Below are 227,836 nucleotides of genomic sequence, written 5' to 3' on the forward strand. Positions count from 1 at the left end.
GAGATCGATCACCAGGCCTCGATCGCTTTCCGCTGGTTTGCCCGGCAGCAGGTTCATGCCGGGAGCGCCGATGAACCGCGCCACGAAAACGTTGGCCGGGTTGTTGTACACGTCGAGCGGCGTGCCGACCTGCTGGAGCACGCCGTGGTCCATCACCGCGATGCGGTCGGCCATCGTCATCGCCTCGAGCTGATCGTGGGTGACATAGACCATGGTCTGCCTGAACTGACGCTGCAGGTGCTTCAGCTCCGTACGCATCACGGCGCGGAAGGCGGCATCGACATTCGAGAGCGGCTCGTCCAGCAGGAAGATCACCGGCTCCATGATTGCCGAGCGGCCGATCGCGACGCGCTGCAGGATGTTGACCGACAGCCGATCCGCCCGTCGATCGAGCAAGGCGGTCAATTGCAAGAGCTCGGCGATGGCGCCGACGCGGCGGTTGGTCTCGGCCTTCGGCGCGCCATGCATGCGCGGCCCGTAGGACAGGTTCTGCCGCACGGTCATGTGCGTGAAAATCGCGTAGTTCTGGAACACGAACCCGACCCCTCGCCGCCCCATCGGCACGCCGGACATGTTGCGGTCGCCGAACAGTATGCGCCCGGACGTCGGTTCCTCCATTCCGGCGATCATGTTCATGGTCGTCGACTTGCCGCACCCCGAAGGACCAAGCAGCGCCATGAACTCTCCGTCGGCGATTTCGAGGTCCATCGTCTTCAGCGCGGTGAAATTGCCGAATTTCTTGACCAGGTTTTCGAGGCGGATCGTGCTCATGCCCGCGCCTCCCGCGCCGCGGCCATGCGCTTCATGGCAAAGACGGTGGCGATGGAGAGCACCAGCAGGATGGCGAGCGCGATCGCCGCGACATATCCCCAGATCAGGTCCTGCGTGGTGAGCTTGTAGATATAGACGGAGATCGTCTCGGTCGCGACGCCTGGGCCGCCGCCGGTCATGATGTAGAGCGTGTCGAATATCTTGAAGTTCTCGATAACCCGGATGGCGAGCGCGATGATGATGATCGTCTTCATCTTGGGCAGAACGATCGTCGTGAAGCGCTGCCAGGCATTGGCGCCGAGCAGGGTCGCGGCCTTCATCTGGTCCTCCGGCACGCCGACAAGCCCGGCGAGCAGGATGAGGAACATCAGCGGCGTCCATTGCCAGATGTCGGCCATCATCACGGCGGCGAGCGCCAACATCGGATCCGAAAGCCAGGCGATCGCAACACGGGTTCCGGTCAGCGCCGACAGGATGTCGTTCATCGGCCCGCCCGACTGGAACAGCATGAAGAACATGTAGCCGGCCACCGCAGGCACGACCATCATGGGCATGAGCAGGATCGAATAGAACAGCCGCTTGCCGGGGAAATCGTCGGCAAACAGCGTCGCCAGGCCAAGCCCGAGCAGGAATTCGGCCGGGACGCAGACGATCATCACGACGAAGGTGCGCCACAGCGCGCTCCAGAAGCGGCGGTCGGCAGCGAGATCGGTGTAGTTGGCGAAGCTGTTCCAGAGTTCCCACGCGTTCCACCAGCCGATGCCGGAGAGCGGTGACCAGTCGGTCAGGCTGATGTAGAGCTGCATCAGGAGCGGGAAGACGGCGATGAAGAGCACCAGAATCTGCGCCGGCAGCGCCAGCCGGAAGCCGAGACGCGCGGCTTCGTCGCGGGCAACCGCGCGACCTTCAGCGGCGAGCGTCGCCATGGCGTCCTCCGAGGCGGTGGCGACGTTCATTGCTTCAGCGCCCCAAACGTCAGGCCGCGTACGAGATGCCGCTGGATGGCGATGCCCATGATGACGGGCGGAACCGCCGCGATCAGGCCGAGCGCCGCCTTCGCGCCGTAAAGTTGGCCGGTCATGGAGGAGGAGAGCGACGCCATATAGACAGGCACGGTGACCCATTCGCGCGTGGTCAGCAGCAGCGCGATCAGATAGTCCGACCAGTTCAGGATGAAGACGAAGAGGGCGGCGCTGGCCAGTGGCGCGCGCATCATCGGCAGCGTGATCCTGGTGAAGACGCGCCAGCGCGAGCATCCCTCGACCAGGCCCGCTTCCTCGAGTTCGCGCGGCATGTCGTCGAAGAAGGTCTTCATCAGCCAGAAGGCGAAGGGCAGCGTGACGATGCCATAGACGAGAGCCAGACCCCACCAGGTGTCGGTGAGATTGAGGAAGGCCCACATGATCATGACAGGGATCATGACAGCCATGGGCGGAAAGAGCCGCAATTGCGTCAGCGCCAGCGGCAGGTTCTGGCCGGAGCCGAAGCGGGAGAGGCCGTAGGCGGCGGCCGTGCCGGCCGTCATCGCAATCAGCGTCCCGAGGGTGGCGGATAGCAGCGACGACAGGATCGGCTTCAGGGCGGTCCTGTCGAGCGCGACGATCAGGCTCGAATCGGACTCGCCGAAGATGAAGCGGAAGTTGGAGAGCGTCGGCGCATCCGGCCACCAGGTGAGCTCCGCTCCCGTCGCCGACCACTCGCCGATCGGCTTGAAGGCCATCGAGACCATCCACAGGATCGGGATCAGCGTCACCGCGAGCGCCAGCAGGATGACGGCGTACCGGAATATCTCGAATGGAATTGAACGCTTCATGTCGAACGCTGGTACCGCTGGCTGTGAAGGCGGGAGGGACTGCGAGAGCCCCTCCCTTCCGGCTTGCTTGGGAGGATCAACTTACCGGATCGAGAATTGTCGGCCACGCCGCCTTGTTGGTCTTGATGGCCTCGAGCAGCTTGTCCTCGCCGGTGCGACGCGCGATCCGGAGCCATTCCGTCTCCGTGTCGGCCATCGCCTGTTCGGCCGTCTTTGCCTTGGTGAGCGCGGCGACGAGGTTCTCGTCGAGCGCATTGTGGAAGGCGGTCGCGCCGGGATAGTTGATGGTCGGCACCGTGCGGGCCACCGTCTCGCGCACAACGTCCATGTGGTAGGCGTGATAGGTCTGGCGCACGAGAGGATCGGAGAAGTCCGACAGGCGGAACGGGTCGAAATAGCCGCCGGGATTGGCTGTCATCCACGCATAGATCCGCGCCGAGCCGAGCCACTGCAGGAAGAGGTAGCATGCCTCCGGGTTCTTTGCCTGCGAAGACACAGATGCGGAGAGATTGAGCCACAGCACCGAGCGGCTCACCATCTTGCCGTCGACCTCGCGGCCGGGCGGCAGCATCGAGCCGATCTTGCCGGTAACGGCTGAATCCTTGTTTGCCGGATTGTCGAGGAACTTCGGCAGGTTGGAGAAGGCGCAGGTCATGGCCGCGCCGCCCTTGGCGAAATTGCCGTACTGCTCGGGCCAGCCCCACGAAATCGCGTCCGGGGACTTGTAGGCCAGCAGATCGATGTATTCGCGGGTCGCAGCGATGCCCGCCTCGGAGTTGATCAGCGGCGCGCCGGTATCGTCGAACAGGAACTGGTTCGGCGAACCCATCGAAACGTAGCGCTGGTACCAGTTGGTATAGCCCCAGCCCTGGTTGCGGATGTCGGTCGAGCCGAGCAAATTCTTATCCGGGCGATGGAAGAACAGCGAGATCTCATCGAGCTGCTTCCACGTCTTGGGTGCGGCCAGCGCATAGCCGTGCTTGTCCGCAAAAGCCTTCTTCTCGTTCTCGTCGTTGAAGAGGTCGGTACGATAGACCCAAGTCTGGAAGTCGCCGTCGAGCGATACGCCGTAGGTGGACCCGCGGTACTGGTTGAGCAGCGACACACCGCCGGCGCCGTTGACGTAGCCGGTCTGCGGATCGTCCCATTCGGGCCTGTGCTTGCCGACGAAGTCGTCGAGCTTGATGATGCCGCCGGTTTCGGCGAGGTCGCCCAGCCGGTTCCACTCGACCGCATAGATGTCGTACGCTCCACCCTTGGTGGAGATGTCCTGCATCGTCTTGGTGAATTCCTGGCCGTTCGGAACACCGACGATTTCCAGCGTGATGCCGGTTTCCTTCTCCCAGAGATCCTTGATCGAAGGGGCGCCGGCCGGGAAGGGCTGGGTCAACTGGCCGATGGAACCGTCCGAAAGGCCAAGCACGATCTTGTCGACGCCGCCGGCTTTCATCGCCGTGGCGGCATCGACGGCGCGCCCCTCGGGCGTCTCGGGACCGTACTGATAGCGTTCGGCGCCCTCGAAGCCGGTCGGGCCGCCGATCATGCCCGCGGCAAGCGCATCAGCCGCATAGGCGCGGCCTGGGCGAATAAATTTCGGTGCGATACCGACCGCACCGACAAGCAAAGCGGCTTTTCCGCCGGACGCAAGCAGACCGCGCCGCGAGATGCGCACAAGGTTCGACATTGATTTCCTCCCTCCGGAACCACTTTAAGGACCCCGTATGAGGAATATTGACGTTCGCTCATGAGGCTGTCAACATCATTTCAAATCAAAAATCATCACTTAGCGCACTCCGAGAAGATAATCGTGCAAATTCAAGCTCCTGCCGCAGCGCACAAATGCTGACACACTCCAAACATGATGTTATTTGAGGTGTTTCCGCCCGTTCCTTTCGGCTTGCGGCATGGCCGCCGGCTCCCTAAACACGGTCGCGACGCTTGCCGCCCGTCCTTGCCCAGGTACATCTTTTTCCATCAGAATCACTCGGCCTCTGCCCGTGGTGGACACCCGATCCACCTTGCTTGAAAGCTCTGCAGCATGCGTTCGACCCTCTTGGACATTGCACGTGAAGCCGGGGTTTCCGCCGCGACGGTGGACCGCGTGCTCAATAACCGCCCCGGCGTTCGCGACCGCACCCGCGAGATCGTCTTTGATACGGCGAAGAAGCTTGGCTACCTCGCGACTGCCCCGAGCTGGGCCGGGCAGAGTTCGGCAAAGATCCGGCTCGATTTCGTCCTGCCTGTCGGCACGAACACCTTTATTCGCATGCTGCATGAGCAGTTGAGCGCGCAAGGCGCGGCGCGGCCGCAACTCGACGTCAGCGTCAGTTCGATCGAGGGCTTCAATCCCGACACCCTCGCCCACACGCTGCACGACCTGCATGGCAAGACGGATGGCGTCGGCCTCATCGCACTCGATCACCCTACCGTCCGCGAGGCGATCCGGGCGCTGTCCGCCAACGACATCAAGGTCGTGACACTCGCAACAGACATACTCCACGTGCCGAGGGTCGCCTATGTCGGCATCGACAACCGCCAGGCTGGCAGGCTGGCCGGCTACGTGCTCGGGCGCCTGCTGGGCGCCGGCCAGCCCCGGAAGGTCGCGATGTTCGCCGGATCCCTGTCCTATCGCGGCCACCAGGAGCGCGAGATGGGCTTTCGGCACGTTCTTGCCGAGGAGTTCCCGAACCTGGAGATCGTCGAACTGCGCGAGATGCGGGACGACCGCGAACGCGCCTATGCGGAAGCCGCCGCCTTGCTCGACCGGCACGACGATCTTGCCGGCATATACAATATCGGAGCTGGCAACCAGGGGGTCGCGCGCGCCCTCAGGGAGCGAAAGCTCGAGCACTCCGTCGTGTTCCTGGGGCACGAGTTGACGGAAGGCACCAAGCAGCTTCTGCTCGAGGGGACCATGGATGGCGTCATCGACCAGAACCCTCGCGTCGAGGCTCGCGAAGCGCTCAACCTGCTCGAACACGCCGTGCGCAACCTGCCGTATGAAGGACACCCTCCGCGGCTGCACCTGATATTGAAAGAGAACATCCCCGAGGTTTAGCTCTTCCCAGCAATGGATTAGCCCTCTCCCAGCTATGGAGAAGTCACCGCAAGCCTACAGCCCGGCTCAGGACTATCGAGCTTGCTTAAAGCCATTTGGGCTTCGGCACGGCTTGCAACAGGCTTTGCGTGTACTCGTGGCGGGGCGCTGCGAACAGCGCCGAGGTTTGGCCCTGCTCGACGATCTTCCCATTTTTCATGACCATGATGCGGTCCGCAAAATGGCGGACGATCGGCAGATCATGCGTGATGAAGACATAGGAGAGACTGAGCCGGGTCCTGAGGTCGGCGAGAAGATCGATCACCTGCGCCTGGATGGAGACGTCGAGCGCCGAAACCGCCTCGTCGCAGATGATCAGCTCCGGTTCGCTCGCAAGCGCGCGCGCAATGGCGATACGCTGCCGCTGGCCACCGGAAAACTGGTGCGGGTAGCGGTCGGCGTGCTCCGGCAGCAGCCCTACCAGTTCCAGGAGCTCGGCCACGCGTCCCTTCCATTTGTTCTTCGGCAGAATATCGCGGTGGATCACCCAAGGCTCGGAGATGATGGAGTAGACGCGCATGCGCGGGTTCATGGACCCGTAGGGATCCTGGAACACCATCTGCACCTTGCGCCGAAACGCCATGAGGCGCTTCGCGTTCATTTCGAAGATATTTTCGCCAGCAAAGACAGCCCTGCCCGAGCTTGGCTCGTTGAGCCCCAGCAGCATGCGCGCGACGCTTGACTTGCCGGAACCGGACTCGCCGACGATGCCGAGCGTTTCGCCTCTCCTGACCTCGAAGCTGACGTCGTCCACCGCCTTGAACGTTCGTTTGCCAGCAAAGGCCCCGGACGCAAGCACATAGTCTTTCGTGAGATGCTCCACCTTGAGCAGGGTTTCGCCGGCGATCGTCGTCGAACGCCTGTTCGGCGTCTCGGCTGCATCGCCGTGCGGCAGCGCCGAGATGAGCCGGCGCGTATAGGCGTGCTGCGGATTGCTGAAGACTTCCTCGGCGATGCCCGTCTCCACGACCTTGCCGCCATTCATGACGATGATCCGGTCCGCCATGGACGCGGCGACTTCAAGGTCATGGGTGATCATGATCAGCGCCATGCCGGTTTCGCGCTGGAGATCGCGCAGCAGATCGAGGATTTGCGCTTGCACGCTGACATCCAGGGCGGTCGTCGGCTCGTCGGCGATCAGGATGTCCGGCTTCAGCGCGATCGCCATCGCGATCATCACGCGTTGGCGCTGTCCGCCAGAGAACTGATGCGGATAGAAATCGACGCGGTTTTCGGGCTCCGGGATGCCTACGCGCCGAAGCAGTTCTATCGCCTTGGCGCGGGCGGCCTTGCCGCTTCCCGCGCCGTGGCTCTCATAGACCTCCCCGATCTGGCGCCCCACCGTGTAGACGGGGTTCAGATAGGCGAGCGGATCCTGAAAGATCATCGCAATCCTGCGGCCGTTGATGCTTCTGCGCGCTTCCGCACCGAGGCCGGAGAGTTCGACGCTATCGAAGAAGCACGAGCCGGCCACGATATCGCCCGGCGGGCAATCGATGAGGTCCATCACCGTGCTCGTGCTGACGCTCTTTCCCGAGCCGCTTTCGCCGAGGATGACAAGGGTCTCGCCACGGCTGACGTGGAAAGAAACGTCGTCAACGGCGCGCACTGGCTCTTTGTCCGACAGGAAATCGACGGTCAGGCCCGCGACCTTGAGAATGGGATTGCTCGCGTTGCTCATCGGGCGGCTTTCCGCAATTTTTGCAGGCGCCAGCGTTGCTGCGGATCGGCGACGGTGCGCGCCCAATTCGAGAGGATGTTGAGCGACAGCGTCGTCAGCATGATCGCAAGGCCCGGCCAGAATGCGATCCACCAGGCGGTGGCGAGATAGCCGCGGCCGTTCGCCACCATCGCGCCCCAGGTAAAGTCCGGCGGCTGAATGCCGAGACCAAGGAAACTCAGCGCCGATTCCGACAGGATGACGGTCGCGAAATCAATGGCGGAAATCGTCACCAGTGTCGGCAGGACGAGGGGTGCAATATGCCGGATGATGATCCGGGCCGACTTCGCGCCCATGGCCTGCGCCGCGCTCACGAACATGCGTTCGCGCAACTCCAGCACCTCGGCGCGCGCCGTTCGGAGATAGATCGGCATGCGCGTGACGGCGAGGACGATCACGAGATTGGTGATGCTCGGGCCCAACGTGTAGAGCACGATGAGCGCCAGGAGCAGCGACGGAAAGCTCATGACGATATCGGCCAGGCGCAGAATGAGGTGGCTGTACCAACGCTCCGAATAGCCTGCGATCAGGCCGAGTGTGCCCCCGACCAGCATGGACGCGAATACCGCCGCCGCCGCAATGCCCAGCGTATTCTGCGCGCCGACAATCAGCCTGGCCAGGATGGGCCGGCCAAGGGTATCGGCACCGAGGACATAGATCCAGCCGCTCCCCAACGAGAAGGGGGCGAGATTGCGCTGGCGCAGTCCTAACCGCGAAGCGACGTCGCCCACCAGCCATGGGCCGAGGATCGCCGCGAGCACGACGATTACCAGAAAAATAGCGGCGGCCAGCGCAAGCTTGTCGCGTTTCAAATAGGCGAGAAGCACACGGCCGCTGCCTGGAACCGCCGGCGGTTTGGTGTCAGGGGTGAGGATCGTCATGGTTCAGTACCGGATCCGCGGATCGAGAACCGCGTAGAGCAGGTCGATCGCGATGTTCAGGATGAAGATGGCGGTCGCCGTCACCAGAATCGTCGATTGGACGACGGCGAAATCGCGCTGGATGATCGAATCGATCATCAGCTTGCCGATGCCGGGCCAGCCGAATATCGACTCGACGACCACGGCGCCGTTGATGAGGCTCGTCGCCAGGTCGCCGGCGACCGTGACCACGGGCAAAAGCGAGTTGCGAAGCGCATGCCCGAAGATGATCTTCTGCCGGCTCAGGCCCTTGGCTCTCGCAGTCTTGATGTATGGAGAGGCCAGCGCCGACAGCATCGTACCGCGCACGACCTGCACCAGGAGGCCGAAGGGCCGGAGCATCAGGACGAAGGTCGGCATGATCCAATGGGTCCAGCTTCCCGTGCCGGATGTCGGCAGCAATTCCAGCCCCACGGCGAAGACAAGGATACCGACGATGGCGACCCAGAAATCCGGCGCGCTCGCACCGGCCAGAGAGACGAGGCTGGCGATACGGTCGAACACGCTGCCCGGCCGCGCGGCCGCAAGGGAGCCCACGAGTATCGCCAAGGCGGTCGACAGCGTGATTGCGACGACGGCAAGCTTCAGGGTCTCGGGAAACGCCTCGAGCGCGACCTCGATGGCGGAGCGGTTCTGGCGCAGCGACTGACCGAAATCCAGGCGCAGCAGATCGCGCAGATATTCGAGGAATTGCCAGTAGATCGGCTGGTCGAGGCCGTTCAGCCGAGCGAAATCGGCCCGCGCTTCCGCGGTCGAGTCGAGAGGCAGGTAGAGGGCCGACGGATCGCCGGTGAGCCGCGTCAGGAAGAAGACCAGCGTCAGCAGGCCTATGACCGACAGGATGCTATGGGATGCGCGGCGTCCAAGATAGGTAATCATTCGGATGCCCTTCGGCGGTATCGACAGAAGCAACGGGCCGCGGACGCAGGATCATCATCGGACCCTGCGTCGCCGCCGCATCGCTCAGTCTTTGATGGCGATATTGGCCAGCGGTATTTCGCTGTTGGTGGTGATATCGGGCTTCCACTCCAGCCTGGCGCCGACGCGGGTATAACCGATCATGTGGAACATCGGGATGTCCCCTACCACTTCCTTGCGGGCCCGGGCGAAGATCGCCTTGAAGCCGTTGGTCCGGGTTTCGCCGGTGGCGGCAAGGGCCTCGACTATCTCCTTGTCGAATGCGGGATCGGCCAAGGTCGAGTAGCTGCCGCTCGAACGATAGAAGATCGGAATGGTGAAGGCCGCGTCGCCCTTGTTGTTGTCGTGCATCATCTGCAGGAGATTAGGGCCGCGCTCGGCGGGGAAGGGCTTCTGCAGATAGCGCAGCCAGTCGGCGACATCGAGCATGGTAAGCTTCACGTTGAGGCCGGCGTCCTGCCACATCGTCATCATGGCCTCCATGGCTTCCGCGCCGTTGGGATAGATGCCGTTGCGTCCGATGAGCTTGATTTCGGTATCGACCGGAACGCCTGCCGCGCGCGCCTCTTCGATGAGCTTCTTCGCCTCTTCCGGATTGTAGGGCCAAGGCTCGAGCGCATCGTCATGGCCGTTGATGCCGGCGACAACCATCTGCGAGGCTCGCTTGACGTCGTCGCCGAACAACTGGGCAAGGCCTTCCCAGTCGATCGCAAGGTTGAGCGCCTGGCGGATGCGCAAATCATCGAGCGGCGGCTGGGCCGCGTCGATGCGGATCGCGGTGGTTTCGGAGTTCAAGTAGGCAAAGTCCGTATCCGGATTGCTGGCGTCCTGGATGGCTATCGACGGCGTCAGGTCGGCCTCTCCAGTCTCCACCATGGCCGCCCGAATCGAGGATTCCGGCCGCCAGACATAAGTCGCCTTGGTGATTTCCGGCTTCTTGCCCCAGTAACCCTCGAACGAGTCCAAAACGACGGTCTGCGGGGAAAAGGTCGACAGCTTGAAGGGACCGGTTCCGACCGGATCGTTCACCGCCTGATCGACAGGCGTCTTCGGCGAGACGATCATGACCACGCTCAACAACGTCGGCATGATGGGCTCGGGCCTGTCCGACTTGATTTCGACGGTCAGGTCGTCGACCGGCGTCACCGTCAGTTTGGCGTCGCCGAATTTCGCTATGTTGCTGCAGGTGATCTTGCCGCCGATCATCCTGTCGATCGAGAATGCGACCGCCTGGGCGTTGAGTTCCGATCCGTCCTGGAACTTCACGCCTTCGCGCAGCTTAATCCGCCAGGTCGTCGGGTCCACGCTGGTCCATTCCGTTGCCAATTTCGGCTGAGGCTGTCCGGTAACCGGATCAATAACCGTCAGCGGCTCCACGACGTTCTGGCTGAGAATCTGTCCGACATTCGTGATGATGGTGCCGCAGGGCTCCAGATTGGCCGGCTGCTCCGGCAGGACGATACGGATCTCCTGCGCAGCTTGCGCCGGGGCCGATGGCGCGGCGGCCGTCATCAATATGGCGGCTGCAATCGTATGAATGCTTGTCCTGTTCATGTCTTACCTCCCTTTGATCTTCCGTTTCGGCTGTCGCGCCAGGCCGACGAACGTCCTCTTCCCGTTCATCCGCCAATTTTCGCCGATCGCTCTAGGCGGCGACCCTTTCGATCAGGTCGAGCAGCATGTCTTTTTCCTGCGGCTTCAGGTCCGTCAGCGGCGGACGGACTGGGCCGGGCGTCCGCCCGATGAGTTCGACGCCTGCCTTGATGATCGAGACCGGATAGCCTTGCTCGCGATCGCGCAACGCCGCGAAGGGGAAGAAGAAGCCGTGCAGGATTTCTTCCATTGCAGCGCGATCGCTTGCCCGCATGGCTTTGTAGAAGCGCTGCGCCAGTTCCGGCAGAAAGTTGAAGACGGCGGAGGAATAGGTCGTCACGCCAACTCCGTTAAAGCCTTCGGCAAAGAGTTCATGCGTCGGCATGCCGCCGATGTAGCAGAGCCGATCGCCAAGCTTCGCGGTGACGTGGCGGACAAGATCGACCTTGCCCGTGCCGTCCTTGAAGCCGATGAGGTTCGGGCAAGCGTCGGCAAGGCGGGCAACCGTGTCGGCATTGGCTACCGAGTTCGCGCGGTTGTAGATGATAACGCCGAGGCCGGTGGATTCGCACACGGCTTTCACATGCCGGAATATGCCCTCCTGAGGCGCCTCCATCAGGTAATGGGGCAGCAGCAAAAGCCCGTCGGCTCCCGCAGCTTCGGCGCGGCGGGCAGTTTCCCTGGCGAGCGACATGCCGTAGCCGCAGCCGGCAATGATCGGCACGTTCCCCGAGACATCCTTGGCCGCGCGGGTGACATCGGCGACCTCTTCCGGCGAGAGGGAGAAGAATTCTCCCGTGCCGCCCGCCGCGAACAGGGCAGCAGCGCCGAAGCCGGAGAGCCATTCCACATGCGCGCGGTAGCTTTCGAGATTGAGGCTGAGATCCTCGTTGAAATGTGTGACCGGAAACGACAGCAGCCCGGAGGCGACGCGCAACTTGATTTCATCTGGCGACAAAAGAACTCATCCCGCAAATTAATATGATGTCGTTCAAAGTCATATGATGAGTGTTTCGACGAGTCAACCGTCGTTCTTGTCTTCCCTCGCCGGGCGCCGGACGGTCAATGCGCGATAGCGCTTGATCCCCGTCACCAGGTGGCGGCGCATCGCTTCCCGCGCCTTTTCCGGGTCGCGGGCGAGAATCGCATCCGCGATTTCTCTGTGCTCTTCCAGAATCGGATGGTCGCGATTGGGCAAGGGGTCGACGCCGCCCATCATCGTCTTGAACTTCACCCGCGGGATCATCCGGCGGCCCACATGTTCGAGAAATGCCTTGAATCTGGCGTTGTTCGTCGCTGTAGCAATCGCCATGTGGAACTGGAAGTCCGCCTCGTCGGTGGGTTGCCCCTGCGCCATGAGATCGGCGAACCTTTCGACCTGGGCCTCGATTTCGGCCTCCTGCGCCGGCGAACTGCGCGCCGCGGCAAGGCCGGCTGCCTCGACTTCGATGCCAATACGCAGCTCGAGTTCTTCGATAATGTCGGAAATCTTGTCCGTCTCGTCGGTGAAGAGCTTCAGCCCCTCATCGGTCGATTTGGGGCCGAGAACGAAGACACCGGCGCCTTGCCGCGATTCCACCAGCCCGTCGGCGCGAAGGGCTGCAATTGCTTCCCGGATTACCGTACGGCTGAACCCGAACCGGTCGATCAGCGCTGGCTCTGTCGGCAATTTGTCGCCGGGGGCATAGAAGCCGGCTTCGATCTGTCCGCGCAGCGCATCTGCAACCTGAGAGACGAACGACCTGCGGGACGTTCGATGTTCGACCTGCTGCATGGATCCTCCAAACTTTGCCGGGTCATGATGTTTCATACTCTCGCCGCAGGACAAAAGCGAGGTCATCATATGAAACTTATCATGTGGACCGAAAAGCTTTCAAGTCATCATATGGCTTCTGTTGCGTTCGGCGTGTCCGTCAGTCCGCCTCGCGAACCTCCACTCCGGTGCGGAGCGAACGGGAATGTGATTGGCTAGCGAGGCCGCCACAGCCTATTTTCTATTATTGCTAGCAATTCGAGGTTGATATCATGGAGCGCAGGCTGGCAGCTATTATGGCTGGCGATGTCGTCGGCTACAGCCGCATGATGGCCGAGGACGAATCGGCCACCTACAACCAATTGCGCGCGGCCCTGGATGAAATCGTCCGGCCGTCAGTGGACCGGCATGGCGGCCGCGTCTTCAAGAACACCGGCGACGGCTTTCTTGCCACCTTTCCAAGTGTGAACGAGGCGCTGGACGCCGCGCTGGAGATCCAGAATGGATTCGCCACACGCTCGCTCCAGTTGCGCATCGGTCTCAACATGGGCGATGTTATCGAAGAGGACGGAGATGTCTTCGGCGATGGCGTGAACATAGCCGCCCGGCTCGAGGCCATGGCGGAACCCGGCAGCATCTATGTGAGCGCCGCCGTCGTCCGCAGCGCCGACAAGAGCCGGAGCGAACGCTTCGAGAGTATCGGCCGGCGCCAGGTCAAGAATATCCCCGAGACAGTCGAGGTCTACGCATTGCGGCCGCGGCATTCTTCGCCGGTTGCGGACGCGAAGCGGTCTGCATGGCGCGCGCCTCGATGGGCGGCGACGGCGGCGGCCGGATTGATGGCGGCAGTCGCCGCGGCCGGGGCATTGACGCTGGACGTAGACTGGAAGCAGGCGATCGCCGAGCGGCTTCAAGGGCGCGAACAGACGGCAGTGGAAACTGCGGGCGCCGACATGCGACCGGCTGTTGCGGTGCTGCCGTTCGACAATCTGAGCGGCGATCCGGCACAGGCCTACTTCAGCGACGGCCTTACGGAAGACGTCATCACCGAACTGGCGCGCAATCGGGAGCTCCTGGTGATTGCCCGGAACTCCACCTTCGCCGCGCGGGAGAGGTCCGCGGACATTCGGGAGGTCGGCGCTATCCTTGGCGCGGGCTACGTCGTCGAAGGGAGTGCGCGCCGCTCCGGCGATCAGCTGCGCGTGGTGGCTCAGCTTATCGATGCGAATACCGGGACCCATTTGTGGTCGCGGAGCTATGATCGCCGGGTCGAGGATGTATTCGCCGTGCAAACTGATCTCACCGCCGAGATCGTCGCCTCGCTTGTCTCTTATGTGCGTCAATCGGAATCGGAGGCGGCGGCCGATCGCCCCACCGAGAACCTGCAAGCCTATGACCTCGTTCTTCAGGCGCGCGATCAGTACAAGCATGGGGCATCCGACGGGCCCGCGTTGCTCGCCGCGCGCGCACTTTACCGACGCGCCATTGAACTCGATCCCGAATACGCCGCTGCTCATGCCTATTTGGGCATGACTCACATCATCGATCGGATCGATAACCTTACCGGCGAGGCGACGGTGCGTGACCTGGAGATCGGCCTGGACGAGGCACGACAGGCGATCCGCCTCGAACCGTATCTGCCGCTCGGATACCAGATTCTGAGCTTTGGCCTGTCGGCGAGCGGAGATTATTCGGGAGGCATGCGGGCGGCCCAGCGTGCGGTCGAGCTCAACCCAGGCGATCCCGACAGCCTGATGGCATTGGCCAAGGCGCAGGTCCGCTTTGGCGCCTACGCCGAAGCTGTCGAAAATGCCGAGCGCGCCCGGCGCCTTCACCCGATGGCGCCCGAATACTATGCCTACGTCCACGGCCAGGCGCTCTATGCAGCCGACCGGACGGAGGAAGCCGACGAGCTTCTCGCCGAGTGCCTTCTGCGTGCACCGCGGGACCCGAATTGCCTTCGCATCCGTGCCGCGGTGCAGGTCCGTCAGGAGAAACTGAGCGAGGCGCGCGAGACCATGGCGCAACTGATCGAGGCTGACCGCAGCTTTTCGCTCGCGGCCGAAGCCGACTACCGCCGGTTCGGCGATTCGCCGCTGATGGCGCGCTATCTGTCCGACCTTGCCCGCGCACAGGCCCCTAAATCCGCGAGCGACAATAACCGCCCCGGGAGCGGAGCAACTTAGACCGAGCAGCAGTCACGGGACTGTGAATGGGCGCGCGGTTATCATGCCCGGCGGTCGCCCCAAATACGTTGTCAATGTCACCAGTTTTCACGCGCCGCGGCGGCTAGGCGCAATTCCGAGACACGAACCGACGGGATGCAACGATGTCATTCAGACCATTGCTTGGTGACGGACGGATCAGGGCGCGCGAAGAGAGGTCGGAGGCCATCCAGACAGCTTCATGGATCGGCTCCTCGATTATTTTCGACAATCGCCGCTGGGCGTGCCGGGACGCCGAACTGCGCTGGACGGCGCCTCATCACCTGATCGTGCTGACCGAAGACGGCGGTACGTCCGAGACCTCCATCAGATCCGAGGGGAAATCTCTCTACGACGGGCGAGATCGGCCGGGAAATCTCACCTTTGTTCCCGCCGGCGCCGAGCGGCTCGGCTACTATCGCGATGTGGACCTGTCCTATTCCGCTCTGTGGATCGATCCCGACCTCGGGCTTCCGGAATGCGAACGCCTGAGGGATATGCCAATCCTGGTGAACAAGAGCGACAGCGTCATCGCCGCCCTTCTGGGTTCGCTTCGCGACGAGATAGCGCTCGGCCACAAGCCGGACACCGCTTATGTCGAGCATCTTGCGGCGCTTGTCAGTCTTCGCGTGGCCGCCCTGAACAGGGTGCAAACCCCGGCTGTGCGTCACGGCCATCTTAGCCGCCGGATGCTTGCCCGGATCCGCGATTACATCGACGCTAACCTGACCTCCGACATCTCGCTGACCGAACTGGCAGCTGTCGCCGGCATGGCGGTGGACAATTTTGCACGCCGTTTCAAGACGACAACCGGCCTCGCGCCCTATGCCTATGTGATCGAAGAACGCATCCGGCGAGCGGAAATGCTGCTGCGCGAAACCGACATGTTGTTAAGCGCCATTGCTTTCCGCTGCGGCTTCTCGAGCCAGAGCCATTTCACCGCAACTTTCCGGCGGCTCAGGCGCATGACCCCACGGGTCTATCGGACGCATTTTTCCCCGGAATCCTGATATTGCGCCCGGTTTCCTGAAAGAAACCCGCCGCACCCGCCACCACCTCAGGCGTGTCGACCCACAGCGGCTGCCGGCATCTTCACCGGGATCGCTGTGCGGGCTCTCGTCACCGGATTGGGAGATATCATGGCCGAAACGGACAACAGGAATTGGCCGACGCGCCGAACGGTGCTGGAAGGCGGGGCCGCGACCGGCTTGCTTTTGGCAGCCGGCGTGCCGGTTCGGGCCCAGCAGGACGCCATCATGACGGCAGCTGCTGCTGCAACGCCGGCGCCGACAATGCCGATGAACCTGACGATCAACAAAAACGGGTTCTCGGTCGAACTCGATCCGCGCACGACGCTGCTCGATGCACTGCGCAATCACCTCGGCCTCACCGGTTCGAAGAAGGGATGCGACCACGGCCAGTGCGGCGCCTGCACGGTGCTGGTCAACGGACGCCGGATCAATGCATGCCTGACGCTCGCCGCCATGCACGAAGGCGACGACATCACCACGATCGAAGGGCTCGCCGAGGGCGACGAACTGCATCCGATGCAGGCTGCCTTCGTCGCCCGCGACGGTTTTCAGTGCGGCTACTGCACGCCGGGCCAGATCTGCTCGGCTGTGGGCATGCTGAGCGAGATCAGGGCCGGCTGGCCGAGCCATGCGGGCACGGACGTAGCGGCCAGCGCCGCACTTACCGATGCTGAAATCCGCGAGCGCATGAGCGGCAACATCTGCCGCTGCGCCGCCTATCCCAACATCGTCGCAGCGATCCGCGACGCGGCCGGGGAGGCGTGAACCATGCGAGCCTTTACCTATGAACGCGCCGGAGACGCGAGAGAAGCGGCTGCCGCAGTTGCCGCCCGGCCGGAAGCGAAATTCATCAGCGGCGGGACCAATCTCCTCGACCTGATGAAACTCGACATCGAGCGGCCGGCGCATCTCGTCGACGTCAGCCGGCTGCCGCTCGACCGCATCGAGGACACGCCGGAGGGCGGGCTGCGCATCGGCGCCCAAGTCCGCAACAGCGATCTCGCCGCCGATCCCCGGGTGAGGTCGCGCTATCCGGTGCTGTCGCAGGCGATGCTTGCCGGCGCCTCCGGCCAGATCCGCAACAAGGCCTCAGCCGGCGGCAATCTGCTGCAGCGCACGCGCTGCTATTACTTCTACGACCGCAACATGCCTTGCAACAAGCGCGAGCCCGGCTCGGGCTGCGCCGCGCTCGAAGGGTTCAACCGCATGCACGCCATCCTCGGCGCCAGCGAGGCCTGCATCGCGGTCCATCCCTCCGACATGGCGGTCGCGATGGCAGCGCTCGACGGCAGCGTCGAGACCATTTCGCCAGACGGCGAAACCCGCACGATCCCGGTCGGCGACCTACACAGGCTGCCCGGCACGACGCCCAATGTCGAGACGGAACTCGGGCATGGCGAGATGATCACCGCTGTCACCTTGCCGCCTGCGCCGCCCGGCCGGCAGATCTATAGGAAAGTGCGCGACCGCGCCTCCTACGCCTTCGCGCTGGTATCGGTGGCGGCGATCGTCGAGGCGAGCGGCGGCGGCATCCGGAGCGCCCGGATCGCGATGGGCGGCGTCGCCGCCAAACCGTGGCGCGCGGGCGAAGCGGAGCGCGCGCTGGCCGGCGCTACGGTGTCCAACCGCGCCTATACCGACGCCGCCGAAGCTGCGCTCGCCGGGGCGAAAGCTTATGGCGGCAACGATTTCAAGATCCCGCTGGCCAAACGGACGGTGCGGCACACACTGGCCGCGGCGATCGAACGCGCGTGAGGTGATCTATGGCAGAGACAATGACCAACACCGGCCTCATCGGCCGGCCGATCGACCGCATCGACGGTCCGCTCAAGGTGACCGGCCGCGCGACTTACGCCTACGAGCACGCGATGGACGGCGCAGCCTATGGCTACATCGTCGGCGCAGCCATCGCCAAAGGCCGCATCGCCGCGATCGACACGGCCGAAGCGGAACAGGCGCCGGGCGTCCTCCACGTCATGACGCACCGGAATGCGCCATCTCAACCGGACTTCGGCCCGGCGGTCACGCCGACCGTGCCGGAGGTCTTCACCCGCGCCCGGCCCATGCTGGCGACCGACCGGGTGCGCTACTATGACGAGCCGGTCGCGCTGGTGGTGGCGGAAACCTTCGAGGCCGCGCGCGCCGCCGCCGGGCTCATCAAGGTCCGGTACAAGGAGGAACCGGGCGTCTTCGACCTCAGGGCGCATCTCGCCGACGCCTACGCGCCCAAGCGGACCAATGCCGGCTTCGAGACGGACAGCGCCGTCGGCGATTTCGAGGCCGCATTCCCGGCCGCGGCGGTCAAGATCGACGCGACCTACCGCACACCCTACGAGCACCACAATCCGATGGAGCCGCATGCGACGCTCGCCGTCTGGTCCGGCGACGACGTGACGATCCATACGTCCGCGCAGACGCTGGCGAACTTCCGGGCTGGTCTCGCCAGCACGCTCGGCATTCCGCCCGAGCGGGTGCGCGTCGTCAGCCCGTTCATCGGCGGAGGTTTTGGTTCAAAGCTGATCATCCACGCCGACACGGTGCTGGCAGCGATAGCCGCACGGGTTCTCCGGCGGCCGGTCAAGATCGCACTCACTAGGCAGCAGATGTTCGCCAATGCCGGCCACCGCGCCGAGATGATCCAGCAGGTGCGTCTTGGCGCGAACCCTGACGGGCGGCTCATCGCGATGGGATATGAAGTCTGGTCCGCGACCTCCAGCTTCGAGGAATATTGCGAGCAGACGGCGGTCTTCGCCCGCTCGCTCTACGCGGCTCCGAACCGGCTGACTCGCCATCGCCTCGTCGGCGTTGATCTCAATCGCGGCGAGTGGATGCGCTCGCCCGGCGAGGCGCCGGGCATGCTCGCCTTCGAATGCGCCATGGATGAACTCGCCGAGCGCCTCGACCTTGACCCGATCGAGTTCCGCATCCGCAACGAGTCGACCGAGGACCCCGAACGCGGCGTTCCGTTCTCGACGCGCAATCTCGTCGCCTGCATGGAAGAGGGCGCGCGACGTTTCGGTTGGGAGAGCCGGAACCCTGTCCCGGGACAGGTCCGCGAAGGGCGCAAGCTGATCGGCTATGGCATGGCCGCGGCAATCCGGCCAAACTATATCGGCGCGTCGACTGCCCAGGTCTCGATCGACGCGGACGGCCAGTTGACCGCCCGGCTCGACATGACCGATATCGGCACCGGCACCTACACGATCCTGACCCAGATCGCGGCGGAAAACCTTGGCGTGCCGCTCTCGGCGGTCAGGATAGAACTCGGCGACAGCAATTTTCCGAAGACCGCCGGCTCGGGTGGTTCCTGGGGCGCGGCGAGCGCGGGCTCCGCGCTTCACAATGCGTGCAATGCGCTCAAGGAAAAGATCATGGCGGCGGCGCGATCGAGCGAGGGCTCGCCTTTTCATGGCGCGAACGCCACCCATGCCAACTTTGCCGGCGGAGCGATAACGATCGGCGACCGTTCGGAGCGCTTGGCCGATCTCGTCCGCCGGATCGTCCCGGAGGGGCTAGAGGCGGAAGGCTCCGTCGCGGCGGCTCGCGAAAGCGCCGCCTACACGGACTATTCCCAGCATGCCTATGGCGCGCATTTCGCCGAGGTCGCGGTCGATTGCGATACCGGCGAAATCCGCATGCGCCGCATGCTGTCCGTGATCGGCGCCGGGCGCATCCTCAACGGCAAGACCGCGCGCTCGCAGATCATCGGCGGCATGACCTGGGGCATCGGCGCGGCCCTGATGGAGGAGACGGTACTAGACTCGCGCCACGGCCATTTCGTCAACCACGACCTTGCCGAGTACCACGTCCCGGTCAATGGCGACGTTCCCGGCATGGAGGTGGTGTTTCTCGAGGAGCACGACGACAAGGCCAATCCGTTCGGAAGCAAGGGCCTCGGCGAACTCGGTGTCTGCGGCGCCGGCGCTGCGGTCGCTAACGCCGTCTACAATGCGACCGGCATTCGCGTGCGGGAGTTCCCGATCACCCTGGACAAGCTGCTGCCCGCCCTACCCTCGACCGCGATTTGAGACCGCAATCACTGCCGCTATAGACGGCGTGGAATTGCATGACATTCGCTGTTGTCTAGCGGCCATCACCTTGAGCCGCCGTCTAGCAGCGGCGTCATGCTTCAAGTCGACCGCCCGCTCCGCAAAATATGGCGAAGCGGTCGAAAATGTCGATCTGCCCGACTTGGCCGCCTTTGAGGAGCAGGGTCACGCCGTCGCGGGCCTTCATCGACGAACGGCTTGCACATATCGCAACGCCGGAGGCGATCCGGCTGAGGAAGGCAAGGCTCTCGAAGCCGAGCCGGTGGACGACGGCGCTCGATGTGTCGCCGCCGGCGACGCCGAGCGAGCGGACCGGATGACGGTCGAGGACGACGGCGGCAAGCGTGGCGAGACGGTCGGTGAGTTCACCGCCCGTCAGGCCGTAGATCTCGTCGGGCAGGAGATGGAGCAGCACGTTGGCGCCTTGCGCCAGCCGCACTGTCGCCCGCGCGGCGAGATCATCGAGGTCGGGGCCCGCCAGAGCGGCGCGGGAAACCGGCATGCGGTCGAACATGTTGGCGGCATCGACCTGGGCGGCGGTAACCGCCGAGCGGCTGCCGGCGAGCACGAGGCAGGGGCCGCCGGGGACAGCCGAGGGCGCGGCCGGGGCGCGCGATGCATCCGCTGGCGGATGATCGGGGCCTGCGGTGAGAGCTTCGGCGACACTGCTCGCGCCGACCACGAGCAATGGACCGCCGGCGGCGAGCTTGCGAAGCGCACCGCCGATCATTTCGATATCGGACTGCGCTGCGGCGTCGAAGAGGATGCGCGGTCGCGGGGCGGCCAGATGGGCCGGCAGGCGCGCGGCAAGCCCGTTGCCGAGGTCGGGCCAGGTTTCGAGCGCCAATCCGTCGAGCCCTTGGGCGGCGAGATGGACGCGCAGGTCCGCCTCGGTCATTGGCGTCACGGGATGGTGGCTCATCACCGGATGGCGGTCGATGCGGTGGACGGCGCCGTCCGGCCCGCGGGCGAACAGATTACCGAAGAGGCAATACCGGCCGAGGCTCGGCTGACCGCCGACGATTGCGGTGAGGGCGGGGTCGAGATGGCGTTCGAGCGCGAGGACGGCGGCGCCGATGCTGCCGACTGTTGGCGACGAATCGAAAGTGGAGCAGACCTTGTAGTGGAGGATGCGCGGCGATAGGGCCGCGACGGTGTCTGCAAGCGCGTCGATCCGGTCGGTGATCTGTCGGAGCGGCAGGGCGCGCAGGTCGGTAGCGAGGCCTACCGCATCGAGCCGCTCGGCCGAGACGGCGGCGGGATCGGGGGGATGCAGGAACAGGCGGACGCGGCATCCGGCCTCGGCCAAGGTCGCCAGCGTGTCGGACGCGCCGGTGAAGTCGTCTCCGATGAATAGATAGTCGATCGCCATGATCAGCGGCCGAAGAAGGAGAGCGCGACGGCAAGCTCCGGCCGTGTCGCGGCTGCGGCTGCGAGATCGCGGCCTTCGGCGACTGCTTCCCAGGCCTGTCTCAGGCTCCTAACGCCGGCTGCCGGCCCGTCCGGGTGGGCCAGGATGCCGCCGCCTGCGAGGAACATGAAATCGGCCGAGCCGGCCGCCTCGCATGTGCGCGGCAATGTGCCGGACCACTGGCCGGAGGAAAAGACCGGCAGCACCGCATCCGAAGCGTCGCGCGCATCCGCCGCGAGCGGCTTGAGGCAGCGCCTGGCCGCCGCCTCCACATCTTCGGCCGCATCGGAGAATTTTCCGCCGATGCCGTGCACATGCATGTGGTCGACGCCGGCCAGCCGGTAGAGCGCCTGATAGGCGTCGAAGCCGATGCCGAGCGCCGGATGTCGGCCAAAGGCGCCGTAGCCGTTGCGATGGCCATGAAGCGCGAGCGGGGTTGCGCGGCGCAGCGTTTGGACGCAGGAGAGGCCGCACCAGTTAAGGCTCGCCATCACGCAGGAGCCGCCCTCGCGCTCGACGAGGTCGGTGTGGCGGCGCATTGAGTCCACCTCGTCGGTGATATTGAACGCCACCATCACGTCGCGGCCAGTGCGGTCGCGATAGGCTCGTATCTTGGCCATGACCGCCGGCACGCGCAGGTCAAGTGGCGCGTGATCCGGGTTGGCACAGATCTCGTCGTCCTTGATGAAATCGACGCCGGCCTCGCAAAGAAGCGCGACAAGGTCGGCGATCTCATCCGCCGACATACCGACATTCGGCTTGATGATCGTGCCGAAGAAGGGACGGCCGTGAACGTTCAGCCGCTCGCGCGTGCCTGCAACACCGAGCACGGGCAGCTCGAAGCGAATGCGGTAGTCCTGCGGGATGTCGACATCGAGCAATTTCAGGCCCGTTATCTCGCCGAGGTCGTAGAGGTTTCCGGCTACCGTTGCGGCGAGCGTCGGGAGGTTCGCGCCGACGTTGGCGATCGGAAAAGCGATGCGGACGCGCGCCCTGCGCCACGGACCGGTCGCGCGCTGCCGTTCGAGCCAGGCGCTGGAAAGGCTCGGCGCTGCTGCGGACTCCAGCTCCTCGACCGCGAGCACCTCCGCCGCCGCGCGTCGGCGCAGTTCGTCGGTCTCGCCGGCGACGCGCACGAAAGTGCCGCTGCTCTGTTCTCCGGCCATGATCGCCGCCACCGCCGCGGGTTCAAGCGGCGTCTCGATCAGATAGGTGGCTTCGATCGTTGCGGGCTTCATCTTTGCCTCAGATTGTCGAAAGGTCCGGGAAAGGCCGTACCGGGTTCGTTCCGTCCCAATCCTGCGCGGCCTCGCGGATCATGTCGAACATACGCCCTTTCGGACCCAGCACCTCCGAGAGTTCGATCACCGTGCCGGGGTGGGCTTCCCGGTCGAAATAGACGAAGCGACCGTTCGCGCCGACCTTGCCGCTCATCTTGCGGCGAAAACCCCGAGCTTCCATGCGCGCCAGATCGGCGTCATAGGTTTCAGTCCAGTAAGCGACGTGCTGCAGGCCGCGATGGCCGGCGCGCATGAAATCGCGATACATCGACGGCGCGTCGTTGCGCGTCTGGATCAGCTCCACCTGCATCGGCCCACTGTTGGCGAGCGCGACCGAATTGTGCACCTCGTAGGACCTGTCCTCGTAGCGATAGTCGTCGATCGGCACTTTCGGATTGTAGAACCAGGGGCCGACGCCCATCACCTCGTGCCAGTGGGCCATGGCGGCCTCGATGTCGTCGACCACGTAGCCGAGCTGACGGATCGGGCCCAGAAACCTGCTCATGTGAAATCCTATTGCGTGATGAGGTTGGGCAGCCAGGTCGACACCGCGGGAACGGCGGAGACGACCAGCAGCGAGAGGATCAGCGGGATGAAGAAGGGCAGCACGCCGCGAATCACGGAATGCACCGGCATCCTCGCGATGATCGACACCATGTAGAGGCTCATGCCGACCGGCGGCGTCAGCAGGCCGATCATCAGGTTGAGCACGAAGACGATGCCGAGCTGCAGCGGATCGACCCCCGCGGCATGCAGGGCGGGCGCGACGATCGGCGCGATGATCAGAATGGCGGCGATCGATTCCAGGAACATGCCGACGATCAGCAGAAGGATGTTGACCAGAAGCAGCAGGACGAAGGGATTGTCGGAGAGGCCGAGCAGAAATGCGCCCGCCCTTGCAGGCACCTGGTCGAGCGTCAGCACCCAGGCGAATACGGCGGCCGTCGAGACGATGAAAAGGATGCCGGAAGTCGCCTCGACCGTCTCGCGCAGGCTCTCCCAGACCGCCCGCCATGTCAGCGTGCGGTAAATACCGAAGCCGATCGCCAGCGCATAGGCGACCGTGACGCCCGCGACTTCCGTCGGGCCGAAATAGCCGCTGAGCAGCCCGCCGATAAGAAGCACCGGCGCAAGCAGGGCGGGGAAGGAGATCACCGCTTTCTTCGCCACGGCGCGCAGCGACGGGCTCACCGTGTCGCGCGGCAGGTCGTAAAGCCGCGCCATGACCGCGACCTGCGCCATCAGGAAGAAGGTGATAATCAGCGCCGGCACGATACCCGCGATGAGAAGCTGTACGGCCGAGACGTTGGTGACGCTGGCATAAATGATCATCGGAATGGAAGGCGGGAAGATCGGACCGATGGTGGCGGCGGCGATCGTGATGCCGGCGGCGAAGTTCTTGCGGTAGCCTTGCCCGGTCATCTGGTCGATCTGAATCTTGCCGAGCGCACCGATGTCGGCAAGGGCGGCGCCGGACACGCCGGAAAAGATCAGGCTGACGAGGATCGACACCTGCGCCACCGCGCCGCGGATGCGGCCGACGACGAGCCGCACGAGGTCGAAAATATGCGTCGTCACGCCCATCGCGCTGAGCAGGCTGGCGGCGAGGATGAACAGCGGCGGCCAGCAGCGGCGTCGAATCGAGCGCGTTGACCGCCCGCTGCGCCAGCACGTGCATGGGAAGGTCGAAGGCGATAATCGCGACGCCCGAGGCAAGCCCGAGTGCTACTGCAATCGGCGCCCCGGCGATCAGCGCCGCCAGGAAAACGAGGACGAGAACAAGGCTCATAGCGCGGATATTTCCGGACGCGGCGGCTCTTCGCCGCGCAGGAGGGTGGCCAGACGGAGCAGCGTCGCGGCCGCCAGCAGGGCGAAACCGATGACCGCGGGGGTGTAGACGAACCAGTTGGAGATGCCCATTGAGGGCGTGGCGAACTTGCCCGCCCGAAGGAGAAACGCCTGAAGCCCGTAGAGCGTCAGGGCGCAGAAGGCCAATACCATGACCTCCGCCGCGAACAGGAATGCACGACGCGCACGCGGCGGCAGAAGCATCGGCATCATATCGACAGCGACGTGCTGGCCGCGCAGGGCCAGCAGCGGCACGCACAGGAAGACGAGCGCGATGCCGCTCATGCGGGCCAGTTCGTCGGCCCACGGCATGCCGAGGTCGAAGATGTTGCGGCCGATCACTTGCGCCACGACGAGAACGCTCATCAGCGCAAGGAACAGGATGGCGGCCGTGCGACAGGCAAGCGCGACCGTCTCCAATGCCTTGCTGCCCGCGCCGGGGGCGGCGATCCTGCTCATATTCCGCCTCCGCTGGTCGTCTCGATCAGGCGATCGCCTTGATCTTCTCGTAGAGCGCGCCGTACTTCTCGCCGAAACGTTCTTCCACCAGCTTGCTGACAGATGCCCGGAAAGCTTCCACATCAAGCCCCTCCGAAGGGCCGATGACGGTCATGCCCTTCTCGCGCAGCGCCTGCGTGTCCTTCTCTTCGTTCTCCTGGATGGCCTTCGTGGCGCGATCGCGGATTTCGAGCGAAGCGGCGGCGACCGCTTCCTTCTGCGCGTCGGACAATCCCTGCCAGGCGTCCTCGTTCATCACGACGACTTCGGCATTCGACATGTGCCCGGTCAGCATCAGGTGCGACTGCACCTCGTAGAGCTTGACGTTCAGGACGACATTGACCGGGTTCTCCTGGCCGGCGACGACGCCGGTGGCCAGCGCGGTCGGCACTTCCGACCAGTCGACCGGTACGGCCGCCGCGCCCATGCCCTCGATGGCGGTGGTATAGATCGGGAACGGCACGGCGCGGATTTTTTCGCCGGCGAGATCGGAGGGCTTGTAGACCGCCTTGTTGGCGGTGAGGTTCCGGCGGCCGAAATAATGCGCGTAGATGACGCGCACATTGGCCGCCTCGATCAGACCCGTGTTCAACTCCTGCATGACCGGCGAGTTGATGTCCATGACCTTCATGAGGTGATCGACGTCGCGGTATAGGTAGGGCGTGTCGAGCGCCGCGAACGGCTCGTAGAGCGAACCGACACCGCCGGCGGTGTTGTGCGAGAATGCGATCGTGCCGAGCGACACGGCTTCGGCCAATTCCTGGAGCTTGCCAAGCTGTGAGGACGGGAAGACCTGGACGGCTAGGTCGCCGCTCGAATGCTTGCCGACCGCCTCGGCGAACCAGTCGGCCTGCGCGCCGGCGACGCTCGCCGATTCGTTGTTGTGGCCGTAGCGCAGCGTGACCGACTGCGCCGGCGCCAGGCGCGGCGTCATTATGGCGGCGCCCGCGCCAAGTCCCAGCGCCAGCGCGCCGCGCCGGGTAATCCCGATTGAATTCATCACATCCTCCCATGACGTGTTTTGACGTGGTCGAGGCAGGATACGCTCTTGTTTCCTCCACCGCAGCGCCTCTTGACACAAGGCTAGGAAGCGTGATGCTTCACGTCAAATGTTAACTCATGAGGTGTTTTGAAGTGTCACCCGAATTGGCCGGCGCGCCGTCGATGATGGACGTGGCCAAGGCGGCGGGCGTTTCGCTCGCCACAGTCGATCGGGTGCTTAACCGGCGCAAAGGGGTGAAGACGCGCACGGTGGAGCGTGTGCTGAAAACGGCGCTGGATCTGGGCTACATGGGCGAGCGCGACCACGAGCGGCTGTCGAAGCCTCGCCCGCCGAACATCGCCTTTCTCCTGCCGATGGGCACGAACCCCTATCTGAGGCTGCTCGGCGAAAAGGTCAGGGCCGTCGCCGACACACGCACGCGCGATGCCGCGCCCTTGCGCTGCTTCTTCATCGAGAGCTTCGACGCGGCGGCGCTGGCGGCTGCGATCCGTCACCATGCCCGGTGGGCCGACGGCATCGCCTTCATGGCGATAGACCATCCGCTGGTGCGCGAGGCGGCGGAAGAGGTCAGTGCGGGCGGCACGCGGCTCGTCACGATCGTGTCCGACCTGCCGCATCCGAGCCGGGAAGCGTATGTCGGGCTCGATAACCAGGCGGCGGGACGCACTGCGGCCCATCTGCTCGGCCGGTTCTGTCGCCCAAACCAGGGTAGCGTCGCATTGGTGGCGGGAAGCCGCGTTTACCGGGCGCATGCCGAGCGAGAGATGGGCTTCCTCGGCTTGATCGATGAGGCACACCCTGGGCTCAGGGTGATCGGAATGCGTGAGGGCCACGATGATCGCAACGAAAACTACCGCCATACAATTTCGCTGATAGAGCAGAACCCGGATCTGGTCGGCATCTATAATGTCGGCGGCTCGTCAGACGGGATCGCCCGTGCTCTGCGCGAGAGGAATAAAGCGGGCCAGATCGTCTTCATCGGCCACGGGCTGACGCCCGACACTCGGCGGCTATTGATCGAAGGCACAATGGATGTGGTGATCAATTCGGACCCGGACGCGATCATCAGCGAGGCGCTGACGCAATTTTCGCTCATGCCAGAAGAACTGCCGGGCCGACGCGTCGAACGTCCGCCGTTTAAAATGGACCTTATCTTCCGCGAGAACCTCCCGCCCACGCAAATCGTTCCGACGACTCATGCTCGACGGGGCCAAGATCAAAGTCCATGAATTGGGGATGCACGAGCCTTGTGCGTAAAGCCGACCGTTGCGGCAACGATACCCCGGGTGAGAAGGTAGACGCGGGCGGAGACGGCGCCCTCATCACCTCAATGCCGAACAATACGGAACGCTAAAAAACTGCTGGCACTAGCGCCTTGGTTGTGGCTGAATGCCCATGGGCATCGTGTTTGTCGCGTCGGGGGCGACGGCTGGAGGGTGTATGGTGGTCAGTACACGCTTGCTGCGGCGAAGCGGCGTTGCTCTCGGTTTTCTCATCGCATTGTGCGGCAAGGGTTTTGCAGCCGACCTCGTGGTCGGCATGCCAAACTGGCCGTCGGGCCAGGCTTCCGCCAACATCATCAAGTACGGCATCGAGAAAAAGCTGGGCCTGGATGTCGAAGTCCGGGAAATGGGGACGCTCACGATTTTCGCCGGGCTTGATGCGGGCGAAGTCGACGTCCATCCGGAAGTTTGGCTGCCCAATCTCGATTCGGTCGTGAAGAAATATGTCGACGAGAGAAAGTCGGTCCAGTTCAGCCCGAAGAAGGTGTCGGCGACGCAAGGGCTCTGCGCGACCCGCGAAACCACCGAAAAGTTTGGAATCAAGGATGTTGCGGATCTGAAGGATCCGAAGAAGACGTCCGTCCTCGACACCGACGGCGACGGACAGGGCGAAGTGTGGATCGGCGCGGAGACTTGGTCATCGACCCCTATCGAAAGGATACGCGCGCGAAGCTACGGCTATGCCGAAACGGTCAAGCTGCTCGAAATGCCGGAGGATGTGGCGATGGCGGCAGTCGACGCGGCCGCCGCAACCAACGCTCCAATCGTATTCTACTGCTACAGCCCGCACCATGTTTTCAATCTGCACGAAATTGTCCAGCTGACCGAGCCGGAACACGACGGCTCCAAGTGGAAGATAGTCCTGCCCGGCGACGATCCGGCGGGTTGGCTCTCCAAGTCGCATGCGCCCGTGGCATGGGCGCCGTCGCATTTCCAGATCGCGTTCGCGACGAAAACGAGTGAGCGGCTACCGAAAGTGGCGTCGTTTCTCTCCAGCATCGACTTCACCCCGGAGGAGATCACGGAGATGAGCTACGCGCTCCAAGTGGAAAGGCAGGACCCTGCAGCCTATGCGCAGCAATGGATCGCGGCGCATGAGGACCGGCTGGAAGCCTGGTCGAAATAGAGCGAGGCAGCGCCATGGCATTTCTCTCCCAATTCCGCGGCCGTGCCTTCGGCATGAAGATGGCAGCCTGCCTTGCGCTCGGCGTTGCCATCTGCGCGACGCTCGCATACGCCGCCGAGACGCAGATATTCGATCCGAAAACCCGCAAATGGGTTGAGTACGACCGCAAGAAAGCGAGGACGTACTACGCTGCGCACAAGCAGGTGCCGGAAACGTTTCGCCGTCAGATCGTGAAATTCAGGACCGCCGAGAAACCGGGTACCATCATCATCGATGGCAACCAGCATTTCCTCTATCTGGTTCAGCCCGGCTTTACCGCCATCCGCTACGGGATCGGCGTCGGCCGCGAAGGTTTCGGCTGGGCGGGCATCGTGAAGGTCGGCCGCACCGCCGAATGGCCGACATGGACGCCGCCTGCCGAAATGGTCGCCCGCGATCCGAACGCCAAGAAATGGGCGGGCGGCCAACCCGGCGGTCCGGACAATCCTCTCGGAGCACGAGCCCTCTATCTCTACCAGGGCGACCAGGACACGATCTACCGTATCCATGGCACGCCGGAGCCGTGGACGATCGGGCTCGATGTCTCGTCAGGGTGTATCCGGATGAACAATGACGACATCACCGACCTTCACTCCCGGATCAATGTTGGGGCAAAGGTCGTCGTATTGATGCAGGGTGCTTCGCTCTACAAGGGAGTTTGACCGCCAATGTCCAGTGCCTCCGCTTCCGGTTCATCCTCTCCGTCTGCCCCGAACCGCAATCGCGCGGCGATGCTTGCGGCGCTTCTGGCCGCGATGCAGGTCGTCGGCTGCCAGTCGAGCGGACCTGCGCCGGACACGGTGCGCAATACCGGCCAGACCGCGCCGGCCGATCTCCAGCTTACCTGTGCTTCCGCGGCGGCCACACCGTTGGGCGTCGACAGCGCCGCAGTCTTGCCTGTCAGTTCATCCCAACTCGATGCCCAGACATTCCAGGTCGTGCTGGAATCCGGCGGCATCAGGGCCAACTGCGTCGTCGACACGTCCGGGAACGTTATTTCCGTTCAAAAGGTTTGAGGGTCGCGCCTCGCGTCCGCTTGGCGATTGCCGCGCGGCTGAACTCAGGAGTGGGAGGGCATCATGGCGCTGGGTGAATCCGATCGTATTGACGCAGTACTCACTGCGCTGCGCGGGCTGTTGATGGCGGTGGCGGCGCTGCTAGCCTTCATCTATCCCTCCCAGGCGGTCAAGTTCCTGGTTCTGGCGGGCGGCGGCTTGCTGCTGATCGATGGCGCGCTAGGCCTTGCTGCGATGAAATTCTCCGGTCCGAAAACCAATACGTTCTGGTTTGGGCTTGTGCGCAACGGTCTCTCGATCGCGTCCGGCGTAATCGTGCTGTTCAGCCCGGTGCTGCTCGCCATCTTCAGCATGGGCTTCCTGGCCACTCTCGTCGGATTGCTCGCCGTCCTGGTCGGAATAATGGAATTCCTTTTCGGCTTCATCGATGAGGGCGGCTCCCGGCTATGGCCTGCCATGATCGGCGGCGGCCTCTACATAGTGTTCGGCCTGGCCCTGCTGTTCATCCCTCTTTCCAGCGCGGTTGTCCTTGTCCGCATCGTGACGACGCTGATGATCCTCTACGCACTGCTTCTGTTCTACCGGGCGTGGGGGATGCGCGCGGCGACTGAAACGTAGAGGCGCTGAGCTCTATCGATACGAAGTACAATTCCCCCGCCGTTCTCAGATCCAGAACGCGAATATGGCCACCAGTGCGATTAGCGACACGGCGATTGTCACTGGCCATCCGACCTTCAGGAAATCGATGAAGCGGTAGCCCGCGATGCCCATGACGATTGTGTTGTTGTGGTGGCCTATGGGTGTGAGAAAGTCGATCGAGGCGCCAACCGCGACGGCGATCAGGAGCGGCTCCGGCGGCATGCCCACGGCAGAGGCGACGCCGATGGCGATGGGCCCAAGCACGATCGCGGTGGACGCATTGTTGACGAACGGGGTGATGGCCACGGCGAGCGCCAGCATCGCCGCCGAGATCGCGATCGGACTTTCCGGCGGAAGCACGGACATCAGCCCGCTCGCCATGGTCGATGCGGCGCCGGTCGTCTCGACCGCGAAACCAAGCGGGATCATCGCCGCCAGCATGATGAGGATCGGCCAGTCGAGTTCCGCGAACCCTTTCCGCAGGTTGAGATCGCCGGCGCCTGCAAGAATGAGCGCCACCAGACCAAAGGCCAGTTCCGGCGGAACAATGTTGAAGGCGGCGATCGCCACGCCTGCCGCAAAAACGACCGTCGGCCGCCAACGTCGTTGCGAGGCGGCTTCTTCGGGTTTCGGCCAGAGCGGCAGGATTTCCGCCTCGTCAACAGCATCGGCGATCGCCTGCCTGTCGCCGGCCAGGTAGAGCACGTCGCCGATGGACAGTTGCAGGTCGGCAAGCGATCCCTCGATGCGCGGCGTCTGCATCGCGACGGCGATCACCCTGATCTCTCGCGATTTTAAACCCTCAAGAGCGCCGATGCGTGAGCCCACCAGCGTGCTCTCCGGCATTATCACGGCCTCGACGCGTTCGGAACCGGCGGGATCGCGGCGGACCTGCCCCTCCGCCAGCCAGGTTTCAAGACGCGGGAGGTCCATTTTCACAAGCAAGACGTCGCCTGCCTCCAATCGCGTACCCGGCCTCTGGAAGAAAAGGCTCGCTCCCGCCCGGCGTATTGCGTGGACCGTTGCGTCAATCTGGGTCACGGGCGTGCCGACAAGCGGCGAATCCACTCCGATTTCGACTTCGCTGACCACCGTGCGGAAAGATTGCGGCGGCAACCGCTTCGGCCCGGCTGGCTCGGAGCCGAGAACGCGTCGCGGCCAGATGAGAAGCGCGAGCAGCCCTGCGATCGCCGCCGGAACGCCGACCCAGGCATAATCGAAAAACGCGAACCCCTCGCCGGTAGCGGCGGTGAGCTGGTTGCTTACGATCAGGTTCGCCGGTGTGCCGATTATCGAACAGAGGCCACCGAGCAGCGCAGCGAAACTCACGGGCATCATAATGCGGCGCTGGTCGAGCCCGCTGACGCGGCAGACGCTCGTGGCGACCGGGATCATCAGCGCCAGCGCGCCGATATTGTTCATGAATACGGAAATCCCTGCGGTCAGGGCACAGAGGATCGCAAGGATTCCGGTCTCGGTGCGCGCGACTTCCGGGATGCGGCGGGCAAGCGGGTCGAGGATCCCTGACCGTCCGAGCACCTGCACGATCAGCAGTATCTCCACGACGGTTACGAAAGCAGGGTTCGAGAAGCCTGAAAACGCCTCTGCGGGGGCCACCAACCCGATCAATAGTCCGATCGCAAGGCCGGCGAGAGCCACCACCTCCATGCGGATGCGGTCGATGGCGAATACGACGAGCATGCCGGCGAGCAACAGAAGAATCGCGGCCTGCTCGAAATTCATCGTCGCCTGCGTCTCCGATTCGAGAATTCAGCGAGGCCAAGGGCCGCCGCGAAGACGACAAGGGATAACACGTCGAGAACGATCAGCGTAGCCGCGGCGTTCAATCCGGCAGGGCCAACGGTCAAAGACCGGTCGCCAGCATCAACTCCGTTTCCTCGACATCGCGAAGACGTGGCTCATAAACCTGTTGCTGGGCGAGATCGTTTCGGCCGGCCGCGGAAAAAAGCTTCCATCGCTTGGGTCGGAATGCGATGCGGTTCTTCGTTCCGGCTGGATGCTCTACCGGCAGTTCGATCTCCACGCGCTCCCGGGCCCCGCCAACTGCAAGTTCGACGCGGCGCGTGCCGGCGACGCGGCGGCTGGCGGCGACGGTTCCGGCGATGCAGCCGCCGCAGCCGTCCAGCAACTCGATATCGTGCGGCCGGAAGTAGAGAGTAGCCGCCCCGTTTGGAACGTCCTCGGCCTCGATCCCGATGGTGCGGTCCTGGAGCCAGAGCTGGCCGTTCTCGACACGGACCGGGAGGGCGCTCGAATCGCCTATGAATCCGTAGACGAAGGGTGAGTTCGGCCGGTCGTAAACGTCATCGGCGGTTCCGACCTGCTCTATGCGGCCTTGGCTCATGACGACGACGCGGTCGGCGAGTTCGAGCGCCTCCTCCTGGTCATGGGTAACGAAGACCGTCGTGTGGCCGGTCGTGTCGTGGATCTCGCGAAGCCAGCGCCGGAGTTCGCGCCGTACCTGCGCATCGAGCGCTCCGAAGGGTTCATCAAGGAGGAGGATACGCGGTTCTATGGCCAGCGCCCGGGCAAGCGCCACGCGCTGGCGCTGCCCGCCGGAGAGCTGGCTCGGATAGCGGCTTTCAAGCCCCGAGAGCTGGACAAGGTCGAGCAGCTCCGAGGTACGACGCCGGATTTCTTCCCCGGCGGGACGTATCGCGCCCGGCCGCACCTTGAGCCCAAAGCCGATATTGTCAGCGACCGTCATGTGCCGGAACAGTGCGTAATGCTGGAAGACGAAGCCGACATTGCGCTCCTGCACAGATCGGTGCGAGGCGTCCGCGTCGCCGAAGAAGACTGCGCCTCCGGTCGGCCGCTCCAGTCCGGCAATCAGGCGCAGCAGCGTCGTCTTGCCGGACCCCGAAGGGCCAAGCAACGCGATCAGCTCGCCGGAACGAATGTCGAGCGATACGTCGTGGAGGGCGGGATAGCCGTCGAATTCCTTGCGGACTGATTTGATCGAGACGTCCATGTGGGCGCTCCTAATGGTTGTTCGCGGCGGCGATCTCGTCGCTATAGCGGTATTCGAGGAAGGATTTCAGAACGAGCGTCACCAGCGCGAGACCGGCGAGCAGCGTCGAAACGGCGAAGGCCGCGACGAAATTGTACTCGTTGTAGAGGATCTCGACATGCAGCGGCATCGTGTTGGTCAGACCGCGGATATGACCCGACACGACCGACACGGCGCCGAACTCGCCCATGGCGCGCGCGTTGCATAAGAGAACGCCATAGAGCAGACCCCATTTGATATTAGGCAGCGCGACGTACCAGAAGGTCTGCCAGCCGGAGGCGCCGAGCGACAGCGCGGCTTCCTCGTCGCCCGTTCCTTGGTCCTGCATCAGCGGGATCAGTTCGCGCGCGACAAAGGGGAAGGTCACGAAAATCGTGGCGAGCACGATGCCGGGGACTGCGAACAGTACCTCGATCCCGTATGACTTCAGCCAGGGGCCTAAAACGCCGCCGGCGCCGAACAGCAGCACGTAGACAAGACCCGAGATGACCGGGGAAACCGAGAACGGCAGGTCGATCAGCGTCGTCAGGAACGCCTTGCCCTTGAACTCGAACTTGGCAATCGCCCAGGCGGCCGCAACGCCAAAGACGAGGTTCAGCGGTACGGCGATGGCGGCAACGGTCAATGTCAGCCGGATCGCGGCCAGCGTGTCCGGCTCGTTCAACGCGAACAGGAATTCGTCCGCGCCCTTGCGGAACGCCTCGATGAAGACTGCGATCAGCGGCAGGACGAGAAAGAGGGCAAGGAAGCCGAGCGCCAGCGTTATCAGCACGCCCTTTGCCAACGGACCTTCCGTCGTCGCGCGACGATAGCCCTGCACAGGCACATGCGCAGGGTTCGATGCGACCGCACGCGACATGTCAGTCATCATTTCAAGCGCCATAACCATATCTCCTGCGGCTCCAGGCCTGGATGAGGTTGACGACAAAAAGCATTGCGAAGGAGATGATCAGCATGATCGCGGCGATTGCGGTTGCGCCGGCATAGTTGAACTCCTCCAGGCGAATCACGATCAGCAGCGGCGCGATCTCCGACACATAGGGGATGTTGCCCGCGATGAAGATGACCGAGCCGTATTCGCCTACGGCACGCGCGAAGGCGAGCGCGAAGCCGGTCAGCACGGCCGGCGTCAAACCGGGCAAGATAACGCGCCGGATCGTCTGTAATCGGCTGGCGCCAAGCGTCGCCGCCGCTTCCTCGACTTCCCGGTCAATCTCCGCCATGACCGGTTGGACGGTCCGAACCATGAAGGGCAGGCCGATGAAGATCAGCGCGATGACGATGCCGAACGGGGTGAAGGCTGCCTTGATGCCAAGCGGCTCCAGGAACTGGCCAAGCCAGCCGTTCGGCGCATAGATGGCGGCGAGCGAAATGCCGGCTACGGCGGTCGGCAAGGCGAAGGGGAGATCGACCGCGGCGTCGACAATACGGCGGCCGGGGAAGCGGTAGCGCACCAGCACCCAGGCGACGATGGTGCCGAAGACGACATTGACGATCGCGGCGATCAGCGAGGCACCGAAGGACATCTGCAGCGAGTTGACCGTTCTTTCGTCCGTCGCGATGGCCCAGAACTCCGCCCAGCCGAGCTCGGTCGTGCGCCATGCGACGCCCGAAAGCGGAATGAGGATGATGAGCGTCAGGTAGGCGATCGTGAAGCCGAGCGTCAGCCCGAAACCCGGGATGACGCTCGGCCTCCTGAAATGCCAACCGTCCGCCGCGGCGACGGTGGTCATATCTCAGTCCTCAGTTGGTCGGCTTGTGGATCTGGTCGAACACACCGCCATCGCCGAAGTGGTATGGCTGCGCCTTTGCCCAGCCGCCGAAGATCGGGTCGTCGATCGAGACGAGGTCGATCTTGGGCAACCTCTGAAGCGCTTCCGCCGGCACGACTTCAGGTTTCGAAGGGCGGTAGAAATGCTTTGCCGCCAGCGCCTGGCCTTCGTCCGAGTAGAGATACTCCAGATAGGCTTCCGCGACTTTGCGCGTGCCCTTGGCGTCGACATTGCCGTCGACGACTGTGACCGGCGGCTCGGCAAGGATCGAGGAAGGCGGGACCACGATGTCGAACGCTTCCTCGCCGAACTCCGCGCCGGCCAGGAACGCCTCGTTTTCCCAGGCGAGCAGCACATCGCCGATCTGGCGCTGTGCGAATGTGGTCAGCGAGCCGCGGGCGCCGGTGTCGAGCACCGGAGCGCGCTTGTAGAGTTCGGCGATATAGGCCTTGATCTTTTCCTCATCGCCGCCGAATTCCTTGTGTGCCCAAGCCCAAGCGGCCAGATAGTTCCAGCGTGCGCCGCCGGACGTTTTCGGGTTCGGTGTTACGATCTGAACGCCCTCCTTCACAAGGTCGCCCCAGTCGGCAATGCCCTTAGGATTGCCCTTGCGGACCAGGAAGACGATCGTCGAGGTGTAAGGCGATGAATTGTTGGGCAGGCGCGAACGCCAAGCGGCCGGGATCTTGCCCGAGTTCTTGGCGATGGCGTCGATATCGCCTTCGAGCGCCAGCGTCACGACATCGGCGTCGAGCCCGTCGATGACGGCGCGCGCCTGCTTGCCGGAGCCGCCATGCGAGGTCTGGATCGTCACCGTCTCGCCAGTTTCGGCCTTCCAATGTGCCGCGAAAGCCGCGTTGAACTCGCGATAGAGTTCGCGCGTCGGATCGTAGGAAACGTTGAGAAGCGTGGTGTCGGCAAAGGCGAAACCGAGCCCGCCGAGCTGGGCAGAAGCCGCCAGGGCAGCGAAAAGCAGAGACCTTCGATTGAGCAACATGGCCACCTCCATAGTTAGCAGTTAACTCTATCGATATAGTCGTGTATTAGGACGCAGAAACCATCCAAATTCAAGTCGCAATCTGAAAAGCTGTTCTCTTAAGCCGTCAGGACGCGAGTTTCCTCGTGCGCGGCGCCGCTGATACAATCCGCTATGGTGGTGCCGTCCAGGACGGCGCGGGTCGCGTCGGCGACCCGTGCAAAGACGCGGCGCACCTCGCAACTTTTCTCTTCGCGGCAGTCCTCGCAACGCCTGTAGGCCATCCGGCTCAGACAAGGCAACGGTGCGGTCGGGCCATCGATAATCCGCAGAATCTCGCCGAAGGTGATCATGTCGGGGCTCTTGAGAAGCATGTATCCTCCTGCCTTTCCCCGCCGACTCATCACGATTCCATGGTGTTTGAGGTCGAGGAGGATCTGCTCCAGGAACTTTTTCGGGATGCGTTGCTGTTCGGCGATGTCCGAAATCAGCTGCACGTCGTCGGGCGCCTGGGACCGCGCCAGGGCGATCAGGGCGCGCAGGGCATATTTTGTTTTCTGAGAGATCATCGTTTCGCTAGCCGCCTGGGGGCCGAGGGCAATCTGAGGGAGTTGATCAATTTTCTACCGGCTAGCCGTGTCAACCAGTCTGCGCAACCATAAGGCTCGCTGCCAATGTCAGCGAAGGCTGTCGGATCACGCGCAATCCTACTGCTACTCGACCTGATCAGTCGTATTATGCTGAACGCTTCTGCCAAAGTCCACCCTCGGCGATAGAAGGAATTCGCAGGCGAGCCGATCTCGTTGGGCGAAGGCGCTGGGGGCCGCGCCAGCGGCGTCTCCTGGCGAAAGAGAGCAGCGTTATCTTTCACCAACGGAAACAATTGCCGTGCATCGAAGTTTTGCTTCCGACCTGCACGCCACGTCTGGCCGCACCAGCAAACTTCAAACCGGCGGCAAGGCAGCGTCAGGAATCCTTGGACGGGCTGTTCGAAGGGTCACTGGAACAGGAGAACCAATCATGCTTCGGGGTCTGAACAAACAATTGCATGCTGCCCTTGTTGTCGGAACTCTGGTGTTCTCGGTAGGCGCAGCAGGGTCGGTCACAGCCCAGGAGATTCCCGGCGACTTCACCGGGATCGTCCGTGAGAAAATACCGGCTGTGGTCGCGATCACGACCCGGCAGTTTATCGAAGACCAGACGACGGCGAATTCTATGCCATTCGGCGATTTCTTCGGTCCTTTCGACGGCGGTGGCCCGGGACCGGTCCAGCCCCAGGTGCGCGAGGCCCTCGGGTCCGGTTTCGTCGTCAGTCCCCAAGGCTACATCGTTACGAACAACCATGTCGTTGCGGAGGCGAGCGAAATTCATGTCGTCTTTTCCGACAAGGAAACTGCGCCCGCGGAAGTCATCGGACGCGATCCGGCGACCGATATCGCGGTGCTGAAGATCGAACCACGGCCCAATATGGCGGCAACCGTATGGGGCGATTCGGACGCCGTGCAGCCCGGCGCGTGGACCATCGCGATCGGCAGCCCGTTCGGGCTTGGCGGAACCGTCACGGTCGGCGTGCTCTCGGCCCGTTCGCGCGACATTCAGGCCGGCCCCTACGACGACTTCCTCCAGACGGACGCCTCGGTCAATCAGGGCAATTCCGGCGGTCCGCTGTTCAATGTGCGGGGCGAAGTGATCGGGGTCAACACAGCCATCGTCTCGCCCTCGGGCGGCAGCATAGGCATCGGTTTTGCGGTGCCGTCCCGCACGGCCCGGACCGTTGTCGAGCAGTTGATCCGGACGGGCCGGATCGAACGCGGCTTCATCGGGGTGCGTCTCCAGGAGATCACGCCGGCCATTGCCGAGGCGTTCGGCATACCCGGCAGCAAGGGGGCGCTGGTCGCCTCCGTCGAGCCGGGCGGCCCGGCTGAAAAGGCGGGCATACAAGCGGGCGATGTAATCACCCGCTTCAACGGCAAGGATATCCAGAACGCCCACGACCTCACGCTTGCCGTCACCAGCCAGAAGCCCGGAACGAAGACGACGCTCACGATGAACCGCGGCGGCGGCGCACAGGAAGTGGCCTTGACGGTCGGTCAGCGCGACGATGAGGAGGTGCAGACTGGCGCTGTTCCGAAAGCCCCTGAAACAAGCGATAACCTTGGCATCGCGCTCAGCCCCATTCCGGAGGAGGCGCGCCCGCAGCTTGGCCTCCAGCCCGGCACTTCCGGGGTGTTGGTGCAGGAAGTCGCGCCGAACAGTCTCGCCGCCGAAAGCGGCCTACAGCCCGGCGACGTAATCGTCTCGGCCAACAACCGGAACGTGATGCAGCCGTCCGACGTGGAGGAAGAGTGGGCGAAGTCCCGGCAGCAGAAGAAGCCCGTCCTGTTCCGTATCAACAGGCAAGGGCAGGCTCTCTTCGTCGCGGTGGCCGAATCCTGACCGAACTCGCCGCCGTCACCGATTGCGTTCAGGTCGAGCGACTCGCTTGCATCGAGACCGAGCGCATTTACCTGACGGAACAATCTAAGGCTCAGTCCCTTTGACTCCCAACGAAGGAGATCATGTGATGGCTGACGACAGCGTAAAAACCGTCTGCGGGACCTTCTCAACCCGGGAAGCGGCCGACCGGGCGATCGAGCATCTTGTGCAAGAGCACGGCATCGACCGCGCCGACATTTTCGTACAGGCAGCCGGGGCCAAAAATACCGCAGGCTCTGTTCCGTCAGGAGGCGATGCGTCACAAGATGAAGCCGAAGGCTCAAGTTTCAGCGCTGCCCTCGAGGGTAAAATTCAAGTCTCGGCGGATGTCAGCCGCGAAGAAATCGCAACGGCGGAGCAGGCGTTCCGGGACGCGGGTGCCGACGATGTGCTGACCCGCTGAGCTCAAGCAGAGAGCACTTGTGGTCGATCGTCGAGGCCGGAAACGCTCGCTTCGAACTCGCTCCGCAGGGTGCTTTCCCGCCCTACATATCGCGGCGAGAAATGCATCGGGATTGCCTGTTTGACACCTGCCGCACGGGCGATTGCACCCGCCTGGGCGGCGGTCAGATGGCGTTTCGATGCAGCGATGGCGCGATCATCGTTGAGAAACGCAGCCTCGATGAACAGACGGTCAGCGTCACGGGCGAGGCGAACCACTTTTGCGAAATTGGATGCGTGGAACGCCAGGTCGGTCGCGTAGACGATGCGCTGACCGCGCCCCGTCCGCAGCGCGCCGGCATGCAGCAGTTGGCCCAGGGTCATCGATTGCTGTTCCGAAATCGCGATCGAGGTCTCGACGGCATCGCCACGCCGCATCGCGCGTTTCGCTTCCTTGAGCCAGGGCCCGACCGGCAGGCCTAGGCCATCCAGAGCCACCTTGTGGACATTGATACGCAGTTTTTCCTGGAATGCGAAAGCGAGGCTGGGTATGCCATGGTCCAGCATCGCACCCTCGACGCAAAATTCCTCTTCGTCATGCAGCAGGTCCGGGCTGCCATAGCGCGGCGGGTCGGTTTCGTGCCGCCAAAATGCATCCCGAGCGCGAAAGGCGCCGCATTGCCCGAACCCTTCCCGCGACCACTCGAAAGCGGCAATTGCGAAATTGGCGGAATCCTCGTCAAGCAGGTTCCAGGTGTAGGCCCCGAGTTTTGCGTCCACTGCGTCACCCAATCCAGGGGGACCGATGAAGTGGACCGTGTCTGCCTGGTGAAGCTTGAAGCGAAGCAAGCGGTCGAAACCAGCGAAATGGTCCATGTGCATGTGTGATACGAACACATGGGTGACGCGTGCGATCTCGCGCGGAGGGAGCGGCGTCAGATCGCCTATATCAAACAGCAGCGCGCGGTGTCCAAAGCGGAAGTCCAGGAAGAGGCTTGGATCGGAGAACGGCTCATTCACCAGCCTTGGCTGCACAAGATAGGTCACGTTGATAAACCCGCTTCATCTGGACGGACAGTGAGTTCGGCCAGGGAGGACAGCGGTTATGTCGCGTGAGTGCCGCCGGGTACGACCACTCCGGTAAGAGCAACGCCGACTGTCGCCGGATCGTCCTTCAGCACCGCATCCGCCAGCGAGATCACTCCGACGAGGCGCTTGTCGCGATTGACGACCGGCAACCGTCTTACCTGGATGTTTCCCATGTTTTGAACGACATCCTCGATTTCTTCGTCGTCGAAGCAATATTTGACGTCGCGGGTCATCACATCGGCCACGGTTGCGTTTCCTTCCTTGCCTTCGGCGACGGCGCGCACGACAATGTCGCGGTCGGTGATCGTTCCGACTAGCCTGTCATTTTCTCCAACAGGCAGGAATCCGACGCCGTCGGCTGCCATTCGCCTCGCAACCTTGCGCAGCGATTCGCCCGGGCTGGCGAGATGGACCTTGGGAGTCATCAGCTCTGCTACTTTCATTGTACATCTCCCTGATCAAATGGCCGAGAACGACACCAGTGCCCGCGCGGTCGTTTGGTTCGAACCGGCTGATGCACGACTTGCAAGCCCCACACCTGTGACGTTCGACCGGCCTATCCATTCCTCGTTCACGGAACCAACCGGCGCGCAGATGGTTCCGCCAAATGGCCCCACATGCCGTGGCCATGAGCACGGTGCGGCCTCATGGAACGAAACCCCTGTGTTGCCGCCCAAAAGCAAGGGCACAGATATGGACCCGAAAAGTGAGATAACACTGCACACTGGCACCAAGATGCCGGTTCTGGGCCTTGGTACGTGGCAATTGACGAACGACACGGCAGGAACCGTCGCCGCTGCTCTGGAACTGGGGTACCGCATGATCGATACGTCCGGAGATTATGGGACCCAGCCCGGCATTGGCGACGGCATCAACCGGAGCGGCATCGAGCGCGCGGATTTGTACCTGGTCACGAAAGTGGAGGAAACGGGCGACGCCTGTCAGGCGACGCGCAAAAACCTCGACGAACTGCAATTGGACTATGCCGATCTCATGCTCATACATCGGCCGCCACGAACAGGGGCGGGAGAAAATCTGTGGCGAGGTCTGATCCGTGCAAAGGAAGACGGTCTTGCGAAGGACATCGGCGTCAGCAACTACTCCGTCGAACTCATCGAGACGCTGATAGACGCGACGGGCGAAGTCCCCGCGGTCAACCAGATCGAGTGGAGCCCGTTCGGCTACAGTGACGACATGCTGCGCTATGCGACTGAAAAGCAGATCGTCATACAGGCATACAGCCCACTTACCCGCACGAGGCGGCTGCGGAACGAGACGCTTATCGGGATTGCCTCGAAATACGGCAAATCGCCGGCGCAGGCGCTAATCAGATGGAACCTGCAGCGCGGCACGGTCCCCCTGCCCAAGGCCAATCGACGGCAGCACCTGGAAGAGAATATCGACGTTTTTTATTTCGAAATCGGCGAGGAGGATCTGGAAATCCTCAACCGCTTGAATGAGCACTATTCGTCGCTTGGGATGCTTTCATACGCCTAGACGCCGAGTTTCCCTGGACCGGATTGATTGCCGGAACCTAATGATCCCTCGGGAGGCCGTTATCTCGCAAGGAGATGAATGCGCAGTTGCTTAAACTTGAGAGGAGCGCGGTTTGCTCTGACGCAACCGGCCGAAACGAAAACCTTCCGGCACAGCAGCGCGCACCATCATCATCTCTCCGACAGTTTCGTAGGTCATGAGACCGACGAGATGATCCGCACTGTCGATGACTGCGATGGCAGGGACGTTTTTCTGCTGCATCATCTTCAAGCCTTCGCTGAGTGACCTGCGCCGGTGGATGCTGGGTATGTCGGTTCGCATCGCGCTGGCGACTGGCGCCCCTGGTCCGGCCTCCTTCAGCGCTCGGATCATATCGTCGCGGGTCAGCAGCCCTTCGAGACGACCAGCGGGATCGACGACCGGAAACTCGCGCTGTGTCGTCGCCAGCAGCGCCTCGATCGCCTGGTCCATATTCGCAGTACCCTCCAGCCTGGCGAAGTCGGTGACCATTACGTCTCCGACCAGCACGCTGGCGGCGACGTCGCGGATTTGGGCGTCCTGCGCTTCCGCCGCGGCCGCGAGATAGACGAAGATACCGATGAAGATCAGGAACGGATTGTAGAAGAGCCCGACGAAGCCGAAGACGAAGGCAAGGCCCTGGCCGATCGACGCTGCGATCTGGGTCGCTCGCGCCCACGACATGCGGGAGGCAAGAGCAGCGCGCAGGACCCGGCCGCCATCCATCGGGAAAGCCGGAATCATGTTGAACAGGACGAGGAAGACGTTGACCCCGGCAAGCCTGACCAGGAACCCGCCGCGCGGATCTTCCACCTGCGCCATTTGCTCGATCGCGGCCAATCCGCCAAGTGCGGCGAAGATGAGCGCGGCGATGATCACATTGACCAGCGGGCCGGCGATCGCGATTACGAACTCCTGGCCGGGCTCTTCGGGCATGCGCTCGAGCCGGGCTACCCCGCCGATCGGCAGAAGCGTGATCTCCGGCGTCTTGATGCCGAAGTAGCGTCCCGCGGCGATATGGCCGAACTCGTGCAGCACGACGCAGGCAAAGATGGCGATGATGAACGCAACCCCTTCCCAGGCCGCCGGTGCTCCGCCTATGCGATAGTGCATGAGCCATATCCATACGAGCAGGAGCGCGAAAGTCACATGTACACGCACCGCCGTGCCGGCGATCGTTCCGAGATTGAAGGACCATGTCATCCGCAATCCGCTCCCGCGGTGTTGGTATTCACCCGCCCAACTTCGGTGGCTGGGGATCTTCGAGGAGATTTCATCTGGTGAGCTTCCCGGGCAGGATTTGCATATAGGCGTGCTGAGTGGAATTGCGCATGGCAGCATCCTTGCCGGGGAACGGGATTATGGTTGCATGGTTCCGCCCAGTTCGCTGTGAACCATTACCAATCGGCGCAACAGCTTGATCGTTGCCCCATCAGCGGAACATTCAACTATGCCTGAAGTTCGGGGACATGAACCGAGAGGAGAGCGTGATGCCCGAGGCACGCGAATGGCTGATGCAATGGCTGCGGGATGCGCATGCCATGGAAGAACAAGCCGAGACGATGCTGGCCGGACAGTTGATCCGGCTGGAGAACTATCCTGAGTTGAGGCAGCGAATTCAACAGCATCTGGAGGAAACGAAGATTCAGGCTTCCCGACTCAAGACCTGTCTGGACCGCGCCGGTGAAGGCACCTCCGCGATGAAGGATACAGGGGCCAAACTGATGGCTTTCGCGCAGTCGGTCAGCGGCGTGTTCGCGGGCGACGAGGTGATGAAAGGTTCGTTGGCGAGCTACACTTTCGAACACATGGAAATCGCCTCCTACACGATCCTTATCGCTGCGGCCGAAGCCGCCGGTGAAACCGACATTGCGCGGGCTTGCGAAGAAAATCTTCGAGAGGAAGTGGCAATGGCGGACTGGTTGAAGAAAAATCTTGGGCCGACAACCACGATGTTCCTGACCAGGGCAGAGATCGACAGCGACAGCGCGAAGCGTTGAAGGGGCTGCCTCGTCTCAGGCATCGTCAGGCGCCGATGGCGTTTCTCACGCGCTGACGGGTGAACGGCAGGTCATACAGACGCCGGCCCGTCGTATTCCGGATCGCGTTGCCGATTGCCGCCGCCGCAGGGCCCTGTGCCGCTTCGCCGGTTCCCAGAAACGGCTCGCCCGGCCGGTCGATGATATGGACCTCGACGCTGTCCGGCACGCTCGCGAAGCGAAGAATGGGATAGCTCGACCAGTCGACGCTGGTGATCCGCGTATCGTCGAAGGTTACCGCTTCGTAGAGCGTCCAGCTGATCGACTGCAGGATTCCGCCCTCGGTCTGGTTGCGGATGCCGTCGGGATTGACCACCTCGCCGCTGTCGATCGCCGAAACGGCGCGGACGACGCGAACGCGGCCGGTTTCCCTCTCGACTTCGACTTCGAGAGCAACCGCCAGGTAGGCCGCAAGGGTCTTGTAGCGGGCAAAGCCGAAACCCCGTCCATGACCGCGCGGCAAAGCAGCATTCGACCATCCGAAGCGCTCCGCCGCCAGTTCAACCACCGCGCGGGCACGCGGATCGTCGAGGTGACGGAGCCGGAACTCGACGGGGTCGGCGTCGACGGCAAGCGCAAGTTCATCCATGGTGCTTTCAACGGCAAAGACATTGGCATAGGCACCCAGCGCGCGCAGCGCCGAGACACGCAGCGGCATGTCGGGCAGGAAATGCCAGAGTACGCGCTTGTTCGGGAGGACATAGGTGGGATTGGCGTTGCGGTCGCCATTGCCGGAGGGGCCGATGTTGAGTTCAGGCGTCTCAGGCGTGAATGACTGCTCCTTGTGGCGGGCCGCAAGCAGCGCACCAGCGCCACCCGGCCGTGTGGAGTGGGTGTTGCTCCAGAGATCGTAGTTCCAGCCGGAGATGCGTCCGTCGCCGCCGAGCGAGGCGTGCACCTTGATCAGCATGGCCGGGCCGTAAGGCTCCCAAGCATGTTCCTGCTCACGCATCCATTGAACGCGGACCGGCCGGCCCGGCAGCTTTTGCGCGATCAGCGCGGCGTCGGCGGCGGCATCGTCGGCGCCGTTGTGGCCATAGCAGCCGGAACCTTCCATGTGGATGACGCGAACCTGCTCAAGCGGCATCCCGAGCATCTCGGCGATCGCCTCGCGATCGGGATAAACGCCCTGGGTATGCGACCAGACGGTCAGCCTCTCTCCCTCTATTTGCGCCACGGCGCAGGACGGTCCGATCGATCCATGGATTTGATAAGGCCGGGTGAAGGTCGCCTCGAACGTCTTGCCCTCGCCGATGGCAGCCGAACCGCTTTCGGACACCACGCCGACCTCCCGTTCGAGGTCTTGCAGGACCGCCGGCAGGTCGGTCTGGTCGGGCAGCGTCGCGGTCTCTTCCCACCGGGCCGCGGCTGCAAGCGCCCGCATCGCGGCGACTGCTTGCCACTCCCCTTCCGACACGACTGCCAGGAAGCTGCCGTCGCGGATGACCGATACGACGCCCGGCATTGCCTCGACGCTGTTCGCATCAAGACTCGCAAGGCGCGCGCCCGGGCTCGGCGGGCGCACGACCCGGGCGTGCAGCATGCCTTCCGGCCTCAGATCGTGGACGTAGGCGACGCCGCCGGTCACCTTGGCGGGAATGTCCACGCGCGGCAGCGGCTTTCCCATCGCGCGGAACGTTCCGGGCTGCTTGAAACTGGATTGCGGCCGCGCCTCGATATGCAGCATCTGCGCCGATACGAGTTCGCCGTAACCGACCGAGCGGCCGTCCGATGCGACTATCGCCTTGCCTTCAGCCCTGAGTTCGCTGGGCGCGACTGCAAAACGGCGGGCAGCTTCAGTAAACAGGATTTCGCGCACCTGCGCCGCCGCATGGCGGATCGCAGTCCCGCTGTTCTGCATGGACTGGCTGCCGGCCGTGAAGCCTTCGTCCGGCGTCCGGCCGGTGTCGGCCGTGACAAATTCGATATCGCCGGGCTGGACGTCCAGTTCTTCGGCCGCAACCTGAAGCAGCGCCGTCCGGATGCCTTGTCCAAGCTCCGCCTTGCCCGTGAAGACAGTGATGGCGCCATCGGCGTCTATGCGTATCCAAGCATCGAGGAAGCGGTTTTCGTCGAGGCTCCCCGGCAATTTAGGCGGTTCCGGCGCCGGAGGCTGTGCGGCCTCCTGCGCCAGCGACCGCGACAACAGCGAGAAGCTGACCACAAGCGCGCCGGCGCCAGCGAGGACGCCGCGGCGGGTGATCCCGCCTTTTTCCAGGATATCGGTCATCCCGTCCTCCTGTTCGTGCCCGTCATGCCGGCCGACTGCATCACCTCGCCGGCCCGGCGTATCGCAGCGAGAATGCGCATATGCGTGCCGCAACGGCAGAGGTTGGTGCTGAGCGCGTTGCGGATATCCTCATCGCTCGGCGCCGGATTTTTCTGCAGCAGCGCCTGCGCGCTCATCATCATGCCGGGAATGCAATAGCCGCATTGCGCCGCCTGCATCTCGATGAACGCCGCCTGGACCGGGCCTGGCTCCTCGATCGTGCCGAGGCCTTCGACCGTCGTTATCTCGCGGCCTTCCAGCAGCATGATGGGTGTGACACAGGAAAGCACCGCCTCGCCTTCGACCATCACCATGCAGGAGCCGCATTGCCCGAGGCCGCAGCCGAACTTGGCGCCGTTCAGCGCGAGATCGTTGCGCAGCACATAGAGAAGCGGCGTCGCCGGATCCGCGTCGATCTGGTGTGTGGCGCCATTGACATTGAGTGTGATCGCCATTGTCATTCCTCCGCGCCCACATTGATCGGCGCTCTTTCAATTCCGTCGGCTGGCCTGACCGAGACCTTGTACTCGCCCGTTCGCGTCCGGCGCACCTGTTCGGCAAGACCTGTCCAGGCGGGTTCGTTGGAGAAACGCTCGCGCATATAGGCAAGCAGTTCCGCCACCTGCTCGTCGCCGAGCACGCCGGCAAAGCTCGGCATCACCGAGCTTGCCTCGCCGTCCGCCGGCGGAAGCCCGAACAGCGTGACATTCACGATGTTTTGCGGATTTGGCGCATTCACCGCGGTGGAAAGGGAGAAGTCCAGGCCGCCGAACGGTTGCGGACGGCTGCCCTCATGGCAGGACGCGCAGGCGGCGGCGTAGATGGCAGCGCCTGGTTCAGCCACTGCGTTGCCGGCGGTCGGACTGTCTTGGCTGTCGGCCGCCGCGACGAGGCCCCGCGACCTGCCCTCAATCTCCTCGCGCAATTCGTCGGCGCGCTGGCGGCGCTCCGGCGTCGGTTCGCCCATGACGGAGCTTACGTAGGTGGCAATCGCATCGATGTCGCTGTCAGGCAGCAGCCCGAGATTGCCCGTGACTTCAGCCATAGGACCGCGTGAAACCCCATGCAGTTCGTGCCAGCCGTTTCTGAGGTAGAAGGCCAGGCTTTCCCGGTCCCAGGGGATCGGCGCGGGAGAAGACCCGTCAATGGCGTAGGCCTGCCAGCCTTCAGCCTCGCCGCCGGCGAAATGCCGGTCGTTGTCCTCGGCGCCGAGATCGTTGCGCGGCGTGTGGCACGCGCCGCAGTGCCCGAGCCCTTCCGCCAGATAGGCACCCCGGTTCCACTCTTCACTTTGCTCCGCGTTCGCCGCGAGCGGACCTTCGTCGAGGTAAAGAAATTTCCACCCGGCGAGCAGAGGCCGAAAATTCAGCGGAAACTGCAACTCGTTCGGCGGCGCGACGGCGCTGACCGGCTCCCTTGTCATCAGGTAGGCGTAAAGTGCCCTGTTGTCCTCATTGGTAACGCGGATGAAGTGGTCGTAGGGGAAAGCGGGGTAGAGGTGGTTGCCTTCACGGTCGACGCCTTCGCGCATGGCGCGCTGAAATGCGGCCTCGCTCCAACGGCCGATCCCGGTTTCCGAATCGGGCGTTATGTTGGTCGAGTAGATGGTGCCGAATGGCGTCGGGACCGCCAGTCCGCCGGCAAAAGCCTTGCTTCCCGGGACGGTGTGGCAGGCGATGCAGTTGCCCACCGCCGCCAGTTGCGCGCCCTTTTCTATCAGCGCCGGATCGAACTGGGCAGCTTCCGCGACTTCTTCTGCTGGAATCTCCGAACGCCAGGCGAACGCAACCAATCCGAAGAGCACCAGACCCGCCACCACTACGATCGCAGCAATTACTCGCAAGGCTCGCATAGTTTGCAGCGCTCCTCCCTCTTGGCTCTCGCCGAACCGGCGAACGCCATGTCACGTGAGCGAACTGGGTTAGCGGGTTCCGATGTATCGACCGGAGTTCAACCGCAGCCCGCTCACACCGCCACCGCGTCCGGATTTACTTCGCTTTTGGCCAGCTGAGTCAGGAGAAGATCAGCGCGTTTTTCTTCTTCAAGGCTCCTGTGCAGCATCCGCTGGTCGTCGCGCAGGTCCAACTGGCCTGCCAGAGCCGCAGCGGTGCCGTATGCCGCGATCTCGTAGTGCTCCAGCCTCTGGGCGGACGCGATGAGGCCGGCATCGCGGAGGTCGTTTCCCTGCAGCATGCCAAGCATTTTTTCGGTTTCGTGGATGAGCGCCTGCATCGCCTGATCGGTGTGCGCCCTGGGCTCGGCGCCGTGCTTCTGCAGAAGCGAGACGAGACGTTCCTTCTGGACCGCGGTTTCCTCGCGATGATGGATCAGCGCATCCTTCAACGCCGGATGCGACGCCACTTCCGCCATCTGCAGCAGCGATTCGGCGAGCAGACCTTCGGTGCTCACAAGCTCCTGGAGTTCGGCAAGATACATGTCCTTGAAAGTGCTGATTTGCATGATGGTGATCCTTTCGGTTCGCACCGGGCGAGAATCGATGGAATGCGGCGCCGGCGAGAGCGTTCTGACCTTCCTAACAGGATCGCAGGCCGCTGGTTCCAGGTAGAATCGGCTGCTTATGCGTCCGGCACCAGCGCCAGCGCGAGCCAGCGTGGCTTGCCCGCTCAGTTTCGCTGGTAGGTCCCGACAAGCTCGGTTTCTTCCAAGGCATGCTTGCGTGCCTCTTCCCAAATCCGCTCGACGCCAATCTGTCCAGGCACATCGATGCTGGGCACATCGAGCGCGGCAAGGCGAAAATGATAATGATGGACGCCGTGGCCCCTGGGCGGCTCCGGGCCGTCGTAATACGCATTGCCGAAATCGTTCTTGGCCTGCCTCAGCGCTTCCGGGCCGGGCTTGCCGCCCTCGGCCTCGGGCAGACCGTCGACGTTCGGGGCGATATTGAAGACTGCCCAGTGGCCGAAGGTTCCGCGCGGCGCATCCGGGTCATCCACGACGAGGACCAGGCTCTTGGCGCCGTCCGGAATCCCGGACCACTTCAGGGGCGGCGAAACGTTCTCGCCGTCGCGGGTGTATCTTTCAGGAATAGCGCCGCCGTCGGAGAAGGCAGGGCTGCTGAGAGTGAGTGGCATGTTCTGTTCCTTTCAGGCGAGCACCGCCGATCAATGTTCCGCAGGCATGACCGCGGCTGCCTTGAGCAGATGGATAACCTCCTCGTCCGAGGTCTGCTCGAAATCGACATAGTGCAGGCCGACTGCATGGAAAGGTTCCGGCATGCTGAGACAGATGACCTCGTCGGCCTCTTCCCGAAGGGCTTCGACGGTGCTTCGAGGCGCAACCGGAACCGCGAGAACGACGCGACCCGCAGCGCTGCGCCGCAGGGCCTTCAAAGCGACCTTCGCCGTGCTGCCGGTCGCGATGCCGTCGTCGACGAGGATTACGGTTCGTCCCTCGGTCGGCGCAGGTGACCTGCTTCCGAGATAGCGTTCGCGCCGCCGCTCGATTTCAACGAGCTGGCGGTTCTTTTCGGCTTCGAGATAGTCCGACGAAGGACCGAGAATCAGCACTGCTTCCTCGTTCACGACCAACTGCGGATCCTTGCCGTCGACCACCGCGCCTATTGCGAATTCCGGATGCCCCGGAGCGCCGATCTTGCGGACGAGGAGAACGTCCAGAGGCGCGTGGAGCGCCTTGGCCACCTCGAATCCCACCGGAACACCGCCGCGCGGCAGCGCCAGCACTACCGGATCTCGCCAATCGGCTTTCGCCAGCTCTTCGCCGAGTTGGCGGCCGGCCTCCCGGCGATCAAGGAAAGCTTGTCGGTGCTCGAACATCGTTCAGCTCCTTTCAGCAGACGGATGCAAGTGGTCCAGGAACCACCGTGTGGCGTGGCGGACGACCTCGTCGAGCGTGCCCGGCTCCTCGAACAGATGTCCCGCTCCCTCGACGATCACGAGCCGCTTCTCCGCCTGTAAGGCGTCGCAGGCCCGCTCGTTCATGCCGATCACCGGACCGTCGCGGCTGCCGACGAGGAGCAGCGTCGGCGCCCGCACCGCTGGCAGCACTTCGAGTGCCAGGTCGGGCCGGCCGCCGCGCGACACGACAGCGGCGACATCTGGTTCAGCGGCGGCTGCCCGCAATGCTGCGGCCGCACCCGTGCTCGCGCCGAAATAACTGGCTGTCAGTCGTGATGTTTCCTGTCTTTGCCGAAGCCAACGTGTCGCAAGCACAAGGCGTCCCGCGAGAAGGTCGATGTCGAACACGTTCCGCCTGTCGTGCTCTTCTTCCGGCGTGAGCAGATCGAGAAGGAACGTGGCGAGGCCCGCCTGCCTGAGCGCCGCGGCAACGTGATTGTTGCGGGGGCTGAGCCGGCCGCTGCCGCTGCCATGCGCGAAAATAACGATGCCCAGCGCGCCTTGCGGAATTCCGAGGAGGCCGTCCAGGCCCTCTGGCTCGATCCGCACTTCACTGGCGTCTCTTGATAGCACCTCTGACATGACTGCGCTCCGAACGGGTTCGGCGTTTCGCGGGTCTAGTGCTGGTAAAGGCGTCCCTCGACGCCATGTTGATAACCTGAAAAGCCGCTGATCGTTCCGTGACGGAACGCATGATTTTCGCGACTGGCCTCGCCGCTTTGAGATCGAACACGCGCTGAACGCCATCGGAACCACCCTGCCCTTGCTCCGTTGCCTGAGACGACCAGCCGGATTGGCAGTCAGTGACGGAGGCATGTGAGATGGCCATGAACGTGAAGGACGCAAGCGCCGCTAAAAAGCCCAAGGGAACCCACGGCGGAAACCGCGGCGGCGGGACGAAGAAGGAGGACCAGCCGAAGAAGAGCAGCCAGGCCGCAGGCAAGGATCCACATCGGGGCAAGCCGGAATGACAACAAAGCGCCCTGTGAGTTGGTTTTAGGGGAAACGTCCGCTATCCGGCAGCGAAATGAACGTCAGTCTCGCCTGGGCCGGCGGACTGCTTGCACCTTTCCGCTGTTTCCGCCTCCGCAGAAGAACTGATCGCCGCCATCAGATTCGAGCCCGGAGACGCCTGTTCCAGATGGCATATCGACCGTCTCCAGGACCTTTCCCGTTTCGGGATCTATCCGCCTCAAATCGCTCTCGTCACCTTCCCAGGTACCGTGCCAGAGCTCGCCGTCAATCCAGGTGACCCCGGTGACGACGCGGTTGGACTCGATGGTACGAAGGATAGCGCCGGTCTCGGGATCGACCTGATGGATCTTCCGGCCCCGAGCCTGTCCAACCCACAGCGTCCCCTCGGCCCAGGCGAGCCCGGAGTCGCCGCCGCCGCCGGGCGCCGGGATCGTGGCGAGCACACGGCCGGTCTTCGGATCGATCTTGTGGATGCGATCCTCGGCGATCTGGAACAGGTGCTCGCCGTCGAAGGCAGTTCCTGCATGCGCGGCGACGTTGATCGAGCGTACAGTCTTCCCGCTCGCCGGATCGAATGCGTTCAGCCTGTCTCCGGACGCAAACCAGACGTGCCGACCATCGAACGTAACTCCGTGCACTTGGTCGACGCCCGGAAAGGGTCCATATTCACGGAGGATTTCGGCTGCAGATCGTTTCATGTTTTCACCTTTGAGCCTTTTTGCGTCCGAGAAGCAGTCTAGTCACCCGGCAGCGGACCGGGGAGTAACAAGGTCGTCGGGAATCCCGGCACGGATGGGGTCATCCAACGACGCGCCGGCCCGCGACCGAACGACTGCACCTTGCCTGTCGCGGCAAGCTGCTCAAGCGCCCGCTGCACGGTGCGCGGGCTTGTTCCAAGCGCGATACCCAGGGCCGAGCTCGACCACGACTCGCCATCGGCAAGGAAGGCGAGCACCGCCGCATGCTGCTCTTCGACAGGTGGCGCCAGCACGACGATCTCGCGTGCGCGGCGCGGCGCCAGAGCAAAGCCTCGCTTCGTAGCCGTCACGTCTGCCAGCGTCCGAAGCTCCGCGCGAAGACGTCCCATCTCGACCCGTAGCCGTGCGCGATGCGATTCATCGGCGTGCTTTGCCCCGAAAGCTTGTGCGAGGAGTGTGCTCCTCGGCACGTCCGCGGGCCAGGCTTCGCCCAGTGCGCGGAGAAGCGCGAATAATACCGGACGCGTCGCCAGCGAAACCACCAGCCTTTCGTCCCGCACGACATTGCGGCATGCGTCTACAATGAGCGTCCCTGACGCCAGTAGCGCTTCGACTTCCTCGAGCAGGAGGGGGCGTACCTCGCCCCGCGCGATCAGCCGCGCCGCGGTCGTGGTCATCACGAGTGATGCGCTTTCGACTTCCGCTGTCAGCGCGGGAATGTCCGCCTGGCGCGCGGCATGCTCGGCCCGAGTGAGCGCAGCGCGCGCCACCTTTGTCTGCAGGCGCCGAATGGCGATTCCCGCTTTCACCAGCTCGTGCGCGGCCTTCGACGCCGGTGGCAGCAGCAGTGTGGGATCGAGCCCAGCGAGCGTGCGCTCGGCCTCGTCGAGGCGGCCGATCAGGAGCAGGCGCCGGACCTCAAGATTGCGCGCATGCGCGGCATTGACCCGGTCGCCGTGCGCTTCAAGCGTCGCGCGCGCCGCGTCGAGCGCCTTCGCAGGCCAGGTTAAGTCACGCGAGACGAGCGCGATCTCCGCCTCGGCGACGACACACCGCGCGCGAGCGACCGCCTCTCTCGGACCGAACGCGCGCGCCGCACTCTTGAGAAGAGCCTTCGCCCGAACGAGATCGCCAAGCTGCGCCATTACGATGCCTCGCAGCGCGAGCGCGGGTGCGTCGTCACGCAGGGCGACCCGCTTCAATGCGCCGATCAGATCACCGGCCGCGAGTGAGCGCGCCGCAGCTGTGATCAGCGAGTCCATCGGAATCCCGTCACACTTGTAACTCTCGCCATTCGATATCCGGTCCTAATCTATCTCACGACCATCAACCAGCGCGCCGGATCGGAAAAGGAACTCATCGGCGCAGCGGTATCTGGTGGCGCCGCCACGACGAGTACAGCAAACAATTTCGCCAGGAGGTCCACCACAATGATTGCTGCTCGGCGTGAAACCGCGGGCGCCTCTGACGCAAGCCGCAACGTGGCCGCTTTCGATGCCGCCGGTTGGCTGTCCCTCGCGGCCGCGCCGACCTTCGCAATCATGGCCCTGCTCACGGGCCTTCATGAAGGCAGCGCGCCGGACATCTGCTCCGCGCACGTCGCGTCACCGCTGAGCGGAATGGTCCTGATGTATTTGCTGATGAGCGCCTTTCATTTGGCGCCCTGGCTGAAGCTGGCCGCCAGCCGGCGAAGCGGTGCACGCCGGTCCCGAATGCAGCTGCCGGCACCGAAAAAAATCCATGCGCCGTTGTAGAATTCGACGCGTCCCGAACGTCTACAGGGGAAAGAATGCTGCAAACCGACGCCGAACGATCGTCTCTGAGCCATGAGGAGCAAGCGGAATGAGTCTTTCCTACCGTTGGGTGATTGTCGCCGCAGGCGGCCTTCTGGGCTGCATCGCAATAGGCGCCATGTTTTCACTGCCCGTTTTTCTCCTGCCGATTTCGCGGGACACCGGCTGGTCCGTTACCGGCGTGTCCAGCGCGATGACCATCGGCTTCCTCGCGATGGCGCTGGGGAGCATGGTCTGGGGCAGCCTGTCGGATCGCTGGGGACCACGCGCCGTGGTGTTGACCGGGTCGGTCGTCCTGGCGGCGGCCCTCGCTCTGGCGAGCCGGGCGACGTCGCTCGTCGAGTTTCAACTCGTCTTCGGCCTGGCTGTCGGCGGCGCAACCGCGGCGATCTTCGCGCCGATGATGGCCTGCGTGACAGGCTGGTTCGACACGCACCGCAGCCTCGCCGTGTCCCTCGTCTCGGCCGGCATGGGAATGGCGCCGATGACCATGGCTCCCCTGGCGGCATGGCTGGTCACCGTCTACGACTGGAGGACGTCGCTCCTGATCATCGCCGGCATTGTCGCGGCAGTGATGATACCTGTCTCGCTTCTGGTGCGCCGCCCGCCGGCTCTCGAAGGCCAAAACGGCTTCGCTTCTCCGGAGGGAGAGCCGCAATCCGATATGTCCGTCGGGCAGGCCATAAGATCGCCCCAGTTCATCATCCTGCTGATAACCAACTTCTTCTGCTGCGCCACGCATTCGGGCCCGATCTTCCACACGGTGAGCTACGCGATAACCTGCGGCATTCCGATGGTCGCGGCGGTCTCGATCTACAGCGTGGAAGGGCTCGCGGGCATGGGCGGCCGCATCGCTTTCGGACTGTTCGGCGACCGGTTCGGCGCAAAACGCACCCTGGTCTGGGGGCTGTTCCTGCAGGCCTTCGGAGTTCTGGGCTACGTCTTCGTGAGCCAACTCGGCCCATTCTACGCCGTGGCGGCGCTGGTCGGCTTTATTTACGCCGGCGTGATGCCTCTGTACGCGGTCATAGCGCGCGAAAACTTCCCGCTGCGGATGATGGGCACCGTCATCGGCGGCACGGCCATGGCCGGCAGCCTGGGCATGGCGACCGGCCCGCTGACCGGCGGGCTGATCTACGACACGTTCGACAGCTATGCGTGGCTCTATATCGGCTCCTGGGGCATCGGTATCGGCGCGTTCCTGATCGCCCTGACCTTCAGGCCGTTTCCGAAAGCATCACCCGCCTTGGCGCCAGTTCAGTATGGATCGGCATGAAAGCCGGCTTAGCCCTGGGTCAGTCGTAGCAGACCCAGGCAAATGCAGAAGCGTCCCGCCGGCCGAAGCCAGCGGGGCGCTGATGCATTTGGATCACAAAAAGGCGAACCTGTCAGTTGCGTTTCACGCCACTCTGACGCCGGTCACATCATCAAAGAGATGCAACTGATCTGACGATATCCGCACTCCTATCAGGTCACCGGGAAGGACGGTACTGCGCCCTGTTTCCACCACGATGAGTTCCGGTGTCGTTGCGGTGGTGATGAAGGCCGTGAAGCCGGTGGATTCAACGACGGCAACAGGAACATCGAAGCTGCCCTGCCCTGGTCCAGCGATGCCGATGTGTTCGGGGCGAATGCCGACCGTTACCTTACGGCCGGGTTGCAGCGGTCGGTCAACGGCCAGTGTTCCTGTGACTGCACCGAGATTCAATGTCAGGGTCTTGGCGTCATCACCGACCGTGGCCGGAATGAAGTTCATGGCCGGCGATCCGATGAACCCGGCGACGAATTTGTTGACCGGCATGTCGTAAAGGTCGAGCGGCTTGCCCTGTTGCTCGATTATGCCGTCGCGCATGACCACGACGTGGTCGGCCATCGTCATCGCCTCGATCTGATCGTGCGTGACGTAGACGGAAGTGGCATGCAGACGATCATGGAGCGCCCGAATTTCCTTGCGCATGTGAACCCGCAGGGCCGCGTCGAGATTGGACAGCGGCTCATCGAAGAGAAACGCCTTCGGATGGCGGATGATGGCGCGGCTCATTGCGACGCGCTGGCGCTGGCCACCGGAAAGCTCCCTTGGATAACGCCCCAAAAGATGAGACAGGCCGGTGGTCGCCGCCACTTCCGCGGCGGCTTTTTTGGCCTGCGCCTTGGCGATACCCCGGATACGAAGGCTGTAGGTGAGGTTCTCCTCCACCGTCATGTGCGGATAGAGCGCGTAGGACTGGAAGACCATCGCGACGTCCCGCTTGCGGGGCGGCACGCCGTTCATCAGTTGGCCCGCGATTTTCAGGTCGCCGGCCGAAATCTTCTCAAGTCCAGCCAGCGACCGGAGCAAGGTCGACTTGCCGCAACCTGACGGGCCGACGAGCGCAACAAACGTGCCTTCGGCTATCGAGAGGTCGATATCCTTCAGTGCGTGGAACGAGCCATAATGCTTGTTGACGCCGCGCAGTTCGATCTGAATCGTCATTTGAGGGCTCCAGAGGTGAGACCGGACACGATGCGTCGCTGCAGAAGGACGAAGATGGCCAGGATGGGCGTCACATACATCGTGGCGTAGGCCGTGATGTTGTTCCACTCGTTGGTGTTCGGCCCCATGAAAGAGTTCAGCCCGACGCTTGCCGGCTGAAGCTCGACGGCCTGAATAATCGATTTCGAATAAACGAATTCGCCGAAGGCTTGCATGAAGATGAGAAGGGCGCTGACGAGGATGCCGTTTCGCGCAAGCGGCAGAACGATGCTGAAGAAAGCCCCGATCCGGGAATTGCCGTCGACAAGTGCGGCCTCTTCGAGTTCCTGCGGAACGCTCATGAAGGTGGCGCGCACGAGCACGACGAAGAAGGGCATGCTCTTTGCAGCAATCGCGACGATGACCGCCAGACGCGGATATTCCAGCATTCCGATCTGAGAAAATCCGACAAAGATCGGCGTGATCATCAGGGATGCGGGAAGAACCTGCAGCATGAGGATAAGGAAAAGCCCGACATCTACCCACGCATTGCGGTAACGCGCCAGCACATAGGCGCAGCCGACGCCCAGGACGGAAATCAGCGCGACCGAGCCGACTGCGATGACCAGCGAGTTCCACAGATACCGCCCCATGTTCCGGCTCTCCCAGACAAAGGCGTAGGTGCTCCATTGCGGGGCGGCCGGCCAGAAGCTCGGCGGCGTCGCGAACACTTCCGAGCCGCTCTTCAATGCCGTGATGTACATCCAGTAGAGCGGGAACAGGTAGATAGCCGCCATGACGACGGCGATCGCGAGCATCAGACGGTCACGTGTTGCCCCGTTCATCCGCGCACCTCATGACGCGTGGAGCGGACGTAAACCACTGCCGCAAGCATAACGAAGACGATCATGACGACCGAAACCGTAGCCCCCTTGCCGAAATCGTACTGGCGGAAAGACAGCTCCCACGCCCAGTACTGCGTTACGTTCGACGCGTTGTTCGGCCCGCCGGAGGTTATCGCGGCGAAAAGGTCGAACTGCTGCAAGGTAAAAATGAGCCCAAGCGCGATGATTGCGCCGATCGTCGAGCGCATCATCGGCAGCGTTATGGTCCAGAAGCGCTGCCAGGCGTTGGCGCCATCCAGTTCGGCGGCTTCGTAGAGGTCGCCCGGAATGCCCGAAAGCCCGACTGAAAGCAGGATCATGTTGAAAGAAGTGCCAAGCCAGATGTTCGCTATGATCACCGCATAAAGGGAATAGTCCGGGTCCGAGCGCCAGAAGATGTTCGCGTCAATCAGCCCGGTTTCGCGAAGGATGAAGTTCAGGACGCCAAAATCGCCGGACAGTATCCAGTTCCAAATGGCGCCGGCGACCAGGCCCGGCATGACCCAGGAAACAAGGAACAGACCGCGCAGCCATGAGGCGCCCGGGAAATTGACCCAGAAAAAGAGCGCCAGCCCGAATCCGATCAGAAATTGGCCGGCGATCGAGCCGACGACGAAAATCAGCGTGTTGAGAAGGATGGGATAGGTTTCAGGCTGGGCAAAGAGATCAATGTAGTTTCTCAGACCCACGAAAGGGCGCGAGAAAGTGCCGAGGCTGAACATGTCAACCTCCTGAAAGCTCATCACCACATTGTAGACGAGCGGCAAGCCGGACATCAGGAGCAGGAAACCAAGCGCGAAGGCAACCAGCGCGATGTCGAAACCCAGGCCGTCCCGCATGCTCGAAAAGAGACTTCTCATCCATCCTCCGCCACTCTCCGACGAGGGCCGCCCCCTGCTAGAAGTCGAGGAAACGGCCCTGCCGGGAGGAACTGTGGTGGCCGCCTCGGCGGCCTTCCAGCGCGACACCTGAAGCTATCCCAGAACGCCCTTGATCTTCTCGGCTGCCTGGTCGAGAGCGTCCTTGGGGCTCATCTGGCCCGTGAGCGCCGCCTGGATGGCGTCCTGAATGGCCTTGGAAATCTTCGGCCATGCCGGGTGCGGGCCGCGCGGCTTGGCATACTTCATCTGCTCCTGGAAGACCTCCAGCGCCGCGTCTTTCAAGGGCTGGCCGGTCTTCGGGATCGAAATGTCCGATCGCGCAGGCAATTGGCCAAAGTTCTGGAACAATTTGTCGTCCTGCGAGACGAAGTACTCCAGCGCCTTGAACGCCTCCTCAGGGTGCTTGGTGGTGGCGAAGATCGCCCAGTTGAAGTCGCCCATGGCCGACGAACGTTCCGCGCCTGGATGGGGGACCGGCAGCAGCGCCACACCCCAGTCGAATTTTGCTTCCTGCACCATCCGGTCGAGTTCCCATGGGCCGGAGATGACCATGGCGGCGTTGCCGGAATTGAAGGTACCGGTGGAATCCCACTGGCCGCGCGTCAGCGTATCGGGCGAGGCCAGCTTCTCGTCGATGATCGTCTTCCAGATCTCCAGCGCCTTCGCAGCACCTTCGGCATTGATATTGTCATAGCTGCCACCGCCCATCTGGGCCCACGGCAGAAACTGGAATGTGCCCTCCTCGTTGCCCTTGGCGGAGAAGGCAAGACCGTAGACGTTCGCGGCCGGATCGCTCAGCTTGCGCGCCGCCTCGACGAGTTCGTCCCAAGTCTGCGGCGGCTTGGCGGGATCGAGTCCCTTCGCCTTGAACATGTCCTTGTTGTAGTAGAGCGCGATCGTATTGGTCGCTTTGGGAATGCCGAAGTTCTTGCCATCCCACATGGTCGAAGCAAGCGGCCCGGGAAAATAGTTCTCCGGCTTCACTACAGACGATTTGGCGATCATGTCGGTAAGGTCGAGGAATGCGCCGCGCGACGAAAACAGCGCATGTTCGGGGTTGTCGACGGCAATAATGTCGGGGGCCTGGCCGGAGGCAAAGGCCCGCATTGCCTCGGTAACGACGTCATCGAACTGGATCTGGCGGTATTCGATCTTGATGCCGTTGTTCTGGTCGTTGAATTCCTTGATCAGGTTGGGAGCGGGCTGGATGTCCCGGTCGAGGGACCAGAGCGTCAAGGTGACGTCCTCGGCCTGCGCGTTCAGGCCGAAAAATGAGCTGGTTGCGAGAGCCAGCGCGCCGATAATCGCATATTTGCGGAAACTCATCTTCTCCTCCGTTTCTGTTGTCTCGTGACCGGCAACTTCCTCCATACCGGTCACCATGCACGTCATCCCGGATCAGCGACGAACGCGCCTCCCCTGGCATTCTTGAGATGATTGAGAGCAAAAACCTGGCCCGTCATTTCGAGCCCGTCGCGGTAGACGGGGTCGTGCCAGCCCTCGATGTCGATGGAGCCGCTCCAGCCCGCCAGGCGAAGCTCCGAAATGATGTCGGTCCAGTTGCTGTCGCCGAAACCCGGCGTGCGCATGAAGACGAATTTTTCCTTGCCGAAAATTCCGTGCTCCCGGATCACGTCCCACCGGATGGTGGCGTCTTTGCCATGGACGTGGAAAATCTTGTCCGCCCATTTGCGGATCTGGGGCAGCGGCTCGATGAGATAGACCATCTGATGGCACGGCTCCCATTCGAGGCCGATATTGTCATCGGGGGTCTCGTTGAAGATCAGTTCCCAGGCGTCCGGGTTGTGCGCGATGTTCCAGTCGCCGCTCGCCCAATTGCCGTCCATGGCGCAGTTCTCGAACGCGATCTTCACGCCCTTGTCGGCGGCGCGCTTGGCGAGTTCGCTCCAGACCTCCTTGTAGCGGGGAAGGCTGTCCGTCAGCGGCTTGTTGCGGATGCGCCCTGTGAAGCCGGCCACGCAATTCGCCCCGAAATGATGGGCGTTGTCGATGCAATCCTTCCAGCCCTGCAGCGTCTGGAGGTCGGTGTCGGTTTCCTCGAGCGGATTGCCGAACATGCCGAGCGTGGAGATGGTGATGTCGCGGTCGCCGATCGCGTCCGCGCAGCGCTTGCCGAGTTCGGCGAGATCCTGGCCGTTGGTCGTTTGCCAGAAGAACGGTTCGAAGCTTTCGAAACCGAGGTCGGCGATCTCGCGGATGCGTTTGGCCGCATCGCCCTTGTTGGCGCTTACCATGGTGCCGATGCGGATCGATTTTGCCAGGTCGGTCATTAACTCTCCTCAGGCCGCGATAGTTACGCGCTCGCGCCGGCGGGCGCTTTCGATGGCGCCGAAAACCATGGCAAGGCTCTTGATGTTGTCATTGCCGTCCGTTTCCGGCGCGACGCCGGCGCGGATTGCGCTCAGAAAACCCTGAATGACGCTGGCGTGGCCGTGGGTGTCCGCCTCGCTTGAAGGCTCGGGTATTTCGATCTCGCTCACGTCGCGAAGGAAACCCGTCTCGCCGGAGACGACATGGGCGTCGAGCTTGTCGGCGCCGTCCCAGAGCAAGGTCCCATTTGTGCCGATGACACGCCACGCGCTTTCCCAGCTCGTGCGCGCGCCCTCCGCGCACCAGGAGCCGCGATAGGTGAACACGACATTGTCGGAAAACTCGAAAATCGCGTTGGCGGCCGCGCCATGACGATACCAGGAACCGGGCGGATTGCTTTCATGGCAATAAACCGCCAGCGGTGTCTTTCCGGAAACGAAACGCGCCGCATCGAATGTGTGGATCGCCATATCCAGCAGCAGCACGTTGTCCATCTGATCACGGAAGCCGCCAAAGTGCGGCCCGATGAAGAAATCGCAATGGATGCCGGTGAGATCGCCAAGGGCGCCGGTCTCGACGACCCGGCGCATACGACGCACGCCGGAGATGAAGCGCCTGTTCTGCACGATCGCATGAATGCGCCCTGCACGGCGCGCAAGGGCTATCAGGTCTTCGGCTTCCTCCAGCGAGGCCGCCATCGGTTTCTCGCTGAGCACATGGCAACCATAGCCAAGCGCGGTGCTGACGACGTGGTGGCGCGCGGACGGCACGACGATGTCGAAAACGAGATCGGGCCGCGTCGCTTCAAGCACCGAGTTCAGATCGCTTCCGGTGACTGCATCTGCGAGGGAAAATTCTTCGGCAAGCGCCTCGGCGGTCGACAGATCGAGGTCAACCAACCCGACGATCTCGATAGCGCCCTTAAGGGCCGGAGTTTCGGCAAGCGCTCTCAGCCAGCCTTTGGCCATAGCTCCGCAGCCACAAACCACAGCCTTCATCGGCACGATGCTCCTCCCTGACGGCATCGATCAGATCGCTACCGGAAACGATTACGAACAGCCGATTTGGCTTCCGTAAACGTTTACGATAGTAGTTTGACGCTGATAACTGTGTCAATGGGTGAATCGCTGGAATCGGACAACGGGAGAAAGACGTAAAGAAATGAAGGGCATCCACCTGCTTGCCAAACATCTGAATGTGTCGATCGGGACGGTGTCGCGGGCCTTGAACGGCAAGCCGGACGTCAACGCCGAGACGCGCAAGCGGGTCATGGAGGCGGCCGAGGAGCTTGGGTACGTCCCCAACCAGTCAGGACGCGCCCTGCGCAAGGGCGCAACAGGCGTGATCGGCTTCATGATGCAGACGGGCAGCGAGATCACCGGGCATGGCGATACGTTCTTCATGAGCGTTTTCGACGGCGTGCAGACGGTTTTTGCGCGCCACAAGCTTGACCTGGTCGCCCTGCTCTGCTCGTCGCAAGAGGATCCGTACGATTATCTCAGGCGCATAGTCGCACGCGGCTTCGCCGATGGCCTTATCCTGTCCTCGACCAGGCGGATCGACCATCGCTTCGACTTCCTGGCGAAGCGCAAGATCCCGTTCATCTCGCTCGGCCGCAGCCTGACCGATGTCGGCCAGCCTTGGATCGATCTCGATTTCGAGGGCATGGCCCAAGCCTCGATCGACCGCCTCGTGGCCAAGGGGCATCGGCGAATCGCAGTGACCCGTCCCCACGACGACACAAATCTTGGCTATGTTTTCGTCGAGCGCTGCCGGCAAGCATTGGCAAACTACGGCCTCGCGCTCGAGGATGACCTGATCTTCCGTTCGATGCCGAGCGAGGCCGGCGGCTACCAGATTGCCCGCGCGATCCTCGCCTGCAAGGAACGGCCGACTGCCGTCGTGCTCGTGAACGAGACGATCGCCATTGGCCTGTACCGCGGGCTTGAGGAAGCCGGGGTGAAACCCGGACGGGACATTGCCGTCATCGGGCGTCACAGTCCGCATGCTCGCTTTCTGTCGCCGTCCCTTACGTCTTTCAGTCTAAACTTGCACGATCTGGGCATTTCGCTGGCCGAAACTCTGCTGGCCTCAATGCCCCTCTATGCCGAATCGTACCCGCAAGATCCATCGCGCCGGCTTTGGCCAATGGACTTCGTTCCAGGCGAGAGCGACACCTTTTCTCCGAAATAGCGGTCTTGGGATTCCGGCGGGTCGCCGGATAGTTCTCGGTTAGGAAGGTTCCGGTTGCCCCGTCGGTCACTGCGACGCCAGCATGCGGTTCTTCATCAGCGAACGGACTCCGCGTGGCCACGAGTCGCTCGTGCCCATGCGCAGGTCAGTCGTGAACCGGGAGATAATCTCGCCTTTTTGGGCATCTCTGATTTGAACCCGCACAACGTATTCGGCCATGCTTATTTTGGTCACGACACCAATCAGGGACTGATCTGCCCCAAGGGTCATCGCAATGGCAGCTTCGCACCCCCCGCAATTTCGCAGGCCCTGCCCCTTCGCGGCCTCCAGGTCGGCGCCAGCGGTGTCGACCAGACTGTAGCGCCCTGATTGAAGGAGTTGCTGCTTCGCCTCTTCCGTGGACTGGGCCAGGTAGGAGGTCACGATCGGGCTTGTCCCATGCTCGGCCGCTGCGCTGAAGTCTTCGAGCTCGAATTCGAATACTGCGATTTTGACAGGAGCCTTTGAAGTGACAGGCACATCGTCCGTGATCGCGTAGCTTGTCCAGAAACACACGATGGCAGCGGCGATGCCGAACCGGTGAATCGACTTTTGAGTGCAGCGGCCAAGGTCAAGCATTGATGCCTCCAGTTCCAGATCGCCAGGTTCGGCAAGAAGACCGGGCCGAAGTCTGAACGTTTGACGGCACCGCGAAAATGGAAGGTTGCCCGTGGAATCCTGGGCAAATTGCCTTCGTAAGGCGTTGATCGGCCGAATGCGGGGCGTGGATCTAGTTTCCGACGTCCGTTATCGGCGAAACGGGCCCGACCAGCCCCTGCCGCAGACCGAAATAGAAAAGCTCGATGTCGGAAGCCACCCCGAGCTTCGACTTGATGCCGTAGTGATAATTCGCCACCGTCTTGCGGCTGATATTGAGCGCGGACGCGATCTCATCCGTCGATCTCGCATCGAGGATCATGCGGAAAATCTCGAACTCGCGCGGTGAAAGCTCCTCCAGCCCGGACTTTTCTCCGTGCAGCCGATCAAGTGCGAGCACTTCGCCGATCTCCGGACAGATAGCCATCCGGCCTTCGGCGACGTCTCGCACAGCCTGTATCAGAAGATCGGGAGGGCTGCTTTTGGTCACGTAGCCCCTGGCGCCGGCACGGAACGCCTGCAGCGCGTACACGGCCCCGCCGTGCATCGTGAATACGAGCACCTGTGCATGAGCGTCGAACCGGCGGATGTGCTCGATCGCATCGATGCCGCCACGTCCCGGCATCGAAATATCCATGATGATGACATCCGCATGCGTGTCCTTGTAGCATTGGTAGGCCGACGCTGCGTCACATGCCTCACCAACGACCACCAATCCTTCATGCTTTGAAAGCAGCGTACGGTAACCTTCGCGAACGACGGCGTGGTCGTCGACAAGCAGGACGCGGACTATTTTCCTGCTCACGGCAACAGCCCCGAGGGTCCGTCGAATGGAATCATGGCGTGGAGCTTGAAACCCTGGCCGCCCAGGTCGATGACGTCCAACTGCCCGCCGAGCGCCATCACGCGCTCGCGCATCCCGACCAGTCCAAATCCGTGACTTTCCGCGCTCTCGCGACGCTCGACCGCTCCGCATCCATTGTCCTCGATCGTCAGCGCCAGCCATCGTCGTTGAGACGCGGCCTGTTCCGGCAACTTCGGACGGATGTCCAAAGCGACGCGCGCCCGGCTCGCATTCGCATGCTTGCCAATGTTGGTAAGCCCCTCCTGGACAATACGATAAACGTGCGCGGCCGCCGCCGGCGGCAAGCCCTGAAGGTCGCCCTCGACGTCGAGGAGGATCTTCAGCTTCCCGCCCGCACGCCGTTCCTGTGTCTTCGCGAGCGACGCAAGACTTGCCGCGAGCCCGAAATCATCGATCTCCGGCGGACGAAGGGCCTGCAGGGTGGAACGCAGAGTTTTCATCATGGCCATCGATGTCTGGGAAAGACTGTTCGCCTCGGACAAAAGGCCTGGGCACTCGGTCTCCGCCGTCGCTTTGATCGATGCAGCCCCTGCGCTGATGGCGCTCAGGTTCTGTGCAAGCTCGTCGTGGAGCTCTCGCGCCAGATGACGCCGTTCCTGTTCCTGGCCGTCGACAAGCCGAGCGGCCAATGCGGTCCGCTCACGCGTTGTCCGCTCCAGACCTGCCGCGAGTGTGTTGAAGACCTCGCTTATGCGCTGAAGCTCGATAAGACGGAACTTCGGCAGTCGATATGACAGGTCACCGAGCGTCAACCTGTCGAGCCCGACCAGAATTTCCTTCGTCGGCCGGAGCGCCCGGCTGATCGCCACATATTGCAGCAGACAGATCGCACCCACGACCAGCGCGGTAAGACCGAGGAGTCCAGAGACATCATTCCAGACCGCAGCCAGCACGGCGGCCCCCTCCATCGTGACGATCACGGTTCCATAGGTTTTCCCGCCATAGGGAACGGGGCGCGCAATATCGGTACGAGCGACGAGAAGCGACTTGCCAAGGGAGGAGAACCAGGTCTGCGGGACGCCGTCGCCTGAATTGAAGCCTACGCAACTTGAACGACTGATGCTCCCGTCGGGACCAGCAAATTGTATGCATTGCCCCGCATTTTGGACGCGCTGGGTAATCGGAGTCCAATCGGGGAACTCCGCCGACAAGGCACTGTCCGACTCGATACGGAATAGCTGGTTTTGCAACTGCTTGATGACATCGTCGGCCACACTCTCATTGGCTTTCCCAATGTCGCGATAAGTCCCCAACACCGCCAACGCCGCCGAAACAAGAAAACAGGCAAGGGCGACGGCCACGACCCGCAGCGTTAGCGACCATTTGAGATCGAGATCGGCGATATGACGGGTTCTGTAGCCATAGGAGCTTTTGCCACTTCCATGGGCTGTCCCCGAATTGCTCTCTCCACGCTACACGCGCGGCCGAACCAAGAAAAGCAGTCCGGCCTTCGACAGGCATTTTGCCCAAACCGGCCTATCGCAAAATAGCCAGGCGGCGGCGAATGAAGGCGCGAGGTAGAACTTAACGCCGGCCCGCGCTGGCTACACGCTGTCCCGTGCCCTTGTCGAAAAGATGAACCTTTTCGGTATCGGGCATGATGCGCAGAACGGGACCGCTCGCCGAGCCGATACGCTCCCGAAAGACCCCGACCAGAACATCCCCCTCGACATCCATCGTCACCTGCGTCTCCGAGCCGGTCGGCTCGACGACACCGATATTGGCCGAGACGCCGGCGTCACCATGGGCGATCGAAAGATGCTCCGGGCGGACACCGTAGATGCTCTCCAGCCCGTCGGGAAATTTCTGCGCGGGATCGAGCGGCAGGACGGCCCCGCGCACGGAGCGGAAAACCTGCCCGGCCTCGGTTTGTTCGATCCGTCCCTCGATGAAGTTCATCGCGGGTGAGCCGATGAAGCTTGCGACGAAGAGATTGTCCGGAAAGTCGTAGAGCTCCAGCGGCGCGCCGACCTGTTCAACGATCCCGTCGCGCATGACGACGATCCGGTCGGCCATGGTCATCGCCTCGACCTGGTCGTGGGTGACGTAGATCGTCGTCGTTCCGAGCCGTTGATGCAGCGCCTTGATCTCGGTGCGCATCTGCACGCGCAGCTTGGCGTCGAGATTGGAAAGCGGCTCGTCGAACAGGAACACTTGCGGATCGCGCACGATTGCCCGGCCCATGGCAGCGCGCTGGCGCTGGCCGCCGGAAAGCTGGCCGGGATAACGGTCGAGCAGCTTTTCCAGGCCGAGGACGGCGGCGGCCCGCTCGACCTTGGCATGGATGTCGGGCTTGGCGACCTTGGCCAGGCGTAACGAGAACGACATGTTCTCGGCCACCGTCATATGTGGATAGAGCGCGTAATTCTGAAAGACCATGGCGATGTTGCGGTTCTTCGGCGCCACATCGTTCACGACGGTTTCGCCGATGCTGACGGTGCCGGCCGAAATCTCCTCGAGCCCAGCGATCATCCTCAGAAGCGTCGACTTTCCACAGCCCGACGGCCCGACAAGGACGAGGAACTCGCCGTCGTCGATATCAACCGAGACGCCATGCAGCACCTCCAGCGCCGCATAGGATTTGACGACATCGCGGATCGAAACCGAGGCCATGATCAGCGCCTTTTCTCATCGAAAGCAGCGTCCCAATTCTGGTAAGGCGTCCGGAAGGTGGGAATGCGGTCCTTCACATCGGCAAGCTTTTCGAACGGCTTGTGCGGTTCGGCCTGGTACCAGAACGCCACCGACGAGATATCGTCGGAACGGCGATTGGCATGGCCGTGCTCGATGGTCACGCGGATCTGCTTGTGGAAGATCACCGGGTCCTCGATGTGCCAGCGATAGAGCGTCACCGGCTCGGTCCAGTTCGGCCCGCCTGCCGCGATGATGCCGTGATAGGGGGCGCTGTAGTCCTGCGTCGGGCACCAGGCGGTGTTGAAATAGTCCTCGGTGCCGGTGCCGTGCAGCGTCGGCGGCCAGGCGTCGTTGGCGCCGGGGCTGCTCTCGGCACGATTGGGAACCAGCGCCGCCTTCGAGCCGATGCGCGGATCGGGCTTGCGCACGGTGTCGGGCACGACGAGGCCCGGTTCGCCGTCAACGAAGATCATGTCGTCGCCTTCGCCATACCAGTCCCAGACGCCTGAGCGGCGGCGCGAATAGACGGAATAGAGCACGCCGACATAGTGGCCGCGGCCTTCCGCTTCGAGGATGGTGTAGTTGCTTTTGCCGTCGCCATTCTCGCCGCCGAACAGCACCTGCTCGTTGGCAAGTCCGGTCTCGTCGATGCCTTCGGGCCGGTCCTGGCGATACTGCGCGTGGAAGCGGCCGAGACCTTCCTCCAGTTCGTCGTGCAGTTCGAGATCTACGTAGTAGTAGAAGAGCAGGTCGTCCTGGGCCTCATTGGTGATGGCGAACTTCATGCGGCTTGAGAAGGGCATCGGAAAATAGCAGTTGAACGCCTTGCCGTCTTCGGGACTGGCCTGGACCGGAAGGCTCGAAAAATTGCGGGTCCGGGCATGGCCCATGCCGAAGAAATCGCCAATCGGCGTCTCGATGCTCGGATGCTCCTCGCCGTCCCACCAGGCGCGCAGCACGATCTTGCGCAGGAAGTTCTCGCTCTTGCAGGCGAGCGTCGCCCAGATGTGGGTGACGATGCCGGCGCCCTCGTGCTCGGCGATGACGACCGTCTTGCCGGGCTCGATATGCATCCGGTCGTCATTGCCGCCGGTGCGGTCGTAGCTCGAAAACCGTCGCGTCTTGGCATCGCGCAGTTTGGCGAGGCCGCGGAGCGGCGAAAGGCCCGCATTGTTCATGAATTTCTCCTGCAATTACGCGGTCACTTCAGTCCGCTGGTCTTGATTGAGTCCATGATCTGGCGCTGGAAGATCACGAACAGGACGAGCATCGGCACCGCGACGATGGCGGATGCGGCCATGATGTAGTTCCACGACGCCGAGTACTGGCCCTTGAAGTTGGCGATGCCCACCTGCACCACCCAGAGATCCGGGTCGGATACGATAGTCAGCGGCCAGAGGAAGGCGTTCCAGTTGGCCAGGAAGAAGAGGATAGTCAGCGCCGACAGGATCGGCCGGCTGAGCGGCAGGATCACGCTCCAGTAGATGCGCCAGTATCCCGCGCCGTCGATCACTGCCGCCTCCTCGATCTCGCGTGGCAGCGAGAGGTAGTATTGGCGCAGCAGGAAGATTCCGAAGGCGTTGAAGATCGCGGGCACGATCAAACCGGCATAGGAATTGAGCATGCCCATCGCCTTCACGATGATGAAGAGCGGCACGATGATTACCGGCAGCGACACGAGCAAGGTCGAGAAGATCGCGAGGAAGATCATCTCGCGCCCGGGAAAGCGCAGCCGCGCCAGCGCGTAGCCCGCCATCGAATGGAAGAACAGCGCCACGATGGTTACGGTCGCCGAGACGAAGAGCGAATTGAACATGTAGCGCAGGAACGGCACGCCGGTGAGCACGTAGCTGAAATTCTCCCATGTGGGCGCGGCCGGGACGAGGTTCGGCGAAAAGGCTTCCGAGGACGTCTTGAAGGCGATCGACACCATCCAGAAAAGCGGAAACACGGTCATTGCAGCCAGGATGGCGGCGACGACCATCCAGACCGCGCGCACCAGCGTGACCTGCGAGCGTGCGAAATAGCGCGTGGGACGATGTCTATTCATGATGGAAGCGTCCCCCGCGCGTGATGAGGAAGAGCGCCGCCGTCAGCATCATCAGCGCGATCACCAGGATGGACGCCATCGCGGCCGCATAGCCGAAGGCGCCGAACCCGAAAGCCTGCTGGTAGATGTAGACGATGAGGACCGAGGTGGCGTTGGCCGGCCCGCCCTTGGTCATGACGTAGACGATGTCGAAGGCCTGCGCGCCGGCGACCGCGGCCACCATGGAAACCATGAGCACGAAGAAGCTCGTCGGCTTGAGCAGGGGAAGGGTGATGTACCAGAACCGTGCGACCGGCCCGGCTCCATCGATTTCAGCGGCCTCGTAATACTCCGTCGGAATGTCCTGCAGGCCGCCCAGGAAGATAAGCATGTAATAGCCCATCAGGAACCAGACGCTGACTGCCACCACGGTGATCAGCGCGAAACTGGGATCGCCGAGGAAAGACACGCCGCCAAGGCCGGTCATCGCGATGAGCCGGCTGATCACGCCGATCTTGTCGACCACCATCAATTGCCAGACCAGCGCCACCACCACCAGGCTGACGATATGCGGCGCGAAGAACATCGAGCGCATCACCGCGTTGAAGCGGTTGGTCTTCTGCACCAGAAGCGCCAGGCCGAGCCCACTGGCATAGAGCAGCGGCACCAGCATGACCGCGTAAAGCGCGGTGACGCGGGCGGCTGACCAGAACAGCGGGTCCTTCATCATGCGCGCGTAGTTGCCGAGGCCTACGAATCTGTAGCCGCCGAATCCATCGACCTCGAACAGGCCGAGGATCAGCGACAGGAACATCGGCAGGCCGAGGAACACCAGTAGGCCCAGCGCATCGGGCAGGACGAAGAGATAGCCCGCCAGCCATTCGCGGCGCTTGGCCGAAAGCGTCCGGCGTTTGCCGGCTTTCCTTCCCAGAACGTCGTTGGTCATGAAATCCTTCGGTCCAGCATGACGGCAAGGTGGCCGCATCCCGAAGGACGCGACCACCCGCGGGAGGATTGGCTAGAGGATCGGCGCCCCGCTGTAGGAGGCCAGGAATGCGTCGAGTTGCTGGCTCGCCGCGGTCGCGGTCTGCTGCGGGTCGGCGCCGCCCAGCTGCGTCTGCTGTATCGCGTCGGAGATGATCTTGTAGACCTCCGGCGGAACCCGCGGCTCGGCGCGCGTGCCGGGATGGATCTCTTTCGAGAACGTTCCCATCACGCCCTTGTTGAAGGCCTCGGCGCCTGCTTCCAGCGCGCTCTGGCGGGGCGGCATGTCCGACTTGGCGACCGTGCACCAGTTCGCCACCCGCTCGATCGAACCCTTGTCCATCGAGGCCAACGCCCATGCGCAGAACTCGGCCGCCACGTCGGGGCTCTTGCCTTTGGCGTTGGCCACGAACGCCCAGCCGCCGCCGACGGTCACATATTTGCCGTTCGGCGGGGTCGGCAGTTTAAACACGCCGAAGGGCACGTCCTTGGCATTGTTGGTCATCTGCGAGATGGCCCAGATGCCGACATTCTGCATGGCCGTGTAGCCGGACCCGAGATTGGCCGCCGCGTCGTTGGCGCCGTTGCCCAGCACCTGCCGCGGCGCGACGCCGAGATTGATCGCGTCCTGCCAGAACTTGAGCGCCTGGACGGTCGCGGGCGAATCGAAGGCGCTCTTGCCCTCGGCGTTCTGGAATTCTCCGCCGCCCTGCCAGAGGAAGGGATACCAGGTGAAGTTCTGGTAATAGCCCGGATTGGTTTCGAACATGACGCCGAACCGCTCTGGCGTGGTCAGCTTCTTGGCGAGTTCCAGCAGGTCTTCCCAGGTCTTGGGAACGTCGTTTTCGTTGAGTTTGGCTTCCTCGAAAGCCTTGACCGAATAGTACATGGCCATCGGCTCCACCTCCATGGGGATGCCGTAGATCTTGCCGTCGACCATGCGGTTGGCGATAACGCTTTCGGGAAAATCGGCCTTGGCCGCATCGTCTATGTGCGGCGTCAGATCCTGCAGCACGCCGCCATTGTAATAGCGCAGGAAATCGCCGGGCGAGATGATGAAGATATCCGGACCCTCGCCCGAGGCGAACGAAGTCGCAAGCTTAGGACCGTTGATGTATTCGGTGTTGGGGATGTATTCGAGCTCGACCTTCTGATCATGGCTGTCGTTCCAGTCCGCCACGGTCTTCTCGAACCAGGCGACTTGGGTGGCGACTTGGCCGCCCGGCGCATAGAACTGCCAGAATTTCAGCGGAGCGTCCTGGGCCCTGACCGCCATCTTGTTGATGAACGGAAAGCCGGTAAGGCCTGCGGCGGCGAAGGTGGCGCCGCCCTGGATCAGGCGGCGGCGGTTGACGCCGGTCAACAGCGGCGTTCTTGCGGTCTTGCGATGATCGGTCATGGTTTCCTCCCTGACGTGGTTTGATTTCTTGTCGGTTCACCTGCGAAGGGTCTCCGGTCCGGCGCAAGCAGCCGGTTTTGTTATGCGGTGTCGAATGGATGCAGGATGCACGGCACCAATTCGGTGCGCGGCTCGCCCTGGTATGTGCCGCTCAGCCGCTCAAGCAGCATCCGCGTGGCCCTGCCCGCCAGTTCCGAAGGCGTGTTGCCGACGCGCGTCAGCCTGGGGCGGACATATTCAAGCTGCGGCTGATCGCCGAACACGGCGACCGCTATATCCTGCGGCACGCGCACGCCACGGTCGTAAAATTCGGCGAGTGCGCCGGACGCCATCAGGTAATTTGCGAAGAAGATGACCGAAGGCAAATTACCGCCATGAGCGGCCAGCAGCCATTGAGCCGCCTCCTTTCCAGATGGCGCCAGATAGCTGCCTTCGTAGCGCAGTTCGGGAACAGGCGGCGCGCCATGGTCGGCCAGCCCCTTCTCGAAACCGCCGGCGCGCGCCATGGCCTCCTTGAAGAAGGACGGCCCGGTCACGTGCGCGACGCGGCGATGGCCCTTCTTCGCCAGGTACTCGCCCATCAGATAGCCGCCGCCATGGTCGTCCAGCTTGACGCTGTCGACCGCATGATTGGGCAGATGGCCGATGAAGACCGTCGGCAGGTCGAGGCCGACCAGATGGTCATGCATGCCGTGCAGGGCGAAGTCGCCGACGATCAGGCCATCGACGCGCTTGCGCCCGATCTGGCGCATATATTCACGGCCATGGTCCTGCGAGTGGCCGCCCGGCACGTCGGTGTTGAAGATCAGCATGTCGAGGCCGACCTTCTCCAGCTCCGACTGCGCGGTCTTCACCAGTTCCGGATAGAATGGGTTGCGGATGTCCGGGATCAGCATGGCGATGATATTGGTGCGGCCGGTGCGCAGGCTCTGCGCCTGCGGGTTCGGCGCATAGCCGAGTTCGTCGATCGCCGCCTGCACCCGCTCGCGCAGCGGCCTCGAAACGCGGTCGGCATGATTGATGACGTGCGAAACCGTTGTCCGCGACACTCCCGCTCGTGCTGCAACCTTGGAAATCGTGCTCATGAAAACGAATGCTATGGTGCTGTGAATGCATTTGCAAATCGATTTTTCATAATTTTGAGCATATCGATGCGATGGGCGGGGACGCTACCAACCTCTTAGCGACAGTCTTTCCTTCACGGATCAGCGCGGGGGCCGCAACCCTGCCAGAGTGACCGTAACGAGCCGGCGGACTGAGGCCTGGACGGCAGCCTGCTGGCTGCCTTGGAGGCAGTAGGTCCCAAGCTCGTCGACAGTGGATCGAAGCCGACGCGAAGTGATCTCAAGGAAAACGTCGCAGGGCGCTCCTCGACCCGAATAAAGGACCCCTTCCATGCATCACCTTAGTCCCTGAAGCGGAACCGATCCGCAGCTTTAACCGTTGGATGCGAGGCATTGTGGAAGGGCATGATCTTTCATCTCCAAGAGAGAAAATTCGGTTCGACATCCCGCCAATGAATAAGGGAGCGATGCGATGGCCCAAGCGCCGAAGTCCGGAGCGAAGGCGAAGCGCCCGGCTCGCGCGCCGAAGGCGACTGCAGCCAGGAAAACAGCCGCCGCCGGATCGCTAGCCGCCAGCCGGGTCGCGCCGAGTTCCGGCCGTCCCGTCTATCTGGTGGACGGCGCACGGACGCCTTTCCTCCGCGCGCGTAACAAACCCGGACCGTTCACGCCGGTCGATCTGGCGGTCCAATGCGGCCGGCCGCTTCTCACGCGCCAGCCCTTTTCTCCAGACGAATTCGACACCGTGATCCTCGGCTGCGTCAATGTGATCGCCGATGAGATGAATCCCGCGCGTGTGGCAGCGCTGAGGCTCGGCATGGGTGAGGCAATTACGGCTTTCACCGTCCAGATCAACTGCGGCTCGGGCATGCAGTCGATCGATACCGCCTTCCGGACGATCGAAGCCGGCAAGGCCGATCTCATTCTCGCCGGCGGGACGGAAGCGCTTTCTCACGCACCGCTGGTGCTTCGCCAGGAAGCCGTCGAATGGTTCGGCCGCTTCGCAACGGCGAAAACCCCTGGGACAAAACCGCCGCGCTGGCGGGTTTGCGGCCGGAGATGGCAAAGCCCGTGATCGGGCTGGAACGCGGGCTCACCGATCCGATCACCGAACTCAATATGGGCCAAACGGCGGAAGTAATCGGCCACCTCTTCGGCATCACGCGCGAGGCCGCCGATGCCTACGCCCTGGAAAGCCATCAGCGTCTGGCGCGCGCGCAGAACAATGGTTTTCTCGACGGCGAGGTCATCCCGGCGGTAGCCCACAATGGGGTGCTCTACGACCACGACGATGGAGTGCGGCCGGACACCTCGATGGACAAGCTCGCGAATTTGAGCCCGGTTTTTGAAAAGCCTTACGGCAACGTCACCGCCGGTAATTCCTCCCAGATCACCGACGGCGGGTGCTGGGTCGTTGTCGCGTCGGAAGAGGCGGTGAAAAAGCACAAGCTCACACCACTTGCCCGCATTGTCGACAGCGAATGGTCGGCGCTCGATCCCTCGATCATGGGACTTGCCCCGACATTGTGCTCGACTGAAATCATGAAACGCCGGGATCTCGCCCGCAAGGACATTGATCTCTGGGAACTCAACGAAGCCTTCGCCGCTCAGGTGCTCGCCTGTCTCGCCGCATGGGAGGATAATGAATATTGCCGCGACCTGCTCGGCCTCGACGGTATCTTCGGGCGCATCGACCGCGACCGGCTCAATGTCGACGGAGGGGCGATCAGCCTCGGCCATCCCGTCGGCACAAGCGGAAACCGCCTCGTGCTTCACCTCGTCAACGCCATGCGCCGGCTCGGGCTCAAGCGCGGCATTGCCACGGAATGCATCGGCGGCGGGCAAGGCGGCGCGATGCTTCTGGAGGTTGCATGATGCCGGTTACAAAGGCCTCCGCCTGGAAAACGCTCGCTCCCCGCAACATGGAACTGGGACCGCAGGACGCCCTGAAGGTTTTCACGCACTCGCGGCTGAGCAAGGGATCGGACGATATCGCCTGGCTTGTGCTCGACAGGGCCAACGAAAGCGCGAACACGCTATCGGAGGCAGTGATGGCCGAACTCGACACGGCGCTTGGCGATGTCGAGCGCATGGGCGCCAAGGGCCTCGTCATCCGCTCGGCCAAGAAGGGCGGCTTCATCGCCGGCGCGGACATCCGCGACTTCAAGGGCGCGACCGAGGCGGGCGAGGTCGAGACGCGCATGAAGCGGTCGCACGAGATCGTCGACCGGCTAGCGGCGCTCAGCATCCCGACGGTGGTGGTCATCCACGGGCATTGCCTCGGCGGTGGGCTCGAAATCGCGCTCGCCTGCAAATACCGGATCGCCCTCGGCGATGCGAAGCTGGGCTTTCCCGAGATCAGGCTTGGCCTGCATCCGGGGCTCGGCGGGACGTTCCGGCTGACGGCGCTGATCGATCCCGTCGAGGCGATGACGATGATGCTGACGGGAAGGACCGCGCATGCGAAGAAGGCGAAAGCGCTCGGTCTCGTCGACGCGGTTGTCGAGGAGCGCCATGTCGAAAACGCCGTGCGAGCGGCCGTGGCCGGCAAGATGAAGACGGAACGCGGCAACTGGAAATCGGGCATATTCGGCCTCTCGCCGGCGCGCCAGTTCGCCGCCCGCCAGATGCGGACTGAGGCCGAGAAACACGCGCCGAAGAAGCATTATCCAGCGCCCTACCGCCTCATCGATCTCTGGGAGGAGCATGGCGGCGACACCAAAGCGATGCAAAGCGCCGAGATCACCTCATTCTCGGAACTGCTCGCCAGCGAGACCGCGCAGAATCTCGTCCGTATCTTCTTCCTGCGCGAGAAGCTGAAGGGCTTTGCCAAGGGCGAAATCGGCGTCCGGCATGTCCACGTCATCGGCTCGGGCACGATGGGCGGCTATATCGCGGCCTGGTGCGCCTCGCATGGACTGCGTGTCACGCTTGCCGACCTCGACCGCAACGCCATCGCCAAGGCGATTGGCCGCGCCGCTGCGCTCTACGACCAGAAGCTTCATTCGGGCATCGAGCGGCGCGACGCGCTCGACCGCCTGATCCCCGATTTCGAAGGCTCGGGGGTCGCCAGGGCGGATCTCGTCATCGAGGCGGTTGCGGAGAATGCGGCCGTCAAGCGCAAAGTGTTTGACGCGATCGCACCGAAAATGAAGAAGGACGCGATTCTCGCCACCAACACGTCGAGCATTCCGCTTGAGGTGCTGCGCGAAGGCTTGGCTTTTCCGGATCGGCTGATTGGCCTTCATTTCTTCAATCCGGTTGCCAGGATGGAGCTTGTCGAGGTCGTCGCTCACGACAAAGCGAGCCAAAAAACACTCGACAGGGCGCATGCCTTCTGCGGCTCGATTGAGCGGCTGCCTGCCGCCGTGAAAAGCGCACCCGGCTTCCTCGTCAACCGTGCCTTGACGCCTTATCTGACCGAAGCCTTCGTCATGCTCGACGAAGGAACGCCCAAAGAGACGATCGACCGCGCGGCGGAGGATTTCGGCATGCCGATGGGGCCGATCGAACTCGCAGACCGCGTCGGGCTGGACATTGGCCTGGAGGTCGTCCGGATGCTCAAGGACAAGCTCGACGACCCCATCCCCGAGATTCCGGCGTGGCTCGCCAAAAAGGTCGAAAGCGGCGAAACCGGCCGAAAGGCGGGCAACGGCCTCTACGCCTATGACGACAAGGGCAAGCCGAAAAAGGCGTCCGACTCCCCGACCCCCGTCCCGGAAATGTCGGACCGCCTCGTTCTGCCCATGCTTAACACCTGCGTACGCTGCCTGCGCGAGGGCATCGTCGAGGACGAAGACACGCTCGACGGCGCGATGATATTTGCGACCGGCTTCGCACCGTTCCGCGGCGGGCCGATGCATTATGCGCGCAGCCGCGGCGCGGCGGACATCCTGGGGACGCTAAGGCGGCTCGAACAGCAGCACGGACCGCGGTTTACCCCCGATAAGGGCTGGGAGGGACTGGGCGGAAAAACGTGACGGGCAAGCCGGACCAGCACCAACAGGCTGAAAGCGTCGCCGACCGCATCATCGAGCGCCTTGGCGGGCGCATTGTGCTCGCGCTTCCGCTCGGGCTAGGCAAGGCCAATCTCGTCGCCAATGCATTGTTTGAGCGGGCGGTCGAGGACAGGGCGATCGATCTCGATATCTTCACCGCGCTGACGTTGGAGAAACCTTCCTGGTCGAGCGACATGGAGCGCCGCTTCGTCGAACCGCTGAACGAGCGGCTGTATTCGGGCTACCCAGGTCTCGCCTATGCCAAGGCGCTGCGCGACGGCTCGCTGCCAGAAAATATCCGCGTCAGCGAGTTCTTTTTCGTCGCCGGGCGCTGGCTCTCGATCGAGATCGCCCAGCAGAACTATGTCTCGGCCAATTACACCCATGCCGGCCGCTACGTGCTTGACCGCGGCGTAAACGTGGTCGCACAGCTTGTGGCAAAACGCGGTGACGGCGCCGACGCCAAGTACAACCTGTCCGGCAACTCCGACATCACCCTCGATATTCTGCCGGTGCTTAAGGCCCGGCGGAAACCGATCCTGCTTGTGGGCGAAGTGAGTTCGCAATTGCCCTTCATGCCCGGCGAGGCGGTGCTGCCGGCCAGCGAATTCGATCTCATGCTCGACGGACCCGACCGCGACCGGCCGCTCTTCGTCGTGCCGCGGGAGCCGGTATCGGCGGCCGATCACGCCATCGGCATCCACGCGGCAAGTCTGGTGAAGGACGGCGGAACGCTGCAGATAGGCATCGGCTCGCTGGGTGACGCGCTGACGGCTGCCCTGATCCTGCGGCAGCGGCGGTCCGAGCTTTTTTGCCGACGCACTGCATCGCCTCTCGCCACGCAATCAGGCCGTAACGCGGGAGACGGGAACCTTCGAAACCGGCCTCTACGCCGCCAGCGAGATGTTCGTCGACGGTTTCATGGACCTTTACCGGGAAGGCATTCTCAAGCGCCGCGCCTCCGATGGGGCGATCCTCCATTCCGGCTTCTTCGTTGGCAGCAATAGGTTCTACGATTTTCTCCGCAGCCTGCCCGAAGAGGAGCTTGCGCTCTTCCGGATGCGCGGCATTTCCTTCGTCAACGAGCTTTACGGCGAGGAGGAAAGAAAGCGCGCCGATCGCGTGAACGCGCGTTTCGTCAACAATGCGATGATGGTTACGCTCTTGGGAGCAACGGTGTCGGATGCACTTGCCGACGGCCGCGTCGTCTCCGGCGTCGGCGGGCAGTATAATTTCGTCGCCCAGGCTTTCGCGCTCGAAGGCGCGCGCTCCATCATCACGCTCAACGCGACGCGCCGAGCGCGCGGACGGCGTGAATCGCGCCTCATCTGGTCATACGGACACACCACGCTGCCGCGGCACCTGCGCGACATCGTCGTGACCGAATACGGCGTTGCCGATCTGCGCGGCAAATCCGACCGGGACTGCATCGCCGCCATGCTTGCAATCGCCGACTCGGCCTTTCAGGAAGAATTGCTCGACGCGGCGAAATCCATCGGCAAGATCGAGAAGAACTATGCCATTCCGCCGGACTTTCGCGACAATACGCCGGAGCGCATAGCCGAAGCGCTCGCTCCGCTGCGCAAGGAAGGCTGGTGCGCCGAGTTTCCATTTGCCTCGGAGTTTACGGAAGAGGAACAGCGCTTGATTCCGGCGCTGCGGCATCTGAAGCAGACAAATGCGTCCGGACCATCGCTTGCGCGTGCGGTCCTTGCGTCGCTGGCCGAAGCGCGGCCTGATGACAAGGAGCGCGCAGCGCTTGGGAGGATGCAACTCGCAGCTCCCGCAAGCCTGCGCGAACGGCTCTATGCAAAACTGCTTCTTTGGGCGCTCAGGCACGGCGATTAATTTGCCCGACCGTATTGATGAACGAAGTGTTTTTCGACGCCCTCGCCTCTATTCCGCAGCCTCGGAGCGCGCGGAGCGCTTGTCGCGCGCCGCCTTTTTCCGTCGATGCTGCGCCGCAATCGGCGATACCTCTTCCACGGGAAAGGCGTCGACGGCCACAACGCGTTCCGCGGCGGCCTTGGCTTCGGCAAGCTGCTTGAACTCCGCCGCGCTGATGACGCCCTTGTCGCGGGCGTCCTTCGGGTCTCGCACATGCTCCTCGCGCATCTTCTTTTCGATGTGTGCGGCGGCGGTGACAAGCCTGAAAGCCTGCTCGAGATCCTTCAGCGGGTGCTCCTTGTGTCCGTCGCCGAGATAGATGTCCGGCGTCAGCCGGTCGCGCTGGGGCGTATCCTTCATCAGCGTTTCAGCCACCTCGTTCGTCAGTTTGTCGGACGGCATCGGAGCGGGAATGCCCACGGGAAAGGCGAGCAGCCTGACAAGCAAAGCCGCCCAGCGCGCCGGCAAATTGTCGAGCACGCCGGCGAAGGCGGCCGCGATGCGGCCCAGGCCCTGGCGCATCACATAGTCGACGATCGGCCGGTCTTCCTCATGCCGTCCCTCCGTCTCGAAGCGCTTCAGAACCGCGCCGAGCAGGTAGAGTTCCGACAGGATGTCGCCCAGTCTGGCCGAGATCATCTCCTTGCGCTTGAGTGCGCCGCCCAGCGTCAGCAACGAGAAATCGGCGAGCAGTGCGAAGGCCGCGACATACCGCGAGAGCTGTTTCCAATAGCCAGGCATCGCCGCCCCATCCGGAGCCGGCCCGACCCGCCCGCCGGACCAGCCACGCACAAAGGCCCGCCCAGCGGTGGCGAAGGCATGCCCGACGTGGGGCCAAAATACCTGGTCAAACGTGTCCAGGCCCTTCTTCTCGTCCTCGTCGGCCAGCGCCAGCATTTCCTCCAGCATGTAAGGATGCGAGCGGACCGCCCCCTGCCCGAATATCATCAGGTTGCGCGTGAGGATGTTGGCGCCCTCGACCGTGATACCGATCGGAGCCGACCTGTATTGACTGCCGAGATAATTCTTCGGGCCGTCGATGATCGACTTGCCGCCGTGAATGTCCATCGCCTTCTCGACCGACTGGCGCATGCGTTCGGTGGCGTGGAACTTCATGATTGCCGAAATTACCGATGGCCTGTGCCCTTCGTCCAGAGCGGCAATGGTGAGCCGTCTTGCGGCGTCGATCAGATAGACATTGGCGGCAAGGTCGGCGAGCGGCTTCCGGATGCCCTCGAACATGCCGATCGGCACGTCGAACTGCGTCCTGACCCGCGCGTAGGCTCCGGTGGCGCGCGCGCATATGGCGGCGGCCGCCGCCGACTGCGAGGGCAGCGAAATGCCGCGGCCGGCGGCAAGCGCCGTCATCAGCATCTTCCAGCCCTCGCCGATCTGCTTCTCGCCGCCCAGAATCCGATCGAGCGGCACAAACACATCCTTCCCGTAAAGCGGCCCGTTCTGGAAATGGGTGAATTGCGGAATGTGTCGTTCGCCATACGTCACGCCCGGCGTCGACGTCGGCAGAAGTGCAACTGTGATGCCGAGTTCCTCCCCCCGGCCCAGATGATTTTCCGGGTCGTACATCTTGAAAGCGAGGCCAGTCACGGTGGCGATCGGGCCAAGCGTGATGTAACGCTTGTGGAAGTTGAGCCTGACGCCCAGAACCTTCTCGCCCTCCCACTCGCCATATTCGACGATGCCCGTGTCGGTCATGGCTGCCGCATCCGAGCCGGCATCCGGCGAGGTGAGAGCAAAACAAGGGATCTCGCGTCCATCGGCGAGCCTTGGCAGCCAGTAATCCCGCTGCTCGTCGGTGCCGAAATGCATCAGCAATTCACCGGGACCCAGCGAATTCGGCACCATCACCGTCACGCCGGCCACCACGCTGCAGGAGGAGACGGTGCGGACGACTTCCGAATGCGCGGTATTGGAAAAACCGAGCCCGCCATATTTCTTCGGGATGATCATGCCGAAGAATTTCTTCTCGCGCAGGAAGTCCCAGACCTCGCGAGGCAGGTCGCGGTCCTGCCAATTGATCTTCCAGTCGTCGACCATGGCGCAGAGTTCGCGCACCGGCCCGTCCATGAAGGCCTGCTCCTCGGTGGACAGCTTGGCGGGCGGCATGGCGAGAAGCTTGTTCCAGTCGGGATTGCCGGTGAAAAGCTCGCCGTCCCACCACACCGTGCCCGCATCGATGGCGTCCCGCTCGGTCTCGGAGATCGGCGGCACGACGCGTGAGGCCCATTTGAAGATCGGCCTGGTGATGGAGTCGCGGCGGAAAGTGCGCAGGCTCATCGGAAAACGCCTCCCGTTCCTCATGCCCATAATAGCTGGAATGCCGCGTATCGCGATCAGTTCCGGCCTGCGACTTCGCGTTTCGGAACGCTTCCGCTGGCGCTGACGAAAGAACCTGAAATCAACCGTGATCACGCCCCTATTGCAGTGCAGCATAGGCGCAATTAAATTGCGGCGGCTTCGGTCAGCGGCATGATCGGCAAGCACCATCAGCTGAGTGCGAGGATTCCGGACGTGCGGATTGCCCGCCGCGATCAGTTCCGATTGGAGTACGGTTTGGCACTGGCGGACATCGATTTCATGAACGTCGATTTGAGGAAGCCGTTCTCCCGGCGGTCTCGTCCGTGGGGGCACGTAGCCCGAAACGTCATGGCAAATTTCGTAGTATGACCAGCATCACCGGGCGACTGATCAAGGGAAGCATGTGGCTGAGCCTGTCCCGGGCGATCGTGAACGTGCTGGCGACGTTGAGCACGTTCGTGCTGGCGTGGTATCTGGCGCCATCCGATTTCGGCCTTGTCGCACTAGCCACGACCATGCTTTTGATCGTCGAGACGGTCACCCAGCTTTCGCTCTCCGAAGCGCTTATTCGTCATCACGCGCCCGACAAATCGCATTTCAGCGCCGCCTGGACACTCAACGCCGCGCGCGGATTGCTTCTCTGCGCCTTGTTTGCGGCCTGCGCTTATCCGGCGTCGGTGCTGTTCGAAGAACCAAGACTGTACGGCGTCATGCTGGCGCTGGGCTTCAGCATACTATTGGGCGGCTTGACCAATCCGCGGCGGATCATGTTCCAGCGCGACCTGATCTTCTGGCAGGAATTCGTTCTCGCCGTCTCGCAGAAATTTACGGGTTTCGTCGCCGCAGTGGCGATCGCAATGATCTACCAAAGCTACTGGGCGCTGGTGATCGGGACGCTCGTGAGCCAGGCTACAAACGTCATCGTCTCCTATCTCGTGCTGCCGTTCCGGCCGAGAATCACCTTCCAGCACATGCGGGAATTCTTTTCCTTTTCCGCGTGGCTGACGGCCGGCCAGATCGTCAACACGCTCAACTGGCGTTTCGATTATCTGCTGGTCGGCAAGATGCTCGGCGCGCCGGCGCTCGGCTACTATTCGGTCGGCAGCAATCTGGCCATGATGCCGACCCGCGAAGCGACCATGCCGCTCACCCAGACGATCTACCCCGGCTTCTCCAGCATACGCGACGATCCCCCGCGCCTCGCCGCCGCCTATCAGCGCGCGCAGGCGCTGATAGCCGCGGTTGCGCTTCCCGCCGGCATCGGGGTCGCGGTGATAGCCGATCCGCTGGTCAGGCTGGCGCTGGGGGAGAAATGGCTGCCGGTGATCTTCATCATCCAGGCGCTCGCCTCGGTCTACGCGCTCCAGACGCTGGGTTCGCTTGTGCAGCCTCTCGGCATGGCCAAGGGCGAGACGCGGCTGTTGTTCATCCGCGACACACAGATGCTGTTCGTCCGGGTTCCGATCATAATCGCGGGCCTGATGCTCGCCGGGCTTCCGGGGGTTATCATCGGCCGCGTGTTTACCGGACTGCTCGGCGCGCTCGTCAATATGATCCTTGTGCGCCGCCTTATCGGCGTCACGGTGCTGAAGCAATTCTTTGCGAATATGCGCTCGCTCACAAGCGTCGCGGTTATGGCGGCAGGCGTGTCGCTCGCCCAGCGATTTCTGCCTCACACGGCAGACCACGCCATGCTCGCGCTGCATCTTGCGGGCCTCGTTTCGCTGGGCGGACTTTTGTACTGCGGGTCGAGCCTGCTGCTCTGGATATCGATGAAGCGACCGGCCGGCCCCGAGACCGAGGTCCTCCAGATCCTGGGCAAAATCCTGTCGAAAGTTCGCCCCGCCTGAAGATCGGCATTCGCGCCGCACACCCTTGCCACTCGGACGGAGAATATAACGGATGACCGCAGACTCAACTCTGGTCCTGATCGCCAAATTGCAGGACATGATTCACGATTGCCTGAAGGACTGTATCTCCGCCGACGAGCCGGTGGCGATGGTCGACTTCCCGGATTACAAAAATGTCGGCGATTCCGCGATCTGGCTCGGGCAGATGGCCTATCTTTCATCGCGATTCAACAAGACCCCGTCATACATTTCGGCGCTGCAGAATCACTCCCACGACAAGCTCGACGAGGCGATGCCGTCCGGGCCGATCCTCATCACCGGAGGAGGAACGTTCGGCGACATCTGGCCGGGCCATCAGGAGCTTCGCGAGAGCATATTGGAGCGTTGGCCGGGCCGTCTCGTGATGCAGCTTCCGCAATCCATTCACTACAAGTCGCAAGAGGGCGCCGACCGGATGGCGCGGGCAATCGCGCGCCACAAGAATTTCGTACTGCTCGTGCGCGACGAGGAATCCAGAGAGTTCGCGCAGACGCATTTCGATTGCCAGGTGCGGCTCTGTCCGGACATGGCGTTCTGCATCGGCCCGATCCGGCCGTTGTCGGCGGCACAATTCCCGGTTCTGGCCATGCTGCGCACGGACCGGGAAAAGGCGTCGAGTTACGATTTTTCCGCCTATCCCGACATTCCCGTGGAAGACTGGATCACCGAGTCGCGCACCTCCGTCCGTATCGCCAAGGCGCTCGGCGCCGCGAAGGGCGCTTCACTCGATCCCGAGCGGATCAAGGACGCCAAGCTGGACGCAGCGGCCAAGGCCAGGTTGCGGCGCGGCATCCGCCAGATCTCGCGCGGGCGCGCGATCGTCACCGATCGCCTGCACGTCCACATCTGCGCGCTGCTGCTCGGGCGGCCGCATGCCGTGCTGGACAACAGCTACGGCAAGGTAGGGCGGTTCATGACCGCGTTCTCGGGCGGAAGCGGCCTGTCTTACAAGGCGGCGTCGCTCGACGACGGAATCGCCTGGACGCGCAGCCAGGCCGGCGGAGGTGCAATTCGATGAGCCTCGTCACCTTCATCATTCCCGTCCGCCATCAGGACAATGCCCGCGACTGGGGCCTGCTCAAGGCGAACCTCGTCCAAACCATTGCCTCGATCTCGAACCAGACGAACGGCGATTGGCGGGGGATCATCGTGGCGAACGAGGGCGCCGATCTGCCCGACCTGCCGGAACGCTTCGGCGTCGTGCGCGTCGCTTTTCCGCCGAACGGCATGCACGAGCTCGGCACCGCCAGCCTCGACGAGATCTACGACGCGTTCCGCGCCGACAAGGGACGCCGCGTACTGATGGGCATGCTCAGTGCGCGCGACAGCCGCTTCTTCATGATCGTCGACGACGACGATTTCGTAAGCGCCCGTATCGTCCAGCATGTGGCGGAAAATACGGACGCGAACGGATGGACCATCGACCGCGGATATATCTGGGACGACGGCGGCAGGCTCCTGCTCGGATACGACGAGTTCAACCATCTCTGCGGAACGTCTCTGATCGTCCGGTCGGACCTATATGGCATGCCGGAACAATTCGAGGATGCCTCGCTCGACTGGATCAAGTCGATGCTGGGCAGTCATGTCCGCATTGCCGACATCCTCGCCAGGCGCGGCACGCCGCTGGCGCCGCTGCCGTTTCGCGGCGCCGTATACCGCGTCGCGCACAAAGGGTCGCACAGCAAGGCGCCGAGCCTCCTGGTCAAGTATTTCCTGAGTTGGGAGGCGATGAAGCGGCCGAGACGGCTGCTTCGCAATCTGGGCAGGCTCCGGCCGGTCGGGGAGACCGCCAAGCGTGAGTTTTTCGGCAATCCCGCCTAGCCGAGCGCTGCGAGCGGAATGAAGAACAAGCCAACCGCGCGACGTACCGCTACGAAGGCGTCACCACTGCTCTGGCGTCTCTATGGATGGTCGGAGAAGCCGCCAGCCGTTTCGAGCAGGGCCGAGAGCAACGTGGCGGCCACGGGATCCTCGCCCGGCTGATCTTGGGTCAGCCGGAAGGTGGTTGCCACCAGCCCGCCGGCGCCGAACGGACGCTCGACTATGGTGGCGGCCGGCTTGTGGAGCCAGCCCACCACGAGGCCGGCGTGAATGCGCGCGTCATACTCCCAGCGGCGGAAGCCTGTCATGACGTGATGCGGCACGACGCGGTCGAAGGAGAGATCGAGCAGCGGCCCACCCGGCAGCCGCGCGAACGCGCCGCGCCGGCGGATCCAGGAGAAGCTCGCTATCCAATCGCCGCGCCAGATCGTGCCTTCCCGCTTGTACAGTGCAATCGCAGGCTCCCGGTGGTGCGAGCCCGCGGGAATGCCTGGAATATCGTCGACGACAGGCATGAAGGGCTGCTCGCGCGGCGGCGGGTCCGACCGCAGCGTACCGTTGGTTTCCACGCTGCCGTCGGCCAGTACTAGATAGCGCGCGCCGCGACGCATCGCTTCCATGTCGTCCCTGGACAGGGAACGGACAACAACGACATCCGCTGTCTCCGGTGAGGTCACCTGAAAGCCGAGCGCGGCAAGATAATCGGCCAGGTTGCGATCTGGTGTCGCCACGCTCGGGAGGCGGTCACTGCTGTGCTTCGGGTAGAGCGCGAGGTCCACGCTGTTGCGCGACAACTCCTCGCCGCCGTCCAGCAATCGCATGTCGAGGCGGATCATCTGCGCTTCGTCCACAGCGGGCAGGGTCAAGGCGATTTCGTCCGCGTCGGCTGTCGAAAGCGGCGCGACCGGACCTATGGCAATGCTGCCCTTGAGATCGAAACCGGCAAGCGACCATTCGAGCCTGGCGCCCTCCGGAACGGCGTTGCCGCCCGAAGCAATGCGGGGTGCAAAGCGCAGGGTGTTCCCCGCCCAATGAGCACGGCGATCGAGCATGGGCACGATCACCGTGTCCGCATTGATCTCGCCGAACCGGTCATGAAAGACGCGGCGGTTGCGCTCCATGTCAAGCAGGCCGTTCGACTCCCAATGGACATCGGTGAACTCGGTGACGACATAGCCCACGATCGAGGCATGGGTACGGATCGACTCGATCTGATATTTTAGGTTTTCGAACTGGTACCACTGCGCCGCGCTGATGAAGTCGTTGAAGGAGGCAAAGACCTGATCAAGGCCGCACGCCGAAAAGCGTTGCTCGATGCCGTGCGGATAGGCGACGCCGTCGCCCCAGTTCTGGCCAGCCTCGAACCACCACGGGTCGGCGCCTTCAGCGTTGCGAAGGTCGGCTGGATTGGGCAGGCCCCAGACGCCGAATTCGGAGACGACCAAGGGCTCACGCCGGGTGCGCTCCGCATCGCCATGCGGGCTGAACGACCAGGCGGGGCGGCCGGCGAACTCTTCCGTCAGCCGGTCCCACTCCGCCCGGCGCTCCGGCACCGAGCGGTAATAGTGGAAATCGTCTACGTCGGTTTTCACATGGTAGTTGGGGATGCAGGCGGAATTGTCGACGACAAGCCGCGTCGGGTCGGCTCCCTTCAGCCAGTCGAAGGTCTTCTTGAGCCATTCACGATGATCGGGATTTTCGGTCAGCCGCGTTCCCCAATCCTCGTTGATGATCGTCCAGCAGACGATGGAGGGATGATTGAAGTCGCGCTCCAGAATGCCCTTCATCGTATTCACCAGGCGCTCGCCAGAACGCTCGGTGAATTGGGCGACGTTCGGGATTTCCGTCCAGACCAGCATGCCAAGCCGGTCGGCGGCTTCGTAGTAACGTGGATCGGGAACCTTGATATGGCAGCGCAGACAATTGAGGCCGAGTTCCTTGGCCTTGCGCAACTGGTCTTCGAGGAACTCCACCGAAGGCGGCGTGCAGATTCCTTGCGGGTAATAATCCTGGTCGAGGGCTCCGCGCAGGTAGAAAGGTTCGCCGTTCAGATAGAACCGGCCGTCGCGGGCCTCGAAGCGGCGGAAACCGAACTTGTCCGCCACGCGATCGATGACGGTGCCGTTTACGGCCAGCTCTGCGTGGCACTCGTAGAGGACCGGACTATCCGGTGACCATGGCGAGAACGAGGACACCGTCAGAACGTGTTTCGCGGTTCCCGATGCGGGCACTTCCTGTTCCGTGAGGATACTGCCACGCTGGTCGAGTATTCTCAGCCGGAGGATCGCGTTATTCGACGGTCCTGCCAGCGCAATCTCCGCTTCGACCCGACCGCTCGCAAGGTCCGGCACCAGCTTGATGCGCCGGATGTGGCGCGGGTCGCGAACTTCCAGCCGCACCGATTGCCAGATTCCGCCGAGTGGACCGTACCAGCTCTGTTTGCCGTGCGGGACTTCCGCGAAGGAGTAGCCTGGATAGAGGCCGTCGTCGGCCTTGGGCAGCGTGGCGTGGACCTCGACCCGGTTCACCTCGCGCAAGAGATGCTGCGGGATGACGATCTCGAATGGGAGATAGCCGCCCTCATGCCGGACGATCTCCTCGCCGTTCCAGTAGACTACCGCACGGTCGCTGACGGCGCCGAAGCAGAGCGCCACCTCGCGCTCACGCCACTCCGCCGGCACGTCCACCGAGCGGGTGTAGACGCCGGTGCCCGCCGCCCAGCGCAAATCATCGAACTCGGCCTGCCACGGCCCCGGCACATTCGCGGTGCGGGTCTTTCCCTTTTCACCCCAACGGAATTCCCAGGGTCCGTCGAGGGAGAGGGTAGAGCGCAGGTCGGGGGTTTCGTCGGGCATCGGCATCGCTACAGTTTGGATTGTTGGAAAAAGCCCGCCGGGGCCGGGAAAGTTTGGTTCCCGGCGGGCTGGTTGATCATCCCGGAAGCCAAGCGCCGGCTGGACGGCGCTGTGCAACCTCCCGAGAGGGCTGCGCAAACTATGCGTCAGCGCTGGGCACGGCGCAGCGCCTGTTCCACGCGCTGCTGCATGCTGGGCAGCACCTCGTCGACCGACCGGCCGGCAAGCCATATGGCGCTCAGCTCGCTCACCATGATGTCCTGAATGGTCCGTTGTCCGGGAATGGCGGGCAGCGCCCGGGCGATCTGGGACGTCTTGGCATAGTTCGAGCGCTGCGGCAGCGCCTTGAACTGCTCCGATTCCAGCACCGAGGTGCGAACGGCGAGATGTCCCGTACGCGACCAGTCGTAATTGTGCTCGTTGAGGAAGGCGAGGAACGCCAATGCTGCCTTGCGCTCCTCGTCCGGGCGACTCTGGTCGACCGGCATCACCCACAAGTGGCTATCGGCCCAAACGGCGTCCTGGCCGAACAGGTTAGGCACATTGGCGACGCGGTAGTTCTTCAACCCGCCCTGCCCGCTCTCTGCCTGGGTGGAGTAGGAATCCACTACCCAGGTTCCGTTGATGAGGATTGCGGCCTCTCCGGCCAGGAATGCCTGCTCGGCGGCGGCATAGTCGAGGGCGGAGTTGATGTGCCCCTCGCTGTAGAGGCCGGCCAGAAGATTAGCCGCAGCCCGGCCGGCGTCTGTATCGAGGCTCGCGGCCGATCCGTCGGCGGCGATCACATCCTGCCCCTGCTGCCAGACCCAGCTGTTGAAGAGGCGGACGGGCATGAATTCCGCGGCGCCCGATTCCATGGCGAAATAGTTCTTGCCGGTTTTCTCCTTCATCTGCTTGGCCTGCTGCAGGAGCTCTTCCGGGTTTTTCGGCAGCACCGGCTCGCCGTTCTGGACGACGCCCGCCTGCTCCATCAGGTCCATGTTGACGTGGAACAGCAGCGCGTGCAGGTCGAACGGCAGGCCGTAGATCGTGTCGCCGACGGTGACCGCCTCGCGAGCCGCCGGCGCGAAATCATTAGTATCCACGCCAACTTCGGCAAATCCGTCCGCAAGCGGCTCGACGAGTTTGCGCGTCGTGAAATTGGGCAGCACGCTGCGGTGCATCACCGCGACGTCGGGAATGCTGCCGGTCGAATAGGTGGCGGAAAGCTGGTCGTAGTAAGTGCCCCACTCGACGGTCTGCGTACGCACAGTAGCGCCGAGATCGTTCTCCGCGTTGAACTTGTTGGTGAGCACCTGGATAATGCCGCATTCACCCACGGCCTTATCAAGGTCGGTCACGTTCGAGTACTCGCCGGCGCAGTCGCCGAAGAAGCGCAGCAGCGTGATCTCTACGCTCTGAGCAGGGGCGACATGGCCGAGCGCCAGCACGGTGCCCGCCAAGAGGGCGGCAAGGGTATTTCGCATGGGGATCTCCTCCTGTGTTGTCCGGCTTCCGCCGGGCTTTTCTGGTGCGGCTTTCGTCGGCCGCGTTCGAACTCATCGCGTCGAGCCCATCGCCACGCCGCGAACGATGTATTGCTGGAAGATCAGGTAGATGAGGACGACCGGCACGCTGGCGAAGACGGCGGAAGCCATGATCGAACCGAGCCCTTCGGACTGAGCGAAATTGCCCTGGATCGAACCAAGGCCGACCGTCACAGTGTACATATTCGTCTCCGTGGCGGAGACGAGCGGCCACAGGAAATCGTTCCAGGCGTGCAGGAACGTGAAGAGGCCGAGCGTTGTCAGCGCCGGCAGCGACAGCGGCAGCATGATCTTCCAGAAGACCGTCAGGCGGCTCGCATTGTCGAGCTCGGCGGCCTCTTCCAGCTCGCGCGGCACGGCCTTGAAGAATTGCGTCATGAGAAAGACGCCGATCGGCACCGCCACGCGCGGCATGGTGAGCGCCACGTGGGTGTTGTGCATGCCCCAGTCCGAAAACATCGTGTGCAGCGGAATAAATACTGCCTGCTCCGGCACCATAAGCCCGGCCAGCACCAGCACGAAGACGATCCGCTTGCCCGGAAAATCGAGCCGGGCGAAGGCATAGCCTGCGAGCGAGGAGACGACGAGCGTGAGTAACGTCATCGCCGTGGCAACTATCAGGCTGTTGACGAGCCAGTTGGGCACGGTCGAGACGCGCAGCAGGTTCGCATAGTTTTCCAGAGTGAAGGGGATCGGCAGGAAACCTGCCGTCGAGCGTATCAAGACGTCGTTAGGCTTCAACGACATCACGACGATCCAGATCACCGGCACGAGCCACAGGACCGCGAAGCCGATGAGCACAAGCAGGATGACTCGATCGAACCAGCGGCTTTGTCCCTGCATTGTGGCGCCGAGGCTCATCGGTTCAATCCTCCCGCCGCCCGATATAGAGCTGCAGCATCGAGGCTAAGAACATCAGCGCGAAAAGCAGCAACGCCATTGCGGAGGCGTAACCGACCTGCCAGTCGCGGAAAGCCGTGTGATAGATGTACTGGACGAGGGTGCGCGTGCGGTCGCCGGGGCCGCCCTGGGTCATCAGCAGCGCCTGGCCGAAGACCTGGAACTGAAGCACGATCTGGAGCACCACGACGAGCATCACCGTGCGGCGGATTGCCGGCAGCGTGATTTTTGTGAGCACCGTCCAGCGCGACGCATTGTCGAGCTCGGCCGCTTCGTAAAGTTCTCCGGGAATCTGCTGCAGCCCGGCCAGGAACAGCGCCATGGGGAGGCCCACTGCCCACCAGAGCGTCGTCACCACGAGCGACGGCATGGCCCAGAACGAGTGTCCCAGGAAATCGATCGGCGCCATGCCGAGCGAGCGCAGGAAATGCGCGATCAGTCCCCGGTCGCCATTGAGCACCATCTGCCAGACCAGCGTGACGACGCTGACCGAGAAGACGCTGGATGCAAAGAAGATGCCGCGCAGGACCCCATGGATCCGGGTGCCCTGGTTGACCCCCAGGGCGAGCGCCAGCGACAGGACGGTCATGGCCGGGACCGTAAGCACCACGAAGGTGAGCGTGTTGCGGACCGTGCGCCAGAAGAGCGGGTCGTACCAGAGGTCTTCGTAGTTCAGGAAGCCGATATATTCGCGGTAGCCGCCGACGAGCTCCCAATCGTGCAGGCTGATCCAGAAGCCCTTGAAGAGCGGATAGACGAGAAAGACCAGGTAGACGAGCAGAAACGGCGCCAGGAAGAGATAAGCAGTCCAGGCATTGCTGCGGCCGGTGACGACGGAAGGCCGTTCGGCGAGAGTCGGCGCGACCGTTGTGGTGATGGTCATGAGACGCTCCTCGCAACGGCTTCGCCACGCGCGTCGAACAGGTGGGCGGACGCGGGCGTGACGGCAAGCTTGACCGTCTCGCCCAGACGCGCCGGGCAGTCACCGCCTTCTTCGGCCACAACCTGTGCCTGGCTGCTGCCGAGATCGATGTAGAGGAGCGTGGAGTTCCCGAGTTGCTCCACGACATCCACCCGACCGGCGAGTTCGCCCGAGCCGTTCGATACGAGCCTCAGATGTTCCGGGCGGATGCCGACGGTTACAGGCCCGGGCTCGATCGCTCGGCCCACCGGCACGGCAAGGGAAGCTGCGGCTCCGACATCGACCATCGCGCGGCCGGCACTCACCTCCTCCACGCGGCCTTCGAGGAAATTCATTTTCGGGCTGCCGAGGAACCCGGCAACGAACAGGTTTCTCGGGTTTCGATAAAGATCAAGGGGCGCGCCGACCTGTTCGATATGGCCCTCTCGCATGATGACGATCCGGTCGGCCATCGTCATGGCCTCCACCTGGTCATGGGTGACATAGATCATCGTCGCCCCGATGCTCTGATGGAGGCGCGCGAGTTCCGCCCGCATCTGTACGCGCAAGGCGGCATCGAGATTGGACAGCGGCTCGTCGAACAGGAACACTCTGGGCTTGCGCACGATGGCGCGCCCGATGGCGACGCGCTGACGCTGCCCGCCGGACATTTCGTGGGGCTTGCGTTTGAGGAGCGGTTCGATCCGCAGGATACGGGCCGCCTCCCCCACCCGGGTTTCAATCTCCGCCCTCGGCGTGCCGATATTGGCGAGGCCGAAGCCCATATTCTCGGCCGCCGTCATATGCGGATAGAGCGCGTAGTTCTGAAACACCATCGAGACGCCGCGATGGCGCGCAGGGGTTTCGTTGACACGCTCGCCGTCGATCAGGATCTCGCCACTGGTGATGGATTCCAGCCCCGCGATCATGCGCAGAAGTGTGGACTTGCCGCAGCCCGACGGGCCGACAAAGACGATGAACTCACCATCCTCAATGCGAAGCGAGGCGCCATGCAGCGCCTGGAAGACGCCATAGCGCTTGGTGATGTCCCTCAGCACTACGCTTGCCATCTAGCCTCCTCCCTGAGGCAATGCAGCTTCAGCTGCGTTGCTAAAATTTATTGCTTATAATATTAGCATACGTCAAGCCGAGATTCAGATATTGGAACTAGAGTGCCCGGCGCGCCGAGCAATTGTGGCCGAGGCCGTCATTCGCTAAGCCGGGTAAAGCCACGAGCGAGCAGACAGGTGAACCCCACCGGAAAACGCCCCACAATGATCGACGTCGCCAAGCGCGCGGGCGTGTCGCAGGCGACCGTTTCGTTCGTGCTCAACAACGTGTCGAACGCCAGGATTGCCTGGGACACCAGAAAGCGCGTGCTGGCTGCGGCCGAGGAGATTGGCTACCGCAAGCATCCGCTGCATCCTCCCGGCGACCATAACGTGCCGGTCATCGGGCTGCTTATAGACGAGCTGACCTCCACGCCGTTTGCCGCTCCGTTCCTTGAGGGCGCGCGCGACGAGGCGGCCGATGCCGATTGCGTAGTAGCCACCTTCTCGACGCGCGGCGACCGGAGTCTCGAGGAGGCGGCCCTTGATGTCCTTGCCGGCCGGCGGCTCGTCGGCATCCTCTATACGAGCCTGCTCACCAGGCTGGCCGAGCCGCCGGAGCGGCTGCGGACGATCCCGACCGTCCTGCTCAACTGCTACGACAAGGACGGATCCTATCCCTCCGTCGTACCTGGGGATGTCGCGGGTGGCCAGGTGGCAACGGAAGCGCTCTTGCGCGCGGGACACCGTCGGATCGCCCATATCGGCGGGGAATCCTGGATCGAGGCAAGCGGCGATCGCATTCATGGCTATCGCCAGGCGCTCGCCACCTGGGATGTTCCGTTCGATCCCGATCTCCTGCGCCCAGGCGGCTGGACGGTGCCGAGCGGCCGCACCACCACGCGCGAGCTGCTCGCCATGCGAAATCCTCCCACCGCGATCTTCTGCTTCAACGACCGTATGGCGATCGGCGCCTACGAGGCGGTCCGGGAACGGGGCCTGCGCATCCCTCGAGACATTTCGGTGGTCGGTTTCGACGACGAGGAGATATCGAGCTATCTCGATCCGCCGCTGACCACGGTGGACCTTCCCCACGACGCCATGGCGCGCTGGGCGGTCAGTCAGCTCCTCGACAACAGAGCGACGCTGAGCGCGGCGCGCAAATGGCGCAAATACAAGATGGAATGCGCGCTTGTCGAACGGGCGTCAGTCGGGACATACCTCAGGGTGCCCGTGTGAGGGCCAAGCACTTTGGAGTTGAACGCGCGGATGGTTTGCACGGCGAAGCTCCAGGTTTCCCCAGGAACGACCTGGTTGTCAGAACCTTCCGTGCAATAGGCGGAGGTCGACTTCGCGCTGGAGCCATGGCCTGAAATCGATCCCCGAGGCAGAACGTCTCCCGCGTCTCCGAGCCCAAGCCAAGGTGAGATTGCCGGAAATCCCGATCTAATAAATGATTGTGTCGAATACGTTTCGCTGATTAGCTGCCTTGCATGAGACCGGGACAAGATTGGTAAATGTTGTCCCGGGGAGGATCGCGATGCCGGTGCTTGAGGTTCGCCGCGTTTCCAAGAATTTCGGGGCCATCCGTGCTCTGACCGACGTCAGCTTCCAGGTGGAGCGGGGCGAAGTCGTGGGCCTGATGGGAGACAACGGCGCCGGCAAGTCGACCATGGTCAAGACGGTTGCCGGGAATTTCCCGCCGAGCCACGGCGAAATTGTCGTGGACGGTCAAGTTTGCCACTTCCACCAGCCCGCCCAAGCCCGCGCCGAGGGGATCGAGGTCGTTTATCAAGACTTGGCGCTTGCCGATAACCTGACCGCCGCGCAGAATGTCTTTCTCGGCCGCGAGATCAAGAAGGGTTTCTGGCCGATCAGGGTGCTCGACAAGCAGGCGATGATCGACCGCTCGGCAGCGCTGTTCAAGGAACTTAAATCGGAAACCCGACCGCGCGACCTCGTCAAGAAGATGTCGGGTGGGCAGCGCCAGGCGGTGGCGATCGCGCGGACCCGGCTCTCAAACGCCAAGCTGGTGTTGATGGACGAGCCGACCGCCGCCATCTCCGTACGTCAGGTGGCGGAAGTACTCGAATTGATCCGGCGCCTCAAGGCGCAGGGGGTCGGCGTCATCTTGATCAGCCACCGCATGCCTGACGTTTTCGCGGTCTCGGATCGTATCATCGTGCTCAGGCGAGGTTCGAAGGTTGCCGACAAGGAAGCCGACAAGACATCGCCAGAGGAAATCACCGGATTGATAACGGGAGCGATCCGTGGCGAATAGCGTTCGGGAGTCGGTCGAGCAAGCTGGCACGCCTGCCATGTCGGACTTCGTCTCGACCAAGGAACAGACGCCTCTCCAGCGCGTGATTTCAAGCCAATCTTTCTGGGTGACGATCGCGCTAATCGCTCTGGTCATTTTGATGACAGCCATGGAGCCGAGCTTCGGCACCTCCGAAAACGTCGCCAATGTCACGCGAAACTTCGCACCTTTTGGCATCATGGCGCTCGGCATGACGCTGGTGATCATCACCGGTGGCATCGATCTGTCGGTAGGCTCGATCATGGGCCTCGTCGCCATTGTCGCCGGCCTGTTCCTCACTTGGCACTATCCTTGGTACATCGCCTTCGCCATGGGACTTTTCTCCGGTCTGGCCTGTGGCGCGGTCAATGGGTTCTTTGTCGCCTATGTCGGAATGCCGTCCTTCGTGGTCACCCTCGGCATGCTGTCCCTGGCCCGCTCGCTGGCGGTGGTATTCTCCGCGAACCAGATGCTCTACCAGTTCGGGCCCGATGCTCCCATCGTGAAGGCGATCGGTCAGGCGAAATGGCCGCGGCATGGGCCCGAGGACTGGGCGCCGCACTGGATACCGGAACTGTCATCGCAGTTCTGGACCATGGTGATCCTGGCCCTGATTGTCGGCTTCGTGTTCAATTTCACTGCCTGGGCCCGGCATCTCTTCGCCATCGGCGGCAATGAGGAAGCGGCACGGCTCACCGGCGTTCCAGTCAACTGGATCAAATTCCAGGCCTATGTCTTTTCGGCTTTCACAGCCTCGCTCGCCTCTCTCCTGCTCCTTGGCTACAACGGCTCGGCCATCAATGCCATGGGCCAGGGCTATGAGCTGCGCGTGATCGCCGCAACAGTCATTGGCGGCGCCAGCCTCATGGGCGGCGCCGGCACGGCCTTCGGTGCGATCATCGGTTCGGCGTTCCTCGAGGTGATCAGGAATGCGCTGCTGATGGCCGGCATCGATTCAAACTGGCAGGGCGCCTTCGTGGGCGCGTTCATCGTTCTTGCGGTTCTTTTGGGCATGCAAACCGGCGGCAAATCGATCCTTGCCGCCTCGCTGGTAGCCTTGATGCCCAAAAGAAACCGCTAGAAGCTCGCCGGCGGGAGGCCTGCGGGACATCACACCTAGGAGGAGAACATCACATGAAAAAGTATCTGCTGACGGTGGCTGTGGCGCTTGGCGCAATGGTGCCCGCCGTTTCCGAAGCCCAGGAGAAATACACTTTCGCCCTGGTGCCGAAGAACATGAACAATCCTTTCTTCGATCAAGCTCGCGACGGCTGCAAGAAGGCCGAATCCGAATCGAATGGCGCCCTGGAGTGCATGTATATCGGCCCCGGCGAGCATGGCGGCGGCGACGAGCAGGTGCAGATCGTGCAGGATCTCGTGGCCAAGAGGGTGGACGGCATCGCCGTGTCGCCATCGAACGCCGCGGCGATGGCGGTTGCGCTACAGGCCGCCAAGGACGCCGGCATCCCGGTCCTCACCTGGGACTCCGACCTCCTGCCGGAAAACAAGGATCTTCGCGTCGCCTATATCGGCACTCATAACTATGAGATCGGCACGAACCTTGCCAAGCTTGCCATGCAGATCAAACCCGAAGGCGGCACGGTCTGCATCCAGTCGGGCGGCGCGGCGGCGGCCAACCACAATGAGCGCATGCAGGGCATTCGCGATACGCTTTCGGGCGCCAAATCGGCCGCCTCGCCCGGCGACCGCCTGACCGGCCAGAACGGCTGGACCGAAATCGAGGGCTGCCCGCTTTACACCGACGACGACTTCCCGCGCTCGGTGCAGCAGTTCGAAGACACAATGGCGAAGAACCCGGACCTCGACGCGTTCATCCCGACCGGGGGGTTCCCTCAGTTCATTCCCGATGCCAACCGTGCCGCGGTCGGTCCGTACAAGGACAAGATTGCCTCGAAAGCGCTGGCCCTTGTCGTCGCCGACACGCTTCCTGTGCAGATCGACCAGATGAAGGAAGGTTTGTCTCTTGGCCAAGTCGGCCAGCGGCCGTTCGAAATGGGCTACAAGACGATGCTGGCGCTGAAGGACATGAAGGACGGCAAGGCTCCGCCGACCGACCCGACCTACACCGGCCTCGACGTCTGCACTCCGGAGACGGCGGACACCTGCATCGCCAAATAGCGCTTTTACGCATGCGAACGCGGGCGGGAGGAGACTCCCGCCCTTTGACAAGGGGTTTCTATGTCGGAATTGTTCTCGCTCAAGGGCCGCATCGCATTGGTGACGGGAGCTTCGCGTGGCCTCGGCTTCGCCATGGCCAAGGCGCTTGCGGAAAGCGGCGCGACGGTGATCGTCAATGCCCGCGACATGGACGCCCTCTCCGCGGCGGCGGAAAGGATCGGCGCCGAAGCCCTGCCGTTCGATGTTACCGACGCGGCAGTCTCGAGGGCAGCGCTCGAAAGTATAGTCGAACGCCACGGCCGCCTCGATATTCTCATCAACAATGCCGGCATCCAGCATCGGAGGCCACTGGTCGAATGGGAGGACGAGGATTTCGAGCGGGTGATTGCCGTCAATCTTTCGGCCTGCTTCCGCATGATGCGCGACGCGGTGCGCCTGATGCTGCCAAACAAATTCGGGCGCATCATAAACACTGGATCGGTTGCAGCGATCCTTGGCCGTCCCACCATTCACGCCTATGTGGCAGCAAAGGCGGGCCTGCATGGACTGACACGCTCCACTGCAGCCGAGATGGGCCGTCACGGCATCACCATCAACGCGATCGCCCCCGGCTATTTCGCTACCGAACTCAACACAGCGCTGATGAACGACGAGGCCTTCACCAAATGGGTCGAGGAACGAACTCCTGCGGGCCGCTGGGCCCAGCCTGAGGAGCTCGGCGGAGCCGTGGTATTTCTCGCCTCCGACGCCGCCGCTTACGTCAACGGACATGTACTGGCCGTTGACGGGGTCTATCGGTTTCCCTCTGAACCGCGAACTGCCTTCACCCATCTCTCGGGAGGGCACGCCGGTCGCTGAACCGGCTGCCGTTGAGGAGCCGGTTTATGCTGCCGGCAGGCATCTCACCCAAAAATCGGAGCGAAGCCGTTGCAGATCATCGGTTGCCAGCTCTCCCATCGTATCGCCGAGGCTGCAGCGCGCCGTGAAACCAGCTTATGAAGTTCTCGATTGTGAATACGGGCAGCGATGTCGCGGCACGGATGTCGGCCGCGTAGGGAACCATGTTGGTGCATTCGAGCACGATGGCGCCGAGATCGGTATTGTCGCGAACGAGGGCGAGCGCAGCATCGACATTGTCTTGCCTGGCGGCGTCGACATCTAATTCCAGCTCATTGCCGAGGATGGCGCGGGTGAATTCGCGCCCGCCCTCCGTGCTGCCGACCGGAGTTCCCGGCGGCACTCCCGCCTTTTCGAGATGGAGTGGCGTTAGTGTCGAGGCGGAGATCGTCAATATGCCGGCGCGCTTTCCCTTGGGCAGGAGCCGGTTGACCATATCCACTTGCATCAAAGACGAGGTTGCCACCGGAACCCCGACGGCCAGGGCCAGTTCTTCCTGAAACAGCGACAGGAATCCGCAATTGGTGGTGACGCCATCGACCCCATCGGCGACAAGTTCACGCGCCGCGGCGATAAAGGCCTCGAGCAGGCCTTCGGCCCCCTTGAGCACCACACGGTCGGGCGTGGCGCTTCGTACGATCTTGTAATGCACCGGAAACGGCCAGGTCGTTGCGTTGCCCATGTCGCCCGGAATGCGGGGGAAGCGCGCGTCGAGCATCAATATGCCGACCGACGCGCCGTAGATTGATTTACCGCCAGTCACGCGCATAGTCCATCAATGGTCTTGAAAGCAGGGTGAACAAACCCCTCCTCGACGAAGAGGCGCGCGTGGCACTCCTTGACGGCCTCGGCTATCTCCTCGCGCCGCTTCGAAATGTGCCGGTCAACGAGATGAGAGGCCGCTGCGCCGTCCCGCGAAGCGATCGCCGCGAGTATTGCACGGTGCTCTCCTTGGGTGCGCGAGCGGCGGCTCTCCATGTCGACCCAGCGGAAGAACCGGATGCGGGCATTGATATTCTTGAGCGTGCGAATGAGTTCGCCGTTGCGGGTGAACGAGGCGATTGCCTCGTGAAAATATTCGTCGCAAGCGACAAGATCTTCCAGCGATGTGCCGGCTTCGCTCGACGTCCGATCGAGAAACGCGCCGATCTCGGCAAGCTCTTCGTCGCTTGCAAGTTCGACGGCAAGTTCAGCGGCGAAGCGTTCGATCGCCTGACGCAATTGGTAGAGGTTTTGCACCTCGGTCACTGAATAGGTCCGGCAGAAAAAGCCGCGGCCGCTCTCGAACGACAGAAAGCCTTCGGCGGCGAGACGGTTAAGCGCCTCGCGCAGCGGTGTGCGGCTTGCGTTGAGCTGGCGCGACAGCGCGACCTCGTTGATCCGCGCGCCCGGACGCAGGCGGAAATCGATCGTCATGGCCCGTATCTCGGCATGCAGGAATCAACCATTCCCTCATTCATCGGCCGGCTCTCCGCGCAACGCCACTTGACTCACCAAATGGAGGCCATCAGTATTCAGCCCTGTATACAATTTACGGCCCGAATTGGGAAGCAGCCTTTCCCGTCATGGTGCAGCCGATGAACGCCAAAATCCAGGCCAATACGCTCTGCGGCGCGGAAGCGATGGTCAGGATGCTGGAAGCCCATGGTGTAAAGCACATCTTCGGGCTTTGCGGCGACACCACGCTTCCGCTCTACGATGCGCTTTTCCGCCTCGACCATGGCATAACGCATCTATTGACCCGCGACGAGCGCCATGCAGCCTACATGGCTGATGCCTATGCCCGCGTCACCGGCCGGCCGGGCGCCTGCGAGGGACCGTCGGGCGGCGGCGCCACCTACATCCTGCCCGGTGTCGTCGAGGCGAACGAGAGTTCGATCCCTGTGCTCGCCATCAACAGCGATGTGTCGACCGGTTCGCGGGGCCGTTATCCGCTGACCGAACTCGACCAGGTCGCGCTGTTCAAGCCCGTCACCAAATGGAACGCATCACTGGATGATGCGCAGCGTTTGCCGGCAATGGTGCGCCGCGCGTTTCGCGAGATGACCACCGGACGGCCCGGCGCCGTGCATCTGGCGCTGCCCTTCGACACGCAGAAAAACCCCGTCACCCCTGACGAGATTTGGGCCGATGCGCGCCACCAGGTCTTTCCGGCGTTGCCAACAGCGCCGGATGCCGGAGCCGTAAGGGCCGCGGCCGAAGCACTCCTTTCTGCAAGAAGCGCAGTTGCAATCTGCGGCGGCGGCGTGGTGATTTCGGGCGCAATGGACCCGCTGCTCGAGCTTTCGATACTGCTCGACCTGCCGATAGCGACAACCGTCTCCGGACAGGGAGCGATCGCCGAAACGGACCCGCGCGCAGTCGGCGTCGTGGGCTCCAATGGCGGCGTCGCATCGACCAGGGTGGTCGTCGAGAACGCGGATCTGGTCCTCTTCATCGGCTGCCGCGCCGGCTCGGTAACCACCGAACGCTGGAGACATCCGACGGCGGGCGCGCGGATCGTCCATATCGATTGCGACCCGGCGGTGCTGGGCGCCAATTATCCGACCGAGGTCGCGGTCGCCGGCGACGCGCGCCTCGCATTGGAGATGATCGTCGCGGAGATTGCCGGGCGCAGCAGCAAGGGCGGCCATGACGGCGCGGCGCGGGCGAAGGCCGCCTGGGCGGCCAAGCACGCCGGGTTCGAGCCGCTCGCGGCCTCCTCGGAACGGCCGATCAGGCCGGAGCGCGTCATCGGCGCTCTGCATAAGCTGCTGGGTGCGGACGCCATCATCTGCGCCGATCCCGGCACGCCCTGCCCCTATTTTTCGGCGCATTACCGTTGGCCGACTGCCGGGCGGCATTTCATCACCAATCGCGCTCACGGCGCATTGGGTTTCGCCATGGGCGCGGCGATCGGCGCGCATGTCGGCCGTCCTGGCGTCAAGACGGTGGCGGTGATGGGCGACGGCTCCTTCGGCATGAGCGTCGGCGAACTGGAAACCGTCATCCGCCACAACATGCCGATAACCTTCATCACATTGTCGAACGGCGCCTTCGGCTGGATCAAGGCCGGGCAGCGCTCGGGCTTTGGCGCACGCTTCCACAACGTCGACTTCACCCGCACAGACCATGCGGCGGTTGCGGCCGCTTATGGGCTGAAGAGCTGGCGGGTGGAGGATCCCGGCGAACTCGAGGCGACACTGAAGCGCGCGCTCGAAGCCAGCGGACCGACGCTGGTCGACATCGTCACACAGCCGCTCGACGAGGCCGCCGCCCCCGTTTCGGAATGGGTCGCCTGATGTCGACGGCCGCCGATCATAAAAAGCCGCCGGTCGTGGTGATCGGCGCCGGCATCGTCGGCGTGTCGACGGCTATCTGGCTACAGCGCGACGGCCACGACGTCATCCTCGTCGACCGCGCCGAACCGGGCGAAGGCACCAGCTACGGCAATGGCGGCGTGCTCGCCTCCTGCTCAATCGTGCCGGTCACGGTTCCCGGCCTGCTGCGCAAGGCGCCGCGCATGCTGTTCGATCCTCACGAGCCGCTGTTCCTGAAATGGTCCTATCTGCCGCGCCTTGCGCCGTGGCTACGCCGCTACCTCGCCCATTGCACACCCGAGCACGCCCGGCGCATCGCCGCCGCTCTCGCACCGATCATCGGCGACAGCTTGGCCGACCACCAGGCGCTTTCGGCCGGCACCGGCGCAGAAAGATGGCTGACGCCGTCCGACTACGTCTTTGTCTACAATGATCGCGCGCATTTTGACGGCGATGTCTTCGGCTGGGGAATCCGAAAAGACCACGGCTTTGTCTGGGACGAACTGGCGGGCGAGGCCCTGCGTACCTACGAGCCAGCCTTGGCGCCGCATCTCGGTTTTGCCGTACGCCTTGCTGGTCATGGGACGATCATCGACCCCGGCCGCTATGTTAAGGATCTGGCCGCCCATGTCGTAGCTCAGGGTGGTCGCATCCTTCGCGGTGAGGCGACCGACTTCGTCCGCAAAGATGGCCGCGTCGTTGGCGTCCGCATCGGCGGTGAAACGCTTCCTTGCTCTGCCGTCGTGTTGGCTACAGGTGTGTGGTCGAAGCCGCTCTGCCGCAAGCTCGGGATCGACGTGCCGCTCGAAAGCGAGCGCGGCTACCATGTCGAGCTTTGGGAGCCGAGCGTCATGCCACGCGCTCCATGCATGATCGCGTCCGGCAAATTCGTCATGACGCCAATGGACGGACGGCTGCGGCTTGCCGGGATCGTCGAATTCGGCGGCCTCGACGCATCGCCCTCGCGCGCGCCTTTCGACCTGCTGATGCGCAATGTCCGCGCCGCTCTGCCGGGCCTGCGATGGAAGGACGAGACCGAATGGATGGGCCACCGCCCTGCGCCCGCGGATTCGATTCCCCTGATAGGCAAAGTGCCGGGTGTCGAGGGCGCCTGGCTAGGTTTTGGCCATCACCATGTCGGGTTGACGGGCGGTCCAAAAACAGGCCGCATCCTGGCGCAACTCGTTTCGGGGCGAAAGCCGAATTTAGACCTTGCCCCATACGCCCCTTCTCGGTTCCAATAGGAATACCAGAAAGACGTCCCGGGGAATTTCACATCAAGCATCGCATAATGGGAGCCGACCAGATGAAGCGCTTTTCGACATTTCTCGCCACCACCATGATGACCACGATCGCGGCTACCGCCGCGCTTGCGGAAAAATGGGACATGCCGATGGCTTATCCCGCGACCAACTTCCATTCCGAGAATGCCGTCGCGTTCGGCAAATGCGTAACCGACGGCACCGGCGGCGCGCTGGAGATCGTCAGCCATCCGAACGGTTCGCTGTTCGCAGGCAATGACATCAAGCGCGCTGTCCAGACCGGCCAGGCGCCGATCGGTGAACGCCTGATTTCTTCCCATGCGAACGAGAATCCGCTGTTCGGCGTCGATTCCATTCCCTTCCTCGCAACGTCCTTCGCCGATTCAGAAAAGCTCTGGGACGCGGCAAAGGAGAAACTGGCTGCGGCGCTCGATGGCCAGAACCTCGTTTATATATACGCCGTGCCATGGCCGCCGCAGGGTTTCTATTTCAAGAAAGAGGTGAACTCTGCCGCCGACATGAAGGGCATCAAGTTCCGAGCTTACAACACGGCGACCGCCCGCATCGCCGAACTTGCCGGCATGGCGCCGGTGCAGATCGAGGCGGCCGAACTCAGCCAGGCTTTGGCGACGGGCGTCGTCGAGAGCTTCATCTCGTCGGGCTCGACCGGCGTCGATTCGAAGGCATGGGAGAGCTTGACGCATTTCTACGACGTCCAGGCCTGGCTGCCGCGCAATGTCGTCTTCGCCAATAAGGACGCGTTCACTGCACTCGATGAGGCGACGAAGAAAGTCGTTATGGATTGCGGCGCGGAAGCGGCATCGACCGGCGCCAAGAAATCCGAAGATCTGACGGCGGGCTATCTGAAGACGCTCGCCGACAACGGCATGACTGTCAGTGCGCCCAGCGATCAGTTGAAGAGCGATCTCGCCGGCTTCGGCGCAGTTATGACCGAGGAATGGATCAAGGCCGCCGGTGAGGACGGCAAGGCGATCATCGACGCCTATCGCGCCCAGTAGTCGGCGGCATTCACGGCCCGGGTCTCCCGGGGCCGCTCCCCAACCGGTCGAAGGAAGGCACGAAATGCCTGTTGCCGCGCGCGCAATCCGCCGTAGCCTTGATGCACTATATGACGGAGCCGGCGCATTGTCGGCGCTCTGCCTTCTGGCAATCCTCGTCGTCATCACCCTGCAGGTCCTGGCGCGCTGGTCCGGGGTCCCTTTTCCCGGCTCCAGCGAATATGCCGGCTATCTCATGGCAGCTGCGTCGTTCCTGGCCTTCGCCCACACGCTCAACCGCGCCGCCCACATCCGGGTCAACCTGCTTTTGAGCGTGCTCGGCGAGCGGCGCTTCTGGGGCGAGCTCTGGTGCCTGGTCATCGCCTGCGCCGCCTCGACCTATCTCGCCTGGTTTGCAGTCCGGGCGGTCTACTGGTCGTGGAAGCTGCACGATGTCAGCCAGGGCCAGGACGCCACGCCTCTGTGGATCGCCCAGGCGCCCATGGCGGTCGGCGCAGTCATTCTCGCGATCTGCTTCCTCGATAATCTGGTGACGCTGATCGCCACCGGCCGCGACAACATCCGCCTCGATCTTGCCGAACAGAGCAGGGCGGAGTGATGGAACAGTTCTACGCCATCGGCCTCTTCCTCTTCGTCCTGTTCGTGCTGCTCGGCTCGGGCGTCTGGATCGGACTCGCCTTGCTCGGCGTCGCCTATTTCGGCATGGAGATCTTCACGTCGCGCCCGACCGGCGACGCCATGATGACGGTGATGTGGCGCTCCGCCTCGTCATGGTCGCTCACGGCGCTCCCGATGTTTATCTGGATGGGCGAGATCCTTTACCGTACGCGCCTGTCCGAAGACATGTTCAAGGGCCTGGCGCCTTGGATGGCGCGGCTTCCCGGCGGGCTGATGCACACTAACATCGCAGGCTGCACAGTCTTCGCCGCGGTCTCGGGATCCTCCGCGGCAACGCTGACCACAGTCGGCAAGATGACCATCCCGGAGCTGCGCAAGCGCCGATATCCAGAGCGCATGGTGATCGGAACGCTGGCGGGCGCCGCCACGCTCGGACTTTTGATCCCGCCCTCGCTCACGCTGATCGTCTATGGCGTCAGCATCAACGAATCGATCACCAAGCTGTTCATGGCCGGCATCATCCCCGGCCTCATCCTGTCAGCGCTGTTCATGTGCTATGTAGTAGCCGTCTCACAGCTGTCGAAGAGCTACAATCCGGCGCCGGAGCCGCATATGGCCTTCAGGGAAAAGGTCAGGCAGTCGCGTTTCCTTATCCCCGTCTTCACGCTTATCCTGCTCGTCATCGGCTCAATGTATGTCGGCGTCGCCACGGCGACCGAAGCCGCGGCCATCGGCGTCATCGGCTCGCTGATTCTTGCTTTGTGGCAGGGCTCCCTGACCCGCCAGGCTTTCTTCGAAACGCTGATGGGCGCCGCCCGCACGTCGGCGATGATCGCTTTCATTCTCGCGGGCGCCGCCTTCCTGTCGCTCGCCATGGGTTTCACCGGCCTGCCGCGCGGGCTGGCCCAGGTGATCGCCGCGATGGAGCTGTCGCGCTTCGAGCTGCTCATGGTGCTGATGGTCTTCTACATCGTGCTCGGCTGTTTCCTGGACGGCATCTCCATCGTCGTGCTCACCATCGCCATCGTCGAGCCGATGATCCGCCAGGCCGGCATCGATTTCATCTGGTTCGGCATCTTCGTCGTGCTGGTGGTCGAGATGGCGCAGATCACACCCCCTATCGGCTTCAACCTCTTCGTGCTGCAGGGTATGACCGGGCACGATATGGGCTATATCGCGCGCGCCGCCTTCCCGATGTTCCTCATCATGGTGCTGATGGTGTTTATTCTCATCGCCTTTCCGGAACTGGCTACATGGCTGCCGGACAATATGCGCCTGGCAGGTTGAGCACATCCGCAGTGGATCGATCGCATAGTCCCGGACTGGTGCTTCGCCTGATCGCGATCGTCATGATGGCGCAGTTCGTCGTCACCGGCAGTGCGGCGCCGATGCCGATTGCCCGGGGTTTGGCGTGAGCCTTCTGCTGCGCCCCTTCGCCGCGGCGGCGCGTTATGGGCGTTCGATCCTCGTCCTCGGCCTTGCCCTGGGTGTCGCACTTCCGGATCTGGCTCTTGCGATGAAGCCCTGGATCGGCGAACTGGTCGCGGGGCTGCTGTTCATTTCCGCGCTGCGCGTCGGACCGCGCCAGGCGTTCGGAGCCCTCGCCGACATGCGCACCTCGCTCGGCTTCGCGCTCGCCTGCCAGATCGTCTTTCCAGTTGCCGCGATCCTTGCCTTCGCTCTCGCTGGATGGAATAGCGCGCTCGCGACCGGGCTGGTGCTGATGATGGCCGCGCCGCCGATTTCGGGAAGCCCGAACCTCACCATCCTGACCGGAAACGATCCGGCGCCGGCACTGCGCCAGTTGGTGATCGGCACCGCCATGCTGCCGGCAACTGTGATCCCGGTATTCTGGTTGGCGCCCGGTCTTGGCGAGGCGGGCGAAGTTGTCGGCGCAGCAGCTCGGCTTCTCCTCATCATCGGCGGTGCGGCGGGCGCGGCATTCCTGATCCGTGGTTTCGTGCTCAAGAATCCTTCGCCGGAAATCATGGGAGCTATCGACGGTCTGTCGGCGATTGCCATGGCCATCGTGGTGATCGGGCTGATGTCGGCTGTCGGCCCGGCGATCCGGTATCAGCCTGACGCATTGCTGCTCGCGCTCGCGGTCGCGTTCGCCGGCAATTTCGGCCTTCAGATTGCGATGGCGATCGTGCTGCGTCGCCATGCGCCCGGCGACAGCGTCGCGCCGCTGGCGATCGTCGCCGGAAATCGCAACATCGCGTTGTTCCTGACCGCGCTTCCCGCCGCCGTGTCGGACCCTCTGCTCCTCTTCATCGGCTGCTACCAGATCCCGATGTATCTGACGCCCATCCTGCTCGGGTGCCTGTACAAGCCGACGGCTGCGCGATGAATCGCTTGTTGTTGGTTATCTGAGAGCGATCGCGCCGATGCGCGAGCCGAGCACGTGGTTGTGTTGATTCATGAGCGGATGACACCTTGAAGGGATCGGCTGAATGGCCAGTAGACGTTTGCACTTGTCCCTTGAACGGCGGCCAACTCACTCTCCATCGTGAGGCGTCCAGCGAGCCTAGCGGGCGGCTGATGTGAAGGAGATCGGCCTTGTAGCGGTCAACGCCCCTAAGTCGCGTTCGAGGGCTACGAACTCCTCGATCAACCGCGTGCCCAGCGCCCGCACCGCCGGGGACGACTGGCGGTCGCGGTGGATCAGGAGGCCGATTTCGCTGGCGGAAAGATCGGGTTCCGCCATCGGAATATGGACGAGTTCGCCGCTCTTCAACTCATCCACAAAACCGGTCGGGGTGAAGAAGCCGATGCCGAGACCGGCGAGCATCACTTCCTTGGTCATGGGCAGCGAGTTGGTGAGCAGCACCGATTTGAACTGCGCGCCGCTGTGGGTGAACTCGGCCTCGGCTGTGGCATTCAATATCCACGGATCGCTGAGCATGCAGACAGGATAGGCGGCGCAGTCGGTGAGCGTCACTTCCTTTCATGAAGCGTTATTCCGCGGGTAATAAGATCGCCGCTAACATCGTGCGATCGGGCCGCTTCGGTCCTGTCCTGGGACTCAGCGGCTACTACATGACCGCTCCAGGTTACTTCGCGGGCAATGTCGACTACACCGGCTTCTTTCTGCATCACTGCGTGCACTATATGGACCTGGTTTCCTTCCTCGTCTCACCAGTCGCAAAGCTCACGGCGCGCAAGGTCGAAAAGCAACCCGGCAAGGTGCTCTTTCACATCCATTTCGATTTCGAATGCGGGGCTATCGGTACGATTGCCATGGGTACGATCCAGTCGCGAGGTGCGCCCGTGGAACGTATTGAACTGATGGGCGATCACCAGCGCATTGAGGTCGAAAACGTCGTCGAGATCCGGTGGAACCGCAATCCACCCTTTAAAGTAGACGATCCAGGAGCGATCCTCTCCGATACAACGGACAGCCTCACGTGGAAGCCAAATTTCACCGCTGCCGCGAGCGAGGATCCAAAAGGCTATCATTCCCTTCTTGCCGACGTCATTCCGGCGCTTAGTGGCGGCGCAACAGCAGCCCCCAACATTCACGACGGTGTCGTCGCCATGGAGCGGCTGGAGACGCTTCGGCGTGAGCTCGATCTGTGAGTACCATCCGACAGGCACAAAGAGGTCAACAAACGAAAACTCCGGTCACCCAGTCTGTGAAACGGCGCCGAAAGTTGCCCCCGAGCTGTGGGCGTAAGGCCTTGATTTGCAGAGGCATTATTGAAAACGGATGGGGGTCACAATCGGCGCCGATGATGACCTCACCCCGGCGCAATGATTTGCAAGTAAATTCATGCACTTGACAGCAGTCAGCCCCCGGGGTCAGCAGCTGATGCTGATTCACGCGCCAGTTCTTCTTGCAGGTTTGAGCGAGCTTAACGATGGGCCGAATGCCCTTGACAAAATAGCGATCGCCCGCTCAATTCGATGCATTCACCAGGGGAGTCCCGGCAAGGGGCTGAGATACTGCTGGCTTTTGCGGCGCAGTGACCCGTTGAACCTGATCCAGTTCATACTGGCGTAGGGACGGTGCAAGCGCTTTGCGGGAGTTCATGCCCGAAATCCTGTAAACAGGCAGGCCAGAGCGTCTTTTCATCCTTCCGGCACAGAACTGGGTCTCCAATGCATGAGCAAAGGAGCCTCAAATGAATGCCATCACTCCCACGGTTTCGACGGGACCGCTGCCCGCCTCAAGGAAAATCCACAAACCCGGCTTGATCCACCCGCAGATCAGGGTGCCGATGCGGGAAATCGCCGTCCATCCGACGGCAGGCGAACCGCCTGTCACCGTCTATGATCCGTCCGGCCCCTATACCGATCCGACAGTCGAAACGAGCATCGAGAAAGGCCTTGCCCGGCTTCGGCAAGCATGGATCGAGGCGCGCGGCGATGTCGAATTCCAGGAAAGCCGCAGCGTCCGGCCGGAGGACAACGGATTTGCGTCCGGCAAGCGGCTGACGCCGGAATTTCCCGTCCGCTATCGGTCATTGAGGGCCAGAGCCGACAAGGCAGTGACGCAGCTTGCCTATGCGCGCGCCGGCATCATCACGCCGGAGATGGAATTCGTCGCGATCCGCGAAAATCTCGGCCGCGAGATCGTGCGCGGCAGCGTGCTGCGCGACGGCGAAGCCTTCGGCGCCGCGATCCCCGACTTCGTCACGCCGGAATTCGTGCGCGACGAGGTGGCGCGCGGGCGGGCAATCATTCCGGCCAACATCAACCACCCCGAGTGCGAGCCAATGATCATCGGCCGCAATTTCCTGGTGAAGATCAATGCCAATATCGGCAATTCCGCCGTCACCTCGTCGATGGCCGAAGAGGTCGAAAAAATGGTCTGGGCGATCCGCTGGGGAGCCGACACCGTCATGGACCTGTCGACCGGCCGCAACATCCACAACATCCGCGAATGGATCATCCGCAATTCGCCGGTTCCGATCGGAACCGTGCCGCTCTACCAAGCGCTCGAAAAGGTCGGGGGCATCGCCGAGGACCTGACCTGGGAAGTCTACCGCGACACGCTGATCGAACAGGCCGAGCAGGGTGTCGACTATTTCACGATCCATGCCGGCGTGCGGCTGCACTACATCCCGCTGACGGTTGATCGGGTCACGGGCATCGTGTCGCGCGGCGGCTCCATCATGGCGAAATGGTGCCTGCATCATCACCGCGAAAGCTTCCTCTACGAGCATTTCGAGGAAATCTGCGACATCGCCAGAGCCTACGACGTGTCCTTCTCGCTCGGCGACGGCCTTCGGCCCGGCTCGATCGCCGACGCCAACGACGCGGCGCAATTCGCCGAACTGGAAACGCTTGGCGAGCTGACAAAGATCGCCTGGGCCAAGGATTGCCAGGTCATGATCGAGGGTCCCGGCCATGTCCCCATGCACAAGATCAAGCAGAACATGGACAAGCAACTCGAAGTCTGCGGCGAGGCGCCCTTCTACACGCTTGGACCGCTGACGACGGACATCGCGCCGGGCTACGACCATATCACGTCCGGCATTGGCGCTGCCATGATCGGCTGGTTCGGAACGGCCATGCTCTGCTACGTCACGCCCAAGGAGCATCTCGGTCTTCCCGACCGCAACGACGTCAAGACCGGTGTCATCACCTACAGAATAGCCGCGCATGCCGCCGACCTCGCCAAGGGTCATCCGGCGGCGAAGCTCCGTGACGATGCGCTGTCGCGGGCGCGGTTCGAGTTTCGCTGGGAGGACCAGTTCAACCTGTCGCTTGACCCCGAAACGGCGCGTTCCTTCCACGATGAGACCTTGCCGAAGGAGGCGCACAAGCTGGCGCATTTCTGCTCCATGTGCGGGCCGAAATTCTGCTCGATGCGCATCTCCCACGACATCCGGGCCGAGGCACAGAAAGAGGGCATGGCGGCAATGGCGGCAAAATACCGCGAGAGCGGCGACCTCTATATGCCGGTGAACGAGGCCAGCGAAGCGCCGCCCGCGCCAAAGGCGCCGTCATGAGGGTGCTGGTCAAGGGGGCCGGCGTCGCCGGCCTCGCTGCGGCCTTCGAACTCGCCGCCCGCGGGGCGGCGGTGACCGTCGTTGAGGTCCGGCATTGCCTTGGCGGCAACGCATCGTGGATGGCCGGCGGCATGCTGGCACCCTGGTGCGAGCGTGAGAGCGCCGAGCAGCCGGTGCTGGATCTGGGCCTCTGCGCTGCCGACTGGTGGGATGCAGCGCTGCCGGGTCACGTCACCCGAGCCGGAACGCTCGTCGTCGCGATGCCGCGGGATGCGGGCGAACTCGACCGCTTTGCAAGCCGCGCCTCGGGCCATCGGCGGGTTGATGAGGACGAAATCGCGCTCCTGGAACCAGACCTCGCCGGCCGTTTCCAGCGCGGGCTGTTTTTTCCGGGCGAAGCCCATCTCGATCCCCGCCGTGCCATGGCGGCACTTTATGAAAAGCTCGCCGCAAGAGGCGTCGAATTCCGCTTCGGAGTCGACGCTCGGCACCTAGCGGGCTTTGAACGCGAGATCGACTGCACCGGAATAGCGGCCGGCGATGCAAGACTTCGCGGCGTTCGCGGCGAAATGCTGATCCTGCATGCGCCCGATATCTCACTGTCGCGACCGGTAAGGCTACTGCACCCGCGCTTGCCGCTCTATCTGGCGCCGCGCGCCAACCACCACTTCATGGCGGGCGCAACGATGATCGAGAGCCTGCCTGCGGGACCGGCCACGGCGCGCTCGATGATGGAACTCCTGAACGCCGCCTATTCCGTTCACCCGGCCTTCGGCGAAGCTGCGATCGTTGAGACCGGCGTCGGCATTCGCCCGGCCTTTCCCGACAATCTGCCGCGCGTCGAAAGGCAAGGCGGAACCGTCGCGATCAACGGGCTCTACCGACACGGCTTTCTTCTTGCCCCCGCCATGGCGCGACAGGCGGCTGACCTTGTTTTCGATCAAGACAAACCAGCGGAGCATGCTGATGAAACTGACAGTCAACGGCGAAGCGCATGAGGTTGCCGCAGCCACGCTGGCGGAGTTGCTTGCCGCCCTCGACTATGAGGGCAATTGGCTCGCAACGGCCGTGAACAGCGACGTCGTGCATGCAGCCGACCGAGCGCGGTTCCAGTTGAACGACGGCGACCGGATCGAAATCCTCGCACCCATGCACGGGGGATAGCATCATGCTTGACCTTTATGGAACGAAGCTTCCGTCGCGCCTGCTTCTCGGCACCGCGCAGTACCCCTCGCCCGCTATCCTTGCCGACGCGGTCAAGGCATCTTGCGCGTCTGTGGTGACCGTCTCTTTGCGCCGCGAAATGGCAGGCGGCAGAGGTGGGGAGAAATTCTGGTCGCTGATACAATCGCTACGGCTATGCGTCCTGCCCAACACCGCCGGTTGCCACTCCGTCAAGGAAGCCGTCACGACTTCGAAAATGGCGCGCGAGGTTTTTGGCACGAACTGGATCAAGCTCGAAGTGATCGGCAATCATGATACGCTGCAGCCGGATGTCTTCGGCTTGGTCGAGGCCGCGCGAATCCTGTGCCACGACGGTTTTGCCGTATTTCCCTACACCACGGACGATCTCGTCGTTGCGGAGCGGCTGCTCGCGGTGGGCTGCAAGGTCTTGATGCCGTGGTGCGCGCCGATCGGTTCGGCGCTCGGGCCGGTGAACGCCACCGCGCTCCGCTCGATGCGCGGCCATTTCCCGGATATCCCGCTGATCGTGGATGCGGGCCTCGGCCGCCCATCGCACGCTGCACTCGTGATGGAACTCGGCTTCGACGCGGTGCTCCTCAACACGGCGGTGGCCAAGGCCGCCGACCCCGTTGGCATGGCGCGGGCGTTCGGCAAGGCAGTCGATGCCGGCCGGGAAGCCTATCGCTCGGGACTGCTCGAGCCGCGCGATGTCGCCGTGCCATCGACGCCGACAATTGGCCGGGCGGTCTTTCAATGAATCTCGATCCTTTTTATCTGATCGTCGACAGCACCGCCTGGATTGAAAGGCTCGCGCCGCTTGGCGTCAGGCTGGTGCAGCTTCGCATCAAGGATCTCGACGAGTCCGGGCTGCGTGCGGAGATCCGAAAAGCCAAGGCTTTGTGCGCCCGACACCAATGCCAACTCATCGTCAATGATCATTGGCGGCTGGCGATCGAGGAAGGCTGCGACTTCATCCACCTTGGCCAGGAAGACATGCAGGCGGCCGACCTTTCCCGGATAAGGGCCGCAGGTCTCCGTCTCGGCCTCAGCACGCATGACGATGCCGAACTGGAAACCGCCCTGGCGGTCAAGCCGGACTATATCGCGCTCGGCCCGATCTATCCGACCATACTGAAACAGATGAAATGGGCGCCGCAGGGGCTCGAGCGAATTGGAGAATGGAAACGCCGGGTTGCACCGACACCGCTGGTTGCCATTGGCGGCCTCAATCCCGAAAGGCTCGAGGGTGTCTTCGGCGCTGGCGCCGACAGCGCGGCGGTGGTGACGGACATTACACTGAATGCCGATCCGGAAGCGCGAACGCGCGAGTGGATAGAAAAGACAGACCGATGGCGTTGAGACGAGAACCCCATGTGCTTGTCGTCGGCGGATCGGATTCCAGCGGCGGCGCCGGCATTACTCGCGATGTCGAGACGATCGCGGCCCTCGGCGTGCGCACCTGCATCGCCGTTACCGCAGTGACGGTGCAGACGCATGAAGCCGTCCTGGAAACCCATCATTTGCCACCCAGCCTGGTGGCCGATCAGATGCGCGCTGCGCTACGGGCCAACAAGGTGGCGGCCATCAAGATCGGCATGCTCGCGACGGCGCAGATCATCGCTGCCGTTGTGGCCGTGCTGCGCGAAAATCGGCATGTCCCGGCAGTGCTCGACCCGGTGCTGGCCTCCTCTTCGGGCGGACCGCTTCTGGAGGCTGGCGCGATCGGCGCCATGAAGCGTGACCTCATGCCGCTTTGCGGTCTCGTCACACCCAACCTCATCGAACTGGCGGCCCTTTGCGGCTTACCAACGGCGGTCGACGACGGCGGGATATTGCGGCAAGGACAAGGATTGCTGGACGCCGGGTCGCAAGCCCTGCTGATCAAGGGCGGTCACGCAACGGGGTCTCGATCGAAGGATATTCTGCTGCGGCCGCGTCAACCGCCAATCCGCTTCGATGCGCCCCGCCTTGCCGGTTCGATGCGCGGGACCGGCTGCATGCTGGCCAGCGCGATTGCCGCGCATCTGGGAAACGCGAGGTCACTTGAAGACAGCGTACGCAAAGGCAAGCGGTTTGTTTTCATGAAGCTTCGAAAAATCGACACACTATTACAAGGAGACCACCGTTCCGTGAAGTTTGAACCTGGATAGTTGCTGCATTTATGCGCATGCGAGATAAGGCGGAACTGATCCGCGTTGTCCCCAATCCAAAGTCATCGAAGCCGGTTGGGAATAGTCGAGAGGAACGATTCAAGCGTTAGAACGGCCATGATCAAAGGTTGGTGTTCCCGATAGGGCCTCGCTGTCGCATGTATCAGAATCGAAGCGAGCCCGGTTAGCAAGCTGCCAGGCGGAGCCGCGCCTTCGTGGACGACCTACGCTTGGAGACAAGCCCGTCATGCCCGCTGGTGAACTCGGTAGGTAGCTGGGCGGCATCATCAAGGCTCGTCGTGCCCCGTTTCATCAACAAAGGCGCGCTGCGGTGGATACCAGCTGCGCCACTCCACCTTAAATCGGCGGTGCCAAAATCTCATTTTTCGCGTGAACGGAGGGTTGATCCGCGCACCCGGTCGGGATAACATGACAATTGCAGTTAAGTTTAGCCGCGGCCGCAGCGAGGCTGGCCCTTTTACGCGCGGCGTCCTCGAAATCTTGAAAACTGGACTGAGCGCCTGCCCCCGGCCTCTGCATAAAATGGCGTCCGCAGGAATGCTCGACAAGAATCAGATTGCAGCAGAACAGGCCACCTTTCGAGCTTTCGCCAACAGCTATATGCGCGAGCTGAATTCCGGGATTCCGGTGTTCCATCGCGTTGGAGAACGGAATTTCGATTGCGTGGAGGTTTCGCTCCCGTCGCGGCGAGCCCTCCTGCGTATCGAAATCAAATCCCGATCGCTTTGCGGAATGCACCTCTTTGGACGCATCTGGATGCGGCAGGATGCCAGTACAAACTGGTACGAAATAGAGCCAATCCTGGCCGTGCATCTGCTTGTGCTGGGAGCCAGAGAAGCTGGATCGACCACGCACCGACAGGTCGATGTAGAGCTTCTCGAACGGATTTTTCAGAGCTGCCAGGCGACGAAGCGTTATCTCGATGCCGCCGATCTGGCCCCGTCGCCGGTCGGCTTCATAGCTGCGGAACAATCCCTGTATTTCGGGCATCCGCTGCATCCGACGCCCAAAAGCCTGCAAGGCATGACGAATTGGCAGCAGACCGCCTATGCGCCGGAATTGCGCGGCGGTTTCCAGTTGACCTATTTCGCCGCCGCCGCCCACCTTGTCCGCGAGGATTCCGCCGGCGTGGCGGTGACGCCGATTATCGAATCGCTGCTGGGGGATGATGCCGGCAAAGTGAACCCCGGCGATGGCGAAATACTCATGCCAATGCATCCGCTGCAAGCGGAGGCATTGATGCTCGACCCGAAAGTGCGGTCACTCATGGCTTCGGGACAGATCCGCCATCTTGGACCGGCGGGACCCCTGTTCACGGCGACCTCTTCTGTACGCACCGTCTATTGCGAGGATGCGGCGTGGATGCCGAAATTCTCGCTGCCTGTCCGCATCACCAACTCGAAGCGCGTGAACAGGCGGCATGAACTGGAGGCCGGTGTGGCGCTGGCGCGCCTGTTCGAGCGCGCCGGGATCAACACTTCCGATCCGCGTCTCGGCTTTCTTCACGACGGCGCATATTTGACGCTGGATATCCCCGGACAGGCCGAGAGCGGATTTGAAGTCATCTTCCGCGAAAATCCGCTCCGGCATCGCGCCGGCGATCCGGTGATAACCGTTTCGGCGCTGACGGCCGAGCCGCGTCCCGGACGGGTATCTTTGCTCGAGAGCATCGTTCGACGTGTCGCGCGCGATAAAGATGTTTCCGCGGGGGAAGCGTGCCGCCGCTGGTTCGCATGCTATCTGGACTGCGCGCTCGACCCGCTGGTCCGGCTCTACGACAGGTTCGGGGTCGCGCTGGAGGCGCATCAGCAAAACAGCCTGCTCGATCTTTCACGGGAGGGGCTCCCGAGCCGATATCTCTATCGCGACAGCCAGGGGTTCTACCTTTCGAGCAGCTTCAAGGCACGGTGGTATGGCCTGGTGCCCGAGGTCGCTCATATCCGCAGCCTTTTCTTCGAGGATCGTGAAATTCGCGAGCGGTTCTCCTACTACCTCATCGTCAACCAGATCTTCTCGGTTGTCGCGCGCGCCGGACATGACGGCCTGGCAAGTGAGGCCGAGCTGCTCGGCATCCTGCGCGCGCGGCTCAAGAAGCTTGCAGGAGAGCTCACTGGCGCGGGCGGGGAATTCGTAACCGGCCTGCTGGACAAGCCGAACATCACCGCAAAGGCCAACCTCGCGATCCGGCTCCAGGATGTCGATGAACTGGCCGACGGTAGCAGCACAATCTACACGCATTTTCCCAATCCGCTGAGCCGCGCAGGGCTGTTCATCGCCGCGGAGCAGGCGCATGCCATTGCCTCTTGATCTCCATGGCATGCCCGAGCTGCGCGTGATGCGCCAGCTTGCGGAAGCTCTGGTCTATGAAGGCCTGGTCGATTGCGAGGTGACGCGACGCGGCGGGAAATGCCGCTTCGAATGGCGCCAGGGCGGCGCCAGGATACGCTGCGAGGGCTCGATCGGCGCCTTCGGCCGGGTCAGGATCGCTCCCGAAACGCTCGATCAGGGTTACGGCGATCGTTGGCGGCCGGCGACCCTCGACGATCTTCTGGCGAGCACAAACGCCTGTCTCGAACGCCGGGCGCAGCTTGCATTCGAGTTGGAGCGGACGCTTGGCTTCAGCGCCTGGAACGCTACGAACCTCCCCCTCCGGCCGCGCCGCGATTTGCCGTTTGCACAATTGGATAGCGCGATGGACGAGGGCCATCCGTATCATCCGTGTTTCAAGGCGCGCACCGGCTTCGACTATGACGACCATGCGGCGTACGGCCCGGAAGCGGGCAATGCGTTTCAACTGGCCTGGCTGGCGGTCGCACCCGAACGCCTGCACTCGGCGTTTCCCACGAACGAGCAAGTCTTCTGGACGAACGAACTCGGCGCCGAAACCTATTCGGACCTGGATGAGCGCCGCGCCCGGTTTGGCGACAATGCAAGGCGGTTCGGCCTGATACCTCTACATCCCTGGCAATTGCGAGCGCTGCAGGATTCGGAATTGTCGCGCTGGTTTGCGGAAGGCTCGGCCGTGCTCCTCGGTCCGGCCGGAGATCGCTACACCGCCAGCCAATCCGTGCGGACGCTTTTCAATCGCGACCACCCGGAACGCGCCAATCTCAAGCTGCCGATGAATCTCGTCAACTCATCGGCCAAGCGCATCATCGAACCACATTCGGTGTGCAGCGCGCCGACGATCAGCCGGTGGCTGAAGGACACCGTCGCCAGCGATCCTGTGTTTGAGGAGCGCTACCCGCTCACGATCCTCGGCGAATATGCCGGCACGATTGCGGATCGGGACGGCCCGCTTGCCGGACAGATCGCCGCGATCTGGCGCGAAGATGTGACGGCCTGCCTGGGGCCCGGCGAAGCTGCGGCGCCTCTCAACGCGCTCATGACCATGGAGAGCGACGGCCGGCCATTCGTTGCGAACTGGATCGAGCGGTACGGGCGGGACGCCTGGCTCGGCAAGCTTGTGGACACAGTGGTGATGCCAGTGTGGCACCTGCTCGTCGGCCATGGCATCGCGACGGAATCGCACGGCCAGAACCTGATCCTTGTCCATCGCGACGGCTGGCCGGTCCGGCTTGCGATGCGCGACTTCCACGACAGCGTCGAATTCGTACCTGGCTTTCTTCGCGACCCGGACAGGGTTCCCGACTTCCTCGCCATGAATCCCGTCTATCGCGATGCCGCCCCCAACCAATACTACTGGATGGAGAGCGTCGAACTGCTCGGCGAGCTCTTCCTCGACGCGCTGTTCGTCTACAACTTAGCCGAGATATCGCACATCCTCCGCCACAGCTGCGGCCTCGACGAAGACGGCTTCTGGTCGGATGTCGGCAGGCGATTGCAGGACGATGCCCGGCAGTTCGGATTGACGGATCGGCAAGCCGCGCTTGGACTTTTCCAACCCCGCATCCGCACAGAATCGCTGCTCCGGCGGAAGCTTTCGCCGCCGGGCGCCGAATGCGCCCACGAAATCCCGAACAGTCTTGCCGGCGCGTAAGGAGGCTTAACATGATAAGAATCAACGACACCGTCTTCGATCAGGGCTACTTCCGCAACGCTGCGGACCGCATTGCCTCCGACGCGCAGTTCGACAAGCGCGCAGGCGACCGCTTTGCGGTCTGCTTCTCCCAAGCGCAGGACTGGCTGGCTTTCTTCTTTGCCGCGCGCGCTGCCGGAGTTAGCGTCCTGCCGCTGCATCCCTCGACACCCTACGCTGCAGCGCGCCGGCAGGCCGAGACGGCGAAATGCAACTGGCTCTTCTACAACCGGCTGGAAGGCGAACTGATCAGCGGGGAACGCGCAGACGCAACGGGGCAGTTGCTGCAGATGAGTTCCGGCACGACCGGCGAGCCGAAGTGCATCGCCCGTTCGTGGGGCGACATAGACGACGAGATCGAGAGTTACGTGTCGTCGTTCGTCGAGCCGCGGGACATGACACCGCTGATAGCCTGCCCGACCACTCATTCCTACGGCTTGATCTGCGGCATACTGGTGGCGCTGAAGCGCGGCCAAACGCCCGCCATACTGGACACCGGGAACCCCAAATTCCTGCTGCGCACGCTGCGGGAGACAGAACGGCCTAATCTGATTTCGTCGCCTGCTATCCTGCATACGCTTGCCAGGCTTTTGCCGGCCGGCGAACAGATCCACGCAACGATGACATCCGGGACCCTCCTGCCTGAATCCTGGTTCAGGCAGATACGGAACAAGTCCAGACATATGTTCCAGCAATATGGCTGCTCGGAAGCAGGCTGCATCGCGATCAACCCGGACGTGCAGGCCGCAAATGAAGTCGGCTACGTATTGCCGCGGTTTTCGTTGCGCGACGCCGGCACTGATGGCGATCCGAAGGAGATCGTTGTCAAGCGCGGGGACATGGTGGTGGAAACCCGGGATCTCGGCTATCGCCGCGACGACGGCATGCTAGTCTTCCTGTCGCGTCTCGACGACCTCATCAACGTCTCCGGCCTCAACGTCTATCCGAAGGAAGTCGAAGACGTCGTCATGACGTTCGGCGGCATAGGCGACGCCGTCGTGTTCCGCAAGCAAGATGCCTTCGCGGGCGAGCGTGTCGCGCTTCTCTTCAGCGCCGAACATGCGATCGACCGGGCGCAGCTTCGGCAATGGTGCGCCGAGCGGCTTGCGGCACACCAGATGCCAACTGAAATCCTGCAGGTGGAGCGGATTCCGCGCCAAGCAAACGGCAAGATCAGCAGGCGCGACGTGGCCGCCCGCTACGACGTCGGCGAATTCGGAGCTGTGCGGACGGAGGCGGCGTAGTGACCTTCAATCAAGTACTGAGCGCGATCGAGAAGATCCTGCGCGAGAAACTCAATCATCAACATATGGATGCGTTCGCGCCGCAGGCGCGACTGAACGAGGATCTTTATCTCGATTCCGTGCTCATCCTCGAAATCATGCTTGCTCTCGAACTCGACCATGGCGTCGAATTGCCGGAGGTGGTCATCAGCCGTCAGGATCTGGACACTGTCGACGATCTGGCGCGGCTGTTCGTCGAGGCATCCGATTCAGGTCTGACACTGGTGAGGCCTGCCAAGGAGCTGGTCTTCACCCGCGCCGAAAAGGAGGCAGCCGAGCGGGTCGGCGTACATGGGGAGGACTACGTCGACATCAAGGTTCACTGCTTCGTCAGCAGTGTCTGTCATGCGGTGAAGCAAAGGCAGCTCGATCATCGGCCGTTCTTCTTCGGCGTCTGGGATGCGGGCTTCGCCGTCGATAGAAGCTGGCGGCTGGCGTATCACGCGCCTGAAATCAACCACGACTTCTTCCGCGATTGGTTCGAGCGCCTGTACGGCCCAAAGGTCCGCCAATGGTATCGGCCGGACGCCACGAAGGAAGAGAATCTGGCGACGATGCTGGAGCTTCTGGAGCGAAAAAAGGAGAGCGAGTACCTGATGGTCATGCTCGACCTGTTCCATCTGCCCGAGCGCGAGAACAAGTTCAACCAGAACCCGTTCCCGCACTACCTGATGCTGGAGAACACCGACGACCCTGCGGTGTGGATGGTCCTGGACCCGGATTTCCGCTGGGAAGGCAAGATCGAGAAGCAGAAAGTCATCAATGCGATCATGCAGCCGACCGTCGCGGGCGGCTTCATTTTCGACGCCGCCGAAATCAGAATGCCGTCTGCGGTCGATCTGCGCGACTACTTCCTTGCCTGTTTTCACGAGGACGACAATCTTTTGACGCGCGCCACCCGAGAGATCGTCCGTGCGCATGTCGAGGGCCGCGACGGCGTGAAGTTGGGCGAACTGTCGAGCGCCCTGCGCGAGCTGCCAGTCATCTCAATCCGCAAATACGGGCTGGAACATGGCTTTGCCTTCTTCTGGCGATCGCTGCAGCTTTCGAACGCCGAGTTCGACATAATCTGCGACGACGTCGAGGCGCTGATCCAGGAATTCAAGACGCTTCACTACGCCATCATGAAGCTTAGCCAGACAGGCAACGACGCCCTGGCGGCGCGGGTATTCGAAAAGCTCGACGAACTGGACTTGATGGAACGCAACCTCAAGCGCCGCCTCGCTCAAACCTATCGGATGTGGTGCGACACGCGCGGCCTCCTGCACGCCCCGCGTCACGATCTGGAGGAGGCCGTCGCATGAGGCTGTCGCTCTGCACGATAACGTTCCGCCATCACCTGCTGTCGCTGGAGGACATTGCGCGATGGGCGGCGGCGAACGATTTCCAGGGCATCGAGCTCTGGGCGGCGCATGCGCGCAACATGCAGCACATGACCGACCGCAACGCCGAGTGGATGGCGGCATTCGGCCTTTCCGTTCCGATGCTCAGCGACTACCTGCCTCTCGACGAGGACCTGGCGTCGCTGCGTCATGCCACGTCTAACCTCTGCCGTCTGGCCGGCCGCTGGGGCGCTCGCAAAGTGCGCACGTTCGCCGGCAAATCGGCAAGCCGGGACATCTCGCCCGAAGGCCGCTGGCGGCTATCCGCCCGGCTCAAGGATGCCTGCATGATTGCGCAGGATCAGGGCTGCCAGATACTGGTCGAGACGCATCCCGGAACGCTTGCCGATACGCTGTCGTCGACGCAGCGCCTGATCGAGGAGATCGATCATCCGGCGCTCGGGATCAACTTCGACACGTTGCACATCTGGGAAGGCGGCGATGATCCGGTCGCCGCGCATCGCGCCCTCCTGCCGCATATCCGGCACTACCACTTGAAGAATGTGCGCTCGCGCGCCGACCTGGGCGTCTTCGAACCGGCGAACGTCTACGCGGCGGCTGGGAAACGTACAGGCATGACCGCGCTTTTCGACGGTGTCGTGGATTATCTGGAGTTCGTTGATGAACTGTTCGCGCGTGACGACGTCGACGCCTCCCTCGAATGGTTCGGCGGCGACTGCTTCAACATACTCGCCAACGACGCTCGCAACGTGCGTCTTCTCGAGGCTGATCGAGATGCGCCGATCCGCGCCGGTGTAGCGTAAGCCACCGCGTTTCGAGACGAATTCCAAGGCCGGCGCAGGTCACTCCCGCGCCTACCTTTTCGATGTCAGAACTGCGGTGGCGCTCGGGGTCAGAACCGCGCCGTGGCGCTCAGCCGGAACGAGCGGCCGGGATCAAAGTGCGGATCCACGCCGTCGAAGTCCTGTCCGTAGGCCGCGCGATCCGTATAGTTCTCGTCGAAGATGTTGAGAGCGTCGGCGCGCAGCGTGAAGTTCGGCTTCGAAGGCGGCGTCCACTCGAGGTAGGCATTCACCACCTCGTAGCCCGGCAATTCTTTCTTCTCGCTCTCCGGGTCGGTCGGATGCCTCACCAGGGTCCTCTCGGTCTTCAAGGCGATTTCGATGTCGCCACCGACTTCAATGCCCCAATCGTCGAATGTGTATCCGGCGCCGATCATGATGATCTGCCCGAGCGGCGTCGTCAGGTATCGGCCGATCTCGGAATCGGCAGGCACATCGTCGACATCGGCATTGATGTCGGCGTATTTCACGCTGACGAAGCCTGCATCCCAATCATAGCGCCCGCCGATTTCCCAGCCCTCGGTGACGAGGTCGAGCGTGCGGATCGACGTCACTTCCGGGACCGGCGCGCCGCGTCCGAACACCGGCAAGCGTGCGTCGCTGATGTCGGTTCGGAAGACGTTCGCCTCAAAAGTGAAGCCATTGTAAAGGGCCACAAGACCGGCCGTGTAGTTGTTGGAGGTGACCGGTTCCGGACCATCGGCATAGGTCCAGAGTGGATTCTGGATGAAGTTCTCTGCCAGCGGAACGCCGCCCCAGACATGCGAGGTACCGGCCTTGACGGTCAGGAATTCCGGCACAAGGTCATATTCGCCGGAAATGTTGCCGCTCACGCCCGCATTCTTCCAATCCGAATCGTCGACGCCGGTGAACCACTGATGATCGGCGCGGCCGCCAAACGAAATCCGGGTACGGTCGAAAGGCTCCAGGCGGGCCTGGGCATAGGCGCCGATGTTTGTGGCGCGCTCGTCCGTAAAGAACGGCTCCGTCGGGTTGCGATACTCCAAATCGGCCTTGTCGTTGTAGAAATCAAAGCCGGCAGTGACGCTGCCGATGTCGAGCGCAAACCTGTTCTCCACCTTGCCGTTGAAGCTGCTGGTCGCGCCTTCCGTGGGCGAAACAACGTCGAAGAAATACTCAGGTGTGGCGATCTGCGTTCTGCTATAGGCGAGCACGATCTTGGGGTCCCACCAACCTTCCGGCGACGTATCGGTATAGGTAAAGACCGTGTTCTGGCGGTGGAGATCGTAATTCCGCAATTCGGGTTCCCGCCCCGGCCGATTGATATAGACATTGGCGCGATAGGGACGAAGGTCGTCGTCGCGGACCTGCTCGTGGCCGAGTTCGAAGCGATGGCCCTCGACGCTTTCGTAAGCGATCTTGGCGAGCCCGCTGATCAGGTCGGTGCCAGTCCCGGGCATCTCATCGCCGTTTCCGGCGGTGAAGTTGCCGCCGTTGCTATAATTGATGTAACCGAGGTATTCGAACCCGTCCTGCTGGCCGAAGGCGCTCACGCCGGTCGTGTAGGTTTCGCTGTTGGTATCCCATATGCCGGTGACGAAGCCGCCGAAGTTGCGGCCTGGTTCGAGCAGGTCGATAGCGTCCTTAGTCTCGAAGCCGAGGGAGCCGGCCAGCGCGCCTGGACCGGCGTCGGCCGGCGCGACGCCCGCCTGCACCGACGCTGCTTTCAGGAGTGCCGGGTCGAGCAGGTAGGTACCGTTGTGGTGGAAAACCTTGTTGTTCTGTCGCGACCCGTCGACAGTCACCGCCAGATTGTTCTCGTCGATGCCGTTTACGAAGATCTTCTGCGTGCTTGGGATCGCCCCGCCGACGGCGATCTGCGGTTCACCGGAGAATACCTCCCTCAAGTCCTGCGGTTTCTTGCGGTCGATCTCCTGCTGGTCGATGATGATCACATTGGCGCCCGCCGTGGCGTCAGCGCCCGCACCCACGTCTACGATGATGATGGTCTCGAGTTGCGTTGCTCCATTGGGAGCTTGAGCGTCTTCGTTTTCTTCAGTGGAAGTCGTTGTGGCTTCCGCTTCCCGGGTGAGATCCGACTGCGCCAACGCGCCGGTACATAAGAGAGTGGACATCGCGGTGCTGACGGCAAACGCTCGCAGATAATCGGATGACATCAACTTGATTTCCCCTCAACGACGGTGACCCCGGCAGGCGCGAAACACGCGGCCCGGATTGCCTTAACGCATCGGGGCGAACTCGACAATAAAGTTGATAAAAAAATCCAGTTTATGCAAGCTACTGTAACCGTTGTGTTCTTCAGAACACACCAAGCGCCGCGTGCCTCAGATGTGGTGCAGGACCGCCAATCGACCGGCGACCCGTTCGACACACATCGGGAAGCCAAAAATGCTCTCGAGAATGTCCGGCCGGATGATGGCGTTGGTGTCGCCCGATGCGACAACGACGCCGTCCTTCATCGCGGCGATACGGTCGGCGTAGGCGGCTGCGTGATTGATGTCGTGGAGCACGATGAGCACCGTCTTGCCGTGCTCGTCGGCGATATGTCTCAGCGTCCGCATGAGATTCCTTGCATGAAACATGTCGAGGTTGTTCAGCGGTTCGTCGAGAAGGATGTAATCTGTCCCCTGGCAGAAAGTCATGGCGACGAGGGCGCGCTGCCGTTGACCGCCCGACAAGGTGTCGACGAAGCGCAGCGCCAGGTCGCTGAGATCGAACCGTTCGAGGGACGCCGCGATGATTTCACGGTCTTTCGCCGTCAGCCTCCCGCGATGATGCGGGAAACGGCCAAAACCCACCAACTCTACGACGCGCAGGCGGCTTGCGACGCCGGGATCCTGTCGCAGGATGGCCATGGTCTTGGCCAACTGCCGGCTCGGCGTCGTATCGACCGCCAGCCCGTCGACGGTGATGCGGCCGCTTTGCAGGGGCTGCAGGCGGGCGATCAACGACAACAGGCTGGACTTACCGGCGCCATTCGGGCCGACAAGCGCCGTGACCCCGCCCTTCGGCACTTTCAAGCTGACATTGTCCAGGATGCGATTGCCGCCAAGGGCCAGGGAGACGCCTGCAATCTCGATCATCGCCGGCCCCCAAACAGAATGGCGAGGAAAACGATGCCGCCGACGAATTCCACGACGATGCCAAGGCTGCCTTCCCCGCCAAGAGCATGCTGGAGGACTGTCTGGCCGCCCACAAGCACGATGATTGCCGTGAACGCGGCTGCCGGCAGAAGAATTGAATGCCGGCTGGTGCCCACGATGCGTTCGGCGAGCGAAACCACCAGCAGCCCCAGAAAGGCCATCGGGCCGACCAGCGCCGTCGACGCAGAAACGAGCGCAGCGACAATAACCAGGAGCCCGGCAGCCGTGCCGCGCCACGCGACGCCGAGCCCGATGGCTGTGTCGCTGCCCAGCGCGAGCACATCGAGAACATGTCGCGCCCGCCATGCGGTGGCGACACCCGCCACGGTGATCACGCCAGCCAGCAGCAGGAGACCGGGTTCCACTGTATTGAAGCTCGCAAAGACTGCACCTTGCAGCACCGCGAAATCGTTCGGATCCAGCAGCCGCGCCAGCAAGGTCGTCAGCGATCGGAACAGCACGCCCAGCACGACGCCCGTCAGCAACATCAGCGTCAGGTCGAAACGCCGGCGAAGCATCGGCAGGAACAGCATCAGCGCGAGGCACGTCATTGCCGTGAAATTGCCAAGGAAGTGCAGGCGGGGATCCATGCCGGCAAAGCCGAAGCCGGTCAGCGCAAAAACAAGCGCGGTCTGGCAAAAGACGTAGAGCGCATCCAGCCCCATGATCGATGGAGTGATGATACGGTTGGCGCAAACGGTCTGAAACACGACCGTCGAAACCGCCACCGCCACGCCGACCAGCACCATCGCTGCCAATCGGACTGCCCGCAGTTCGATCGCGAAGGCGAGATTGCCGCGCAGGCCAATCGTCATGAACGCCACGCCGACCAGCAATGCGACCGCCGCCATCGCGGCGAGGCGGTGTTCGGGCCGCGCCAGGTCGCGTTGTATCACGGCCTCAGTCATTGCTGCTTCTGCCAAGCAGCAGGACAAGGAAAAGCACCGCTCCCACTACACCGAGGATCGTGCCGACGGGGACCTCGTAGGGGAAGCGGATGAGTCTGCCAAGAATATCGCAGGCAAGCACCAACGCCGCACCACCGCCGGCGACCCACGGCAATGTCTGGCGCAGGTTTTCGCCGGCGAAGCGCGACATGATATTCGGAACGACCAGCCCGACGAAAGGGATTGTCCCGACAACAACAACAGTCAGAGCGGCGATCGCCGAGACGATGACCAGGCCGAGCCGCAGCATGGCGGCGTAATTCAGTCCGAGCCCGATGCTGACGTCCCTACCCAGCGAAAGGATCGTCAGACGGTCGGCCGTCCACCACGCCAGCGCCACCAGAGCACCCGCGACCCACAACAGCTCATAGCGCCCGCGCAGGACGCCTGAGAACTCACCTGTGATCCACACTTCGAGGTATTGCAGGAGATCCAAGTGCCACGCGGCAAAGGTAGCGGCAGATCCGACGATGCCGCCATAGACAAGTCCGAACAGCGGAACGAGAAAGGGCTGCGTTGGCGGCAGCCTATGGGCAAGCATGAGAAAAATGGATGTTCCGGCGAGAGCGGTCGCGGCGGCGCCGAGCGCTTTCCATCCAAGCGAGGCATTTGGCCACAAGAGCGTCACGACCAGTATGCCGAGCGCCGCGGATTGCGCGGTTCCCGCCGTCGACGGCTCGACGAAACGGTTCCGGGCAAGTGTCTGCATCACAAGCCCTGCGATGGCCAATGCGCTGCCGGCCAGAAGCGCGGCCAGAGTACGCGGCAGGCGGCTGATCATGATCAGCTGCACCGCTTCCGGATCGGAACTCAGGCTGCCTATGGCAAGATCGCTGACGCCAACAACCAGACTGGCCACAAAAAGCGCAAGCAAGGTTGCGATGCCGATTGCCTGATAGACGAAGCCCGGACGGCCAATGGATGCAGCCGTCATTGGGTCTGAGCGAACGCGTCCCGGATCGTCTCAAGCACGCGCTTCGTCGACCGGATGCCGCCTGCAGCGATGTAAAAATCGGCTGCCGGCATGTAGACCACCTGCCCTTTCTTCCAGGCCGTGGTTTCGGCAACCAACTCATTGTCGAGCGTCGCCATGGCATTCTGCTCGCCCGAACCGATCGCCGCGGCGCGATCGAGCACGATGAGCCAGTCCGGATTGGCATCACGAAGGAACTCGAAGGAGATCGCCTCACCGTGGGTGGCGGCCTCGACATCCTCGACCGCCGGCGGCAGTTCGAGCGCCGAATGCACCCAGCCGAAGCGGGAATCTTTGCCGTAGGCCGTCACTTTCGGACCGCTCGTCATCACGATCAGCGCCTTGCCCTTGCCCTTGACGGCGGCACGCGTCGACAAGAGCGCATTGTCGAGTTCCAAAGCAAGCGCCTCAGTCTCGGCCTGCCTGCCGACGAGAGCGCCGTAAGCCGTCAGGCGCTGCTTTGCCTGCGCGAACAGGTCATCGCCGTCCATCGTCATGTCGATGGTCTGCGCAATCCGGCTCGCCGCCGCCAGTTGCGGCGAGGAGCGCCCGCCGACAATGATGAGGTCCGGCGCCAGCGCGCTCAGAGCCTCCAGATCGGGCTCGAAAATGGTGCCCACGATTTCCGCGCCACCCTTCAATCCGGCAAGTTCGGGCACATAGAGGTTCTCGGGCAAGCCGGCAATCTTCACGCCGAGGCTGTTCAACGTATCGACTGCCGCAATATCGAAGACGGCGAGCGTTTGCGGCGTCTTGCCGACGGTTACCGGGCCTTTCGCAGTCTCGATCTCGGTTGCGGACGCCTGAACGACGAAAAGAGCCAGCGCCGGCAACGCCAGGACAGGGTTGAGCCATCTCATGAGCATGCTCCGTGTCGAAGACAGGCGCTTCAATCGTGCCACGCCAGCGGCTGGAGATTTTCGCGGAAGGCGAACCGGACGAGATGCGATTCGATGACCTGCTTGGTCTCGGTCAAAGCGCCGGTGTCGGCCGCTTCGACCGTTATATCCAGCTCTTTGAGGCCGGCACTCATGGTAGCCGTGCCGCAGGAAAAACGGAACTGCCCGTGGCCATCACCGTAGGCGACCTCCACCTTGTGCGCGAAATGCTTGCAGAGCTGCTGGAGATATTTGCCCGCATTCGGCGTTTCGCAGCGCGTGGTTGCAGTCAGCATGGAGACCTCATAACATGATATTTGAACTCAAGTTATCCCAAGCTATTCCTTCAGGCAAGTTGGCCTCGATAGGCAGTTGCCTTGGTAGCGATGTTTTCCGGGACGACTCGAATTGAAAGGGTGATACCCGCCCGCAAGAATGCCTGAAGCACCGCCCCTTGCATCGCCATGCTCCTGGCAATCCACACTTTCGAACCAGAAAAGCGTCCCAATGCTTCGTAGATTTTTCTCCTACTACCGTCCCTGGAAGGGTCTGTTCATCCTGGATTTCTGCTGCGCGGTTCTGTCCGGCATGCTGGAACTCGGGTTTCCGATGGCGGTCAAGGTCTTCGTCGATGAATTGCTTCCGACGCAGCAATGGATGCTGATCCTCGCAGCGTCGGCCGGCCTGCTTGCCGTCTATGTGTTGAACACCGGACTGATGGCGGTCGTGGTTTACTGGGGCCATATGCTCGGTATCAACATCGAGACCGAGATGCGCCGGAAGAGCTTCGATCACCTGCAAAAGCTCTCGTTCCGCTTCTATGACAACCACAAGACCGGCCACCTCATTGCCCGGGTCACCAAGGATCTGGAGGAAATCGGCGAGGTCGCCCATCATGGCCCGGAAGACCTGTTCATCGCCATCATGACCTTCATCGGCGCCTTCGCGCTGATGTTCTCGGTCAATGCGCAGCTTGCACTGATAACGGCGGCGATCGTTCCGCTGGTCGCCTGGGTCACAAGCCGCTATGGCGCGCGCATGACTCGCAACTGGCAGGCGCTCTACGGGCGGGTCGGCGATTTCAATGTCCGCATCGAGGAGAGTGTCGGCGGCATGCGGGTGGTGCAGGCGTTCGCTAACGAAGACCACAAGCGCAGTCTCTTCGCGAGGGACAACGCCAGCTACCGCAAGACCAAGCTCGACGCCTATCGCATCATGGCAGCCAGCACGTCGCTGAGCTACATGAGCATGCGGTTGATCCAACTGGTGGTGATGATCGCCGGAAGTTATCTCGTGCTGCGTGGCGAACTTTCCAGTGGCGGCTTCGTCGGCTTCCTGCTCCTGGTCAATGTGTTCTTCCGACCGATCGACAAGATCAATTCGGTGATCGAAACCTATCCGAAAGGCATAGCCGGATTTCGCCGTTATGCGGCCCTCCTCGACACTGAGCCGGACATCGCGGATCGGCCTGGCGCAATCGACGCACCTACGTTCCGGGGTGACATAAGCTATCGTGATGTCACCTTCGGCTACAGCGGCGAACGGCCGGTTTTGAAGAGCATCAATCTTGACATCGCAGCAGGACAGACCATCGCCTTCGTCGGACCGTCCGGCGCGGGCAAGACGACTCTGTGCTCGCTGCTGCCGCGTTTCTACGAGGTCGACAGCGGCGCTATCACGATCGACGGTTTGGATATCCGCGATATGAAGCTGGCCTCGTTGCGCGGCCAGATCGGCATCGTGCAGCAGGACGTGTTCCTGTTTGGAGGCACGATCCGCGAAAACATCGCCTATGGCCGGCTGGACGCGGTGGAAAGCGACATTGTCGAGGCTGCGCGCCGCGCCCGCCTGGACGAACTCATCGCTTCGCTGGCGGAAGGCCTCGACACAATCATCGGCGAGCGTGGCGTAAAACTGTCGGGCGGTCAGAAACAGCGCCTTGCAATCGCACGCATGTTCCTGAAGAATCCGACAATCCTCATCCTGGACGAGGCGACGTCGGCGCTCGACACGCAGACCGAGCGCGAGATCCAGCAGTCGCTGGCAGAGCTTGCGCACGGCCGAACGACACTGGTGATCGCGCATCGGCTGGCGACGATCCGCAACGCCGATCGCATTGTCGTGGTCGACGATACGGGCATCGTCGAACAAGGTCCGCATGATGAACTGGTAGTGCGTGGCGGTGCTTATTCCCGACTAGGCGCGATTCCAGACCAAGGCTTTTCGACTTGAGTGTTACTCGGCCTTGCGGCTGACCGGCAGGAAATCCGCATCGGCTGGCGCGGGCAGCAATAGGACTACTGATCGCGCCGGCCGTTTGCGCTCTGGCTACTCGCACCCAATGACCGCACCTTTCATATACTCTGGGCCGTTTGCCTTACCGGCGCGGTCAACATCACTGGCATGAGCGCATATCGATCGTAGTTAGGGTCGCATTCCTGAGAGATCGCCACGGTATCGCGCTACAGCGGAGCTAAGCGCCGTTGGCGAAATCTCAACGTGGTAATGAAAATTGTCCGCTTACCCGGCGTCTGATGCGGTATCTCACAGCAGTTTGTTCTCCGCAAAGCGTACCATGGTTGAATGCGACACACCCGCCAGCCCTGCCTGCTCACGCATCGTCTTGAGTGCAACATCCTTAGGATTTGCAAGCACAAACCGGGCGGCCGCTCGAAGCTGGCCGGGCAAGAGTTCGAGTTCCGCCGCGAGTTTCTTCAAGATCTGGCCAACGTGGTCCGGATCGTGACCGTATTCGCTGCTTTCCAACCTGTCGGAAATAATCCGTTTGGCTGCATTTCCGCTCGTCACGGCGCAACTCGCAGACACGCCGGGCACAACCTTACGCGGTGATGCCTGGTTTGCAATTTCATGGAGCGGGGCGGGTTTTTCTTTGGCATGGCGTTGATCCGGCAACAACAGCGAAGATGAACCGTCTCGGCATCGAAACCCGATTCGACCTGAGGGAGCAGTCCGTCCCCTTTCGGCAGGCCGCACCGTCACGCTGAAGATCAAATACGCCGATTTCCAGCAGATCTCCCGAAGTCGAAGCGTCGCAACGCCGATTACCGCGCAAGCCGAAATCGAGCATCTTGTTGACGCGCTGCTCGAGCCGATCTTTCCCGTGACCAAAGGCTTTCGCCTGCTCGAGGTGACAATGTCATCGCTAGGCGACGACGCCGTAGAGCATGAACGGCAGCTCAGCCTGGGAATATGACTGGCGCCTCGTCGGGATGAATAGCGGGAATGCGTACGATCCAGCGATCGGTCAGAGCAGCCGCTCGCATCTTCGCGCGAACGCCGCTTCAGCCGCCGCCGTCTGGCGCCGAATGCCGAACATGGTCAACTTGGCAAAGATTGATTCGCCACAACGCAGAGACCCATGCTCGAAACCTCACTCTACAGCCCGGTCAAAGGCTTCCTCGAAGGCTTAGGCTTTGCGGTCAAGGGCGAGATCGGCGGCTGCGATCTGCTGGCGCTGAGCGCCGACTGCCCGCCAATCGTGGTCATCTGCGAACTGAAACTGCAGTTCAATCTCGAATTGATCCTGCAAGGTGTCGACCGGATGGCCGCCAGCGACGAGGTCTGGCTGGCGGCCTGCATGTCGGTACGCGGCAAGGGCCGCGAAACCGACGCAAGGTTCCGTAATCTCTGTCGCCGCCTCGGATTCGGCCTCCTCGGCGTGTCCGCCAACGGCCAGGTACATGTTCTCCTCAGCCCGATGGCAATGGCGCCACGCCGGGATCCGCGACGCCGTTCAAAATTGATAGACGAACATCGCCGCCGGCAGGGCGATCCCGTCGCCGGAGGAGGTTCGCGTGCGCCGATCATGACGGCCTATCGCCAGGAAGCTCTGGCATGCGCCGCCGCCCTGACGCATGGTCCAAAGAGGCCGCGTGATTTGAAGCCCGGCATGCCAAACGCGCCCGAGATCTTGCAGCACAACGTCTATGGCTGGTTTGTTCGCATCGATCGCGGTGTTTACGATCTGACGGCTTCGGGACGCGAAGCACTGCAGCGATGGCCGCAACATCATCAAGCTCTCGCCGCTGTCGACTGAGCTCTGCGTCCCACAAATTCTCATGCTACCAGGGACAAGAACTACGAGTGCATCGCGAAACGACTAACGCCTGTCCTGCGCAAATGCCAAGTCCTATGCGAACAAGCCCACCGCTCGATCATAAAAGTGATCGAGGTCGCAGCGCTTGGCGGTCGTCCGGGCGGCTTGAAGCAATTCCTCGCGACCCGAGGTGCCGCGCCTGTAGGCTGCAATCACTGCCCGGGCGATTATTTCAGCGTCCTCTTTGTCGAGCTCCGCTTCGCCGGACCGCAAAGCTTCCCGGACCACGCCCCTCAAAAGATCCAGTTCAACGGGTGAAAAGACGCCCACATGGGGCGCGAATGTGCTCTCCACCATCTGAATTCCTCCCATCGTCACGATAACAAACACGCGGGAGATTACAACTAAAGTACTAGACGGAGAGCCTTCGAAGGGCATTCGGCATCGCCGGGTCGAATTCCGTTTCGCGAGGAGCTGAATACGCTTTGTCTGCCGTTGATGCGTGTGATTCAGCATCGAAAATTGCGCCCCAGCTAAAAGATGTGAATCGGCGTAGAAGGTTGACCCCGTGCAAAGATTCGGTAACGCCTTGATTTGCTGACATGAAATGGAGATTGGGCGGGGTCAGGATCGGCGCCGACGGTGACCCCCACGCGTCGCGAATTTGCACGCAAAGTCAGGCACTTATTGCTATTTGAGGAGGGGGCAACCTTCGATGCTAATTCACACGCAGCGCCGATCACAGAAATTACCCCGCGCGTTACGGGCGAGCAAGGCCTTAGAGTGTGGGTACCGAGTAGTGTGCCGGAACTCGCATAAGGTCCGTGTCGGATCGCGCGAGTAAGGTATCTCGCACCGAGGCAAGCGCCAGAGAACCGAAGCAGCACGGCCATTGCGGCACCGCTCAACGGTCAAGGCCAACGCAAAGGCGAGCCGCGATCCACATTGGCAAGGTACGGCAAGGGAGCCTCGTGGTGTTCGCATCACGGGGCTCATTCTCGTTGTGTTAAATGGTGACTGCAAGCTGCGCAATTCCATTAGCCAGCTAGAAAAACGACCTGTATATTAGCAAATACTGTTGAACCGGCAGCGACCAGGGTTTCCTCCTTGCTGGTTCACGTTGAGCCGGCGGGACCGGGGACGCCGCCGGCTCTTTTGCATCCTCATAGTAGAAAAGAAAAAAGAGCACCCCGTTTCCGAGGTGCTCTCTTTTCAGAACAACCGCGCGAGAGCGGCTACCATCGAAACCAGCGCAAGGGGCAAGGTGCACCCTATTGGAGTAGCGCTGCAGGAGATGGATCGCGATCATTTCGGCAGCGTCTGCGAACATATGGCCCGACGGATCGGGTCCGCGCAGTTGCGGAACCACCGCGCCCAGAAGCCGCTCGATCAGAGGATCGGACTCGGACAAGGCGTTGGTGATCTCGATCGCATCCGGATTGCCGCGGCCGCATTCGGCGGCCACCCGTCGAAAGAAGCCGCTATCTATATGAAGGTGGATGGTTTCGACCGGCGCGCTGCTTTCGCTCCGCCAGCAGATCTCGGTCGTGGTGCCCGGCGAGGTAACGCCGATCTGGCCCGGACCCGACTTCGCTTTTCGCCATCGTTTGCCATCGCGCACTTCGACCGTGCGCTTACCGCCGGTCATCAACACGATCCATGGGTCGGGCGTACCAGGAATGAACCAGCCGTCCATCCACGCAGGCCCGACGCGCGTGCGCAGAACCAGCGGTCCGCCATAATTGCCCACACTCGACCACATTGATGGGCAAGCCAGATAATTTTCCATGGCAGTCGACGTGGTGGTTTCGGGTATCATCCGGGTCACCGAACTCGAAGCGCTTTGCATACAACGCGGCGCGACGGTTGGCGGTTCAATTGTGCGCGAGCCGGCGCACCCTCGTTCGCTTCAGTTACTACTACTTTCGGTCTTGATCACGACGAGGCGGTCTGTGCCGGACTCCGCGCCCCATACCTCGCCGGAGCGCCCATTGAGCTGGCGTACGTCAGTGCTGTCGCGGTCGGACGGGAAGCTCGCGAAGGTTTCCGTTTCCGGGTCGAAGCGGACGATGGCGTTGGCGCTGAAATCGGTGAGCCACACCTTGTCTTTTTCGTCCACATAGACGGCGTAAGCCTGGGGCCCGTCTCCGGGCAGCTTCCAGCTCCGCCAATCGTTCGCTGCCGGATCGAAGACGCTGACCTGGCCGGCATTCCATTCGCTGACCCAGATGCGACCTTTGGAATCCGACCAGACGCGGCGGGCGCCCTGATCAGCGGTGGGCGGGTCGATCGGGGAAGCCTCGCCGGTCGAAAGATCGATCCGGGCGATGTGGTTGCCGGCGAGCGAGGCATAGTAGATCTCGCCGGACGGCGTGGTCGTGATCCCGTAAGGGCCGCGACCGCGCGGCGCATCCCAAACGTCGACCTTGCCACTCGCCGGATCAAGCCTGCCGTAAATGCCGTTCTGGCCGGTGAACCAGAGCCTCCCCTCCTTGTCGAAGGAACCGGTGTTGAGGTTCGCGTAGTCGTCCCCATCGGGCAGCGGAAAGGCCTTCACCGCCTCCGTCTCGAGATCGACGCGCACGATGGCGTTGAGGCCGCCGTCGGTGACCCGGGCGGCGCCGTCGGGGCCGACGATCACGCCGTGCGGCGCCGAGCCGTCGCCGAGGGTGACATGCTCGACCGCGCCTGTCTCGGGATCGAGCCGCCCAAGCGCGCCTTGCCCCTGGGCGGTGTACCATACGGACCCATCGGGCGCGGGGGCCACATCATGCGGGCCGGCGCCCTCCGGAACGGGATAATAGCGGACCTCCTCCGAGGCAGCACGCGCGACCGCCGAGCAGAGCAGCGCGGCAAAGTGCCGATGCAACCGTACGAAACATGGCGAACTCCTCACATCGCGAGTTTCAATAGCCCCGTTATCCATTTTCGCGCGGAGACGACTGGGTCTCAACGCACTTAGTGATTCGAGAAATAGTGCAGCAAATCGAAAGTTCGAACCATGCTTTTTGCGGTTTCCACGAGTGCCGGCGATGGCCGATCAGGGAGCCATGCTGGACATCGCTGCGAGAAGCCGATCCACTGTTATCGGGAAGCTTCGCACCCGCGCGCCGGCGGCATTGTAGACGGCGTTCGCCACGGCGGCGCCCGAGCCGCAGATGCCGAGTTCGCCGAGCCCTTTGCTCCCTAACGGGTTCGCCTTGTCGTCGTAGCCGTCGAGGTACAAGGCTTCGATATCCGGCACGTCGGCGTGCGCCATCACGTGGTACTGCGCGAGGTCGGATTGCATGAACGCGCCATGGCGCGGATCGAGCTCCGAGCCCTCGAGCAGCGCCGACCCGACGCCCCAGAGCATGCCGCCGAGCAGCGAGCGGGCGAGCTTCGCGTTCAGGACGCGGCCGACATCGAAGATGGTGCGGCGGCTATCCGACAAGGCGACGCGCCAATTCTTCCAATGTCGCGCTGGCTTGGCTTGCTGCCGCGGTTCCTTCTCATTGCGCGACCGTGCGCGTCTTCACCCAAGACACCTTCGGGTGACGGACGGCGACTGGACCGTGCCGACATGCTCCCGCCCCAATCGTCGAACAGCCGCGCCCTCAAAACCGGAAGGGTACGACTTCAAGCGTTAGAACGGCCATTATCAAGGGTTGGTGGTTCCCGTCGCTAACCTCGACCGAAACGCAACAGCGGCTGCCGGTAGGGGTAATTCCCTTCACATAGTCTTCCAGTGACGCGAACGCGTCGTCACGGGCGGCAACAAGGCCGTCTAGTTCCGTCCCTTCGTCGTCAGGGTAGAACTGGTCATCGTTGCGCATGTCAAAATAGAAGCGCTTCATGACGGCAAAACGGCCACGGAATCAAAGTGTTCCGTGTCCAGTTTCGGACCCAGCCAGTCAAAACAAAACGAGCCCGGCAGGACGGTGAGGGGGACGGCCCCGCCCGGACTCGATTCACCCGTCCTGTGGAAAACGGGTTGCCCGTTAACGGGTGGAGGAATTGTTGGTTCCGTACAATTCTCGACCGCAATCCTGTCGGGTTCGTCAAATATATAATCGCCTTTTGTGACGGTCCGCGCCTGTCATTTCGAGCCGTCACGCCAGGCAACTATCAGATGCGCCTATAGCTCCTGTTCCCGGAAGCCCTCGCCCGGCAGCTCCCAGTGCGGGCATTTTCCACTCTACGTGCCTTGGTCCGCAGTGGCCGGCAGGGATCATGCTAACAGCACACTTTCGCAATCGTGCCGCCACGCTTGCCCCAATACGCTTTTGCGGCAGCTTAACTCTCCGTCTGTGTTTGAAGATGCACGCTGAATCTATGGATGGCGTACGACCCTGCGCCCGCAATGATTACGCCGAGCCCCAGGCCGAACAGGAGGCGCTCATGCTTGGCAAGCTCCGCGCCAATGAGGTGTTCGGCACCTAGGCCGAAGACATATCCGATGCCGATGAAAAGGAGCGCCCATACCAGCGCGGCGAGGGCATTGAGGACCAGGAATTTCGGCAGGCCGATGTCAGAAAGCCCCGCTACAACGCCGCCGATCAGCCGAAAGCCGTAAACATAGCGATTGAGCAGCACATAGGGCGCGGGATGTGCCTGCACCATCCGGCATGCATAGGCGAAAGCTGGTTTCTGGTGGAGCTTGCGGACAAAAGAGCTGCCCGAGAAATGTTTTCCGGCCAGGAAAAATAGCGTGTCGCCCAAAAAGGACCCGACGAAGGCTGCCGCGAAGGCCTGTTCCACTTCGAACACCCCCTGATGCGCAAAGAACCCACCGAGAATGGCGGTGCTTTCGCCTTCGGCAATGCAGCCCAGGAAGACGGCAATCAGCCCGAACCTCTCAATGAGATAATGAATCGCGTCGATCATTGATGTCGATCTCTGTGCGAACCGGCAAACAACGCGAATCCGCCGCAGGTGATCGCCGCGAAGATAGGCAGACCATGCGGCGAGCTCTCCATCGAAATTCCGCCGATCAGCGGTCCCAGGAGCGCGCCGATACCCCAGGCGACGGAGAGCAATGCATAGATGCAGAGCAATTCATTGTCCTGATAGTCGTCGCCGAGCATCGTAACCGTCGTCGTATAGATGCCGACAAACGTCCCTCCCCACAGGAAAAGCAGAGGATAGGCAAACCACGCATGAGAGAAGGCAAAAGGCCACAGCAGCGCTCCAAACGCGGATATGGCGGCAAGAACAATCAGCAGCCGCCGGCGTTCCAGTCGATCGCCAAGCCAGCCGATTGGCAATTGCAGCAGGATCGCGCCGATTAGGAGGACGGTGAGGAGAAGTGTCGCCGAATGTTCCGGCCATCCGAGGCCCATGGCATAAAGAGGCAGCAGACTCAGACCGGCCGCTTCCAATGCGGCATTCAGCGCTGAAGAGGCAACCGCCACGGGCACCAGCTTGAGATACCGGAACGGATTGCCGGTATCCTCTCGGGCGGGAATGGTTGCCTGCGGCCTGCCAAGGATCAGGATCACGCAGGCGGCAAGTGCGATTGCGGCACCGATAAAGAAAGCGAGAGATTGCTCGCGTCCGACCAGGGCCAGGATGGCTGGTCCGATCGCAGTACCGCAGGAAAGCGCGGTCACATAGACGGCAATCATCCGTCCCCGGCTCTTCTCACCGGCGATCTGGTTGAGCCAGGTTTCAGAAACGACAAACAGCGTCTCCGACGCCGCGCCAAGAGCGGCCCGCAAGGGAAACCAGAGCCACAAAAACGGCGCCAGGGGAAACAGCGCGAACAACCCACCTGATGCTACCAGAGCCCCCTTCGCCAGCCGGGCGAATCCAAGCTGCTGCGAAAGACGGGGAAGGTAGGGGGCCGCCAGAAGCACGCCAATGGCGTACATTGCGCTGTTAGCCCCGATAAGGCTTTCGGAATAGCCCGCTTCGGCCAGTTCCAGTGCAATCAGCGGCGCGCTGAGGCCATAGGTCAGCCCGAACATTGCAGCAGTGAAGATGACAACCGCCGACGTGCGAACATGCCCGTTCATTCAGGCGCTCCGTTGCGCTCATCGCGCTCGGCTAAATGGGCGAGCTTGCGGCTAATGCTGAGTGCGTCGGAAAGCCTACTTCTCCAGCGGCGGTCGCTGTGTTCGACGACACTGCGCAGAAGGCGCGCATAGTCCAGAACGAGCCCCGGAGTCCATGTCAAGGCCTCAGCCCGGCCGCGTACGAGCCGTAACAGCCAGAATTGAGGGTTGCTGATGATCTTGAACAGATCCCGCCAGATATGATCGCGGTACGATGCGCCCTCCAAAGCCGCATCGAGCGCCTGGATGACCGTGGTCGAGCAGTTACGGGCGGTGAGATTGTAGGTCGTATCCTGCGAATAAACTGCCCAGAAGCTCCGCAGAGCTTCCGGATTGAACCGGCGGAACATCACCTGCTGGTCCGGATCGCACCAGTCGCCCGACTCCTGTGCGAGAGATACGTTGAACCGCCCAGCTACATCATTGTCGTGTCCCGCCGAGAGAATGGCCCGGAAGTCGTCAGGGCTATGGTCGATGTCGTCGAATGGATAATGGCTGATGTACAGGTCCGGCGGCATCTCGAGCGCGGAATGGCCGGTAGAGATCACGCCTTTTTTGTCGACTGCCGCTACATATCGGTCGATCAGAAGCCTGCGCTCCGGGTCCTTGATCGAACCGACAGCCGTCCAGACATAGACATTGAGGACCTCGTCCCCCTTGGCCCAGACATCGTCGTTCGTGGGAAGGACCGGAAGGGCCACGTGACCTTGCCAGTTGCGGGCTGCATAAAGCGGCAGCGAAGTGACCGAGCCGCCTTCCGGCAATTGTCGCAGGGGAAGCGCCATACGCACAAGTGCATAGCCGGACGTCAACAGAAGGAGCGCAAAGCAAAACGGAACTGTCAGCCGGTGCGGGACTGGCCAAGACATCAAGATACCGATGGCCAGGCTGACCTCGATCAGGCCCGCGACAATTCCGACCCGCCAGCGGGGACTGTGCAGTACCAAAGCGGATGCGATCCGAAGGAGCCCGTCAACCAGGAAGGCAGCGCCGAACACGATTGCCGCGCCGATATTGTTGTCCCAAGGGACGTTGAAGACCAGAAATGCTGCTAACAGAAAGGCAGCACCGCGCAGGGCATCAATCCAGTGCTGGCGAAACCCAACGGATATGGCCGCGGCAATCTCCACCAGCCCCTCGACCACCAGGAATACCGCCAGCGTATCCAATACGACCGAGAGCACGCCATCGCTCAGGTCGAACAGTATGGCGATGCCTAGAAGCATCCAGATAATGCCTGCCGCTGTCAGGACCTGCCAGACAGGTTTAAGCGCACGCGCTCCAAGAAGAAGAAAAACGAGCCGGATCATGACGATTTCGGTTTCTTGAATGTGCTAATGCTTCGATTTCCTTGCGGAGTGACGTTTCTCATGCCGGCGCCATTCATGTGGCGCTTCCGAAATACCGGTTGCGCAGTTCTTCGACGGTCCCGTCTTCGATCAATTGGAGGATCTGCAAAGTGACGGCTCGCGTGAGTTCGCTGTTATGAGGGAAGGCAAAACCGTATTTGTCCGGGTGGAAGATATTGCCGACGACCGCGACATTCTCTTGCGGTTTACTATGGGCGAAATGCTCCAGGATGGGAGCATCGCCGACGATCGCATCGATATCTCCCGAATGTATGGCTGCGGCTGCCGCATCGACATCCGGATAGGACCGTGAAGCGATGCCGAGCTCCGTAACGAAGTCCTCGGCAACGCTTCCTGTGAATACGCCCACGGTCTTGCCCGGCAGATCTGCGAGCGAGTGGATTCCTCTTTCAATCGAGACCGTCGTCATGACGCTTGTCACCGATGAGGTGATGTAGGCAATCACGCCGACGCCAACGACCAACCAGATGGCCTGCCAGAGGCGGCCCATCCAGCCGAACAGGTTTTTCCGCGCGCCGGCTTTGCCAGCGGCCGCAATCGAGATGACGTGATGAAAACTCTCAGCTATCCCTTCGCGCCAACGCTTCGGGAAATCCGCGTCGAATTTCCGGTCAAACAGCGTGAACCCGATCGTTGCCGCGACGATGACCGCCAAAAGCCAGCCATAGGCACGCAGATGGCCGGCATCGTTCAAACCCGATACGACGCTCCAGAAACCGGCTGAACCCTCATCGGGCACAAGGATGCGCAAGCCGGCATCATACCATGGCTGCGTAAAGGAAATTGTCTCGGCGCGATCGCGCGTGATGGTCAGGTTGGTGACAGCGGCATCGATCTCGCCATTGCGGGTTGCATCGACGAGTTCGCGGAACGTGCGAAATACCACATAGCGCGTCGCCAAATCCAGATTGCCCGCGACGACTTCCCACAGATCGATCGCCATACCGTCATAGCTATTGTTTTCGGCAACAACGAAGGGCGGACTGACATAGACGCCGACATTGATAGCTCGGGTTGGCGTTTCGCGCTCGATTTGTGCGAAGGCGACCTGCGTCATGAGTATACAGAAAAAGACGCCCGCCGATGCTGCGACCCTCAAGGCTGATCGCATGCGCAGACCTCGCATCTGAAAACCTCAGTTTAGGTGTCCGAATTGATGGTGATGATCTTTACAGCCTGCTTCTCGCAGTCGTGGTCGAGGCAAATTCCATCGATCCAGATCTCACCGTCCCCGATCATAATGCCTTGGTCATTTGCAAATAGGGCGGCATAGGTTTGCTTCTCGACTGCCATGACGATTTTTTCGGAAAAGATATGATCGTAATGCGCCACAAAGTCCTTACCCGATTTGATCTTCACGTCCTTGCCGCCGATGGAAACAGTGATCGGATAGTCAACCATCGCTGCGACCGCCTTCCTGTCACCGGCAGAAACGGCCTTCTTCAGGTCGGTAAAGAACGCGTGATAGACCGCGTGCTGCCCGAATAATTCATCAAGTTGTGAATTCATTTCTTTGTCAGATTTCGCCATCGCTGGAAGTATAAAAGTCGCTAATCCTAAAATAGCTGTGGCAGCCAGCCAAATCATTGCCTTGTTTTTGGTGATCATGATCAGTTGTCCTTCTCGCAGTTACACAACATCTGGGAAATCTCAGCTGATTAGCGATTCCTAATTTAAAGTTTAATCAACTATCTCGATCTAATCTTGCCTCATGCGGCACTTCTATGCAACCTTTCCGCGAGCTGAATCGTTGCGTCAGCCTTGAAGACCGGATCATGAAGGATTTTGTGCGGCCGACATGAGCAGGGACGGCCGCCTGCCATAGCCTTCGGATGGAGGGACAAATATGCCGGATGTGATGGGACTGGTTGGTGATTTGCTCGCCGCAATCGTCGTTGTGGCAACCCTGTCGGCTCTTCTTCTATGGCCCTGGAATACCACCGTGTCGGACGTTTTCAGCCTGCAGGCGATCACGTTCTGGCAGGCGCACAAGCTGCTCTTGATCGCCGGGATCTTGTTCGGGCCACCATCGGCTATCGGCTACACATCTGACAGACAATCCACGGCCGTCAGCCAGTCGGAGAATGAATCATGAAATTCATTGTCCATGCGGCCCTGGCCGCTGCTTTGCTGGCAATCGCTGGCTGCACCACCGATGACTACGATGGCTGTCACGGGACAGGCTGCTTGGTGGATAGGCCGGACGTCACTGACGACAGGCCGCAATTCGACAAGGACGGCAATCCGAACTTCGATACGCATGGCAACTACCAAGGATGCCGCGGCATCGGCTGCGAGGTCGATACACCGGACGATGATGGTTAATCGGGCGATGACGATTCCGATTAACGGACCCTGCAGCGAAGAGGAAGGGAAGCCAATGATGTCTGATTTCAGCTACCTGGCCCGGCGACACGCCAAAATCGTTATGATCGGCCTCACGGGGCTGGGAATGACGCTGGCCTCCGCTTTCGCCGCTGATAACGCCTGTGACGGCGTAAAGGTCGAAGTGACGACGGCGCGCAAGCAGGAATATGCCGCTCTCGTCGCCTCGGCGATGGGACACAAGTTCAAGCCCGCTCAGGCGAAATTCATCACGATTATGGAGAGCGGCGACTGGAGCGCCGCCTACGTCTCCACGCCCGTGAGCGATGACGGTGTGATGTTCTTCCAGACAGTCAGCGGAAAGAAGCAGTTTCGCGACGTATGGGGCGGCTATGCCGAACCGTCGGAAAAACCTGAACTGGTGTCCTGGGCGAAGAAGCTCGGAGCGCCGCAAAATCTTGCAGCCTGTTTTGCCGAGGCAGTGACGGAATGACGATGATGCTTTCTGAAGGTTGCCGATGTCTCGCTGCCGGTTGCGGAACTACTGACCAGGGCCTCGAAGCAACCGGCCCACGGCCAACAAACGGTCTGCATTGTGCTCGTGCCACTAGTGGCGCAGGACCGGAAGCAGGGAAATAAGCATGCGAGCACATCTCAGGACGAACGGATTTCTGGCGACGACCACCGCCATGACAACGGGGATCTTGCCGACGCTGTCGCTTGGCGTTGGGCTCTTCGCATTTTCGACCGGGGAAACGCTGGCTGACGATCCGGTCTCGATTCCGCTTGAATACCTCAAAGACCAGGATGGAGTTGCCAATCGCCTGGGCATCTGGGCCAAGATCAACAATGGCAAGGCTCAGCGATGACGGCCTTCAAAGGTTGTCGCCAGTCCTTGTTTGCTACGCGATAAGCTGGTGGCACAACAGCGAACCGTGCGAACAGTCAGCTTTCCACCCGGTCCAGGACGTCCAGCCCTACCCGGACAAATGACCGCCTCGGGTCATCAATGCTGGTTCGCGCCAACGTCCGCTATCGGGCAGAGAATCGGCTGAATGAAGGTCTTCTCAGGGTCAGATATTCGCGTTCGATTCCAACCAGACGAGGCCTGAGTGGTCGAGCAGGGTGTCATTCAACCAGCGCGCAGCAGGCAGGCCCTGAACCCAATCGGTAGGTGGCGTTCGAACACGACCGCCTTCAACGTTTGGTGGTGATGCCTCGGATGCCAAGGAGCGGCTTTGCGCTTCCGCAGACTAAATCGCAGACTAATTCTTCTCGTTAGTCTGCGGCGTCCTGCTAAGTCGTTGAAATTATGGCGCGCCCGAAGAGATCCGAACTCCTGACCCCCAGATTCCTAGTTAGTGTGTCAAAATAACCATTTGAAATCAACTACTTATGATATCAAAGACCCTGGAATCAGGACAGAATCTGCGGGTCAAGGGTTCCGTTTGCACGCTGCAGTACGACAGCAACGGGAGTCTGCTCGCCAGTTGTACTTGAGTGACGCGACTCGTGACGAGTAACACGAAGATCGCCCGAATGAGCTGAAGCGCGCTGAAGGCAGCCGACGGCGTAGATGACGTCACCGGCGTGCCCTATGCCCATTGGCGACGATATGGCCTAGAAATAGCCCAGGATGGATTTAACTTCGAGATACTCCAACATGCCCTCTAGTCCGTACTCGCGCCCGTTTCCGGATTGTTTGAAGCCGCCGAACGGCGCGTGGGGATCCCACGCTGGGTAGTTGAGATGCACCTGACCGGCGCGGATCCGCGACGCGACGTCTTTGACGGCCTCCATGTCCTTGCCCTGCACATGAGCCCCGAGGCCATAGACGGTGTCGTTGGCGATGGCGACGGCCTCGTCCACGGTGTCGTAGGGGATGATGCAGAGAACCGGCCCGAAGATCTCCTCCTGGGCGATGCGCATGTCCGTGCGCACCTCGGAAAATATGGTCGGCTTGACATAGAGCCCGGCGTTCAGACCGCCCGGACGACCCGGTCCGCCGGCGAGAAGCTTGGCGCCTTCCGAAATGCCGACGCCGATCATGGTCTGGATCCGGTCGAACTGGGCACGGTTGGCAATCGCACCATGGGTGGTGGTCTCCAAGAGAGGATCGCCCACGACGATCTCGTCCGCGGCGCGCTCGGCGATCGACTCGATCTCGGCAAGCTGAGCGCGCGGCACGATCATGCGCGTCGGCGCGCTGCACGACTGGCCGAGGTTGCGGAAGCCAGCGGCGATGCCGAGCGAAACGGCGCGATCGAAATCGGCGTCGGGCAGGATCACGTTCGGCGACTTGCCGCCGAGCTCCTGCGCGACGCGCTTGACCGTCGGCGCGGCCGCCTGGGCCACCGCAATGCCGGCACGGGTAGAACCGGTAATCGAGATCATGTCGACATTCGCATGGGACGCAAGACCCGCCCCGACGCAGGGGCCGTCGCCATTGACCAGGTTGAAGACACCGCCGGGGAAGCCGGCTTCCTCGATCACCTCGGCGAACAGTAGAGCGCTCAAGGGAGAAAGCTCGCTCGGCTTCAGCACGACCGTGCAGCCCGCGGCGAGCGCCGGCGCGACCTTGGCGGTGATCTGGTAGAGCGGCCAGTTCCACGGAGTTATCAGCGCGCAGACACCGATCGGTTCGTACGTAACGGCGGTGTGGCCGCGCTGCTCGACGAAGGGGAAGGTTGTCAGGACATCGCGAGCGGTCTTCACATGGGCGATCGCGAGTGGCACCTGCGCGGTGCGCGCATATCCAATCGCTGCGCCCATCTCGAGGGTCAGGCATTGCGCGAGCAGTTCACTGCGCGCCTCGAGCAACTCCTGCAGGCGGTCGAGCGGACCCGCGCGGTATTCCGGCCTGGTCCGGCTCCAGCCGGCGAAGGCCCGGCGGGCCCCCGAGACCGCCGCGTCGACGTCCGCGCCGTTTCCGAGCGGAAACCGGACCACGACCTCTTCCGTGGCCGGATTGACCACGGCGCCCTTGGCGGTGCCCCTCGGCTCGCGCCATTCGCCGCCGATGAAGAATCTGTCCAGGCGGCCGTTGCGGGACAGGTGTTCGAGGGGCGGGGTCATGTCACCAGGTCCTTCATGCGGTAATAGACACCGAGGATCGGCAGGAACCAGGGACGCCCGAAGTATCCAGGGATCGCCGGCCAGTCGAAATCCTTCCAGGGGTTCAGGTCGGGGCGCCCGTCCATGACATCGGTCATGATGCTGCCCATCAGCGTCGACATATGCGTGCCGTGGCCGCTGTAGCCCATCGAGTAGAAGATGCCGTCGCGCTCCCCGGCGCGCGGCAGGCGGTCGCGGGTCATGTCGACCATGCCGCCCCAGCAGTAGTCGATCCGGGTGTGGGCCAACTCCGGATAGACCTCGACCATCGCCGCTTTCAGGATCCGGCCGCTCTTTTCGTCGGATTGCGGATTGGACACCGCAAACCGGGCCCGCCCGCCGAACAGCATGCGATTGTCCGGGGTCAGCCGCCAGTAGATGACGAGGTTTCGCGTGTCGACGACATTGCGGCGCGCCGGCATGAGGCGCTCGATTTGTGAAGGCGACAGCGGTTCCGTAACGATCAGGAAGGCGCCGACCGGCACGATTCGGCGGCGGATCCATCCGAGCGGACCGACCTTGGAAATGCCGCTCGCCAGCAGAACCTGCCGCGCGACGATCTTGCCTCGAGGGGTCTCAACCTCGTGCCCGCCGGCGCCCTTGCGCATGGCCATGACCGGAGCATGTTCATAGACCTCCGCGCCACGCCGCGCGGCTGCGGTCGCCAGTCCTCGGACGAAACGCCCGACATGCATGTTGGCGCTCTTGGGGAACAGCAGCCCGCCGTAATAGCGGTCGGTCCCGACCTCGCTGCGCAGATCTGTGCGCGCGATCATTCGCGTTCCGGGGTCGACATTGGTTGCCAGCAGCTCCTGGCTTCGCGCCAGCATGTCGTAGTGCTCGGGTTTGGCGGCAAGCTTGAGCTTGCCGACGCGCAAGAAGCTGCAGTCGATCTGTTCTTCCTCGACAAGCCGCTCGACCATATCGACGCCAGCGTCGAAGGCCTTGTAGAGCGCGTTCGCGGCGTCCGTGCCGTACTTGCCGGCCATGACCGCATAATTCTGAGCAAAGCCGTTGTTACACATGCCGCCATTGCGCCCGGACGCGGCGTTGCCGATTGTTTCGGCCTCGAGCAGGGCGACCCGGGCGCCCTTTTTGGCGAAGGCCAGTGCGGCGGAGCACCCCGTCAGACCGCCGCCCACCACGGCCACATCGTAGTGACCTTCGAGGGGTCTCGACGAGCCGTCATCGAACGGCTGAGACGTATCCAGCCAATAAGATGTAAACTTCATAATTGCACCACCAGAGCGTCAGTTTGCATGGGCGCCATGCAAAGCGTGGAGACCGGAACTCCTACCAGCCGCGGATCCGCTCCCACCGCGCTTCGATCTCGGGGCTCTCGCCGTTGACGACGCTGTAGAAGTCGTGCTGCGCGGCCATCGCGCAGGCATGGTTGGGCAGGATCCGCACCCGCGTACCGACCGGCAGCTCGGGCATGCGCTTGCCGGGGCCGGGGCGCATCGCGAGGATGCCGTGCTCCTGGCTGGCCTGGGACACGATCACGTCTTCGAGCACCCGCCCCTTAGCGTCGCAGACCACCCCGTAGCCCTGGTCGACCTTCTGGTTCGCGGTTCCACGGTCGCGCGAGAGCGCCATCCACCCGGCGTCAACCAACACCCAACCCTTTTCCGGCTTGGCGCCGATCACGGTGGCCAGCACGGAAACCGCAATATCGTCGATAGCACAGACCCCGACCCCATGCTGGACGAGGTCGAAGAACATGTAGACCCCGGCGCGCAACTCCGTAACGCCTTCCAGATTTTCGGCGAAGTGCGCCGTCGGCGTCGAGCCTAGGCTGACGATCGGGCAGGCATGGCCGTGGGCGCGCAGAATTTCGGCGGCGCGCACGGTGGCCGAACGCTCGTTCTCGGCTGCCTCGACCAACGCATCGGGCATGCTCAAGCCGTAGGACTCGCCTGCATGGGCGAGGACGCCGACGAGGTTGGCTCCCGCTGCGACGACCCTATCGGCCACCTCGAGCAGCTTCGGATCGTCCGGCTTCAATCCACCGCGATGGTCATCGCAGTCCAGTTCGATGAACACGGACGGCGTCACGCCGGTGGCCGCGCGCACCTCGGCCAAAGCATCGGCCTGCTCCACAGTATCGAGCAGCAGCTTCAGATCGACGCCCGTCCGGCGACAAAGCTCCATGGCGCGGGTCGCCGAAGCGGGCGACATGCCGACCGCATAGGTCATGTCTCGAAAGCCGTGGCCCGCGAAGTATTCCGCCTCGGCAATCGTCGAGACCGTAATCGGGCCGGGTTCGCGGGGGAAGACGTGTCGGGCGACGTCGATGCTCTTGGCCGTCTTCATGTGCGGGCGCAGCACTACGCCTAAGCTTTTAGCGTGCTCGGCGAGACGCTGGATGTTGCGCTCGAGCTCGGCCTCGGTCCAGAAGCAGCGACGGGGTGATGAGGACGTCGATCGTTTTGGCCGCCTCACGCACTTTTGCGTTTGTCTCCATCTTTCCCTGTCCTCATTTCCTAACCGAACGACTGGTTCGCCAAGGCATACATGCGTGCTGGCCCATCGGAGACGGGCCGCTGCCCCCTGACCATGGCGGTCGCGTAACCGACCTGCTTGAGGCCCACGCGCTCCAGCCAGTCGCTCAATCCGTGTTCGGCATAGACGTCGATGCGTACGAATTGCCCCTTGAGCTTCGCAAGCTGGGCGAGGATCAAGAGTTGCGCGTCTTGTGCGCTTTCGGCTGCAACAGGGCCGACCACGTAGCCGCGCCCGAACCTCCGGGCGATGGCGTAGCCCGCAACCCCTCCCACGCGGTCGATGACCACCACGTTGCCCAAATCGGCAAGCGCAGCCACCATCGACGGCCGAGGCATGCCCGTGGCCCGTTCGTCGAAACCCTGGATCGCCGCGAGGTCTAAAACGGTCGCGGGACGGATGTCGTCGCTGGCATCCGCCATCGCGGCGACGATCAGTGGGCCCTGGTGCTGAAGCACGGCGCCCCAAGGCGTGAAGCCGCGTCGCTTGTAGAGCGTGAGCCCCTCTTCGGTCGAGTTGAGCAGTACGTCGCGCCCGTCCGTCGCCTCAAGCAGCCCATTGAAGAGCTGCGAGCCGTAACCACCGCCTTGCGCGGAGGCGGTGACGATGATCATCCCGGCGGTGGCATGGGCCTGTCCGTAGTTCCACCACATGGCCGTGCCGATCACTTCGCCTGCCCGCTCCAGGACCAGGCCCTGACCGACCGTCGCGGCAAATTCCCAGTCCTCGCGGCGATAAGGCCAGACCATCTCCTGCGACAGCTTCAGAGCGCCCGGCACATGGCGGGTCTCGAATTTCATCAGCTCAATCGGGAGGCTGACGATATTTCTGTCATGCTCAACGGCCATAAGTGCAACGCTGTCTCTTGGTCCGAGGTCGATTTGAAGTCGGACCTTAAAGTCGCGCCCGGCAGGCAGATTTCCCTGCTGTTTTGCCCTGTTAACTCGATGGGATCATTCGTTTTGACCCCGTCCCTCGGCATACAAAACGGCACAAATCGGGTGAAAACTACTCATCTGCCGCCCTGCGTCGCCCATCATGGTTGCCAGTCCGAGTAACGTCCGAGCCTCTATACCGATTAATCTCGGCTCTGACCAACGCCATGTACCGGAACACCTTGCAGCGATTAGCCGCCTGGTGCCCACAAGGAAGCTTGGATGATCTACATCAGCGAAGAGGAGTCTGCCGCCCTCGTCACACATGAACTTGCCTTCGAGGCGGCGCGGCAAGCTCTCGTGGCCGCAGCATCCAAGCAGAGCGGCGTCTTTCCTGCAGTTCTCGGGCGCTCGCGGGAAGCGACCAACACCTTCTCAATCAAGTCCGGGTGGTCGGACAACCTGACCGGCGTGAAAATTGGCTCTTTCTGGTCGGGCAACCCGGCACGTGGCCTTCCCCGCCACAACTCCACCATCGTGCTGCTCGATCAGCATACAGGTCGGCTCGCCGCCGTAGTCGAGGCCGGGAAGGTCAACGCCTACAGGACGGCCGCCGCCGACGCGGTTGCGGCCGATCTTCTTGCGCGGAAGCAAGCCAAGGTTCTTGCGATATTCGGCGCCGGCAACCAGGCGGGCTTCGAAGTGAGGGCGCTGGCGCGCATCCGCCCAATCGAAACCGTGCTTGTCGTGGCCCGGCCTTCGCCGCGCCGCGACGCTTTCGTCGAACGTGTCAACGATTGGGGTCTGAAGGCGCGCGCCGTATCGGCCGAAGAAGCCGTGCGCACGGCCGACATCGTGGTGACGGCGACACCCTCACCCGAACCGCTGTTCGATGCCGCGTGGGTCGAACCCGGAACCCATATCGTCAGCATGGGGTCGGACGCTCCGGGCAAGCGCGAATTGCCGAGCCAATTGTTGTCTAGCGTAAGTCTGTTCTGCGACCTGCCCTCCCAATCTCTTGAGATCGGCGAGTTCCAACACGTGCGCGATGCGATCGACGCCGGTGTGCTTGCGGTAACACCAATCGGCGACGTCATTGAAAAGCGTTCGCCCGGACGCCGTTTCGACAACGAAATCATCGTCTTCGACAGTTCCGGTATCTCCCTGCAGGACCTCTACATGGCCGAAGCGCTGATCCGCGCAAAGGCGTCCCACCGCTGACATAGTGCTAGCCCGCGGCTCCGTAGAGGATGCCCCTCAAAAAGAATGCCCGCTTGTCAGCGGCTGGCGCGCCACCAGGCGATACGGTCCAACAGTGCGTAGCCCTTGATAACGGCCGGCATGAACCACGGATCGCCATGATAGAGCGGGATGGCCGCAGGCGGCCGAAAGTCGAATGCGGTGCGCGCCTGCTCACCATGTCCCATCAGCTTGTGGGCCGCACGCGTGCCGACCCACGGCGCCCAGACGACGCCCGAACCGCAGAAGCCGGTGGCGTAGACCACGCCGTCCTTCTCGAAGATGCGGGGCAGCATGTCGCGGTGCATCGCCACATTGCCAAACCAGCTGTGGGAAAGGCGAACCCTCTCCAGCTCCGGGAAAAGTTCGACTAGCCCGTTGCGCAGACGGATCGTCGGCGCTGCCGGATCGCCTACGCGCGAGCTGTCGCGGCCGCCCAGCAGAATGCGCCTGCCGTCCGGCGAAGGGCGGTAATAGAAGCCAAGCTCGCGGCCCTCGCCCATCATCATCAGCTTCGGCATCAGGCGGGCCATCATCTCAGGCGCGAGTTCCTCGGTGGCAATAATCCGGCTGCGAACGGGAACCAGCCGGCGGCGGAGGAAGGGACTGGCCCCATCGGTATAGCCGTTCGTGCAGACCAGAACCTGCCGCGCCTGCACCGTTCCGGCCGAAGTGGCGACGCGGAACCCCGACCCATCCCTCTCGATAGAGGTCACGGGCGTGTTTGAATGCACCGTCAGACCCGAAGCGAGCGCCACCCGCAGGAGCTCGGCGTGGAACTTGGCCGGGTGCAGCCCACCAATGTCCTTCCGCACCACGCCGCCGCGGTAAAAGTCGGTCCCGATGTAGTTGCGCTGCTCCGCATGGGGAACGGAGTAAGATTCGACCGCAAGTTTCTTCGCCAAAGCCTCGGCGCCGCGGGCCATCTTCTCGTACTGCTCGTATCCGAGGGCCCCTTTGAAAAGGCCGACCAGCTTGAAGTCGCAGTCGAGCTTTTCCGTTCTGATGAAATCGTAAAGGAATTCGCGCGCGATCTTGCCCTCGGCCTCGATCGCCATGGCTTTCTCTTCGCCGAAGCGCCGGGTGATGGTGGCATAGTCCAGCCGGATACTCCCGCTCGTAATTCCGCCATTGCGCGTTGAAGCACCCTCGCCCGGATTCGTCCCATCAAAAGCTGCAACCGAGCGTCCTTCGCGCGCGAGCGCGAGCCCGGCCGCCAGCCCGGCGTAGCCGGCGCCGACGATCGCCACATCAAGCTTCTTGGCCAAGGGCTGCGGCGGCAGCGGCGCGACGGGCGCCGCCTCCCACCAGTAGGGTGTATTCTTGTCGGCGACTTTGGGCTCGTGCACGTGAGTGACTTCTCGCTGCGTTTGCTGGATCGGGAATGGGCCGTGTTTGCCGGCGAGATCAGACCCGATCGTCTCGCACGTCGAGCGCATCGCGCAGTCCGTCGCCGATGAAGTTGAAGCTGGTCACAGCGATCGTGATGGCGGCCCCGGGGATGATCGCCAGCCAGGGTGCACTGTCCAGATACTGCTGGGCGCCCTCGAGCATGTTGCCCCAGCTGGGCAGCGGCGGCTGAATGCCGTAACCCAGGAAACTGATATAGGCTTCCAGCAGGATTGCACGCGCCACTGTCAGCGTCGCGGCCACGATGATCGGACCCATGGCGTTGGGCAGGATCTCGCGGAACATGATATGCGTGCCACTCAACCCCACCATGCGCCCGGCCAACACAAACTCGCGCTCGCGCAATGACCGTACCTCGGCCTCGACAATTCGGGCTACCTCCATCCAGCTGGTGATAGCGACGATGACGGTGACCATAGCGGGGCTCGGCTTCAATGCCGCGGCCAAGGCCAGCAACAAGAAGATGGAGGGGAACGACAGGAAGCCGTCGACCGTGCGCATCAGTGCTGCACCGATCCAGCCGCCGCGGTAGCCCGCGATCACGCCGACGAGCGTTCCGATCAGCGTCGACAGCAGCATGGCGAAGAATGCCACCAGCAGTGAGGTCCTCCCCGCCATGAACAGCCGTGCGGCCACGTCCCGCCCAAGCGGGTCGGTTCCGAGATAGTGGTCACCGGTCAGCGGCGGCGAAAAGCGGGCGCGCAAATCGATGTAGAGGGAATCATAGGGCAGAAGATGAGGGCCGAAGACGCATGCCAGCGTGAGAAGTGTGATCATCGCCGCTCCCAGCAACGCCAGATGATGGCTCGTGAAACGGCGCACCGTGCGGCTGCGCCACCAGCGGCTTGGTTCTGCATTTGCGGCAAGAGCGGTCATTTTTCTGCCTCCTGTTGGGCGTGAGGTTACGCGCTCAACCCAGACGAATGCGCGGGTCGACGATCGCCACCGCGATGTCTGCGATCAGGTTGCCCAGGATGACGAGGATGGCTGAGAACATCAGCAGTCCCATCACGACCGGGTAGTCGCTGTAACCGAGGCTGTCCAAGAACAGTCGACCCATCCCCGGCCAGGTAAACACTGTCTCCGTCACCAGCGCGCCGGTCAGGATGCTGGGAAGCTGCACTCCGGCCAGTGTGATCATCGGCAGAAGCGCATTGCCGACGACGTGCTTCATGATGACCCGGCGCTCGCTCAGGCCCTTGGCGCGGGCGGTTTTGACGAAATCCTGGCTGATGGCATCTAGCGTCGCAGTGCGCATGTAGCGGCTCCAGATCGCGACATGCACCAGCGACAGCACGATGCTTGGCAGGATCAGGTGATGCAGGTAGTTCAGAACCGAACCGTCGCCGATCGTGTACATGTTGCCTGCAGGCAGCCAGCCTAGCTGCAGGGAGAAGATGTAGATGCCGACGAGCCCGAACCAGAAGGTCGGGATCGACAGCGCGACCATTGCTCCGACCGTGGCCATATGGTCGAACAGCGAATAGCGGTGTGTGGCGCCGCGGATGCCGATCCAGGTGCCGATCGCAATTGCAATCGCAGTGGACGTACCCATCAGCAGCAGCGTGGCAAAGACGTGCCGGCCAATCACTGCCAGTACAGGCGTGCCGTCGCGGAAGGAGTGGCCCCAGTCGCCCTGGAGAAGCCGCCAGGCCCAGTCGAGATATTGCATCAAAAGAGGACGGTTCAGCCCTAATTGCTCTTTCAGGCGATCGAGATCGTCCTGCGTCATGCCGGGATCGAGCCCGAATTGCGCCAGTGGGCCGCCCGGTAGCAGGTTCAGGACGACGAACCCGATGACCGACACGATCAGGAGCAGAATGAGGCTCTGTGAGAGCCGGTTGAGCAGGAAGCCGCGCATTCAACTCTCCTCTTTCAAGACAGCGCCGATGACTGGCCGCCGCCGCAATGCGGCGGCCAGATGTATGTCAGGCCTTCCAATGCCATCCGGCGGCATACCAGGATGCGACGCGGGCGTTGGAATTTGCCTCGAAACCGTCCAGCCCTTCCTTGCGGCCGAACACATTGGCGTAGGCAAACAGAGGCAGGAACGGCAGATCCTGACGCACGATTTCCTGCACACGCAGATAGATGGCGCGCCGCGCCTCCCGATCGAAGGTGCGGGCGCCCTTATCGAGCAGCGCATCGACCTCCGGGTTGGAGTATTGGCCTGTGTTCGAGCCCTTTCCGCCCTTCGCGACGATCGCCTTGGTGTGCAGGCGGTTGGAAACGTCGGGGTCGCCCGCGATGACATTGGTTACACCGGAGATCGCTGACTCGAACTGCGATTTGAGCCAGAAATCGCCCCACATGACGGCGGCCGGCAGATTCGAGATCGTCATCTCCACCCCGATCTCGGCGAATGTCTGCTGCAAGAACTGCTGCGTCTGCTCGCGCAGGTGGTTGCCGGAGGTGGTGGAGTTGGCGAACGACAGACGCACCCCGTCCTTCACTCGTATTCCATCAGCTCCGGGTACCCAGCCGGCCTCGTCGAGGATCTGGCGCGCGCGCTCGATGTTGAACTCCTGCGCCGGCAGGTTCGGATTGTAGTAGTAGGAATTCTGCGGCATGAAGGTCTCGGTGGGGTTGTGGACCCCGTAATAGAGTCCTTCGAGGATCGCTTTCCTATCTATCGCGGCGTAGAGCGCCTGGCGGACCGCCGGGTCCTTGAATTGTGGTTTCTCAAGATTGAGATAGATCGACTCGACCGATGCCCCGCGCTCCAACATGACCGCGCGATCCGGTAGTTTGCTGGCTTCCTCATAGTGGTCGGCGGTTATGAATGCCTGGTCGACAAGATCAATGTCGCCGCTCTTGAACTGGGTATAGAGCACTGTCATGTCGGGGATGTATTTGAAGACGAGCCGCTCCAAATAGGGGCCCTCCCCTGCATAGTCCGTGTTCGCGACGAGTTCGATGTGATCGCCGGCGATGCGCTGCGCCCACTTGAATGCGCCAGTGCCGACAGGCGCCTGATTGAAGGCGGCGGCGTTCGGGTCGGCCTCTTTTTCGAGGATATGCTTGGGAACCATGAAGGTTTCGGCGAGAAACGACAGGTAGGGGGCGAAAGCCTCCTCCATCCGCCATGTGAGCTCGGTCGGCGAGACCACCTTGATGTCGCGCACCAGCGCATGGCCCGCCGTGCGCCACGCGCGGAATTTCGGATTGGTGATGAGCTCAAGCGTGAACTTCACGTCATCGGCCGTGAAGGGTTGGCCGTCGTGCCAGCGGACGTCATCACGCAGGCGGACGCGCCACAAAAGTCCATCCTCCGAGATACCGCCGTTTTTTTGGCTTGGCACTTCGACCACAAGATTGGGCTGGAGAACGCCCTTGGAGTCCATTCGAACGAGTGCATCAAACACTGAGAAATGCACAGCGTCGTCACACTCGGTATGCGGCATCAGTGGATTGAAGACGGTGGGTTCCTGCGAGAATCCGACGATGACGCGGCCGGTTGGGCTGGCTGGTGGGTTCTGGGCGAAGGCGGGTTTGCCCAACAGATTGGGCGCAATGAGGCCTGCAGCCCCGCCTATCGCCATCAAACGCAGTGCATCGCGCCGCGAGTACGTTGATTTGGTGTTTGAGCGTTCTGTCATTGGAATTCCCCTTGTTCTGGCGGTACCCGCCGTGGCTCTTACCCATTTGCTGCAACCGGACGGGTAGATCCCGGCTGCTCTCCAGGAATCGCCGCCACCAGCTCGCGTGTGTAGGCTGATTGCGGGTCGAGGAAGATTTGCGAGGGGGGACCGGATTCCACGATCCGCCCTTTCTGCATCACCGCGATTTCGTCGCAGATCTGGCTGGCGACGCGCAGATCGTGGGTGATGAAAATCATCGAAACACCGGTCTCCCGCTGGATTTGATCCAGCAGCTTCAAGATCTGCGCCTGGATCGACACGTCGAGCGCCGACACGGCCTCGTCCGCGATCAGCAGCTTCGGCCTGAACATGAGCGCACGGGCGATGCCTATGCGCTGGCGCTGCCCACCGGAAAATTCATGCGGATAGCGGCCGAAGGCGCCGGCATCGAGCCCGACATGAGCAAGAAGCGCCTTCGCCTCTTCACGCGCCTGGGCATAGGGCGTGCCGTGTGCGACTGGGCCAACGGTCAGGATGTGGCCGACAGTTGAGCGCGGGTTGAGCGACGCGAAGGGGTCCTGGAAGACCATCTGGACCCGGGGTCGCAGCGGGCGGAACTCGGCTTCGGAAAGCTTGGCGATGTCGCGGCCCTCGAACAGAATCCCGCCGCAGTCGCTGTCCAGCAGCTTGATCAGAAGCCGGCCCAGCGACGATTTGCCGGAACCGCTTTCGCCCACAACGCCGAGTGTGCGTCCTGGCGCGAGTTCGAATGAGACTTCGTTGACCGCGGGCACGACGCGCTGGGAGCCGAACAGGGAACTGCCGGTGCGGTAGGTCTTCACCAGGCCCTCGACCTTCAGGATCGGCGCTTTGTCGGCCGTCTCCAGAGGGATGCGGTCCTCGCCGGTCAGGTGCGGAACGGCTGCGATAAGGCGCCGGGTATAGGGATGGCTGGGCGACTGCAGGACCTGTTTGGCGCTACCTTGCTCGACGATGTGGCCCTTCTCCATCACGACCACGCTGTCTGCGATCTCGGCCACGACCCCGAAGTCATGGGTGATGAACATGACGCTCATTCCCTTGCGTCGCTGAATCTCGCGGATCAGCTCGAGAATCTGCGCCTGCGTGGTCACGTCGAGCGCCGTCGTCGGTTCATCCGCAATCAGGATCGTGGGCTCGAGTGCGAGCGCCATGGCAATCATCACCCGCTGCCGCTGCCCGCCGGAGAGGCGGAACGGATACTGGTGGTACATGAGTTCCGGGTCCGGCAGTCCCACCTCAGTCAGCAACTCGATAGCGCGGCCGCGACGGGATTTCGGAGAGCCGACGCCATGCGCCGCCATGACCTCGTCGATCTGTGCACCCACCGTCATCAGCGGATTGAGCGCCGAGAGCGGGTCCTGAAAGATCATCGACACGACGCGGCCGCGCAGGCCGCGCAGCTTGTCCGGCGGCATGCCTATGATGTTCATCCCGCCGAGGTGGATAGCGCCCGAGGAGACGTGGATCACCCGAGGCAGTAGCCCCATGATGGCGTTGGCGGTAACCGACTTGCCGGAGCCGGACTCGCCAATGACGCACAGAATCTGGCCGCGTTTCAGATCGAAGGAGATGTTCTCGACGGCATGGGTTCTTTCCATGCCTTCCGGCAAATTCACCGTGAGGTCGCGCACCGAAAGCGCCACATCGTGGGGAGCTACAGGCTGGATGCTTGCGACCATCGCGATCACCTCCCCTTCAACCGAGTGGGTCCACTCTGTTGCGGACCGCATCATCGCCCTTTGAGCATAAGCGCCTCGCCGCAGGGGCCTGAGTCTGGCCATCTCGGCGCTTCGTGCCCTGAGGCTGCGAGAAACGGATTCTGCTCATCCTGGCGGCTCCCTTTATGAAATCCGGTCCGTATACCGGACACTGTTCCCTTTTCTTGGAGAACTCTCCGAAGGCGTAAGCCCCGCCTATCGGAAGTCCTCTGGAGCTTGCCTGCCATCAGGAAGGGTTGCTCCGTTCTTTCAGCCAGTTTGACTGTTTTGTTTCCGCATAGTCGTCGAAATTTGGCCCTCGGGCGGCAGGAACTTCTGAAAAGAACGTCACGTTCGGCATTTCACTCTGCTCCCGTTCCGGCGCAGAAACCGAGATCGGACACCACGCCCTTCGTCCGGTAATTCGCGCGCGACAGGCCTTGCCGTCGCGCGGTTGGTGTCCCGTGCGGCCCAGCAATGGCGGCAGGGGATTGCGGGATCAAGGTCGACAACTGCGCGCCGCGTCCCGAAAAGCCCATGCGTCGATTACGACACTGGATGAAGTGTACTCCTGCTTGCCCCGGCGAGTTCGGCGCCGGCGAATTTTTCGGCAAACAATTACCTGTTCTGTGGGCCGCAAACCGCAGGAAGTTCCGTCCAGGCATGAACTCCGCAGCCTGCCTCTGCGGGCCGCAGGTTAGGATGCTTAAAATTGCCGGAGTCCCGTTTCATGCCCGCGCCGCTCATGCACATCGATTCCAGCCCATCCCTGCCTCGCGAGGCGGACGTCGTCGTCATCGGCGGCGGCGTGGCAGGCGTATTCACGGCATATTATCTCGCGCGCCGCGGCGTCAGCGTCACCCTGCTGGAGAAAGGGCGCGTAGCCGCCGAACAGTCCAGCCGCAATTGGGGCTGGTGCCGCCAGCAGAACCGTGACGCGCGCGAGCTGCCGATGGCAACCAAGAGCCTCGATCTCTGGGAGAAAGTGGCGCAGGAGACTTGCGAGGATACCGGCTTTCGCCGTTGCGGACTTCTGTATCTCTCACAGGACGAAAATGAGCTCGCAGGCTGGACAAAGTGGCGCGACTTTGCACGGACCGCCGGAGTGACGACGCACATGCTGGGCGCGGAAGAAGCCACCGAACGGGGCAAAGCGACCGGCCGCAAATGGAAAGGTGGCGTATTCTCGCCAACTGACGGAACGGCAGACACTTCCAAGGCAGTGCCGGTTGCCGCGCGCGGCATCATGGCTGCGGGCGGAACCGTACATCAGAATTGTGCTGCGCGCGGCCTGGAGCTGAGCGCCGGCCGGGTGAGCGCTGTGGTGACTGAAGCAGGTACCATCCGGACGAAGACCGTTGTCATGGCCGGAGGCGCGTGGGCCTCATCCTTCTGCAATCAGCTCGGCATTCGTTTTCCTCAGGCTTCCGTGCGCGCTTCGATTCTTGCGGTGGCGCCCGGAGCAAGCGAACTGCCGGATGCCTTGCATACCGCGCGCGTATCGCTGACGCGGCGCGGCAACGGTGGATACACGTTGGCCATCAGCGGGCGCGCGTGCGTCGACCCAACCCCGCAGCAATTCAGGTTCGGCCGCGAGTTCGTGCCCATGTTTGCGCGCCGTTGGCGCAGCCTGGTGCCCGGCGGAGCCAAGGGTTGGTGCGCGGGTCACGAAACCTTGGCGAAATGGGCGCTCGACGATGTGACGCCGATGGAGCGGAACCGGATACTCGATCCCAAACCAGACATGGGGCAGATTCGCCTTACGCACCAAAGAGCCTGCGAGTTGCTGCCCGAACTCAAGCGCTTTGCTATCTCCGATGCCTGGGCGGGCTATATCGACAGCACGCCCGATGGCGTCCCCGCAATCGGTGAAGTGGAGGGGATTCCGGGCTTTATCTTGGCGGCGGGATTTAGCGGTCACGGCTTCGGGATCGGTCCCGGCGCCGGGCACCTGATTGCCGACATCATCACAGGCTGTGACCCGATCGTCGACCCCGGTCCCTACAGGCCGGAGCGTCTGAAGATGGCTGCATGGGGCAAGGTCGCTGAATTCTGAGAAGGCCGGTTTGCCAACGTCCAGCCGGTCGCACACGAGATTGAGGCCGCGAGGCGGCCAGCACTGAAAACAATGGGGAAGTTCGCATGCGTGAATACCAGATTGCCGCCATACCAGCCGACGGGATCGGCCCAGAAGTCATCGCTGCGGGCCTCCAGACGCTCGAGACGCTCCAACAGCGCTGCGGCGACTTCAAGCTGCGCGTCCAGCACTTCGACTGGGGCTCAGACTACTACAAGGCCCATGGTCGGATGATGCCCGAGGACGGTATGACGCAACTGAAGCGTTTCGACGCTGTCTTCTTTGGCGCGGTCGGCGCCCCCGATGTGCCTGACGACATCACTCTCTGGGGCCTCCGGCTGCCGATTTGCCAGGGCTTTGATCAGTACGCGAACGTGCGGCCGACCAGGATACTGCCTGGTATTGCTTCTCCGCTGGCGGGCGTTGGCCCTGGCGATCTGGATTGGGTGATCGTGCGGGAGAATTCCGAGGGCGAGTATTCGGGCCATGGCGGCCGCGCCCATCGCGGCCTCCCCGAGGAGGTCGGTACTGAAGTCGCGATCTTCACGCGCGTCGGTGTCACCCGCATCATGCGCTACGCATTCCGGTTGGCGCAGTCGCGGCCGCGAAAACTTTTGACCGTCGTCACCAAATCCAACGCCCAACGACATGGCATGGTAATGTGGGACGAAATCGCCGCCGAGGTGGCACGGGAATTCCCGGACGTCACGTGGGACAAGATGCTGGTTGATGCTATGACGGCGCGTATGACGCTGAAGCCACGGAGCCTCGATACGATCGTTGCCACCAACCTTCATGCCGACATATTGTCGGACCTTGCAGGCGCGCTTTCGGGCAGCCTCGGTGTAGCACCGACCGCCAATATTGATCCCGAGCGGCGCTATCCCTCGATGTTCGAGCCTATCCACGGCTCGGCATTCGACATTGCCGGCAAAGGGATCGCCAACCCCGTGGCCACCTTCTGGACCGCTGCCCAGATGCTCGAACATCTGGGCGAAAGCGAAGCGGCCGACCGGCTGATGCGCGCTGTGGAATCGGTGACAGGGGAAGGCGTGCTGACGCCGGACGTTGGTGGCACCGCGACCACGCAGGAAGTAACGGACGCCGTTTGCCGGACGATCCGCGGTTCGAACGTGTGACAGGTTTCTGATGAAGCTCGACAAGATCGACATCAAAATTCTCTCCGAGCTGCAAAAGAACGGGCGCATATCCAACGTCGAGCTTGCCGAGCTGGTGTATCTGTCACCGAGCCCCTGCCTGATGCGGGTCAAGAAGCTTCAGGCGGAAGGCTTCATCACCGGCTATTCCGCCCAGATCGACGTCTCCAAACTCGGGCAGACGTTGACGGTCTTCACCGAGATCACGCTCAGGAACCATCGGCAGAACGACTTCGCGCGGTTTCTTGCCACCGTCGAGAAGATCGATTCCGTCATCGAATGCCATCTTGTTTCAGGCGGGTACGACTACCTGGTGAAGTTTGTCACAGCGGGAATCACCGAATACCAGACGGTCATGGAGCGCCTTGTCGAAATGGACATCGGCATCGACAAATATTTCAGCTTCGTCGTGCTGAAATCCCCTATCGTGAAATCTCACCTGCCGCTCGACGCCATATTCGACCAATGAGGAAGAGGCTGCCCGCGCATGCGGCGGCAGTCTGGACGATCATCTTTTCATCGCCGCCCGCACGTCCTTGTCTTCGAGTGTTTGATCCAGCGTCATCCGCGTGCGTTCGAGGATTCCATCGATATCGTCTTCGGTGCAGCAGAGCGGCGGCGCATAGCCCAGGATGCCGCTGTTGAAGGCGCGGATGACGAGGCCGTTCGCCCATGCGCGGTCGAAAATACGGCGACCCGGATCGGCTGCCGCCGGCAGGGGCGTCTTGCGCTCCTTGTCAGTGACCAGCTCGACCGCGGCCAGCATGCCGCGACCGCGAATATCGCCAACCAGCGGGTGGTCGGCGAGCGAGCGAAGGCCTTCCATCAAGCGCTTCCCGGCCTTCCGCCCGTTCTCGATCAAACCCTCTTCGTAGAGACGCAGGCATTCAAGCCCCACCGCCGCGCTCACGGGATGGGCTGAATAGGTGTACCCATGGCCGACAGGCGCTTTGCCGGCTCCGTCCGCGATCGTATTGTAGACGTGGTCCGACATGAAAACCGCGCCCATCGGCACGTAGCCCGAGGTCAGTCCCTTCGCCGTGGTTATGAAATCCGGCACCACATCGTCCTCTTCACAGGCGAAGAGCGGGCCAGTGCGGCCAAAGGCGGTGATGACTTCGTCGGCAACGAACAGAATGTCGTGTTCCTTGCACACGGCGTGCAGGGCCTTCAGCCAGCCTGTCGGTGGAACGAGGACACCGCCCGAACCCTGAATGGGTTCGGCGTAGAAGGCCGCAACGCGGTCCGCGCCGAGTTCCGCGATCTTGGCGCGCAGGGCCGCGACCGATGCGTCGATAATCGTCTGCGGATCGGAACCGACCGGATTGCGATAGGCGTAGTGCGAAGGGATTTTATGCTGCCAGTCGTATGGGACACCGAAACCCGCATGGAAAGCTGGGATCGCGGTCAGACCTGACCCTGCCGTCGAGGATCCATGGTAGCCATACTCGACCGAGATGAACTGGTCCTTCGTCGGCGTACCCTTGGCATGGTAGTAATAGCGAATGAAGCGGATCGTACTGTCGACTGCGTCTGAGCCGCCAAGCGTGAAATAGACATGGTTCAAATCTCCGGGCGCCAGTTCGGCAAGCCTGGCAGCAAGACGAATGGCAGGCTCAGACCCCAGGCCGAAATATCCCGTCGCATAGGGAAGCTCTCTTAGCTGCTTTGCGGCTGCTTCAACGACGCTTTCCTGGCCGTATCCGATGTTTACACACCATAGCCCTGCGAATCCGTCCAGCAGGGTTTTTCCGCTCGCATCGGTTACTGTTGCGCCCTTGGCGGATTTGAGCACCCGCACGCCCGTCTCCTCGTGGCTCCGATAGCATGAAAACGGGTGAACCAGATGTGCGCGATCGAGTTCGATCAGTGAGTTTGCCAGCATTTCTTCCTCCGATTTCAACCCAGTGCCTGACTAACCAACGCATATGCGCGGTGATGCGCGGACTTGCTTTCTTTGTGCGTGGCCATGGAGCGTCGCATCGTGATCCCACCGCCGACGTGCGCGAGCCCGCGCCCGGTGAGCCATTCAGCAAGATCCGTCGAAACGTCGGTATCGACACGGACGAACTTGCCCTGATGATGGGCGAGCAGAAAGTCGACCAGGGCTTTGGCCTCGGTACCGTTTCTCGCCACCACCGGCCCGATGACCAGCCCCCGGCCGAATGGCCGGATGGCGGAAAAGGCCTGGGTATCGCCTTCATCGCGAATGACAGCGAACTTCGCGCGCTCGAGAAGCAGCTTCATCAGCGCCGAACGGTCATGGCCAAATGCCTCGCGATCCAGCACACCGAGGCGGGCAAGATCGCCGCTCTCGGCCCAGGATACACGTGCCGGCGCGAAAACAGGCAATGCCTCGCCCTGATGCTGTACGATCTCGCCAGTGGCGACGAAGCCCAGCTTCTCGTAGAGCGGCAGGCCTTCCCGTGTCGCCACCAGGTAACAGGTGCGCTCACCCGCCTTGGCAAGCGCCTCTTCCATCATCTGCCGGCCAAGCCCGCGGCCGCGCATTGCGGCATCAACGATGACCATGTTGATGGTGGCGGCATCGTCGCCATAAGGGGTCATCAAGATCGTCGCCACCACGCGTCCCTCTTCCAAAGCGACAATCCCCCGGCTGACCGAATGGGCCAGCTCCCAATCGTCGCGGCGATGCGGCCATTTAACTTGGCGAGACAACTCGACGGCACCTTCCAGATGCCCCGGCGCCATTGTTTCAAGCGTGATCTGTCCTGCGGTCATGAGCATTTCTGGCCTTCGTCTTCAGGTGCTCACAGTAGACCACCAAAGACGGCAGTTCCTCCCGACCGGCAGCCATGCGCCACGCGTTTTCACTATCCTTCGCCGCTCGCGCCGCATCTTCTGCCGAAGCATGGCCGACGGGCCGCGCTGCTCCCAAAGCTCGAAAGGACTTGGCGCAACTCTCTGCCAAAGCCGCGATGCAATACGAAACGATCTGCTTCAGGCCGCGGCGAATGCGGCCATTAGTCTTCCAGGTCGCCGACTATGGTGATTGCGGTACAGGCAGGCTGTGCCGAGAGAAATTAGGAGGATAGTCGCCATGTCGACGTTCAGACCGAAATACATCACCTTCGACTGCTACGGCACGCTGACCAATTTCGATATGGCTGGTGCCGCGAGACGCATCTATGGCTCGCGACTTTCGCCGGCCGCGTTGACGCAGTTCATCAAGGACTTCGCCGCCTATCGCTTGGACGAGGTTCTTGGCGCCTGGAAGCCCTACCTCGATGTCGTGCACAATTCCGTGGAACGCACCTGCAAGCGCAACGGCGTCGCATTCCGGCCCGAGGATGCCCGGCGCATCTATGAGGAAGTTCCGACATGGGGCCCGCACCCGGATGTGCCAGCGGGTCTGGCCAAGGTGGCGAAGGAGATTCCTCTGGTAATCCTGTCGAACGCCATGAACAGCCTGATAATGTCGAACGTCGACAAACTCGGCGCGCCCTTCCACATGGTCATCACGGCGGAGGAGACTGGCGCTTACAAGCCCCAAATGAAGGGCTTCGAGTACATGCTCGACAAACTCGGCTGCGGGCCGGAAGACATTACTCACGTCTCCTCCTCCTTCCGCTACGATCTGATGACCGCCTACGATCTCGGCATCAAGAGCAAGGCGTGGGTGAACCGCGGCCACGAGCCCGCGAACCCCTTCTACGAGTACACCGAGGTCAAGGATATCGGCGGGCTGGCCGCCGCGGTCGGCCTGGATCCCGTTCGGGAAGTTGCTTGAGGCTGGCGGGCCTCCGGCTATCGCATCATACAGTATCGAATGAGAAAGGGGCGGTTCGACCGCCCCTTTCTCATTGCTGATCTCGCTCTTGAGATTCGGAAAAGCTTCTAGTTCAACCCGCCGACGTGGAGCGTCTTGACCTCGAGATATTCCTCTATCCCGAGCTGCGATCCTTCGCGCCCAAGCCCCGACTGCTTCACGCCGCCGAAAGGCGCGACCTCTGTCGAGATCAGGCCGGTGTTGAGCCCGATCATGCCGAACTCCAGCGCCTCGGCGACACGCCACGACCGCTTGAGGTTTTCCGTGTAGAAATAGGCGGCAAGGCCGAAGGGCGTTCCGTTGGCGATCGCGATCGCTTCTTCCTCCGTCTCGAAGCGGAAGAGCGGAGCCACGGGGCCGAACGTCTCTTCCGACGCCAGGAGCATTTCGGTCGTGGCGTCGCCGAGCAGAATAGGCCGGGTGTATTGCTTGCCTTCCGGCACTGCTTCGCTCCGGGCAATTATCCGGGCGCCTTTCTCCAAAGCATCGGCGACATGCCGCTCGATCTTCTCGATGGCGGCACCATTGATCATCGGCCCGATGACGACGCCCTCCTCTGTACCCGCGCCAACCTTCATCCCTGCAACTTGGCTGGCGAGCTTCGCAGCAAACGCCTCATAGATGCCGGCCTGCACGAGAATGCGGTTGGCACAGACGCAGGTCTGGCCGCCATTGCGAAATTTGGAGTTTACCGCCCCTTCGACGGCGAGATCGAGATCTGCGTCATCGAAGACGATAAAGGGCGCATTCCCGCCGAGTTCCAGGCTGAGCCTCTTTATGCCGTCGGCGGCACCCTTCATCAGAAGCGCGCCGACGCGGGTCGAACCGGTGAAGGAGATCTTGCGCACCGTTTCGTTGGCCATCAGCTCTTTGCCGATCTCCGCCGGCATGCCGGTTACGATGTTGATAACGCCTGCCGGGATGCCCGCTCGCTCCGCCAGGACGCCGAGCGCGAGCGCCGAAAATGGTGTGAACTCGGAGGGCTTGACCACTACCGTGCAGCCGGCGGCAAGGGCGGGCGCAACCTTGCGCGTGATCATCGCGTTGGGGAAATTCCACGGGGTGATGACGGCGCAGACGCCGACTGCTTCCTTGAGAACCAGAATGCGGCGGTCGGTAGTGGGTGACGGAATGGTCGAGCCACCAATCCGGCGCGCCTCCTCCGCGAACCATTTCACGAACGACGCGCCGTAGCGGATCTCCGCGAGCGCCTCGGCGAGTGGCTTACCCTGTTCCAGAGTCAGCAGGAGCGCCAAATCCTGTTCATGCCGGCGAATGAGGCCGTGCCAGCGTTCCAGCAGTCCCCCGCGCTCGGCATGAGTCTTCCTCTTCCAACTCCTGAACGCTTCGGCCGCAGCACCGATCGCGGCCCTGGTCTCGTCGCCCCCCATGTCGGGAACGGTGCCGAGAACAGTCAGGCTGGCAGGGTTGGTGACCTCGGCGACGGCCTTTGTATCCGCTTCCCGCCAGACACCGCCAATCAACGCCTGCTGGCGGAACAGGTCCGCATCGTTAAAGGTGCCAATCTTGGTGATCGCATTCATGGTCTTTTTCCTCTGCCCTTTCAGCTAAATGCCGCAAGCACGGCTCGCGTGATTGTTTCAGTCCGGTCCTTGCCTGCGATCGTGCCTATCCCCTGCGCGGTCACCGACTCGATTGCCGACATCACTTCGGACGCTGCATGCCCCTCGCCCAGATGCTCGAGCATCATCGCACCGGACCAGATCGCGGCGATCGGATTGGCGATGCCGAGATGCGCGATGTCGGGCGCCGAACCATGGACCGGCTCGAACATCGAAGGCGCGCTGCGATCGGGGTTGATATTGGCCGAGGCGGCATAGCCCAACCCGCCCTGGATGGCTGCTCCAATATCCGTGAGGATATCGCCGAACAGATTCGAGGCGACGATCACATCGAGGCTTTCCGGTGCCAGGACCATCCGCGCGGCAATGGCGTCGATGTGGTAGTGCGAGACCTCGACATCGGGAAAATCTCTCGCCACCTCGCGCGTGACCTCATCCCAGAAGACCATGGAATGTTTCTGCGCATTGGATTTAGTGACCGATGCGAGCTTCTTGCGCCGCGCCCGCGTCTGTTCGAAGCCGAAACGGAGGATCCGTTCGACACCGGCACGCGTGAAGATCGCAGTCTCAACCGCGACCTCATTGGCCGTGCCGGAATGGACGCGCCCGCCGGCGCCGGAATATTCGCCTTCCGTGTTCTCGCGAATGCAGAGGATGTCGAAGCCCTCTGACCGGAGGGGACCCTGAACTCCCGGCAACAGCCTGTGCGGTCTTATGTTGGCATACTGCGTAAATCCTTTCCGGATCGGCAGCAGCAGCCCGTGAAGCGACACCGAGTCGGGCACTTCCGCGGCCCAGCCGACGGCGCCGAGACAGATCGCGTCGAATTTCCGCAGTGTCTCGATGCCGTCCGGCGGCATCATCACGCCGGTTTCCAGGTAGTAGGCGCAGGACCATGGGAACCGTGTGCCATTAAGTGCGAAACCGCCCCGCTTTGCCGCCGCCTGCATCACCTGCCATGCCGACTCAGTCACATCCTTGCCGACCCCGTCGCCGGGAATGAGTGCTATGGAGTAGGCTTTCATGGACGCCACCTGGAGGTCGATAAACACGCTTCTTGGATTCTCGATTGGTGAGACAATAGTCGACCGCGCGCCGCATTTTTCATCGAGGATGAGCCGCCTGACGGCGTCGAATCGCGTCAGGCGGGACTTGAAAAGTCGATTGTTCTGGAACCGCCGCGCGCTCTATTCGGCCGGACCTTGAGCATTGAACTCAGTCATAAACGCAGACGTAGATCTTGCGCACGGTCTCGATCGTGCGCCAGACGCCGACGAAGCCGGGCTTCATCACGAAGCTGTCGCCGGTGCGATAGGTCTTCGTCTCGCCGCCCTTCTCCTCGATTTCGATCACACCCGAAATGATGTGGCAGAACTCGTAGGTAGTGCCCTTGATGGAATGCGTCTCGCCGGGCGTCGCTTCCCAGACACCGGTCAGAACCTTCTCACCTTTCGAGGCATCCTGCGCCCAGGTCTTGAACGATGGAGTGCCCGAAATGAGCCGCTCCGGTAGCGGCAGCGCCTCCTTCGGCGTGAAGGCGGGATTTGTGTCGACCGTAATCAGAAGTGACATGTGAGGTTTCCTTGTTAGTAGCCGAGCGTCCGATCGACGAGGCCGATCAGGACCTTCCCGGCGCGGTGGCGCCGGATGTTGTCCACGGCGGATTGCGCCGCCGTATGCGGTTGCGTCACCGAGGCCATGTGCGGCGTTATCATCACCTTCGGATGCGACCACAGCGGATGGTCTTCCGGGAGCGGTTCTGGATCAGTGACATCAAGCATCGCCGCAGATAGATGACCGGTGCCGAGCGCGTCGATCAGCGCCGCCTGGTCGAGTTGCGGACCCCTGCCGACATGTAGCAGCCGCGCGCCCGGGGGCAGTAAACCGAAGAACTCTGCATTGAGCATGCCGCGCGTTTGTTCCGTCAGCGGCAGCAGGCAGACGAGAATATCCGTTTGCTTCAGAAAGCCCGCGAGTTGGTCCGCACCGTGAAAACAGGCGACGCCCTCGATCTGCTTTTCGCTGCGGCTCCATCCGGCCAGAGGAAACCGAAACGGCTTCAGGCGCTCGATTGCCGCCTGTGCCAGCATGCCAAGGCCCAAGAAGCCGACCCGGCGTTCGGCCGCCTGTTGAGCGGCAATGGGTTGCCAGGAACACCTCTTCTGCTGCTCGAGATAGGCCGGTAAGTCGCGGTGGAGTGCCAGCACGCCGAGCGCGACATATTCCTGCATCATGCGGATGATGCCGTCCTCGACCATGCGCACCAGTTTCACTTGGTGTGGCACTATGTCCTGATTGAACTGATCGACCCCCGCCCCGATGGAAAACAGTACTTCCAGATTGCGGTAGCGCGAGATGTCGTCCGGCACCGTCCACGTGATGAGATAGCGGATCCTCTCAGGCTCCACCCCGTGGCCGGACTGGAAGAATTCCAGGTCCGGGAGTTCGCGTGCGAATACCTCGCGAAAGACCGCCCCGCGGGCGGCATCGGAATGGAAAAGAAACGCCATGGGACCTGCCCTCCCTCGTTACGCAGCAAGGCGCGCGCCGAGATCCTCGATCATCTTGCGGCAGGCCATGAGTTCCGCGACCTCGACATATTCGTCGGCACGATGGGCACGGCCGATGTCGCCGGGTCCACAGATGACCGCGTCGATGCCGGCCTGCTGATAAAGCCCGGCCTCCGTGCCGTAGCTGACGGCGTTGAGCGGCTTCTGCCCCGTCAGCTCGGTCAGAACGGCGGTCAGTTCACTCTCCTCCACGGGCGCAAGAGCGGGATAGGAACTTAGCTCGTGCCAGGCCACCTCGAAGCCGTTCTCGCGCAGGGCGAATAGCCGGGCCTTCACCGGCTCGAGTAGCGAAGTCGGGGAAACGCCCGGCACGGCACGCACCTCGATATCGGCAGTGGAGCGGTCAGGGATGATGTTGACGGCCTGCCCCCCAGCAATCACGCCGACCTGCAAGGATGAGTATGGCGGTTCGAAGTTGTGGTCGAGATGCCGCTCTGCCAGGGATTGGCCGTAGGCTACGGCGTGCGCGATTACGCCGGCCATCGCGTGTATGGCATTGAGCCCCAGATCGGGCCGTGACGAATGGCCGGATCGGCCGATCACCTCGAGCCGAGCGGCGGCCTTCCCTTTGTGCGCACGCACAGGCTGCATCCGGCTCGGTTCGCCGACAATCGCGCTGAGCGGCTTCTCGCACAGGCTCGGCAGAGCGGTTAGGAGATGCGGCACGCCACGGCACCCCGCCTCCTCATCATAGGAGAATGCGAGATGAACTGGCTGCCGCAGGTTCATCGCTGCAAGCCCTGGTAGCGCGTCCAACGCGCAGGCGAGAAAGCCCTTCATGTCGGTTGTGCCGCGGCCGTAAAGCTTGCCGCCCTCGCGGCGCAGAACGAAGGGATCGGAGCTCCATTCCGGCTCGCCGGCCGGCACGACATCCATATGTCCGGAGATGATGTAGCCCCGACACTCGCGCGGGCCGATCGTGACGAACAGGTTTGACCGGTCGCCCTCGGGGCCGGTGAGGACCGTTACGTCGGCTCCGGCTGCTCGACAGTAGTTCCTGATCCAATCGACAATCGCGCCGTTTGGCGTGCCCACAACAGAGGGAAATCCAATCAGCCTCGCGAGAATCTCTTCCACGTTCATGGCGGCCACTCTGCTTGCACACTTCGCCGGATACGACGAGCTTAACCGTAGGCAGGAGTGTTCCCTGCCGAATCGCGTCATGCTTCGGCCGAAGATTGCGAAAAAGCGCCTCGAACCAGCGGAACCTGCTGGCTTTCCCATGTAAGGTTGCGGCAAAAGAGGCTGCCGCGAACATGGCAATCGGCGCCAGGATCAAAACCGCGTGGCTTGGGCTTCGTTGAAGGAGCGGATCGACTGAGATGCAGAGATCAGTACGCCTGAAATCCTTCGAACTGTTCGCGCGGGACATCAATGATGTCGACGTTGAACTGCTGCACGCGCTGTCAATCTCGGTTCGCTGGCCGCATCGACCCAAGGACTGGAATCTGCTGCGTCGCGCCGGCCACGGCATCGTTGCCGTTGATGGTATTGGGCGTGTTTTCGGGAGCGCGATGTGGTTTCCTCAGGGGGACGACTTTGCCACCATCGGCCTGGTGATAACGACGCCCCGGACCCAGGCGCAGGGAGGCGGCCGATGGCTCATGGAGCAGGTCCTCGAGCGGTGCGGAGATCGCAATCTCGCCCTGAACGCAACCCATGCGGCCTATCCTCTTTATGTTTCGCTCGGCTTCACGAGCGAAGCGATCGTCTACATGCGCCAGGGAGAGGCCCCACAGACGCTGCCGGCAATGCCAGCCCTGGACGGGGAACTCAGTGACTTGCCCAGCGACAGGCTCAGAGAGATTACCGCGCTGGACGAGCGCGCGTTCGGGACGAACCGTTCAAGGCTGCTTGCGTTGCTCTCGGAGGATGCCTCAATCGCCACTTTGAGTCGTGGCGGCGAGGTTGTTGGCTATTCCATGTGTCGCGAGTTCGGGCGCGGCCATGTGGTTGGCCCCATTGTGGCTCGGAGCGACCAGGACGCGGTGCATCTCACGGCCGTCCATCTGAAGAAGTTGGCAGGTCGATTCGCGCGTGTCGATACGCGCGAGAGGGATGGCGTATATGCAGAGTTTCTGCAGCACAGCGGCCTCGGGATCGACGAGACCGTGACGACAATGTCCAAAGGCCGCCGCTTCCTGAACCGGGAAAGCAACGCGCCTTGGGTCTATGGATTGGCCGGCCACGCCCTGAGCTGAAGCACGCTCCGCCCTAGTCAGAGCGTGGTCGATCAGAGCGCGTCAATTGACCGGCGCAATGGGTTGCCGTCATGCGGCAGGAACGGCTGCCGCTTCGAATCTCCTCCGAATCCCCGATGCGGTTTCTGTTGCCGGCATAGTGACCGTGCGACGCCCATCCGCCACGCCATCCACAATAACGTGGCCGATGCCGCGCGAGCACAGCTCGATGCGCGCGTTGACGTGATAGATGTCCCGCAGCAGATCGGATGTGATGACGTACGGCGATGACCCGCATGCTACCAGCCTGCCGTCGGCGATGACCATCGCCTGATCGGTAAAGCGCAGTGCGTGATTGAGATCGTGCAGGGCGATGAGCACGACCATGCCTCGCGCGCGGGCAAGTTCCCGCATGAGCCCGAGCACTTCGACCTGCCGCGAGAGATCGAGTGCTGATGTCGGTTCGTCCATCAGCAGGATCTCCGGCTCGCGCACCAGCGTCTGCGCTAGGCTGGCGAGTTGCCGCTGGCCGCCGGAAAGCTCGCCTATGTTGCGGAAAGCGATGTCCGCGATGCCGAGCGCGGACAGAGTCTCGTCGATGCGAGCCAGATCATTGTCGCTGACCGACCAGCCCATGCCTTGCTTACGGGCGAGTAGCACTGACTCGTAGACGCTGAGCACCGCGTTGGCGGACGTGTCCTGCGGCATGTAGCAGATGCGGCTCGTCGCGTGGATAGCTCCCTCGACATGTATTGCTCCCGGTCCGTGCAGAAGGCCGGCGATGCGCCTGAACAGCGTCGACTTCCCAGCGGCGTTCGGACCGATCACGGCGACGATCTCTCCGCCTTCGAACTCAGGCGTCGTCACATCCCGAAGCCGGAGGCTCTTGCCATAGCGCGCACCGAGCGCCTCGAGCCGGATCGTCACCATGAGCGCCTCGTGCTGGACAGGATGAGCGATATGAAGAACGGGATGCCAATGAGCGAGGTGACAATGCCGATCGGGAAGACCGTGCCGGAGATGAGCGATTTGCTGACGACCGAACTGGCCGACAGGATAAGCGCACCCGACAGGGCCGAGGCCGGCAGGAAGAAGCGCTGGTCCTCGCCGATGACCATGCGAGCGATGTGCGGCCCCACAAGACCGATAAAGCCTATGGTACCGACGAAGGCGACGGGAATGGCGGCGAGAAGGCTCACGAGAATTAGCGTCTCGAGCCGCAGGCGGCCGACCTTGACGCCGAAGCTGGCCGCCTTGTCCTCACCGAGCCTCAACGCCGTCAGCGCCCAGGCGCGCCGCGCGAAAATGGGTAAGACTGCAAGGAGAATGAATGTCGTGACGGCTAGCTTGGGCCAGGTGGCTTTGGTAAGGCTGCCCATGGTCCAGAACACGACGGCCGCCAAGGCCTCCGCCGAGGCAAAAAACTGGACCAGCGCGAGCAACGCGTTGAAGGTGAAAACCAGCGCGATGCCCAAGAGCACGATGGTCTCCGCGCTGACGCCGCGCTTTACGCTCAGCACGTGAATGAGGAAGGCGGCCAGCATCGCCATGACGAAGGCGTTGATCGGCACGACATATTCTACTGCTGCGGGGATGAGCCTCACGCCGAAGGCCAGCGCAAGCGCCGCGCCGAAACTCGCGGCGGCGGATATGCCGAGCGTGAAGGGGCTCGCCAGCGGGTTGTTGAGGATGGTCTGCATCTGCGCGCCGGCCACGGCGAGCGCCGCCCCGACGACAATGGCCATCAGCGCCACCGGCATGCGGATTTCCCAGAGCACCACGCGCACCTGCTGCGGCACGGTATCGGGGAACACAAGCGCCCGCACGACCTCGCCGAGCCCGTAGCGGGCGGGGCCGACCGCGAGATCGACGCAGAGGCTGAAGAGCAGGGCAGCGCCGAGGCCGGCGAGAATAAGCTGCCGCCGCCAGACGAGGGCGCGGTAACGCCCTCGTCCCTCTGCGCTGTCGAGCGCGGAGCCGGCGACCGTCGTCTCAGTCGACATCGGCCAGCGAGACCCAATGGCTAGGCTTGTAGGCGACTGGCAGGAACTTCTCGTGCAGATCCCTGAAGGTCGCCTCGGGATCGAGATCGGCGAAAAGATCCGGATGCAGCCACTTAGCTATCTGCTGGATGGCGACGAACTGATATGGGCTGTTGTAGAACTGATGCCAGATGGCGTGCACCTGGCCGTCCTCGACAGCCTTCACGCCCGTCAGCGCCGGCCGCTCGGTGAGCCCCTTCAGCTTGCGCAGCGCGTCGGTCTCGTCGCGGCCAGGACCGACGCCGACCCACGCGCCGCCGGGCACATAGGCTTCCCACCAGCCGCCGGTGACGATGATCTGTTCCGGGTTCGACGCGATGATCTGTTCGGGATTGAGCGTGCCAAACGTGCCGGGGATGATGTCCTTGGCGATGTTGTCGCCGCCCGCCATCTCGACGAACTTGCCGAAATTGTCGTCGCCGAAGCTCATGCAGCAGTCTTCCGAATAGCCGCCGGCGCGCTCGATGAAGACCTTGGGCCTTTCCGGCTTGGCCATCTCGATGACGTCGGTAACGCGCGCGATCTCTGCGGCGCGCCAGGTGATGAATTCCTCGGCGCGCTCCTCCTTGCCGAACAGTTTGCCGAACAGGCGCATGCTGGGTTCGGTGTTGGTGAAGGGGCGTTCGCGGAAATCGACATAGACCAACGGAATGCCGGCTGCGGCGAGCTTCTCAATGTATTTGGCGTCTTCCGTGGCCTGCTTCGACTCGATGTTCATCAGGATGACGTCGGGCTTGAGCGATACCGCCTGCTCGACGTCGAAAGTGCCGTCCTTGAAACCGCCGAATGTCGGGATCTTCGCCATACCAGGGAATTTCTCGAGATAGGCGGCGTAGTTGTCCGGATCCGCTTGGCTGAAATCCTCGCGCCAGCCGACGATACGCTTGAACGGGTCCTCGGTGTCGAGCGCCGCGACGAGATAGACCTGCCGGCCCTCGCCCAGGATTACTCTCTCGACCGGCACGTTCACCTCGACCTGGCGGCCCGTGATGTCGGTCAGACTCACCGTTTCGGCCCTTGCGGCCAGCGTCGTCGACAGGGCGACGATAGCGGCCGCCATCGTCACTGCTGCGATCCTTCCCAAATTCATCGCGCCCTCTCCAATCTGGATTACGAGAGGTGGCTTATAAAAGATGACTTCAATTCTCAAGAAATATCTTTTAGAGCAATTCCAGACTGGCACGGAGACGGGGGCGGATGACGGGGGACGTCAACTATTCGCTGCGGGACGAAATACGCGATTACTGGTCTGCGCGGGCCGAGACCTTCGACCTTTCGGTAGGGCACGAGATCTTTTCCGAGTGCGAGCGCCGCGCCTGGCACAGGTTGATTCTCAAGCATCTGGGTCCGGGTGAAGGGCGACGTGTGCTGGACCTCGCCTGCGGTACGGGCGTCGTCTCTCATCTCATGCACGATTTGGGCTACTCCGTCACCGGGATTGACTGGTCGGAAGCCATGCTCTCCAAGGCGCGTGCAAAGGCAGCGCAAAGGGAAAGCGACATCCGGTTCCTGCTGGGCAATGCAGAGCGTACGCTCGAAGAGAAGGAAAGCTACGACGTCCTTGTCACCCGTCATCTCGTCTGGACGCTGGTCGATCCGCTGGCGGCGTTCGCCGAATGGTTCTCGCTGCTCAAGCCCGGCGGCCGGCTGCTGATCGTTGACGGTGATTTCGTCAGTGAGACCTGGGTAACCCCTCTACGACAACTCCTGGAAAGGATCGCTGGCCGGACACTCGGGCCGGCCGGCGGGCTGGACCAGTCGATGGTGGAGCGCCATCGCAGCATCCTATCACGGCTCCACTTTTCACGCGGTGCGACAGCGCAGCAAGTCTCCGCACTTCTCTCGCAGGCGGGTTTCGAGCAGCTTGTGGTGGACACCCGGCTCGGCGCGATTCATCGTGCCCAAGCGCGGCACATGAACTTCCTCAAGGCGCTGGAACGCTCGACGCAGCATCGCTACGTGATCTGCGCGACCAAGCCAACGTCCTGTTCGAATCACTCTCTTCACCAGCCGATGGCACGATGAGGAGGCGCGCCGGCCGCCGAATGGCGACGGACCCCACTCCACGCTCCATCCGATCCGCCGTCTCGCCACTCGATCCATCTCCCTGTCAGGCTCACGGTTCGGCTGCGTCGAGCATAGCTTGCCTTTTGGTCTTGCGGATGCGCGGAGGGAGTGCGCCCGGCCTGAGCGGCCGGGCGCAGACGATGCGAGCGGATGTGCGCGGTCAGTGCGCCATCATCTCTTCGACTATCTCCTTTGCGCTCCGCGAGGATGGGTAGTAGGTCGGCCAGTTCGTCACTTCCTCCAGCAGCGCGGCGCGATCATTGCCCCAATAGAGGTGATAGTGGTCGGCAATCTCTGGCGCGATCTTGTGGTCGCTGAACTGGATGTACTGCGGAGCGTCGGCGTCACCTTCGGTCTTCTTGAAGATGAAGCGCACCCCACGATTGCCCTTCTCGTAAGTCAGGATCTCATAGCCGTCGCTGGCATAGCGGGCCTTGAGCGGCTTCCCATCCTTATAGAAGGTCGCGGTGTCGCCGCTGATCTCGATCCGTTCGACGTCCGTCCGGTAACCGACTTCGTAGTAGGCTTTGTATTCCTCGGCACTCTTGTCGCCGCCCTTTGCCTTGTGCGCCATGACCGGATCGAGCGTGCCGTCCTTCAGGTAGGCATACACCGACTGCCAATCACCGGCCCAGTCCGTTAGGGTTCGATCCTTGACCTGGTTGTCCTCAAAGTAGCCTTTGTAGATCTGATCATCATTGTGGTCGTGGCTGTGCGCGTGCTCCTGTCTGCCCTCTTGGTCGTGGACCTCGCCGCTTCCGCCGACGGCGACGATGTTGAAAGGCTTGCCCTCCACGGCGATCTCGCCGGTCCTTGTAAATGAACTGGCGGAAACGAGATGCAGCTTACCCTTCAGCGGGTCGGTCACGACGATGCTGTCCCCTGCCACGGCGATGCGCGGGCGCGGATCGCTCCAGTGCCCATCCATGGAATAGGGCTCGGTCAGGGCCAGCGAGGCCGTGACTTCTCCCTTGATGACATCAAGCTGGTGAAGCTGGCCGTCCTCGGTGAAGACGTAAGCGAACTTCGGCCGGACTGGATCTACGGCGAAGTGCACACGCCGGGTCGGCAACTCGATCAGGCGGAAGGCTTCGCTGCCGGCCGTCGGATCGATCAGCACCACCTTGTCGGGACCGTAATTGCCGAGGAAATATTGCAGTCCCCGGCCACCGATCAGCGTGGTCGCCTTGCTGTCCGGCAAAGAGTCCGCATAGGGTAGATGACGAATTTCCGGTGCACCGTCTCCATGTGTGACGACCAGCAAGCCGGTCGCGCAGGCAAACGCCAAAATGTTGCCGGAAGAGGCCTCGCCATGAAGGTCCGGGCACTGGGCGATGTCGCCGACCTGCTTCCCGGATTCGTCAACGGTCCTGATGCCCACCGGAAGCTCGTCCGGCTTTTCCTCGTTCGGCTCTGACAGGAGCACATGGGAGCCATAGGCGACTGCGACGCCGTGCTGCGGCGCGTCCGTCTTTACCTCCCGGAAGTCTGATTTGCCCTCCAGCGCCGCTTTCTCCGAGATGATCCGGGCGACACCTTCCCCGTCGAAAAAAGCCGCGAACTCGCCGTCGTGCTCGACGAGGTGCGAGGGCTTTTGGCCCGCGATCTCGGTGCCGGTCAGCTTCGGCGCCTCGACATCGATGTCGCCATGATCGCCGTGATCGTCGAAGGAGATGCCGCTGGCGATTGCTGTGACCGCGCCCGCATCACCCTGCACCGCGAACACGGTGCGGCCGCTTGCGCTGCGGTACAAAGAAGCAGGCGCCTTGATCGGCAGCGTATCCAGCGTCTCCCTCTTGACGGCATCGATGACCGTCACCTTAGGTTGCTCACGATCCGAGACGAACAGGCGCCAAGCCGTCACGTCGTCCGCGAATGCAGCGCCGGCCGGCAGTGAAAGGAAAAGCGCAATGGCCGTCGCGGATGCAAGCTTCATCTTCATGTGTCTCTCCTAATGTTATTACATAACAGCGTTGGCTCAAAGAAAAGGCGGATCGCTCGGCCTCTTCGGTGAAACCCCGGATGTTCAGCTTCCCAGGATGGCGCCTTTGATGGTGTTCGCGTTGTGCTCCATCATGTCGATGTAGGTTGCAGCCTGGCCGCCTTCGTCCGACAGCGCGTCCGAATAGAGCGTGCCGCCGACCTTGATGCCGGTCTCGCTCGCGATCTGCTCGATCAGGCGCTGATTGGTGATGTTTTCGACGAAGATCGCCGCGGCCCTGTCTTCCTTCACCTGCTTGATCAGGGCAGCGACGTCCGCTGCCGAGGCTTCCGACTCTGTGGAAACGCCCTCCGGCGCGAGGAACTTCAGGCCGTATTCGTGCTCGAAATATTTGAAGGCATCGTGCGAGGTGATGATGACGCGCTTGTCTTCGGGGATCTCGGCGACAGCTGCCTTGATCTCCGCTTCCAGCGCTTCGAGCTTCTGGCCATAGGCTTCGGCATTGGCCCTGTAAGTATCGCAACCGGCTGCGTCGGCGGCGCAGAACGCGTCGGCGATGTTCTTCACATAGATCTCGGCATTGTGGGCCGACTGCCAGGCGTGCGGATCGAACTCACCATGGTCATGGTGAGCTTCTTCGTTCGCGTGCTCTTGGCCCTCCTCCGCGTGCTGATCGTGTCCCGCTTCGGCCGCCTCGTGCTCATGCTTCTGCTCGCCTTCCGAGGCTTCATCGTGGTGATGTTCCTCCTCGGCGTTCTTCAGCACCTCGCCACCTTTCGTCAGTTCCACAACCGGCGCCTTGGTACCGCTCGCTTCCACGAGACGCTGCAAAAAACCTTCGAACTGCAATCCATTGACGAGCACAACGTCGGCCGCCGCGACGGCGGCGGCATCGGCCGGCTTAGGCTCGTAGACGTGAGCGTCACCGTTCGGTCCAACCAGCGTGGTGATATCCACCCGATCGCCGCCGACATTCTTCGCGAAGTCGGCGATGATCGAAAAACTGGCGACGACCTTCAGATTCTCGGCCGAGGCCATTGCCGTATGGGCTAGTGTTATGACGCTCACGGCTGCGGCGAGCTTTATCAGTCTGGACATTCGATTGACTCCTTCTGTTCAGGCGGTGCGGTGGGAAGCGTGCCGGACGCGCGTGGCGAGAACGCCGCGCGGGCCGGCAGCGATGGAAAGGATGTAGACCACGCCGGCTGACAGGATGATCGCCGGGCCGGAAGGCAGCGAGGCGTGATAGGAAAGCAGCAGGCCTGAGATGCAGGAGGCGGCACCGATCGCGACCGCCAGCAGGCACATCGGCGCGACGCGCGAGGTCCAGAAGCGCGCGGCCGCGGCCGGCAGCATCATCAGGCCCACCGACAGCAGCGTGCCGAGCGCCTGGAAGCCGCCGACGAGGTTGAGCACGACCAGACCGAGAAAGATGAAGTGGACGGCGGGCCGAGGCGCGACACCGAGCGCAGGAACAGCGGATCGAGGCATTCGGCCACCAGCGCGCGCCAGAAGATGGCGAGGGCGACAAGGGTCACGATGGTGATCGTGCCGATCAGGCTCAAAGCATCGTTGTTCAACGCCAGCACGGTGCCGAACAGGACGTGCATGAGGTCGACATTGGAGCCGCGCAACGACACGATCAGTACGCCGAGCGCGAGCGAGATCATGTAGAACGCCGCCATTGAAGCGTCCTCCTTCTGGATGGTCAGACGGGATACGGCGCCGGCTCCGAGCGCCACGACCACGCCGGCCGCCAACCCTCCAAGTGTCATCGGCACGATCTGCAAGCCGTAGAGCAGGAAACCGGCGGCTGCGCCGGGCAGGATCGCATGGGCCATCGCGTCCCCAGTCAGGCTCATCCGGCGCAGCATCAGGAAGACTCCGACTGGGCAGGCGCTGGCCGACAGCATCAACGCTCCGGCGAGCGCCCGCTGCATGAAGGCGAACTCGACGAAGGGCGCAATCAGGTAGTTGTAGAGAAAGAGCATCAGGCCGCGCCCCTGCGACCGGCATCAGCCGCTTCGGCCGACTGCTCGGCCTGCCCGTAGTGCGCCAGACCGTGCACAGGACGATGACCATGGGCATGCGCGTCGCTGTGGACATGTTCCTCGGGGGCGCACCAGGGCGCATCATTGTCCCATGCCTCGTGGAACTGTCGCGCATGCAGGAGATTCTCCGGCGTGAGTGTCTTTCGGGCGTCGCCCCAAGCCACGGGACGTCGGGCCAGGAGCAAGGCTTCCGGGAAATGCTGCCGCACGAGATCGAGATCGTGGACGACGACCATGATCGTGCGCTGTTCTCCGTGCCAGCGCTTGATGAGGTCAATCAGGTCGGACATGGTCCGCGTATCTATTGCGTTGAAGGGCTCATCGAGCAGGATGAGATCCGCATCTTGCACCAGCACCCGTGCGAAGAGAGCGCGCTGCAACTGCCCGCCCGACAGCGTGTCGACCGGCCGCTTCTCGAAGCCTTCCATCCCGACCGCCGAGAGCGCCTCAGACACCGCTTCGCGGTCCGTCGAACGATAACGGCCGAGAAGACCGCGCCGGGGCCACAGGCCGAGCGAGACCAGATCGACGACGCGGGCCGGAAAGGAGCGGTCCAGTTCCGATTGCTGCGGCAGATAGGCGAGCTTCACGCCCGGCGCGATCGCGCAGTCGCCGGCCATCGGCTTCAGAACCCCAACGATACCCTTCATCAGAGTCGATTTGCCGGATCCGTTCGCGCCAACCACCGCCGTCAGCGAGCCCTTGCGAAGCACGCCGTCCAGGTGGTGGACCGCTGGGTGACTGTTGTAGCCCAGCGTCAAGTCCTCAAAGGTCACGCATGCAGACATTCATTTCTTCCTTGGGAGCCGCTCAGCTTCCACTCTTGACGGTCGACTACGTTATGTTATTACATACGTCAATCGAAAACGTTATATCATCACGCCATGAGCGACGCCATCACTGCGCCGATAGACACCACGAACCGAAGACACGGGCGGAATCGTCAGCTCGTGCTCGAGGCTTTGGAGCAAGCCCAAAGGCCGATGAGCGCGTACGAACTGCTCGAGCTTCTGCGTGAGGACGGGCTGCGCTCGCCGCTCCAGGTCTATCGTGCCCTGGAACAACTCATCGAAGACGGCACCGCCCATAAGATCGAGAGCCTCAGCGCCTTCGCGCTTTGCACGCGCGCCGAGTGCAGCACGGACGGTCATGCGATCTTTGCGATCTGCACGAAGTGCGGGCGGGCCGAGGAGTTCCACGATCATGCGCTGGAGCGCGTGTTGCGGCTGCTTGCCAGGAGGGAAGGCTTTAGCACCACGGCGACCACGGTCGAACTGTCGGGCCTGTGCGAGACCTGCGCCCATGGATAAAACGCCGGTCTTTGTTCTGACCGACTTCCTTGGCGCCGGCAAGTCCACGCTTCTCAACCGGCTTCTAGCCGATTCGGCCTTCGCGGACACGGCGGTCATCATCAACGAATTTGGCGACGTCGCACTCGACCACGATCTCGTGCGTGTCGGCGAGACGCAGGTTGCCCGCACGACGACGGGATGCCTTTGCTGCACGATTGGCGGCGATATCCGCTCTACGCTGCACGAACTCCACGTATTGGCGGCCGCCGGCGAGATTTCCCCCGACCGCGTCATAATCGAAACCACCGGGCTCGCCGATCCGGCACCGCTGGTGAACCAGCTCATGCCGGGTGGCGCGCCAGCGATCGGGCTGCGCGATCATCTTGTTGCGCGGAATTTCGAGCTGGCCGGCGTCGTCACGCTCGTCGACATTGTCACGGGCGAACTGTCGATCGAAAGCCATTTTGAGGCTGCCAAGCAGATCGCCTTCGCCGACCGCATCGTTCTGCCGAAGTCCGATCTGGCGCACGATCCGGGCTCGATCCGGGGTATCGAGAGCCTGAGGGCACGGCTGGCCGCGCTCAATCCGGCTGCGCCGGTCGACGATGCTCACCAGAGCGGATTCGATCTCGCCTCGATTTTCAAGCGACGCGTCTACGCACCCGCCTCGCTCGGCGACGACGTGGTCGGCTGGTTAGCGGCTCGAGGAGGCGATCCGCGGTGACGGCACCCACGGCTCGAACGGCACTGCCAAGCTGGGAGTATCTCCATTCTCACGCCACGGCGGACGAATCCGCTCCTTTGCGATCACCCGCGAGTTGCTGATCGGACGAGACGCATTCCAAACGTTTTTTGACTTGCTGTCGACGTCCGCGGGACCGCGACTGCTCCGGGTCAAAGGTCTTGTGCATGACCGCGACGAGCCGGAGCGTCCCCGCGTTATTCATGCGGTCCAACACGTCATCTACCCGCCGGCAATCCTCGACGACTGGCCGAGCACGATCTCCGCACCCGCCTCGTCTTCATCACAGACGGCCTTGATCCGGAGCCGGTGCGGCAGCTCTTTGAAGCCGCCCTCGACGGCAAGCCGATCAAGGCAGGACGGGCGTTAAGGCAACTCGCCTCGGCTGTTGCAGAAACCTTCAGGTCGGGCGCGACCCAATTGACTCGCGCCCTGACTGGCTGACCACAACGAAAAATTTGAGGAGACGATCATGTCCGCCCAAACTGCTGAACAAACGCCAGTCACTGTCCTTACCGGCTATCTCGGCGCCGGCAAGACGACGCTGCTCAACCGGATCCTCTCCGAGCAGCATGGCAAGAAATACGCCGTCATCGTCAACGAGTTCGGCGAGGTCGGCATCGACAACGACCTGATCGTCGATGCCGACGAGGAAATCTTCGAGATGAACAATGGCTGCATCTGCTGCACGGTGCGCGGCGACCTGATCCGCATCATCGAGGGGCTGATGCGGCGCAAGGATAGGTTCGACGCCATCCTCGTCGAGACCACCGGCCTCGCAGATCCCGCGCCCGTCGCCCAGACCTTCTTCGTCGACGATGAGGTTCGCCAGAAAACCAAGCTGGATGCGATCGTCACCGTCGTCGATGCCAAGCATCTGCTCGGCGAGATCGACCGGGCGCACGAGGCGCAGGAGCAACTCGCCTTCGCCGACATCATCATTCTCAACAAGACAGACCTGGTCACGGCCGAGGAACTAGCCGCGGTCGAGGCCCGCATCCGCAAGATCAATCCGACCGCAACGATCAGGCATTCCACGCGCTGCGACGTGCCCCTCGACCAGGTACTCAACCGCGGTGCCTTCGATCTCGATCGCGTGCTCGAGATCGAGCCGGATTTCCTGGACGGTGATCACCACCACGACCATGACGCCCATGTCACCAGTTTCTCGCTCGTGACCGAGCAGCCGCTCGATCCGAGAAAGTTCCTGCCGTGGGTGCAGATGATCACCCAGCGCTTTGGCATGGACATCCTGCGCATGAAGGGCATCCTCTCCTTCAACGATGACAACGATCGCTTCGTGATTCAAGCAGTCCACATGCTGCTCGAAGGCGATCACCAGCGCCCCTGGAAGGACAATGAGCAGCGCGTCAGCCGTCTCGTCTTCATCGGCCGCAACCTGCCGAAGGACATCATCGAGGACGGCTTCATGAAGTGTCGGGCGGAGCCGGAAGCGGTTATCGCGCTGAGCGCATAAACACTCAAAGCATCAGGTCGAAGTTCCGTCGCCTCCACGCCGGAGGCGACAGGAACCTAGCGGATCGCGGAGCCACAGGAATGAATCGTCTCGCCAACCCGTTCGCTCCGCGCCGCGCACTACCGGAAAGTACCCGGCAGATCAAAGCCTGGGTGCGCGAGCTTCATTACCTGGACGATGAGGTGGTCGTATCGATCACCGAGCTCGCCTGTCGCGATGATGATTGTCCCGACATCGAGACCGTGATCGGCATCATGCGGCCGGGCAAGAAGATCGAGACGATCCCCATCCACCGTGCGATCGCAGAGATACTGAGGGAAGATGTCGCCGGCGCAATTAAGCGACGGGAGCGAGCCGTCCCGGACTGAAGGATTCAGGTAGTGCGTTTTGACGTTATCATCATCGGCGGCAGCTATGCCGGAATGGCCGCGGCCCTGCAGTTGCTCCGCGCGCGGCGCCAGGTTCTCATCATCGATGCCGGGCAGCGTCGAAACCGCTTCGCCAGCCACTCCCATGGCTTCCTGACGCACGATGGTGCCGATCCTGCTGAGATCGCCAATCGTGCACGCGAGCAGTTGTCGAGATACGGGACGTTGAGCTGGATCGACGGAGCGGCCGAAACGGCGGAGGGAGCACGCAACGCCTTCAAGGTGACGCTGGCCGACGGGAACGTGGCCGAGGGCAACCGCCTCCTGTTTGCTACCGGCGTTTCCGATGCGCTGCCGAACGTGGAAGGGCTGGAAGAGCGATGGGGTAGAAGCCTTTTCCAGTGCCCCTATTGCCATGGCTACGAACTCGAGCGGGGCAGGCTTGGCGTCATCGCCACCGGAGCCGGTTCCTTGCACTAGGCCCTGTTTCTACCGGAGTGGGGAGACGTGACATTGATGACGAATGGCGCGCTAACCCCCGGAAACGGCGAGCGGGCGGAACTCGCCAACCGCGGCGTGAAGATCGAGGAAAGGCTGATTGTGCGGCTGGAAGGCGAAGCCGATGTTCGATTGGCGGATGGACAGGTGTTGTCATTTGCGGGGCTCTTCACGACCACACGCTGCCGGCCCGCGACACCCCTTGCAGAAAAGCTAGGCTCAGCGGGAGGAGTTGCGCTCTTGTCGATATTGGCTTTGCCGATGCCGTAGCCCGATGTCAGCACTGTTGGTCCGTCCATGATGAAGAGTTGTGTTTTCTCGAGTTCCGAACGGAGTGTCCCGACGACCGACACGAATTCATAGGCGCGCTCGATGCGGAACGGGACCGACGGTATTACGTGCACCATTTGGTTTGGCGGCGGCTGTGGTGCGTGACTGCAGGCGCCGAGCCAGGGAACAAGCAAGAACTCGTAGACGAGATCCCTATCGCGATCGATCGGCAAGACGTAACTGTCGATGCGCACCACGATGCCTGCCAGGTCATCGGACAAGGTTTCGCCTTGAACGCGGGAAGCAGCCACCCCGGGAAAAATCGCGTTGTCCTCTCCCTGTCCCTTCGGCCGCAGGTTCGACCAGTCGATGTGACGGCCCGCCACTTCACCGGCTTGGATTGTTCCTGGCAGCAACGATCCGATCAATGCGGCCAGTACATACGGCAGGACAAAACATAGTGAGTTCGGAGATGGACCATACGAGCAGGCTTGTGCCGTTGCCGTGTGGTGTCAAGCCTGGTCGTGGGTACGCGTCAGGTCAGCGGAACTCGACTGTCTGTCCGCCACATATGCTGGACCACTCGCTCATGCATGTGACCCAAGAAATCTTGTGACCGCTTCCGCTGTCTCGTCCGGAAACTCTTCGTAGAATGAGAGCTTTCCATTCGGCAGCTCTTCCGCTGTCACGTTGGCGAGCTCGGCAAGGGCGACCATTTCGGCCTTCGACTTGCGGGGAGTCCTGCTGCCGCAAAGCACGTGGATCCCCGTTCCTGCACGCTTGGCCGTACCGAGAAAGGATTCCCGGTCAGCAAACAGGTCGAATTCGCCGGCGACGAAGCGAAAGGAAGCATGGCGGGCGCCCTTCGCCTCGGTCACGAAGCGTTTTTGCGCCATGCATACGGACGTCAACCAGGCCGGGTCGTCATAGACGTGCCCGCGCGCCATCATGCCGATCACCGCACCGTTGACATTGAAGCGGTAGAAGGCCGGACCGACGAACGGGAGGTCAACCATCCTGGCCATCGCCCGGAATAGCTGCATGCGCCGGCCTATCATGGTAGGGAGTGGTCCACGCCATGTCGGCGACAGAAGGATAAGCCGGCCGGCCGGATCGTCCGCAGCCTGAGCCAACGCATAGCCCGCGGCATGGCCCGCCGCGATCGTGGCGACTGGCTGGACGACATCCGTCAGGACAAAACGCAGGAACGATCGGTAAAGATCAGGCCGCCAGTGGACCTTCGGCCGCGGCAGGTCACCGAAGCAAGGCCAGTCGATAGCAACGGTCGAGAAGCGCGCGGCGAGCCGTTCCTGTAGAGGCCGCATCTCGAGCCGGGTAGAGATCGAACTGAGCGCTGGCAGGAGGAACAGCTTCGGACCCGCACCGATGCTGGTCAGACCAACCGACACAGGCCTGCCGTCAGCTTGCCAATCGATGCGTTCTCCACGCGAGTCCACGGCTTCACCTACCGCCTTCCGAATAGTATAGTCCCCCATATCATGCGAACGTGAGGTAGCCAGCAGCCATGTCCCACACCGTCCGTCAGAAGGAGAAGCTGATCGCGCGTGTGCGGCGCATCAGGGGCCAGATGGAAGGCATCGAAAGAGCACTGGAGGCCGAGGCAGCCTGCGCCGAGGTCCTGCGCCAGATCGCCTCGGTACGTGGCGCCATGAGCGGGCTGACGGCGGAGGTAATGGAGGATCATTTGCGGCAGCATGTGCTCGCTGCCGAGACCGATGCCGCTCGCCGTGAAGGCGGCGAGGAGTTGGTCGATGTCATCCGAACCTACATGAAGTGAGCAGCCATACCGGCAGGAAGGAACAAATCCATGGCCATCACCGATATATCTGACCTCACCCACGACCACGTCTTTCTAGGCGAGGATCACAGGCGCAACGAGCGCAAGGTGTGGCTGGTTATCGCGCTGACGGCCAGCATGATGGTGATCGAGATCACGGCCGGCACGATCTATGGCTCCATGGCGCTGGTGGCTGATGGCTGGCACATGTCGACCCATGCGGCAGCCATGCTGATAGCGGCTCTCGCTTACCTCTACGCCCGTAGCCATGCGCGTGACCCACGTTTCACCTTCGGCACGGGCAAAATGGGCGACCTTGCCGGCTTCGCAAGCGCCGTCGTGCTCGCCTTGATAGCGCTGCTGATCGGCTGGGAGAGCTTCCTGCGCCTTGCCAACCCTGTGCCGATCAGCTTCGGACAGGCCATCGCTGTCGCTGTTGTGGGATTGATCGTCAATGTGATTTGCGCCTGGCTGTTGAGAGATGATCACGCACATCATCACCATGGGCACGATCGCCACCACGACTACGGACATGACGATGCTCACGGCGCTCACGGACACGCGCGCGACAACAACCTGCGCGCCGCCTATCTGCACGTGCTGGCCGATGCTCTAACGTCGATCCTGGCGATCGTCGCATTGCTGCTCGGTCGGAGCTATGGCTGGCTGTGGGCCGATCCGATCATGGGCGTCGTCGGGGCGCTGGTCATCGCCCGCTGGTCATGGGGATTGATCCGAGACGCCGGCAGCGTATTGCTGGATCGGGTGCCGGATGATGAATATCTCCCCGGCGAAATCCGCGCGGCGATCGAGCATAGCGGAGAGCGCATAACCGATTTGCACATCTGGCAGGTCGGGCCCGGCCATCACGCGGCGATCATTGCGCTGGCATCCGTCGAGCCGAGACAGCCGTCGCACTACAAGGCACGGCTGGCCAAAATTCATGGACTCTCGCATGTGACGATCGAGGTGGAGCCGACAGAACGTTACCTGCAAGACGACATCAGAGCGTACAAACCCTGCACCTAGGCATACATCGGGTTAGCAGCGGGGCATATTTGCACCCCCCTCCGCCGCGCGAAATCACACGAAACAGCATCCGGTCGTTCAAAACCGCTTCGGCTCCGCGAATTGAACCGGTGCGGATCGGCACCCGCACCAAGAGGCACGATTCTCGGCCCCCCGTAGGGGGCACCCGGGGATGAGCAGATGGTGCTGGAATATCGCAGACTAAATCGCAGACTAATTCGCTCCTTTAGTCTGCGGTGTCCTGCTAAGTCCTTGAAATAATGGCGCGCCCGAAGAGATTCGAACTCCTGACCCCCAGATTCGTAGTTTGGAGGTCTGGCGCATCCGCCGCCCTTCGACGCGTGGATAACTGACGTGAGCACTGCGGTGAAATTCAATCTGAAAGGCGTTGTCGAAGATAAGGATCGGCACGGTAACATCCGGCTTTACTTCCGCGCGCCCGGCGGAAAAAGGTCCGTCTACGGGAGGTCCCAGGCTCAGCCGAGTTCCATGAAGAGGTCCGCTGTGGTCGTGAAGGCATTCCCTACGCTCGAGCACGGAGCGTGGACCGACCGGCAACGCGAACAACGGCATCGCGGGGCAGTCTCTTATGGTTGTGCCAGGAATATTTCCGACGCGGAGGCGCCGAGGTTTCTGAGGCCACGATGCTTCGTCGACGAGCGATCCTTGAGGGCGTCTGTAAGCTTCCACACCCTCTTGCCGGCCCCGTCGACCGGGACTTCCCGACCAAAGGATCCTTGCCATTCGCAGCCATGAAGCGAGTTCACGTCAAGGAACTCCGAGACACTCGCGCTGATGCGCCTGGAGCCGCGAACAACATAACCAAGGCCATAAGCGCGATGTTCGCTTGGGCGAAGGATGCCGAGATCGTCGATGTCAATCCAGCCAACGGCATCAAGCGCCTGAAGACGGGCGACGGGGACGGCTTCCACACCTGGGAAGTGTCAGAAATCGTTCAGTACGAAAACCGACACCCACGCGGCACGATGGCTCGGATGGCGTTAGCGATTTTCATGTTCACCGGATTGCGGCTGTCAGATGCCACAATCTTCGGCAGGCAGCACATCACACAGATCCGCAACAAGGATACAGGAGCATGGAGAAGTGGATCAGAATCAAGCCCGGCAAGACGGACAAAAGCAAGGTTCGCAAGCAGCCTGTCGTTGTCGAAATTCCGTTGCTACCGGAACTCGAGGATGAGCTTTCCTTCGCTCCGAGCGGAAATTTAACATTCCTGGTCACCGAGTACGGTCGTCCCTTCTCCGAGAACGGACTCGGCAACAAGATGCGCCAGTGGTGTGACGAGGCTGGGCTTCCGAATTGTAGCGCACACGGCGTCCGAAAGGCAGGGGCCACCGTCGCTGCAGAGAACGGCGCGACGCATGAGCAGCTAAAGGCAATATACGGCTGGACCACATACCAGCAGCCGGATCACTACATCCGGAAAGCACGCCGTCGAAAGGTCGCGTCGTCCGCCCGGACGCTTCTGGTTTTCGATCGAAACGAGAACGAGATTGTCCCACTTTCTGAAGGGATTGAGAGCGGTGGGACAAAACGACCAAAAAATCCAAGTAAATCAACGGCAAAAAATGCCGATGGTGGGCCCGGAGGACGTAGTCAAACTGCTGATTTTATTGTTCTTTTCGTGGGCCAGTATCGAAGGATCTTCCCGTATCGTTCCGTATGGTTCCGCGACAGCCAGACAGACGAATTCAGCGACCCTTATGCCTCCTTCGCGCCGATTCCAGTCGTTCCCGTCAATTCTCAATAGCAGTCATTCACGGTTCGGTTGGGGTCGGCCTGTCCAGGGCTAGACCGGCCAATTGGCGTCTCGGAAGCGAACGCTCAGTCTCGCAAAAAGGCGTGAGGCTGTGTTACACGCTGCGGTGTGCATGCACTTCAGAGCGCTTCAAACTGATCGATAGGCTGGGTCTCGATGCCGCCGCTTGCTGCATGCTGGACTGACGCCGGTGCGCTAGTCTAATTCCTGTCAGGTCCAGATGCTTTCCGGCGTGACGATCTCGAACGGGACGATACGCTGTTCGATCGAGGCGCTATCTCGACGATCCACGAGGCGCAGCATAACGTCGATCAGCTCTCGTGGCATTTTCTCCACCGAATGGCATAGGGCGGCGATAATCAGCCCCTCGGTCAGGCCCTTGCGTGTTTCCGGCCCGATGTCGCTACAGACGACGCGAATCTTGCGCTGTTGGTCGGGTGGCAGTTCCCGCATGGCACGCAAGACGCCGGAGATGCCGCCGCCATTGACGAAGATGCCCTTGAGATCCGGTTCCTCGGCGATCAGCCTGCGGACGATCGCGTAGGCGTTGTCCGGCACCTCATAGGTCAGGAGCGTTTCGCTGACATGGAACGCGGGCGCATGTTCGCGCATGTAGGAGCGGAAGCTCGCATCAGCGATGTCCTGGCACTGATAACGGTTGCTGCCGACGAGGGGAAAGACCTTGCCGGCGCCCTCAGCCGTCTGACTGATAAACCAGGCAGCGGTTCGGCCCCTCTTCCAGTTGTCAGTTCCCACAAAGCCCGCGCGGCTGGCCGCGGACAGATCGGTCACATAAGCGACCACCGGAACGCCGCGCGCGCGCAACTCGTCGATCGCCTGACTGACCAGCGGGTGATCGGCGGTGATGATGGCCAAAGCATCGGCATGTTCGCCCATCTTGAGGAGATTGGCCGAAACTGCCTCGGGTGACAGATCATCCTCGAATTGCACGTTCGGCTCGACAACCGCATCTGGATGTCGTTTGGCAGCATCGACGATCCCCGCCGCCCACATTTGATAGAGCGGACGATGAGACTGCTGCATGAGAAAGCCAAGTTTCCGATGTGGCAGATTCGCCTGCTTGCGTGCGCGCAGGCTGCCCAAACCGTAGAACCCGATTTCGTCCGCTGCGTCCAGAATACGATCGATCGTTTCCTGCCTTACCGAGCTGGTCCCGTGCAGAAGCCGGTTGACCGTGGACAGGCTGACGCCCGCGGCCTGTGCCAAATCAGCGAGTGTTGGTCTGTTCATCCTGGCCGTCCGAATGTGTCATTTATGAATGACATCTAATGAACTGTTTTGTCGCGGTGTCGATGATTTCAATATCAGAATGACACTTCATATTTTACATATCAACTGGCATCTGCTGATCAGTGCCAGGTGTTCACTCAGGGAGGAATGACATGAAACGCATGAAGCGCATTGCCGCCGCACTTGTCACGGCGTCCGCGATTATGATGGGCGCCGGTCCGGCCCTGTCCGCCGATATCGCCGTCGTGGGAGGTAAGAACGACGACGCGTTCTGGAACATCATCAAGAAGGGCCTCGATGACGCACGTCTGGTTGTCGAAGCAAACGGCGGCTCGGTAAACTACCTGCGCCTTCAGACCTACGACAATTTCGGCCCGGACGTCGTCCAGCTCATTCGCACCGCCATCAGCCAGGGCGTGGATGGCCTCGTGGTCCCGAACTGGGTGCCCGAAGCCGAAGATCCCGCCATCCAGGATGCGATCAAGGCGGGCATCACAGTGATCCTCATGAACGCCGGCGGACAGGACAAGGCCATCGACCTTGGCGCCATCAACTATGTCGGCTCTGATGAATATATCGCCGGCAAGGCCGGTGGAGAATATTTCGCCGCTCAGGGCAAGAAGAACGTCATCTGCGTCAACACGGTTCCGGGCGCCGCCAACCTCGAAGCACGCTGCAAGGGCGTGATCGACGGCATCACCGCAAAAGGCGGCGCCGCCAAGCAATTGCCGCTGCCGGCGACCAGCTTCGGCGACCCGACCGCCGTTGCCGAGGCCATCAAGGCGACGTTGCTCCAGGATGAAAGCATTGACGGGCTCATCACCATCTCGGCCGGCGACGCGGATTCGGCGGCGATCGGCATTGCGCAGGCGGGCACGGCCGAGACGGTCGTGCTGGGTACCTTCGACCTGAACCAGTCCGGCCTCGACCGCATCAAGGGGGCACACAGGGCTTCGCCATCGACCAGCAGCCATATCTGCAGTCGCTTTTGGCCGTTACGCTGCTGGCCTCGGCCATCGATTTCGGGACCAGCCTGCCGACGGCTCCGCTCCTTACCGGTCCCGGCATTGTCGATGCGTCGAACATCGAGGCGACACTGGCCGGTGTCGAAAAAGGCGCCCGCTGAACGAACGGGAGTTTAGCCTCCGGTCCGCGGGTCACCTCATGGGCCTAGGAGGCGGCCACCCATGCGGCGGCAGGCTTCGGCTCCTCCGCACGCGCGTTCACGCCAAAATTCGGAGAATACCTCATGAACAATCTCTCAATCGGCGGTCTGCTGCGCCGTCCCGAGGCGGGGGCGCTTCTCGGCCTTGTCGCGGTTCTGGTTTTCTTTATCGTCTTCGGCAGCACCAGCTTTCTAAAACCGGCGGGCACAGCCAGTTGGCTGAACGTCGCGGCTAATCTCGGCATCGTAGCGATCCCTGTGGGATTGTTGATGATCGCCGGAGAACTGGACATTTCCATCGGAGCGACCATCCCCGCCGCCGCTCTGACCGTGGCGATCATTTCGGGCCACTACGACATGCCGATCTGGTTGGGCATCGCCGGAGCGCTTGGTCTCGGGCTGGTGATTGGTCTGATCAACAGCATCATCGTGGTGCGCACCGCCGTGCCCTCACTGATAGTTACGCTTGGTACGCTGTTCGCGGTGCAGGGACTCGCGCTTGGCTTCTCGGTGCTTCTGACCGGCACGACCAGCGTGGCGCTGAGCCCCGCCGAATCCGGTCCGCTGGCCAAGGCGCTGTTCGGCGAGTTCATTGGCGGCAGCTTCCAGGTCATCATTTTCTGGTGGCTGGCCTTTGCAGCCCTTTACATCTTCTACATCCACTTCTCCCCCTTCGGGAACTGGATCTTCGCCATGGGCGGCGACAAGGTCAGCGCGCGCAATGCGGGGATCCCGACGCGCAGACTGACGGTCGTGCTTTTCGTGCTTTCCTCGACAAGCGCCGCCTTTGTCGGCGTGTGCCAGGCGATCCTGTTCAATGTCGCTCAGGTCTCGGCCGGGATGACCTTCATCTTCAACTCGATCATCTCGGTCGTTGTCGGCGGCGTGCTCTTGACCGGCGGATTCGGATCGGTCGTCGGCATTTTCTTCGGCACCATAACCTTCGCCATCGTCAACCAGGGCATCTACTTCACTACCTTCGATCGCAATTGGTCGAGCCTGATCATCGGCATCATGCTGCTTCTGGCGGTGCTGATGAACAACACCTTCCGCAATATGGCGCTGTCCTACAGGCCAAAGAAGAAGTGAGGACGGAGAGATGACGATCCCAATTCTGGAACTCCGCAACGTCAACAAGTCCTTCGGCCCGATCGACGTGCTGCACGACATCTCGCTCAAGGTCCATGCCGGCGAAGTGCTCTGCCTTCTGGGCGACAATGGCGCGGGAAAATCCACGCTCATCAATACGCTCGCTGGCGTGCACAAGCCAACATCCGGCACCATTCTGATGGACGGCAAGGAGGTCGCATTCAGTGGCCCTCGCGAGGCACAGCAAATGGGCATCTCGACGGTGCACCAGTTCGGTGGCACCTTTCCGCTGATGTCGATCGGCAGGTCGTTCTTCGTCGGTGTCGAGCCAACCAGGGGCTTCGGGCCGTTCAAGCTCTACGACCGAAGGAAGGCCAACGAGATCGCGGTCAAGGCCGTGCAGGAATTCGGCATCACCCGGATCGATGACGGTGATCGTCTGGTCGGTGGCCTGTCGGGAGGCGAGCGCCAGTCGCTGGCTATTGCCCGGGCCGTGCATTTCGGTGCTCGCGTCCTGATCCTCGACGAGCCGACCGCGGCGCTTGGCGTTAAGGAAGCCGCCCATGTGTTGCGGATCGTGCTCGAAGCGCGGCGGCGTGGGCTCGCTGTGATCTTCATTACGCATCAGGTGATGCATGCGATGACCGTGGGCGACCATTTCGCCGTGCTGATCCGCGGCGCGAAGGCCGCCGATTTTCGCAAGGGCGAAAAGACCCGCGAAGAGATCACCGACCTTATGGCCGGTGGCGAAGCGATGGCCGAGCTTGAGGCCGAGGTCGAAAGCCACCGCGTAAGTCACGAGAGCCTTCCTCCCGCGGCCTGAGCGCCGACAACTGCCCCGGCCGGTATCGGCCGGGGCTCTTCCAACAATTGTCTGACACCTGGAGCAGATCCATGAAAATCGCGCTAGACCCCTTCATGCACCGCCATCTTTCGCTCGAAGAGTTGCCGAGTAAGGTGAAGGAACTCGGTTACGACTGGATCGAATTGTCCCCGCGCGGGGATTTCCTTGAGTGGTTCAAAGCGCCGCGTGTGTTCCCCGACCGGATCAAATCATTCAAACGCGCGCTGAAGCAAGCGGGTGTCGGCGTCGCTTCGCTTCTGCCGATGTATCGCTGGGCCTCCAATGACGAGGCCGAGCGTCAGGCTGCGGTCAAGCACTGGAAGCGTGCAATCGAGATAGCGCTCGAGATGGAAGTGGACGTGATGAACTCTGAGTTCGGGCGCGGGCCGCATCCGGACAAGGGGTCGTGCTATTGCTGTCATACGGGCAGCATGATCGAGGCCTGCGAGGATGCCTGGTGGCGTTCGATGGAAGAGTTGGTGCCGGTCTTCGAGAAAGAAGGCATCACACTCCACGTCGAGCCGCATCCCGAGGACTGGTGCGAGACGCTGCAACCCGCCGTGGACATCATCCGCACGGTGAATTCGAAGAACGTCAAATTCCTCTATTGCGCGCCGCACACCTTCTATTTTGGCGAAGACACTAAAGCGATGATCCGCGAATGCGCTGACGTGCTGGCCCACGTGCATGTCGGCGACACGTTCAACCACAAGGCCAGTTCGGGGCTGCGCTACATCCTGAACCCGCCAGGCACGCAGGCACGAGTCCACCAGCACCTCAACATTGGTCAGGGAGAAGTGCCGTGGGACGATTTCTTCGGCACGCTTGCCGAAGCGGGCTTCGACGGGATCATGACGGCTTGCGTTTTTGCTTGGGAGGACAAGGCGGACGAATCCGGCCGCTTCATGCGCGCCGAGATGCAGCGCTACGTCGACAAATATTGGAAGAAATAGGCCCACCGGGCCGTAACGCCCGCGTGGAGTAGCGTGGGGAAGTTCAACACACATCTTGCACGAGCGGCGGGCCATCCCGCCGCAGGGCGAAGCTTTGCAAACAAGACCCGGGATGGCGCCGGAGGAGAAATGAAAATGCTGAACGGCGAAAAACTCATCGAACGGCCCCTGCGCTGGGGCATGGTCGGCGGTGGCCGCACCGGACAGGTGGGCTATAAGCATCGTACCGGGGCTCTGCGTGACGGCACTTACCAACTCGTCTGCGGCGCTTTCGATCTGGACGCCGAACGCGGCCGCGATTTCGGCGTAAATCTCGGTGTAGCCGGGGACCGCTGCTACGCGGACAACAAGGAATTGATCGCCAAGGAGACGGCCCGCGAGGATGGTGTGGAAGTGGTCTCGGTGGCGACGCCGAACTTCACCCACTACGAGATCACCAGGGCGCTGCTCGAAGCGGGCATTCACGTGATCTGTGAAAAGCCCCTCTTCTTCACCGTGAAAGAGTGTGAAGAAATCGAGAAGTTGGCCGAGGAAAAGGGCCTGATCGTCGGCGTCACCTACGGCTTCACCGGTCACCCGCTGGTTCACCAGATGGCGGCCATGGTCGCCAAGGGGATGCTGGGCGATATCCGCATTGTCGACCTGCAGTACACCCACGGCTTCAATGCGGGTGACGATGTGGGTGCGCCCGAAGCCGTGAAATGGCGCACCAATCCCGCGACTGCCGGTCCGACCTTCGTTCTGGGCGATATCGGCACGCACCTCTATTACCTCTCCGAAATCGTGCTGCCGCACCTGAAGATCGAAAAGCTCTTGTGCGACCGCAAGGCGTTCATCCCGAGCCGTACGCCGCTCGAAGACCATGCCACCGTGCTGATGCACTATGACAACGGCGCGCGCGGCCGTCTCTGGGTGTCTTCCGTGAACGCGGGCAACATGGGGTCGCAGCGTTATCGCTTCATTGGCTCGAGAGCCTCGGTCGAATGGTCCGACAGCCATCCCGACCAGTTGCTCTTTGACGTGCAGGGCGAGCCGAACCGCATCCTGCATCACGGCATGCCCTATCTCGAAGAGGAGAGCCTTGCGATCGACCGAATGGGCGCGCTGCACACCGAAGGGCTCGGCGATAGCTGGTCCAACATCTATTTGTGGATCGCACAGGCCATCGACGCGAAGCGGCGCGGCAATGAGGCCTTCCTGAAAACCCACCACTACCCGGACATCAAAGCCGGCACCGAGGGCGTGCGCTGGCTGGAGAACTGCGTGCGCTCGGCGGATGCAGGTTCCGCCTGGGTCGATTTCCAATAAGCCTCCTCCCCACCTGGGGCGCACTTTGGTGCGCCCCCTTTTTTGGACAAAGACAACATGAAACTCTCCATCTGCACCGATGTCATGGGCAATCTCTCCTTCACGGAGATGCTCGACAAATGCTTGGCGCTTGGGGTCGAGGGGGTCGAGATGACTGGCGGAGGCTGGTCGCGCGCGCCGCATTTCCGCGCCGATGAACTTCTCGCCGACGAGGCGCTCCTGAAATCCAAACTGAAGGAAATCGAGGCGCGGGGGCTCGAAATCGCCGCGCTGAACTGCTCGGGCAATCCTCTCGATCCCGGCGCGCTGGGCGAAAAGCACCGCAAGGAGATCGAACAGACGATCCGCCTGGCCGGCGAAATCGGCGTCAAAAAGATTGTCACCATGTCGGGCCTTCCGGCGGCGGCACCCGGCGACTCCGTGCCGAACTGGCTTGTCTATACCAAGAGCTGGCCGGACGAGATGCCCGAACGAGATCGCTACCAGTGGGAAGACTGTGCCTTTCCCTACTGGCATGGGCTTGTGAAACTGGCCGATGAGGTCGGCGTCGAGAAATTCGCGGTGGAGAATTTCTCGGCCATGCTGGTGTGGAACCCTGAAACCCTGTTCCGCTTGCGCAATGAGGTCGGCCCCAAGGTCGGCATGAATCTTGACCCCAGCCACCTGTTCTGGAAAGGGGCCGACCCGATCGCCAGCGCGCGTGCCCTGGGCGACGCGATCCATCACTGCCACGGCAAGGATACCCGCATCGAACGCGGCCTTGCCGATGTGAACGGTCTTCTGGAACTCAAGGAAGTCACCGACGTGGCAAACCGCGCCTGGAACTATGTCGCGGTGGGTGCGGGACACGACCTGCAATGGTGGAAGGAATTCTTCTCTGTCGTGAGGATGGTCGGCTATAACGACTGGGTCAGCCTCGAGATGGAAGATTTCACCATGTCGACCGATGCTGGCATTCAGTCCTCCATCGACGCATTGCAGGCCACCATCAGCCGTTGAGGGTGGCCGAATGAACCCGATCACCATTACCACGGCCCCCTGCTGCTGGGGCGTCGATGACGTCAAGAACCCCCATCTGCCCCATTGGGAAAAAGTGCTGGACGAGGCCGCCGCGGCGGGTTTCGGCGGGCTGGAACTCGGCCCATACGGTTATCTGCCGCTGGATCTGGGCCTTGTGTCCGAGGCTCTGGACAAACGCGGGCTGAAGATCGTCGCCGGTACCATCTTCGATGATCTGGTCAGCCCCAGCAACCGCGATAACCTCTTACGCCAGACCGACGAAATCTGCACGCTGATCACTTGCTTGCCCAAACCAGAAACCCATCCGGGCCAACGCTTTGCCGCGCCTTACCTGACAGTGATGGACTGGGGCCATGACGAACGTGACTACGCGGCCGGTCATTCGACCCAAGCACCACGCCTCGATGATGCCGTTTGGGCGGGTATGGTCGAGAATATCCGCGCCATCGCCGAACTCGCCCGCGACAGATACGGCGTGCGCGCCACCATCCACCCCCATGCCGGAGGCTACATCGAATTCGCCGACGAGTTGGAGCGGATCGTCCGCGACGTTCCCGCCCATGTGGCGGGCCTGTGCCTGGATACCGGGCATATGGCGTATTCCGGCATGGATCCAATCGCCACCCTGCGGCGCTACTGGGACCGGATAGACTACATCCATTTCAAGGATATCGACGCCAGCGTGTTCGACCAGGTGACGGGCGAGCGGATCCGCTTTTTCGATGCCTGCGCCAAAGGGGTGATGTGCCCGATCGGGCGCGGCTCGATCGATTATCCCGCCATCCGATCGCTGCTCAGCGAGCTTGGCTACGGCGGCTACATCACCATCGAACAGGAACGCGATCCGCGCAACGCCGGCAGCATTCTCGACGATCTGGCGGCCAGCCGGTCCTTTCTGGCCAGCGCCGGTTTCTGACCAGGCAAGGAGATTTCAGATGAAAACGCTCGACGTAATCACCGTTGGCCGGTCCTCGGTCGATCTCTATGGGGCCCAGATCGGCGGACGGCTCGAGGACATGGGATCGTTCAACAAATACGTCGGCGGGTCGCCGACCAATATCGCGTGCGGTGCGGCACGGCTGGGCCTCAAATCCGGCCTCATTACGCGCGTGGGCGACGAGCATATGGGCCGGTTCATCCGCGAGCAGCTCCAGCGGGAGGGCGTGGATGTGCGCGGGTTAAGTCCGACCCGGAGCGGCTGACGGCATTGGTACTTCTCGGCATTCGCGACGCAAGCGGCCCGGGTCTCGAAAGTTTTGGCCGTCCGGCACTCAAAATCTGACGGGGTTCGAGTCCACATTACGGGCCAAGGTAAAGAAGAGTAATAAAATCAAATAGTTATAAGGTGCATTGCATTTGGTGGGCCCGGAGGGACTCGAACCCCCAACCAAGCGGTTATGAGCCGCCGGCTCTGACCATTGAGCTACAGGCCCGCCGAGGGCTGAATTAGTCAGTTTTGCCTGCGCGCACAAGGCTTTCGCGAAAATGCGCGTTCTGCCGCCGCAATCCACCCATAATCGCGGCAATAATCTGCGCCGTCCAGGCAACATCCCATACGGAGTTTTTGATGACGAAACGATTTTTGCCACTGGCGCTGGCCGCCGCGATCGCACTTCCGGCCGCCGCGGCCCGGGCCGACACGCAGCCGCCGCCGCGGATAATGGTGACGGGCGAGGGCGAAAGCGCGATAGCGCCCGATATGGCGCTTCTGTCGCTCAGCGTCATGCGCGAGGCGAAAACCGCGCGCGAGGCGCTCGACGCCAACAACGACGCAATGGCCGCGGTGATCGCCGCGATGAAGTCGGCCGGCATCGAGGATCGCGATCTCCAGACCGCCGGCATCCAGATCGCGCCCCGTTACAACTACAACAACAAACCGGACGGCAGCCAGGAGGCCGAACTTGTCGCCTACCAGGTCACCAACACGCTTTCGGTGCGCGTGCGCGACCTCGCCAAGGCGGGCGAAATCCTCGACAAATCGGTGTCTCTTGGCGTCAACCAGGGCGGCGGCATCTCGTTTACCAACGACGATCCGGAAAAGGCGCTGACCGAGGCGCGCAAGCTCGCCGTCGCGGACGCCATGCGGAAGGCCAGGACGCTGAGCGAGGCGGCCGGTGTGCAGCTCGGGCGCGTCCTGGAGATTTCCGACCAGGTCCAAGCCCCTCCGCCGATACCCTATATGGCCAAGGCCATGGAAGCGCGCGACGCCTCCGTTCCCATCGAGGCCGGCGAAAACGCCTATCGGGTCCAGGTCAACGTCACGTTCGAGCTGAAATGAAAGGCGCTGTCGGCGTAAAAAAAACCCGGAGGCTGAGCCTCCGGGGTATTTTTTAACTCGGACCGTATCAGGCCGTATTTACCAGCCGATGACCGGGCAGTTCGGTGCGCGGCCGAAGTCTACGGTAACGCGGTCGCCCCATTTGCGGCCCCTGACCGTTATCGAGCGGCGGTCGATATCGACGATACGGGCGCGGCGCAGCCCCATGCGTTCGGCCTTGTTCAACGCGCGGTTGGCCGTGCACTGGCGGCGCATGTGGCGGCGCTCCCAGCGATCGCGGCGGTCATAACGGTCGCGGCGGTGCCACCGGCGATCGTCGTCACCGACATAGACGCCGAGGCGGGCATCACCGTTTTGGCCGAAGTTCAGGTAAAGGCCTTCGGCCTGCGCCGACGTGGCCGGGATGGCGGCAAGCGTGCCGAGGGCGATGAGGCCCGAGAGGGCCGCGGTCTTGAGCGTCTTGAACATTCTGTTCTCCTTTGCTGACGCGGTGATCTGTCTCGCCGATGCGATGAGGGCGACAATGCGCCAGCCAAGCTGAACCCGTCACGAACCGGCCGTTCATTCCCGGTTCATATTGCAATTTGCTGGAATCAAACGGTTTTTCGAGGTGCCCGGCAGGGCGATGCGTGCCTGTGTTCAGGTCGGAACCGGAACGAAGCAAGGTCAGGTCATCGAGTACCGGAAGCGCGGAACCGCTCATCTGCAGGCCGGCAGCGCCTGTGCCTCGGCACTTAGGGCTCGTCCTCGACCATATGGTCGAAATAGTCTTCCGGCTCAGCGAGATCGTTTTCGGAGGCGGTCGTGCGGCCGCGCATCGAAATGCCCGCTTCGTGCACGGTTTGGTCGCTTCCCGAAACCAGCCTGTGCCACCAGTAGAGATCCCTGCCCTCCGCGATCAGCCGGTAGCCGCAGGTTTGCGGCAGCCAGCTTATAGTGCGCACATTGGAAGGGGTGAGCCCGACGCAGTCAGGCACGCGGGCCAGCCGGTTGGCATAGTCCGAACACCGGCAGGTGGCGTCGTCGAACAGGCGGCAGCCCACCGTGGTCCAGTGGATTTCGCCGGTATCCTCGTCCTCGAGCTTGGAAAGGCAGCATTTGCCGCAGCCGTCGCAGAGCGATTCCCACTCGGCGGGGCTCATTTCCTCCAGCGTCTTGGTTTTCCAGAACGGCTCGTCCATGGCTGGCATGTGGCCCGCCGACGCCATGAGGTCAAGCGCTGCAAGCAGCCGCCACGGCAACAGTCACGACATCGCCGCGTTATCGCCGTCCGGCCGCCGGGCAATAGCCCCGTCTTGGCCCTGTTACGGGCAAGGGGGGAACAAACTTGCATGATTGATGTTTTGTCCGGGACGGGACCCCACCACAGGAGAATTCATCGATGAACCGCCAACCACGGATTCTGGCAGGGACCGCGCTCGGCCTGCTGATGGCATCCGCGCCGTTGGGCGCGATGCCGTTAAATGACGGCGCCGAACCGGCTCTCCAGCCCCGAGCGCAACGCGCGCTGTCGGCGGAGGAAACGCTCCTGCTAGCGCAGGCCGAAGAGACCGAGGAGCAGCGCCGGCGGCGCCAGCAACAGCAAGAGCAGCAAGGCGAGCAGGCTCCCGCCGAGGAACCCGCTCCCGAGCCGGAACCGGCTCCTGAACCCGAGCCCACGCCGGAACCCCAGCCGGAGCCTGAGGCTGCGCCGGAACCAGAACCGGAGCCCGCGCCAGAGCCGGAGCCGCAACCGGAACCGGAACCTGCGCCGGAACCCGAGCCCGAACCGGAACCCGCGCCGGAGCCAGAACCTGAACCGGCTCCTGAGCCGGAGGCCGAACCCGAGCCAGCTCCGGAACCGCAGCCCGAAGCTGCTCCCGCTGAACCTGCGGAACCGGCCGAGCCCGCAGAACCTGCCCAGCCGGCCGAACCTGCGGAGCCTGCTCAACCGGCCGAGCCGGCAGAACCACCTGCAGAGGGCGAGCAGCCTGCTGAACCGGCAGAACCCGCCCAGCCTGCTGAACCGGCCGAGCCTGCCGAGCCGCCTGCTGAAGGCGAGCAGCCCGCTGAACCAGCCGAACCCGCCCAGCCTGCTGAACCGGCCGAGCCCGCGGAGCCTGCCGAGCCTGCTCAACCGCCTGCTGAAGGCGAACAGCCGGTGGAAGGCGAGCGGCCGGCGGAAGGCACCGAAGCTCCAGTGCTCGACAGCCAGAAGGAAGCGCCCCCGGCAGAAGGCGAACAACCGGCTGAACCTGCACCTGAAGGCGAGCAGCCTGCGGAGGGCGAACAGCCAGCCGAGGGCGAGCAGCCGGCAGAACCTGCGCCGGAAGGCGAACAGCCGGCGCCGGCCGAGCAGCCCGCCGAAGCGGCTCCGCCGCCCGAAAGCGACGCCGAGGCCCTGGTCGAAGAGGCACGTCCGGAACGGATTGAATCGATCACCATCGAGGAAGGCCAGCGGATAGAGCGTCCCCGCGATTTCCGCGAGGAACGGCGCGAGGACGTCGAGGTCGTTCGGGAAGTGGGGGATCGCTTCATCGTCGAGTTCAACAACAACATCTACGTCGAGCACCCGGACCGCGAACGCATCCAGGTGGACGCCCGCGAGGTCTACTATGAGGAACTTCCGCGCGGCCGGACCCGCGAGGTGATCGTGCGGCCGGACGGCACGCGTGTTGTCACCATCCGCAACCGCTACGGCGACATTCTGCGCCGCTCCAGGTTCACGCCTGATGACCGGGAGATCGTGCTGGTCTACGTCGACGAGCGCGACTACGACAGGGTGCTCGAATGGCGCGATCCGGGCGAGGATCTGCCGCCGCTGCGGCTCACGATCCCGGCGGAGGAATATATACTCGACGCCGAGGCCGTGCAGGATCCGGACGCCTACTACACCTTCCTTGACCAGCCGCCGGTCGAAAGGGTCGAACGCACCTATTCGATCGCCGAGGTTAAGCGCTCCGCCCGCATTCGCGACAAGGTGCGGCGCATCGACCTCGACACGATCAACTTCGAGTTCGGCTCGGCCGAGATCGCCGAGAGTGAGATCGCGGACCTCGAAGGCGTGGCGCAGGCGATGGAGAAGCTGCTCGAGGAGAACCCGGCCGAGACCTTCCTCATCGAGGGCCACACAGATGCGGTCGGCACGGCCGAAGCCAACCTGGCGCTGTCGGATCGTCGCGCCGAGGCGGTTGCGACGGCGCTCAGCGGTTCGTTCGGCATTCCGCCGGAGAACCTGGCGCCGCAGGGCTATGGCGAACAGTACCTCAAGGTGAACGCCGAGGGGCCCCAGCGGGAGAACCGCCGCGTCGCTATTCGCCGCATCACGCCGCTGGTGGCCCCGGTCGCGAGCGCGCAGTAGGGGAGATCACAATTTCGCGATTTATGGCTCCGGTCATTGAATCGCGGGATTCTCCCCCACAGATGCAAGACTTCCCTGCCCCGTCCCGTCTCCAGCGGGACAACGGCAAGAAACCCGGCCGGTCCCCTCCGGCCGGGTTTTTCGTTTGCCTATCTCTAGGATTTTGTGGCCGCCGTTCCGGCGGTACGCCGCTGGCTGTTGCGGAGGCCCCCTTGCGGTTCTATTCAAGGATCGGGAGGCGCCTATGAAGCCAGCGACCGGGGCAACGCCGCTGATTGCGCTCGAGGCGGCGGCGCTCGATACCGAGACCACCGGGCTCGACACGGCCAGGGCGCGCATCGTGCAGATCGGCGCGGTGGCGCTGTCGCATGGGCGCATTCTCGACGGCAGGCAGATCGACCTGCTTATCGACCCGGAAGTTCCCGTTCCCTCGACCTCCACCCGCATCCACGGCATCACCAACGCCATGGTGCGCAACGCCCCCGCCTTCGCTTCCGCCTGGGCCGCCCTGCAGGCCTTTATCGAAAACCGGGTGATCATCGGCCATGCCATCGGTTTCGACCTCTCGATGCTGGAGCGCGAGACAGCCCGTGCCGGGATGGAATGGCGAAAGCCCCGCTCACTCTGCGTTCGGCTGCTGGCTCGTTTGGCCGAGCCCGGCCAGAGCGACTATTCGCTCGACGCTCTCGCGGCCCGCCTCGGGATCGTGGTCTCTGGGCGCCATTCCGCACTGGGCGACGCGCGCGCGGCCGCCGAGATTTTCGTGGCGCTGCTGCCCAGGCTGCAGAAGCGCGGCATCCGCACCCTCGCCGAGGCCGAGCGCGCCTGTCTGGCCGAGACGGCCGAACTCGAGACCGGCCACCGCGCCGGGTGGGCGGAGCCGGTCTCTCGGCCGGCGCCGCCGGCATTCCGCTCCATTGATCCCTTCGCCTATCGCCACAGGGTCGGCGACCTGATGAGCCATCCGCCGGTCGTCGTTGCATCCGTCTCCACCGTGAAGGATGTCATCGCCCAGATGGCGGCGCGCAAGATAAGCTCCGTGTTCGTCGCCGATCCGGCCGAGCCCGGTCAGCCGATCGCCGCCTACGGTATCGTCACCGAGCGCGACGTGATGCGCCTTCTGGCGTCCGACGGCGGGAGCGCCTTGGGAATGCCCATCGGCGGCATAGCCACGCGGCCGCTGGCTTCGATCCGCGAGCAGGCCTTCGCCTACCGAGCCGTCGGCCGCATGGACCGCCTTAAGATCCGCCACCTCGCCGTGCGTCATGAGGACGGAAGGCTTGCGGGCATGGTCTCGGCGCGCGACATGCTGAAACTGCGCGCGAGTGCCGCGATCAATCTCGACGACACGATCGAGCACGCCGCCTCGGCCGCCGAGATGGCGGCTGCCTGGGCAATGCTGCCCACCGTCGCCGACGCGCTGATTGCCGAACGGATCGACGCGCGCGCAATCGTCGAAATCGTCAGCGAGGAGCTCTGCGCCATGACCCGCCGCGCGGCGGTTCTCGCCGAGGCGGCGATGGAACGCGAGGGGCTCGGGGGCTCGCCCTGCCCCTATGCGGTGCTGGTGCTTGGTTCGGGCGGCCGCGGCGAAAGCCTGCTCGCCGCCGACCAGGACAACGCCATCGTCTTTGCCGAAGGCGGTCCGGACAGCCCGGCGGACCAGTGGTTCGCACGGCTCGGCGAAAGGATCGCCGACACGCTCAACCAGTCGGGCGTGCCCTATTGCAAGGGCGGCGTCATGGCCAGGAACGCCGAATGGCGCGGCTCGCTCGCCCACTGGAAGGAGCGCGTGGCCGACTGGATCGGCCGTTCGCGGCCTGAGGACCTGCTCAATGTCGATATCTTCTTCGATCTCAGGCCCGTGCACGGCGATCTCGCGCTCGGCGAGGCGCTTTTCACGCATGCCTACGACCTTGGCCATACGCGGCCTGAATTCGCAAAGCTGCTCGGCGAGCAGGTCGCGCCCGCAAATCCGTTCACGCTTTTCGGCGGCCTTCAGCTCGAAGGCGGCCGCATCGACCTGAAGCTGCACGGACTGTTTCCGATCGTGGCGACGGCGCGCACGCTGGCGATCCGCCACGACATTCGCGCGCGCAGCACGCGCGAGCGCCTGGAAGGCCTGATCGGGCTTGATATCGGCGGCGACGAGGACATGGCGGCGATGCTGTCCGGCCACAACGTGCTCCTCGCACTGATGCTCGCCCAGCAGAGCCGCGACCTCTACGCCGGGCTGCCGGTATCCAATCGGGTCGAGATCGCGAAACTCAACCGCGCCGAGCAGGCGGAACTCAAGGCCGTGCTCAAGGCGCTGCAGCCCGCCCCCGACCTCGTCCGCGACTTGATGTTCGGGTGAGGACTGCCTGGGCGTTTTCGCTCGGACGGAACCGCTCCTCGCCTGCCTGCCGGCATCCTCTCCCGGTAAGAACGGGAAGAGGAGAGATGGCCGCAATGCCGACGCCCCCCTCTCCCCGCCCTGAGCTTGTCAAAGGATCACGAGTAGAGGGTAAGGGTGAGGGGCCGTTTTTACTAAATCCGAATCGCCTAACCGAACGTCCGCGCCACCTTGGTACTGGTCTTCTCGAATACCTCGTCGGGCACGAAAAAATCCCCCGCCAGCGGCCCCTTGGCTCCGGGCGCGTATTTCGAAAAGTCCGTAACACCCTGTTCCTTCAACACAAACTCGTCGATGAAGAAATTGCCGGTCGTCTCGCGCGCCGACCGCGTCAGGATTGCGTGGGCCGCGTCGGCCATGATTTCGGGTGAGCGGCTCATCGAGGCGACCGCCTCGCCGCCAAGCAGGTTGCGCACGGCCGCGGTATCAATCGCGGTCAGCGGCCACAGCGAATTGACGGCGATGCCGTCCTTTCGGAACTCCTCGGCCATGCCCAAGGTGCACATCGACATGCCGAACTTCGCCATCGTATAGGCTACATGGTTCTTGAACCATTTCGCGCTCATGTCGAGCGGGGGCGCCAGATTCAGAATGTGAGGATTTCCCGCTAACTTCAGGTAGGGAATGCACATTTTCGACACGAGGAACGTGCCGCGGGTGTTGATCTGGTGCATCAAATCGTAGCGCTTCATATCGGTCTGAAGCGTACCGGTGAGCTGGATGGCGCTGGCGTTGTTGATGCAGATGTCGATGCCGCCAAATCTTTCGACGGTCTTCTCGACGGCCCGGGCGACCTGCTCTTCCTCGCGTATGTCGCAGAGCACTGGCAGCGCCTTGCCGCCCGCCGCTTCGATCTCTTCGGCTGCGGAATAGATCGTGCCCGGCAGCTTCGGATGCGGCTCGGCTGTCTTGGCCGCGATCGTCACATTGGCGCCGTCGCGCGCCGCCCTGAGCGCGATGGCCAGGCCGATGCCGCGCGAACCACCCGATATGAAAAGCGTCTTGGCCTTAAGCGACATGGTCCCCTCCTTATGCCGGCATTCAGTTAGTCGTCACGACCGTGTCTGTCGAGCCTGCCTTGACGCCCGACATTCCCACTCCCACCGAACCAGTCTTCACTCTGGTTGTCGACGTCCCGTCGGCAATGGTCGTGCCGAAAACGCCACCGCCCATGGCGCAGCCGGACAAGGCGGTCGCGGCGAGTGCTATCACAAAAATCCGGACCTTTTGGGCAAAGTGCATGATTCCTTCTCCAGCATTTTTCTCCGGAATGCCAGCAGGGACCAACAATTCGTCCTTTTCGCGGATGCCGTTGAGAGGGCCGAAGTCTTTCCCGCAATGGCGTCAGCCTGGCGCGCTCTCCAGATACTGCGCCACGAATTCCGCACTCGGCGGGATCGGCTTGATAATATCGATCAGCACGCCGTTGGGGTCGGCTGTGATGAAGTGGCGCTGGCCGAACGCCTCGTCGCGCAGCGTGTGCAGGATCGGCAGGCCCGCCGCCTTGGCCCGTTCATATTCGGCATCCGGATCCTTGACTTCGAAATTGAGGATCAGGCCCGACACGCGGCCCCTGCCCGCCTCAGGAATGGTTTCATGGCTTCCGTCCATGATCGCGAGGTTGACGCGCTTGTCCTCCGACGACTGCAGATGGACGTACCAGCCGCTGTCGAACACGCGCGCAAAGCGGAAATGCCTGACGTAGAAGTCGGTCGTGCCGGCCACGTCGTCTGTCATCAGCACCGGATAGTAGCTGGTTGTTTTCATGCTTCCAATCTCCATTGAAGAAACATACAGTCTGCATGTAACTTACATAACATACAGGCTGCATGTATGCAACAGGATCGCCGTTCCAACCGTGAGCGCACCGAGACTACCCGCGCCGACCTGATCGCCGCGGCGAAGAAGCTTTTCGTCGAGAAAGGCTATGGCGATACAGCCACGCCGGAGATTGTCGCTTCAGCGGGCGTCACGCGCGGCGCGCTCTATCACCATTTCACCGACAAGCGCGCCTTGTTCCATGCGGTGGTGGAAGACGAGGCTGCTGCCGTCGCCGATGAGATCGAGAAAGCCACGCCCGACACGCTTGGCGCCCGCGAGGCACTGCTCACCGGCGGCCTGGCTTTTTTCAACGCCATGGCCGTTTCGGGCCGCACCCGCCTGCTGCTCCTCGACGGGCCGGCCATACTTGGCCGCGAGACGATGGATCGGATAGACGCCCGCCACGGCACGCGCACGCTGCGCGAAGGCATCGCCATGGCGATGCGCTCGGGCGCGATGAAGAAGTTGCCGCTCGACGCGGTGACCGCCCTGCTCTCGGCGGCCTTCGACCGAGCCGCACTCGCCATAGAAGCGGGCGCGTCGGCGCGGGATTATCTGAAGTCGCTCGAAGCGCTCATCGACGGGCTGATGGAGGGGAACGGAGCCGCTCCCGCAGAGAGTCGACCACGAATTCGCGGCGCGCTTGATTGAGCGGCAGGTTTCTGTTGGTGCGTCCTTCGAGCCTCGCCTGGCTCGCGCCTCAGGATGACTCGAAAACCCGCTCGCCCTGCTCGTCGACCAGTTGCTGCCCCTTCTTCAGCGAAACCTCGACCGCATCGTCGAGCGAAGCGAAGCGGTCAGCGCGGATGAACCTGTGCTCTTTCATCACGCCGCCGATCTCCTTGCTGACTATTCCGCAGGTCTGGTACTGGCCGTCGGCCTTGTAGGGTGTAGCGCTAACTAAAAAACCCTTGTGCTCGACCTTGCCCGCTACGGCCGGGGCCGAAGCATCCGCCGCTTTGTCGCCGCCGCCAAACAGTCGCTTCAGGAAGGACATCGCTCGCCTCCGGTAAATCAGCCGTCAGATTGCCTCTTTCCGGGCGGCGCGTCGAGACTCGAGATCGCGTTTGGCGGGGCAAAAGTTCTTGCTCGCCAAAAAGACGCCGCTCACCAATGGCCTTTGCGGCGGTTCCAGGAATAGAGGATATCCGCGAACCGGTCGTAGGCGAAACGGGTGACGGGCAGCATGACCGGATTGCCGAAGAGCGACGCCAGCCAACCCTCGCCAGGCGTTTCCCGCCAGATCGCGATGGCAACGTCGACGCCGCTTATGAGGTGTCCGTTGGCGTCGGTTGCGTGCAGCCGCCGCCGGACATCCTCCAGTGAAGCGCCATATTGCGCCAGCGCTTCCGGCTCGAAATTGATGTCGCGAAAAGCGATGCGCCCAGCCTTCACCGCGTCGAGCAGCCTGTTGCGCTGGCGGCTGATGCCGGCGTCGCACACGGGACAGCGCGTATTGTACCAGACAGTAAGCTCGCGACTGGTCATCGGCATTCTCAACACAACGCGGCGGCGAAAGGCCGCCTCGCTGTGAGTATTTCAGGAAATGCCGTCGCCGCAACGATTGGCCGCACTCTCACCCGATCGTGGCGACGATCTCCCGATAGGCGGCCTCGGGAAATGCCTTCAGCGTCCGTGTCCGGACGTTTCCGGCCGTTCCGAGCAGGAGCGCGAAACGCGCCGCCACCGCGTCGTCCGGCGCCTCGCACACGGCCACCATGTCGTATTCGCCCATGGTGAGATAGAATTCCCTGAACGAGCCGCCCATCTCTTCGAGCTGCTTCTTGGCCGCATCGAGCCGCCGGGGCGAGTCGCGCACGCTCTTAACGCCCTGGTCTGTCCAGTTGATCAGCATGATGTAGGTGGTCATGAGACACCTCCCTCCGGCGCACCGAAACGCGGCGGGGCGCGGCGCCGGGATTTCGCCCCGTTCCGCCTGCCCCGACAGTATGGACCCGCAGCGGAAACTCGGCAAGGAAGCTGATCCCTGTTCGAGCGCAGGACTTCGACAGAGGCCTACGATTGATTAGAGCATCGTGCCGAAAAGTGGATGCCGGTTTTCGGCAAAAACGATGCGAAAACAAAAAGCTAGAGCGAGATGCCCGATCCCGAAATCGGGCGGCTTGCTCTAGCCGCCGAGATGCAGCACGATCTCGCGGCGGTGCGGGCGGTCACGGTGCTCGAAGAGGTAGAGGCCCTGCCATGTGCCGAGCGCCAGCCGCCCGGACATGACGGGGATCGACAGCGACACGGCGGTCAGCGCCGCCTTGATGTGCGCCGGCATGTCGTCAGGGCCCTCAGTCGTATGCACCACCCAGCGCATCGACGGATCGTCCGACGGCGGCACCAGGCGGCGGAAGAATGCGTCGAGATCGCGCCGCACGTCGGGGTCGGCATTTTCCTGGATCAGCAGCGAGCAGGAGGTATGCCGCACGAAGACGGTGAGCAACCCGGTTCCAACGCCGGCTTCGCGAACGAAGGCCGTGGCCCGGTCGGTGAACTCGTAGAAGCCCGGGCCGGAGGTGGGTACGGTAAGCGTCGTCTGGGGCAATCGCTTGCCGCGGATTATGACGGGCGAAGGCCAAGGCTGCCCAGGCAGTACCTCACTGCCTTGGCGCGGATGGCGGCGATCTCTTCCGCCGGCCCTGCCTCGAGAACTGTGCGATAGCCCTCCGCGCCCAACTGGCGATAAGCGTAGGTTACGAGGCTGTTGGCGTCGATCACCCAGACTTCCGGAATGCCGAATGCAGCGTAAACGCTGATCTTGCGGCCGCGATCATAGGCGAGGCTGGTGTCGGCGACCTCGACCGCGAGCAACACGTCATGCCCGCGCAACTCGCCTAGAGTGACAGAGCGCGGGAATACGCAAAAATCCGGCTCCAGGAAGCTCTTCGGGTCCAACCTGAGCGTGGTTTCCTGTGCAACCCAGAGGTCGTCAGGGGCGGTGCGTTGGAAATGCCAGTTGAGTTCCATTTTCACCATCTCATGGCGACCGCCTTTGGGCAGCATCGGCACAACCTCCCCACCGATCAGTTCGAAGCGTTCGCCCTCTTCGATGATGCCGGCCGCGACCATTGCCTCGATCTCCGCGACCGTCCACGGCCGGCGCGGCAAGCCTTCAGCGGCCTGCGTCGTAAGCGGCATGGGCGGGAATGAGGAGGCGTGCTCGTTCATGAAATTCAGCCTAGCACAAATATCGCAATAGGGCATCGTAGCGGGCAAGTGGCATGAAAAAAGCGAGGGCTGTTCGGCCCTCGCTTTCCAATTGACTATATGCGACCCGGCTCCGGCTTCGCGCCTAGCTGTCCAGGAAGCTCCTCAGCTTCCGCGACCGGCTCGGATGCTTCAGCTTGCGCAGCGCCTTGGCCTCGATCTGGCGGATGCGCTCGCGCGTCACCGAGAACTGCTGGCCGACTTCTTCCAGCGTGTGGTCGGTGTTCATGCCGATGCCGAAGCGCATGCGCAGAACGCGTTCCTCGCGCGGGGTGAGCGACGCCAGCACGCGCGTCGTCGTCTCGCGCAGGTTGGCCTGGATCGCCGCATCGATCGGCAGGATTGCCATCTTGTCCTCGATGAAATCGCCGAGATGGCTGTCCTCCTCGTCGCCGACCGGCGTTTCGAGAGAGATCGGCTCCTTGGCGATTTTCAAGACCTTGCGGACCTTTTCGAGCGGCATGGCCAGTTTCTCGGCCAGTTCCTCCGGCGTCGGCTCGCGGCCGATCTCATGCAGCATCTGGCGCGAGGTCCTGACGATCTTGTTGATCGTCTCGATCATGTGCACCGGGATGCGGATGGTGCGCGCCTGGTCGGCGATCGAGCGGGTGATCGCCTGCCTGATCCACCACGTGGCGTAGGTCGAGAACTTGTAGCCGCGGCGGTACTCGAATTTGTCGACCGCCTTCATCAGGCCGATATTGCCTTCCTGGATGAGATCCAGGAATTGCAGGCCGCGATTGGTGTATTTCTTGGCGATCGAGATGACGAGGCGCAGATTGGCCTCGACCATCTCCTTCTTGGCGATGGCCGCCTCGCGCTCGCCCTTCTGCACCTGATTGACGATCTTGCGGAATTCCTGGATCGAGATCGCCGTCTCGGTGGCGAGGTTCTGGATTTCCGCACGCAGCTCGCGGATCGTGTCCTTCTCGTTCTTGGTGAATTCCTTCCAGCCGCGCGCCGACAGGTTGGAAATCGACTTGATCCAGTTCGGATCGAGTTCCGAGCCCTGGTACTCCTGCAGGAAGCTTTCGCGGCGCACGCCGTAGCTCTCGGCGAGCCTGAGAAGCTTGCCCTCGTTCTGCACGAGACGCTTGTTGATGTCGTAGAGCTGCTCCACCAGCGATTCGATGCGCGCATTGTTGAGCGACAGCGACTTCACCGCTTTGACGAGCTGGTCCTTCAGCTCCTTGAGCCGCCGGTCCTGGCTGGGCGACAGCGTGCCGGCCGCTGCCAGCCGGTTCTCGACCTGCTGGTCCTGCAGCTTCCGCAGCTTCTTGTAGGTGTCGGCGATGACGTCGAGCGTCTCCATGACCTGCGGCCGCAGTTCCGCCTCCATGGCGGCCAGCGACAGCGAGGCCTCGTCCTCGTCGTCATCTTCCTCCTCGGCCAGCCCACGCATGTCGCCGCCGACATTGGTGATGTCGTCGTCTTCGCGCACGGAAGGCCGGCGCTGGCTGTGCTCCGGGGTCTTCGGCCGCTCGAGTTCTTCTTGGCGCTCGGGCGTCGGCGCCTGCTTGGCCTCGGGCCCGGCATAGGTTGCCTCGAGATCGATGATCTCGCGCAGCAGGATTTTCGCTTCGTTGAGCTCGTCGCGCCAGATAATGATTGCCTGGAAGGTCAGCGGGCTTTCGCACAGGCCCGCGATCATCGTCTCGCGGCCAGCCTCGATACGCTTGGCAATGGCGATTTCGCCCTCGCGCGACAGGAGCTCGACCGAGCCCATCTCGCGCAGGTACATGCGCACCGGGTCGTCGGTGCGGTCTGTCGGCTCTTTCTTGGTGGTGGTAGCGGCGACCGCCGTGCCGGTCTGCTCGGCAAGCTCGTTGGCGTCCTCCTCGGCATCGGCCGCGGTGGGTTCGCCTTCGGCCTCTTCGCCGGTCTCGTCATCCTCGACGACGTTGATGCCCATGTCGGACAGCATGGACATGGTGTCCTCGATCTGCTCGGAGGTCACTTCCTCCGACGGCAGCACCGAGTTCAGTTCGTCCATGGTCACATAGCCGCGCTTCTTTGCGGCCTTGATCATCTTCTTGACAGCGTCATCGGAAAGGTCGAGCAAAGGGCCATCGGTGACCGCTTCGCGTTCGGTTTCGACCTCTTCCTTCTCTGGTTTTGCCATTCTTGTTATAATCTCCAAGCGGCCGGATGATGCGGTGCGCTAAAATCTGCTGAACCGGCAAACCGGACACAATCGCCCGACCGTTTGAAAAACCGGTCTGCGCCTTGCATCTGGCCCCGATTAACCGTGATATCTGTGGCGGGATTTTTTCCCGTCCAGCCTATCAGCTCCGTTCCGTCGATGTCGGGTGCGGACTTTTGCCCGCGGGTTTACGTTTCGAATCGCCCTGATTCCGCCATTCCGGCAGAAGGTCAAGCGGCTGTCGCATGATTCGCATTAAAAAAGCGAATCAATTGCCATGTTTCCTGGAACCTGTTCCATTCTGGCAAGCCGGAATGGGGCACCAATCATTATTTGCCGCACCATCTTTTCCGAAAAGCCTGCAACTTTTCGCTGCTGACCTTCGGTTCTGGATCATGCCTTGGTTCGCCGCGTGATCTTTTCCGAAAATCTGCGACTTTCGGGATCATGCGTTAAGCTCTGTCCACGCGTCCGGACGAAATACCGAAGCCCTCGATCAGCGCCTCGGTCGCCTGCACGTCGTGGAATTGGGCCTGGATTTCGACAAGATGGCGGTAGTTTTCGTCCGTCGGGTCGGTAGCCAGCGCCGTCTCGGCCACTTTCAGTTCCTTATGTAAGGTGCTCGCCGTGCGGTGCAAGTGCAGCGCCTGCGCAAAGGCGTCGCGGGCATCCTCGATCGCCGCTTCCGCCATCACCGGCCACAGGCGCGCACGTCGGACCAGGGCCATCGCGCGCTGCCATGCGTCCGCCAGCCCCGCCTCGCCTATCCGTGCGATGACGGCGGCGCGCTCGTCGGCAGCGCCATGCGCCACCGCATCGATCAATGCGCTGTGAAGCAGGCGCAGGTCCGGATGCGAAAGGTCGAGCGTTTCGACATGGTCGAAATTCTCGTCGATCAGCGCCGGGTGATTGACCAGCGCGGCCACGATTGCGGTTTCGCGCAGCGGCATGATGCCGCCGGCGCGCTTGACCATCGCCGAACGCGCCAGGCTGTCCGACACCGCCAGCCGCCCCGCCGTGGGGCCGGCGCCTCCCTTCGCCCACTGGCCTCCCTGGCTTTTGCCGAAATTCCTGTCCCGCTCGCCATGCCTCGGCTGCTGCCGGCTTCGCTGCGCACCGAAAAAGGCCAGCACCCGCTCGCGCATGTCCTGCGCATAATGATAGCGCACGCTCTCATCCTTGATGCGCGAAGTGAGTTCGCGCAGCGTCTTTTCGAGTTCGGCGCGGCGCTCGGGCGTGTCGAACACACCGCCCGAAGTCTCGCGCATCCACAGAAGATCCGAAAGCGGACGCGCGTCCGAAAGCACGGCCCTGAACGCCTCCGGCCCGTCGGCCTTGACCAGATCGTCCGGGTCCTTGCCTTGCGGCAGCAGCGCGAACCGCGCCGTGCGTCCCGCCTGAACCGCCGGCAGCACCATGTCGGCCGCGCGCCAGGCCGCGCGCAGGCCGGCCTGGTCGCCGTCGAAGCACAGTACCGGTTCACCGGTCATGCGCCACAGAAGCTCCAACTGGTTCTCGGTGAGCGCGGTGCCGAGCGGCGCGACCGCATTGTCGAAACCGGCCTGCGCCAGCGCGATCACGTCCATATAGCCTTCGACGGCTATCACCGTGCCATCCTTGCCCATGCCCTTCCTGGCGCGGGCGAAATTGTAGAGCACATTGCCCTTGTGGAAGAGTTCGGTGTCGGGCGAGTTCAGGTATTTGGCCGAGATTTCCGGCGACAGCGCCCGCCCGCCAAAGGCGATGACCTTGCCGCGGGAATCTTCGATCGGAAACATGATACGGTCGCGGAAGCGGTCGTAAGAGACCGGTACGTCCTCGAAGACGGTCAGCCCGCAGGCCTCCATCTGCGCCTTCTCGACGTCCTTGCCGGCCAGGAATTCCTTGAGCGCATTGCGGCTGTCAGGCGCGTAGCCGAGGCGGAACGCTTGCTGCGTGGCGGGCGTCAGGCCGCGTTCGCGAAGATAGGAGCGGGCTTTGGCGCCGTCCGACGATTGAAGCCGCTCCTGGAAAAAATTCGTCGCCATCTCCATGACGTCGGTCAGGCTGGCGCGCTGCTTCTCGCGCCGTTCCGCGGCCTCGTCGCGCGCCGGCATCGGCACACCGGCCAGATCGGCGATCTTCTCGACCGCTTCGGGAAAGCCCATGCCGTCCAGTTCGGTCAGGAACTTGAAATGATCACCGGAGACGCCGCAGCCGAAGCAGTGATAACGGCCCTTCTTGTCCTCGCAGTGAAAGCTCGGCGATTTCTCGCCATGGAACGGGCAGCAGGCCCAGAAATCGCCCCGCGCGGCGTTCGTCTTCCTGCGATCCCACGAAACGCGCGCGCCGATGACCGATGAAATCGGCACGCGGTCGCGTATCTCGTCAAGGAAGGAGGGCGGAAAGCGCATGGGATGTGGGTCTCTCTGTCCGATATATAGGCTGAGCAGGCGTGCAAAGCGAACAGCCATTTCCGGCATTCCCGCGATTCACAGGTGCTCTGCGACCCGGTATCAAGAAAAGCTGAAGCCGGCCGCACAAAATCTGGCTTGCATGGAGCCATTCACGCGTGGTTTGAGGCCTAACCTCTAAGTTGCGTGTCCGCCATGTCCCTTCCCCTGGTTGCCCTGTTCATCGCCGCCTTTGCCTTCGGCACGACCGAGTTCGTCATTGCCGGCGTTCTGCCGCAGGTGGCGGAGGGCCTCGACGTGTCGATTCCGACGGCCGGCTATCTTGTTTCCGGCTACGCACTCGGCATCGCGCTCGGCGGCCCGCTTCTCACCATCGCTACGGCGCGCCTTCCCCGCAAGACGCTGCTGATAGGCCTCGCCGTCGCCTTCACCGCCGGCCAACTCGCTTGCGCATTGGCGCCGGGATTCGCAGAAATGCTTCTCATCCGCGTCGCAGTAGCGATTGCGCACGGCGCCTATTTCGGCGTCGCGATGGTAGTCGCCGTCGGCCTCGTGAAGGAGGAACAGCGCGGTATGGCCGTCGCACTCATCCTGGCGGGCCTGACTGTCTCCAACATCGTCGGCGTGCCGGCCGGTACGGCGATCGGTAATCTCTTCGGCTGGCGCGCGACCTTCTGGGCAATGTTCGCGCTCGGACTGCTGGCCACGGCCGCAATGATTGCGCTGCTTCCGCGGGCGAATGGACGCTCGGCCCGTCCGGCTGGCTTTCTGCGCGAAGTGCAGGTGCTCGGCCGTCAGCAGGTCTGGACCTCGCTGATCCTCATGTTGATGCTGATGATCGGCCAGTTCGTGCCTTTCACCTATATCGCGCCCATGTTGCGCGAGGTCACCGGCCTCGAAGCCGCCATGATCCCCTGGGTGCTGCTGCTCAACGGCGTCGGCGCCACGGCGGGCGTGTTCATCGGCGGCAGGCTGGCCGGCTGGAAGCTGATGCCTTCGCTCATCGTGATGTTCGCGCTGCAGGGCGTCGTTCTCGCAACGATGTATCTGGTCAGCCCCTACCCGCTCCCTATGGTGGCAGTCATCACCCTGTGGGGTGGCATCAATTTCGCCATCGGCACGCCGATTCAGACCCGCATCCTGGGCTGGACGGCCGACGCGCCGAACCTCGCCTCATCGCTGATCCCCGCGGGTTTCAACATCGGCATCGCGCTCGCTGCGTCCGTCGGCTCAATGCTGCTCGCGAGCGGCATGGGCTATCGCAGCTTACCCCTCCTGGGCGTGCTCGCCATGATCGTGGCAACCGCCGTGGCCTTCGCCTCCTATACATCCGAGCGGCGCAGTGGAGCCAGGCCGCCGCTGACCGCGCCGGCTGCCTGATCCGCGGCCCCGTATAGCAGGCCCTACGGCCTTTGGGTTGCACCGACTGAATTACAAGTGTATACACGTTACTTCGAGCGCATGACGTGCTTGGGTTTAGGACAGCCACGCGAGAACGTCATGGAACGCATCGAGAAGGTCGAATTCGACAAGTTCGAATGGGACAAATCTAAGGAGCAACTGAATATCCAGAAGCACGGCATCGATTTCGACGAGGCGTTGATTGCGCTGTCGCAATCGCATCTCAAAGAACGATCCGACAGAAACGGAGAAGTCCGCACATTGGCTATATGCCCCTCTTCTGGTCGAATAATTGCCGTCGTCTATACAATGCGCGGCGAGAAATGCCGGATCATATCAGCCAGAGCGGCCCGAGATTATGAGCAAGCAGAATATCGTCACAACTACCCTTGAAGAGGCTCAGGAACGGATTCGGCGTCATGGCAGCCGCACCGACTGGGCGCGCGTCGACGCGTTGACAGACGCCGATATCGAGGCGGCTATGCGCGACGATCCCGATTGGGCGGATTTCATCGACTTCGACTGGTCGAACGCTGTCGCGGTCTATCCCCAGCCCAAGCAAGCCGTGTCAATTCGCCTCGATTCCGACGTGCTCGATTTCTTCAAGTCGACCGGAAAGGGTTACCAGACCCGCATCAACGCGGTACTGCGCCATTTCATGCAGGAAAGCCTGAAGAACAAGAAGGCAGGCTGACGGCTCCAATTCCATTTCCGGAACGCCGCGTGGGCAGGGACAGCTTGGCGCAATGGACGCGGATTAGATTAACCGGCTAAGCTTCACGGCCGGCGGAACAACGCCGCGATTCGCTGATTGGGTGAGATGATCTTGCGCTTCAATTTCCACGAAAAAGGCGTTTCGGAGCGACCAGCATGAGCGGGTCCGTCGTTCTCCTGCACCTTGCGGGCGCGGTGGCGTTGCTACTGTTCGCCACGCGCATGGTGCGCACCGGGGTCGAGCGCGCCTATGGCGACGTGTTGCGCCATCGCCTGCGGTCGGTGCTGCGCAATCCCGTGCTGGCGATCCTCGCCGGAGCAGCACTTGCCATCTGCCTGCAGAGCGCCACCGCCGTCGCCCTGCTGGTAGGCTCCTTCAGCGGCGCGGGCATCGTCGGCGGCACTTCCGGCCTGCTCGCCGTGCTCGGCGCCGATGTCGGTTCCGCGCTCGTGGTCAAGTTGCTGAGCTTCGACCTGTCGCTGCTGGTGCCGCTCTGCCTCGCCGCCGGCACCGCCATGTTCATGGCCACCGAGCGCCGCGACTGGCGCCAGTTCGGCCGCATCCTGATCGGCGTTGGTCTGCTCATTCTGTCGTTGCGCATGATCGGGGAAGCGTCGGAACCGCTGCGCCACAGCCAGATCCTGCCGGTCGTCGTCAATTATCTCTCAGGCGACCCGGTGACTGCCTTCCTGCTTGCCGCCATCATGACCTGGTTGTTCCATTCTAGCGTCGCGGCGATATTGCTCGTCGTTGCGCTGACTGCGCGTGGCCTGGTTCCGGTGGAACTCGGCTTGGTGCTGGTGCTGGGCGCCAATCTCGGCGGCGGCGTCATCGCCGTCATGCTGTCGCGCGCGGCGATCCCGAAGGCCAGGATCGTGCCGCTCGGCAACCTCATCATGCGCGGCACCGGAGCGCTCGCCGCACTGCTCGTGCTCATCTTCGCCGCGCCGCCGCTCGGCTGGCTGGGCGCTTCCGCTTCCGACCAACTGATCCACGGCCATATCGTCTTCAACCTGATGCTGGCGCTTCTCGGCATCCCGCTTGCCAGCCTCGTCCATCGCCTAGCCGAACGCATTGTGGCGCTCGGCGCGCCGGAGGCCAAGCCGGAATCGCTTGCCGCCACGGAACTCAGCGCTCTCGACGAAGCCGCACTCGACACGCCGTCGCAGGCGCTCGCCAATGCTACCCGCGAAGTGGTGCGGGTCTGCGAGACCGTGGAGATCATGCTCCAGCGCATCATCGAGCTCTACGTCGAGGCCGATCAGGACAAGATCGACGCCCTGTCGGCGCTGGACGACCGTGTCGATCGCAAGCATGCGGCGATCAAGCTCTACCTCGCCAAGGTGACCAGCCGCACGCTTTCCGAAGCCGACGCTCTGCGCTGCCAGGAACTTATCGGCGCCTGCGTCAAGCTCGAGCAGGTCGGCGACATCATCGTGCGAAACATGTTGGTCCATGTGCAGAAGAAGTTCGACCGTGGGCTGGAATTCACAGAACAGGGCTGGCGCGAACTGAGGGCATTCCACACATCGGTGGTGGCAAACGCCAAGCTGGCCTTCAACGTGCTGGTGTCGCGCGATTCGGAAACCGCGCGGCAGCTGGTGCGGGAAAAGGACCGGCTGCGCGACCTCGAAAAACGCTCCAGCCAGAGCCATTTCGATCGCCTGCGCGAAGGCACGGCCAAAAGCGTCGAGACCAGCTCGATCCATCTCGACACCATCCGCGACCTTAAGCAGATCAATTCGCTGTTGGCCTCGATGGCCTATCCCGTGCTCGAGGAGCAGGGGCTGCTCAGCGGCTCGCGCCTGAAGGCGAGCTGACCCGAGCCAGATCGCAAATCAGCGGCCCTTGGCACTCGAATTGTCGTTGCGCTTGTCGGCGCTCGTGACCGAGCCTTTTGAGGCCTTGGAGCCGCCGCCCCATTCCTGCGCCTTCTGCTGCTGGCTGCCGCCCTCCTTGCTCGGGTGGACGGCCTTGTCGCTGCCGCTGGCGCGCTTGTTTGAAATCGGTTTTTTGCTGTCGGGCATCTGAGCCTCCATTTCCCGCAAAACCTCTGGAGCGCGAAAGCGTTCCGTCTGCGGCGCGCCGGATTCCGGCCATTCCGGACAGCTTTTTCTCCCCTTTTTGTGAACCTCTCGCCCGCTGCCGCATTCAAGCCTCATGGCGATCAGCGGCGGCGATCGATCGCAAGACCCGTTTGTGCCCGGCTTCCCGCGCCGTCATCCGCGAAAGGACCGATCATGCCGAATGCTGCCGATATTCTGGTCGAAACGCTGATAAAATGGGATGTCGATGTGGTCTTCGGCCTGCCCGGCGACGGCATCAACGGCATCATGGAGGCGTTGCGCACGCGTCAGGACCGCATCCGCTTCGTCCAGGTGCGGCATGAAGAATCCGCCGCGTTCATGGCCTGCGCCTACGCCAAATGGACCGGCAGGCTGGGCGTGTGCCTCGCAACCTCCGGGCCCGGCGGAACCCATCTGCTCACCGGCCTTTACGACGCCAGGCTCGATCAGGCGCCGGTGCTAGCCATCACCGGCATGCAGTTCCACGATCTTATCGAAACCTTCACCCAGCAGGATGTCGACCTGACGCGCGTCTTCAACGACGTGACCGTCTTCAACGCGCAGGTTTCCGACGCGGTGCACATGGAAAACCTAGCCGGCCTCGCCTGCCGCTCGGCATTGGCCGAACGCGGCGTTGCACATCTATCGATCGCCAGCGACGTGCAGGAACTGGCGCTCGACGAATCCCGGCGCTCGAAGCGCAACCGCCCCTCGCACACGCCGGACCAGTGGTTCGAGGGCGACAGGTTGCCGGATCCGGATGAGCTCGAAAAAGCCGCGGAAATCCTCAACGGCGCGAAGAAGGTCGCGATCCTCGCCGGCCAGGGCGCTCGGAGCGCCAGGCAGGAGCTGGAGCGCGCCGCCGACCTGCTCGCCGCCCCGGTCGCCAAGGCGCTGCTCGGCAAGGCGGTGCTTCCCGACGATCACCCGCACACCACCGGCGGCATCGGCATACTCGGCACTCTGCCCTCGCAGGAAGCACTGAAGGAGTGCGACGCACTGCTCATCGTCGGCTCGACCTTCCCCTACATCGAATACTATCCGGAGCCCGGCACGGCTCGCGTGGTGCAGATCGACCGCGACGCCCAGCGGATCGGGCTGCGCTGTCCGGTGGAAGCCGGGCTGGTCGGCGACGCCGGCCAGTCGCTTGCGCTCCTGAACGACAGGCTCGTCCGCAAGACCGATCGCGGCTTCCTCGAAAAGGCGCAAGGCGGGATGGCGCGCTGGCGGGAGATGATGGCGCTGTCGGAAAGCAGGGCCGATGTGCCCATGAAGCCGCAGGTCGTAGTCAAGGCGTTCGGACGCCGCATGCCGGACAATGCCATCCTGACCACCGATTCCGGCCAGAACACCGAACTCGCCGCCCGTCACATAGACCTCCGTGCCGGCCAGGAGTTCGGCGTTTCGGGCGCGCTGGCCTCGATGGCCTGCGGTCTGCCCTACGCGATTGCCGCCGGCATCGCATTTCCCGGTAGGCCAATATTTTCCGTCGTCGGCGACGGCGGCTTCGCCATGCAGCTCGGCGAGTTCTCGACCGCGGTGCGCTACGGCATCCCGCTCAAGCTGCTGGTGCTGAAAAACGGCATGCTCAACCAGATCGCCTGGGAGCAGATGATGTTTTTGGGCAATCCCCAGTTCGGCTGCGAATTGCAGCCCATCGACTTCGCGATGGCCGCCGAAGCCATGGGCGGCATCGGCATCAGCGTCTCCCGCCCCGACGAGGTTGAAGGCGTTCTCGACGCCGCCTTCGCAGCAGAAGGCCCGGTGGTCATCGAGGCCGTCGTCGATGCCTACGAGCCGATGATGCCGCCGAAAATGCCGTCGGATTACCGGAAGAACTTCCGCAAGGCGCTGCCGAAGACGCCGGGGCGCGAGCGGATCGAGGAGAATGTGAGCCAGGAGCCGCTCAGCACGATGATGGCGGGCGGCTCGTAACATTCGGGAGGCTGCCATGCTCGACCTTTCGAAGGCGCGCGACCGCATGGTGGACATCCACCTGGCCCGTCGCGGCGTACGCGACCGGAACGTGCTCGACGCCATGCGCGAGGTGCCGCGCGAAAAGTTCGTCGACCCCGGCTTCGAGGAATTCGCCTACGAGGACGGCGCACTGCCGATCGGCCAGAGCCAAACCATCTCGCAGCCTTACATCGTCGCGCTGATGCTCGAGGCGGCCGAGGTGAAGCCCGGCGACAAGGTGCTCGAGGTAGGCGCCGGCTCCGGCTACGCCGCCGCCGTGATGAGCCGTATTGCGAAGAAGGTCTACGCCATCGAGCGGCATGCCGCACTTGCCGAGGCCGCAAGGCAGCGGTTCGACAGGCTCGGCTACGCCAATATCGAACTGCGGGTGGGTGACGGCACCAAGGGTTGGCTCGAGGCGGCGCCCTTCGACGCCATATTGGTCGCGGCCGCCGGCCCCTCGACGCCGCAGGCGCTGAAGGACCAGCTCGACGTCGGCGGCAGGCTGGTCATCCCGGTCGGCGAGGAACCGCGCAACCAGCGCCTGCTCAAGATCACCCGCACCGGCGGCACGACTTTCGAGGAGGAGGATCTGGGCGCGGTCATGTTCGTGCCGCTGGTCGGCGAACAGGGCTGGGCGGAAAACGGCAGCCGCTCCGCCACCAACCATCTGCCAGGCCACACCGTCGGGCGCAGCCTGCCGGAGATGATAGCAGCGGCTGCCGAACATCTGCCCGGCTTCGACGACCCGGCCTTCGGCCGGCTTTTCGACCGCTTTGCCGATCGCCGCGTCGTCCTTCTGGGCGAGGCGAGCCACGGCACCTCCGAATTCTACCGCGCCCGCGCGGCCATCACCCGCCATTTGATCGAGAGGCACGGCTTCACCATCGTCGCCGTCGAGGCGGACTGGCCCGACGCCGCCGCCGTGGACGGCTATGTGCGTCATCGGCCGGCAAGGGAGCGCGCCGAACTCCCCTTCCAGCGCTTCCCCACCTGGATGTGGCGCAACACCGATGTCGCCGCCTTCACCGATTGGATGCGCCAGCACAATGAGGCCGTCGCCGACCCCGAGCGCCAGGCCGGCTTCTACGGTTTGGACATCTACAATATGCGCAGCTCGATCGCCGCGGTGCTGGCCTATCTCGACAAGGTCGATCCGGAAGCAGCCGCGGTCGCCCGCGAGCGCTATGGCTGCCTCACGCCTTGGCAGAGGGAGCCGTCCACCTACGGGCGTGCGGTGCTCACCGCCGGCTACCGCAAATGCGAGCAGGCGGTCATCGATCAGTGCCGGGAGCTTTTGGCAAGCCGGCTCGAATACACCTTGCAGGACGGCGAGAGCTTCCTCGACGCTGCGCAAAACGCCCGCCTCGTCGCCTCGGCCGAGCGCTACTACCGCATCATGTATTATGGCGGCGCGGAATCCTGGAACCTGCGCGACACCCATATGTTCGAGACGCTGGAGCACCTGCTCGAGGCGCGCGGACCGCAGTCCAAGGCTGTTGTCTGGGCGCACAACTCACACATCGGCGACGCCCGCTACACCGACATGGGCGCGATGCGGGATGAACTGAACATCGGCCAGCTCTGCCGCGAACGCTTTGGCGACCAGGCGGCGCTGATCGGCTTCGGCACCCACACCGGCACTGTGGCCGCCGCTACCGACTGGGACGGCGATATGGAGATCAAGCGCGTCCGGCCCTCGCATCGCGACAGCTACGAGCGGCTCTGCCACGATTCCGGCGTGGCGCGCTTCCTGCTCGATCTCGGTCGCGAGGAGGCGTTGCGCCGCCGCCTGCTGGAGCCGCGGCTGGAGCGGTTTATCGGCGTCATCTACCGGCCCGATTCCGAGCTGATGAGCCATTATGCGGACGCCTCGCTCCCGCAGCAGTTCGACGCCTTCGTCTGGTTCGACGAGACCCAGGCCGTGATACCGCTCGGGCCGGAGCACGCCAAGCCGGGCGCGCCCGACACCTATCCGTTCGGGCTGTAGGATGCTGCGCGATGTGGAATACGTCCTCGCCAAGCTCGACTGGATGCGAGCCGAACGTATCTGGCCGAACGGCCTGCGCTATCTCTGGACCGACGCCTTCGGCGTCGTCCTCTATGTCTCGCTTTACCGCGAACTTGGCGAGGAGCGCTGGCTTGCCGAGGCCGAGCGGCTGGTGGCCGATGTCGAGCGCGTGCTCGGCCGGCCGCGCGGGCTGCGCATCGGCGAGGCGGCGGACCGCGACGGGCAATATTTCCACTATCTCGCAATGTGGCTGTTCGCCCTGGCGCGGCTCGGCGACATCAAGGCCGAATACCGGCAGCGCGGCATCGCCGTGGCGCGCGACATCCACTCGGCATTCGTGGTCCCCGGCCGCGGCGTGATCTGGAAGATGGCGGAGGATTTGAGCGCGCCCTACCCCGGCTATGGGCTCGGCGCGATGGACGCCTATGACGGCTACGTCTCCTACCGCATGCTGGACGAGGAAGCGCTCGCGCCGGAGATCGCCGAAATGAAGGCGCTGATCGAGCGCGACTGGCGCACGCTGCAGATCGAGCAGGATCTCGGCCTCGGCATGATGTTGTGGCTCGCCCATTTCTTTCCCGGCGAACCCTGGGCTGAGGCACAGACCGAGCGGTCGCTGCGCATGCTCGACACGATGTGGGTCGACCCGCCGGGCTATTTCAGTCGCGCGCCCTGGCTGCGCGCCACAAAGATCGCCTTCACCAATTACGGCGTCTCGCTCGGCCTGCAGGCAGCCGGCGTCTGGTCGGAGCGGGTCGAGCGGCTGCACGCCTTCTTCGAAGACTGGCGCTCGGGCGACGAATACGACCGCGAGGCGATCACCTGGGTGATGGCCTGCACGGCGCATCTGCCGGGCGCGTTCATCTCCGGAAGCCGCGACGGCCCAGGCGTCGGATAGAGTGTGTTGTGATTCAGATCAGGGGGAATAGCTCTCCCCTCCCGGACGTTTGTTGCAGACAATCCTTTCGTCAGGAGGAAGCCATGAAAAGCTATCCGAGCGCGCTCGCCATGCTGGGCGGAATGCTGCTGCTTGTAGCCGCTCCGGCGCTCGCCCAGGACGCCGCCACCGTCAAGGTCGCCGAAAGCGCGGAACACGGCAAATACCTTGCCGATGCCGACGGCCGATCGCTCTATCTGTTCGAGTCTGACACCAGGGCCGAAGGCGACGCCAAGGCGCAAATTTCCTGCAAGGACAAATGCCTGGAGCGTTGGCCGCCCTTCTATTCCGAGGGCGAGCCGAAGGCCGGCGACATGGCGGACGCAGCCAAGCTCGGCACGGTCGAGCACGACGGCAAGATGGTGGTCACCTACAATGGCTGGCCGCTCTATTATTTCGTCGACGACAAAGCTCCCGGCGATACCAAAGGCCACGACATCGAGGAGTTCGGCGCCGAATGGTACCTCGTCACGCCGGAAGGCGAAAAGGCCGAGGGCTGAGCGCGGAACATTCCGGAGCCGCCGCAGTTGGTCGGGCAGTTCAGGGAGGTGCCCCATGCCTGCGCTCCCAGGGAAGTCCGGAAGCTGTTGGACCGCAACGGCGCGTCCGACTGAATATCCTGCGCTCGAAGGCTCCATCCATGCCGAGACAGTGGTTGTCGGCGCCGGCATCGTCGGCCTCACGACGGCGCTCCGCCTCTGTGAGGAAGGACGCGAGGTCGTGGTGCTGGAAGGGCTTCGCGTCGGCGGCCAGGTGACCGGCCGCTCGACCGCCAAGGTCACGACGCAGCACGCGCTGATCTATCGGCATCTGATCGACACACTCGGCTTCCACCTTGCCCAGAACTATGCCGACGCCAATCGCGCCGGCGCCCGCCAAGTCCGAGAATGGTCGCTCGCCTTTGACATCGCCTGCGACCTCGAAGAGAAGCCGGCCTACACCTATACGCAAAATCCCGCACGGCGCGGCGAGATCGAAGCGGAAGCCGACGCGGCTCGCCGGCTCGGCCTCGAAGCCGACGTTCTCGACCGCGCGCCGCTACCCTTCGACACGGCTGGCGCGCTGCTCTTTCCCGACCAGGCGCAGTTCAATCCGGCCATGTACCTGACCGGGCTGGCCGAGGCCGTCATCGGCCACGGCGGCCGCATTTTCGAGCAAAGCCGCGTGCGCCACATCGGCGAGGCGAGCCGCTGGCGCGCCGTCACGGACCACGGAACGGTGCATGCCGAGCACGTGGTGGTGGCCACCAACATGACCATCAAGAGCCCGGTCGGCATGGCCAACCGGACCCAGCCGCGCAGCCATGTCGCAATGGCCTTCCGCGTTGACGATCCGCTGGCCGTCGACGGCATGTTCATCGGCATCGACGACCCGACACGCTCCATCCGCATGGGCCGCGACGCCGAAGGTCCGCTGCTGGTGGCGCTCGGCCCGAAATTCAACACCGGCCAGGATGGCAACGTGGCGAAGCGCTTCGTCGAGCTGGACAATTGGGCGAGAGCAGATCTTCCCGTCGGCGAAGCCGTCTGGCGCTGGTGCAACGAGGACTACGACACGCCCGACCGCGTGCCCTATGCCGGTACGCCGGACCTCGAAAAGGCGCCCGGCTTCCACATCGCCACCGGCTTTAACGCCTGGGGCATCAGCAACGGCACTGCCGCCGGAATGATGATCGCCGATTTGATCTGCGGCCGGTCAAGCCCCTGGCAGAAGCTGTACGACCCGGCGCGGCCTTACCCTGAGGATTTCCACCGAAACGGCGATAGCCAGTCGATCGTAGCGAGCGCGGAAGACATCGTGCCCGGTGAAGGCGGCGTCATCGTGCGCGGGGAGAAGAAGATCGCGGCCTGGCGCGACGAAAGCGGCGAGCTTCACGCTGTTTCGGCGACTTGCACCCACAAGGGCTGCACCGTGACCTGGAACAATGCCGAGCGCACCTGGGACTGCCCTTGCCACGGCTCGATCTTCGCCGCCGACGGGTCCGTCATCCACGGCCCCGCCCGCAAACCGCTGCAGCCGGCGGACCTGTGATCCGCCGCTGCGCCGTCAGTGCACGTTCTCGCGCGGCTCGGCCACTCGCCTGATATCGGCCGGCAGCGCCTCGAATATCTTGGTGGCCTGCCCTTCCCCGACATGTTTGGCCAGCACCCGGCAGACGACGCGCAGCGCATCTCCCGAATCCACTGGCCGGGTGAACTGCATGTCCTCCTTGATCTTGCCGAGGAACTCGTCGAGCGTGCGTATCTTGTCGGGCGTCGCCGACGGCTTGTAGCGGTCGAAATAGGCGCCGCGCACGAGCAGCGGCAATTGCGAGCCCAGATGCGCTGCGAGATCGGGCTGGACCCTGTCCCGCACGGCCCTGAGCACCGAGCCCAGCATATGCCAGGCAAGCTGGCGGTCGGGACCCATCTCCTCCATGATCTCGTCGAGCCAGATGTTCGTGGTCTGCAGCGTCTTGTCGAATACGTCCAATCCGGTGGCGCTCATCGCTACCTCCTGTTTTCCTGCGCTTCGCGGTGTGCCTGAAAAACAGGGCCGAACGGCCATGGTTCCAAAAATCGATTACGATTCACGTGTTTCCACCGGGCGCACCTTGGCGGCGGTCGGGCCGGTGTCGCCCATATCCTCGACATAGTGCACCTCGTCGCCGCGCTTCAGGCTGTCGAAGTCGCCGCTGAGCAGGCTGTTGCGATGGAAATAGAGCAGCCCGCCCTCCTTGGTCATCAGGAAGCCGTGGTCCTCTTCGGGGTGCATCTCGGCTACCTGGCCGAGGAACTGGTTCGTCCCGTCATGATAATCCGCGGTCGCGCCGCCCTCGCGCTGCCGCTTGAATTCGATGATCTGCCGCTCGGCGGCGTCGAATGCGTCCGAAATGGCGTTGCGCAGGTCCGGGTTCTGGAACTTCTGCAGCAGGCGCTCTGGTTCGTACGCGACCACCAGATCCTTGGCGCCGGGCACGCTCATTTCGATGCGGACCACAGGCGGCGTCCGGTTCTTGTCGGCGCGCTGGTCGACCCGCACGCGACAGCCAACCAGCCCGCTATAGAGCTTTTCCAGCTTTTCCACCCGCGAGCGTATCTCGCTTTCGGCAGCGTCGGATTTATCGATCTTGTGGAAGGCGATTTCGAGAGGGATTTGCATCGGATTGCTCACTGCTGATAACCGCTTCGCGGGCGGCATTCTGCCAACGCCGCGGCCGGATGAATCGTTCCAAACGTCGAACCGTCCGCGGGCCCGGCTAGCCTACGGCGCGCCGGACAGTCTTCGACATCCGCTGCAGGAACACCGGCCGCGACGACGCGACAAGCTTCCACGACAGGATGGCCTTGGCCATCCGCCGCGGCAGAACGCCTATGGAAAGAAACCACGCCGCCAGGAAAGCGCGCCTGCGCAGCGAAGCGTTCATCTCGAGGCTCGCCGCCACCCCGGCGGCGGCCAGCGTCAGCTTCGAATCGCCGCGCACCGGATGGCGGTCCCCGTCCGTGCACAGCGAAGCCAGCCGCTCTTCGAGATGGCCGGGATCCCGCAACCCGACATTGTCCGGCAGCGTCAGCCCCATGTCGGCCGTTTGGCGCGACAGCGCCTCGAACCGGTGGAAGTCGTGCCGCACCCGCCAGCGCGCGCGCTCGCCGAGCTTTTCCCCGAATACCGAATGGTTGGAACCGTGCTGGCGGTATGCACCAAGGCACGCTTCGATCGATTTCACCCTCCCGTAGAGGGGCGCAAGCGTCACCAGATAGCCGTCCGCGCCTTGCCGGAAGTCGGCTTCCGGAATCGGAAATATCGGTTCCAGCGCCGAACGGTCGAAGGCGAGCCCGCTCGTCACTGTCGTGCGGTACCGCCCGCTGCGCAGCAGCTTGGGCAGCACGTCGCCATCGTCGAAGGGCAGTTCCGGCGGCGGGAAGACGTCCTTCACGTCTTGGCGCTCGTCGACCACATGCAGCCTGAACTGCACCTGCGCGGTCTTTGCCTGCCACGCATCCACCACTTCGGACACGGCGTTCGGGTAGAGATAGTCGTCGGCGTCGAGGAAGAATACGATCCGGCCGCTGGAGGCCGCGAACCCGGCATTGAAGGCCGACGCGTGGCCGCCATTCTCGTCCTTGAAGCAGGGCAATATCCCGTCGCCGTACGACCTCATGATCTCCCTCGATCCGTCGGTCGACACGTCGTCGACGACGATCACCTCCACGGCGGGATGCGTCTGGCGCAAGGCGCTGTCGATGCATCGGCCGAGAAACCGCGCATAGTTGAAATTCGTGATTATGATCGACGCCGGGACGTGCCCTGTGGAGTGGTGCATTCGATGAACCTCGCACTCGTTTCGGGATTGCGGTTCATTGGGCCTAGCAACGAAGTTTGACGAAAAGACGCAGCCGCGCCGTCAGAAGATCAAGACGACGCCGGTGATCGCCAGTGCGGCGGCCCAGAGCAGATCGAAATTGATCCAGCCGCGCCGCAGCAGCGAAAGGCCGAGCCATTCATAGACCGAGACCGAGATCGCCAGCGTCACCGCCAGCATGGCGGCCGTGTGCATGCCGACCGCCGCCAGCGCCACCGGCAGCGATCCGGCGGCCGTCAGTTCCCCCGCCGGATTCGCCGAGAAGCACAGCGGGATGATGACCGGAACCAGCATGAGGCCGGCGCCGTGGGCGGTCGCCATCACGAACGACCAGACGCCGAGCCCCAGCATGCCCGTTTTCATGCCGACCCGAACGCGGCGGCGGTGGCCGTATGCGGCGTGATAGCCCGCCCAGACGATAAGCGCCGCGCCGGCCGCAGCCTCCAGTACCCGCTGCTCCACGAAAAGACCGAGCGCCACCACCGCCAACGCGACGGCGGCGATCGAAATCATGTGGCCGGCGGCAATCGGGATCAGCGACTTCAGCACCACGGCGCGGCTTTGCCGGTGCAGGCCGAGCGCGACCGCGAACAGCCAGCCCATGGCCGGATTGAGGCCGTGGAAGGCGCCAAGGCCGGCAAGCACCAGCCAGGGCGAGACCGTGGTCATTCTACGCCGCCCGTTTCGCGTGAGGCGGCATCGTCACGGATAGCAGTAGGAATCGGACGAGCAGTCGCCTCCTTCCAGGCGCACCTGGTGCGGCCGATGGCCCTTCGGCCAGTCGATGAAGAAGTTCGGATCGAATTCGATGCCGCCATTCTCGCCCACGTCGAGCTTGACCATCCAGCCTTCGATGCCTTCGGGATAGAATTGCGGGTCGATGGCGCCGTAGAGCGAGTTGGTGAAGTAGACTCGCCTGCCGTCCCGGCTGATCTCCACCATTTGCGGGCCGCCGTTGAGCGCGCCGTTCGTCGCCTTTGGATGCGTCGCCCTCGACACGATCCCGCCTATGCGCACCCGACCCGCCTCCTTCGGCTCGAATGGGTCCGACACGTCGTACTGGATCATGTCGCCCGTGCCCCAGCAGGACACGTAGAGGAAGCGGTCGTCCATAGACAGGTCGATGTCGGTCACCAGCGGCGGCACCGCCTTGAAGCCCTTCAGCAGGGGCGGCAGGAGGTCCGGATCGGCTGGCTCGGCCGGGATTTCTATCACCTTCCTGACAGCCCATTTGTCGCCGTCGCGATACCAGGTCCAGATCGACGCCGACAGATCCTTGAGGCTGATGACGCAGCCCACGAAACCATAGGCCTTGGTCGGATCGTGCGCGGGGCGCAGTTCGAATACCAGCTGGTGCTCCTCGCCGAAGTCGATTTCCTGCTGGTGTTTGCGCTTGTGCAGGTCCCAGAAGTGCAGCCGGCGCCCGTATTTGCTGCCGAGCAATATCTCGGGCACCAGCCCGTTCTCGAACGTATCGGGCGTTCCCCATTCGCTCGTGATCATCGTGTCGTGGCCGAGATGCCACCAGAAATCATAGGCGAGTTTTTGCGGTCCGCGGTCCATTTCCCATTGGCCGAGCACCTCGAAGCTTTCGGGATCGAGCAGGAATATGCCGCCCGGCCCCTTGCCCTCGGCGTTTCCGAGGGCGTTGACGTATATGCCCTCCGGCCCGCAATGGGTCGTATGCAGGCGCGAATAGCCGGCCCTTTCGGCGATTGTCTCCGGCTCTATGACCTTCACGATCTTGGGATTCCTGGGATCGGGCCTGGTGTCGATGATGTGCAGCCTGGACGAACGCAAGCCAGGAACGACGAGGTAGCGCCGTTCCATGTGCGGGTGCGGCGCGTTAGGGCAGAGGCAGGAAGAGCAGGCGTTCCAGCCGAAATGGTGCAGCTCGTCGCCGGCGTTGGGCATGTCGACCTGGCCGACGATCTGCGAATAGGAAGGCGATTGCGGGTCCACATCGACCACGGCGATCGCGTCGGGCGTGCGGCGGTCGGGATCGAAGGCGGCGACGTAGGCTAGCGTTTCCTTCGGCGCCTTGGCCGCCATTCTCGGCGACGGATAAAATGAGGGATCCGGTTGCCAGCTTGCCATGATGAAACCTCCTCTTGCTTGTTGATTGCTCTCTTTCAGTTGCTTGCTGATCGGTCTTGCGGTCCCCGCCGGATGGCGTAAGGCGCGATTGTCGCACCGGCGGCGGGCGGCGTCCAATCACGTCGCTTACTGGGACGCGGATGCCGCGATGCAAAGTTGGCTTCCCCTTCGACCGCCCTACGTTCGGGAAAGCTTTCAGAAAAACCGCGGGCCCGGGATCCTGCATTGACGCTGGAGTGTGAAAGGATAGCAGACGAATGATCCTCACCCGCAGAACCTTCGTGAAGGCTGCTGCTGCTTCCGGAGCGGCTTTCGCATTGCCGGGGGTCGCGTCGGGCCAGGCGCGTGCGCCCCTGACCCGGACCATCCCGTCCTCCGGCGAGGCGATCCCGGCGGTCGGCCTCGGCACCTGGATCACCTTCAATGTCGGCGATGACCCGGTGCTGCGCGACGAATGTGCCGACGTGATCACGGCGTTCTTCGAGGCGGGCGGAAAGATAATCGATTCCTCGCCCATGTACGGCTCCTCGCAACCCGTGATCGGGTATGGCCTCGAAAGACTGGGCCGGCCGGACACGCTGTTTTCCGCGGAGAAGGTCTGGACCTCCTCCGCGGCGGATGGACCTTCGCAAATCGAGCAGTCCCGGCGCTTCTGGGGTGTCGAACGCTTCGACCTCGTGCAGGTCCATAATCTGCTTGCCTGGGAAGCGCATCTTGACACGCTCTTCGCCATGAAGGCGGACGAACAGATCCGCTACGTGGGCATCACCACCTCCGAAGGCCGCCGGCACGATCTGTTCGAACAGATCATGCGGGACTTTCCGCTCGACTTCGTGCAACTCAGCTATAACATCGTCGACCGAGAGACGGAGGAGCGCCTCCTGCCGCTGGCGGCTGAGCGAGGCATAGCCGTCATCGTCAACCGGCCCTTCCGGCAAGGAGAGCTGACGCGGCGGCTCGAAGGCGAGCCCCTGCCCGCCTGGGCGGCCGAGATCGGAGCTTCAAGCTGGGCGCAGTTCATCCTGAAGTTCATCCTCGCGCATCCTTCCGTCACCGTCGCCATCCCCGCCACCACCCGCGTCGATCATGTGCGCGAAAACGTGGCCGCCGCGGCCGATCCCCTCCCCGACGTGGCCATGCGTGAGCGGATGGCCGCCTATGTCCGGGATCTCTAGATGTCGGAATGGTGGACCTACCGGCCGGAAGACTTCCTGCTCTTCTCCCCGCGCGTCTACTGGCGCATGTTCGAGCTGCACAATGCCACATTCTGGCCGCTGCATTTCGCAACGCTTGCCGCCGGCCTTGCGATCATCTTGCTCGTGCTTCGGCGACTCCCCAGGCGTGGACTGTGGGTCGCGCTCATCCTCGCGGCGCTCTGGGCCTTCGTCGGCTGGACTTTTCTGTGGAGCCGCTATGCGGCGATCAACTGGGCGATCGTCTATGTCGCGCCGGCCTTCGGCCTACAAGCGTTGCTGCTGGCGATCGCAGCCGCACGCGGCGGTATCGCCTTGGACCGGAGAGATACCGGCGCATGGCTCGGCGTGCTGCTCATGGCGATTGGCATCGTCGCCTATCCACTCCTGCCGCCGCTCTTCGAGCAGCCGTGGCGAAGCGCGGAAGTCTTCGGAATAGCACCTGACCCGACGGCGATTGCGACGCTCGGCGCCCTCATGACGGCGAGCGGTCGGCTTGCGCCGCTGCTGTTGGTCATTCCGCTCCTTTGGCTGCTGCTCAGCGGTCTGACACTAAAAACCATGGGCGATCCTCAGACTTGGCTGCCGCTTCTGACGGCCGGGACGGCTGTCGCTGCACTAGCCCTGCGCCGCTTGGCCCCTTCTGCGCTCCAATAGCCACCGCCTTGGATCACGCGGAGCCGCCGTCATCGTCGGCCGACCCACCCGACAGCAGCACCGCGATCCACCGGCTCGATGAATCCTGTGCGCAATAGACGATAAAGACCATCAGCATCGGCACGCCGAGAAACGCACCGGGAATGCCCCACATGAAGCTCCAGAAGAAGACCGCGAAAATGACCGCGAAAGGCGAGATCTTCAAAGACGCGCCGGTGAGCAGCGGCTCAAGATAGCTGCCGATGATGAACTGGATGATGTTGAGGCCGATGAACATCACCACCGCCATCTGCCACGATTCGAATTGGGCGATGGCAAACAGCGTCGGAAACACCGTTGCGATCAGCGGCCCGAGAAACGGAATGTAGTTCAGCGCGAAGGCGATGGCGCCCCAGGCGGCGGCCAGTTCGAGGCCGGCGGCAAGCGCAAACGCCCAGACGACTAGGCCGGTGAGCACGCTGGCGAAGCTGCGCACCACCATGTAGCGGCGCAGCTTGCCGGCGATCTCGCGGATGGCCCCCAGGATTTTCTCGCCCTGCGGCTGGGCTGCGGGAAATCGCAGCCGCCGGGTGAAATCGTCGACCTCGAGCAGGCCCAGCATGACGAAGATGAACACCAGGACGAGGAAGCCGGCGAAGCCGTTGAGCCTGAGCACTATGCGCTGTGTAGCGCGGACCAGCCACATCACGTCGAAGCGGTCGGCGAGCGGCCCGGCGATTGCGAAACCGTGCAGCTCCAGCCAATCGGCCCAGCTGACATAGATTTCCTGGTAACGCCCCGCATTGACGAACAGCCATTGGCCGAGCCTGCCGAGGCCCCAGGCGATCGACGAGCCGACCATCAGGATGATCAGTATGGTCAGGGTCAGCGTAATCAGCAGCGCCAGCAGCTCCGGTATCCACCTCTTGAGCGCCCGCTGCAGCGGCCAGACCAGCGCGATGGCAAACAGCGAAACGACCAGCGGCACCAGGATCGACTGGGCGAAATAAAGCAGGGCGATGACGAGGATGCCCGTCGACAGACGGCTGACCGGTCGGCTGGCGTTCATCTCCGTCATGCCCCGCCTTCAAACTGCGTCATCGGACCGCTGCGTAGCAGTTGACGTGACCGCCATCAACGGCAGGGGCCGGAATGGACGATCGCGTATCCCTCGACGCGTGCCAGGCAACCGTTGGTGAACGTGCGCAGCCGTCCGTTGCGGCTGGCGCAGACCCTGGCGATCTCCCGCGTACACTGAAAGATGGGACGACATTGGCCGCGCGCGATGACGCGGAAGCCTTCGGCTCGCGCAAGGCAGGCATTTGCGAAGGTGCGCTGCCGGTCGCCGCGCTGCCCGCAGACCGGGTCGTGCTGCATGGTGCATGCGACCGGCGCGGGAGCAGGGCGGGGCTGCTCTACCACCACAGTGCAGGCGGAAACGATGCCGGCCACGAGCAGGAGGAGCGCTGCGGGGTAGGAAAGAACGCTTCGGATCATCACATTCTCCTTTCGCATCTTGGATGTCCTGCGGCGGCCACCATCTTCAGCGCCCCGCCTTGTTTCGGATAAACCCGGTAACGGCCACCAGCAGGATGCCGCCGATCAGCCCGGAAATGCCCACCCCGACGAGGATCGC

213 protein-coding genes, 2 tRNA genes, 6 pseudogenes and 1 riboswitch (2 of these 222 only partly in view) are annotated in these 227,836 nt (G+C 62.7%); of the genes and pseudogenes, 95 read left to right on the plus strand and 126 right to left on the minus strand.

Annotated elements, in window-relative coordinates:
• The 4 genes from ACG873_RS16505 to ACG873_RS16520 all read right to left on the minus strand — a co-directional run.
• Window positions 1-771, minus strand: the 5' portion of a protein-coding gene (locus ACG873_RS16505; RefSeq protein ID WP_394893115.1) for an ABC transporter ATP-binding protein. It extends 330 nt beyond the left edge of the window; only the first 771 of its 1,101 coding nucleotides appear in the window; its start codon is at window positions 769-771; the stop codon falls past the left edge of the window.
• A complete protein-coding gene (locus ACG873_RS16510; protein ID WP_394893117.1) occupies window positions 768-1,727 on the minus strand; it encodes a carbohydrate ABC transporter permease in 960 nt (319 codons plus the stop codon). Before ACG873_RS16510 ends, ACG873_RS16505 begins: the two co-directional genes overlap by 4 nt.
• Window positions 1,724-2,584 (minus strand): carbohydrate ABC transporter permease, encoded by an 861-nt coding sequence (locus ACG873_RS16515; RefSeq protein ID WP_394893119.1) that lies wholly within the window; start codon window positions 2,582-2,584, stop codon window positions 1,724-1,726. The genes ACG873_RS16510 and ACG873_RS16515 overlap by 4 nt, the downstream gene beginning before the upstream one ends.
• Window positions 2,585-2,660: 76 nt before the next feature.
• Complete coding sequence (locus ACG873_RS16520) at window positions 2,661-4,268, minus strand: extracellular solute-binding protein (protein ID WP_394893121.1); 1,608 nt, start codon at window positions 4,266-4,268, stop codon at window positions 2,661-2,663.
• Window positions 4,269-4,622: 354 nt separating this feature from the next.
• Between ACG873_RS16520 and ACG873_RS16525 the strand changes: the two genes are divergently transcribed.
• A complete protein-coding gene (locus ACG873_RS16525) occupies window positions 4,623-5,642 on the plus strand; it encodes a LacI family DNA-binding transcriptional regulator (protein WP_394893122.1) in 1,020 nt (339 codons plus the stop codon).
• Window positions 5,643-5,727: 85 nt separating this feature from the next.
• Here ACG873_RS16525 and ACG873_RS16530 read toward each other — a convergent pair whose 3' ends face one another.
• The 6 genes from ACG873_RS16530 to ACG873_RS16555 all read right to left on the minus strand — a co-directional run bounded on the left by ACG873_RS16530 (window position 5,728) and on the right by ACG873_RS16555 (window position 12,606).
• Window positions 5,728-7,362, minus strand: coding sequence for an ABC transporter ATP-binding protein (locus ACG873_RS16530; protein ID WP_394893124.1), 1,635 nt, complete (start codon window positions 7,360-7,362; stop codon window positions 5,728-5,730).
• Entirely contained in the window at window positions 7,359-8,282 is a 924-nt protein-coding gene (locus ACG873_RS16535) for an ABC transporter permease (RefSeq protein WP_394893125.1), read from the minus strand. Before ACG873_RS16535 ends, ACG873_RS16530 begins: the two co-directional genes overlap by 4 nt.
• A 3-nt stretch (window positions 8,283-8,285) precedes the next feature.
• Entirely contained in the window at window positions 8,286-9,200 is a 915-nt protein-coding gene (locus tag ACG873_RS16540; protein WP_394893127.1) for an ABC transporter permease, read from the minus strand.
• Between the two features lie 84 nt (window positions 9,201-9,284).
• The gene (locus tag ACG873_RS16545) at window positions 9,285-10,793 is read right to left on the minus strand and encodes an ABC transporter substrate-binding protein (RefSeq protein WP_394893128.1); all 1,509 of its coding nucleotides are present in this window, start codon (window positions 10,791-10,793) and stop codon (window positions 9,285-9,287) included.
• A gap of 91 nt (window positions 10,794-10,884) precedes the next feature.
• Window positions 10,885-11,790, minus strand: a complete 906-nt coding sequence (gene kdgD / locus ACG873_RS16550) for a 5-dehydro-4-deoxyglucarate dehydratase (protein ID WP_394893130.1) — start codon at window positions 11,788-11,790, stop codon at window positions 10,885-10,887.
• Window positions 11,791-11,853: 63 nt separating this feature from the next.
• Window positions 11,854-12,606, minus strand: a complete 753-nt coding sequence (locus tag ACG873_RS16555) for a FadR/GntR family transcriptional regulator (protein ID WP_394893560.1) — start codon at window positions 12,604-12,606, stop codon at window positions 11,854-11,856.
• Between the two features lie 251 nt (window positions 12,607-12,857).
• Between ACG873_RS16555 and ACG873_RS16560 the strand changes: the two genes are divergently transcribed.
• The 5 genes from ACG873_RS16560 (at window position 12,858) to ACG873_RS16580 (ending at window position 19,848) form a co-directional block, all read left to right on the plus strand.
• Window positions 12,858-14,771, plus strand: a complete 1,914-nt coding sequence (locus tag ACG873_RS16560) for an adenylate/guanylate cyclase domain-containing protein (protein ID WP_394893131.1) — start codon at window positions 12,858-12,860, stop codon at window positions 14,769-14,771.
• A gap of 143 nt (window positions 14,772-14,914) precedes the next feature.
• Entirely contained in the window at window positions 14,915-15,799 is an 885-nt protein-coding gene (locus ACG873_RS16565; RefSeq protein ID WP_394893132.1) for a helix-turn-helix domain-containing protein, read from the plus strand.
• A gap of 129 nt (window positions 15,800-15,928) precedes the next feature.
• Window positions 15,929-16,585, plus strand: a complete 657-nt coding sequence (locus ACG873_RS16570; protein ID WP_394893133.1) for a 2Fe-2S iron-sulfur cluster-binding protein — start codon at window positions 15,929-15,931, stop codon at window positions 16,583-16,585.
• Between the two features lie 3 nt (window positions 16,586-16,588).
• Complete coding sequence (locus tag ACG873_RS16575; protein ID WP_394893134.1) at window positions 16,589-17,575, plus strand: FAD binding domain-containing protein; 987 nt, start codon at window positions 16,589-16,591, stop codon at window positions 17,573-17,575.
• A gap of 8 nt (window positions 17,576-17,583) precedes the next feature.
• On the plus strand, window positions 17,584-19,848 hold the full coding sequence (locus ACG873_RS16580; protein ID WP_394893136.1) for a xanthine dehydrogenase family protein molybdopterin-binding subunit: 2,265 nt from the start codon (window positions 17,584-17,586) through the stop codon (window positions 19,846-19,848).
• 94 nt (window positions 19,849-19,942) lie between these two features.
• On the opposite strand, the gene ACG873_RS16585 is transcribed toward ACG873_RS16580, so the two are convergent.
• The 6 genes from ACG873_RS16585 to ACG873_RS16610 all read right to left on the minus strand — a co-directional run bounded on the left by ACG873_RS16585 (window position 19,943) and on the right by ACG873_RS16610 (window position 25,906).
• Entirely contained in the window at window positions 19,943-21,241 is a 1,299-nt protein-coding gene (locus ACG873_RS16585) for a four-carbon acid sugar kinase family protein (protein ID WP_394893138.1), read from the minus strand.
• A gap of 2 nt (window positions 21,242-21,243) precedes the next feature.
• Window positions 21,244-22,518: a RuBisCO large subunit C-terminal-like domain-containing protein gene (locus tag ACG873_RS16590; protein ID WP_394893139.1), complete on the minus strand. Its 1,275-nt coding sequence runs from the start codon at window positions 22,516-22,518 to the stop codon at window positions 21,244-21,246.
• Window positions 22,519-22,525: 7 nt separating this feature from the next.
• Window positions 22,526-23,065, minus strand: coding sequence for a VOC family protein (locus tag ACG873_RS16595; protein WP_394893141.1), 540 nt, complete (start codon window positions 23,063-23,065; stop codon window positions 22,526-22,528).
• A gap of 8 nt (window positions 23,066-23,073) precedes the next feature.
• A complete protein-coding gene (locus ACG873_RS16600; protein WP_394893143.1) occupies window positions 23,074-24,138 on the minus strand; it encodes a TRAP transporter large permease in 1,065 nt (354 codons plus the stop codon).
• Between the two features lie 207 nt (window positions 24,139-24,345).
• On the minus strand, window positions 24,346-24,867 hold the full coding sequence (locus ACG873_RS16605; RefSeq protein WP_394893144.1) for a TRAP transporter small permease: 522 nt from the start codon (window positions 24,865-24,867) through the stop codon (window positions 24,346-24,348).
• A gap of 25 nt (window positions 24,868-24,892) precedes the next feature.
• Window positions 24,893-25,906, minus strand: coding sequence for a TRAP transporter substrate-binding protein (locus ACG873_RS16610; protein ID WP_394893146.1), 1,014 nt, complete (start codon window positions 25,904-25,906; stop codon window positions 24,893-24,895).
• Between the two features lie 134 nt (window positions 25,907-26,040).
• Here ACG873_RS16610 and ACG873_RS16615 point away from each other — a divergent pair, with 134 nt between their 5' ends.
• The 5 genes from ACG873_RS16615 to ACG873_RS16635 all read left to right on the plus strand — a co-directional run bounded on the left by ACG873_RS16615 (window position 26,041) and on the right by ACG873_RS16635 (window position 29,991).
• Window positions 26,041-27,138, plus strand: a complete 1,098-nt coding sequence (locus ACG873_RS16615) for a LacI family DNA-binding transcriptional regulator (RefSeq protein ID WP_394893147.1) — start codon at window positions 26,041-26,043, stop codon at window positions 27,136-27,138.
• Between the two features lie 211 nt (window positions 27,139-27,349).
• Window positions 27,350-28,318: a glycine betaine ABC transporter substrate-binding protein gene (locus ACG873_RS16620; RefSeq protein WP_394893149.1), complete on the plus strand. Its 969-nt coding sequence runs from the start codon at window positions 27,350-27,352 to the stop codon at window positions 28,316-28,318.
• A 53-nt stretch (window positions 28,319-28,371) separates the two neighbouring features.
• Window positions 28,372-29,019 (plus strand): L,D-transpeptidase, encoded by a 648-nt coding sequence (locus ACG873_RS16625; protein WP_394893561.1) that lies wholly within the window; start codon window positions 28,372-28,374, stop codon window positions 29,017-29,019.
• A gap of 6 nt (window positions 29,020-29,025) precedes the next feature.
• Window positions 29,026-29,373: a hypothetical protein gene (locus tag ACG873_RS16630; RefSeq protein WP_394893151.1), complete on the plus strand. Its 348-nt coding sequence runs from the start codon at window positions 29,026-29,028 to the stop codon at window positions 29,371-29,373.
• Window positions 29,374-29,436: 63 nt separating this feature from the next.
• Window positions 29,437-29,991, plus strand: a complete 555-nt coding sequence (locus ACG873_RS16635; RefSeq protein WP_394893153.1) for a DUF308 domain-containing protein — start codon at window positions 29,437-29,439, stop codon at window positions 29,989-29,991.
• 45 nt (window positions 29,992-30,036) lie between these two features.
• Here ACG873_RS16635 and ACG873_RS16640 read toward each other — a convergent pair whose 3' ends face one another.
• The 6 genes from ACG873_RS16640 to ACG873_RS16665 form a co-directional block, all read right to left on the minus strand.
• The gene (locus ACG873_RS16640; protein ID WP_394893155.1) at window positions 30,037-31,755 is read right to left on the minus strand and encodes an SLC13 family permease; all 1,719 of its coding nucleotides are present in this window, start codon (window positions 31,753-31,755) and stop codon (window positions 30,037-30,039) included.
• A 121-nt stretch (window positions 31,756-31,876) separates the two neighbouring features.
• A complete protein-coding gene (locus ACG873_RS16645) occupies window positions 31,877-33,004 on the minus strand; it encodes a sulfate/molybdate ABC transporter ATP-binding protein (protein ID WP_394893157.1) in 1,128 nt (375 codons plus the stop codon).
• Between the two features lie 10 nt (window positions 33,005-33,014).
• A complete protein-coding gene (cysW, locus tag ACG873_RS16650; protein WP_394893562.1) occupies window positions 33,015-33,902 on the minus strand; it encodes a sulfate ABC transporter permease subunit CysW in 888 nt (295 codons plus the stop codon).
• Between the two features lie 13 nt (window positions 33,903-33,915).
• Window positions 33,916-34,776 (minus strand): sulfate ABC transporter permease subunit CysT, encoded by an 861-nt coding sequence (gene cysT, locus ACG873_RS16655; RefSeq protein WP_394893159.1) that lies wholly within the window; start codon window positions 34,774-34,776, stop codon window positions 33,916-33,918.
• A 10-nt stretch (window positions 34,777-34,786) separates the two neighbouring features.
• On the minus strand, window positions 34,787-35,812 hold the full coding sequence (locus ACG873_RS16660) for a sulfate ABC transporter substrate-binding protein (protein WP_394893161.1): 1,026 nt from the start codon (window positions 35,810-35,812) through the stop codon (window positions 34,787-34,789).
• A gap of 98 nt (window positions 35,813-35,910) precedes the next feature.
• Window positions 35,911-36,360: an RrF2 family transcriptional regulator gene (locus ACG873_RS16665; RefSeq protein ID WP_394893163.1), complete on the minus strand. Its 450-nt coding sequence runs from the start codon at window positions 36,358-36,360 to the stop codon at window positions 35,911-35,913.
• A gap of 451 nt (window positions 36,361-36,811) precedes the next feature.
• Between ACG873_RS16665 and ACG873_RS16670 the strand changes: the two genes are divergently transcribed.
• Window positions 36,812-38,227: a Do family serine endopeptidase gene (locus ACG873_RS16670; RefSeq protein WP_394893164.1), complete on the plus strand. Its 1,416-nt coding sequence runs from the start codon at window positions 36,812-36,814 to the stop codon at window positions 38,225-38,227.
• Between the two features lie 127 nt (window positions 38,228-38,354).
• The gene (locus ACG873_RS16675; RefSeq protein WP_394893166.1) at window positions 38,355-38,669 is read left to right on the plus strand and encodes a hypothetical protein; all 315 of its coding nucleotides are present in this window, start codon (window positions 38,355-38,357) and stop codon (window positions 38,667-38,669) included.
• 2 nt (window positions 38,670-38,671) lie between these two features.
• Here the strand turns inward: ACG873_RS16675 and ACG873_RS16680 are convergent, their stop codons facing one another.
• Together ACG873_RS16680 and ACG873_RS16685 are read right to left on the minus strand one after the other, a co-directional pair.
• The gene (locus ACG873_RS16680; RefSeq protein ID WP_394893167.1) at window positions 38,672-39,694 is read right to left on the minus strand and encodes an MBL fold metallo-hydrolase; all 1,023 of its coding nucleotides are present in this window, start codon (window positions 39,692-39,694) and stop codon (window positions 38,672-38,674) included.
• 56 nt (window positions 39,695-39,750) lie between these two features.
• Window positions 39,751-40,179, minus strand: a complete 429-nt coding sequence (locus ACG873_RS16685) for a CBS domain-containing protein (RefSeq protein WP_394893168.1) — start codon at window positions 40,177-40,179, stop codon at window positions 39,751-39,753.
• Between the two features lie 19 nt (window positions 40,180-40,198).
• On the opposite strand from ACG873_RS16685, the gene ACG873_RS16690 reads away from it, so the two are divergent.
• Window positions 40,199-41,233, plus strand: coding sequence for an aldo/keto reductase (locus ACG873_RS16690; RefSeq protein ID WP_394893170.1), 1,035 nt, complete (start codon window positions 40,199-40,201; stop codon window positions 41,231-41,233).
• Between the two features lie 90 nt (window positions 41,234-41,323).
• Here ACG873_RS16690 and ACG873_RS16695 read toward each other — a convergent pair whose 3' ends face one another.
• Window positions 41,324-42,454 (minus strand): site-2 protease family protein, encoded by a 1,131-nt coding sequence (locus ACG873_RS16695; RefSeq protein ID WP_394893172.1) that lies wholly within the window; start codon window positions 42,452-42,454, stop codon window positions 41,324-41,326.
• A gap of 287 nt (window positions 42,455-42,741) precedes the next feature.
• Between ACG873_RS16695 and ACG873_RS16700 the strand changes: the two genes are divergently transcribed.
• Window positions 42,742-43,251: a ferritin-like domain-containing protein gene (locus ACG873_RS16700; RefSeq protein WP_394893174.1), complete on the plus strand. Its 510-nt coding sequence runs from the start codon at window positions 42,742-42,744 to the stop codon at window positions 43,249-43,251.
• A gap of 25 nt (window positions 43,252-43,276) precedes the next feature.
• On the opposite strand, the gene ACG873_RS16705 is transcribed toward ACG873_RS16700, so the two are convergent.
• The 7 genes from ACG873_RS16705 to ACG873_RS16735 all read right to left on the minus strand — a co-directional run bounded on the left by ACG873_RS16705 (window position 43,277) and on the right by ACG873_RS16735 (window position 50,016).
• Complete coding sequence (locus ACG873_RS16705) at window positions 43,277-45,520, minus strand: xanthine dehydrogenase family protein molybdopterin-binding subunit (protein ID WP_394893176.1); 2,244 nt, start codon at window positions 45,518-45,520, stop codon at window positions 43,277-43,279.
• On the minus strand, window positions 45,517-46,014 hold the full coding sequence (locus ACG873_RS16710; protein ID WP_394893178.1) for a (2Fe-2S)-binding protein: 498 nt from the start codon (window positions 46,012-46,014) through the stop codon (window positions 45,517-45,519). Before ACG873_RS16710 ends, ACG873_RS16705 begins: the two co-directional genes overlap by 4 nt.
• Before the next feature lie 2 nt (window positions 46,015-46,016).
• A complete protein-coding gene (locus ACG873_RS16715) occupies window positions 46,017-47,411 on the minus strand; it encodes a c-type cytochrome (RefSeq protein WP_394893180.1) in 1,395 nt (464 codons plus the stop codon).
• Between the two features lie 113 nt (window positions 47,412-47,524).
• Window positions 47,525-48,019 carry a ferritin-like domain-containing protein gene (locus ACG873_RS16720; RefSeq protein ID WP_394893182.1) on the minus strand — a complete coding sequence of 165 codons (495 nt, stop codon included), beginning with the start codon at window positions 48,017-48,019 and terminating at the stop codon, window positions 47,525-47,527.
• Between the two features lie 164 nt (window positions 48,020-48,183).
• Entirely contained in the window at window positions 48,184-48,651 is a 468-nt protein-coding gene (locus tag ACG873_RS16725) for a YbhB/YbcL family Raf kinase inhibitor-like protein (RefSeq protein ID WP_394893184.1), read from the minus strand.
• A 30-nt stretch (window positions 48,652-48,681) separates the two neighbouring features.
• Window positions 48,682-49,353, minus strand: a complete 672-nt coding sequence (locus ACG873_RS16730; RefSeq protein ID WP_394893186.1) for a phosphoribosyltransferase — start codon at window positions 49,351-49,353, stop codon at window positions 48,682-48,684.
• Between the two features lie 3 nt (window positions 49,354-49,356).
• On the minus strand, window positions 49,357-50,016 hold the full coding sequence (locus ACG873_RS16735; RefSeq protein ID WP_394893188.1) for a dienelactone hydrolase family protein: 660 nt from the start codon (window positions 50,014-50,016) through the stop codon (window positions 49,357-49,359).
• A 239-nt stretch (window positions 50,017-50,255) separates the two neighbouring features.
• On the opposite strand from ACG873_RS16735, the gene ACG873_RS16740 reads away from it, so the two are divergent.
• Complete coding sequence (locus tag ACG873_RS16740; RefSeq protein WP_394893190.1) at window positions 50,256-50,405, plus strand: hypothetical protein; 150 nt, start codon at window positions 50,256-50,258, stop codon at window positions 50,403-50,405.
• A gap of 63 nt (window positions 50,406-50,468) precedes the next feature.
• Here the strand turns inward: ACG873_RS16740 and ACG873_RS16745 are convergent, their stop codons facing one another.
• On the minus strand, window positions 50,469-51,107 hold the full coding sequence (locus tag ACG873_RS16745) for a DUF6923 family protein (RefSeq protein WP_394893192.1): 639 nt from the start codon (window positions 51,105-51,107) through the stop codon (window positions 50,469-50,471).
• Between the two features lie 38 nt (window positions 51,108-51,145).
• A complete protein-coding gene (locus tag ACG873_RS16750) occupies window positions 51,146-52,369 on the minus strand; it encodes a helix-turn-helix domain-containing protein (protein ID WP_394893194.1) in 1,224 nt (407 codons plus the stop codon).
• Window positions 52,370-52,537: 168 nt separating this feature from the next.
• On the opposite strand from ACG873_RS16750, the gene ACG873_RS16755 reads away from it, so the two are divergent.
• Together ACG873_RS16755 and ACG873_RS16760 are read left to right on the plus strand one after the other, a co-directional pair.
• On the plus strand, window positions 52,538-52,861 hold the full coding sequence (locus tag ACG873_RS16755) for a hypothetical protein (protein WP_394893196.1): 324 nt from the start codon (window positions 52,538-52,540) through the stop codon (window positions 52,859-52,861).
• Between the two features lie 88 nt (window positions 52,862-52,949).
• A complete protein-coding gene (locus ACG873_RS16760) occupies window positions 52,950-54,176 on the plus strand; it encodes an MFS transporter (RefSeq protein ID WP_394893198.1) in 1,227 nt (408 codons plus the stop codon).
• Window positions 54,177-54,299: 123 nt separating this feature from the next.
• On the opposite strand, the gene ACG873_RS16765 is transcribed toward ACG873_RS16760, so the two are convergent.
• The 6 genes from ACG873_RS16765 to ACG873_RS16790 all read right to left on the minus strand — a co-directional run bounded on the left by ACG873_RS16765 (window position 54,300) and on the right by ACG873_RS16790 (window position 60,452).
• Window positions 54,300-55,373, minus strand: coding sequence for an ABC transporter ATP-binding protein (locus ACG873_RS16765; RefSeq protein WP_394893564.1), 1,074 nt, complete (start codon window positions 55,371-55,373; stop codon window positions 54,300-54,302).
• A complete protein-coding gene (locus ACG873_RS16770; protein WP_394893200.1) occupies window positions 55,370-56,197 on the minus strand; it encodes a carbohydrate ABC transporter permease in 828 nt (275 codons plus the stop codon). The genes ACG873_RS16765 and ACG873_RS16770 overlap by 4 nt, the downstream gene beginning before the upstream one ends.
• Window positions 56,194-57,096, minus strand: a complete 903-nt coding sequence (locus tag ACG873_RS16775) for a carbohydrate ABC transporter permease (RefSeq protein WP_394893202.1) — start codon at window positions 57,094-57,096, stop codon at window positions 56,194-56,196. The genes ACG873_RS16770 and ACG873_RS16775 overlap by 4 nt, the downstream gene beginning before the upstream one ends.
• 114 nt (window positions 57,097-57,210) lie before the next feature.
• Window positions 57,211-58,443, minus strand: a complete 1,233-nt coding sequence (locus ACG873_RS16780; RefSeq protein WP_394893565.1) for an ABC transporter substrate-binding protein — start codon at window positions 58,441-58,443, stop codon at window positions 57,211-57,213.
• A gap of 62 nt (window positions 58,444-58,505) precedes the next feature.
• Window positions 58,506-59,408, minus strand: coding sequence for a sugar phosphate isomerase/epimerase family protein (locus ACG873_RS16785; protein ID WP_394893204.1), 903 nt, complete (start codon window positions 59,406-59,408; stop codon window positions 58,506-58,508).
• A 9-nt stretch (window positions 59,409-59,417) separates the two neighbouring features.
• Window positions 59,418-60,452 (minus strand): Gfo/Idh/MocA family protein, encoded by a 1,035-nt coding sequence (locus ACG873_RS16790; protein ID WP_394893206.1) that lies wholly within the window; start codon window positions 60,450-60,452, stop codon window positions 59,418-59,420.
• Between the two features lie 157 nt (window positions 60,453-60,609).
• Here ACG873_RS16790 and ACG873_RS16795 point away from each other — a divergent pair, with 157 nt between their 5' ends.
• Entirely contained in the window at window positions 60,610-61,641 is a 1,032-nt protein-coding gene (locus tag ACG873_RS16795) for a LacI family DNA-binding transcriptional regulator (protein WP_394893208.1), read from the plus strand.
• Between the two features lie 66 nt (window positions 61,642-61,707).
• Here the strand turns inward: ACG873_RS16795 and ACG873_RS16800 are convergent, their stop codons facing one another.
• The 9 genes from ACG873_RS16800 to ACG873_RS16840 form a co-directional block, all read right to left on the minus strand.
• On the minus strand, window positions 61,708-62,259 hold the full coding sequence (locus tag ACG873_RS16800; RefSeq protein WP_394893209.1) for a DUF3280 domain-containing protein: 552 nt from the start codon (window positions 62,257-62,259) through the stop codon (window positions 61,708-61,710).
• Window positions 62,260-62,410: 151 nt separating this feature from the next.
• Window positions 62,411-63,082 carry a response regulator gene (locus tag ACG873_RS16805; protein WP_394893210.1) on the minus strand — a complete coding sequence of 224 codons (672 nt, stop codon included), beginning with the start codon at window positions 63,080-63,082 and terminating at the stop codon, window positions 62,411-62,413.
• Window positions 63,079-64,443, minus strand: a complete 1,365-nt coding sequence (locus ACG873_RS16810) for a histidine kinase (protein WP_394893212.1) — start codon at window positions 64,441-64,443, stop codon at window positions 63,079-63,081. Before ACG873_RS16810 ends, ACG873_RS16805 begins: the two co-directional genes overlap by 4 nt.
• Window positions 64,444-64,666: 223 nt before the next feature.
• Window positions 64,667-65,755 carry an ABC transporter ATP-binding protein gene (locus tag ACG873_RS16815; protein ID WP_394893213.1) on the minus strand — a complete coding sequence of 363 codons (1,089 nt, stop codon included), beginning with the start codon at window positions 65,753-65,755 and terminating at the stop codon, window positions 64,667-64,669.
• A 2-nt stretch (window positions 65,756-65,757) separates the two neighbouring features.
• On the minus strand, window positions 65,758-66,954 hold the full coding sequence (locus tag ACG873_RS16820) for a glycoside hydrolase family 172 protein (RefSeq protein WP_394893215.1): 1,197 nt from the start codon (window positions 66,952-66,954) through the stop codon (window positions 65,758-65,760).
• A 23-nt stretch (window positions 66,955-66,977) separates the two neighbouring features.
• Window positions 66,978-67,826, minus strand: coding sequence for a carbohydrate ABC transporter permease (locus tag ACG873_RS16825; protein ID WP_394893216.1), 849 nt, complete (start codon window positions 67,824-67,826; stop codon window positions 66,978-66,980).
• Complete coding sequence (locus tag ACG873_RS16830; RefSeq protein ID WP_394893218.1) at window positions 67,819-68,751, minus strand: carbohydrate ABC transporter permease; 933 nt, start codon at window positions 68,749-68,751, stop codon at window positions 67,819-67,821. The genes ACG873_RS16825 and ACG873_RS16830 overlap by 8 nt, the downstream gene beginning before the upstream one ends.
• Before the next feature lie 72 nt (window positions 68,752-68,823).
• Entirely contained in the window at window positions 68,824-70,188 is a 1,365-nt protein-coding gene (locus tag ACG873_RS16835) for an ABC transporter substrate-binding protein (protein WP_394893220.1), read from the minus strand.
• Between the two features lie 80 nt (window positions 70,189-70,268).
• Window positions 70,269-71,273, minus strand: a complete 1,005-nt coding sequence (locus tag ACG873_RS16840) for a LacI family DNA-binding transcriptional regulator (RefSeq protein WP_394893222.1) — start codon at window positions 71,271-71,273, stop codon at window positions 70,269-70,271.
• A 451-nt stretch (window positions 71,274-71,724) separates the two neighbouring features.
• Here ACG873_RS16840 and ACG873_RS16845 point away from each other — a divergent pair.
• From ACG873_RS16845 to ACG873_RS16860, 4 genes and pseudogenes are all read left to right on the plus strand, one after another.
• Window positions 71,725-73,127 (plus strand): annotated as a pseudogene (locus ACG873_RS16845) (acetyl-CoA C-acetyltransferase).
• Entirely contained in the window at window positions 73,127-75,232 is a 2,106-nt protein-coding gene (locus ACG873_RS16850) for a 3-hydroxyacyl-CoA dehydrogenase NAD-binding domain-containing protein (RefSeq protein ID WP_394893566.1), read from the plus strand. The pseudogene ACG873_RS16845 and the gene ACG873_RS16850 overlap by 1 nt, the downstream one beginning before the upstream one ends.
• Window positions 75,229-76,257, plus strand: coding sequence for a hypothetical protein (locus ACG873_RS16855; RefSeq protein WP_394893223.1), 1,029 nt, complete (start codon window positions 75,229-75,231; stop codon window positions 76,255-76,257). Before ACG873_RS16850 ends, ACG873_RS16855 begins: the two co-directional genes overlap by 4 nt.
• Window positions 76,172-77,098, plus strand: a complete 927-nt coding sequence (locus tag ACG873_RS16860) for an acetyl-CoA hydrolase/transferase C-terminal domain-containing protein (protein ID WP_394893225.1) — start codon at window positions 76,172-76,174, stop codon at window positions 77,096-77,098. The genes ACG873_RS16855 and ACG873_RS16860 overlap by 86 nt, the downstream gene beginning before the upstream one ends.
• A 48-nt stretch (window positions 77,099-77,146) precedes the next feature.
• Here the strand turns inward: ACG873_RS16860 and ACG873_RS16865 are convergent, their stop codons facing one another.
• A complete protein-coding gene (locus tag ACG873_RS16865; protein ID WP_394893568.1) occupies window positions 77,147-79,432 on the minus strand; it encodes an acyl-CoA dehydrogenase in 2,286 nt (761 codons plus the stop codon).
• 386 nt (window positions 79,433-79,818) lie between these two features.
• Here ACG873_RS16865 and ACG873_RS16870 point away from each other — a divergent pair, with 386 nt between their 5' ends.
• From ACG873_RS16870 to ACG873_RS16880, 3 genes are read left to right on the plus strand one after another with little or no spacing between them, the layout of a single operon-like run.
• Window positions 79,819-81,303, plus strand: a complete 1,485-nt coding sequence (locus ACG873_RS16870) for a lipopolysaccharide biosynthesis protein (protein ID WP_394893226.1) — start codon at window positions 79,819-79,821, stop codon at window positions 81,301-81,303.
• A 52-nt stretch (window positions 81,304-81,355) separates the two neighbouring features.
• Window positions 81,356-82,360, plus strand: a complete 1,005-nt coding sequence (locus ACG873_RS16875; RefSeq protein WP_394893228.1) for a polysaccharide pyruvyl transferase family protein — start codon at window positions 81,356-81,358, stop codon at window positions 82,358-82,360.
• A complete protein-coding gene (locus tag ACG873_RS16880) occupies window positions 82,357-83,166 on the plus strand; it encodes a galactosyl transferase (protein ID WP_394893230.1) in 810 nt (269 codons plus the stop codon). Before ACG873_RS16875 ends, ACG873_RS16880 begins: the two co-directional genes overlap by 4 nt.
• 80 nt (window positions 83,167-83,246) lie before the next feature.
• Here ACG873_RS16880 and ACG873_RS16885 read toward each other — a convergent pair whose 3' ends face one another.
• The 5 genes from ACG873_RS16885 to ACG873_RS16905 form a co-directional block, all read right to left on the minus strand.
• A complete protein-coding gene (locus tag ACG873_RS16885) occupies window positions 83,247-86,021 on the minus strand; it encodes a glycoside hydrolase family 2 protein (protein ID WP_394893231.1) in 2,775 nt (924 codons plus the stop codon).
• Between the two features lie 146 nt (window positions 86,022-86,167).
• Window positions 86,168-87,487, minus strand: coding sequence for an extracellular solute-binding protein (locus ACG873_RS16890; RefSeq protein ID WP_394893233.1), 1,320 nt, complete (start codon window positions 87,485-87,487; stop codon window positions 86,168-86,170).
• Window positions 87,488-87,559: 72 nt separating this feature from the next.
• On the minus strand, window positions 87,560-88,408 hold the full coding sequence (locus ACG873_RS16895) for a carbohydrate ABC transporter permease (protein ID WP_394893235.1): 849 nt from the start codon (window positions 88,406-88,408) through the stop codon (window positions 87,560-87,562).
• A 4-nt stretch (window positions 88,409-88,412) separates the two neighbouring features.
• Entirely contained in the window at window positions 88,413-89,330 is a 918-nt protein-coding gene (locus tag ACG873_RS16900) for a carbohydrate ABC transporter permease (protein ID WP_394893237.1), read from the minus strand.
• Window positions 89,327-90,418, minus strand: a complete 1,092-nt coding sequence (locus tag ACG873_RS16905) for an ABC transporter ATP-binding protein (RefSeq protein WP_394893239.1) — start codon at window positions 90,416-90,418, stop codon at window positions 89,327-89,329. The genes ACG873_RS16900 and ACG873_RS16905 overlap by 4 nt, the downstream gene beginning before the upstream one ends.
• A gap of 204 nt (window positions 90,419-90,622) precedes the next feature.
• Between ACG873_RS16905 and ACG873_RS16910 the strand changes: the two genes are divergently transcribed.
• The 5 genes from ACG873_RS16910 (at window position 90,623) to ACG873_RS16930 (ending at window position 95,693) form a co-directional block, all read left to right on the plus strand.
• Window positions 90,623-91,636, plus strand: coding sequence for a LacI family DNA-binding transcriptional regulator (locus ACG873_RS16910; protein WP_394893240.1), 1,014 nt, complete (start codon window positions 90,623-90,625; stop codon window positions 91,634-91,636).
• 301 nt (window positions 91,637-91,937) lie between these two features.
• A complete protein-coding gene (locus tag ACG873_RS16915; protein WP_394893241.1) occupies window positions 91,938-92,678 on the plus strand; it encodes an ATP-binding cassette domain-containing protein in 741 nt (246 codons plus the stop codon).
• A complete protein-coding gene (locus ACG873_RS16920; protein WP_394893242.1) occupies window positions 92,668-93,777 on the plus strand; it encodes an ABC transporter permease in 1,110 nt (369 codons plus the stop codon). The genes ACG873_RS16915 and ACG873_RS16920 overlap by 11 nt, the downstream gene beginning before the upstream one ends.
• 53 nt (window positions 93,778-93,830) lie before the next feature.
• Window positions 93,831-94,835 carry a sugar-binding protein gene (locus ACG873_RS16925; protein ID WP_394893243.1) on the plus strand — a complete coding sequence of 335 codons (1,005 nt, stop codon included), beginning with the start codon at window positions 93,831-93,833 and terminating at the stop codon, window positions 94,833-94,835.
• A gap of 60 nt (window positions 94,836-94,895) precedes the next feature.
• Entirely contained in the window at window positions 94,896-95,693 is a 798-nt protein-coding gene (locus tag ACG873_RS16930; protein ID WP_394893245.1) for a glucose 1-dehydrogenase, read from the plus strand.
• A 76-nt stretch (window positions 95,694-95,769) separates the two neighbouring features.
• Here the strand turns inward: ACG873_RS16930 and ACG873_RS16935 are convergent, their stop codons facing one another.
• Window positions 95,770-96,450, minus strand: a complete 681-nt coding sequence (locus tag ACG873_RS16935; protein ID WP_394893570.1) for an aspartate/glutamate racemase family protein — start codon at window positions 96,448-96,450, stop codon at window positions 95,770-95,772.
• 41 nt (window positions 96,451-96,491) lie between these two features.
• Window positions 96,492-97,148 (minus strand): GntR family transcriptional regulator, encoded by a 657-nt coding sequence (locus ACG873_RS16940; protein ID WP_394893247.1) that lies wholly within the window; start codon window positions 97,146-97,148, stop codon window positions 96,492-96,494.
• A gap of 161 nt (window positions 97,149-97,309) precedes the next feature.
• On the opposite strand from ACG873_RS16940, the gene ACG873_RS16945 reads away from it, so the two are divergent.
• The 6 genes from ACG873_RS16945 (at window position 97,310) to ACG873_RS16970 (ending at window position 104,280) form a co-directional block, all read left to right on the plus strand.
• A complete protein-coding gene (locus ACG873_RS16945) occupies window positions 97,310-99,013 on the plus strand; it encodes a thiamine pyrophosphate-binding protein (RefSeq protein ID WP_394893248.1) in 1,704 nt (567 codons plus the stop codon).
• Entirely contained in the window at window positions 99,013-100,275 is a 1,263-nt protein-coding gene (locus ACG873_RS16950) for an NAD(P)/FAD-dependent oxidoreductase (protein WP_394893250.1), read from the plus strand. The genes ACG873_RS16945 and ACG873_RS16950 overlap by 1 nt, the downstream gene beginning before the upstream one ends.
• Before the next feature lie 62 nt (window positions 100,276-100,337).
• Window positions 100,338-101,312: a TRAP transporter substrate-binding protein gene (locus ACG873_RS16955; protein WP_394893252.1), complete on the plus strand. Its 975-nt coding sequence runs from the start codon at window positions 100,338-100,340 to the stop codon at window positions 101,310-101,312.
• 64 nt (window positions 101,313-101,376) lie between these two features.
• Window positions 101,377-101,910, plus strand: a complete 534-nt coding sequence (locus ACG873_RS16960; RefSeq protein WP_394893254.1) for a TRAP transporter small permease — start codon at window positions 101,377-101,379, stop codon at window positions 101,908-101,910.
• Entirely contained in the window at window positions 101,910-103,217 is a 1,308-nt protein-coding gene (locus tag ACG873_RS16965; protein WP_394893256.1) for a TRAP transporter large permease, read from the plus strand. The genes ACG873_RS16960 and ACG873_RS16965 overlap by 1 nt, the downstream gene beginning before the upstream one ends.
• 124 nt (window positions 103,218-103,341) lie before the next feature.
• A complete protein-coding gene (locus ACG873_RS16970; protein WP_394893257.1) occupies window positions 103,342-104,280 on the plus strand; it encodes a hypothetical protein in 939 nt (312 codons plus the stop codon).
• A gap of 177 nt (window positions 104,281-104,457) precedes the next feature.
• On the opposite strand, the gene ACG873_RS16975 is transcribed toward ACG873_RS16970, so the two are convergent.
• A complete protein-coding gene (locus ACG873_RS16975; protein ID WP_394893259.1) occupies window positions 104,458-104,871 on the minus strand; it encodes a LysR substrate-binding domain-containing protein in 414 nt (137 codons plus the stop codon).
• An 8-nt stretch (window positions 104,872-104,879) separates the two neighbouring features.
• Between ACG873_RS16975 and ACG873_RS16980 the strand changes: the two genes are divergently transcribed.
• The 12 genes from ACG873_RS16980 (at window position 104,880) to ACG873_RS17035 (ending at window position 118,711) form a co-directional block, all read left to right on the plus strand.
• Window positions 104,880-105,509 carry a Gfo/Idh/MocA family oxidoreductase gene (locus tag ACG873_RS16980; protein ID WP_394893261.1) on the plus strand — a complete coding sequence of 210 codons (630 nt, stop codon included), beginning with the start codon at window positions 104,880-104,882 and terminating at the stop codon, window positions 105,507-105,509.
• A 328-nt stretch (window positions 105,510-105,837) separates the two neighbouring features.
• Window positions 105,838-105,954: riboswitch (TPP riboswitch) on the plus strand.
• Window positions 105,955-106,054: 100 nt separating this feature from the next.
• Window positions 106,055-107,887, plus strand: a complete 1,833-nt coding sequence (gene thiC / locus ACG873_RS16985) for a phosphomethylpyrimidine synthase ThiC (protein ID WP_394893263.1) — start codon at window positions 106,055-106,057, stop codon at window positions 107,885-107,887.
• Window positions 107,884-108,885: a glycine oxidase ThiO gene (gene thiO, locus ACG873_RS16990; RefSeq protein WP_394893264.1), complete on the plus strand. Its 1,002-nt coding sequence runs from the start codon at window positions 107,884-107,886 to the stop codon at window positions 108,883-108,885. The genes thiC and thiO overlap by 4 nt, the downstream gene beginning before the upstream one ends.
• On the plus strand, window positions 108,854-109,051 hold the full coding sequence (thiS, locus tag ACG873_RS16995; RefSeq protein WP_394893266.1) for a sulfur carrier protein ThiS: 198 nt from the start codon (window positions 108,854-108,856) through the stop codon (window positions 109,049-109,051). Before thiO ends, thiS begins: the two co-directional genes overlap by 32 nt.
• A gap of 4 nt (window positions 109,052-109,055) precedes the next feature.
• Complete coding sequence (locus tag ACG873_RS17000; protein WP_394893267.1) at window positions 109,056-109,829, plus strand: thiazole synthase; 774 nt, start codon at window positions 109,056-109,058, stop codon at window positions 109,827-109,829.
• Complete coding sequence (locus ACG873_RS17005) at window positions 109,826-110,431, plus strand: thiamine phosphate synthase (RefSeq protein WP_394893269.1); 606 nt, start codon at window positions 109,826-109,828, stop codon at window positions 110,429-110,431. Before ACG873_RS17000 ends, ACG873_RS17005 begins: the two co-directional genes overlap by 4 nt.
• The gene (locus tag ACG873_RS17010; protein WP_394893271.1) at window positions 110,422-111,222 is read left to right on the plus strand and encodes a hydroxymethylpyrimidine/phosphomethylpyrimidine kinase; all 801 of its coding nucleotides are present in this window, start codon (window positions 110,422-110,424) and stop codon (window positions 111,220-111,222) included. Before ACG873_RS17005 ends, ACG873_RS17010 begins: the two co-directional genes overlap by 10 nt.
• A 402-nt stretch (window positions 111,223-111,624) precedes the next feature.
• On the plus strand, window positions 111,625-113,550 hold the full coding sequence (locus ACG873_RS17015; RefSeq protein WP_394893272.1) for an IucA/IucC family protein: 1,926 nt from the start codon (window positions 111,625-111,627) through the stop codon (window positions 113,548-113,550).
• Complete coding sequence (locus tag ACG873_RS17020) at window positions 113,534-115,243, plus strand: IucA/IucC family protein (protein WP_394893274.1); 1,710 nt, start codon at window positions 113,534-113,536, stop codon at window positions 115,241-115,243. Before ACG873_RS17015 ends, ACG873_RS17020 begins: the two co-directional genes overlap by 17 nt.
• An 11-nt stretch (window positions 115,244-115,254) precedes the next feature.
• Window positions 115,255-116,526 (plus strand): AMP-binding protein, encoded by a 1,272-nt coding sequence (locus ACG873_RS17025; RefSeq protein WP_394893275.1) that lies wholly within the window; start codon window positions 115,255-115,257, stop codon window positions 116,524-116,526.
• A complete protein-coding gene (locus ACG873_RS17030; protein ID WP_394893276.1) occupies window positions 116,526-117,869 on the plus strand; it encodes a DUF6005 family protein in 1,344 nt (447 codons plus the stop codon). The genes ACG873_RS17025 and ACG873_RS17030 overlap by 1 nt, the downstream gene beginning before the upstream one ends.
• Window positions 117,866-118,711 (plus strand): sugar phosphate isomerase/epimerase family protein, encoded by an 846-nt coding sequence (locus ACG873_RS17035; protein ID WP_394893278.1) that lies wholly within the window; start codon window positions 117,866-117,868, stop codon window positions 118,709-118,711. Before ACG873_RS17030 ends, ACG873_RS17035 begins: the two co-directional genes overlap by 4 nt.
• Before the next feature lie 89 nt (window positions 118,712-118,800).
• Here ACG873_RS17035 and ACG873_RS17040 read toward each other — a convergent pair whose 3' ends face one another.
• The 6 genes from ACG873_RS17040 to ACG873_RS17065 all read right to left on the minus strand — a co-directional run bounded on the left by ACG873_RS17040 (window position 118,801) and on the right by ACG873_RS17065 (window position 124,969).
• The gene (locus tag ACG873_RS17040; protein ID WP_394893280.1) at window positions 118,801-120,888 is read right to left on the minus strand and encodes a TonB-dependent receptor domain-containing protein; all 2,088 of its coding nucleotides are present in this window, start codon (window positions 120,886-120,888) and stop codon (window positions 118,801-118,803) included.
• A 168-nt stretch (window positions 120,889-121,056) separates the two neighbouring features.
• Window positions 121,057-121,815, minus strand: a complete 759-nt coding sequence (locus ACG873_RS17045; RefSeq protein WP_394893281.1) for an ABC transporter ATP-binding protein — start codon at window positions 121,813-121,815, stop codon at window positions 121,057-121,059.
• A complete protein-coding gene (locus ACG873_RS17050) occupies window positions 121,812-122,783 on the minus strand; it encodes an iron chelate uptake ABC transporter family permease subunit (RefSeq protein WP_394893283.1) in 972 nt (323 codons plus the stop codon). The genes ACG873_RS17045 and ACG873_RS17050 overlap by 4 nt, the downstream gene beginning before the upstream one ends.
• Window positions 122,776-123,756: an ABC transporter permease gene (locus tag ACG873_RS17055; RefSeq protein ID WP_394893284.1), complete on the minus strand. Its 981-nt coding sequence runs from the start codon at window positions 123,754-123,756 to the stop codon at window positions 122,776-122,778. The genes ACG873_RS17050 and ACG873_RS17055 overlap by 8 nt, the downstream gene beginning before the upstream one ends.
• A complete protein-coding gene (locus tag ACG873_RS17060) occupies window positions 123,753-124,655 on the minus strand; it encodes a siderophore ABC transporter substrate-binding protein (RefSeq protein WP_394893285.1) in 903 nt (300 codons plus the stop codon). Before ACG873_RS17060 ends, ACG873_RS17055 begins: the two co-directional genes overlap by 4 nt.
• A gap of 29 nt (window positions 124,656-124,684) precedes the next feature.
• Window positions 124,685-124,969, minus strand: coding sequence for a DUF2218 domain-containing protein (locus tag ACG873_RS17065; RefSeq protein ID WP_394893287.1), 285 nt, complete (start codon window positions 124,967-124,969; stop codon window positions 124,685-124,687).
• Between the two features lie 211 nt (window positions 124,970-125,180).
• Here ACG873_RS17065 and ACG873_RS17070 point away from each other — a divergent pair, with 211 nt between their 5' ends.
• Entirely contained in the window at window positions 125,181-126,905 is a 1,725-nt protein-coding gene (locus ACG873_RS17070) for an ABC transporter ATP-binding protein (protein ID WP_394893288.1), read from the plus strand.
• 312 nt (window positions 126,906-127,217) lie between these two features.
• Here ACG873_RS17070 and ACG873_RS17075 read toward each other — a convergent pair whose 3' ends face one another.
• On the minus strand, window positions 127,218-127,685 hold the full coding sequence (locus ACG873_RS17075; protein ID WP_394893290.1) for a hypothetical protein: 468 nt from the start codon (window positions 127,683-127,685) through the stop codon (window positions 127,218-127,220).
• A gap of 19 nt (window positions 127,686-127,704) precedes the next feature.
• On the opposite strand from ACG873_RS17075, the gene ACG873_RS17080 reads away from it, so the two are divergent.
• Together ACG873_RS17080 and ACG873_RS17085 are read left to right on the plus strand one after the other, a co-directional pair.
• On the plus strand, window positions 127,705-127,887 hold the full coding sequence (locus ACG873_RS17080; RefSeq protein ID WP_394893571.1) for a hypothetical protein: 183 nt from the start codon (window positions 127,705-127,707) through the stop codon (window positions 127,885-127,887).
• A gap of 165 nt (window positions 127,888-128,052) precedes the next feature.
• Window positions 128,053-128,730 (plus strand): DUF2161 domain-containing phosphodiesterase, encoded by a 678-nt coding sequence (locus ACG873_RS17085; protein ID WP_394893292.1) that lies wholly within the window; start codon window positions 128,053-128,055, stop codon window positions 128,728-128,730.
• A 93-nt stretch (window positions 128,731-128,823) separates the two neighbouring features.
• Here ACG873_RS17085 and ACG873_RS17090 read toward each other — a convergent pair whose 3' ends face one another.
• The 10 genes from ACG873_RS17090 to ACG873_RS17135 form a co-directional block, all read right to left on the minus strand.
• Window positions 128,824-129,168, minus strand: coding sequence for a hypothetical protein (locus ACG873_RS17090; RefSeq protein WP_394893294.1), 345 nt, complete (start codon window positions 129,166-129,168; stop codon window positions 128,824-128,826).
• 607 nt (window positions 129,169-129,775) lie between these two features.
• Window positions 129,776-130,426, minus strand: a complete 651-nt coding sequence (locus tag ACG873_RS17095) for a hypothetical protein (protein WP_394893295.1) — start codon at window positions 130,424-130,426, stop codon at window positions 129,776-129,778.
• Between the two features lie 213 nt (window positions 130,427-130,639).
• The gene (locus ACG873_RS17100; RefSeq protein ID WP_394893296.1) at window positions 130,640-131,599 is read right to left on the minus strand and encodes a lyase; all 960 of its coding nucleotides are present in this window, start codon (window positions 131,597-131,599) and stop codon (window positions 130,640-130,642) included.
• A gap of 171 nt (window positions 131,600-131,770) precedes the next feature.
• Window positions 131,771-132,163, minus strand: coding sequence for a molybdopterin cofactor-binding domain-containing protein (locus ACG873_RS17105; protein ID WP_394893298.1), 393 nt, complete (start codon window positions 132,161-132,163; stop codon window positions 131,771-131,773).
• A gap of 163 nt (window positions 132,164-132,326) precedes the next feature.
• Window positions 132,327-132,566 (minus strand): DUF6894 family protein, encoded by a 240-nt coding sequence (locus ACG873_RS17110; protein ID WP_394893300.1) that lies wholly within the window; start codon window positions 132,564-132,566, stop codon window positions 132,327-132,329.
• 439 nt (window positions 132,567-133,005) lie between these two features.
• Window positions 133,006-133,596, minus strand: a complete 591-nt coding sequence (locus ACG873_RS17115) for a DedA family protein (protein ID WP_394893301.1) — start codon at window positions 133,594-133,596, stop codon at window positions 133,006-133,008.
• Window positions 133,593-134,678, minus strand: a complete 1,086-nt coding sequence (locus ACG873_RS17120) for an MFS transporter (RefSeq protein ID WP_394893303.1) — start codon at window positions 134,676-134,678, stop codon at window positions 133,593-133,595. Before ACG873_RS17120 ends, ACG873_RS17115 begins: the two co-directional genes overlap by 4 nt.
• 44 nt (window positions 134,679-134,722) lie before the next feature.
• Window positions 134,723-136,075, minus strand: coding sequence for an HdeD family acid-resistance protein (locus tag ACG873_RS17125; protein WP_394893305.1), 1,353 nt, complete (start codon window positions 136,073-136,075; stop codon window positions 134,723-134,725).
• Window positions 136,076-136,148: 73 nt separating this feature from the next.
• A complete protein-coding gene (locus ACG873_RS17130) occupies window positions 136,149-137,246 on the minus strand; it encodes a transporter substrate-binding domain-containing protein (protein WP_394893307.1) in 1,098 nt (365 codons plus the stop codon).
• A gap of 29 nt (window positions 137,247-137,275) precedes the next feature.
• Window positions 137,276-137,743 carry a hypothetical protein gene (locus tag ACG873_RS17135; RefSeq protein ID WP_394893309.1) on the minus strand — a complete coding sequence of 156 codons (468 nt, stop codon included), beginning with the start codon at window positions 137,741-137,743 and terminating at the stop codon, window positions 137,276-137,278.
• A gap of 238 nt (window positions 137,744-137,981) precedes the next feature.
• On the opposite strand from ACG873_RS17135, the gene ACG873_RS17140 reads away from it, so the two are divergent.
• The 4 genes from ACG873_RS17140 to ACG873_RS17155 all read left to right on the plus strand — a co-directional run bounded on the left by ACG873_RS17140 (window position 137,982) and on the right by ACG873_RS17155 (window position 139,329).
• Complete coding sequence (locus ACG873_RS17140; RefSeq protein ID WP_394893310.1) at window positions 137,982-138,230, plus strand: hypothetical protein; 249 nt, start codon at window positions 137,982-137,984, stop codon at window positions 138,228-138,230.
• Entirely contained in the window at window positions 138,227-138,460 is a 234-nt protein-coding gene (locus ACG873_RS17145) for a hypothetical protein (protein ID WP_394893311.1), read from the plus strand. The genes ACG873_RS17140 and ACG873_RS17145 overlap by 4 nt, the downstream gene beginning before the upstream one ends.
• Window positions 138,461-138,515: 55 nt before the next feature.
• Window positions 138,516-138,953: a hypothetical protein gene (locus ACG873_RS17150; RefSeq protein WP_394893313.1), complete on the plus strand. Its 438-nt coding sequence runs from the start codon at window positions 138,516-138,518 to the stop codon at window positions 138,951-138,953.
• A gap of 148 nt (window positions 138,954-139,101) precedes the next feature.
• Complete coding sequence (locus ACG873_RS17155) at window positions 139,102-139,329, plus strand: hypothetical protein (protein WP_394893315.1); 228 nt, start codon at window positions 139,102-139,104, stop codon at window positions 139,327-139,329.
• A 751-nt stretch (window positions 139,330-140,080) separates the two neighbouring features.
• Here the strand turns inward: ACG873_RS17155 and ACG873_RS17160 are convergent.
• The 4 genes and pseudogenes from ACG873_RS17160 to ACG873_RS17175 form a co-directional block, all read right to left on the minus strand.
• On the minus strand, window positions 140,081-141,535 hold the full coding sequence (locus ACG873_RS17160; protein ID WP_394893316.1) for an aldehyde dehydrogenase family protein: 1,455 nt from the start codon (window positions 141,533-141,535) through the stop codon (window positions 140,081-140,083).
• Complete coding sequence (locus ACG873_RS17165; protein WP_394893318.1) at window positions 141,532-142,806, minus strand: NAD(P)/FAD-dependent oxidoreductase; 1,275 nt, start codon at window positions 142,804-142,806, stop codon at window positions 141,532-141,534. The genes ACG873_RS17160 and ACG873_RS17165 overlap by 4 nt, the downstream gene beginning before the upstream one ends.
• 61 nt (window positions 142,807-142,867) lie before the next feature.
• A pseudogene (locus tag ACG873_RS17170) lies at window positions 142,868-144,038 on the minus strand (alanine racemase).
• 19 nt (window positions 144,039-144,057) lie between these two features.
• Entirely contained in the window at window positions 144,058-144,924 is an 867-nt protein-coding gene (locus ACG873_RS17175; protein ID WP_394893320.1) for a GNAT family N-acetyltransferase, read from the minus strand.
• A gap of 309 nt (window positions 144,925-145,233) precedes the next feature.
• Here ACG873_RS17175 and ACG873_RS17180 point away from each other — a divergent pair, with 309 nt between their 5' ends.
• On the plus strand, window positions 145,234-146,172 hold the full coding sequence (locus tag ACG873_RS17180; RefSeq protein ID WP_394886165.1) for an ornithine cyclodeaminase family protein: 939 nt from the start codon (window positions 145,234-145,236) through the stop codon (window positions 146,170-146,172).
• Between the two features lie 56 nt (window positions 146,173-146,228).
• On the opposite strand, the gene ACG873_RS17185 is transcribed toward ACG873_RS17180, so the two are convergent.
• The 5 genes from ACG873_RS17185 to ACG873_RS17205 all read right to left on the minus strand — a co-directional run bounded on the left by ACG873_RS17185 (window position 146,229) and on the right by ACG873_RS17205 (window position 152,902).
• Entirely contained in the window at window positions 146,229-147,539 is a 1,311-nt protein-coding gene (locus ACG873_RS17185) for an NAD(P)/FAD-dependent oxidoreductase (protein WP_394886167.1), read from the minus strand.
• A 58-nt stretch (window positions 147,540-147,597) separates the two neighbouring features.
• Window positions 147,598-148,476, minus strand: a complete 879-nt coding sequence (locus ACG873_RS17190; protein WP_394886169.1) for an ABC transporter permease — start codon at window positions 148,474-148,476, stop codon at window positions 147,598-147,600.
• Between the two features lie 34 nt (window positions 148,477-148,510).
• Window positions 148,511-149,461, minus strand: a complete 951-nt coding sequence (locus ACG873_RS17195; protein WP_292207844.1) for an ABC transporter permease — start codon at window positions 149,459-149,461, stop codon at window positions 148,511-148,513.
• Window positions 149,462-149,528: 67 nt separating this feature from the next.
• Window positions 149,529-151,199 carry a peptide ABC transporter substrate-binding protein gene (locus tag ACG873_RS17200; RefSeq protein WP_394886171.1) on the minus strand — a complete coding sequence of 557 codons (1,671 nt, stop codon included), beginning with the start codon at window positions 151,197-151,199 and terminating at the stop codon, window positions 149,529-149,531.
• Between the two features lie 38 nt (window positions 151,200-151,237).
• Window positions 151,238-152,902: an ABC transporter ATP-binding protein gene (locus ACG873_RS17205; RefSeq protein WP_394886173.1), complete on the minus strand. Its 1,665-nt coding sequence runs from the start codon at window positions 152,900-152,902 to the stop codon at window positions 151,238-151,240.
• Between the two features lie 748 nt (window positions 152,903-153,650).
• Here ACG873_RS17205 and ACG873_RS17210 point away from each other — a divergent pair.
• The 3 genes from ACG873_RS17210 to ACG873_RS17220 all read left to right on the plus strand — a co-directional run bounded on the left by ACG873_RS17210 (window position 153,651) and on the right by ACG873_RS17220 (window position 156,623).
• Complete coding sequence (locus ACG873_RS17210) at window positions 153,651-154,976, plus strand: NAD(P)/FAD-dependent oxidoreductase (RefSeq protein ID WP_394886175.1); 1,326 nt, start codon at window positions 153,651-153,653, stop codon at window positions 154,974-154,976.
• A gap of 86 nt (window positions 154,977-155,062) precedes the next feature.
• Entirely contained in the window at window positions 155,063-156,136 is a 1,074-nt protein-coding gene (locus ACG873_RS17215; RefSeq protein ID WP_394886177.1) for a tartrate dehydrogenase, read from the plus strand.
• Between the two features lie 10 nt (window positions 156,137-156,146).
• Entirely contained in the window at window positions 156,147-156,623 is a 477-nt protein-coding gene (locus ACG873_RS17220; RefSeq protein WP_394886179.1) for an Lrp/AsnC family transcriptional regulator, read from the plus strand.
• A 39-nt stretch (window positions 156,624-156,662) separates the two neighbouring features.
• Here ACG873_RS17220 and ACG873_RS17225 read toward each other — a convergent pair whose 3' ends face one another.
• Both ACG873_RS17225 and ACG873_RS17230 read right to left on the minus strand, forming a co-directional pair.
• On the minus strand, window positions 156,663-158,039 hold the full coding sequence (locus ACG873_RS17225) for an aspartate aminotransferase family protein (RefSeq protein WP_394886181.1): 1,377 nt from the start codon (window positions 158,037-158,039) through the stop codon (window positions 156,663-156,665).
• A gap of 14 nt (window positions 158,040-158,053) precedes the next feature.
• Window positions 158,054-158,896 (minus strand): GNAT family N-acetyltransferase, encoded by an 843-nt coding sequence (locus ACG873_RS17230; RefSeq protein WP_394893572.1) that lies wholly within the window; start codon window positions 158,894-158,896, stop codon window positions 158,054-158,056.
• A 319-nt stretch (window positions 158,897-159,215) separates the two neighbouring features.
• On the opposite strand from ACG873_RS17230, the gene ACG873_RS17235 reads away from it, so the two are divergent.
• Entirely contained in the window at window positions 159,216-159,905 is a 690-nt protein-coding gene (locus ACG873_RS17235) for a haloacid dehalogenase type II (protein WP_394886183.1), read from the plus strand.
• A 107-nt stretch (window positions 159,906-160,012) separates the two neighbouring features.
• On the opposite strand, the gene ACG873_RS17240 is transcribed toward ACG873_RS17235, so the two are convergent.
• The 5 genes from ACG873_RS17240 to argE all read right to left on the minus strand — a co-directional run bounded on the left by ACG873_RS17240 (window position 160,013) and on the right by argE (window position 165,180).
• Window positions 160,013-161,488, minus strand: coding sequence for an NAD-dependent succinate-semialdehyde dehydrogenase (locus tag ACG873_RS17240; RefSeq protein WP_394886184.1), 1,476 nt, complete (start codon window positions 161,486-161,488; stop codon window positions 160,013-160,015).
• Between the two features lie 20 nt (window positions 161,489-161,508).
• Window positions 161,509-162,552, minus strand: coding sequence for a tartrate dehydrogenase (locus ACG873_RS17245; RefSeq protein WP_394886186.1), 1,044 nt, complete (start codon window positions 162,550-162,552; stop codon window positions 161,509-161,511).
• Between the two features lie 190 nt (window positions 162,553-162,742).
• A complete protein-coding gene (locus tag ACG873_RS17250; protein WP_394886188.1) occupies window positions 162,743-163,099 on the minus strand; it encodes a cupin domain-containing protein in 357 nt (118 codons plus the stop codon).
• Window positions 163,100-163,113: 14 nt separating this feature from the next.
• Window positions 163,114-164,037: a 2-hydroxyacid dehydrogenase gene (locus ACG873_RS17255; RefSeq protein WP_394886189.1), complete on the minus strand. Its 924-nt coding sequence runs from the start codon at window positions 164,035-164,037 to the stop codon at window positions 163,114-163,116.
• An 18-nt stretch (window positions 164,038-164,055) separates the two neighbouring features.
• On the minus strand, window positions 164,056-165,180 hold the full coding sequence (argE, locus tag ACG873_RS17260) for an acetylornithine deacetylase (RefSeq protein WP_394886191.1): 1,125 nt from the start codon (window positions 165,178-165,180) through the stop codon (window positions 164,056-164,058).
• A gap of 239 nt (window positions 165,181-165,419) precedes the next feature.
• On the opposite strand from argE, the gene ACG873_RS17265 reads away from it, so the two are divergent.
• Window positions 165,420-166,298, plus strand: a complete 879-nt coding sequence (locus tag ACG873_RS17265) for a GNAT family N-acetyltransferase (RefSeq protein WP_394886193.1) — start codon at window positions 165,420-165,422, stop codon at window positions 166,296-166,298.
• A gap of 69 nt (window positions 166,299-166,367) precedes the next feature.
• On the opposite strand, the gene ACG873_RS17270 is transcribed toward ACG873_RS17265, so the two are convergent.
• From ACG873_RS17270 to ACG873_RS17280, 3 genes are read right to left on the minus strand one after another with little or no spacing between them, the layout of a single operon-like run.
• Window positions 166,368-167,207: an ABC transporter ATP-binding protein gene (locus ACG873_RS17270; protein ID WP_394886194.1), complete on the minus strand. Its 840-nt coding sequence runs from the start codon at window positions 167,205-167,207 to the stop codon at window positions 166,368-166,370.
• Window positions 167,201-168,280, minus strand: coding sequence for a FecCD family ABC transporter permease (locus ACG873_RS17275; protein ID WP_394886196.1), 1,080 nt, complete (start codon window positions 168,278-168,280; stop codon window positions 167,201-167,203). The genes ACG873_RS17270 and ACG873_RS17275 overlap by 7 nt, the downstream gene beginning before the upstream one ends.
• The gene (locus ACG873_RS17280; RefSeq protein WP_394893573.1) at window positions 168,270-169,379 is read right to left on the minus strand and encodes an ABC transporter substrate-binding protein; all 1,110 of its coding nucleotides are present in this window, start codon (window positions 169,377-169,379) and stop codon (window positions 168,270-168,272) included. The genes ACG873_RS17275 and ACG873_RS17280 overlap by 11 nt, the downstream gene beginning before the upstream one ends.
• Before the next feature lie 137 nt (window positions 169,380-169,516).
• Here ACG873_RS17280 and ACG873_RS17285 point away from each other — a divergent pair, with 137 nt between their 5' ends.
• Window positions 169,517-170,344: a class I SAM-dependent methyltransferase gene (locus ACG873_RS17285; RefSeq protein WP_394886197.1), complete on the plus strand. Its 828-nt coding sequence runs from the start codon at window positions 169,517-169,519 to the stop codon at window positions 170,342-170,344.
• Window positions 170,345-170,546: 202 nt separating this feature from the next.
• Here the strand turns inward: ACG873_RS17285 and ACG873_RS17290 are convergent, their stop codons facing one another.
• The 5 genes and pseudogenes from ACG873_RS17290 to aztA all read right to left on the minus strand — a co-directional run bounded on the left by ACG873_RS17290 (window position 170,547) and on the right by aztA (window position 175,167).
• A complete protein-coding gene (locus ACG873_RS17290) occupies window positions 170,547-171,161 on the minus strand; it encodes a ZinT family metal-binding protein (RefSeq protein WP_394893575.1) in 615 nt (204 codons plus the stop codon).
• Window positions 171,162-171,203: 42 nt separating this feature from the next.
• A pseudogene (aztD, locus tag ACG873_RS17295) lies at window positions 171,204-172,328 on the minus strand (zinc metallochaperone AztD); the annotation flags it as partial.
• Window positions 172,329-172,412: 84 nt separating this feature from the next.
• Window positions 172,413-173,426, minus strand: coding sequence for a zinc ABC transporter substrate-binding protein AztC (gene aztC / locus ACG873_RS17300; RefSeq protein WP_394886198.1), 1,014 nt, complete (start codon window positions 173,424-173,426; stop codon window positions 172,413-172,415).
• Window positions 173,427-173,444: 18 nt separating this feature from the next.
• A pseudogene (gene aztB, locus ACG873_RS17305) lies at window positions 173,445-174,319 on the minus strand (zinc ABC transporter permease AztB).
• The gene (gene aztA / locus ACG873_RS17310; protein WP_394886200.1) at window positions 174,319-175,167 is read right to left on the minus strand and encodes a zinc ABC transporter ATP-binding protein AztA; all 849 of its coding nucleotides are present in this window, start codon (window positions 175,165-175,167) and stop codon (window positions 174,319-174,321) included. The pseudogene aztB and the gene aztA overlap by 1 nt, the downstream one beginning before the upstream one ends.
• A gap of 96 nt (window positions 175,168-175,263) precedes the next feature.
• On the opposite strand from aztA, the gene ACG873_RS17315 reads away from it, so the two are divergent.
• The 6 genes from ACG873_RS17315 to ACG873_RS17340 all read left to right on the plus strand — a co-directional run bounded on the left by ACG873_RS17315 (window position 175,264) and on the right by ACG873_RS17340 (window position 178,738).
• Window positions 175,264-175,689: a Fur family transcriptional regulator gene (locus ACG873_RS17315; protein ID WP_394886202.1), complete on the plus strand. Its 426-nt coding sequence runs from the start codon at window positions 175,264-175,266 to the stop codon at window positions 175,687-175,689.
• Window positions 175,682-176,395 (plus strand): CobW family GTP-binding protein, encoded by a 714-nt coding sequence (locus ACG873_RS17320; protein WP_394886204.1) that lies wholly within the window; start codon window positions 175,682-175,684, stop codon window positions 176,393-176,395. The genes ACG873_RS17315 and ACG873_RS17320 overlap by 8 nt, the downstream gene beginning before the upstream one ends.
• A 94-nt stretch (window positions 176,396-176,489) precedes the next feature.
• Entirely contained in the window at window positions 176,490-176,783 is a 294-nt protein-coding gene (locus tag ACG873_RS17325; RefSeq protein ID WP_394886206.1) for a GTP-binding protein, read from the plus strand.
• A 102-nt stretch (window positions 176,784-176,885) separates the two neighbouring features.
• Complete coding sequence (locus tag ACG873_RS17330; RefSeq protein WP_394886207.1) at window positions 176,886-177,890, plus strand: CobW family GTP-binding protein; 1,005 nt, start codon at window positions 176,886-176,888, stop codon at window positions 177,888-177,890.
• Window positions 177,891-177,970: 80 nt separating this feature from the next.
• A complete protein-coding gene (locus ACG873_RS17335) occupies window positions 177,971-178,258 on the plus strand; it encodes a nitrate reductase (protein ID WP_394886209.1) in 288 nt (95 codons plus the stop codon).
• 12 nt (window positions 178,259-178,270) lie between these two features.
• Entirely contained in the window at window positions 178,271-178,738 is a 468-nt protein-coding gene (locus ACG873_RS17340) for an FAD-dependent oxidoreductase (RefSeq protein ID WP_394886210.1), read from the plus strand.
• Here ACG873_RS17340 and ACG873_RS17345 read toward each other — a convergent pair.
• Window positions 178,735-179,454: a DUF3299 domain-containing protein gene (locus tag ACG873_RS17345; RefSeq protein ID WP_394886212.1), complete on the minus strand. Its 720-nt coding sequence runs from the start codon at window positions 179,452-179,454 to the stop codon at window positions 178,735-178,737. The two genes, ACG873_RS17340 and ACG873_RS17345, sit on opposite strands and share 4 nt — an antisense overlap.
• A gap of 159 nt (window positions 179,455-179,613) precedes the next feature.
• A complete protein-coding gene (locus tag ACG873_RS17350) occupies window positions 179,614-180,483 on the minus strand; it encodes an alpha/beta fold hydrolase (protein ID WP_394886213.1) in 870 nt (289 codons plus the stop codon).
• 68 nt (window positions 180,484-180,551) lie between these two features.
• On the opposite strand from ACG873_RS17350, the gene ACG873_RS17355 reads away from it, so the two are divergent.
• Together ACG873_RS17355 and dmeF are read left to right on the plus strand one after the other, a co-directional pair.
• Window positions 180,552-180,824 carry a metal/formaldehyde-sensitive transcriptional repressor gene (locus ACG873_RS17355; RefSeq protein WP_394886215.1) on the plus strand — a complete coding sequence of 91 codons (273 nt, stop codon included), beginning with the start codon at window positions 180,552-180,554 and terminating at the stop codon, window positions 180,822-180,824.
• 30 nt (window positions 180,825-180,854) lie between these two features.
• A complete protein-coding gene (gene dmeF / locus ACG873_RS17360; protein WP_394886217.1) occupies window positions 180,855-181,853 on the plus strand; it encodes a CDF family Co(II)/Ni(II) efflux transporter DmeF in 999 nt (332 codons plus the stop codon).
• 261 nt (window positions 181,854-182,114) lie between these two features.
• Here the strand turns inward: dmeF and ACG873_RS17365 are convergent.
• Window positions 182,115-182,194: transfer RNA gene (locus tag ACG873_RS17365), tRNA-Arg, on the minus strand.
• A 755-nt stretch (window positions 182,195-182,949) separates the two neighbouring features.
• Between ACG873_RS17365 and ACG873_RS17370 the strand changes: the two genes are divergently transcribed.
• Window positions 182,950-183,624 (plus strand): hypothetical protein, encoded by a 675-nt coding sequence (locus ACG873_RS17370; RefSeq protein WP_394886219.1) that lies wholly within the window; start codon window positions 182,950-182,952, stop codon window positions 183,622-183,624.
• A gap of 219 nt (window positions 183,625-183,843) precedes the next feature.
• Here ACG873_RS17370 and ACG873_RS17375 read toward each other — a convergent pair whose 3' ends face one another.
• Window positions 183,844-184,884: a LacI family DNA-binding transcriptional regulator gene (locus tag ACG873_RS17375; RefSeq protein ID WP_394886220.1), complete on the minus strand. Its 1,041-nt coding sequence runs from the start codon at window positions 184,882-184,884 to the stop codon at window positions 183,844-183,846.
• 203 nt (window positions 184,885-185,087) lie between these two features.
• Between ACG873_RS17375 and ACG873_RS17380 the strand changes: the two are divergent.
• The 8 genes and pseudogenes from ACG873_RS17380 to ACG873_RS17415 all read left to right on the plus strand — a co-directional run.
• A pseudogene (locus ACG873_RS17380) lies at window positions 185,088-186,010 on the plus strand (substrate-binding domain-containing protein).
• Window positions 186,011-186,133: 123 nt separating this feature from the next.
• Entirely contained in the window at window positions 186,134-187,138 is a 1,005-nt protein-coding gene (locus ACG873_RS17385; RefSeq protein ID WP_394886221.1) for an ABC transporter permease, read from the plus strand.
• Window positions 187,139-187,148: 10 nt separating this feature from the next.
• Window positions 187,149-187,961, plus strand: a complete 813-nt coding sequence (locus ACG873_RS17390) for an ATP-binding cassette domain-containing protein (RefSeq protein ID WP_394886223.1) — start codon at window positions 187,149-187,151, stop codon at window positions 187,959-187,961.
• A gap of 71 nt (window positions 187,962-188,032) precedes the next feature.
• Window positions 188,033-188,935 (plus strand): sugar phosphate isomerase/epimerase family protein, encoded by a 903-nt coding sequence (locus ACG873_RS17395; RefSeq protein WP_394886225.1) that lies wholly within the window; start codon window positions 188,033-188,035, stop codon window positions 188,933-188,935.
• Window positions 188,936-189,070: 135 nt separating this feature from the next.
• Window positions 189,071-190,243 (plus strand): Gfo/Idh/MocA family protein, encoded by a 1,173-nt coding sequence (locus ACG873_RS17400; RefSeq protein ID WP_394886226.1) that lies wholly within the window; start codon window positions 189,071-189,073, stop codon window positions 190,241-190,243.
• Window positions 190,244-190,300: 57 nt separating this feature from the next.
• Window positions 190,301-191,242 (plus strand): sugar phosphate isomerase/epimerase family protein, encoded by a 942-nt coding sequence (locus ACG873_RS17405; protein WP_394886227.1) that lies wholly within the window; start codon window positions 190,301-190,303, stop codon window positions 191,240-191,242.
• A gap of 10 nt (window positions 191,243-191,252) precedes the next feature.
• Entirely contained in the window at window positions 191,253-192,179 is a 927-nt protein-coding gene (locus tag ACG873_RS17410) for a TIM barrel protein (protein ID WP_394886229.1), read from the plus strand.
• Window positions 192,180-192,198: 19 nt separating this feature from the next.
• A pseudogene (locus tag ACG873_RS17415) lies at window positions 192,199-192,494 on the plus strand (PfkB family carbohydrate kinase); the annotation flags it as partial.
• Between the two features lie 126 nt (window positions 192,495-192,620).
• On the opposite strand, the gene ACG873_RS17420 reads toward ACG873_RS17415, so the two are convergent.
• Window positions 192,621-192,696 (minus strand) — tRNA-Ile (locus ACG873_RS17420).
• Between the two features lie 134 nt (window positions 192,697-192,830).
• Here ACG873_RS17420 and ACG873_RS17425 point away from each other — a divergent pair.
• Window positions 192,831-193,541, plus strand: coding sequence for an SIMPL domain-containing protein (locus ACG873_RS17425; protein WP_394886230.1), 711 nt, complete (start codon window positions 192,831-192,833; stop codon window positions 193,539-193,541).
• A gap of 78 nt (window positions 193,542-193,619) precedes the next feature.
• Here ACG873_RS17425 and ACG873_RS17430 read toward each other — a convergent pair whose 3' ends face one another.
• The 3 genes from ACG873_RS17430 to ACG873_RS17440 all read right to left on the minus strand — a co-directional run bounded on the left by ACG873_RS17430 (window position 193,620) and on the right by ACG873_RS17440 (window position 196,092).
• Window positions 193,620-194,009 carry a hypothetical protein gene (locus ACG873_RS17430; RefSeq protein ID WP_394886232.1) on the minus strand — a complete coding sequence of 130 codons (390 nt, stop codon included), beginning with the start codon at window positions 194,007-194,009 and terminating at the stop codon, window positions 193,620-193,622.
• A gap of 266 nt (window positions 194,010-194,275) precedes the next feature.
• Window positions 194,276-194,722: a YcgN family cysteine cluster protein gene (locus ACG873_RS17435; RefSeq protein WP_394893577.1), complete on the minus strand. Its 447-nt coding sequence runs from the start codon at window positions 194,720-194,722 to the stop codon at window positions 194,276-194,278.
• Between the two features lie 350 nt (window positions 194,723-195,072).
• Entirely contained in the window at window positions 195,073-196,092 is a 1,020-nt protein-coding gene (locus tag ACG873_RS17440) for a hypothetical protein (protein ID WP_394886233.1), read from the minus strand.
• Here ACG873_RS17440 and ACG873_RS17445 point away from each other — a divergent pair.
• Window positions 196,042-196,881: an OmpA family protein gene (locus ACG873_RS17445; RefSeq protein WP_394886235.1), complete on the plus strand. Its 840-nt coding sequence runs from the start codon at window positions 196,042-196,044 to the stop codon at window positions 196,879-196,881. The genes ACG873_RS17440 and ACG873_RS17445 overlap by 51 nt on opposite strands.
• 244 nt (window positions 196,882-197,125) lie before the next feature.
• Window positions 197,126-199,237: a DUF294 nucleotidyltransferase-like domain-containing protein gene (locus ACG873_RS17450; RefSeq protein WP_394886237.1), complete on the plus strand. Its 2,112-nt coding sequence runs from the start codon at window positions 197,126-197,128 to the stop codon at window positions 199,235-199,237.
• 188 nt (window positions 199,238-199,425) lie between these two features.
• Here ACG873_RS17450 and ACG873_RS17455 read toward each other — a convergent pair whose 3' ends face one another.
• The 3 genes from ACG873_RS17455 to ACG873_RS17465 all read right to left on the minus strand — a co-directional run bounded on the left by ACG873_RS17455 (window position 199,426) and on the right by ACG873_RS17465 (window position 201,043).
• Window positions 199,426-200,295 carry an SDR family oxidoreductase gene (locus ACG873_RS17455; protein WP_394886239.1) on the minus strand — a complete coding sequence of 290 codons (870 nt, stop codon included), beginning with the start codon at window positions 200,293-200,295 and terminating at the stop codon, window positions 199,426-199,428.
• Window positions 200,296-200,317: 22 nt separating this feature from the next.
• The gene (locus tag ACG873_RS17460) at window positions 200,318-200,518 is read right to left on the minus strand and encodes a hypothetical protein (protein WP_394886240.1); all 201 of its coding nucleotides are present in this window, start codon (window positions 200,516-200,518) and stop codon (window positions 200,318-200,320) included.
• A gap of 102 nt (window positions 200,519-200,620) precedes the next feature.
• Complete coding sequence (locus ACG873_RS17465; protein WP_394886241.1) at window positions 200,621-201,043, minus strand: VOC family protein; 423 nt, start codon at window positions 201,041-201,043, stop codon at window positions 200,621-200,623.
• Window positions 201,044-201,109: 66 nt separating this feature from the next.
• Here ACG873_RS17465 and ACG873_RS17470 point away from each other — a divergent pair, with 66 nt between their 5' ends.
• Window positions 201,110-201,748, plus strand: coding sequence for a TetR/AcrR family transcriptional regulator (locus ACG873_RS17470; protein WP_394886242.1), 639 nt, complete (start codon window positions 201,110-201,112; stop codon window positions 201,746-201,748).
• Between the two features lie 49 nt (window positions 201,749-201,797).
• Here ACG873_RS17470 and ACG873_RS17475 read toward each other — a convergent pair whose 3' ends face one another.
• The 7 genes from ACG873_RS17475 to dnaG form a co-directional block, all read right to left on the minus strand.
• A complete protein-coding gene (locus tag ACG873_RS17475; RefSeq protein ID WP_394886244.1) occupies window positions 201,798-202,094 on the minus strand; it encodes an HlyU family transcriptional regulator in 297 nt (98 codons plus the stop codon).
• A gap of 110 nt (window positions 202,095-202,204) precedes the next feature.
• A complete protein-coding gene (locus ACG873_RS17480) occupies window positions 202,205-202,585 on the minus strand; it encodes a thiol-disulfide oxidoreductase DCC family protein (protein WP_394886246.1) in 381 nt (126 codons plus the stop codon).
• A gap of 88 nt (window positions 202,586-202,673) precedes the next feature.
• A complete protein-coding gene (locus tag ACG873_RS17485) occupies window positions 202,674-202,967 on the minus strand; it encodes a GYD domain-containing protein (RefSeq protein WP_394886248.1) in 294 nt (97 codons plus the stop codon).
• Between the two features lie 258 nt (window positions 202,968-203,225).
• On the minus strand, window positions 203,226-203,648 hold the full coding sequence (locus ACG873_RS17490; RefSeq protein WP_394886250.1) for a secondary thiamine-phosphate synthase enzyme YjbQ: 423 nt from the start codon (window positions 203,646-203,648) through the stop codon (window positions 203,226-203,228).
• Between the two features lie 14 nt (window positions 203,649-203,662).
• Window positions 203,663-204,271, minus strand: coding sequence for a Uma2 family endonuclease (locus ACG873_RS17495; RefSeq protein WP_394886251.1), 609 nt, complete (start codon window positions 204,269-204,271; stop codon window positions 203,663-203,665).
• A gap of 124 nt (window positions 204,272-204,395) precedes the next feature.
• Window positions 204,396-206,432 carry an RNA polymerase sigma factor RpoD gene (gene rpoD / locus ACG873_RS17500; protein ID WP_394886252.1) on the minus strand — a complete coding sequence of 679 codons (2,037 nt, stop codon included), beginning with the start codon at window positions 206,430-206,432 and terminating at the stop codon, window positions 204,396-204,398.
• A gap of 473 nt (window positions 206,433-206,905) precedes the next feature.
• Window positions 206,906-208,846, minus strand: coding sequence for a DNA primase (gene dnaG / locus ACG873_RS17505; protein WP_394886254.1), 1,941 nt, complete (start codon window positions 208,844-208,846; stop codon window positions 206,906-206,908).
• Window positions 208,847-209,041: 195 nt separating this feature from the next.
• Here dnaG and ACG873_RS17510 point away from each other — a divergent pair, with 195 nt between their 5' ends.
• From ACG873_RS17510 to ACG873_RS17525, 4 genes are all read left to right on the plus strand, one after another.
• A complete protein-coding gene (locus tag ACG873_RS17510; RefSeq protein WP_394886255.1) occupies window positions 209,042-210,226 on the plus strand; it encodes an MFS transporter in 1,185 nt (394 codons plus the stop codon).
• Window positions 210,227-210,346: 120 nt separating this feature from the next.
• Window positions 210,347-210,640 carry a BrnT family toxin gene (locus ACG873_RS17515; RefSeq protein WP_394886257.1) on the plus strand — a complete coding sequence of 98 codons (294 nt, stop codon included), beginning with the start codon at window positions 210,347-210,349 and terminating at the stop codon, window positions 210,638-210,640.
• Window positions 210,606-210,941 carry a BrnA antitoxin family protein gene (locus ACG873_RS17520; RefSeq protein WP_394886258.1) on the plus strand — a complete coding sequence of 112 codons (336 nt, stop codon included), beginning with the start codon at window positions 210,606-210,608 and terminating at the stop codon, window positions 210,939-210,941. Before ACG873_RS17515 ends, ACG873_RS17520 begins: the two co-directional genes overlap by 35 nt.
• 176 nt (window positions 210,942-211,117) lie before the next feature.
• Complete coding sequence (locus ACG873_RS17525) at window positions 211,118-212,782, plus strand: Na/Pi cotransporter family protein (protein WP_394886260.1); 1,665 nt, start codon at window positions 211,118-211,120, stop codon at window positions 212,780-212,782.
• Between the two features lie 18 nt (window positions 212,783-212,800).
• On the opposite strand, the gene ACG873_RS17530 is transcribed toward ACG873_RS17525, so the two are convergent.
• Window positions 212,801-212,989, minus strand: a complete 189-nt coding sequence (locus ACG873_RS17530) for a hypothetical protein (protein WP_394886261.1) — start codon at window positions 212,987-212,989, stop codon at window positions 212,801-212,803.
• Window positions 212,990-213,202: 213 nt separating this feature from the next.
• Here ACG873_RS17530 and ACG873_RS17535 point away from each other — a divergent pair, with 213 nt between their 5' ends.
• From ACG873_RS17535 to ACG873_RS17555, 5 genes are all read left to right on the plus strand, one after another.
• Window positions 213,203-214,963 (plus strand): thiamine pyrophosphate-dependent enzyme, encoded by a 1,761-nt coding sequence (locus tag ACG873_RS17535; protein WP_394886263.1) that lies wholly within the window; start codon window positions 213,203-213,205, stop codon window positions 214,961-214,963.
• 16 nt (window positions 214,964-214,979) lie between these two features.
• Window positions 214,980-216,974, plus strand: a complete 1,995-nt coding sequence (locus tag ACG873_RS17540) for a protein-L-isoaspartate(D-aspartate) O-methyltransferase (RefSeq protein ID WP_394886265.1) — start codon at window positions 214,980-214,982, stop codon at window positions 216,972-216,974.
• Window positions 216,975-216,987: 13 nt separating this feature from the next.
• Window positions 216,988-217,893, plus strand: a complete 906-nt coding sequence (locus tag ACG873_RS17545; RefSeq protein ID WP_394886266.1) for a hypothetical protein — start codon at window positions 216,988-216,990, stop codon at window positions 217,891-217,893.
• An 83-nt stretch (window positions 217,894-217,976) separates the two neighbouring features.
• Entirely contained in the window at window positions 217,977-218,432 is a 456-nt protein-coding gene (locus ACG873_RS17550; protein ID WP_394886268.1) for a hypothetical protein, read from the plus strand.
• Between the two features lie 55 nt (window positions 218,433-218,487).
• Complete coding sequence (locus ACG873_RS17555) at window positions 218,488-219,963, plus strand: FAD-dependent oxidoreductase (protein ID WP_394886269.1); 1,476 nt, start codon at window positions 218,488-218,490, stop codon at window positions 219,961-219,963.
• Between the two features lie 15 nt (window positions 219,964-219,978).
• On the opposite strand, the gene ACG873_RS17560 is transcribed toward ACG873_RS17555, so the two are convergent.
• The 5 genes from ACG873_RS17560 to ACG873_RS17580 all read right to left on the minus strand — a co-directional run bounded on the left by ACG873_RS17560 (window position 219,979) and on the right by ACG873_RS17580 (window position 224,371).
• A complete protein-coding gene (locus tag ACG873_RS17560; RefSeq protein WP_394886271.1) occupies window positions 219,979-220,419 on the minus strand; it encodes a DUF2267 domain-containing protein in 441 nt (146 codons plus the stop codon).
• Window positions 220,420-220,494: 75 nt separating this feature from the next.
• Window positions 220,495-221,073 carry an HPF/RaiA family ribosome-associated protein gene (locus ACG873_RS17565; protein WP_394886273.1) on the minus strand — a complete coding sequence of 193 codons (579 nt, stop codon included), beginning with the start codon at window positions 221,071-221,073 and terminating at the stop codon, window positions 220,495-220,497.
• Between the two features lie 97 nt (window positions 221,074-221,170).
• Window positions 221,171-222,235, minus strand: coding sequence for a glycosyltransferase family 2 protein (locus tag ACG873_RS17570; RefSeq protein WP_394886274.1), 1,065 nt, complete (start codon window positions 222,233-222,235; stop codon window positions 221,171-221,173).
• 81 nt (window positions 222,236-222,316) lie between these two features.
• Complete coding sequence (locus ACG873_RS17575) at window positions 222,317-222,943, minus strand: hypothetical protein (protein WP_394886275.1); 627 nt, start codon at window positions 222,941-222,943, stop codon at window positions 222,317-222,319.
• Window positions 222,944-222,976: 33 nt separating this feature from the next.
• Entirely contained in the window at window positions 222,977-224,371 is a 1,395-nt protein-coding gene (locus ACG873_RS17580; RefSeq protein ID WP_394886277.1) for a selenium-binding family protein, read from the minus strand.
• 257 nt (window positions 224,372-224,628) lie between these two features.
• On the opposite strand from ACG873_RS17580, the gene ACG873_RS17585 reads away from it, so the two are divergent.
• Both ACG873_RS17585 and ACG873_RS17590 read left to right on the plus strand, forming a co-directional pair.
• Window positions 224,629-225,546 carry an aldo/keto reductase gene (locus tag ACG873_RS17585; protein ID WP_394886279.1) on the plus strand — a complete coding sequence of 306 codons (918 nt, stop codon included), beginning with the start codon at window positions 224,629-224,631 and terminating at the stop codon, window positions 225,544-225,546.
• Window positions 225,547-226,221: a DUF6064 family protein gene (locus tag ACG873_RS17590; RefSeq protein ID WP_394886280.1), complete on the plus strand. Its 675-nt coding sequence runs from the start codon at window positions 225,547-225,549 to the stop codon at window positions 226,219-226,221.
• A 13-nt stretch (window positions 226,222-226,234) separates the two neighbouring features.
• On the opposite strand, the gene ACG873_RS17595 is transcribed toward ACG873_RS17590, so the two are convergent.
• The 3 genes in view from ACG873_RS17595 to ACG873_RS17605 are tightly spaced (at most 56 nt apart) and all read right to left on the minus strand, a layout consistent with a single transcriptional unit that may run on beyond the window.
• The gene (locus tag ACG873_RS17595; protein ID WP_394886281.1) at window positions 226,235-227,278 is read right to left on the minus strand and encodes an AI-2E family transporter; all 1,044 of its coding nucleotides are present in this window, start codon (window positions 227,276-227,278) and stop codon (window positions 226,235-226,237) included.
• Between the two features lie 56 nt (window positions 227,279-227,334).
• Window positions 227,335-227,697: a Kazal-type serine protease inhibitor domain-containing protein gene (locus ACG873_RS17600; RefSeq protein ID WP_394886283.1), complete on the minus strand. Its 363-nt coding sequence runs from the start codon at window positions 227,695-227,697 to the stop codon at window positions 227,335-227,337.
• A 46-nt stretch (window positions 227,698-227,743) separates the two neighbouring features.
• On the minus strand, window positions 227,744-227,836 hold the end of the coding sequence (locus ACG873_RS17605; RefSeq protein WP_394886285.1) for a hypothetical protein. It continues 246 nt past the right edge of the window; 93 of the gene's 339 nt are visible here — the last part of the coding sequence; its start codon lies off the right edge, out of view — the gene reads right to left on this strand; its stop codon occupies window positions 227,744-227,746.

The sequence above is a fragment of the Allomesorhizobium aridi genome (genome assembly GCF_043769475.1).
Taxonomy (GTDB): Bacteria; Pseudomonadota; Alphaproteobacteria; order Rhizobiales; family Rhizobiaceae; genus Allomesorhizobium.

Bases quoted from the DNA above. Each gene is read 5' to 3' on its own strand.
- ACG873_RS17120 (WP_394893303.1), bottom strand. From the start codon at position 134,678: ATGTTCGGGCTGACCTATGGCCTCAGCGCGCCGCTGATTGCACTGGAA.
- ACG873_RS16860 (WP_394893225.1), top strand. From the start codon at position 76,172: ATGGACCTTTACCGGGAAGGCATTCTCAAGCGCCGCGCCTCCGATGGG.
- ACG873_RS16800 (WP_394893209.1), bottom strand. From the start codon at position 62,259: ATGCTTGACCTTGGCCGCTGCACTCAAAAGTCGATTCACCGGTTCGGC.
- ACG873_RS17010 (WP_394893271.1), top strand. From the start codon at position 110,422: ATGGCGTTGAGACGAGAACCCCATGTGCTTGTCGTCGGCGGATCGGAT.
- rpoD (WP_394886252.1), bottom strand. From the start codon at position 206,432: ATGGCAAAACCAGAGAAGGAAGAGGTCGAAACCGAACGCGAAGCGGTC.
- ACG873_RS17520 (WP_394886258.1), top strand. From the start codon at position 210,606: ATGAGCAAGCAGAATATCGTCACAACTACCCTTGAAGAGGCTCAGGAA.
- ACG873_RS16610 (WP_394893146.1), bottom strand. From the start codon at position 25,906: ATGAATTCAATCGGGATTACCCGGCGCGGCGCGCTGGCGCTGGGACTT.
- ACG873_RS17600 (WP_394886283.1), bottom strand. From the start codon at position 227,697: ATGATCCGAAGCGTTCTTTCCTACCCCGCAGCGCTCCTCCTGCTCGTG.
- ACG873_RS17235 (WP_394886183.1), top strand. From the start codon at position 159,216: ATGTCGACGTTCAGACCGAAATACATCACCTTCGACTGCTACGGCACG.
- ACG873_RS17485 (WP_394886248.1), bottom strand. From the start codon at position 202,967: ATGACCACCTACATCATGCTGATCAACTGGACAGACCAGGGCGTTAAG.
- ACG873_RS17480 (WP_394886246.1), bottom strand. From the start codon at position 202,585: ATGACCAGTCGCGAGCTTACTGTCTGGTACAATACGCGCTGTCCCGTG.
- dmeF (WP_394886217.1), top strand. From the start codon at position 180,855: ATGGCCATCACCGATATATCTGACCTCACCCACGACCACGTCTTTCTA.
- ACG873_RS16725 (WP_394893184.1), bottom strand. From the start codon at position 48,651: ATGCCACTCACTCTCAGCAGCCCTGCCTTCTCCGACGGCGGCGCTATT.
- aztC (WP_394886198.1), bottom strand. From the start codon at position 173,426: ATGTCCAGACTGATAAAGCTCGCCGCAGCCGTGAGCGTCATAACACTA.
- ACG873_RS16675 (WP_394893166.1), top strand. From the start codon at position 38,355: ATGGCTGACGACAGCGTAAAAACCGTCTGCGGGACCTTCTCAACCCGG.
- argE (WP_394886191.1), bottom strand. From the start codon at position 165,180: ATGAACGTGGAAGAGATTCTCGCGAGGCTGATTGGATTTCCCTCTGTT.
- ACG873_RS17465 (WP_394886241.1), bottom strand. From the start codon at position 201,043: ATGAAAACAACCAGCTACTATCCGGTGCTGATGACAGACGACGTGGCC.
- ACG873_RS16590 (WP_394893139.1), bottom strand. From the start codon at position 22,518: ATGAAGCCCGCAACGATCGAAGCCACCTATCTGATCGAGACGCCGCTT.
- ACG873_RS16830 (WP_394893218.1), bottom strand. From the start codon at position 68,751: ATGACCAACGACGTTCTGGGAAGGAAAGCCGGCAAACGCCGGACGCTT.
- ACG873_RS17095 (WP_394893295.1), bottom strand. From the start codon at position 130,426: ATGGACGGCTGGTTCATTCCTGGTACGCCCGACCCATGGATCGTGTTG.
- ACG873_RS17245 (WP_394886186.1), bottom strand. From the start codon at position 162,552: ATGAAAGCCTACTCCATAGCACTCATTCCCGGCGACGGGGTCGGCAAG.
- ACG873_RS16940 (WP_394893247.1), bottom strand. From the start codon at position 97,148: ATGACGATCGATTTCCGCCTGCGTCCGGGCGCGCGGATCAACGAGGTC.
- ACG873_RS16925 (WP_394893243.1), top strand. From the start codon at position 93,831: ATGAAAAAGTATCTGCTGACGGTGGCTGTGGCGCTTGGCGCAATGGTG.
- ACG873_RS16670 (WP_394893164.1), top strand. From the start codon at position 36,812: ATGCTTCGGGGTCTGAACAAACAATTGCATGCTGCCCTTGTTGTCGGA.
- ACG873_RS17585 (WP_394886279.1), top strand. From the start codon at position 224,629: ATGATCCTCACCCGCAGAACCTTCGTGAAGGCTGCTGCTGCTTCCGGA.
- ACG873_RS17195 (WP_292207844.1), bottom strand. From the start codon at position 149,461: ATGCGCGGCTTCCTGCTCAACCGGCTCTCACAGAGCCTCATTCTGCTC.
- ACG873_RS16965 (WP_394893256.1), top strand. From the start codon at position 101,910: ATGGAACAGTTCTACGCCATCGGCCTCTTCCTCTTCGTCCTGTTCGTG.
- ACG873_RS16915 (WP_394893241.1), top strand. From the start codon at position 91,938: ATGCCGGTGCTTGAGGTTCGCCGCGTTTCCAAGAATTTCGGGGCCATC.
- ACG873_RS16850 (WP_394893566.1), top strand. From the start codon at position 73,127: ATGCCGGTTACAAAGGCCTCCGCCTGGAAAACGCTCGCTCCCCGCAAC.
- ACG873_RS16510 (WP_394893117.1), bottom strand. From the start codon at position 1,727: ATGAACGTCGCCACCGCCTCGGAGGACGCCATGGCGACGCTCGCCGCT.
- ACG873_RS17045 (WP_394893281.1), bottom strand. From the start codon at position 121,815: ATGATCGAGATTGCAGGCGTCTCCCTGGCCCTTGGCGGCAATCGCATC.
- ACG873_RS17375 (WP_394886220.1), bottom strand. From the start codon at position 184,884: ATGAACAGACCAACACTCGCTGATTTGGCACAGGCCGCGGGCGTCAGC.
- ACG873_RS16525 (WP_394893122.1), top strand. From the start codon at position 4,623: ATGCGTTCGACCCTCTTGGACATTGCACGTGAAGCCGGGGTTTCCGCC.
- ACG873_RS17070 (WP_394893288.1), top strand. From the start codon at position 125,181: ATGCTTCGTAGATTTTTCTCCTACTACCGTCCCTGGAAGGGTCTGTTC.
- ACG873_RS16980 (WP_394893261.1), top strand. From the start codon at position 104,880: ATGAAGCGTTATTCCGCGGGTAATAAGATCGCCGCTAACATCGTGCGA.
- ACG873_RS17495 (WP_394886251.1), bottom strand. From the start codon at position 204,271: ATGAACGAGCACGCCTCCTCATTCCCGCCCATGCCGCTTACGACGCAG.
- ACG873_RS17595 (WP_394886281.1), bottom strand. From the start codon at position 227,278: ATGACGGAGATGAACGCCAGCCGACCGGTCAGCCGTCTGTCGACGGGC.
- ACG873_RS16540 (WP_394893127.1), bottom strand. From the start codon at position 9,200: ATGATTACCTATCTTGGACGCCGCGCATCCCATAGCATCCTGTCGGTC.
- ACG873_RS16905 (WP_394893239.1), bottom strand. From the start codon at position 90,418: ATGGCAAGCGTAGTGCTGAGGGACATCACCAAGCGCTATGGCGTCTTC.
- ACG873_RS16745 (WP_394893192.1), bottom strand. From the start codon at position 51,107: ATGAAACGATCTGCAGCCGAAATCCTCCGTGAATATGGACCCTTTCCG.
- ACG873_RS17475 (WP_394886244.1), bottom strand. From the start codon at position 202,094: ATGTCCTTCCTGAAGCGACTGTTTGGCGGCGGCGACAAAGCGGCGGAT.
- cysW (WP_394893562.1), bottom strand. From the start codon at position 33,902: ATGTCGCGTGCGGTCGCATCGAACCCTGCGCATGTGCCTGTGCAGGGC.
- ACG873_RS16780 (WP_394893565.1), bottom strand. From the start codon at position 58,443: ATGAGTTTCCGCAAATATGCGATTATCGGCGCGCTGGCTCTCGCAACC.
- ACG873_RS17370 (WP_394886219.1), top strand. From the start codon at position 182,950: ATGGAGAAGTGGATCAGAATCAAGCCCGGCAAGACGGACAAAAGCAAG.
- ACG873_RS16760 (WP_394893198.1), top strand. From the start codon at position 52,950: ATGAGTCTTTCCTACCGTTGGGTGATTGTCGCCGCAGGCGGCCTTCTG.
- ACG873_RS17025 (WP_394893275.1), top strand. From the start codon at position 115,255: ATGATAAGAATCAACGACACCGTCTTCGATCAGGGCTACTTCCGCAAC.
- ACG873_RS17280 (WP_394893573.1), bottom strand. From the start codon at position 169,379: ATGGCGGCCGCTATCGTCGCCCTGTCGACGACGCTGGCCGCAAGGGCC.
- ACG873_RS16520 (WP_394893121.1), bottom strand. From the start codon at position 4,268: ATGTCGAACCTTGTGCGCATCTCGCGGCGCGGTCTGCTTGCGTCCGGC.
- ACG873_RS16935 (WP_394893570.1), bottom strand. From the start codon at position 96,450: ATGCTCGACGCGCGCTTCCCCCGCATTCCGGGCGACATGGGCAACGCA.
- ACG873_RS16865 (WP_394893568.1), bottom strand. From the start codon at position 79,432: ATGAGCCTGCGCACTTTCCGCCGCGACTCCATCACCAGGCCGATCTTC.
- ACG873_RS17535 (WP_394886263.1), top strand. From the start codon at position 213,203: ATGCCGAATGCTGCCGATATTCTGGTCGAAACGCTGATAAAATGGGAT.
- ACG873_RS16835 (WP_394893220.1), bottom strand. From the start codon at position 70,188: ATGACCGATCATCGCAAGACCGCAAGAACGCCGCTGTTGACCGGCGTC.
- ACG873_RS17135 (WP_394893309.1), bottom strand. From the start codon at position 137,743: ATGATCACCAAAAACAAGGCAATGATTTGGCTGGCTGCCACAGCTATT.
- ACG873_RS17425 (WP_394886230.1), top strand. From the start codon at position 192,831: ATGACGAAACGATTTTTGCCACTGGCGCTGGCCGCCGCGATCGCACTT.
- ACG873_RS17315 (WP_394886202.1), top strand. From the start codon at position 175,264: ATGAGCGACGCCATCACTGCGCCGATAGACACCACGAACCGAAGACAC.
- ACG873_RS16585 (WP_394893138.1), bottom strand. From the start codon at position 21,241: ATGGCGATCGACTATCTATTCATCGGAGACGACTTCACCGGCGCGTCC.
- dnaG (WP_394886254.1), bottom strand. From the start codon at position 208,846: ATGCGCTTTCCGCCCTCCTTCCTTGACGAGATACGCGACCGCGTGCCG.
- ACG873_RS16870 (WP_394893226.1), top strand. From the start codon at position 79,819: ATGACCAGCATCACCGGGCGACTGATCAAGGGAAGCATGTGGCTGAGC.
- ACG873_RS17215 (WP_394886177.1), top strand. From the start codon at position 155,063: ATGCGTGAATACCAGATTGCCGCCATACCAGCCGACGGGATCGGCCCA.
- ACG873_RS16895 (WP_394893235.1), bottom strand. From the start codon at position 88,408: ATGAGCCTCGGCGCCACAATGCAGGGACAAAGCCGCTGGTTCGATCGA.
- ACG873_RS16570 (WP_394893133.1), top strand. From the start codon at position 15,929: ATGGCCGAAACGGACAACAGGAATTGGCCGACGCGCCGAACGGTGCTG.
- ACG873_RS17140 (WP_394893310.1), top strand. From the start codon at position 137,982: ATGCCGGATGTGATGGGACTGGTTGGTGATTTGCTCGCCGCAATCGTC.
- ACG873_RS16770 (WP_394893200.1), bottom strand. From the start codon at position 56,197: ATGAACGGGGCAACACGTGACCGTCTGATGCTCGCGATCGCCGTCGTC.
- ACG873_RS16755 (WP_394893196.1), top strand. From the start codon at position 52,538: ATGATTGCTGCTCGGCGTGAAACCGCGGGCGCCTCTGACGCAAGCCGC.
- ACG873_RS16685 (WP_394893168.1), bottom strand. From the start codon at position 40,179: ATGAAAGTAGCAGAGCTGATGACTCCCAAGGTCCATCTCGCCAGCCCG.
- ACG873_RS17525 (WP_394886260.1), top strand. From the start codon at position 211,118: ATGAGCGGGTCCGTCGTTCTCCTGCACCTTGCGGGCGCGGTGGCGTTG.
- ACG873_RS17395 (WP_394886225.1), top strand. From the start codon at position 188,033: ATGAAAATCGCGCTAGACCCCTTCATGCACCGCCATCTTTCGCTCGAA.
- ACG873_RS17390 (WP_394886223.1), top strand. From the start codon at position 187,149: ATGACGATCCCAATTCTGGAACTCCGCAACGTCAACAAGTCCTTCGGC.
- ACG873_RS16535 (WP_394893125.1), bottom strand. From the start codon at position 8,282: ATGACGATCCTCACCCCTGACACCAAACCGCCGGCGGTTCCAGGCAGC.
- ACG873_RS16910 (WP_394893240.1), top strand. From the start codon at position 90,623: ATGATCGACGTCGCCAAGCGCGCGGGCGTGTCGCAGGCGACCGTTTCG.
- ACG873_RS17240 (WP_394886184.1), bottom strand. From the start codon at position 161,488: ATGAATGCGATCACCAAGATTGGCACCTTTAACGATGCGGACCTGTTC.
- ACG873_RS17430 (WP_394886232.1), bottom strand. From the start codon at position 194,009: ATGTTCAAGACGCTCAAGACCGCGGCCCTCTCGGGCCTCATCGCCCTC.
- ACG873_RS17110 (WP_394893300.1), bottom strand. From the start codon at position 132,566: ATGAAGCGCTTCTATTTTGACATGCGCAACGATGACCAGTTCTACCCT.
- ACG873_RS17510 (WP_394886255.1), top strand. From the start codon at position 209,042: ATGTCCCTTCCCCTGGTTGCCCTGTTCATCGCCGCCTTTGCCTTCGGC.
- ACG873_RS16560 (WP_394893131.1), top strand. From the start codon at position 12,858: ATGGAGCGCAGGCTGGCAGCTATTATGGCTGGCGATGTCGTCGGCTAC.
- ACG873_RS16765 (WP_394893564.1), bottom strand. From the start codon at position 55,373: ATGACGATTCAGATCGAACTGCGCGGCGTCAACAAGCATTATGGCTCG.
- ACG873_RS17400 (WP_394886226.1), top strand. From the start codon at position 189,071: ATGCTGAACGGCGAAAAACTCATCGAACGGCCCCTGCGCTGGGGCATG.
- ACG873_RS16640 (WP_394893155.1), bottom strand. From the start codon at position 31,755: ATGAATTTCGAGCAGGCCGCGATTCTTCTGTTGCTCGCCGGCATGCTC.
- ACG873_RS16750 (WP_394893194.1), bottom strand. From the start codon at position 52,369: ATGGACTCGCTGATCACAGCTGCGGCGCGCTCACTCGCGGCCGGTGAT.
- ACG873_RS17000 (WP_394893267.1), top strand. From the start codon at position 109,056: ATGCTTGACCTTTATGGAACGAAGCTTCCGTCGCGCCTGCTTCTCGGC.
- ACG873_RS17230 (WP_394893572.1), bottom strand. From the start codon at position 158,896: ATGACCGCAGGACAGATCACGCTTGAAACAATGGCGCCGGGGCATCTG.
- ACG873_RS17225 (WP_394886181.1), bottom strand. From the start codon at position 158,039: ATGCTGGCAAACTCACTGATCGAACTCGATCGCGCACATCTGGTTCAC.
- ACG873_RS16735 (WP_394893188.1), bottom strand. From the start codon at position 50,016: ATGTCAGAGGTGCTATCAAGAGACGCCAGTGAAGTGCGGATCGAGCCA.
- ACG873_RS16815 (WP_394893213.1), bottom strand. From the start codon at position 65,755: ATGGCCTCGGTTTCGATCCGCGATGTCGTCAAATCCTATGCGGCGCTG.
- ACG873_RS16720 (WP_394893182.1), bottom strand. From the start codon at position 48,019: ATGCAAATCAGCACTTTCAAGGACATGTATCTTGCCGAACTCCAGGAG.
- ACG873_RS17450 (WP_394886237.1), top strand. From the start codon at position 197,126: ATGAAGCCAGCGACCGGGGCAACGCCGCTGATTGCGCTCGAGGCGGCG.
- ACG873_RS17090 (WP_394893294.1), bottom strand. From the start codon at position 129,168: ATGCCCTTCGAAGGCTCTCCGTCTAGTACTTTAGTTGTAATCTCCCGC.
- ACG873_RS16890 (WP_394893233.1), bottom strand. From the start codon at position 87,487: ATGCGAAATACCCTTGCCGCCCTCTTGGCGGGCACCGTGCTGGCGCTC.
- ACG873_RS17160 (WP_394893316.1), bottom strand. From the start codon at position 141,535: ATGACCCCGCCCCTCGAACACCTGTCCCGCAACGGCCGCCTGGACAGA.
- ACG873_RS17515 (WP_394886257.1), top strand. From the start codon at position 210,347: ATGGAACGCATCGAGAAGGTCGAATTCGACAAGTTCGAATGGGACAAA.
- ACG873_RS17210 (WP_394886175.1), top strand. From the start codon at position 153,651: ATGCCCGCGCCGCTCATGCACATCGATTCCAGCCCATCCCTGCCTCGC.
- ACG873_RS17530 (WP_394886261.1), bottom strand. From the start codon at position 212,989: ATGCCCGACAGCAAAAAACCGATTTCAAACAAGCGCGCCAGCGGCAGC.
- thiC (WP_394893263.1), top strand. From the start codon at position 106,055: ATGAATGCCATCACTCCCACGGTTTCGACGGGACCGCTGCCCGCCTCA.
- ACG873_RS17155 (WP_394893315.1), top strand. From the start codon at position 139,102: ATGCGAGCACATCTCAGGACGAACGGATTTCTGGCGACGACCACCGCC.
- ACG873_RS17355 (WP_394886215.1), top strand. From the start codon at position 180,552: ATGTCCCACACCGTCCGTCAGAAGGAGAAGCTGATCGCGCGTGTGCGG.
- thiO (WP_394893264.1), top strand. From the start codon at position 107,884: ATGAGGGTGCTGGTCAAGGGGGCCGGCGTCGCCGGCCTCGCTGCGGCC.
- ACG873_RS17270 (WP_394886194.1), bottom strand. From the start codon at position 167,207: ATGGTGACGATCCGGCTCGAGGCGCTCGGTGCGCGCTATGGCAAGAGC.
- ACG873_RS17330 (WP_394886207.1), top strand. From the start codon at position 176,886: ATGTCCGCCCAAACTGCTGAACAAACGCCAGTCACTGTCCTTACCGGC.
- ACG873_RS17020 (WP_394893274.1), top strand. From the start codon at position 113,534: ATGCCATTGCCTCTTGATCTCCATGGCATGCCCGAGCTGCGCGTGATG.
- ACG873_RS17285 (WP_394886197.1), top strand. From the start codon at position 169,517: ATGACGGGGGACGTCAACTATTCGCTGCGGGACGAAATACGCGATTAC.
- ACG873_RS16595 (WP_394893141.1), bottom strand. From the start codon at position 23,065: ATGAGCAGGTTTCTGGGCCCGATCCGTCAGCTCGGCTACGTGGTCGAC.
- ACG873_RS16820 (WP_394893215.1), bottom strand. From the start codon at position 66,954: ATGAACAATGCGGGCCTTTCGCCGCTCCGCGGCCTCGCCAAACTGCGC.
- ACG873_RS16710 (WP_394893178.1), bottom strand. From the start codon at position 46,014: ATGGCGATCACACTCAATGTCAATGGCGCCACACACCAGATCGACGCG.
- ACG873_RS16955 (WP_394893252.1), top strand. From the start codon at position 100,338: ATGAAGCGCTTTTCGACATTTCTCGCCACCACCATGATGACCACGATC.
- ACG873_RS16695 (WP_394893172.1), bottom strand. From the start codon at position 42,454: ATGACATGGTCCTTCAATCTCGGAACGATCGCCGGCACGGCGGTGCGT.
- cysT (WP_394893159.1), bottom strand. From the start codon at position 34,776: ATGACCACCGTCGCCGCGGCGGACGGTTGGCATTTCAGGAGGCCGAGC.
- ACG873_RS17455 (WP_394886239.1), bottom strand. From the start codon at position 200,295: ATGTCGCTTAAGGCCAAGACGCTTTTCATATCGGGTGGTTCGCGCGGC.
- ACG873_RS17320 (WP_394886204.1), top strand. From the start codon at position 175,682: ATGGATAAAACGCCGGTCTTTGTTCTGACCGACTTCCTTGGCGCCGGC.
- ACG873_RS16700 (WP_394893174.1), top strand. From the start codon at position 42,742: ATGCCCGAGGCACGCGAATGGCTGATGCAATGGCTGCGGGATGCGCAT.
- ACG873_RS17410 (WP_394886229.1), top strand. From the start codon at position 191,253: ATGAACCCGATCACCATTACCACGGCCCCCTGCTGCTGGGGCGTCGAT.
- ACG873_RS17150 (WP_394893313.1), top strand. From the start codon at position 138,516: ATGATGTCTGATTTCAGCTACCTGGCCCGGCGACACGCCAAAATCGTT.
- ACG873_RS17180 (WP_394886165.1), top strand. From the start codon at position 145,234: ATGATCTACATCAGCGAAGAGGAGTCTGCCGCCCTCGTCACACATGAA.
- ACG873_RS16575 (WP_394893134.1), top strand. From the start codon at position 16,589: ATGCGAGCCTTTACCTATGAACGCGCCGGAGACGCGAGAGAAGCGGCT.
- ACG873_RS16730 (WP_394893186.1), bottom strand. From the start codon at position 49,353: ATGTTCGAGCACCGACAAGCTTTCCTTGATCGCCGGGAGGCCGGCCGC.
- ACG873_RS16950 (WP_394893250.1), top strand. From the start codon at position 99,013: ATGTCGACGGCCGCCGATCATAAAAAGCCGCCGGTCGTGGTGATCGGC.
- ACG873_RS16945 (WP_394893248.1), top strand. From the start codon at position 97,310: ATGAACGCCAAAATCCAGGCCAATACGCTCTGCGGCGCGGAAGCGATG.
- ACG873_RS16620 (WP_394893149.1), top strand. From the start codon at position 27,350: ATGGTGGTCAGTACACGCTTGCTGCGGCGAAGCGGCGTTGCTCTCGGT.
- ACG873_RS16960 (WP_394893254.1), top strand. From the start codon at position 101,377: ATGCCTGTTGCCGCGCGCGCAATCCGCCGTAGCCTTGATGCACTATAT.
- ACG873_RS17250 (WP_394886188.1), bottom strand. From the start codon at position 163,099: ATGTCACTTCTGATTACGGTCGACACAAATCCCGCCTTCACGCCGAAG.
- ACG873_RS17335 (WP_394886209.1), top strand. From the start codon at position 177,971: ATGAATCGTCTCGCCAACCCGTTCGCTCCGCGCCGCGCACTACCGGAA.
- ACG873_RS17540 (WP_394886265.1), top strand. From the start codon at position 214,980: ATGCTCGACCTTTCGAAGGCGCGCGACCGCATGGTGGACATCCACCTG.
- ACG873_RS16785 (WP_394893204.1), bottom strand. From the start codon at position 59,408: ATGACCGACCTGGCAAAATCGATCCGCATCGGCACCATGGTAAGCGCC.
- ACG873_RS17190 (WP_394886169.1), bottom strand. From the start codon at position 148,476: ATGACCGCTCTTGCCGCAAATGCAGAACCAAGCCGCTGGTGGCGCAGC.
- ACG873_RS16580 (WP_394893136.1), top strand. From the start codon at position 17,584: ATGGCAGAGACAATGACCAACACCGGCCTCATCGGCCGGCCGATCGAC.
- ACG873_RS16660 (WP_394893161.1), bottom strand. From the start codon at position 35,812: ATGTTGCTCAATCGAAGGTCTCTGCTTTTCGCTGCCCTGGCGGCTTCT.
- ACG873_RS16635 (WP_394893153.1), top strand. From the start codon at position 29,437: ATGGCGCTGGGTGAATCCGATCGTATTGACGCAGTACTCACTGCGCTG.
- ACG873_RS17220 (WP_394886179.1), top strand. From the start codon at position 156,147: ATGAAGCTCGACAAGATCGACATCAAAATTCTCTCCGAGCTGCAAAAG.
- ACG873_RS17115 (WP_394893301.1), bottom strand. From the start codon at position 133,596: ATGATCGACGCGATTCATTATCTCATTGAGAGGTTCGGGCTGATTGCC.
- ACG873_RS16630 (WP_394893151.1), top strand. From the start codon at position 29,026: ATGTCCAGTGCCTCCGCTTCCGGTTCATCCTCTCCGTCTGCCCCGAAC.
- ACG873_RS16645 (WP_394893157.1), bottom strand. From the start codon at position 33,004: ATGGACGTCTCGATCAAATCAGTCCGCAAGGAATTCGACGGCTATCCC.
- ACG873_RS16515 (WP_394893119.1), bottom strand. From the start codon at position 2,584: ATGAAGCGTTCAATTCCATTCGAGATATTCCGGTACGCCGTCATCCTG.
- ACG873_RS16665 (WP_394893163.1), bottom strand. From the start codon at position 36,360: ATGATCTCTCAGAAAACAAAATATGCCCTGCGCGCCCTGATCGCCCTG.
- ACG873_RS16565 (WP_394893132.1), top strand. From the start codon at position 14,915: ATGTCATTCAGACCATTGCTTGGTGACGGACGGATCAGGGCGCGCGAA.
- ACG873_RS16930 (WP_394893245.1), top strand. From the start codon at position 94,896: ATGTCGGAATTGTTCTCGCTCAAGGGCCGCATCGCATTGGTGACGGGA.
- ACG873_RS16555 (WP_394893560.1), bottom strand. From the start codon at position 12,606: ATGCAGCAGGTCGAACATCGAACGTCCCGCAGGTCGTTCGTCTCTCAG.
- ACG873_RS17130 (WP_394893307.1), bottom strand. From the start codon at position 137,246: ATGCGATCAGCCTTGAGGGTCGCAGCATCGGCGGGCGTCTTTTTCTGT.
- ACG873_RS16885 (WP_394893231.1), bottom strand. From the start codon at position 86,021: ATGCCCGACGAAACCCCCGACCTGCGCTCTACCCTCTCCCTCGACGGA.
- ACG873_RS17470 (WP_394886242.1), top strand. From the start codon at position 201,110: ATGCAACAGGATCGCCGTTCCAACCGTGAGCGCACCGAGACTACCCGC.
- ACG873_RS17175 (WP_394893320.1), bottom strand. From the start codon at position 144,924: ATGGCCGTTGAGCATGACAGAAATATCGTCAGCCTCCCGATTGAGCTG.
- ACG873_RS17405 (WP_394886227.1), top strand. From the start codon at position 190,301: ATGAAACTCTCCATCTGCACCGATGTCATGGGCAATCTCTCCTTCACG.
- ACG873_RS17570 (WP_394886274.1), bottom strand. From the start codon at position 222,235: ATGCACCACTCCACAGGGCACGTCCCGGCGTCGATCATAATCACGAAT.
- thiS (WP_394893266.1), top strand. From the start codon at position 108,854: ATGAAACTGACAGTCAACGGCGAAGCGCATGAGGTTGCCGCAGCCACG.
- ACG873_RS17055 (WP_394893284.1), bottom strand. From the start codon at position 123,756: ATGACGGCTGCATCCATTGGCCGTCCGGGCTTCGTCTATCAGGCAATC.
- ACG873_RS16625 (WP_394893561.1), top strand. From the start codon at position 28,372: ATGAAGATGGCAGCCTGCCTTGCGCTCGGCGTTGCCATCTGCGCGACG.
- ACG873_RS17580 (WP_394886277.1), bottom strand. From the start codon at position 224,371: ATGGCAAGCTGGCAACCGGATCCCTCATTTTATCCGTCGCCGAGAATG.
- ACG873_RS16690 (WP_394893170.1), top strand. From the start codon at position 40,199: ATGGCCGAGAACGACACCAGTGCCCGCGCGGTCGTTTGGTTCGAACCG.
- ACG873_RS16530 (WP_394893124.1), bottom strand. From the start codon at position 7,362: ATGAGCAACGCGAGCAATCCCATTCTCAAGGTCGCGGGCCTGACCGTC.
- ACG873_RS17035 (WP_394893278.1), top strand. From the start codon at position 117,866: ATGAGGCTGTCGCTCTGCACGATAACGTTCCGCCATCACCTGCTGTCG.
- ACG873_RS17555 (WP_394886269.1), top strand. From the start codon at position 218,488: ATGCCTGCGCTCCCAGGGAAGTCCGGAAGCTGTTGGACCGCAACGGCG.
- ACG873_RS17060 (WP_394893285.1), bottom strand. From the start codon at position 124,655: ATGAGATGGCTCAACCCTGTCCTGGCGTTGCCGGCGCTGGCTCTTTTC.
- aztA (WP_394886200.1), bottom strand. From the start codon at position 175,167: ATGTCTGCATGCGTGACCTTTGAGGACTTGACGCTGGGCTACAACAGT.
- ACG873_RS16875 (WP_394893228.1), top strand. From the start codon at position 81,356: ATGACCGCAGACTCAACTCTGGTCCTGATCGCCAAATTGCAGGACATG.
- ACG873_RS17550 (WP_394886268.1), top strand. From the start codon at position 217,977: ATGAAAAGCTATCCGAGCGCGCTCGCCATGCTGGGCGGAATGCTGCTG.
- ACG873_RS17145 (WP_394893311.1), top strand. From the start codon at position 138,227: ATGAAATTCATTGTCCATGCGGCCCTGGCCGCTGCTTTGCTGGCAATC.
- ACG873_RS17560 (WP_394886271.1), bottom strand. From the start codon at position 220,419: ATGAGCGCCACCGGATTGGACGTATTCGACAAGACGCTGCAGACCACG.
- ACG873_RS17435 (WP_394893577.1), bottom strand. From the start codon at position 194,722: ATGGACGAGCCGTTCTGGAAAACCAAGACGCTGGAGGAAATGAGCCCC.
- ACG873_RS17385 (WP_394886221.1), top strand. From the start codon at position 186,134: ATGAACAATCTCTCAATCGGCGGTCTGCTGCGCCGTCCCGAGGCGGGG.
- ACG873_RS16740 (WP_394893190.1), top strand. From the start codon at position 50,256: ATGGCCATGAACGTGAAGGACGCAAGCGCCGCTAAAAAGCCCAAGGGA.
- ACG873_RS17165 (WP_394893318.1), bottom strand. From the start codon at position 142,806: ATGAAGTTTACATCTTATTGGCTGGATACGTCTCAGCCGTTCGATGAC.
- ACG873_RS16795 (WP_394893208.1), top strand. From the start codon at position 60,610: ATGAAGGGCATCCACCTGCTTGCCAAACATCTGAATGTGTCGATCGGG.
- ACG873_RS16880 (WP_394893230.1), top strand. From the start codon at position 82,357: ATGAGCCTCGTCACCTTCATCATTCCCGTCCGCCATCAGGACAATGCC.
- ACG873_RS16900 (WP_394893237.1), bottom strand. From the start codon at position 89,330: ATGACCATCACCACAACGGTCGCGCCGACTCTCGCCGAACGGCCTTCC.
- ACG873_RS16775 (WP_394893202.1), bottom strand. From the start codon at position 57,096: ATGAGAAGTCTCTTTTCGAGCATGCGGGACGGCCTGGGTTTCGACATC.
- ACG873_RS17040 (WP_394893280.1), bottom strand. From the start codon at position 120,888: ATGTCATCCGATTATCTGCGAGCGTTTGCCGTCAGCACCGCGATGTCC.
- ACG873_RS16825 (WP_394893216.1), bottom strand. From the start codon at position 67,826: ATGAATAGACATCGTCCCACGCGCTATTTCGCACGCTCGCAGGTCACG.
- ACG873_RS17575 (WP_394886275.1), bottom strand. From the start codon at position 222,943: ATGACCACGGTCTCGCCCTGGCTGGTGCTTGCCGGCCTTGGCGCCTTC.
- ACG873_RS17590 (WP_394886280.1), top strand. From the start codon at position 225,547: ATGTCGGAATGGTGGACCTACCGGCCGGAAGACTTCCTGCTCTTCTCC.
- ACG873_RS17275 (WP_394886196.1), bottom strand. From the start codon at position 168,280: ATGTCGACTGAGACGACGGTCGCCGGCTCCGCGCTCGACAGCGCAGAG.
- ACG873_RS16840 (WP_394893222.1), bottom strand. From the start codon at position 71,273: ATGAGCACGATTTCCAAGGTTGCAGCACGAGCGGGAGTGTCGCGGACA.
- ACG873_RS17460 (WP_394886240.1), bottom strand. From the start codon at position 200,518: ATGCACTTTGCCCAAAAGGTCCGGATTTTTGTGATAGCACTCGCCGCG.
- ACG873_RS16605 (WP_394893144.1), bottom strand. From the start codon at position 24,867: ATGAGCAGGATCGCCGCCCCCGGCGCGGGCAGCAAGGCATTGGAGACG.
- ACG873_RS16705 (WP_394893176.1), bottom strand. From the start codon at position 45,520: ATGACCGATATCCTGGAAAAAGGCGGGATCACCCGCCGCGGCGTCCTC.
- ACG873_RS17125 (WP_394893305.1), bottom strand. From the start codon at position 136,075: ATGATCCGGCTCGTTTTTCTTCTTCTTGGAGCGCGTGCGCTTAAACCT.
- ACG873_RS17065 (WP_394893287.1), bottom strand. From the start codon at position 124,969: ATGCTGACTGCAACCACGCGCTGCGAAACGCCGAATGCGGGCAAATAT.
- ACG873_RS17255 (WP_394886189.1), bottom strand. From the start codon at position 164,037: ATGGCGTTTCTTTTCCATTCCGATGCCGCCCGCGGGGCGGTCTTTCGC.
- ACG873_RS17085 (WP_394893292.1), top strand. From the start codon at position 128,053: ATGCTCGAAACCTCACTCTACAGCCCGGTCAAAGGCTTCCTCGAAGGC.
- ACG873_RS17205 (WP_394886173.1), bottom strand. From the start codon at position 152,902: ATGGTCGCAAGCATCCAGCCTGTAGCTCCCCACGATGTGGCGCTTTCG.
- ACG873_RS17200 (WP_394886171.1), bottom strand. From the start codon at position 151,199: ATGACAGAACGCTCAAACACCAAATCAACGTACTCGCGGCGCGATGCA.
- ACG873_RS17265 (WP_394886193.1), top strand. From the start codon at position 165,420: ATGCAGAGATCAGTACGCCTGAAATCCTTCGAACTGTTCGCGCGGGAC.
- ACG873_RS17050 (WP_394893283.1), bottom strand. From the start codon at position 122,783: ATGACTGAGGCCGTGATACAACGCGACCTGGCGCGGCCCGAACACCGC.
- ACG873_RS16715 (WP_394893180.1), bottom strand. From the start codon at position 47,411: ATGCGAGCCTTGCGAGTAATTGCTGCGATCGTAGTGGTGGCGGGTCTG.
- ACG873_RS17565 (WP_394886273.1), bottom strand. From the start codon at position 221,073: ATGCAAATCCCTCTCGAAATCGCCTTCCACAAGATCGATAAATCCGAC.
- ACG873_RS17005 (WP_394893269.1), top strand. From the start codon at position 109,826: ATGAATCTCGATCCTTTTTATCTGATCGTCGACAGCACCGCCTGGATT.
- ACG873_RS16545 (WP_394893128.1), bottom strand. From the start codon at position 10,793: ATGAACAGGACAAGCATTCATACGATTGCAGCCGCCATATTGATGACG.